Source organism: Clostridium weizhouense (assembly GCF_019431045.1).
Classification (GTDB): Bacteria; Bacillota; Clostridia; order Clostridiales; family Clostridiaceae; genus Clostridium; species Clostridium weizhouense.
Genome location: NZ_JAHXPT010000004.1, coordinates 115,344 through 346,029, shown reverse-complemented (window position 1 = coordinate 346,029; position 230,686 = coordinate 115,344). Strand labels below are relative to the sequence as shown.

The window sequence follows — 230,686 nt, the reverse complement described above, 5'->3', positions numbered from 1 at the left end:
AATTAAAAATATTAACTAAATTTAATAATGGATTTAATAATTTAGATGATGATACTATAAAAACAATTGAGGTGTTTTTTAATTGTGATTTAAACTTAAGCGAAGCAGCAAAAGAATTATATGTTCATAGAAACACATTAATTTATAGATTAGATAAGATAAAAAAGTACACTTCTTATGATATTAGAAGTTTTAATGAAGCTATATTATTTAAAATAGCATTCTTTATATGGAAAGGGAAAAAGTAAATTTTTCTCAATGTTTGGTAACGGTTCCGAAATTGATGTAGTAATTTGTAGAATAAACAAAATACTTTATTGATATATATTAAGCAATAGAGGTATAATAGTATTATTACGGAATCGATACCGGTAATTTCTAATAACTTTAGAAATATCATAGGAGGAGTATTATGAATATAGGAGATATTGCAAAGCTTGCAGGGGTTGGAGTAAGTACTGTATCTAGAGTAATAAATAATCATCCAGATGTTAAAGAAAGCACAAGAGAGAGAGTATGGGAAGTAATAAAAGAAAATAAATATATACCTAATAATAGCGCTAGAATATTAAAACAAAATAATACTAAAAATATAGGCGTTTTAATCAAAGGTGTATCTAACCCATTCTTCTCACAAATGATAAATGTTATAGGTAAAACTATTGATAAAGCAGGATATACTATGATTCTCCAACAAAATGATTTTAGTTTCTGTCAAGATGTTGAAAACCTTATAGGTTTTATTAAAGAGAAAAAATTACAAGGAGTTATATGCCTAGGCGGTAACTTTATTGATATTACTGATGAGAGTTTTAGTGGATTAGACACACCAATAGTATTAACATCAGTGAATACCATGTCTAAAAAAGGAAAAGCAAATTATTCGTCTGTAGGAATTGATAATATTAAAGCTGCTTATGATGCAACAAAATATTTAATAGATAATGGACACAAAAATATAGCATTACTTTTAGGAGAAACTAATGATTTTGGAGTAAGTTGGTGGAGATTAAATGGATATAAAAATGCATTAGAGAAAGAAAATATAAATATAAATGATGAACTTATTTTAATAGGAGATTATTCTTGTGAAAAGGCATATAAAGAAACTATGAACTTATTAAAAATAAGAAAGGATGTAACTGCTATTTTTGTTCTTTCAGATTTGATGGCAATTGGAGCTGCAAAAGCTGTAGTTGATAGTGGATTAAAAGTTGGAGAGGATATATCTATTGTTGGGTTTGATGGAATGGATGAAAGCAAATACTATAATCCAGGAATTACAACTGTAAAACAACCTAGAAATTTAATGTCGGAGATAAGTGTGAATTTATTATTGGCATTAATTAATGGCAGTGAAGAACATAAACATATATTACTTGATACTCAATTAATTGAAAGAGAATCTTGTAAGAAGTTAATATAAAAAAATTAAGGGTTTGAAATTGAAGGAGGAGAAATAATGGAAAGAAAAAGTGGTATTCTTATGCCAATAGCATCCTTACCAGGAGAATTTGGTATAGGAACATTAGGAAAAGAAGCATATAAATTTGCAGATTTTTTAAAGAAAGCAGGACAAAAATATTGGCAAATGCTTCCTATAGGACCTACTAGTTATGGAGATTCTCCATATCAATCTTTTTCAGCATTTGCTGGTAATCCATATTTTATTGATTTTGATTTATTAGAAGAAGAAGGTTTATTGAAGAAGTATGATTATGCTAATGTTAATTTCGGAACTAATCCAGAAGATATAGATTATGGTTTGTTATTTATAGAAAAGATGAAGATTTTAAAGATAGCTTATGAGAGATTTAAACTTAATAAACCAGATGATTTAAAAAAATTTGAAGAAGAAGAAAGTTTTTGGCTAGATGATTACTCATTATATATGGCAATAAAATCACAATTCGAATTAAAAAGTTGGCAGACTTGGGATATGGACATAAAACTTAGAAAGAAAGAAGTCTTAGAAGAGTATAAAATTAAACTTCAAGATGAAATCGAATACTGGAAATTCATTCAATATAAATTTTTTGAACAATGGAATAATTTAAAGAATTACGTTAATGATTTAGATATAGATATTATAGGAGATATTCCAATATATGTAGCAGAAGATAGTGCAGATATATGGGCTAATCCAAAAGCATTTTTATTAGATCAAGAAACTTTAGTTCCATTAAAGGTTTCAGGATGTCCACCAGATCATTTTGCAAAAACTGGTCAACTTTGGGGAAATCCAATTTATGATTGGGAGTATATAGATAATACCAATTATAAATGGTGGATTTATAGAATGAGACAAAGTGCAAGACTTTACGATGTAACAAGAATAGATCATTTTAGAGGATTTGAATCTTATTGGTCAGTACCTTATGGTGATTTAACAGCTGAAAATGGTGAATGGGTAAAAGGTCCTGGTATGAAATTATTTAATGCAATAAAAAAAGAACTTGGAGATATTAGAATTATTGCTGAAGATTTAGGTTTTCTAACAGATGAAGTTGTTAAATTTAGAGAAGATTCAGGATTTCCAGGAATGAAAATATTACAATTTGCATTTACATCAGATTCTTCAAATCAAGATTTACCTCATAATTATGAAGAAAAATATGTAGCATATACAGGAACTCATGATAATAATACATTTAGAGGTTGGTTTGAAAAGACTGGTAGTAAAAGAGAAATTAAAAATGCTATAAAATATCTTGGCTTAAATAGAAAAGAAGGTTACAATTGGGGATTTATACGTGGTGTTTGGAGCAGTAAAGCGTATTTAGCAGTAGGATTAATGCAAGATTTCTTAAATTTAGGAAATGAGGCTAGAATAAATGTTCCATCTACATTAGGAACTAATTGGAGATGGAGATTTAAGAATGATGTTTTTACAGATAAATTAGCAAATAAAATATATAATATAACAAAAATGTATGGAAGGTGCGATTAGGTATGAATAAAGAGAATATGAAAAAAGGTATTAATAGATATTTAAAAGTAAAATATGGAGTAACAGTAGATGATGCAAAAGAATATGAAATATTTAATGCGCTTTCATTAACTGTATTAGAAGATATAGTAGATGATTGGAAAAATACTAGTGAATCTTATAATTCTGGAAGAAGTGCAAATTATTTTTCAGCTGAATATTTAATGGGTAGAGCTCTTGGAAATAATTTAATGAATTTAGGATTATATGATGATGCTAAAGACGTGTTATCAGAATTAAATATAGATATAAATAAAATAGAAGAAATAGAGGAAGATGCTGGACTTGGTAATGGTGGTCTTGGAAGACTTGCAGCATGTTTTATGGAATCAGCAGCAACTATAGATGTACCACTAAATGGTTATGGAATTAGATATAACAATGGTTTATTTAATCAAAATATTGAAGGTGGATTTCAAACTGAAAGTGAAGATAACTGGTTAAAATATGGAGATCCTTGGAGTGTAAGAAAAGAAAGAGAAGCACAAATAGTAGAATTTTCAGATATGAAAGTTAGAGCTATTCCATATGATACTCCAATAATTGGATATGGAACAAAGAATATAAATACATTGAGATTATGGAAATGTGAACCTATTAAGGAGTTTGATTTTGTTTTATTTAATGAGCAAAAATATGATAAAGCTGTTAGTTTAAAAAATAGAGCAGAAGATATTTCAAGAGTATTATATCCAAATGATTCAAATGATCAAGGAAAAATATTAAGATTACGTCAACAATACTTTTTAGTAAGTGCTTCACTAAAAGATATTATAAGAAAACACAAACAAAAATTCGGTACCGATTTCGAAAATATAAGTGTAAATAATTTTGTTCAATTAAATGATACTCATCCAACACTTGCAATTCCTGAATTTATTAGATTATTAGTGGATGAAGAAGGTGTTAACTTTAAGGATGCATTAGAATATGCTAAGACTTTCTTTGGTTATACAAACCATACAATATTAGCAGAAGCATTAGAAAAATGGAATATTAAATTAATAAAGAAACTATTCCCTAGAATATTAGAAATAGTTAAAGATATAGATAAAGAATTAATAAAAGAATTAAAAGAGAAACATTATACTAAAGAAGAGATTAATGAATTTAGAATTATATTTGATAGACAAATGAGAATGGCTAATTTAGCTATATTTGTATCAAAAGCTGTAAATGGTGTTGCAAAGTTACACACAGATATATTGAAAGATAGTGAATTAAATAATTGGTATAAATTATATCCACAAAAATTCCAAAATAAAACTAATGGAATAACTCCAAGAAGATGGCTTAGATTATGTAATCCTGAATTATCATCATTTATAACTAAATTATTAGGTACTGAAGAATGGGTTAAAAATTTAGATTTATTAAAAGAGTTAAAGAAGTTTGAAGATGATGATAAAGTATTAGAAGAACTTATGAATATTAAGCTTCAAAAGAAAACTCAATTAGCAGAACATATTAAAAATGAAGAAGGAGTTGAATTAGATCCTAATTCAATATTTGATATTCAAATTAAAAGATTACATGAATACAAGAGACAATTATTGAATGCTATGTATATCTTAGATTTATATTATAGAATCAAAGAAAACCCAGATATGGATATTCCTAAAACAAGCTTTATATTTGGAGCAAAAGCTTTCCCAGGATATGTAAGAGCAAAATCAATAGTTAAATTTATAAATGAAATAGCGGAACTTGTTAATAATGATGAGGATATAAATGGAAAAATAAAAGTGGTATTTGTTCATAATTATAGAGTTTCATATGCTCAAAGATTATTCCCAGCAGCAGATTTATCAAAACAAATTTCAACAGCAGGAAAAGAAGCTTCTGGAACTGGTAATATGAAATTTATGTTAAATGCTACACCAACATTTGGAACTTATGATGGAGCTAATATAGAAATTGTTAATGAAGCGGGAGAAGAAAATAACTACATTTTTGGATTAAGAGTTGAAGATATCGATAAGATTAAAGAAGAATATGACTCAACAACTTATTATAAAAAAGATAAAAATATTAAAAGAGTGTTAGATACTTTAATTGATGGTACATTTAATGATGGTGGAAGTGGAGATTTTGAAGATCTATATAACTCATTATTAGAAGAAGGAGATCAATATTATCTATTAGCAGATTTTAAATCATTTAAGGAAACTCAAGATAGAGTATTCGAAGATTATAAAGATAAGAAGAAATGGGCTAAAAAATGTTTTGCTAATCTTTATAGTGCTGGAGTATTCTCAAGTGACAGAACAATTAAAGAATATTGTGATGAAATTTGGAATATTAAAAAGACATCTATAAAATAAATAATATAAAATAAAAGCTGATTCATTAAATTTTGAATCAGCTTTCTTATTTTTGTATGTTTTAAGGTATATTTAAGAAAATAATAGATCAGTAGTATAATTGCTTATTTTATGTGATACTGTGTGAGCAAATTTAGTTTATTTTATTGAAAATAGCAGTACACCATTCATTTGTTTGTATTTTTTCTTCTATTTTGTAACCTTTAGATTCAACAATTTCTTTAATAGAATCAAAGCTCCATTCAACTAATCCAGAGACTAATAATTTACCATTTTCATTAATATGAGAATTGATATAGTCCATAAACATTTCAGTTTCTTCTCCACCTATATTTATGTAAATCCAATGGAATTTACCTTCTATGTTAACTTCATTATTTAATGCATCGCCAACAAGCACTTCAATATTATTAATATTGTTTAAAGAAGAATTAAATTCAATTTCTTCTCGTACATCTCTAATATCTAGTGCACAAATTTTTTTTGCATTTTTAATACTTGTAGCTAGTGCAAGTATACCAGACCCTGTACCTATATCTAATACATTAAGGTTAGTAAAATCTTTAGATAAGATATATCTTAATATATCTTGTGTAGTTTCATGTAATCCAGTACCAAAGGCCCCTTGGGATATGAAATTTATTTTTTGTTTACCAGGAAAGTCTTCATCTGGGGATGCTAATACCCATTTATTATCTAAATGTATAGCAGGGAAATTAGGTTCTTCATAAGTATAGTTTTCTTCAACCATATTAATTGGTTCTGACTCTATTATAGAGTTAACTAAAGATTCAAATGAAGTAAGGTTCTCTTTTTCACCATCAAAAACTACTTTTAAATCAATAATTACATTTTCTTTTTCTAAGTAGCCATATCCAAATTCATCTGTAGTTATTTCTAATGGACTTTCATAAAATACATTAAAAATATCGTTAAATTGTAGTTTTTCAATTGTAGTATCTACATTCTGAAATGGAATTTTATACGTAAAAATAAACATAAATAAAAATCTCCTTTAAAATCTAAATATATATGCTCTAATTAAGTTAATACATTTATAATCTTTTAGGCACATGAAATAAAATAATAGATTAAAGAGGCATTGTGTATTTTGCGTCAGAGAAGGAAGTAAATTTAGTTAATAGTGGGCTATTAGCTAAATTTGCTGACGTAGTATTACACAAAATAGATGAGCATACTGGTCTATTATTTTTTTGAATGTGCCTTATATGATTTTTATAGAAAATTATATCTTTAATTAACAATATTCTAGTTAGAAGCATATATATCATAAGTTTTATATATCTTAGCTTATGATATAATAAAAGAAAGTGAAAAACAAGGAAAGGGAGTTTTTTTATGAAACAAATAGTGATACTTGATGGAAAAACTTTAGGAAATGTAGACTATTCTAAATTAAATGAGTTTGGAAAGGTTACATATTATGATATAACTTCAAAAGAGGATGTAAAGCTAAGAATAAAGGATGCTAATATTATATTAACTAATAAGGTGGTTTTAAATGAAGAAAATTTAAAAGAAGCTAATAATGTAGAATTAATATGTGAAATGGCAACAGGGTTTAATAATATAGATACAAACTATGCAAAAAGTAGAGGAATTGCTGTAACTAATGTGGCAGGATATTCTACTAATACAGTAGCACAGCATACTTTTGCTACACTATTACACTTATATGATAAGATTGCTTATTTTGATAATTATATAAAGTCAGGAGAATATTCAAAATCACAAATATTTACTAATTTAGATGAAACATATAAAGATATAGATGTTAAGGTATGGGGAATAGTTGGTCTGGGAGCAATAGGAAGAAGAGTAGCTAAGATTGCAGAAGCTTTTGGCGCAAAGGTTATTTATTATTCAACATCAGGTAAAAATTCAACTTCAGATTATGAAAGAGTATCATTTGAAAAATTATTAGAGAAAGCAGATATAATTTCAATTCATGCTCCTTTAAATGATAATACTAAAGCATTAATGAACTATGATGCATTTAGTAAAATGAAAGATGATGCAATAGTAATTAATATGGGAAGAGGCCCTATAATCGTAGATGAAGATTTAGCTAGAGCAATAGATGAAAACATTATAGGTGGAGCGGCATTAGATGTTTTTGAAGTAGAACCAATACCTTCAAATAACCCTCTATTAAGCGTTAAAAATAAAGAAAAGATAGTTTTAACTCCACATATAGCATGGGCAAGTGAAGAAGCTAGAGATAGGTTATTTGATAACCTAATAGAAAATATTAAAGCATATAATAAAGGTGAAAAAAGAAATAGAGTAGAAATTTAATTATTATATGTGATTTGTACAGCAGAATATATTTAAAAATAGAGTTGATACTGTAGTATAAGGGTAAAATCCACTTGTCTATGAAATTTATCCGATAGCTAGTATCTATAATTTTATAACAGATACTAGCTCATGGATAAGAATTTCTAACCTTCAGTTGAAAGCAAGTTTCACCTGAGACTAAGAACTTTGTTTATACTACAATATTAACTCTTAAAAATATTATGCTAGTATTACGTGCTCCATTATTGCACCTAATACTCCGTAATCTTCATTACTTTCTGCTATGTATTTTGCATGTTGTTTCATATCTTTTGGAGCATTTTTCATTACAAAGCTATGTTCAACTTGGTTTAGCATTTCTATATCATTATAGTAATCTCCAAATGCCATAACTTCATCTTTAGCTATATTTAAAGTATCCATTATTTTCTTTAAAGCAGTACCTTTATTAACGGTTTTATTCATTATATCTAACCATAATGGACCGGCAACAACTACATTAAGCTTGTTTCCAAATAAAGGTTCAAGAATTGTATTTGAATTTTTTATAGATGTTTCTAAATCACAAATAGTAACTTTGATTATATCATCGTCAACTTTACTTAAGTCATCCACAACTTCATAATTAACATAATACTTTTTAATTTCTTCTAAATATTCATCAGAACACTTTTCTATATAAGCACATTTAATACCACATAATACGACAGTAGTATTATGTATAGTTTTTGCTTTTGTTAATATGTCTTGTACGATATCATTAGACATAACATCTTTAAATATTAATTCATTATTGTGAAATACTAAAGCACCATTATCAGTTATATATGATAAATAGTTAGCCATAGGACCGAAATTTGTTTGTAATGTAGCATAAGGTCTTCCACTAGCTATAACTAACTTAACATCTTTTTTTCTTATTAAGTTTAAAACTTCTGTAAAACTTTCAGGTAAATTACTATTTTCATCTAATAAAGTACCATCCATATCTGTTGCAATTAATTTAATCATAAAATCCTCCTTAAGTTTATACCTATTAAAAGCTATTTAGGCACATAAAATAATAGATTAACAATGATGTTTGATATATTATGTTTCAGATGAAGAGACAAAATATATAAAAATAATGATCCATTATTTTTTGAATGTGCTTTAAATAATAATATCATAAATGTTAATCGCTTTAAAGGAGTAATGGATTAGGTATTAATATATAAAATGTATTAAAAGCAAATAATAATGTATTTAAATCCATTAAATATTCCATATAAAAGTTTTATTGGGTTTGATTTATAATTTAAGTATGATAGTATGATAATTGGTAAAGATAAAAAAATTAAGCACATGAAATAAAATAATAGATAAAAGAGACGTTGTATATTATGTTTCAGACAAGGAAGCAAGGTCAGTTAGTAATGAGCTATTAGTTAAATTTATTGACTTAGTATGATGTAAAATAGATGAGAATATTATTCTACTATTTTTTTGAATGTGCTTAAAGTGAAAAGAGGGATTTTTATGAAATATGCATTAGATATTCATACTCATACAATAGCAAGTGGTCATGCTTATTCAACTTTAATGGAAAATGCAAAAGCAGCTTCAGCAAAAGGAATAAAGGTATTAGGAACCACAGAACATGGCATAACTATGCCTAATTCTCCTCATATATGGTATTTTAATAATTTTAAAGTGCTTCCAAGAGAAATGTATGGTGTTACTATGCTTTATGGAGTAGAAGCAAATATAAGTGATTATGATGGAAATTTAGACATGGATTTAGATACATTAAAAAAATTAGATGTTGTTATAGGGAGTATTCATCCTCATCCTGGAGTTTATAAAGTAGGAACTAAGGAAGAAAATACAAGAGCATTTATAAATGCAATTAAACAAGGACAAATAGATGTTATAGGTCATCTTGGAAATCCAGAAATATCAGTAGAATTTGAAGAAGTAGTAAAATGTGCTTATGAAAATAATGTTTTAATTGAAATTAACAATAGTTCTTTTACAACTTCTAGAGTAGGAAGTAAGAATAATTGTACTGAGATTGCCTTGTTGTGTAAAAAATATGGTGCTAAGTTAGTTATAAATAGTGATGCACATTTTTGCACTAAGATAGGAGAATTTACTGAAGCAATTGAAATGTTAGAGTCAATAGAATTTCCAGAGGAGCTTATAATTAATAAAACTCCAGAAGATTTATTAAAAATGTTAAAGAAAAAAGGGAAATTAAACGATTTAGATCTAGTGGATTAATAAAGTTTTAAGTAAGGTGTGATAGGGATGGGTATATTAAGAATTAATGAGACGGATTTAAATGAATGTGCAAGTTTATTTGTTAGAGTATTTAATGGAGATCCTTGGAATGATAAATGGAGTGATGAGAGTGCATTTAGAAGATTAAAGGATATTTATATGTGTCCCAATTTTATTGGAATTAAATATGTAGAAAAGAATATTATTAAAGGTGCTATATTTGCAAATTGTGAAGAATGGTATGAAGGAAAACATTTAAATATAAAAGAAGTTTTTGTTTCAAATGAAGTACAAGGAAATAATATAGGAAGCATTTTAATTAATTCTATAGAAGATGAAGTTAAAAAAGTAGGAGTAGATTTTCTTATATTATTTACACAAAATAATTTGTTGAAAAATTTCTATATAAAGAATAACTTTAAAGAAGAAAATTCATTAAGTATAATGACAAAATCTATATAAAATGTATTAAATAAAAATAATGTTCGCTTTTATATATTTGAAATAGCTACTTTTAGTTAACATATAGAAAAAATAGTATATATAGTATATTAAAGAAATAAAAAAAACTTGAATAAATTTAAAAATACATATATAATTGAACCATAAATTAAAGAACGTTCGGATGAAGGTAGTGGGAGAGATATTAATATAATACAAATTATATTAATACACCGAAGAGGGAAATCTTTCAGGTATTAGGACCGCTACTGGACGAGCCTCTGGAGAGACTCATTTATATGAGCACCGAAGGAGCAAGGTAATTGCTATAATTGCTGAAACTCTCAGGTAAAAGGACAGGGGATAGGATTAATCAAAATAAATTTTGGTTGAATTCTTATTCTCCTCCGTAATAAAAATTAAGGGGGATTTTTTATGTTATTATCAAATCTATTATTATCAACAGCGGGAGTACAAACTTTCTTTGAAACAATTGACAATATTGTTTGGGGTCCGCCATTACTTATTCTTTTGTTAGGAACAGGAATTTACCTAACAATTCGTCTTAAATTATTACAAATATTTAAATTACCAATAGCATTAAAATATGTATTTGGAAAAGATGAAGAAATTACAAGTGAAGATGCACATGGAGATGTATCTAGCTTTGCTGCTTTATGTACAGCTTTATCAGCAACTATAGGTACAGGAAATATAGTTGGAGTGGCAACTGCTGTTAAAGCAGGTGGTCCTGGAGCATTATTTTGGATGTGGATAGCAGCATTTTTTGGAATGGCAACCAAATATGCTGAAGGAGTACTTGCAATAAAGTACAGAGAAATTGATGAAAATGGTCAAATGTGTGGAGGGCCAATGTATTATATCCAAAATGGACTTGGAATTAAATGGCTTGCAAAGTTATTTGCCTTTTTTGGAATAGGAGTTGCCTTTTTTGGAATAGGTACATTTGGTCAAGTTAATTCAATTGCATCAGCTGCAGCTAACTTTAATATTCCGTTAGGAGTTACAGCAGTGGTTATAACAGTCTTAGTAGCATTAGTAACTTTAGGAGGAATAAAGAGAATATCTAAAGTTTCAGAAACACTTGTACCATTTATGGCAGTAGCATATATAATTGGAGCAGCACTTGTACTTGGATTTAACTTTCAAGCTATTCCATCAGCATTAGAATTAATAATTAAAAGTGCATTTAATCCAGAAGCCATTGGAGGTGGTGTATTAGGTATTACAATTACAATGGCGATCAGAAATGGTATAGCTAGAGGTGTATTTTCAAATGAATCAGGACTTGGTAGTGCACCAATAGCAGCAGCAGCAGCAAAAACAAAATCAGCAGTTAGACAAGGTCTAATATCAATGACAGGTACTTTTTTTGACACAATAATAGTATGTACTATGACAGGTCTTGCAATAATTATTACAAGTGATCATACAGGTGTATTCGAATTAGGAGCAACAATAGAGGGGGCAGGACTTACATCAGCAGCTTTTCAAGTAGGTTTACCTATAGCTTCTTTAGGAAAGTACATTGTTAATATAGGATTAATATTTTTTGCTTTTACAACAATACTTGGATGGAATTATTATGGGGAAAAGTGTATTCAATATTTATTTGGTACTAAATCAATTTTACCATATAGAATAATATATATAGTATTAGTTGCTATAGGACCATTCTTACCATTAGAATTGATATTTATAATAGCAGATATAGTTAATGGTTGCATGGCCTTTCCTAATTTAGTAGCATTAATAGGTTTAAGAAAAGTTATAATTCAAGAAACGGAAGAGTTTTTTGAAATCATGAAATTAGAACAATCAACAAATGAAGTGAGTGCTTAATATATAATAATAGGTGATATCTTTAAGCTTATTTAAAGATATCACCTATTATTTATTAAAGAAATAAATAATTAATACTTTATTTTGAATTTTTTTTCATTAGAAATTAGGGGAATGGGAGTTACATTTATATCCATAACTTTAGCAAATTTGTTACTTACCATTATATAAGAAATAAAAGTATCAATATTTTCTTGTCTGCCTTGTATTTCAATTTTTACATTTCCGGAATCAAGATTTTGAGCATATCCAGTTAAAGAAAGCTCTGTTGCTTTTAATTGTGAAAAAAATCTAAAGCCAACACCTTGAATTCTTCCTGCTAATATTAACAAATATCTAACCATAATGTTACCTCCTAAAAAATATTATTATAATTTATTAAAAATGTATTCTATAAAAAATTATATTTTAAATAATTACTTTTTAAAAGTTAGAATAAGTGTTATAATGAAATCATTTACAGGAGTTATTATAAGTTAATATTTAGGTTTAAAGTGAAGAAATAGATATATTTTTATAATAACATAATTGGAAAAAAATAAAATTATTTATAATTTTCGGAAAATTGTATATAATATAGGTAATCAATTAAAGGAGGCGACTTAAATTATGGAAAAAAGTATGGTATTAATTAAGCCGGATGGAGTAGAGAGAAATATAATAGGAAACATTATAAGTTGTTATGAAGCTAACGGATTAAAGGTAGTTCATTTAAAACTTATGAAAGCAACAAGAGAAATTGCAGAAAAACATTATTCTCAACATAAAGGAAAAGATTTCTATGAAGAGTTAATAACTTTTATAACAAGGAGTCCCCTATGTGCAATTATATTACAAGGTGAGGATGCAGTAGCAAAAGTAAGAAGAATAAATGGAGCAACTAGTCCTGATGATGCTGAAGAAGGAACAATAAGGCATAGGTATGCAAGAAGTAAAACAGAAAATTGTGTTCATGCATCAGATACATTAGAAAGTGCTAAAGAAGAAATTGAGTTATGGTTTCCAGAATTAAACCAATAATATAAGATAAAAAAATCCTTAGATGGTATAGATACTATCTAAGGATTTTACTATTAATTAGATGTTTTAACTTTCATCCAAGCATCATCATATAATTTTAATGAATTATCTAAATCAATAAATACTTCACATTTATCTAATACTTCTTTTGTAGGATAAGATCCTTTATCATTTTTTATATCATCATCTAAAAGTTCATATGCTTCTTTATTAGGTGTTGAATAACCTATATAGTCAACATTTTGTTTTGAATTTTCTGGATCACAAAGAAAATCGATTAACATTTCTGCTTCTTCTTTATTATTAGCACCTTTAGGAATTACCATTGCATCAAACCATTTATTTGACCCTTCTTTAGGAATTACATATTTTAATTTAGGATTTTCTGATTTTATAAAATTTGCATCTCCAGACCATACTGTAGCAAGAGCAGCTTCTTCATTAATCATTTTATCTTTAACCTCATCTACATAGTAAAGAGGAGATAAAGATTGCTTTTGTTTAATTAATTCTTTAGTAGCTGAATTTATTTCATCAGGATTTGTACTATTTATAGAATATCCAAGTTTTTTCAAAGCTACAGCTATAGTATCTCTCATTGAGTCAAACATGATTATTTGTTTATTATTATATTTTTCATTCCATAAAATATTCCAACTATCAACATTCTCTTTTACTATGTCAGGATTATATATTATTCCTATAGTTCCCCACATATAAGGAACTGAGTATTCATTAGTAGGATCATATGCTAAATTTTTAAAATTATCATCTATATAATCGTAATTAGTTATGTTATCAAAATTTAATTTTTCGAGCATATCTTCTTTAAGCATTTTTTGAATCATATAATCAGATGGTATTACTAGATCATAACTACCAGGAGTACTTTTTAGTTTTTGATACATTATTTCATTTGTATCATATGTTGAATACTCAACATGAATTCCTGTTTCATCTTCGAATTTAGCTAATAGATTTTCATCAATATAATCACCACAGTTATAAAAGTAAACTGTTCCAGTAGATTGTGTTTTTCCATTAAAACATCCTGAAAAAAGACTTAAACTTAATAAACTAATTAGAGCCAAAGCACCAAAAATTTTGAAATTTTTCAAACTAATCACCTCTTACAGAATTTTGCTTTTTGTTTACTATGATTAATAGGGTTAAAACAGTTAAAAACATTAAAGTTGAAAGAGCATTTATTTCCGGTTTAATTCCTCTTCTTGCCATTGAGTAGATCTCTATAGAAAGATTACTTACACCAGGACCAGTAGTAAAGAAACTTATAACAAAATCATCGATTGACATAGTAAATGCCATAAGAAAGCCTGAAATAATACCAGGTTTAATTTGAGGAAGTATAACTTTTCTAATGGTATACCAAGGTGTTGCTCCTAAATCTGCTGCAGCTTCTAAGGTATTTTCAGGAAGTTGTTTTAGTTTAGGAAGAACTGAAAGTATTACATATGGAATATCAAATGTAATATGAGCTAAAAGCATAGTAATGAATCCAAATTTTAAATTTATAAATATAAACATACTCATAAGAGCAATACCTGTAACTATATCAGGATTTAAAACAGGCAGATAATTAATATTTAAAATTAAGGATTTTTTTTTACCTTTCATTTGATTTATACCAATAGCAGTTAAAGTACCAACTATTGTAGCTATAATGGAAGCTACAACTGCAATTAATATTGTATAGTAAAGTGCGGACATAAGCCTTTGGTTATGAAATAATGTTTTATACCATTTAAAAGTAAATCCAGTCCACTTACCCATAGTCTTAGAACCATTAAATGAAAATATCATCAAAGTAAAAATAGGTGTATACAAAAATAAAAAAATAAGAAATAAATAAAAGCGTTTAATAAAATTTTCTAATTTATTTACCATAGTTGTCCACCACCTTCTTTACTGTCGTTATTTTCAAATCTAGATGTAAGAGCCATAAAAATTAATATAATTATCATCATAATTATTGAAATTGCAGAACCTAAGTTCCAATCACCCATAGTTGTAAATTGTTGTTCAATTACATTACCTAAAAGCATATATTGACCGCCACCTAATAATCTTGAGATTACAAATGTAGAAACAGAAGGCATAAATACCATTGTAATTCCAGAAATCATACCAGGAATACTAAGTGGAATTATAATTTTTGTAAAAACTTTAATTCTACCAGCACCTAAATCATGTGCTGCATTTATTAAATCTTGATCCATTTTTATTAAAGAAGTATAAATTGGAAGAACCATAAAAGGTAAGAAATTATAAACCATTCCTAATAAAACTGCTCCATCATTGTAAAGAAAAGAGATAGGTCCAATCCCTAATTGTCTAAGTAAAAGATTTACTAAACCAGTTTTCCCTAATATAGGTACCCAAGCATAAGTTCTTAATAAAAAATTCATCCACATTGGCAAAATAAATAACATAATTAAGAAGTTTCTTTTACACTTATCTATTTTTGCAATTATATATGAAATAGGGTAGCCAAGAATTAAACATGCTATTGTAGATTCAAATGCTAACCATAATGATTGTTTAAAAATATATAGATATTGAGGATTAAGTAGTTTATTATAGTTATCCAATGAAAATGAATAACTTGAATTAATCTTTTGTGTAAAGCTGAAAAATAATACTATAATTAAAGGGATAACTATAAATAAGGCACTCCAAATTATATAAGGATATGCTAATATTGAAGTTTTTTTATTATTCATTATCAATACTCTTTTTCATAATGTGAATATCTTCAGGGAATATATCTAATCCTATTTCAGTATCCACTTCTGCATATTTTGTATTATGAAGTATAAATGTAAAATCATTTACAGAAACAAGTATTTCATAGTGAACCCCTTTAAACATTACAGATTCAACTTTACCTTTAAGCATTCCATGTTCAGCTTTAACTATTTTTATATCCTCAGGTCTTATAACAACATCGATATTTTCCATTTTCTTAAAACCTTTATCCACACAAGTAAATTCTTTTTCGCAGAATTTAACTTTAAGGTCATCAATCATTATCCCATTTAAAATATTACTTTCACCTATAAAATCAGCAACGAAAGCATTAGCAGGTTCATTATAAATATCTTCTGGAGCACCCATTTGTTGAATTACTCCTTTGTTCATTACAATAATAGTATCAGACATTGTAAGAGCTTCTTCTTGATCGTGAGTTACAAATATAAAAGTAATACCAATTTCTTGTTGTATTTTTTTTAGTTCTATTTGCATTTCTTTTCTAAGTTTTAAATCTAATGCTCCTAAAGGTTCATCTAAAAGTAAAACTTCAGGTTTATTTACTAATGCTCTTGCAATGGCAACTCTTTGTTGTTGTCCACCACTTAAAGAATCAATACTTCTTTTTTCAAATCCCTTTAAAGCAACTAAATTAAGCATTTTTTCGACATTTTTTTTAATTTCATCTTTTGGCATCTTTTTTAATTTTAATCCAAAAGCGATATTTTCAAATACATTCATATGAGGAAATAATGCATACTTTTGAAATACAGTATTTACTTTTCTCTTATAAGGTGGAAGAGCAGAAATATCTTTATTTTTAAACATTACTTCTCCTGAATCAGAATTTTCAAATCCAGCAATTATTTTAAGCGTAGTAGTTTTACCACACCCGCTAGGGCCTAATAATGTTAAAAATTCATTCTTTTTAATGTTTAAAGATAAATTATTTAATACTTGCTGTTCACCATAAGATTTACTAATATTATGTAGTTGTATTATATTATCGCTCATAAAAGAACACCTCTTTCTAAAATTTAAAATGACGGTGGAGTACTTATCCAAATAACTTTTGCTGTTGTTTTACCAGCATTACAAATATAATGATTAACTTTTGGTTTGTAGTAAAAGCTTTCACCTTTTTTGACTTTATATTTTTTCTTTCCTAAATGAAGATAAATACTTCCTGAAAGTACATAGCCAAATTCTTCGCCTTCATGAGGTTCTTCTTCAATATATTGTCCTCCTGGCTCAAGTGTTATCATAATGGGTTCCATAGCATTTTTCTGAGCGTTTGGTATGAGCCACATTAAAGAATATTTAAGTTCTTCATCTTCTGTTGTAAACATATCATCATTACTAAAAGTAACTCTTTCTTCTTTTGTTTCACTAAAAAATTCATTTAAATTAGTGCCTAAAATTTCAAGTATGTCCATTAAGGTAGCAATAGATGGGGAAGTTAAATCATTTTCTAATTGAGATATAAATCCCTTTGATAACTCACATCTATTTGCTAACTCTTCTTGAGTTAATTGTTTTTCCATTCTTAATACACGAATTTTTTCTCCAATTTGCACAATTTACACCTACCATTGAATATATAATATACTCACTTTTACTAAACCTTAAGTTTAAAATTACTAAACAAACAATCATATTATATAGACTTTAAAAGTAAAAATCAAGATTTTTCTTAAAAAAATAAAAAAATATTTTCTTGTGTTACAATACTGTTTACAAGTAAATTGGAAATATGGTTTAGTAAAGTAGAGTTATAAGTATATATATACTAAGAATTTAAATTTAAATATTTAAATTTAAAATAATAATTTTAAATATCCATTTATTTCATAATGTATTGATAAATAAGGAAAAATATGAGATATTAAAAAGAAGATTAAAAATATTAGGTGATTTTATGCAAAAAAAAGATGGTCTATATAGAAGAAATGGAAAATTAGTATATATAAAACAACCCGAGTATAATGAGTTAGTATTTACATCGAAATTATGGGCAAGTGAAGAAACTATGAAAGATATTGGGGGAGTATATAAGTTTACGGAAAATAAATGGGATAGTTTTTATAAAAAGATGGTTTATCCAACGGATAGAAAAAATTTTTATTGTTTAATATATAACCTTAATGATGAACCAGTTGGAGAGGTAAGTTTTCATGGATATGATCCTATCACAAAAATAGCAAGATCTAATATAAAGATATTTTATAAATATAGAAAAAAAGGATATGCTGGAGAAGCTTTAAAGTTAATGTTAGAATATTATTTCTTTGATTTTGAAGGCGAAATAATGATGGATAATATTAAAAATAAGGTGGGTAAAATATTTGCCTCAAAAGTTGGATTTAAAGAAGTTAGACAGTATAAAGATGAGAGTACATATAAATTAACTAAAAATGATTTTTTAAATTTACGAGATAATAAAGTTAAAATTATTTCTATAATTATGTATGAGAATATGGATATAACAAATTACACGTTAATATGCAACATACTAAATAAAGCAAATACTTTAGCTAATAAAAAAATATTTAATATTCAAGCTATATATACAACCAATAATATTATTTGTTGTGATAATTTGAAATTTGAATTACCACCCATTGAGGAAAACTTATTAAATCCTAATATTATAATTTTACCAGATACTAAAAATATAGAATATATATTTAAAAATAATAAAATAATAGAATATATATTAAAATATTATAATGATTGTGATTATATATGTACAGTTGGAGAAGCAATTAAATTTTTAATTAAAACAAATTCTTTAAATGGTATGATTGTGCCGAATATCGATGATATACATAATTTACTTAAATCAAATAATTTAAATAACACTAAGGTAATTAATAAAAATTTTGTTGATAATGGAAAGGTTATGATAAGTTCAAACTTAATTGGGATAATTGAAATGAGTTTATCCATAATTTTAAAAATTTCTGGTAAAGAATTGATGGACAAAACTAAAGAAAAATTAGGCTTTATATAGATATAAATTTGATAAAAGAGAAATGCTATTGTAAAATATATATGTTAATAAATTTTATCAAGGGGGATATTAATGAATTCTAAAAATACTAAAATAATTACTAGTATTATTTTAGGAATACTTATTATAAGTACAAGTTTTGTGATATATAGATTTGTAGGTTCAGGATCTAAAGAAATAAAAGTTGCTAAGAATTTTATAGGAAAATTATATAATATTAATGCAATAAATAATCAGGAAAAGTTAGAAGATATAAAATATAAAAGAGTTAGGATTGTAAATACTAAAAATGAATTGATTTATAAAACTATAATGGCAAATTCATTTGGAATAGACTTAGATAAAAATTATAATGTTATAGGATTTGCAAATAAAGAAACAATAAAATCAAATACTAAAATAACAGTTGAAGAAGCTAAAAAAAGAGCAGATAAATATTTAAGTGAAATATACTCTGAAGAAGTTGTGTTTAAAAGTATAAAACCTGATGAATCTTCAGATGAATTACCATATTATTCTTTTATTTATTTAAAATCTAAAAATGGTTATCCATTTTATTTTGATGAAATAATAATAAATATAAATAAAGAAACAGGTAATTTAGAGGGATATGCAAATTCATCAACTCAAAAAGAATATAAGGAACCAATAATAAATATTTCTGAAAATGAAGCTGAGAGTGAAGCGATAAATTATTTTAATAAATATAATAAAGAAGTTCAAATAATTGAAAAAACTCAAATGGTTTATGCTGATAAAAAGGATAAAGTTGAAGATAAGCCTGTATCAGAACTATGTTATGTTGTTACTTTAAAAGGAAAGAACGAAGAGAATACTGATATAATATTAAAAATATTTATAAGTACTGAAAATAAAGAAGTAATAAATAGTATAAAATAAAACTTAAATATATAAGGTTAATTTTAGGCATTAAAAATAGCTATAAAAATGATTTGAAAATCATTTTTATAGCTGTTTTTTTATTCTAGTATTAGAAGATTAATTCCATTCGTCAGCATTTTTTAAGTTATCTATAGAAGATGATTTAAATATAGGTTCTTTTATTCCAGATCGCTTTTGCTTAATATAATCATCTAAAGCTTTAAATGCAAACTTACCTAGAAGTGTTATAGCAATTAGATTTATTAAAGCCATGAATGCCATGAATATATCTGCTAAATTCCAAACAATATCTAGACTTGCAATAGAACCGAAAAATACCATTAAAGCAACAAAGATTCTATAAAGAATTAAATACAATTTATTAGTAGTTAAAAATTCTAAATTTGATTCACCATAATAATAGTTTCCAACTATAGAACTAAAGGCAAATAAGAATACACATATAGCAATAAAAATACTTCCAAATGGTCCGATTTGAGAATTTAAAGCATTTTGAGTTAATTGAATCCCAGTTAATCCACTAGTTAAATCAACATCTGAAAGTAATATTATAAAAGCAGTACAACTACAAATTATTAATGTGTCAGTAAAAACTCCTAAAGTTTGAATTAATCCTTGTTTAACAGGATGTGAAACATTAGCTGTTGCAGCAGCATTTGGAGAACTTCCCATTCCAGCTTCATTAGAGAATAAACCTCTTTTTATTCCTATAAGCATTGTTCCACCAATACCTCCACCAATAGCTTGTTTAAATCCAAAAGCATTTTCAAAAATCATAACGAATAATTTCGGAAGTTCAGTAAAATTTTTTAATACTACAAATAGTGCAACAAATATATATGCTAAAGCCATTATAGGAACTATTATTTCTGAAACTTTAGCAACTCTATGAATTCCACCAAAAATTATAAATGCAGTTAAAACTGTTATTATAAGTCCAACCAACCATGTATTTATTCCAAAAGCTTCATTTAATGCAAGTGATATAGTATTTGATTGTACTGAGTTAAATACTAAACCAAATGTTATTGTAATTAATATTGAAAATAATATTCCCATCCATTTTTGGTTTAATCCTTTTTCTATGTAGTATGCAGGACCACCTCTAAATGCACCATTTTTATCTCTAATTTTATATATTTGAGCAAGTGTAGATTCGACAAAGCTTGAAGCAGCTCCTATTAATGCTATTAACCACATCCAAAAAATTGCACCAGGGCCTCCAATAGATATAGCAATAGCTATACCAGCTAAATTACCAGTTCCTACTCTTGAAGCAGTGCTTATACAAAAAGCTTGGAATGATGATACGCTTCCTTTTTCTTTGTTTGAATTAAATCCATCTCCAAGTAATCTAAACATTTCTTTAACAAATTTAAATTGAACAAATTTAGTTCTAAATGTAAAGTATAGACCCACTAGAATTAATAAGGCAATGAGGATATAGGTATATAAGAAATTATTAAATGTTGTAATGATTTTATTGAAATCTAACAAAATTTTGCCTCCTTTATTTTTAAAATAACATATATACATTAATATAATTTTATCTTGTTATAAGATAAATTGCAAGTTTATATATGGAAAAATTCATAGTATTATTATAATCAGTAATTATAAATTTTATTAGAATATTTTTAAATAGGGATATAATTAAGTTTTAGTAATTTATATAGAAGGTTTTTAAAAAAATAAAAAATATATAATCAATAAAATGAAAGAATATATTATAACTTATGCATTTTCTTCTAGATAGAAGTAGTTCCCCCTATTTTATAAGTGAAAAGGCTATAAATTAATTTTATTTTCTAAATAAAAATAGATTATTGATAAAATCAATAATCTATTTTAAAATATATTTTAAATTTTCTAATCAGGTTTTAATGGTTTAAGTAAAGAATCAAGAATCGAATCATTTTCATCATTATTTACAGGAGGAGCATCATCAGGAAAATCTTCTTCACTAGGTTCAACTGGTGGAGGAACTTGAGGCTGTGGAATATGTTCATTTTCCGTATAATTATCATGTGAACTTGGTAACACATATGGATAATCTTGAGTTATTGAGTTTGGATATTTTTTAGTTATGAATATTTTATTTCGAGTTAAAAATGATGGCGTATTAGGTCCAGCAATTTTATTGTTATAACTGTTTACACTAGTAGAAACATGAGTAGAACAAGTCTCTTTGGGTTCTGTTCCTTTTATGAACATTTCTTCACTTACTCTATTTCCTCTTGGGTCAGATGAACATAAAGAACTAGGTAATTTACCAGAATCCTTACATATAGGGATTCTAATAATCCCACTAGGTTCCTCTAAATCTTTTACCTCTAATCCTTCATGCGCTTTAGCCATTATTTTTCCCCATAAATTAGCACATACAGTTCCAGAACCACCTAAAACAGTTTTTGGTGTATCATATCCAACCCATACTGATCCAGAAAGATAAGGTGATAAACCTGCAAACCATAAATCTTTAGCATCGGTAGTAGTACCAGTTTTACCAGCTACAGGCATATCTCCCCATTTAGCTGGAGCACCTCCATAGAAATTAACTGGACCTTTTAATAAATCATACATAATATAAGAAGCTTCAGGTGAAAATACTTGTTTTTGGTGTGGTTTGCCATCTAAAAGAGTTTTTCCTTTTGAATCCACAACTTTAGTATAAAGTATTGGTTCAGTATATAGACCATTATTACCGAATGTTCCAAAAGCTGCTGATAGTTTAAATGTATTTCCACCATCTCTATCATTAGGATTATTATTAAATTGCCCTAATGCTACAGTAGCAATAGATTGTTTTGAAGCATTATTATATACTAAACCTAAATTTTCACCATAAGATATTCCAGTTTTTAAGCCTATAGTATTTGCAGTTATAACTGAACCAGTATTTTTAGAATACATCAATGCTTCACGCACAGTTATAAGCCCTAAATATTCATTTGGTGAGTTTCTTAAAACATTTGGAGGAGCATATTCCGGATAATGCTTATAAAGTTCAGGTGATAATGGAGCATCATCAATAGAAGTAGCAGCAGTTATTATTTTTTGGTCTATTCCAGGACCATAAACTGTCAATGGCTTTGTAGTTGATCCAATAGGACGCAAATCACTGTAAGCCCTATTAATTGATTGAGGGAGCTGTTTACCCCTTCCTCCTACTAAAGCAAGGATTTTACCAGTTCTATAATCCATAATTGTTGCAGAAGCCTGCAATAATGGAACTCCATTTTTATCATATGTTTCAGAATTACCAACATTTAGATTTTTATAATTATCTAAAGTTTGTTGAGTAAAATCTTGTAATTTTTTATCCATGGTAGTATATATTTTAAGTCCACCATTAACCATTAATTTAGAAACTTCTTCATCTGTATATTTATATTTATCTTTTAAGTCTTTTTTTACCTGAGAAACAGCTGGATAAACAAACCATTCATAATTCAATCTATAATCTTTCTTACTTGATTTAAAGATTAACTTATTGTTATCTAAATCTCCAATAGCAGTATTATATTCGGCTTCTGATATGTAGCCTAACTCATACATTTTAGATAATACAGTTTTTGTTCTATTTATATATCTTGAAGGGTCGTCTTTATTATTATCATTATAAGCACTATAGTAACTTGGAGCTTGAGTTATACCAGCTAAATAAGCACATTCAATTAAATTTAAATCTTTAGTGTTTTTTCCGAAATATAACGATGAGGCTGCTTCAACACCGTATACTTGACCACCAAGTGGAATTGTATTTAAATATGCTGTAATAATTTGATCTTTGTTTAATTTATTTTCTAATTCTAGTGCTAAATAAATTTCTTTAACTTTTCTTTTTATGCTTACTTCATTTGTTAATACTGTGTTTTTAAGCAATTGCTGTGTTAGTGTAGAAGCACCATGTAAGCCTTTTTTACCAGTTAAAATTTTTTTGACATCCATTAAAGCAGCACCAGCAATTCTTTGAATATCTATACCGTTATGTTTATAAAATCTTTCATCCTCTATAGAAATAAAAGCATTTTTTAAATTATTTGGCATTTCATTTGATTCTATAACATAACGCTCTTCATCAGTGTGGAGATTATCCATAAAATCACCATTACTATCATAAAGACTAGATGGTTGATTTAATGATAAAACAGCTTCAACGTTTAAAGGGGGGGTAGATTTTATAATTGCTAATAAATATCCTAAAGCAATTACAGACATTATTAATATTAAAGCTAAAAAACCAGTTACAACATTTTTAAAAATTTTGGAATTAGTTTTTTTCTTTCGACTTTTTTTTCTACGCTTTTTATTTTTTTTGGATTTATTTGGAGTTTTTTCAACTGACATCTTATCCTCCTAAGTGTATAAATTCACTAATATTAAATAATATTCTTTATTATTATAGCATACTTATAGTAAGAGTAAACTAATAACTAGATATAAGGGTGCTGAAATGAAATACTATACAAGACGAAAAAAATATAAAAAATTTCCAAATATAATAATTGTTATTATAACCTTGCTTATTATTTTTAATGCAATAATGCTTTTTTTAAATAAAAAATTAATACCATCTCTTACTAAAATGTCTGAAATAGCTGTAAAGTCTAGAGTGCTTAATATAATTAACAAAAATAGTATCGATATTTTTTCACAAGAATTTAATTATGAAGAAATGATAAAAATACAAAAAGATAACGATGGGAATATAAATCTTATACAAGCAGATACTATTAAATTGAACCATTTAATGTCAAAGCTATCGATGGAATGTAATGAAGAACTTGAGAATTTAGGAGATATAAAGGTTAATGTACCATTGGGATGGTTTACTGATAATAGTCTTTATTATAGTTTAGGTCCTAAAGTTCCAATTAGAGTCGAAAATTTAGGTAATATTAATGCTTTTTATGAATCGGAATTTCAAAGCGCAGGAATTAATCAAACTAGACATATAATATATTTAAATGTTGAGGCAAAAGTTAGAATAATATTACCAACTAAAACTGATGAGCTTGGAATAAGTACGAGAGTACCAGTTTCAGATACTATTATAGTTGGAAAAACACCTAATACTGCAATTGATTTTAATGGAAATATTAATGGTGGAATTTTAAAATAAAATTAGTTGATAAAAGTCTTATCACAAAACATATTCATTTGAGATAAGACTTTTATTTAAATAAAATATATTATTAAATTATTTAGTTATAAACAATTATTCCCAGTTAAATACATAAGGGACATTTCTATAAAAATCTCCGTAATTTAATCCATAACCAACTACAAATAAGTCTTCGATTGTAAAGCAGCAATAATCAGGTTTGATTTCAACTTTTCTTCTTGAAGGTTTGTCAAGTAAAACACAAGTTTTTATTGAAGTTGCACCAAGTTTTTTCACATGATTTACAACAAAGTTCATTGTTATACCAGTATCAACGATATCATCTACTATAAGAACATTAAGTCCTTTGATATCATCAGGAATATCATTAACTACTTTAACACTACCAGAAGATGTTTCATCATGTCCATAGCTAGAAGTAGTCATAAATCCAATTCTAGTGTTTACATTTATTTCTCTAACTAAATCAGCAGCATAGATAAAGCTACCTCTTAATAAAGATAAAACATAAAGATCTTTACCTTTATAATCTTCAGTAATAACCTTTCCTAATTCTTTTATTCTAGCATCAATTTCTTCTTTAGAAAAAAGTATATTACGTTTTTTATTTTCCATGTTAATCCGTTGTTCAAATCTATAAAAACATCTATTAAAAAAATTATAAAAGCCCCAATCCAATAGTTATAAAATCAAATGAATCTATCATAGATTTAACAACAGGTCACCTCCTCTAATTATATCATTATGTTTTTATGTAATATTTTAATAGTATAAAATATTAATAATGTTGTCAAGATAACATATTTGTTATAATTAGCAAAAATACTGGGGTTTGTTTACAAGGAATGATTAATAGTATAAAATTATATGAAAGTTGTCAAGATAGCACTATATGGCTATTTCGTTTTAGGTGAGGTGGTAATTAAATGATAGTTGGAAATATTGAAGGAATTAGGAATTCTATTTTAGAAGAATTAGAAAAAATTCATACTATTAGAACTTCTAAAGATGAGATATGTAATGTAGAAATTCTAAATATAATTGCTAGGGTTTCTGGAATGATTGAAAGAGAAGTGAGTGTTGCGATAAATAGAAAAGGAAATGTAACATCTGTGGCAATTGGTGATTCAACATCGGTAGAGGTTCCGGTTATTGATATAAGTGAAAAAAGATTATCAGGAGTTAGGGTAATTCATACTCATCCTAATGGATATTGTAATCTTTCTGCTTTAGATATAACTGCACTTTTAAAATTAAAATTAGATTCAATTGTTTCAATAGCAATAAATGAAGATGGAAATATAATAGATTTCTCACTTGGGATGCTTAGATTATATAATAATAAATTAGAATATGATGAGCAAATGAATCTTTCTTTAGATGAGATACTTTCAATAAATATTCTAGATAAAGTAAGATTTATTGAAAATTTAATTAAAACAAATGATGTTATTGAAGATACAGAGGAAAAAGCAATATTAGTAGGAGCTGATACTAAAGAAAGTTTAGAAGAACTAGCAGAACTTACATTGGCTTGTAATATTCCAGTACTTAAGACTGTTTTTCAAAGTAGAAATAAGATAGATCCAGCCTTTTTTATAGGAAGAGGTAAAGTTTTAGAAATAGCTTCTATGAGACAAATAGAAAGAGCTAATGTAATAATTTTTGATGATGAACTTTCAGGTTCACAAGTTAGAAACTTAGAAGCAGCATTAGGTGCTAAAGTAATAGATAGAACTACATTAATATTAGAAATTTTTGCAACAAGAGCAAAGACAAAAGAATCTAAGATACAAGTAGAACTTGCACAGCTTAAATATAGATTAAGTAGATTACAAGGACTTGGAACTATACTATCAAGAACTGGTGGTGGTATAGGTACTAGAGGTCCAGGGGAAAAGAAATTAGAAACAGATAGAAGACATATAATGGAGACAATATATGACTTAAAGGGTGAACTTAAAAAAATAAAGAAAACTAGAGAAGTTCAAAGAGAAAAAAGAAATAAGGAAAGTATACCTAAAGTTTCGCTTGTTGGTTATACAAATGCAGGAAAATCTACGTTAAGAAATACATTGTGTGATTTATCAGCAAGAAAAGATTCTCAAGGAAAAGAAAAAGTATTTGAAGCAGATATGTTATTTGCTACTTTAGATACTACAACCAGAGCATTAACTCTAAAAAATAAGGGGATAATAACATTAACAGATACAGTTGGATTTGTAAGAAAACTTCCACATGATTTAGTTGAAGCATTTAAATCAACATTAGAAGAGGTTATATTCTCAGATCTTTTATGTCATGTCGTGGATATATCATCGGATACTGCTATTGAGCAATATAAGGCAGTAAATGAAGTACTTAGAGAACTAAATGCTATAGATAAAGATGGAATATTAGTTTTAAATAAAATTGATAAAGCTACAGAAGAACAAATAAATAGTTTTATTGAATTTATACAAAATGATGAAGAGGCAAGATCACAAGATATTATTAAATTATCAGCTAAAACAGGAGTGAATTTAGAAGAATTTTTATCATTAATAGAAGAGAAACTTCCGTATAACTATAAAAAGGTAGAGTTCTTAATACCTTATGATAAAAGTAGTATTCAATCATTTCTACATAGAAATGGAAGAGTTATAAGTGAAGAGTATAGAGAAGATGGTACCTTTATGCTTGTAGAGGTTGATGATGAAGTATATAACAAATCTAAAGAATGTGTAGTAAAAATAGTAGAATAGCCATATAAAATAATAATTTTTTATAAAAATAGAGATATAATTAACTGTATCTCTATTTTTTATGATATTTAGTAATGTTAGATTTATGCATAACTTATATTTAAAAATAGTTTATAAACATATTTGTATTAAAAATTAGTTGTATAAAATAACATATTAAAATGAATAAAGTCATATTAGTAAATTGTTTTTAAAATTAGATTTCTTTAAATGAAATTATATTTAAGTTATAATGTTAATTAAGAAAAAAAGAGGTGATATTAATGAAAAAATCCATATTAGATTATCAAAAGGCTTTTCAAAAGTTAATAGATAATTTAAAAAGTAACCCAAATGTTTTAGCCATATTTGCTTTTGGAAGTATAATAAATGGAGATCTTTGGGAAGAGTCTGATATAGATTTATTTGTTTTGTATAAAAATAAATTTAAAGATGTTAGGGATGTATACTCAGAAAGTTTAGGTATAAATGTTCATATAAAAATGTTAAGTAAAGAAAGCTTTTTGGAATTATATAAAAACGACGGAAAAAAAGGATTTGCTAGAAATCTTTTGTTATCATCTAAAATAGTATTTTCAAGAGATGAAGAAATAACAGTGACTTTTAATAAAGCTAGATATAGTTTAGATAAACATATTGGAAGATGGAATTTGGTGTATTTAGGAAAATTAATTAAGGATATTGGTGTTACTAAAAAATATTTGCAAAATGATAGTATATTGACATCTTATGAAGTTTTAATAAGAGTTTTAGATAGTTTTTCTAAATTATATTTAAATTTAAATGGTTATACAGTAAGTAAAGATTCAGTAAGAATGGCAAGCAACTTGAATGATAATTTTAATAAAATTATAAATAGTTTATTTCATAATCCAATAAGTAAAAAAAATATTGAATATACTCTTGAATATATTGATAAGTTTTTAAATATGAATATAAGTGTTGCTAGCAAAGTTTTATTAGAATTTTTATATGAAAAAAAGGTGCTTTTAAGTTCTTATGAAATAAAAAATGACGAAACATTTAAAGAATTTGATATAAAAATAGAAGATATATTAAAGGAATTATTAAAAAGAAATTTAGTTAAAAAAGAAGTTAGAATGTTAAAGTTAGAAGAAGATTTAATTCTAATAAATGAAAATGTATATTCACATAAGACCTGTAATATGTAAGTAAGGAGTCATGTTATGATTAATTCCATTGATATATATAGTAAACTAGAATTTAAAGAAGAGATACCTAAATATATTCAAATAGCAAATTTTATAAAAAATTTAATAGAAAAGAAAAAAATAAAAGATGGACAAAAACTACCCACAATAAGGGAATTATCAGTTTTTTTAAATGTTAATTCGATAACAATAGTTAATGCCTATAAAAAGCTTAAATCTGAAGGATATGCATACCAAAAAGTTGGAAGTGGAAGCTATGCAAAAGTTAAAGAAATTTCTTTTTTATTTAGAAAAGAATATTCAAATAGTTTAAAGAAATTATTAATAGATGATTTACCTGATATTGTTGATTTTACAGGAGAAACTAATACAGAAGTACTTTTCCCAATAGATGATTTAAAAGAAACTATTAATAAAGTATTAGATAGAGATGGTGTAAATGCTTTGATATCTAACAACACATATGGTTATAAAAATCTTATTTCAACAATAAATAAAAATTTTTGGGATAGTAAGTTGAATGAAGAAGATATGATTATTATATCAGGAGCACAACAAGGAATTGATATAGTGTCTAAGGGAATCTTAAATATTAATGATAATATAATTGTTGAAAAGCCTACATATGGTGGGGCTTTATCTGTTTTTAAATGGAGAAAAGCAAACATATTTGAAGTTCCAGTTGAAAATGATGGTGTGAATTTAGAAAGATTTGAAAAAATACTTCAAAAAAATAAGATAAGGTGTTTTTATACAATGAGTTATTTTCAAAATCCTACTGGTATAAGTTATAGTTTGGAAAAGAAAAAGAGGATACTTGAATTAGCAGAAATATATGATTTTTATATTATAGAAGATGATTATTTATCAGAACTTGTTTATGAAGATACGATAAGTTATATTCCATTTAAATGGCTCGATAAAAATGCAAGAGTTATTTATATAAAGAGTTTTTCTAAAATATTTTTACCAGGTATAAGACTGGGGTATTTAGTAGCGCCAGAACTTTTTAGAGAGAGTCTTCAAAATTCTAAGTTTAATACAGACATAACAACATCAAGTCTTATGCAAAGAGCATTAGAATTATATATATATGAAAATAAATGGAAAGAAAATATCAGATATTTAAACTTAGAGTATAGTAAAAGATATAAAGTAATGAAAGATATTTTAGATAATGAATTTAAAGATTTAGTTACGTATATTGATCCTAAAGGTGGACTAAATTTTTATTTAACTATAAAAGATGACAAGATAACATCAAAAGATTTGTTTATAAAATTAAAGAAAAAAGGAGTATATATAACTCCAGGTATTATGTTTTTTACATCATCAAATGATGGACAAAATACATTTAGAATAGGTTTTTATCAGACTGATATAGAAAAAATAAAAAAAGGACTTGATATTTTAAGAGAGGAGTTAATTTAAATGTCGTATATTACTATAAGAAATTTGGGTGAAGATAGATTTGAAGAAAAAAAATCTGAGTTTATTGGATATGCAAAAAGGGTAGAAACAGAAGAAAAAGCTAAGGCTTTTGTATCTGAAATTAAAAATATGCATAAACAAGCTAGACATAATTGTTGGGCTTATGTTGTTGGAGAAAATCTGAATATTCAAAGATATTCAGATGATGGAGAACCACAAGGAACTGCTGGAATACCAATACTAGAAGTAATGAAAAAGGCGGGCATAACAGATTGTGCTATTGTAGTAACAAGATACTTTGGAGGAGTCTTGCTTGGAACAGGGGGACTTACTAGAGCTTATACAAAGGGTGCTAGTATTGCAATAAAATCTGCAGGGATTGTTGAAAAGGTACTTGGAGTAAAAATAAGTTTAGAAATGGATTATGATTTACTTGGAAAAGTTCAATATATTTGTGGACAGAATTCTTGGTATATAGAAGATGTTGAATATACAGACAAAGTAGTTGCACATATTTTAGCAGAAAAAGATATTGTAGAGTCAATAGAAGCAGAAATGATAGAGTCAAGTAGTGGAAAAATAATAATAACTAAAAGTCAAGAAGAGATTTATTTTAAAGAAGGAAATAGATTGTATAAGTGTCTTTAAAATATAGTATAAATTTATTATTATTTACTAAGCAATTGTAGAGTAAGAATATGAATGATTCTATATATTCTTGTGGTTGCTTGAATAGAAAAGGTTGTTATGGTATAATTTTTGTTGAATTTTGTATTTAAAGTAAAGAAAATTAATTATATATTTGTAATAAAAAATCTATAAGATTATGCATGTATCATAAAGTTTATTTGTAGGTTTATTAATGCAACTTATGTATTTGAATTAAGGCATATTCAAAAAAATAATAAGTAAATCTTTGGGTCTATTTTGTGTCATACTTCGTCAGCGAAACCTCACAATAGCTGGGCTATTCAGATGCTTCACTTCCTTGTCTGACGCAAAATATCCTCAAAATCTTTGACTTGCTATTTTCTTTCATATGCCTAAAGTGAGGAGGAAAACATATGTCAGGACACTCAAAATGGCATAATATTCAAGCTAAAAAAGGTAAAACGGATGCAAAAAGAGGAAAGATTTTCACTAAAATTGGTAAGGAAATAGTTGTAGCAGTAAAAAATGGTGGAGCTAGTCCAGAAACTAATGCAAAATTAAGAGATGTAGTTGCGAAAGCAAAAGCTGCAAATATGCCAAATGATAATATAGCAAGAGCAATTAAAAAAGCAGCTGGAGATGCAGAATCAGTTAACTACGAAACTATAACTTATGAAGGTTACGGTCCGTCAGGTGTTGCTGTAATTGTTGAAACTCTTACAGATAATAAAAACAGAACAGCAGCTAATGTAAGACACGCATTTTCTAAAGCAGATGGAAACTTAGGGGCATTAGGATGTGTATCATTCATGTTCCAAGAAAAAGGAGAAATTGTAATAGAAAAAGCAGATAGAGATGAAGATGAAATGATGATGATGGCTCTAGATGCAGGTGCAGAAGATTTTAATGCTGAAGAAGAAGAAGTATTTGTAGTTACAACAACTCCGGAAGACTTTGGAGCAGTAAGAGAAGCATTAGAATCAGAAGGAATTGAATTCTTAGAAGCAGGAGTTAAAATGATTCCAGATACACTAAGTGCTATTGAGGGTGAAGATGCTAAGAAGTTACAAAAAATGCTTGATATGCTTGAAGATGATGATGATATCCAAGAAGTTTATCATAACGCTGAGTTCCCAGAAGATTGGGAAGGTTAGGATAGTACATTTGTACTATTAATAATTTAAGATGTGTAAAGCACCAGATGTAATAAATTACAAATGGTGCTTTGTTGATTTTATTAATAATATAGTATATAATAATTAAAAGTAAACTTTAGTATACCAAGAAGACAAATTTTATTTTTATATTAGAAATGTTGAAACAAAATTATAATATATAAATTATAAGACTGAAGCGCTACATGAATTGGAGGGCTTTTTTATTGTTTATTATAATATAAATTAATTAATATAGAAGTTCAAATAAAGTTTTTCATTAATATAAATATTTATAAATAACGTGGATTACCAGTATGGTGAGAAATTTATATTTATAATTTTGAACTAATAAATTTATAGTAAACTTTTTAAATTTTGGTTGATTTTAAATGTAATATTTTTATAGATTAGGGAAATATAAATGGTCGGAGTTTTTAAAAAATATCAAAAAATAAATCTTGGAACAAAGTAATAAAAATATAGGGGGAAGTTTTATGGGGAATTTAATAAAAATTAATATTTTTGCAGATAAAGAAAAAAATATTAAAAATGAAATAAATATATCTGCATTAGAAGATAATCTTATTGCTTATGATAAGTGGTTAGAAAAAAATGATAAAGAAGATATTATAGAAAATTATAAGAAATTTTTAATGATTGGATAATAATTTTTAATAAAAAATTTCATATGATTTTAAAAAATAAGAAAAGGTAAATTCTGATGGATTTACCTTTTTTACGTATGAAAAATTATTTAGAATCAGAAAAAATAATCGTATACAATAAATATATTAATAAAAAATAAATATAAATAGTAGCAATATGAATAAAAATATAGTAAAATGTAAAAAGTTATAAGATAAGGATAGCTAAACTTAGAGTTAAGTATTGGTAAGAATGTAAATAAAAATATTTGATATTAAGTGTAGTTAGAGCATTCTATCAAATAACATAAGTAAAATTTATTTTTAATGAAAGGTTGTGATGTTAGGTTGGAAAACAAGCTAAAATTATATGGCTTTAACAACCTCACAAAGACACTTAGCTTTAACATCTATGATGTATGCTATGCAAAAAGTGAGAGAGAACAAAAGGATTATATTGCTTATATTGATGAACAATATAATTCAGAGAGACTTACAAACATATTGTGTGATGTAACGGAAATTATTGGTGCACATGTATTAAACGTATCAAAACAAGATTATGACCCACAAGGTGCAAGTGTAACTATTCTTATAACGGAAGAAGGACTCCCAGTTCATCTAATAGATCAATCTTGCAATCATGGAGAAATTGATATATTAAAGACACGAGAAACTGTAGTAGGACATTTGGATAAGAGTCATGTAACAGTGCATACTTATCCAGAATATCATCCAGATAATTCGATTGCTACTTTCCGTGTAGATATTGATGTTTCTACATGTGGAGAAATTTCTCCTTTGAATGCATTAAATTATCTTATAGGAAGTTTTGATTCAGATATTATAACTATAGATTATCGTGTTAGAGGATTTACACGTGAGGTTGATGGTAAAAAATTATTTATAGATCATAAGATGACATCAATACAGGATTATATTGATGATGAAACATTAAAAAGATATGATGCTACAGATATAAATGTATATCAATCAAATATATTTCATACAAAAATGTTAATTAAAGAACTTGAACTTCAAAATTATCTTTTTAATAAAGATGTTTATGAACTTAAACCAAAACAAAGGCTTGAAATTGAAAATAATTTAAGAAGAGAAATGATAGAGATTTTCAGTGGAGCTAATATATATTAATGAGAGGGAGATAGAGAATGAAAAATAAAGAATCCCAATCAAAAGCACCTATTTATGAAGCATTAATGAGGTATAAAAAAGCTAGAGTTGTACCATTTGATGTTCCAGGACATAAGCAAGGACGTGGTAATCCTATGCTTAAAGAATTTTTAGGTGAACAATGTGTTTCGGTTGATGTAAATTCAATGAAGCCACTTGATAATCTTTGTCATCCTGTATCTGTTATAAAAGAAGCAGAAGAACTTGCAGCAGAAGCATTTGGCTCCAAACATGCATTTTTAATGGTGAATGGAACTACTTCTGCTGTTCAAGCAATGGTTATGAGTGTTTGTAAAAAAGATGAAAAGGTTATAATGCCACGTAATGTGCATAGAAGTGCAATTAATGCTCTTATTATCAGTGGAGCAATTCCAGTTTATATAAATCCAGGTGTTAATAAAAAACTTGGAATACCTCTTGGAATGTCGGTTGAAGATGTAAAAAAAGCAATAAAAGAACATCCAGATGCAAAAGCTATATTTGTAAATAATCCAACTTATTATGGAATTTGTTCAAATTTAAAAGAAATTACTAAGCTTGCACATGAAAATGGAATGTATGTTTTAGTAGATGAAGCACATGGAACTCATTTTTATTTTGGCAAGAATATGCCAGTTTCAGCAATAGAGGCAGGAGCAGATATGGCGGCTGTTAGCATGCATAAGACTGGAGGTTCATTAACTCAAAGTTCTTTTTTACTTCTTAATTGTGATTTGCATATTGGATATGTTCGTCAAATAATTAATTTAACACAAACAACAAGTGGTTCATATTTACTAATGTCCTCTCTTGATTTAGCAAGAAGAGATTTAGTATTGAATGGAAAAGAGATTTTTGAAAAAGTTACAGAACTTGCTGAATATGCAAGAGCTGAAATAAATAAGATTGATGGATACTATGCTTTTTCAAAAGAGCTGATTGATGGCGATACTGTTTTCGACTTTGATAAAACTAAATTATCGATTTTTACCAGGGATATTGGCTTAGCCGGAGTTGAAGTATATGATATTTTAAGAGATGAATATGGTATACAAATAGAATTTGGTGATATTGCGAATATTCTTGCAATTATCTCTGTTGGTGATAGAAATCTTACAATAGAAAGATTAATTTCATCATTATCAGAAATAAAAAGATTATATTCAAAAGATAAAGCAGGAATGTTTGATCATGAATATATAAATCCAGAAGTTGTACTTACTCCACAGGAAGCATTTTATTCAGAAAAAAACTCTTTACCTATAAATAAAAGTGATGGAAAGATATGTGGTGAATTTGTAATGTGTTATCCACCAGGAATACCAATTCTTGCACCAGGAGAAAGGATTACTAGAGAAATTTTAGACTATATAGAATATGCAAAAGAAAAAGGATGTTTTTTAACAGGAACAGAAGATATAAAAATTAAAAATATTAATATTGTGGAGGAATGATAAATGGAATTATGGTATACAGAACAACATACTGATGATGTAAGATTTTCAATTAAGGTTGATAGAGAGTTACACAGTGAACAAAGTAAGTTTCAAAGAATAGATATTTTAGAATCTAAAGAATTTGGAAAATTTTTCACTCTTGATGGATTAATGATGGTAACAGAAAAAGATGAATTTATTTATCATGATATGATAGTTCATGTACCAATGGCGACAAATCCCAATATAAAGAAAGTATTAGTTATTGGAGCCGGAGATGGTGGAACAGTAAGAGAACTTACAAGATATAAAACTATAGAAAAAATTGATATGGTTGAAATTGATGAAAGAGTTGTGGAACTATGTAGAGAATATTTTCCACAAACAGCTTCTCAACTTGACGAAGAAAGAGTTAATTTATTCTTTGAAGATGGATTAAAATTTGTACGTAATAAAGAAAATGAATATGATTTAATAATAGTAGATTCAACAGATCCATTTGGACCAGGTGAAGGATTGTTTACTAAAGAGTTTTATGGAAATTGTTATAAAGCATTAACTGATGATGGAATTTTAGTTAATCAACATGAGAGTCCATATTATGATTATTATGCAAGATCAATGCAATCTGCCCATGAAAAGATAGTAGAATTTTTCCCAATAAATAGAGTATATCAAGCTCATATTCCAACTTATCCATCAGGTCATTGGTTATTTGGATTTGCATCAAAAAAATATGATCCAATAAATGATTTAAATGCTGATGCTTGGAACATATTAGGACTTAAAACAAAATATTATAATACAGATCTTCATGTAGGATGTTTTGCACTTCCTAATTATGTTAAAGAACTATTAGGTGAAAATATTAAATAAAACTATTTTCATGAGTATTTGTTTAAAGTAGGCACATTAAAAGTAATAAGCAAGTATTTTTATATATTTGAATTATTATTCTCATTGATATGCCTTAATAAAAATTAAAACTTATACATAAATATGATTATTATTTGTGTATAAGTTTTATTTAGAATGGAGAATTTGAATATGAAAATGCATAGAAATATTGAAACTTTTATAGGTTGTGATAATAATTATGAAGAATCTAAAATTGTTGTATTTGGAGCTCCTTTTGATTCTACAACATCATTTCGTCCAGGTACAAGATTTGCAAGTAAAACCATGAGAAGTGAATCTTTTGGAATAGAGACATATAGTCCATATCAAAATAAAGACTTAGAAGATATAAATGTTTTTGATGGTGGAGATTTAGAATTATGTTTTGGTAGTGCCAATAAGTCATTAGAGCAAATAGAACAATTTACTTCTAATATAATAGAAGATAATAAAATACCATGTATGATAGGTGGTGAACATTTAGTTACTCTTGGATCAGTAAAAGGAGTTTTGAAAAAATATCCAGATTTACATATTATACATTTTGATGCTCATGCAGATTTAAGAGATGACTATTTAGGAGAAAAACTTTCACATGCAACAGTTATGCGTAGAGTATGGGATCTTGTAGGAGATAAAAAAATCTTTCAGTTTGGAATTAGATCTGGTGAAAAAGAAGAATTTTTATGGGCAAAAGACCATGTAACAACAAATAAATTTGATTTTGCTGGACTTAATGAAGCTGTTGAATATCTAAAAGGAAAACCAGTGTATTTTTCAATTGATTTAGATGTTTTAGATCCATCAGTATTTCCGGGAACAGGAACTCCTGAAGCTGGTGGAGTTACATTTAAAGAATTATTAAAAGCAATTATAAATGTTTCACAACTTAATATTGTTGGCTGTGATATAAATGAATTATCTCCAATCTATGATCAAAGTGGAACATCTACAGCGACTGCATGTAAGATTTTAAGAGAATTATTATTATCCATATATTAAAACCTTATAATAAATACTAAATTTTTCGAGTAAAGCTTAAATAGGTTTTACTCGATTTTTTATGAAATAAATGTATAATTTTTGTAAAGTTATATATTAAAGACTATTTTAAATATATTTTAATAAATATTAAATAAAATTATATAGCAATATTATGGAAAATTTTCATATAAATATTGATATAATCTAATAATAGCGGTACAATTATTATTATAAGATAATTATTGTTAATTAAAGAAGGGTAGGGGAAAAGTTATATGGATCAAAGTGCATTATTTACAATAACATATGGAGTATATATTTTAACAACTGAAGTAGATGGAAAGATGAATGGTTGTACAATAAATACATTAAGCCAAGTTACTCAGGAACCAATGAGAGTTAGTATTACAGTACTTAAGAAAAACTTTACTAATGAGTTGATTAAAAAATCAAATAAATTTTCAGTATCAATCGTAAGTAAAAATGCTTCATTAAATACAATTGCACATTTTGGATATAGTAGTGGTAGAGATGTCGATAAATTTAAGGATATGCCATATATTTTAGATGAACTTAATAATCCGGTGGTAGAAAAGGATTGTATAGCTACATTATCTTGTAAAGTTGTCAAAGATATAGATCTCGGAACTCATAATATGTTTATAGCAGAAGTAGTAAATGCTAAAAAATTAAATAATGAAGAACCAATGACATATGCATATTATAGAGATCTTAAAACTGGAAAAGTGGAGCAAAAGAAAGATAATGAAAAGAAATCAGAAACTATAGAGAAAGTAAAAGATGTATATGAATGTTCAGTTTGTCATTATATTTATGATGGTGATATAGATTTTGAAGATTTACCTGATGACTATATCTGTCCAATATGTCATAAACCGAAATCAGCTTTTTTTAAGGTTAATTAGTAGAAAAGCCTATAAAGTAATTTTAAAAATTAGTTACTTTGTAGGCTCTTAATTTTTTTACTGAAAGTCCACGTTAGAGTATAAAAATTAACTTATATTTGAATTTTATACTGCAATATAAACGTTTAATTAAGGGTTATTTATGATAATGAGATCCTAATTTATCAGCAGTTAAAATTGCAGAATAAACATCATAAGGAGTTACATCAAAAGGCATATTATAGATAGTTTCACCTTCAGCACAAGAAGCTTCAGCTACTTTCATAATATCATCTTTATCAATTTTTTTTATGCCCATATCTGATAAATTAGTTGGAAGTCCAACACTTAAACAAAAATCTATGACTTCTTTAATTTCTTCTAAAGGAGCATTTTCAAGAACTAATTGAGCTATTGTACCAAATGCAACTTTTTCACCATGATATAGATTATGACATTCTTGTAGTACAGTAAATCCATTATGAATTGCATGTGCTCCAGATAATCCACCACTTTCAAAGCCTAAGCCACTTAATAAAGTGTTTGCTTCAACAACATTTTCAACTGCTTTTGTTACAACATTATTATTAACAGCCATTTTTGCTTTAAATCCCTCGGATAATAATGTATTATAACATAATTTAGCTAGCGCTTCTGCTGCTAAAGTTATATGTCCATTAGACATATTTAAGCTGTTTGCTCTTTTACAAGCTCTTAATTCAAAATAGGTAGCTAAAGCATCGCCCATTCCTGATATTAAAAGTCTTGATGGAGCACTAACAATTATTTGAGTATCTACCAAAATAAGATCTGGATTTTTATTTAAAAGTAAGTATTTATCAAATATTCCTTCATCAGTGTATATAACTGATAATGCACTACAAGGAGCGTCCGTAGAAGCGATAGTTGGAGCTATAACTACTGGAACATTTTCAAAATAAGCAATAGCTTTTGCAGTATCTAAAATTTTACCTCCACCTATACCAATAACAACATCACAGTTATTTTCCTGAAAGCTTTTTTGTAGTCGTTTTATTTCGTTTTCAGAACATTCACCATTAAAAATTTCAAAAATTAAATTAGTATTACTATCAGAGAAACTTTCTTTTATAATGTTTGCGACTCTCTTCATGCCAGAAGTGCTTACAATAACAAAAAAGTTCTCTCCTAAATTTTTAGTATGTTTAGATATATTTTTAAGTTCCCCTTTACCTTGTACATATTTTCCAGGGGAAATTATAATATTTGCCATAATCTTTCCTCCAAACGTATGAAATTAAATCTATAATAAAGTATAGCTATATTATAACATAAAAACGTTTTAATTGGTTATAAATTCTAAATAGTTTGAAAATTTCTAAATATGTAAACAAATAATATAATATCAGAGAAAATAAAAATAAATGTTGAAAAATACTGTATATATAAATAGAAAAAGTGGATTTTTTCTGGAAAGATTATTGATAAATTAGTATAATATGATTTATTAATTATGTCATAAAGATTAAAAATATATATTGAAAGTAAGGAATTAAAGGGTGAATAAAAATGAAAAAATTTAAAAGAGTATATATAGAAATAACAAATGTTTGCAATTTAGAATGTGATTTTTGTCCTAAAACCTCTAGAAAATTAGGGTTTATGGATGAAAAGTCATTTGAACATATTTTAAAGTGTGTTAAGCCATATAGTGATTATGTTTATTTTCATTTAATGGGAGAACCTTTTTTAAATAGAAACCTCGAACAATTTTTAGAATTAAGTGAAAAATATAAGGTGAAAGCCAATATTACTACAAATGGGACTTTAATTAAAGATGTGAAAGATATATTGATTAAAGCACCAGCGTTAAGGCAAGTTAATATTTCACTTCATAGTTTTGAAGCAAATAATAAAGATATAAACTTTGAAGAGTATCTAGATAATATAATTAAATTTTCGAAAGAGGCTACTGAGAAAAGCAATATAATTTGTTCATTAAGATTATGGAATTTAGATACAAAGTATAAGGCCAGTAATAATATGAATATTGATATTTTTAAAATACTTGAAGAGAGTTTTAATTTAAATTATAACTTAAAAGAAGAATTAAAAGATAAAAATAGCGTTAAATTAGCTAACAATTTATATCTTAGTATGGGAGAAAAATTTAAGTGGCCATCAATAAAGAGTGATGAATTAGGGGAGAGGGCTTTTTGTTACGGATTAAGAGATCAAATAGGTATATTAGTAGATGGAACTGTTGTACCATGTTGTTTAGATAGTGAAGGAAATATATCGCTTGGAAATATATTTGATAATGAACTTGAAGATATTTTAAATTCTAAAAGAGCAAAAGATATATATGATGGTTTTTCTGAAAGAATTGCAGTTGAAGAATTATGTAAAAAATGTGGTTTTATAAATAGAGCAAGATAATGCATAAACTAGTTAATTAAATTTACCATAAATATGCATAATTTTTTACCATTAAGTCAATACTTCTACCAAGGAGTGATGAATATGGTAAATAAGAAAAGAAAAATAATGATTTTTTGCATTTTAATGCTAGCACTTATATTTTCAATGACTTATTATTTAGTAGATAGATCAACTAATTATAAAGGCTTAGCCCAAAGTTCTCAAGGTAAAGTGAATACTGATATTGCTGTCAATAAATTAGATGACAATATTAAGGTTTCATTATTTGCAGGTGATAAGAAAGAAAGTGATATGACCATATCGGAAATAAAAAAACAATTAAACATTAATGATGATTTGACACAGGAACAATTAATTGAAATTTTAAAAAATAGTGGTTATAACCTTGATGTTATGTCAAATGGAGAATTTATGTTTAAAAGAAAAGTGTCAAATTCTTTAGAGCCAAATAAATATTATATTGGTGACAAAGATGGATATTTAGCTATATATGAAACAAATAAAGAAGGAGTAGCTTCTATAAAAAATAATGAAGATATATTTTCAGATAATAAACCTATTGAAAGTTTAAGAGATAGTGATAAAAATAAAATAAAAAATTTTGAACTTAAATATGATTCTAAAGATGAAGCAGAAGAAAGTATTTCAGAACTAATTTCTTAAAAATTATATTATGTTTTACATGTTAATGAGTACTATATATAGTGAAAGATTCATAGAGCATGTTTTACTATAGCATTAGCATTTTTAAAATTAAGATTTTTAAAAGCGTAGATAATTCTTATAATTGCATAATAAAATACCGTAATTAATTTATGAATAGGTCTATTGTTTATAAATTAATTATTGAACATAAAATAAGCTATATAATTGTAAAATTTATTTTATAACAGTTATATGGTTTATTTTTATTTGCCAAGCTATGTTTTGAAATATATCTATTTTTAATTACTATATTTAAGCGAAATATAAAATTGACTAAATAAGTACGAACGTATATTTTCTTTTAGGTGCCTTATTGAAAGATTTATTGTAAAATGATAAAGTATAAGTTAGGTTTTAAGTAAATATATATTTTATTTAAAATATAGGAGGATTTTAATTTATGTATGAATATATAAAAGGAAAGTATGTTGGAATAAATAAAGATTATATAGTCATTGAAAATAATAGAATAGGATATAAAATTTTCACTTCAGGTGCAACAATGTCCTCTATGCCAGCATCTGGAGAAGATGTTATGTTGTATATTGAACAGATTGTAAGAGAAGATTTTATTGGATTATATGGATTTGATTCTGAAGAAGAATTAGATATGTTTAAATTGCTACGTACAATTAATGGTGTTGGAGCAAAAGCTGCTTTATCGCTACTTTCTATAAGTAGATTGAATAATTTAAAGTATGCAATAATAACTGGTGATGAGAAGCATCTTTGTCGTGGAGTAGGAATAGGAAAAAAGACTGCTGCAAGAATTATTTTAGAACTTAAAGACAAGTTGAAATCGGACGAATTAGTGGAAAACATTGATGGATTTGAACCTATACAAGAAAATACATTAGCAATATCAGAAGCATTAAGTGCACTGGTTGCATTAGGATATACAGAAAAAGAAGCAGAAAATGTTCTTGAGACTATAGATAAAACTGAAAGCGTTGAAAATATAATAAAAAATGCATTAAAAGCGTTAATGGGATAAAATATTTAGTACTTATTTTACTTAATAAAGAGGGGGTGTATTTAAGTGGAAAGAATAGTGGAACCAATTCAATTAAGTGAAGATGATAATTCAGAGCTTAGTTTAAGACCTCAAAAAATCAAGGAATATATTGGTCAGGAAAAAGTAAAAGAAAGATTAGATATATTTATAAAAGCAGCAAAGAAAAGAAATGAATCATTAGATCATGTACTTTTATATGGTCCACCAGGTTTAGGTAAAACTACATTAGCTAATATTATTGCCAAGGAAATGAGTGGAGATTTAAAAATTACATCTGGTCCAGCAATTGAAAGGGCAGGAGATTTAGCAGCTATTTTAACAACTTTAAAAGATTATGATGTTTTATTTATAGATGAAATACATAGATTAAATAGAACTGTAGAAGAAATACTATATCCAGCTATGGAAGATTATGCTCTAGATATTGTAATCGGTAAAGGGGCAGCGGCAAAATCTATAAGACTTGATTTACCTAAATTTACACTGATAGGAGCAACGACAAGAGTAGGAATGTTAACATCTCCTTTAAGAGATAGATTTGGAGTGCTTTGTGCAATGGAATATTATAATGAAACTGAACTGAAAGAAATTATAATAAGAAGTGCAGCTGTCTTTGGATGTAAGATTACAGAAGAAGGGGCTTTAGAAATTGCAACAAGGTCTAGAGGAACACCTAGAATTGCTAATAGATTGCTAAAAAGGGTACGAGATTATTCAGAAGTTAAATCTAATAATGTAATTTCAGTTAAAGAAGCAAAGGCAGCATTAGAATTACTAGAAGTAGATAGTCAAGGATTTGATAAAGTTGATAATAAAATATTAGAAGCGATTATAGACAATTTTAATGGTGGTCCTGTAGGAATTGAAACTCTTTCGTACTTTATAGGGGAAGAGCTTGGAACTATAGAGGATGTTTATGAACCTTATTTATTACAACAAGGTTTTGTTGTAAGAACACCTAGAGGGCGGGTTGCAACAGATAAAGCTTATAAACATTTAGGAAGAGTCAACAATAGTAAACATAAAGAATGTAACAGTGAACAAAAAAGTTTTTTTAATAGTTAGGAGAAGATATAGTAATGAACGTAAAAGACTTTGATTTTTATTTGCCAGAAGAACTAATAGCACAACATCCATTAGAGAGAAGAGATTCTTCAAGACTTATGGTTTTGAACAAAGAAACTGGAGAAATAACTCACAAAACTTTTCATGACATCATAGAGTATTTAAATTCAGGTGACACTTTAGTATTAAATAATACAAGAGTAATGCCAGCAAGACTGATTGGGGAAAAAGAAGAAACTGGTGGTAAAATAGAATTTTTATTACTTAAAAGAATAGAAAAAGATAAGTGGGAATGTTTAGCTAAGCCAGGTAAATCAGCGAGAATAGGAAGAAGATTTACTTTTGGTGAAGGAAAACTTAAAGCAGAAGTAATAGAAGTTAAGGAAAATGGAAATAGAATAGTAGAATTTTATTATGAAGGAATATTTGAAGAAGTTTTAGATTCATTAGGAGAAATGCCACTTCCACCTTATATTCATGAAAGATTAGAAGATAAAGAAAGATATCAAACAGTATATTCTAAAGAAAATGGTTCAGCAGCAGCACCAACAGCAGGACTACATTTTACAAAAGAATTATTAGAACAAATAAAAGAAAAAGGTATTAATATAGTATATGTAACACTTCATGTTGGTTTAGGAACATTTAGACCGGTAAAAGTTGATAAAATAGAAGAACATGAGATGCATTCAGAGTTCTATATGCTTTCAAAAGAAAGTGCTGATATAATAAATGAAACTAAAAAAAGGGGAAACAAAGTAATCTCTGTTGGAACAACATCAACAAGAACTTTAGAAACTATTGGGGATGAAAATGGATTTGTTAGAGAACAAAGTGGATGGACTAATATCTTTATTTATCCAGGATATCAATTTAAAGTTGTAGATAAACTTATAACAAATTTCCATTTACCAGAATCAACATTAATAATGTTAGTTTCTACTTTGGCAGGAAAAGAATATGTTATGAATGCATATGAAGAAGCAGTAAAGGAAAAATATAGATTTTTCTCTTTTGGAGATGCAATGTTTATTAAGTAAGTTAATTGATAATAAATAAAAAATTGTTTGAATTACATTGATGAGGTGACATAGTCAAGTGTTTCAATATAAGTGAGAATTAAGTTAAAAACTTTATTCTTATAACTTAGCTAATGCCAAGAATAAAAGGTGTTAGTTTCCTTAAAAATATAATTAAGAGGTGAGCGCTTGTGAGTAAAAGATATACTTTACTAAAGAAAGAGGGAAAAGCAAGAAGGGGAGAATTTAAAACTCCACATGGAACAATACAAACTCCAGTATTTATGAATGTTGGAACTTTAGCAGCTATAAAAGGCGCAGTTTCAAGTATGGATTTAAAAGAGATAGGATGCCAAGTTGAACTTTCTAATACATATCATCTTCATTTAAGACCTTCTGATAAGGTTGTAAGAAAACTTGGTGGATTACATAAGTTTATGAATTGGGATAGACCAATATTAACAGATTCAGGTGGATTTCAAGTATTCTCTTTATCAGGAATAAGAAAAATTAAAGAAGAAGGGGTATACTTTAATTCTCATATAGATGGGAAAAAAATATTTATGGGGCCAGAAGAGTCAATGCAAATACAAAGTAATTTAGCATCTACTATAGCCATGGCATTTGATGAATGTATCCCTAACCCATCAACTAGAGAATATGTAAAAAATTCTGTAGCTAGAACAACAAGGTGGCTTGAAAGATGTAAAGATGAAATGGATAGATTGAATTCATTACCAGAAACTTTAAACAAAGAACAAATGTTATTTGGTATAAATCAAGGTGGAGTTTATGAAGACATAAGAATAGAGCATGCTAAAACTATAACTAAGATGGATTTAGATGGTTATGCAATAGGTGGACTTGCGGTTGGAGAAACTCATGAAGATATGTATAGAGTAATTGATGCAGTAGTACCATATTTGCCTGAAGATAAGCCAATTTATTTGATGGGAGTTGGTACGCCAACTAATATATTAGAAGCAGTTGATAGAGGAGTAGATTTTTTTGATTGTGTATTACCAGCCAGAAATGGAAGACATGGGCATGTATTTACAGGAAATGGTAAAATAAATCTATTTAATGCAAAATTTGAGTTGGATGAAAGACCAATAGATGAAGGCTGTCAATGTCCAGCATGTAAAAATTATACTAGAGCTTATATAAGACATTTATTTAAAGCAAAAGAAATGCTTGCGATGAGATTATGTGTATTACATAATTTATATTTTTATAATAATTTAATGCAGGAAATCAGAGATGCTATAGACGGGAATTATTTTAAAGAGTTTAAACAACGTAAATTAGAAGAGTGGAATGGATTATAATGGTACAGATTGACATTGTAATCAAATAATTGTAAACTAACTATCATAGAACATCTGAATTTAGTATATATTTGATTTAAGCAATTAGATATATTTAAGTTCTTAAATTTAAAGAATTTTTATGGAGGTATAAAGATGAACATGGCAATTTTAACAAACATTGTACCTTTTATAGTGGTATTTGTTATATTTTATTTTCTACTTATATTACCTGAAAAGAAGAGAAAGAAAAAATATAACTTAATGTTAAATGAATTAAATGTTGGTGATGAAATCATGACTAGAGGTGGAATCATAGGCAGAATATCAAAGATTGATGAAGAAAATGTTGTTATAGAAACAAGTGCAGCAAAGACTAAAATTAAAATTTCAAAGAATGGAATATCTTCTAAAATAAACAAGGAAAATTAATCATAATACCTCTTAATACTTCATAAAATTGAGTATTAGGGGGTGTTATTTTAATGGAAAGTAATAATTATGTAAAATCAGTATTTAAAGGTTTATGTGGAGCTTTAATTTTAAGCTTAATTGGAGTAATAATATTATCTATATTTATGAAAATTATTGATTTTACTCCAAGTATATTTAGTATGATATATGTTATTATATCTTTAGTAAGTTTAGCAATTGGTTCTATAATAGGAGCAAAAGCAAATTCATCAAAAGGATGGCTTGTAGGTCTTGGAATAGGATTAAGTTATTATTTAGTTTTATTTATATTATCAAGTTACATAGGTGGAGCTATAACATTTAAAATTTTTGATTTTGCTAAATTTGCTATATCTATGGTGGTTGGATTATTAGCAGGAATGTTAGGCATAAATATATAAAAATCTTTATTAAGAATTTTTATTGTGATATAATCATTTTTGTATTGGTAATATCTTGAACACTATTGATATTTTTCAACAGTTTAGTATAGTATATTAAATAAATTTAAGGATCACGTTATATGGTATTGTAAGAAGAGTATAAGTCTAGTGTAAAGGTGATAATCTAATAATATATCACTTAGTTCATTATACTTATACTTAAGTATATATATTTTACATAATAAAATGTTACGGTGAGTTTTATACTATAAGTTCAATGATTTGGGTTTTACGTACTAAAATAAAACTATAAGAGTAGAGGGGGATTACGATGAAGAAAAAAAGAAAAAGTGCAGTGTTATTTATATTAATAGTTGCTGTAGCATTTTTCTCAGCTTTCGTTGGATTTAAAGGAATGGTTATAAGTGGATGGAAATTTAAATCTTTCGATGAAGTGATAACAAAAGGTCTTGATTTACAAGGTGGGGTTTCAGTATTGATGGAAATTCAAGAAAATCAAGTAACTAGAGAACAATTAGAAAGTACAAAAGAACATATTTCTTTAAGAGTAAATAAGCTTGGAGTTGCTGAGACTGTTGTTACAACAGAAGGTGAAAAAAGAATAAGAGTAGATATTCCAGGTGCGTTTGATTCACAAGAAATTGTTGAAAGTTTAAGCAAATCAGGAAATTTAATCTTTAAAGGTCCAAATGATGATGAAATTCTTACAGGTAAAGATGTGAAGAAAGCATCAGCAGTACTTGATCAACAAAACGGTCAACCAGTTGTATCATTAGAATTAAATGAAGATGGTCAAAGAGCGTTTTCAGAAGCAACTGGAAAGTATGTAGGACAAAAAATATCTGTTTATATGGATGATGAATTATTAACAAGTCCAACTGTTCAAACACAAATTGTTGATGGAAATGCAGTTATTACTGGTAGTCAAACATTGGATGAAGCTAAAAAATTAGCTGGAGTTATAAATTCAGGAGCTTTACCAGTTACCGTTAAGGCGGTTTCGGTTAAAAATGTAGGAGCACAATTAGGTGCCACAGCACTTCCTAATGCCTTAAAAGCAGGAACTTTAGGAATTGGATTAGTATTTTTATTCATGATTTGTTATTATAGAGTTCCAGGATTTTTAGCTAGTATAGCTTTAGTTTTATTTATAACTATTACATTATTTGTATTTGCACAAGTTGGAGTAACATTAACATTGCCAGGTATAGCGGCATTACTTCTGACAATTGGTATGGCAGTTGATGCTAATGTACTGATTTTTGAAAGAATTAGAGAAGAATTAAGAAAAGGTATATCTACTAAAACATCTATTAAAAAGGGGTTTGAAAATGCTCTTTCATCAATAGTAGATTCAAATGTAACAACAATTTTAGTAGGTTTAATATTATATTTCTTCGGTTCAGGTGCTGTTAAAGGTTTTGCAGTTACATTAATGATTGGTATAATTATAAGTTTATTCACAGCTTTAGTAGTAACTAAATTATTAATTAATTTGGCAGCTGATATTGGAATGCTTAATAAATTATCACATTTTAGAGTTAAGAGGGAGGTAGAACATGCTTAAGATAATAGAAAAATCAAAGATATGGCTTTCTATTTCTCTAATTATAATCTTAATAGGATTAGGTTTTTTATTTACTAGAGGGTTAAATTTTGGAATAGATTTTAAAGGTGGTACACAACTAACAATTCAACTTAAAGAAGGAATAGATAAACAAGAAGTTGATGATATAATAAAAGGCTATGCTCCAGATGCTGTTGCTAATATGGTAGATAATAATCAATATGAAGTAAAATCAGGGGATTTAGATACTGAAAAGGTAGCTTCAATAATGAATGAGTTAAAATCTAAGTATGAATTAGATAACAATGCATTAATTTCTCAAGATGAAATAGGTGCAGCTATTGGTAAAGAGTTAACTAAAAATTCATTAATTGCAGTCCTTATGTCATTTATTGCAATGTTAATATATATAGCTATAAGATTTGAAATTAATTTTGGTATTGCTGCATTAATAGCTACCATACATGATGTTTTAATAACAATAAGCGTATATGCTATATTTAACATTTCAGTTAATACTCCGTTTATTGCAGCCGTATTAACTATAATAGGTTATTCAATAAATGATACTATTGTAATTTTTGATAGAATAAGAGAAAACTTTAAAAATATGAGAAGATCTAATCCGATAGAAATTGCAAATACAAGTTTAACTGAAACTATGTCAAGATCTATAAATACATCTTTGACAACATTATTTACTATAATTGCTGTAAATATATTTGTACCAACTGTAAGAGAATTTACTATACCTTTAATTATAGGTATAGTGGCAGGTGCTTATTCGTCTATATTTGTAGCATCTCCAGTTTGGGTTTATTTAAAAAGCAAAAAAAATGGGAAAAATAAAATAACAAATAAAAACAAATCTTTACAAAATGCATAGATATATTAAAGTGATTTTGAATAATTTATAAATGAAAATCTATTTAAAATTGATATAAATATTAAAGGAAAGAATAAACCTCCATATTTAATAATGGAGGTTTATTCATTTTTTAATAAAATATTTGTAAAAATTCATTTTATCAATTATAATATAAATGTTTTCTAATTTTATGGAGGAGTAAGCCATGCGTAAGTTCTGGGAAAGTATTTATTGTCCAAATTATATTACTGGATATAACCCTTTTATCCTTAAAGGTATGAACAAAGCATTAGAAAGATTAGTCTCTGCAGTAAATAACAGAGAGAAAATAGTTGTTTATGGGATTCCAAATGTTGATGGTATTTGTGCTGTCGCATCGCTAATTCTTGTTTTAAAATATTTGAATGCAGATGTAGAATATCTTATATATGATGGGGTAAAAACAAGGGATAAACTTAATTGTAAAGATATAAAAAATAATGTGGATTTTTTAGGTGCTGAGTTATTAATAACTTTAGGAGTAGGTTTGAAATCTCATGAGGAAGTAGCTTTATGTAGTAATTTGGGCATAGATTTAATTGTTTTTGAAAACAAGGAAACTGACCTTGTTGATGAATACATTCATGTTAATCCAAAACAAAAAGGATGCCAATATAGATATAAAGACTTATCTATAAGTGGATTGACATTTAAGTTAATGCAAGCAATTGCAATATATTATAATATGAAAAGTATTAATAAATATTTGGATTTAATTCTTATGGGAGTACAATGTACAAATGTACCAATTAAAGGGGAAAATGCAGTATTGGTTAAAGAAGGAATAAAATTCCTGCTTAATACTAATAATAATGGGTTAAGATCAGTAATAGAATTTAATAATATAGAAGAATTTGATTATGATTCTATAAATGAGATGATAGAATTTATTACTCCTACAATAGGAGCAGTGGGAATTATGGACAATGCCAGAATAGTATTAGAATTATTGACTACAGTTGATAAAGATCGAGCAGATCAGATAGTAAAGTATTTATATAGTTCTAAAAAATGTATGCTGTTTAAATAAAATCAATAATAATTTTATACATAGTTTGATTAAATAATATTTTCAGGAGGAATAAAAATGGATTTAAGAGAGAGTATAAGAATAATTGATGGATTTCCTAAGGAAGGGATAAGTTTTAAAGATATAACAACATTAATAGGTGATGGAGAGTCTTTAAAAGCTTCAATTGATATGTTCGTAGAATACTTAAAAGATAAAAATATAGATTTAATTGTTGGACCAGAGGCAAGAGGATTTATTTTTGGAGTGCCTGTTGCATATGCATTAGGAGTTGGATTTGTTCCAGTAAGAAAACCAGGTAAACTACCAGGAGAAACTATATCTGTTAATTATGATTTAGAATATGGTAGTGATGTTCTTCAAATTCATAAAGATGCAATTAAAAAAGGTCAAAGGGTTGCAATTATAGATGATTTATTAGCAACAGGAGGTACATTGGAGGGTGTTGCTAAATTAGTAGAACAAGCAGGTGGAGAAGTTGTTTCTATTGATTTCTTAATAGAATTAACAGAACTTAAAGGAAGAGATAAACTAAAAGATTATGATGTTATATCATTAGTACAGTATGATATTTAAATTTATTGAAAATAGTTGTAAAATAATATATAATTATAAAAAAGGGCTGGTTATATAACCAGCCTTTGAATTTATAGAAATTTAGCAAAAGGAGAGAAGTAAGTCCTTATGATTGAAAACTTATTAGAAAAGATTCATAATAATTGTCATAATGTTGATGTTGAAATTATTAAAAAAGCATATTCTTTTGCAGAAGAAGCTCATAAGGAGCAAAAAAGAGAGTCAGGAGAACCATATATAATTCATCCTATTGATGTGGCAGAAATTCTTGCAGAGCTTGGTATGGATACCAGTACAATTGCAGCCGGCTTACTTCATGATGTGATTGAAGATACAGAATGTTCGTATGAATTAATGGTAAACACTTTTAATGAAGAAATAGCTAATCTAGTAGAGGGTGTTACTAAGCTTACTAAACTTGGTGAGATGGAATATAAGACTAAAGAAGAACAACAAGCTGATAATGTTAGAAAAATGCTTTTGGCAATGGCTAAAGATATAAGAGTAATAATTATAAAGTTAGCTGATAGACTTCATAATATGAGAACACTTAAATTTATGCCAACAAAAAAACAAAAAATGAAAGCTAAAGAAACATTAAACATTTATGCTCCATTAGCACATAGATTAGGTATGTCTAAAATTAAATGGGAACTTGAAGATTTATGTTTTAGATATCTTCATGAAACAGAATACTATGAATTAGTACATCAAATAGCTGAAAAAAGAGTTGAAAGAGAAACATATATAAATAATGTTGTAATTGATTTGAAGAAAAGATTGGAAGATGCTGGTATTGATTCGGATATTGAAGGCAGACCTAAACATTTTTATAGTATTTATAAAAAGATGGTTAACAAAAATAAGAGTATTGAACAAATTTTTGATTTAACAGCAATCAGAGTTCTTGTGAATTCAGTAAAAGATTGTTATGGTGTTCTTGGAATAGTACATACAATATATAGACCAATTCCAGGTAGATTCAAGGATTATATAGCTATGCCGAAACCTAATATGTACCAATCTCTACATACAACAGTAATAGGTGCACAAGGGAAAACTTTTGAAATACAAATAAGAACTTTTGAAATGCATAAAACAGCAGAATATGGAATTGCTGCTCACTGGAAGTATAAAGAAGGAGACTCTTCACAAGAAGATAATTCTAAAGAGTTTGAAAAGAAGTTAGTATGGCTTAGAGATATGCTAGAATGGCAAAAGGAAACTTCAGATGCAGAAGAATTTATAGAAGGATTTAAAATTGATCTTTTTTCTGATGAGGTATTTGTATTTACACCAAAAGGTGTAGTAATAAATTTATGTAGTAAGGCAACTCCTATTGATTTTGCATATAGAATACATACTGATGTTGGTAATAAGTGCGTTGGAGCTAAAGTTAACGGAAAAATAGTTCCTCTTGATTACACTCTTAAGACAGGTGAAATTGTTGAAATACTTACTTCGCCAAATTCAAAAGGTCCTAATATGGATTGGCTTAATATAGCTAAGAGTAATCAATCAAAAAGTAAGATAAAACAATGGTTTAGAAAAGCTAAAAAAGAAGAAAATATTATAAAAGGAAAAGAACTTCTTGATAAAGAGCTTAAAAAGCAAGGGGTTAATCTCTCTGATATAGCAAAAGGTGATAGTTATGAAAAATTAATAAAGAGATATAATGTTCACTGTATTGAAGATTTACATGTAGTAATTGGAGTAGGTGGAATTTCTGCATCCTCTTTTGTATCGAGACTTAAGGAAGAAAATGAACCAGTTAAAGAAAAAGAGATGCAGGAGTCTTTAAATAAAACTATTGAAGATCATATTGCTAAGACAGATAGACAAAAAAACTCACAAAATTATGGTATAACTGTAAAAGGTGAAAGTAATCTTATGGTTAGATTTGCAAAATGTTGTAATCCTGTACCAGGAGATGAAATATTAGGGTATATAACAAAGGGAAGAGGGGTATCGGTGCATAGAAAAGACTGTAGTAATCTTAAAAATTTAATTGATACAGATGGCGAAAAGGTAGTAGAAGTATCTTGGGGAATACCAAGTGGAAATGCTTATTTTGCTGAAATTCAAGTTAAGACAGAAGATAGAATGGGTATGCTTGCAGATATAATGAGTGTAATTACAGATTTAAAATTGCATTTAAGCGCGTTAAATGCAAATGCAGCTAAAGAAGGTATAGCTTTAATTGGAATAAAAATAAAAATTAATTCTATAGATGAATTAAAAGATCTTATGAAAAAGATTAAAAGACTTAAGGGTGTAATAGATGTTTATAGAATGAATAGTTAAGGGATGATAAAAATATGAGAGCAATAGTACAAAGAGTAACTTCATCAAGTGTTAAAGTAGATGGAGATATAATAGGCTCTATTGGTAGAGGTCTTAATGTGTTGATAGGTATATCTAAAGATGATAATATTGAGGATTTAAAATATATAAAAGATAAAATTATAAATCTAAGAATATTTGAAGATGAAAATGAAAAAATGAATTTATCATTATTAGATATTAAAGGAGAAATTTTACTTATATCACAATTTACTTTATATGGTGATTGTAGAAAAGGTAGAAGGCCCAATTTTATGCAAGCGAAATCTGGAGAAGAGGCAGAAAAACTTTATGAAGATTTTATAGAACTTTTAAAAGAAGCAAATGTGTCTGTTAGTACAGGAAAATTTGGAGCTGATATGAAAGTTGAAATAAATAATGATGGTCCAGTAACAATAATACTAGATAGTGAAAAAATTTTTTAAAATTTTTATTTAGGAGGTACTGAAAATGATTATAAAAACAATTCCAGCGGGTATATATGATGCAAATTGTTATTTAGTAATAGATGAAGAATCAAAAGATTGTGGAATTATTGATCCAGGTGGAGACGCTCAAAGATTACAAGCAATTATTAAATCTTTAAATGTTAAAGTTAAATATATAATTTTAACACATGGGCATATAGATCATGTGGGTGGAGTAGTTGAACTAAGTAAATCCTTAAATATTCCATTTTTTATAAGTAAAATTGATGAAGAATATATGGAAAAAGACAATTATGTTTTTGGAAGTTTACCTAAAGCATCAGGATATTTAAAAGAGGGAGACACTTTAAGTTTAGGAAATAAGGAATTTAAAGTAATAGAAACACCGGGTCATACTAAGGGGGGGCTTTGCTTTTTAATTGAAGATAAATTATTTACAGGAGACACACTGTTCCAAGCTTCGATTGGAAGAACTGATTTTGCAGGTGGAGATTTTAAAGAAATCATTAAGAGTATAAAAGAAAAATTAATTATACTTGGAGATGATATAGAAGTTTATCCAGGGCATGGACCAATGTCTACCATAGGATATGAAAAAAGAAGAAATACATTCTTATTATAAGGCATATTCAATTCTTTCATTGAAAGTGGCGTAGCCACTTTTTTATGTGTAAAAAGGAGAAATTATGGAAGTTAAAATTAGTTTAAATAATTTAAAGTACAGATATGAAGTGTATCAATTATTTAATATATATTTTCCTTTAAGTGAGATTAAATTCTTAAGTGAAGAAGAAAGTGAATATATTTTTTATATTGGTGATGAAACTATGAAATTTTCTTATAAGGAATATGTTAAAGAAGAATCTTTAGAAGAGAATATTAAACATTCTCTTAGAAGATTCATTTTTTCCTGTTTAAAAGAATTAACTGGAGATATGTATCCATGGGGAATTTTAATAGGAATTAGACCATCAAAGATAGCACTTAAATTGTTAAAAGAAGGAAAGACAGAAAACGAAGTTATAGAAATATTCAAAGATTATTATCTGGCTCATGAAGATAAAGCAAAAATTTGCATAGAGGTTGCAAAAACTGAAGAACGATTTGTAAATAAGGATAAAAATAAAATTTCTATTTATATTGGAATGGCTTTCTGCCCAACTAAATGTTTATATTGTTCTTTTACCTCAAATCCTATAAAGGGAAACAAAAAAATGGTAATGCCCTATATAGAGGCATTAACTAAAGAAATTAGAGGTATCAACAAGTATATTGAAGAAAAGAATCTTCATATAGAAACTGTTTATTTTGGAGGGGGAACTCCAACTGCTGTTAATGATGAAGAATTTAAGTTTATAATGAAAGAGATATATAGTGCTTTTATTAAGGATAAAGATGTAAAGGAATTTACTGTTGAATGTGGTAGACCTGATACTATAACTTTAGACAAGTTGGAAACTATGAGAGATTATGATGTTAGTAGAATAAGTATTAATCCTCAAACGATGAATGATAAAACCTTAAAATTAATAGGAAGAAGTCATTCAGTAGAAGATGTTAAAGAAAAATTTGATATGGCACGAAGCCTTGGTTTCAAAGATATAAATATGGATATAATAATAGGATTACCAGGTGAAGGTCATAATGAAGTTATTAAAACTAAAAATGAATTAATAGCTTTAAAACCAGATAGTATTACAGTTCATGGCCTTGCATTAAAAAGAGGATCAAGAATGTATGAGAATTTTGTTTTAAAAAAAGGAATTGATATTCCAAATCAAGAAGAAATAATGAAAATGTACGAAGAAAGCAGGAATTTAGCAAAAACTTTGGATATTTATCCATATTATATGTATAGACAAAAAAATATGGTTGGAAATATGGAGAATTTAGGATATGCTAAAAAGGGTAAGGAATGTATCTATAATATTGAAATGATTGAAGAAAAACAAACGATTATTGCCTTAGGAGCTGCTGCTGTCAGCAAAGTAATATTTTTAGAAGAAGATAGGCTTGAAAGATTTCCAAACTTGAAGGATATTAAAGAGTATGTTTCAAGGGTAGATGAAATGATTGAGAGGAAAATAGAATTACTTAATACTTTGTATTAAAATATATTATTGTGGAAATAAATTAATTTAAGTTTTTATAAATTATATTATAAAAAGCTTAAATAAGTTTTATTTTCTTATTTAAGGAGGAATATAAATGGCAATGGAAATGCAGGCACCAAAGGGTACAAAGGATATGTTACCACAGGATGCTTATAAGTGGCATTATGTAGAAAATACATTTAGAAATGTTGCAAAAACTTATGGAATTAGAGAAATTAGAACTCCTATGTTTGAACATACAGAACTATTTTTAAGAGGTGTTGGTGATACAACAGATATAGTTCAAAAGGAAATGTATACTTTTAAAGATAAAGGTGATAGAAGTATAACATTAAAACCAGAAGGAACAGCATCAGCAGTTAGAGCTTTTGTAGAAAATAGATTATTTAATGAGGCACAACCTACAAAGTTATATTATATAACTCCAGCATTTAGATATGAGAATGTTCAAAAAGGAAGACTTAGACAATTCCATCAATGTGGATTAGAAGTTTTTGGTTCTAAGGAACCTTCAATGGATGCAGAAGTTATATGTGTAGCTATGGATACTTTAAAAGAATTAGGTTTAAAGAATTTAAGTTTAAATATAAATAATTTGGGATGTCCTGATTGTAGACCTAAATATAATGAGGCATTAAAGAAGTTTTTAGAAGAAAATTATGATGGACTTTGTGATACTTGTAAAAGCAGATTTGAAAAAAATCCGATGAGGATTTTAGATTGCAAAGAAAGAAAATGTAAAGAAATCACAAAAAATGCACCTATAATTTTAGATTTTATGTGTCAAGAATGTGATACTCATTTTACTAAAGTTAAAGAGTATTTAGATATATTAGGAGTTCCATATACAATAGATCCAGGAATAGTTAGAGGGTTAGATTATTATACTAAGACTATTTTTGAAATATTAAGTTCTGAATTTACAGTATGTGGTGGCGGAAGATATGATAAACTTATAGAGGAACTTGGTGGTCCTTCTATGCCAGCAGTAGGTTTTGGTATTGGTATTGAAAGAATGATAATGATGCTAGAAAAAGAAGGCATAGAAATACCTAATGAGGCTTTAATTGATTTATATATTGGAGCTAGAGGAGAAGAAGAAAGAAAATATGCATTTAAATTAGCTCACAATTTAAGAATATTAGGAGTAAACTGTGAAATTAACCATATGGGTAGAAGTATAAAGGCAGAAATGAAATTTGCAAATAAATTAGGAGCCTTATTTACTACTATTTTAGGAGAAGATGAACTAAAAAATGAAAAAATAACTTTAAAGAGAATGTCTGATGGGGAAACTTTTGATGTTTCTTTAAATGATACAGAGGCAATTAAAAAAATAGTTAAATAAAAATATGTTTTTCTTACATATTTATTTATATAATACTTGGATAATTTATATTAAATGTTAGCCAATAATCCATTAAAAGTATTCAACAGAATATAATTAATGTTATTAAATATCATTAAATGTAAATTAGAATTTGGAAAAAGTGTTAGGAGGAAATGACAAATGGGTGAAGCCTTAGGTGGTTTAAAACGTACAATGATGTGTGGAGAACCTAGAGAAAATCATATAGGTAAAAAGATTACTTTAATGGGATGGGTTCAAAGAAATAGAAAACTTGGAGGACTTGAATTTATCGATTTAAGAGATAAAACAGGCATAATGCAAGTTGTTTTTGGAGAAGAAATCAATGCTGAAGCTTTTGAAAAAGCAAAATCAGTAAGACCTGAATATTGTGTAGCAGTTACAGGGGAAGTTGTTAAAAGAGAAAGTGTTAATGAAAACATGCCAACTGGTTTTGTTGAATTAAAATGTGAATCTATAAAGATTCTTTCAGAATCAGAAACTCCACCAATATATATAAAAGAAAATTTAGACGCAGCAGAAAATATAAGATTAAAATATAGATACTTGGATTTAAGAAGACCAGATATGCAAAGGATATTTGCAATTAGAAGTAAAACAACAAAAGCTATTCGTGATTATTTAGAAGAACATAACTTTTTAGATGTGGAAACTCCAATTTTATCAAAGAGTTCTCCAGAAGGAGCTAGGGATTATTTAGTACCTTCAAGAAATTATCCAGGAATGTTTTATGCACTTCCACAATCACCACAAATATTCAAGCAATTATTAATGGTATCTGGATTTGACAGATATTATCAAATAGCTAAATGTTTCAGAGATGAAGATTTAAGAGCAAATAGACAACCGGAATTCACTCAAGTTGATATGGAATTGAGCTTTGTTGAGCAAGAAGATATAATGGCTTTAAACGAAGGATTAATAGCACATGTATTTAAGCAAGTTGCTGGAGTAGATGTTTCTCTTCCAATTAAAAGAATGACGTTTAAAGATGCAATGGAAAAATACGGATCAGATAAGCCGGATCTAAGATTTGGAATGGAAATTACTAATATAACAGAAGATGTTAAAGATTTAGATTTTGTAGTATTTAAGGATGCTATAGCTAATGGTGGATCTGTTAGAGCATTGTGCCTAAAAGGTGGAGCATCACTTGGAAGAAAGCCTCTTGATAAGTTAGGTGAATTTGTTAAGACTTATAAAGCAAAAGGATTAGCTTGGATTCAACTTAAAGATGAAGGTGTTAAATCATCAATTGCTAAATTCTTAACTGATGATGTTACAAATTCAATAGTAAATACTATGAATGCAGAAACTGGAGATGCTATTTTAATAGTGGCAGATAAAAATTCGGTAGTATTCCAAAGTTTAGGAGCATTAAGATTAGAATTAGCTAAGCAATTTGATTTAATTAAGGATAAGAATGAAATTAATTTCACATGGATTACTGAATTCCCATTATTTGAATATAGTGAAGAAGAAGAAAGATACAAAGCTTGTCACCATCCATTTACTGCACCAATGGATGAAGACTTAGATTTTATTGAATCAGATCCAGGAAGTGTGCGTTCTAAGGCTTATGACTTAGTATTAAATGGCGAAGAGCTAGGTGGAGGTTCTATAAGAATTCATGATACAGCGCTTCAAGAAAGAATGTTTAGGGCACTTGGGCTTACAAATGAAACAGTTAATGAAAGATTTGGATACTTATTACAAGCATTTAAATTTGGACCACCACCACATGGTGGCTTAGCATTTGGTCTTGATAGAATGATAATGTTCTTAGCAGGAACAGAAAACATAAAAGATGTAATTGCATTCCCTAAAAACCAAAATGCATATTGCTATTTAAGTGAAGCACCAAATATAGCTGATGAAAAGCAATTGTTAGAACTTGGAATAGCGGTATTACCTAAAGAAGATAAAAAATCAGAAGAATAATATTAGATATAGTAAAATTTATTTGTAATATATATATCAGTATAAAAAGGTAGGATCTAGAAATGGATTCTACCTTTTTTATATGGATTTTATATGAAAAAATAAACTTTATATATAAAAATATTATAATTTTTATTTTTATGGGTAAAATATACAATGTTAACTTATATTAGATTTATTAGTAATATATAAAGTTGAACCTAAGTTTTAAAACTAATATTTAAATTAATAATGGGAGGAAAACATATGACTTTTAATTCAATAGATTTTTTAATTTTTTTTCCAATAGTAACTATAATTTATTTTATCATACCATCCAAATTAAAATGGATATGGTTATTAGTATCTAGTTATTATTTTTATATGTGTTGGAATCCTAAATATGCTATATTAATAGCTATTTCAACAATAAGTACATATTTAACTGGATTATTAATTGAAAAAAGTTGTTTGATTAATGAAAAAAATAAATCAAAATTATTAAAAAGATTTTTGGTATTAATGAGTTTTCTTACTAACTTAGGAATATTATTTTTATTTAAATATTATAAGTTTTTTACAAGAGGAATTAATGTTTTGATTTCGATATTTGATATTACAGTTAAATTTCCTGCTTTCGATTTTATGTTACCAGTAGGTATATCATTTTATACTTTTCAAGCCTTAAGTTATACAATTGATGTATATAGAGGAGACATTAAAGCTGAAAAAAATTTAGGTAAGTATGCTCTTTTTGTTTCATTTTTTCCTCAATTAGTTGCAGGACCAATAGTAAAATCTAAAGATTTATTACATCAATTTAATGAAGTACATAATTTTGAATATTTAAGAGTTAAAAATGCATTAGTTCAAATGTTGTGGGGATATTTTAAAAAAATATTTATTGCTGATAGATTAGCTATATTAGTTAATACAGTGTTTGATTCACCTTCTGAATATGGAGCAAGTCAAATTATAATAGCTTCAATATTTTTTACATTTCAAATATATTGTGATTTTTCATCTTACTCTGATATAGCAATAGGAGCTGCGAAAGTTATGGGATTTATTCTTCCTGAAAATTTTAGGCAACCATATTTATCAAAATCTATAAAAGATTTTTGGAGAAGGTGGCATATAACATTAAGTTCTTGGTTTAAGGATTATGTATATATACCCTTAGGTGGAAATAAAAAAGGATCTTTTAGAAAATATTTAAATATTATGATTGTATTTTTACTTAGTGGATTATGGCATGGTGCATCATTAACTTTTATAATATGGGGAGTATTACACGGAATTTATGAAATTGTAGGAGGAATAACTAGAGGAATAAAAGATAAGATTATTAGAAAATATGGTATAAGAAAAGATTTTGTTAGTTATCAAATTCTTCAGGTGTTTACTACATTTTTCCTTGTAAGTTTTGCGTGGATATTTTTTAGAGCAAATTCATTTAATGATATAAGAATAATATTTAGAAATTTGTTTTTACATAATGAAAGTATTTTACAAGATGGTACATTGTTTAATTTAATTATATCACGTGATGAATTTATAGTAGCTGTTATAGGTATAGTTATACTAATAATTATTGATATTTTAAAAGAAAAAATAAATCTTTTAGAAGTATTATCGCACAAGAAAATAATATATAGATGGGGTATTTATATATCTATAATTTTAATAATTATTATATTGGGTGTTTATGGTTCGGGATATAGTGAACAACAATTTATATATTGTCAATTTTAGGAGAGTAATATGGTTAAAAAGTTTTGGTTAAAAGGAATAAATATAACAATAATAGTTGTTATTATATTAGCATTAATATCACCAATATTTGTAATACCAGGTCATGCTGTTAAATTAAAAGAAGGATTGTATAATAAGGAAAATTCATATGAAGTTTTACTACTTGGTTCAAGTCACATGAATGGTTTAATAGATCCAGAAATATTATATGATAACTATGGAATAAATAGTTTTAATTTTGGAACGGGAGGGCAACCAATAGATGTTACATACTATCTTCTAAAGGAAGCGTTAAAAATACACCCAGAAACTAAAATAGTAGTTTTAGACTTATATTATCTAGGATTGAAAAATGAGTATGGTGAGGAAGGATATATTAGAAATGTTTTAGATAATATGAAGTTATCTTATAATAAATTACAAGCTATTAGGAATTGTACGCCAAAGAGTGAATTTATATATTATCTTTTTCCAATATTAAAATATCATAATAGATGGAGTAGTTTAAAGAAAAACTCAAAAAATAATTCCGTAAATTATAAAATAACAGGATTTGAAGCTGGAGATCAAAAATATGGAGAAGAAATTAAGGGAGAACAATATAGTGAAGAGATTGGTGAGATACCATCTAAATCAGAAGAGTATCTTTACAAATTTATAGAACTTTCAAAACAAAAAGGGTTTAAATTGGTCTTTGTTAATGCTCCTTATGATTATTCTAGTAATGATTTTGAACACTGGTATATAGATGATGCAGCAATGTATAATAGAGTAAACCAAATAGCAGAGGAAAATAATATTCCATTTATTAATTATTCTTTAGAGGAAAAAATGAAAGAAATTAAATTTGATTTTAAAGAAGATATGAATAATGTAGGTCATACTAATATTTGGGGTGCAGAGAAAGTAAGCTTGGATTTAGCTAAATTTCTACATAATAATTATCAATTAGAAGATTATAGATAAATTTATGGATATTTGAATATTAAATTTAATTTCAAATATCCATACTTATTTTAAAACATATTTTTATTAGTATCATCTATTTTGATAAAAAATACTTTAATTTAATATTTGTTATGAAAATGTTTTATATTTAAGTAATAGAATAATTGTTAAATATAAATGGATTTTATTATTAAATTTATTTAAAATAGATAATTTACAATAATGATACTTTGTGTAATAATATAATAATGAATTTTTACAAAGAAAAAGCGAGTGAGGTATAATATGGAAACAGGATTTGATCATATAAAATATTTAGAAGAACAATCGAAGTATATATTAGAAAGAGTTAATGATTATGACAAATTATATTTAGAGTTTGGTGGAAAACTTTTTAATGATAGACATGCAATGAGAGTGCTTCCGGGATTTGATGAAAATGCGAAAATTAAATTATTACATAAACTTAGAGAGAAAGTAGAAGTTGTAATATGTGTTTACGCAGGGGATATAGAAAGAAACAAAATAAGAGGCGATTTTGGTATTACATATGATATGGATGTACTAAGACTTATTGATGATTTAAGAGCTTATGATTTAGAAGTTAATAGTGTAGTTATAACTAGATATGATGGACAACCAGCAACTACAGTATTTATAAACAAGCTAGAAAGAAGAGGCATTAAAGTATATAAACATAGAGCAACTAAGGGATATCCTACTGATGTAGATACAATAGTTAGTGAAGAAGGATATGGTAAAAATCCTTACATAGAAACTACTAAACCAATAGTGGTAGTTACAGCACCAGGACCTGGAAGTGGAAAGCTTGCTACGTGTTTAAGTCAGTTATATCATGAATCTAAAAGAGGAAATGCTGCAGGATATTCAAAATTTGAAACTTTCCCTGTATGGAATGTTCCATTAAAACATCCACTAAATATTGCATATGAAGCAGCTACAGTTGATTTAAAAGATGTTAATATGTTAGATTCATTCCATATGGATGCATATAATAAAGTTACTGTTAACTATAATAGAGATATTGAAACTTTCCCAGTATTAAAAAGAATAATAGAAAAAATAACAGGTAAAGAATCAGTTTACAAATCACCAACAGATATGGGTGTAAATAGAGTTGGTTTTGGAATAGTTAACGATGATGTAGTTAAGGATGCCTCTAAGCAAGAAATAATAAGAAGATATTTTAAAACTGGATGCGAATATAAAAAAGGATATGTTGATAAAGAAACATTTGATAGATCTAAATTAATAATGGAAGAATTAAATCTTAAAGAAACGGATAGAGAAGTAGTTACTCCAGCAAGAGAAAAATCTTTAAAATTAAAAGAAAAAGCTGATTCTAATGATATATGTCCAGCAGTAGCATTAGAACTTAAAGATGGAACTATCTTAACAGGAAAAACTTCAGATTTAATGGATGGAGCAGCAGCTGTTACAATAAATGCTATAAAATATTTAGCAAATATTTCAGATGATATTTATTTAATTTCACCAGTTATTCTTGAACCAATAATTAGTCTTAAAGCTAAAACATTTAAGGAAAGAAATACTTCTCTTAGTTTAGAAGAAGTTCTTACAGCATTAAGTATTTCGGCAGCAACAAATCCAACAGCAGGAGTTGCAATGGAAAAATTAGCTTTATTAAAAGGATGTCAAGCACATTCAACAACAATCCTTTCAAGAGCTGATGAATTAACCTTTGGTAAATTAGGTATAGAAGTAACATCAGATCCAAATTATCCATCAGAAAGTCTTTATTACAATAATTAAAAATAATTGAATAACTTAAACGAGATAATATACTTTTAATAAAAAGATATATTATCTCGTTTTATTTTAGCTATGTTTTAAGTGTATGTTGATATTATAGATAAAGCTAATGGACATAGGAATTTATTATAATATCAACACTATTTTAAAATATAGTCTTTATTTTAAAATTCTTATTTATAAATTATTTTAGATATTATATTAATAAAAAAATAGATATATGAAGATGATGGATATGTGATAAAGTTACAGAAAAAAATTCTTTTATTAAATAAACTAAAATAAACAATAGTTTTTAATAATTAATTAAGATATTTAGAATATTTTTTGTAATATTAATTTTAATTTAAGCAGATTATACTATTAGATTTATTATTTTAAGAAATAAATTATAATAAGGAGAGAATAATATGGCTAAAAAAGTTATTATTGTTGGAGGTGTTGCTGGAGGCGCATCTACAGCAGCTAGATTAAGAAGGTTAGATGAAAAATTAGAGATAATTATGGTAGAAAAGGGAGAATATATATCTTTTGCTAATTGTGGTCTTCCATATTATATAGGGGAAACAATTAATGATAGAGATCAGTTAATTGTTCAAACAGTAGAAGAAATGTCAAAAAAATTTAATTTAGATATACGAAATTTAAGTGAAGTAATAAAAATAAATAAAGAAAATAAAAAGGTTACTATTAAGAATCATAAAACACAAGAAATATATGAAGAAAATTATGATGTTTTAGTTTTATCTCCTGGAGCTAATCCAATAAAACCTCCGATACCAGGAATAAATGATAGTAACAATCTATTTACACTTAGAAATATGAATGATATGGATAAGATTAAAGATTATATTGATAATTCTAAACCTAAACATGCAACTATAATAGGGGGAGGATTTATAGGCATCGAAATGGCTGAAAATCTACATGATATAGGAATAGATGTTACATTAATAGAAGCAAGTGATCAAGTCATGGGACCAATTGATATAGAAATGGCAAGTATAATTCATCAACATTTAATAGATAAAAATGTTGAATTAATTTTAAAAGATGCAGTAACATCATTTGAAAATAATGGAATAAAGATAAAGCTAAAGAGTGGAAAAGAAGTAGAGACAGACATTATTATATTATCAATTGGAGTTAAACCAGAAACATTAATAGCAAAAGAAGCTAATATTCAATTAAATGATAGAGAAGCTATTATAGTTAATAAATATATGCAAACTTCGGATCCAAACATTTATGCATTAGGCGATGCAGTTCAGGTAATAGATTTTGTAAATAAAAAGCCAACATTAATTCCATTAGCTTGGCCAGCTAATAGACAAGGTAGAATAGTAGCAGATAATATATGTGGGAAAAATATTGAATATAAAGGTACTCTTGGATCATCAGTTGCAAAGGTATTTGATTATACGGTGGCATCAACTGGGAACAATGAAAAGGTATTAAAAACGTTAGGTATAGATTTTAAAGCTATTCATATTCATCCAGGTTCTCATGCAGGATATTATCCAGGAGCTTTTCCTATAGCTATTAAAATGTTATTTGATGCTAAAGATGGTAAAATATTTGGAGCACAAGCTGTTGGAATGGACGGGGTTGAAAAACGTATAGATATAATTGCAACTGCAATTAAAGCAGGACTTACAGTTTTTGATTTACAAGATGTTGAAGCTTGCTATGCGCCACCATATAATTCAGCTAAAGATCCAGTTAATATGTTAGGATATTATGCATCAAATATTATAGAAGGAAATGTAAAAACAATTCAATGGCATGAAATTGATAAATTGAATAAAAAAGAATCTATAATTTTAGATGTAAGAGAAGATTTTGAATTAGTAACAGGAACTTTAGATAATTCTATGCATATTTCTTTAAAAAGTTTAAGAGATAGATTAAGTGAAATTCCTAAAGAAAAAGATATATATGTTACTTGCCAAGTAGGATTAAGAGGATATGTTGCATGTAGAATATTAGAACAAAACGGAATAAAGTGTACTAATATAGATGGGGGAATAAAGACATATTTATATGTAAAGAGAGCAGAAGAAAGCATTTCTAATCAATATAAAAAGATTAAAGAAGTAAAGGATGAAGTAGCAGCTATGAAACTAGAAGATTTAGATATAACTGAGATAAATGCTCATGTTACATTAAATGCCTGTGGTCTTCAATGTCCAGGACCAATAAAAAGGGTTTTTGAAGAAGTAAATAAAATGAATGAGGGTGAAGTATTAGAAGTAAAAGCTAGTGACCCTGGATTTAGTAAGGATATAAAATCTTGGTGTGATAATACAGGAAATGCTTTGTTAAAATCTGAATTTGATACTAAAGGTAAAGCTTTTGTGGCTTATATAAAAAAAGGTGTGAATGAGGAAAATAAAACTTTGAAAGTATCTTCAGATAAAAATGGAGCAACATTAGTAGTGTTTAGTGGAGATTTAGATAAAGCAATAGCTTCATTTATTATAGCAACAGGGGCAGCGTCTATGGGGAAAAAGGTTACAATGTTCTTCACATTTTGGGGGCTTAATGTATTAAAAAAGAAAAATAAACCTAGAGTTAGTAAGGATTCTATGGAAAAGATGTTTGATTTCATGTTGCCTGGACACCCTGGGAAATTACCATTATCTCAAATGAATATGATGGGAATGGGGCCTGCAATGATAAAACAAATAATGAAAAAGCACAATGTTGATGATTTAGAAACTTTAATAATTAATGCAATTAAAATGGGAGTTAATGTTGTTGCATGTTCTATGAGTATGGATTTGATGGGAATAAAAAAAGAAGAATTTATTGATGGAGTTGAATTAGGAGGTGTTGCATCTTATTTAGGTGCTACTGAGGATTCAGGATTAAATTTATTTATATAACTTTTAATAAAGTTTGTTCATTAATATAAATCTTAAAATATTTATATAAAAGACAGTAGATAATTTAGTGTATAACAAAATTATCTACTGTCTTTTAAAAATATAATATAGAAATTTTTATTTATATAAGTTTTTTATTAGTATTATCTTTATATTTTTTTATCTATATTTATTATATTATAATAAAAGAATGATATTGTAAATTTATTCACTAGATAGTAATTTTAAATATATATTTGGAGGGAAATAAATGACATATAATAAGAATATATTAGAAAATAAAATGGAATTTATAGATGAATTGTATAATATTTACCCAATATTAAAAAAAATAAATCAAGAAAATAATAATGTTGTGACTGAACATGGAATTTTAAAAGTTATATATGCAGATGAGTATATATCATCTGCAAAAGAAGGATGTACAGGAGTTTTATTCGTAATAAAAGGAACAATTAAGATTCAAAAGATTAATGAAGAGGGAGAAGAAACTAATCTTTATAATATAAAAGAAGGAGAGTTATGTCATGAAGCATTAAGCTGTTTATTAAAATTTGAATCTTTAAATATAATAGGAGAAGCTATTCAAGATTCATTAGTGTATATAATTCCAGTAGAAACTATGAAAAAATATTTTTTAAATAATAATGGATTTTTATCATATATGTATAGAGACTTATATAGAAAATTTAATATTATAGTATCTAATAAAGAAGAGAGAGTTCATGAATCATTAGAAACAAGGCTGATTAAATTATTAATTAGTAAAAAAAGTAATATACTATATACAACGCACAGTGAATTGGCTTTCGAAATTGATTCGGTAAGAGAAGTTGTTAGCAGAAAGTTAAAAAGTATAGAAAAAAGAGGATATATAAAGTTAGAAAGAGGAAAAATACAAATAATAAAACCTTTAGAAGAGCTTTTGTAAAAGTTTAACTTTAACTAGGGAATTATAAAAATTAACATAAGTTCTTTATTAAATTAAAATATTAATATTTAATTACAATATAAAAACAATAGAACTTGAAAAGTTTTTGATAAAGCATTAGAATTTTAATTAAGCAATTAATTAAGATGTTTAGAAAAAATAATTAATAATAATTTATTATATATTTATCTAAAATATGATATAGAAAATGTAAATGTATATATGTTGTAAATATAAAATGCACTTATAAAAGAAAGTTTTAAGGAGGATTTAAAAGATGAAAGTATGTTTTCCAGTAAGATCAAATGAGGGTGTTAATAGTATTCCGTATGGACATTTTGGAACAGCACCATTATTTATAGTATGTGATACAGATACTGAAGAAATTAAAGTTTTAAACAATGGAGATTTAGGACATGAGCATGGCAAATGTCAACCAATGAAGGCTTTATCAGGGGAAATAGTTGATGCAGTAGTTGTTGGTGGAATAGGTCAAGGTGCTATAACTAAATTGAATTCTATGGAAATTAAAGTATATAAGGCTATTGAAGGTACTATTCAAGTAAATATAGAGGCATTAATAAAATCAGAATTAGTAGAATTTTCTTCAAATCATACATGTAATCATGATGGATGTTCACATTAGTTTAAGAGGTAGATAATAGTTAAAATAAATCTATAAATGTAAGGCTATTTCAAATATATAAATAAGTTTTATTTGGAATAGTCCATTTTTACAATCAACTAAACTATACTATATATTCTTCAGTATATATAGTTATAATTATTTTAAATATACAAATAATAATATTTAATAAAAAGTTAGAAATAGTGTGGAAAAAGATATATATAAACATTATAATGAAATAATACAATATTTATACATAAAGAGGGGGAATCTAAAATGAAGAAAGTTAGAATAGCACTACTGGGATTGGGGAATGTTGGTCGTGGTGTTTGTATGATTTTAAATTCTAATAAAGAAGAGATAATGAAAAGATCTGGCTATGAAGTAGAAATAGCAAAAATCCTTGTAAGAGATAAAAATAAACCTAGGGGTATAGATGTTTCAAAAGAACTTATAACTACAGATTTTAACGAAATATTAAATGATGATTCTATAAAAGTAGTTCTTGAAATGATGGGAGGAATAGAGCCAGCTAGAGAATATATGCTTCAGTGTATGGATAAAGGTAAGCATATAGTTACTGCAAATAAAATGTTACTTGCAACAAATGGAGATGAACTTTTTGAAAAGGCAGATAGCAACGGATTGATGTTTAAATATGAAGCTAGTGTTGCAGGTGGAATACCAATAATAAATGGTATAGATGAAAGTTTAACTGCAAATAAAATTAAAGAATTATATGGAATTGTAAATGGAACAACAAATTATATATTAACTAAAATGGAATCGGAAGGTTTAGGCTTTGATGAGGCACTAAAAGAAGCGCAGGATATGGGATATGCTGAAGCTGATCCAACATCAGATATTGAAGGATATGATGCTCAATATAAACTAGCGATATTATCATCTTTAGCATTTGGAACTAAAATAGATATAGATAATGTGTATAGAGAGGGAATTACAAATATTAAGCCAATAGATATGGATTATGCTAAAGAATTTAAAATGGTAATAAAGCTACTTGCAATTGTTAAAGAAAATAATGAAAAACTAGAATTAAGAGTTCATCCTACAATGATTCCTAAAAAACATCCACTTGCAAATGTATATGATTCATTTAATGCTGTATTTGTAAAAGGAAATGCTGTTGGAGATTTAATGTTCTATGGAAGAGGTGCTGGAGATTTACCAACAGGGAGTGCTGTAGTAAGTGATGTTATTGCAATATTAAGAAGTAATATAGATTTAGAAAATAATAATTCAGTAGTAAAAAATAATTTATGGGATAGAAAAATAGCTGATATAAAAGAAGTTAAAAGTAAATTCTATATAAGGGCATCAGTATTAGATGAACCAGGAGTATTGGGAGAAATAACTGCTATACTTGGAAAATATAATGTTAGCTTAAGATCAGTTATTCAAAAAGGAGATCAAAATGAGGAAGGGAACGTTACAATAGTTTTGGTTACACATACAACTAGTCAAAAACAAATATATGATTCATGCAATGAAATTTCAAGTCTTAGAAGTGTGAATAATATAGATAATATAATCAGAATAGAAGATTTTAAAAACTAGAATAAAAATGGCCAATAATTCTATAGGGAATTATTGGTCTTTCTTGTTATATAAAAGTACTGCTTTTTACAAAAGTGATGATAAAAATAAGATTATTAAAAATAAAATTTAAATATATAAAAAATAAGAAGTGTTTAAAAATAACCCTAAGATTATTAAAAATAATTATAATATAATATAAAGAGTATAAAATAATACTTAATATTAAACAGAATTTTTAATATAATATAAAGATTATAAGCGTTAAATAATTAACAATGTTGACAAGTTTATACAAATATGCAATAATGAAAACAACAAAAAGAAAACGTTTAATAGAGGGTGGACAATGAGTATTAGAAATTTACTAGAACAAAATCCTATCATAGCCGCAGTAAAAAATAAAGAACAATTAGATTTGGCATTAGACTCCTCAGCTGAAATTATATTTGTATTATTTGGAGATGTAATGAATATTAAGGAAATTAGTGAATTGATAGTTTCTAGAGGAAAGGTAGGTATAATACATATTGATTTAGTTGAAGGTTTTACAAATAAAGAAGTTGTAATAAGATTTATAAAACAAGAAACTAAATTTAATGGAATTATAAGTACAAAACCTCAAGTAGTTAAAACTGCTAAAAATTATGGATTAGTAGCGATACAAAGAGTATTTATATTTGATACAATTGCTTTAAATAATGCAAAAAATCATTTAGTGTTAGATTGTGATGCGCTAGAGATATTACCTGGACTTATTCCTAAGGTAATAAAAATTATTTCAGATCAATCAAATAAACCAGTTATTGCAGGTGGATTGATTGCTGATAAAGAAGATGTAATGTTAGCCTTAAGTTCGGGAGCAACTTGCGTTTCTACAACTAAAAAAGAAATTTGGAATATGTAGGCTTAAGTGTATTAGAGTAATAGCTGCATAAAACATAGTTGTGTTTTGTGTGGCTTTATTTTATATAATTATTTTGAGAGGATTGGTGAATTAAATGGGTAAGTACATCGTAGCATTGGATCAAGGAACTACAAGTTCAAGAGCAATTGTATTTGACAAGGAGCAAAATATTGTAGGGGTAAGTCAAAAAGAATTTACTCAAATTTATCCTAAAGAAGGATGGGTTGAGCATAATCCGTTAGAAATATGGTCAAGCCAATATGGAGTACTTCAAGAAGTATTAGCAAAAACAAACATAAGTGCTGATGAAATTGCAGCAATAGGTATAACAAATCAAAGAGAAACTACAATAGTGTGGGATAAAAATACAGGAGAACCAGTTTACAATGCTATTGTATGGCAATGTAGAAGAACAGCTTCTATTGTAGAAGAGTATAAAAAAGATGCAGAATTTGTTGAATATGTAAAAGAAAACACTGGATTATTATTAGATGCGTATTTCTCAGGAACTAAAATTAAATGGATTTTAGATAATGTTGAAGGTGCAAGAGAAAAAGCAGAAAAAGGAGATTTATTATTTGGTACAGTTGATACTTGGTTAGTTTGGAAATTAACAAATGGTAAGGTTCATGTAACCGACTACACCAATGCTTCAAGAACTCTTCTTTATAACATAAAAGAATTAAAATGGGATGAAAAGATAATCAATAGATTAGGAATCCCAACATCAATGTTACCTGAAGTTAAAAATTCTTCTGAAGTTTATGGATATGCAAACCTTGGAGGCGTTGGAGGCGTTAGAGTTCCAATAGCTGGTATGGCTGGAGATCAACAATGTGCTTTATTTGGACAAACTTGTTTTGAAAAAGGCAGTGCTAAAAACACTTATGGAACTGGATGTTTCTTACTTATGAATACAGGGGAAGATATGGTTCTTAGCAAAAATGGACTAGTAACAACAATTGCAGTTGGTATTAATGACAAAGTTGAATATGCTTTAGAAGGTTCAGTATTTGTTGGTGGAGCTGTAATTCAATGGGTTAGAGATGAACTTCAATTTATTCATGATGCAGCAGATTCAGAATACTTCGCTAAGAAAGTGCCAGATAACGGTGGAGTTTATGTTGTTCCTGCATTTGTTGGACTTGGTGCACCTTACTGGGATATGTATGCTAGAGGAGCTATTTTTGGATTAACTAGAGGAGCTAATAGAAATCATATAATTAGAGCAGCTCTTGAAGCAATAGCTTACCAAACTAATGATTTATTAACAGCTATGGCTGAAGATGCTGGATGTAAATTAGCATCACTTAGAGTTGATGGAGGAGCTAGTAGAAATGATCTATTAATGCAATTCCAAGCAGATATTTCTAATACACAAGTTCTTAGACCAATAATTACTGAAACTACAGCGTTAGGAGCTGCCTATTTAGCAGGTCTTGCAGTTAAATTCTGGGAATCAAAAGAAGAAATTGCAACTAAATGGGCTGTTAGCCAAAGCTACGCTCCAACTTTTGATAGTGCTAAGAGAGAAAAGCTATATAAAGGATGGAAAAATGCAGTTTCAAGAGTAAAAGGTTGGATAGAAGAGTAGACAAACCTGAACATTTGTGTTATAATATAAATATAAATTAAAAGTGCTTAGAGAATTAGAGTCAAGCGCAAAAACAGGTTATGTATAACGTGTATTTGTGTTTGGCTCTTTTGTTATATAAAAGGAGGATAAAATATGTATGATGTAGCAATAATTGGAGCTGGTGTCATTGGAGCTTCTATATTTAGAGAATTGACTAAATATAACTTAAAAGTAGCTGTTTTAGAAAAAGAAAAGGATGTATCAATGGGTACTTCAAAAGCTAACTCAGCAATAGTACATGCTGGGTATGATCCAAAAGAAGGTACTTTAATGGCAAAACTTAATGTAAAAGGAAATGAAATGTTTGAAGATCTTTGTAAAGAATTATCAGTTCCTTTTAAGAGAAATGGTTCATTAGTTGTAGCTCATTCAGAAGAAGAAATGGAAACAGTAAAAGATCTTTGTGAAAATGGAACTAAGATAGGTGTTAAAGGATTAAGAGTTATAGATAAAAAAGAATTATTAGAAATGGAACCAAATCTTACTGATGAAGTGCATGGAGCTTTATTTGCACCAACTGGTGGAATTGTAGGACCATTTGAGTATACGATTGCATTGTGTGAAAATGGTGTAACTAATGGTGGAGAAATTAAACTTAAAAAAGAAGTTGTTGCAATAAACAAAGATAATAATATATTTACAATTGAAACAGCTGATGGAGAAAAAATCCAAGCTAAATATATAGTTAATGCTGCTGGACTTTATGCAGATAAAATTCATAATTTAATATGCAAAGAAACATTCAGTATTACTCCTAGAAGTGGAGAATATTATGTAATGGATAAATCTCAAGGTACTGTAGTATCTCATACAATATTCCCTTGTCCTTCAAAAATGGGTAAAGGTATATTAGTTAGCCCAACAGTACATGGAAATCTTATTATTGGACCTGATGCTATTGATATAGAAGATAAAGAAGATTTAGGAACAATAGGAGAAGGCTTAGATGCTATAAGAGAAGCATCTCTTCATACTACTACTAAGATTAATTTTAGAGAAAGTATCAGAAATTTTGCAGGACTTAGAGCTACTCCAAGCACTGGAGACTTTATAATAGAAGAAAATGATGAAGTTAAAGGATTTGTAGATGCTGCTGGAATGAAATCACCAGGATTATCTTCAGCACCAGCTGTAGCAGAATTTGTAGTTGAAATTTTAGGAAATGCAGGACTTGAATTAAATAAGAAGGATAACTTCACAGCTAAGAGAGAACAAATTCATTTTATGGAATTACCAGCTGAAGAAAAAGCTAAATTAATAAAGAAAAATCCTCAATATGGAAGAATGATTTGTAGATGTGAAAGCATTACTGAAGGCGAAATTGTTGATGCTATCAAGAGATCATTTGGAACTCTTTCTTTAGATGGAGTTAAGAGAAGATGTAGACCAGGAATGGGTAGATGTCAAGGTGGCTTCTGTGGCCCTAGAGTTCAAGAAATAATAGCAAGAGAATCTGGAGTTAAATTAGAAGAAGTAGTACAAGAAAAAGATGGTTCATACATTTTAACAGGAAAAACTAAGTAGGAGGCTTTAATTATGAGTTATGAATTAATAGTAATTGGTGGTGGTCCAGCAGGACTTGCAGCAGCATATGAAGCATATAATGAAGGAGTCAAAAAAATACTAATTCTAGAAAGAGATAAAGAAATGGGAGGAATCCTAAATCAATGCATACATAATGGATTTGGGCTTCATACTTTTAAAGAAGAATTAACAGGTCCTGAATATGCAAGCAGATTTATTGATATGCTAAAAGATACAAATGTAGAAGTTAAATTAGATACAATGGTATTAAATATAGATCAAGATAAAACTGTACATGCAATTAATTCAGAAGAAGGTTACATGACTTTAAAAACAGAAGCAGTAATACTTGCAATGGGATGTAGAGAAAGAACTAGAGGAGCTATAAACACTCCAGGAGACAGACCAGCTGGTGTATTCACTGCAGGTGCAGCTCAAAGATATATAAATATGGAAGGCTATATGCCAGGTAAAGAAGTATTAATACTTGGATCTGGAGATATCGGACTTATAATGGCTAGAAGAATGACGCTTGAAGGAGCTAAAGTAAAAGCTGTTGTAGAATTATGTCCATACTCTAATGGATTAAATAGAAATATTGTTCAATGTTTAAATGACTATGATATTCCACTATTCTTATCACATACTATTATTGATATAGTAGGTAACGAAAGAGTAGAAAAAGTTGTTATCGCTGAAGTTGGTCCAGATAGAAAACCAATTAAGGGAACTGAAAAAGAATTTGAAGTTGATACATTATTATTATCAGTTGGACTTATACCTGAAAATGAGTTATCAACAAATGCAGGTATACAAAAAGATAATAGAACAAATGGATTGGTAGTAACAGAGAGCATGGAAACATCAATGGATGGAGTATTTGCTTGTGGTAATGTAGTTCATGTTCATGACTTAGTTGATTTTGTAACTCAAGAGTCAAAACATGCTGGAAAATCTGCAGCTAAATATATTAAAAAAGAACTTAAAAAAGGTAACTATGTTAATATAATTAATGGACAAAACATTAATTATACAGTACCTCAAAAGCTTGATGTAGAAGCTGTAGATGATAAATTAACAATATTTATGAGAGTTAATAATATTTATCATAATAAAGCTTTAGTTGTAAGATGTAATGGTGAAGAAATTGCTAAGTTTAAGAGAACTCACTTAGCACCATCAGAAATGGAAAAAGTTATTTTAAGCAAACCTTTATTAGAAAAAGTTAAAGGTGATATTACAATATCATTAGAGGATGGTGAATAAGATGATAAAAGAATTAATTTGTATAAGCTGCCCAATGGGTTGTCATTTAAAAGTAGATGCTGAAAACAAAACAGTAACAGGAAATACTTGTAAAAGAGGAGCGGAATATGGAATAAATGAAGTTACTAACCCAGTTAGAGTAATAACTTCAACTGTTAAAGTAAAAGGTGGATCACTTCCGGTTATTCCAGTTAAAACTAATGGATCTATTCCAAAAGGACTTAACTTTAAATGTATGGAAGTTTTAAAAGAAGTAGAAGTACAAGCTCCAGTTAAAATTGGAGATGTTATTGTAAAAGATGTATTAGGAACAGGTATAGATATAGTTGCTGCTAGAAATATGAAAGCAATATAAGAAATATCTATTGCATAAAAAATGCTGGAAGTAAAATTCCAGCATTTTTTGTTTGGCTATATTTTAAAATAGTCTTATTTTATAGAAGATTTATTAATTAAAAGCATGATAAATTGCAGCTATAGCCTTTTCAAAATTATCATTTTCTATTCCGATTAATATATTAATTTCGCTTGACCCTTGATCAATCATTCTAATATTAACATCGGCTTCTGATAAGGCATGAAATATTTTTGCAGCAACTCCCTTTTGTTTAGCCATTCCTTTACCAACTGTAGCAACTAATGCCATATTAGGGTGAACAACTATTGAATCAGGATTACAAGTACTTTTAATTTCATTTAAAATACGTTCTTTTTTATTTTTTAATTGTGAATCTGAAATAACAAGACATACAGTATCTATTCCAGAAGGCATATTCTCAAATGAAACATTATTATTTTCAAGAACAGATAATAATTTTCTACAAAATCCCAATTCAGAATTCATAAGAGCTTTTGAAATAGAAATTACAGTGAAATCTTTTTTACCTGCAATACCAGTTATAATTTGAGTATCATCATTAAATGAATCTTCTACAATAAATGTCCCTTTATCTTCAGGTTTATTTGTATTTTTTATATTAATAGGAATCCCCAGTTCTCTTACAGGGAAAATAGCATCTTCATGTAGTACAGAAGCACCCATATAAGAAAGTTCTCTAAGTTCAGTATAAGTAATTGTACTTATAGGCTTTGGATTATTAATTATTCTAGGATCAGTCATTAAGAAACCTGAAACATCAGTCCAGTTTTCATAAAGATCAGCATTTAAACCTGCTGCGACTAATGCTCCAGTAACATCAGATCCACCACGAGAAAAAGTTACTATATCGCCTTTTTCATCAGCACCATAAAAACCAGGAATTACAGCACCATTAGTTAGTGAAAGTTTTTGTTTTAATAAATCAAGAGTTTTTTTACAATCTAAAGTTCCGCTATTATTAAAAATAATAACATCTTTTGCATCAACAAATTCATAACCTAAATAGTTGCTTAGAATTAATGCATTCAAGTATTCCCCTCTACTTGCTGTATAATCCTTAGAAGCACCATTTTCGATATTTTTCTTTACTGTATTTAAGTGGTATTCTATATCAAAGTCTAATTCTAAATCTTTAACTATACCAGTATATCTTTTTTGAATATGACTAAAAACATCATCTAAAGAAATACCAGCATCAACATGAGCGTGACAAAGATATAGCAAATCTGTTATTTTAGAATCTTTAGAATTTCTTTTGCCAGGTGCTGAAGGTATTACATATTTTCTTGATTTATTTAAATCAATTATATGTTTTACTTTTTTAAATTGCTTCGCATCTGCTAAAGAACTTCCACCAAATTTTGTTATAATAGTATTCATTTTTATAGCCCCCTAAAAATCTAGTGTTATTATATGTAAAAATATATAAATTTACATATAATAACATTGTAACAATTTATTATTTAATATTCAACAAATTTATATATGATAAACTATAAACTTAAATATAATAATAATAAATATGTGTGATAAGAAATTATATATATGCGATTAACATTTTATTAAAATAATAGGAGTTAATCGGATTGTATTGTAAATATATTTAATCTTAAATAATAAATTACTTTATAAAATAAAAAAATAATAATATTTTATTAAAAAGTAGTTGAATTAGCTTTTAATATAATATATAATAAGAAAAAATAGTTGAGCAAAGGCGTTCAATGGACAATTATAAAGGTTCATTGTGCGCCTTTTTTAATAAAAGGGGGATATATTATGGCAAAATATACAAAGGAAGATATTATAAACTTAGTAAAGGAAAATGGAGTAAAATTTATAAGACTTCAATTTACAGATATGTTTGGGGCATTAAAAAATGTAGCAATAACAGATAAGCAATTAGAAAAAGCATTAAATAATGAATGTATGTTTGATGGTTCATCAATTGGAGGTTTTGTAAGCATTGAAGAATCAGATATGAGTTTAAGACCGAACTTAGATAGTTTTGTAATTTTTCCATGGAGACCTCAACAAGGAAAAGTTGCTAGATTAATATGTGATGTGTATATGCCAGATGGCAAACCATTTGAAGGAGATCCAAGATATATATTAAAAAGAGCTATATCAGAAGCAAAAGAACTTGGATATGAGATGAATGTTGGACCGGAATGTGAATTCTTTTTATTTGAGACTGATGAAAATGGAAATCCTACAACCAATACACAAGATAAAGCAGGATACTTTGATTTAGCTCCTACAGATTTAGGAGAAAATGCCAGAAGAGATATAACATTAGCATTAGAAGATATGGGATTTGAAATAGAAGCTTCTCACCATGAAGTTGCTGAAGGACAAAATGAAATTGACTTTAAGTATGGAGATGCTTTAACAACAGCAGATAATATTATGACATTTAAATTAGTTGTTAAATCTATAGCACAAAGACATGGATTATACGCATCTTTTATGCCTAAACCGATTTTTGGAATAAATGGTTCGGGTATGCATGTTAATATGTCATTATTTAAAGATGGAAAAAATGCATTTGTTGATGAAAATGACCCTAAAGGCTTAAGTAAAATAGCATATCAATTTATAGCGGGACTATTAAAAAATGTTAAGGGTTTAGCTGCTGTTACAAATCCATTAGTTAATTCTTATAAGAGATTAGTACCAGGGTATGAAGCACCAGTTTATTTAGCTTGGTCTTGTAAAAATAGAACTGCATTAATAAGAGTACCAGCATCTAGAGGAGCAGGAACTAGAGTTGAATTAAGATGTCCAGATCCAAGTTCTAATCCGTATTTAGTATTAGCTTGTCTTTTACAAGCTGGATTGGATGGAATAAAAAATAACTTAGAAGTACCAGCAGAAGTTGAGGCTAATATTTTTGATATGACAGATAAAGAAAGAAAGAATAATGCTATAGATAATTTACCAGATAATTTATATGAAGCTGTTAATTTCATGAAAGAAAGTGAGTTAGCTAAAAAAGCATTAGGAGAGCATACATTTAATAATTATATTAAAGCAAAAGCTGCTGAATGGGATGATTATAGAACAAAAGTTCATAATTGGGAATTAGAAAATTATTTAAGCAAATACTAATATAAATCATTCTTATTTAAGGTGGGAATTGCAATGGCAAAAATGGAGAAAATAGTTATAGCTTTAAGCAATACAGAGACAGCCACAAAATTAAAGAATTTATTAATGCAAGAAGGATATAATGTTATAGCATTATGTAATTCAGGTAATGAATTAATTAGATTAGTAATGAAAAGTTCTCCAGATCTAGTTTTAATTGGCCATAAATTTAAAGATATGAGTTTATTAGATGTTTATGAAACATTAGTAGACACTACTAGCTTTTTAGCCATTGTTAATGAACCGTATAAATCATTTATAGAAGAAGATACAGATATATATTGTATTGGAACTAAGATATCAAATGTACTTTTAACAAATGTTATTGATCTAATATTTCAAAGTAAAAGAAGGATAACTAAATTAAAAGAAAAGGTTGAAGAGTTAGAACATACTTTGGAGGAGAGAAAGCTTATTGAAAAAGCTAAAGGTAAATTAATGTTAAATTCAGGTATTACAGAAAATGAAGCATTTAGATATATGCAAAAATTAAGTATGGATTCTGGAAGAAAATTAAGGGAAATTGCTAATTTGATTTTAAGTGAATCACAATAACATGTGGATAAAATTTACGAGTAATTATATCTAAAAAGAGGTATATTTACTCGTTATTTTGCTACAAATAAGTATATTCTTAAAAGGAGGAATTTGAATGGAAAATTTTAATTCTAATCTGCAAGGCTTATATAGAAAAAACTTTGAACATGATGCCTGTGGTATTGGTACTATTGTAAATATTGATGGTGAAAAATCTTATGAAATTTTATCAGATTGTTTAACTATTTTAGAAAATTTAAAGCATAGAGGCGGAACTGGTGCAGAGGAAAATACTGGAGATGGAGCAGGAATATTATTTAATATACCTCATAAATTTTTAAAAGAAGAACTAAGATTAAAAGGAATAACTCTTGATAGTGAAGGTGATTATGCAGTTGCTATGGTATTTTTACCACAGGATAAAAAAGCAAGAAAAGAAGCAATAAATCTTCTAGAAGAGATTATTAAAGAAGAAGGTATAGAATTATTTGCTTGGAGAGAAGTTCCAGTAAATCCTTCAATTTTAGGCAAAGCATCTTTAGAAGCAATGCCAGTAATTATGCAGGCATTTGTAAAAAGACCAAAGTGGATAAAAAAAGGCATAGCATTCGAAAGACAACTTTATATAATTAGAAGAAATTTAGAAAAAAGAGCAACTTGGATAAGTAAATTTCTTAATGAGACTTTTTATATAGCTTCTTTTTCAGCTAAGACTATTGTATATAAGGGAATGCTACTATCAACTCAATTAAGAGAATTTTATAAAGATTTAAATGATGAAAGAGTAGAAACATTTCTTGCATTAGTACATTCAAGATTTAGTACTAATACATTTCCAAGCTGGGAAAGAGCACATCCAAATAGATTTATGATTCATAATGGAGAGATAAATACATTAAGAGGGAATGTAAATAAAGTTTACTCAAGAGAGACTAATGTAAAATCAAGAGTACTTGGAAAAGACTTAAATAGAGTATTACCAATTATTAACAAGGAAGGTTCGGATTCGGCAATTTTAGATAATAATTTAGAATTTTTATATATGAATGGTATGGATTTAACAAGAGCTGTTATGATGACAATTCCTGAACCATGGCAAAAAAGTAAAACTATGAGTAAAGAAAAAAGAGCATTTTATGAGTATAATGCTACATTAATGGAACCTTGGGATGGTCCAGCATCAATAGTATTTACTGATGGGGAAAAAGTAGGAGCAGTTTTAGATAGAAATGGATTAAGGCCATCGAGATATTATATAACTAAAGATAGAAGATTAATTTTATCTTCAGAAGTAGGAGCGTTAGATATTGCACCAGAAATTGTAGAAAAGAAAGATAGATTAAGACCAGGTAGAATGTTAATTGTAGATACAGTAAAAAAAGAGGTTATTGATGATGAAGAATTAAAACACACTTATGCTACAGAACATTCTTATGGAGAATGGCTTGAAGAAAAATTATTAACTTTAGATAAGATGAAAGTTAGTAAATCATTAAAAATAGAATATGACAAAGAAACTATAAAAAGATTAGAGAAAGCGTTTGGTTATACTTATGAGGAAGTAAAAACAACAATTCTTCCAATGGCTAAAAATGCCTCAGAACCACTTTCAGCAATGGGTGTTGATACTCCGATATCAGTATTATCAAAAGAAGCACAACCATTATTTAATTATTTCAAACAATTATTTGCACAGGTAACAAATCCACCTATAGATGCAATTAGAGAAGAAATAGTTACAGCTTCTAATGTTTATATAGGTCCAGAAGGTAATATTTTAGAAGATAAGCCAACAAATTGTGAGCTTATAAAGCTTGATTCACCAATAATAAATAATGAAGAATTATCAAAAATAAAAGCACTTAATGAAGGAAATTTAAAATCAAAAGTTATAGATATTGTATTTGATAAAGGGGGATCATTAGAAGATGCATTAGATGAAATATTTGATAAAGCACAAGAAGCATATGAAAAAGGATATACTATTTTAATATTATCAGACAGAAATGTATGTTCAAGTAAAATTCCAATACCATCATTACTTGCAGTATCATCGTTGCATCAATATTTAGTTAAAAAGGGAACTAGAACATCTGTAGGATTAATACTAGAAACAGGAGAACCAAGAGAAGTACATCATTTTGCTACATTAATAGGTTTTGGAGCATCAGCTATAAATCCATATATGGCATATGAATCAATAAGAAATCTTATTGAGGAAGGAATGCTTGATGTTGAGTATGAAAAGGCAGTTTATAATTATAATAAAGCTGTTCTTAAAGGAATAATAAAGATACTTTCTAAAATGGGAATTTCAACAATTCAATCTTATCAAGGAGCTCAAATTTTTGAGGCTATAGGTATAGGTAATGAAGTTATAGATAAGTATTTTACTAATACTGTAAGTAGAATTGGAGGTATTGGATTAAAAGAGATTCAAAGAGAAGCTGAAGTAAATCATGAAAATGCATTTAGGGATAAAACTTATTCTTCTGATTTTGAATTAGATTCTCCAGGATATGAAAAGTTTAGATCGGGACAGGAAAAAGAAGAACATTTATATAATCCATTAACTATTCACAAGTTACAAGAAGCAACTAGAATAGGTAATTATAACTTGTTTAAAGAATATTCTTCTTTAATTAATAATCAAGAATCTGAAATAACATTAAGAGGATTATTAGAATTTAATTATAATTCTAAAAGTATCCCAATAGATGAAGTTGAATCAGTTTCTGAAATAGTTAAAAGATTTAAAACAGGAGCTATGTCTTATGGATCAATTTCTAAAGAAGCACATGAAGCATTAGCTATTGCTATGAACAGAATTGGTGGTAAATCTAATACTGGTGAAGGTGGAGAAGATAGAGAAAGATGGAACTTAGATAAAAGTGGAGATTCAAGAAGATCATCAATAAAACAAGTTGCATCTGGTAGATTTGGAGTAACATCTGAGTATTTAGTAAATGCTGATGAATTACAAATAAAGCTTGCGCAAGGAGCAAAACCAGGTGAAGGAGGTCAGTTACCAGCTACTAAGGTTTACCCATGGATTGCTAAAACAAGACATTCAACTACGGGGGTTGGACTTATATCACCACCACCACACCATGATATTTATTCAATAGAAGATTTAGCACAATTAATTTATGATTTAAAAAATGTTAATACAAATGCAGCTGTGTCTGTAAAATTAGTATCAGAATGTGGGGTTGGTACTGTTGCAGCTGGTGTTGCAAAAGGTGGAGCTGATGTAATACTTATATCAGGTTATGATGGAGGTACGGGTGCATCACCTAAAAATTCAATTAAAAATGCAGGTCTTCCTTGGGAACTTGGATTAGCTGAAGCACATCAAACTTTATTAATAAATGAATTAAGAGATAGGGTTAAAGTTGAAGTTGATGGTAAGCTTATGACAGGAAGAGATGTAGCAATTGCAGCACTTCTTGGTGCAGAGGAATTTGGATTTGCAACTGCACCATTAGTATCACTTGGATGTGTTATGATGAGAGTCTGTAATTTAGATACTTGTCCTGTTGGAATTGCAACTCAAAATGAAGAATTAAGAAAGAGGTTTAAAGGTAAACCTGAATATGTAGTTAACTTTATGTATTTTATAGCACAAGAGTTAAGAGAAATAATGGCAAGTCTTGGTTTTAGAAAGCTTGATGAAATGATAGGAAGAGTAGATAGACTTAAACAAAAAGAAAATATTCATAGTTGGAAAGCTCAAAATATTGATTTAAGTTCTATATTATATACACCAGATAAATTTAAAGGTAAAGTAGTTAAGTTTGATGAAAGAAGAAAATATGATAATAAATTAGATGAGGTAATAGATAAGGAAGTATTTATTGATAAATGCAAAGACGCAATAAAGAATGGTAAAAATGTAAAATTTGAAGTTGATATAACGAATATTAATAGAACCTTAGGAACTATGCTTGGATCTGAAATAACTAAGGAGAATGGAGAAAAAGGATTAAAAGAAGATTCTATAGTTATTAAATGTAATGGTGCGGCTGGTCAAAGTTTTGGTTCTTTTATACCTAAAGGTTTGACATTTGAAGTTGAAGGAGATGCTAATGATTATTTTGGAAAGGGTTTATCAGGTGGCAAACTTATAGTTTATCCTCCAAAGAAATCAACATTTATTGCGGAAGAAAATATTTTAATTGGTAATGTTGCTTTATATGGTGCTACATTAGGAAAAGTATTCATAAATGGTATTGCTGGTGAAAGGTTCTGTGTAAGAAATTCAGGGGCTACAGCAGTTGTTGAAGGTGTTGGAGCACATGGATGTGAGTATATGACAGGTGGTAAAGTTGTTGTCTTGGGTAAAATAGGAATAAATTTTGCGGCAGGTATGAGTGGAGGAATTGCTTATCTTTATAAAGAAGATGAGAAGTTTAAAATAAATATAAATGATGAGATGGTTCTTTTAGAGGAATTAGATTTAGAAGATGAAGAAGAATTAAAAAAATTAATAGAAGAACATGTTAAAGCTACGGGTTCATCTAAAGGAGATAGAATATTATCTAATTTTGAAGTTGAAAAATATAATTTTATAAAAATAATTCCTAGAGATTATAAAAAAGTATTAGAAATAGTTGAAAAATATAAAAATCTTGGATGTGATGAAGAAGAATCATTGATGAAAACATTTGAAGAAGTTAAAGGAAGATAGGAGGAATAATATATGGGAAAACCAACTGGATTTTTAGAATTTAATAGAGAAATAGGAGAAAACAGAGATCCAAAAGAAAGATTAAAAGATTATGATGAATTCCATAACAGACTTCCTTTAGAAAATCAATGTATCCAAGGTGCAAGATGTATGGATTGCGGAGTCCCATTTTGTCAATCTGGAGTATTGTTTTCAGGAATGGTATCAGGATGTCCACTTCATAATCTAATACCAGAATGGAATGATTTAATATATAGAGGAAAATGGGATTTAGCTTATGAAAGATTAAGAAAAACTAATCCATTTCCTGAATTTACAGGAAGAGTATGTCCAGCTCCTTGTGAAGCAGGTTGTACACTAGGACTGAATGCACCATCAGTTACTATAAAAGAAAATGAAAGAGCGATTATTGATACTGCATTTGAAAATGGAAAGGTAATTGCTAATCCACCACAAAAAAGAACGGGAAAAAAGGTTGCTATAATTGGTTCTGGCCCAGCAGGGCTTGCAGCAGCAGATACACTAAATAAATGTGGTCATAAAGTAACAGTATATGAAAGAAATGACAGAATAGGTGGATTGTTAATGTACGGAATTCCTAATATGAAGCTTGATAAAAATATTATTTTAAGAAGAGTTAGTTTAATGGCTGAAGAAGGTGTTAAGTTTATAACAAATGCAAATGTTGGAGAAAATTACAACGCTAGAGAAATAATAGATGAATATGATGCGGTAATATTGGCTACTGGAGCATCTCAACCAAGAGATCTTAAAGCAGAAGGCAGAGAAAATGCAAAAGGAATTTATTTTGCAGTAGACTTTTTAAAAGCAAATACTAAAAGTCTTTTAGATTCAAATCTTAAAGATGAAAATTATATTTCAGCAAAAGATAAAAATGTAATTGTAATTGGAGGAGGAGATACTGGAACAGATTGTGTTGCAACATCTCTTAGACACGGATGTAAATCATTAGTTCAATTTGAAATAATGGAAAAACCAAGCTCTGAAAGAAAAGAAGATAATCCTTGGCCAGAATGGCCTAAAACTCTAAAAATAGATTATGGTCAAGAAGAGTTTAAAGCTGTATATGGGAAAGACCCTAGAGAATATTTAACAACAGTTACTGATATTTATAAAGATAGTGGAGGAAATATTGAAAGTGTTGATACTGTAAATGTTAAGTGGGAAAAAGATGAACATGGTAAATTTCTATTAACTTATGTAGAAAATTCAAAGAAAAATTGGAAAGCTGACCTTTTATTAATTGCTATGGGATTTATAGGATCTGAAAGTTATATTAAAGATGCTTTTAGAGTTGAGTTTGATGAAAGAGGTAATATAAAAGCTGAATTTGGTGATTTTAAAACTAATATTCCAAAAGTTTTTGTTGTTGGGGATGCAAGAAGAGGGCAATCATTAGTAGTTACAGCAATTAATGAAGGTATAAATGCAGCGATTAGAATAGATAAATTTTTAAGAAAATAAAATTAATTTTAATAGAAGAAAATTTTTAGCTAGCATTAGCTTAAGTTAATGCTAGTTTTTTTTTAGAAATTTATATTACTAAAAAAGATGTAGATAAATTCTAAAATATCTTGTTTTAAAGATATAATGAGTACTCTTAAAGAATAAAAACTATAGAAGTATAAACAATGGAAAATGAAGAAAAATAATTTCGGTGGTTTAATTATATAGAGAATTTCAAAGTAAAACAAAAAAGTAATAAGTTTTTAATAACTGCTTAATAGAATATTAAATATTACTTATTGCATTGGTTTTAATTTTAATGTATAATATAAAACAAAGAAATTAAAATTTGAAAAGGAGTATATTATGAGAGGAAATCTGAAAAGTATACTATATTTTATTGGGGGAGCATGTATATTGGCTCTAATAGTATCTTTATTTTTAAGTCTTCTTCCGTATATTTTATTAGTTGGAGTAATAGCTTATTTATTAATAAAAATAGTATCGTTTATGCATAAAAAAAAGAAAGAAAAAGAACATATAAATATTCCTGAAAATGATCAAAATATTACATATCAAACAGATGAAGATGATTTTAATGGAAAAGTAATTGATGTTGAATATGAAGAAGTAGATAAAAAATAATAATATATTTGTTTAGAGTAAATAAAGATAAGGTATTTCATTATAATACTTTATCTTTTTTAATATAAATATAGTAATAAAAAACCTATTATGATATAATTTTAACCATAATAAACAGTTGCAATGGAGGGATAAAAATGAGAGATAAAAATAATATTATAAAATTTTTAAAATTATTATTGGCAATTTATTTGTTTATAGGAATTTTATTATTCTTAACAAGTAATTTGATTTTTGATTTAAGCTTAAACTCAATGTTAATAGTTAGTATATTTGTATTAACTAGTGTTGTATATGGTATTTTAATAAAAAATAAAAAAATTATTATAACAGGTGGAATAGTTGCAGTAGCATATATTATTTTAATATTAATATTTAGCCCAATAATAAGTTACAATGCACATAGAAACTTAATTGGAAATGTAGAAAAAGTTGAATTTTCAAGTCAAATAGAATATATTGACTTAAATCAATTACCAATAATAGATAAAGAATTAGCAGGAAAACTTGCTGATAAAAAGTTAGGGGAAATTGCAAGTCTTGGTAGTCAAGTATATGTAGGAACATTAGATTTACAAAATGTAAATGGACAATTATATTATGTAGCTCCATTAGAACATTCATCACTATTTAAATGGTTTACAAATAGTGAGGGTACGTTAGGATACATAAAAGTTAGTGCTACAAATCAAAATGATGTTCAGTTAGTAACGAAACTTAATGGTAAAGATATTAAGCTTAAGTATTTAAATTCATCATATTTATTTTCTAATTTAAAAAGAGCAACATTTTTTAGAGACATGAAAGCAGGGCACACAGATTTTAGTTTTGAATTAGATGATACAGGAAAACCATATTGGGTAGTAACAAGATACGATAATGCTATTGGAATATTAGAATCAAAAGCTATAGGTACATTAGTAATGGATGCACAAACAGGAGAATCTAAAATTTATGATATTAATAATTTACCTGAATGGGTAGATAGAATACAACCACAAGAGTATATAAAAAGGTATATAGATAAATGGGGTGAACTAGTACACGGAGTTTTAAACTTTAGTGATAAAGATAAACTTAAAACAACTAATGGTATGAATATAATATATAATAATGATGTTTGTTATTATTATACTGGTATAACTTCTGTTGGAAGTGATGAGAGTTTAGTAGGTTTTACATTAACAGATACAAGAACTGGTAAAACCACATTATATGAAACAGCAGGTGCTACAGAAGAAGCAAGTATGCAATCAGCACAAGGAAAAGTACAACAATATGGATATTTAGCTACATTTCCTTATTTAATAAATATTCAGAATGAACCAACTTATTTTATGACTTTAAAAGATTCTAATGGATTAGTTAAACAATATGCTATGGTTAATGTTAAAAATTATAATACAGTTGCTGTTGGAGATAGCCTTCAATCTACACTTAATAAATATTTAGAAGCTTTAACTAATACCAATATTTCGTTAGAAGGTGAAAATAAAGAAGAGACTATTAAAGGGGAAGTTGAAAGAATAGGATTAGTAGTTAAAGAAGGAACAAGCATTTATGACATAAAGATAAAAGGAATAGATAATATTTTTTCAGTTTCAACTGAAATGTCTAGAGATGTAGCATTGACAAATAAAAGTGATATTATAGAGGTAAAGTATATTAAAGTAGGTGATAGTAGACATATTATTACAAATTATTTTGAAAATTTATCATTAATTGGAGAATAAAATTTAAGTAATATAAATTAATAAAATTAAATATTGAAAAAATGAAAAAAATTATTTATTAATAACTTGCATTTAATATTAATAGATGATATACTAAAATAGTTCACAAAGAACAAAAAATATAATAAAGATTTAATTACATTAACATTTCTCCATTGAGAAAGTATTAGTTAACTAAGTCTTTAATTTGGAGGAATTGAAATGGAAGATAAGAAAATAGTATGTAAAGATTGTGGATCAGAATTCGTATTCACAGTTGGAGAACAAGAATTCTACAAAGAAAAAGGATTTGAAAATGAACCAGTAAGATGTCCTGATTGTAGAAGAGCAAGAAAGCAACAAAACAATAGAAGATAGTTTTATATGAAAGTTAAGCTATAGAAATTTATTTCTATAGCTTTTTTTACTTATATGAAAGTATAAAACTTTTGATTTATAAAATTAAGTAATGTTGATAGTTTAAGAAATATTAAATATATAAAGCTTTATCAATGAAGTGAGATTGATATAAGCAATTTTTTATTGTAGAAGAGATTATAAAATTTTATAGAAATTCTTCAATTTAAAATTGTATCATGTCTATTTTATATATAATAAGACATATGAAATAAAATAATAGATCAAATAGACTCACATACTGGTTTATTATTTTTTTGAATGTGCCTAAAATAGCAAAAGCCACATAAATACTATTTATGTGGCTTTTGCTATTAATAAAAATTAATTAATAGTAGATTTTAATAAATTAGTGGCTTCAATTTCAGAAATATTTTTTATAAGCGTAATTTCATCTATTAGTAATTTTTTAGCTGTATTCAATATTTGTTTTTCACTAGAATTTAGTGATTTTTGTTTATTGATTAAAGTTAAATCATAAACTACTTCAGCACTATCTCTTAATGAACCAGTTTTGATTTTTTCCATGTTTATTTGATATCTTTGCTTGGATGTAAGATCTTCTTGAATTTGAGAGTTATTTTGAATGTGGGATAATATGTTTTCTAGAGTCTTTATATCGCTAATCATACGTATGTTAGAAGATGATAGTCTATCAGTTGGAATCATTATTTCCATATTGTTTTTTAGCATTTTTATTATGCAATATTGTTTTTTTTGACCAGAAAAAATTTTTTCTTCGAACTTTTCAATAATTCCTATTCCCTGCATTGGATAAACCACTTTATCACCGGCTTTAAACAAAAAATGCACCTCCATATATTTTTTATAGTTATAGTATAACATAAATATAAAAAAATATCAAATTTATAATATTATCACATTTTATATAGGCTTGTCAATAAAAAAATGTATTTTTTTGAGTTGTTTTATGTTGTATAAAACACTATTTTTTTTATATTTATATATGGAAAATCTATATAAGTAGTTATTATGAGGAAAAATATACAACTATGAAGAAAAATATATAAATTCAACTAAGAAAGTAAAAAGCCTTGATTAGTGATATTATGTGATGTAAAATTAAGGAAAATAATTACAATAAAATACAAATAAGAACTTGAAATAATAGCATAATACAATAGTAACTTTTTACAATACTCTATCACAATATAATAAAAAAGGTGGTTAACAAAATGAGGGTTAATTATAAAAAGACTTTTGATATTGGTAAAAATATAAAAATAAAGATAGCTAAAGATAGTGGAATTACATTTATTACAAAATATAAAGAAAATCATATTTCTATAAATAAAAAAGGAATAAGAATATATGGAGAAAATGGAATTATAAAAAAACAAAAACAATTATGGTTATTTAAAAAGAAAAAAATAAACATTAAGGAATTTAAAAAACTAAATTTAGAGAAAAAGATAAGAACTAAAAATAAGAAATCTATAATAAATGAAATTTTATTATATGATAAAAATATAAAAAATGGAGTAAAAAAATATAAGATTTTTAAGATGAATTTTTGGTTAATGATAATATTTTTGGTTATATTTAGAAGTATGTTAATGCTAGTTATTACAGGAAGTATTTTAGCTACTTATTTTAGTATGATGACATTTAAATTTATCAAATATAAAAAAATAGATTCTATAATAAAACAAGTTGCAAAAGAATTAGCATTTACTAATTTATATAATGAAGAAAAAATAATTTTTTTAATATCACAGTTTAAAAAAGAGTATGGTGAAGAAAGTAATGAATATAAAGAATTAAAGTTACTTTTTAGTAAATTTGAAAATACAGGAAAGAAAATAGAAAAAGAATTAAACAATCTTGAAATTGAGGATATTTCATATTATTTAAAGAAAAGAAATAAGGAAAGTGATATAAATATAATAAAAGAGATAAATAATGAAAATGAGAAAGATTACAATAAATTAGAATTTTTTACATCAAAAAATAAAATAGATAACAGAACAATAAACTATACATCATCATTTGATAATAATGAAGTTAATAATTTAGCAATATTATATAGAAAAGAAGAAACAAAGTCAGATGGAATTAAATCTATAAATAGAGCAATTGAATTTTTTGATGATATAGATGGTAAAGAAAAGAAAGAAAGAGCTATTATTTCAACAGATAATGATAAATTAACAGTTTACTTTTATAAAAAATCATCTGTTCTTTAAATTAAAATTATATAATAAATAAAGTTTATTATATATGTTATTATTGTACTTAAATAGTATTAATACAAATATTTATTTGATATTAAAAAATTATAAATGTAGTAATCTAATTAAGATATGTAAAAAAGCAATTTCAAATTAAAATGGAATTGCTTTTTTATATACTTATTATATTAAAAAATAATTTAATATAGATAAATACTATAAGCTATGATATATTATAATATGGGAAAAAAATAGAACTCTCTTTGCAAGAAAATTACTTTTTGTATGAATTAGGATTTAGGCATATTCATATGTATTAAAATCTAATAATCTTTAAGTAAAAAATTCTTACATTAAGATAGATAAAATTTGAAGATAAATGATATGGAGGAAATTATATTATGCAAGATATAATGGTAATAGGTATAGCTGGAGGAACTGGTTCAGGAAAAACAACTTTATCTCTAAACATAAAGGAAGAGTTTGATAATGAAGTAGTTATTCTTTCACACGATTACTACTATAAATCAAATGATGGAATTCCTATGGAGGAAAGAAAAAAGCTTAATTATGATCATCCTGAGTCTTTTGAAACAGACCTTTTAATAGAGCAACTTAAACTTTTAAAAAAAGGTGAAGCTATAAATCATCCAGTTTATTCTTTTGTGGAACATACAAGAACTAATGAAACTGTTATGGTTAAACCAGCAAAGGTAATTATTGTTGAAGGAATATTGATATTTGAAAACAAAGAATTATGTGATTTAATGGACATTAAAGTTTTTGTAGATACAGATGCTGATGTTAGAATTATAAGAAGATTATTAAGAGACGTTCAAGAAAGAGGAAGAGATATTGATTCTGTAATAAACCAATATCTTAGTACAGTTAAACCAATGCATGAAGAATTTGTTGATCCAAGTAAGAAAAGAGCAGATATTATAATACCAGAAGGTGGTTGCAATATTGTAGCGTTAAGTATGCTTTTAGAAAAGATAAGAAATTTTATTAATTGTAATTAATTATATTGTACATAAAAATGGACTAGTTCAAAAACATTTTGTTATTTGAACTAGTCTTTAAATAATTAACTAAATATATAGTGTAAGAAAAACTGGTAATTAAGAAATAAATAAAACAATTAATCCTTGAATTAGGCCTATAAAGACACCAAGAATTAAACCTAATAATTCTATATGTTTAAGTTCATTTTTTGCAACGCTTATAATTATTTTTTCTAATGCTAATAAATCTAACTGATTTATTTTTTCCTCAACAATTTTTTGGATATTAATTTTTTCTTTAGCTTTTATAGTTGCTTCATTAATTATGTCAGTTATCATAGGGGGTAATTCTTCATTTATAATATCATCTACATATCCTTGAATCATTCCTTTAAATGGACCAGGTATAAAATTCATTTTTTCTGATATTATTGAAGTAATCTTTGTTTTTATGTATTCGTTGAAATGTTCTTTATCTTCTTCTGTGATTATATCGTTAAATAAGTCATCTACAGATAATAATTCCTCAGAAATAACTTGGCCTATATTTTGAGCAATGTCATTTTTCCTTTTTGGAATTAAACCTAATATTTCAACATTTATTAAAGGTATTTTAATTGGATTAATTGGTTTAAATAGAAGCTTTATGGCTAATATATTTGTAATCCATCCAATAAGTCCACCAACTATAGCTAAAAATAATATTATTGATAAATTATTCATAGTTATTGTTTCCTCCTAAAGTTATTTTTTATAATTAAAAATCATTAAATAGTATATCATAAGTATATAAAAATATATACAAGTTTAATTATTTAAACAACATATTCAAAGAAATAAAAAATGAGATTAGTATAAAAGACAATAATAGTCTTTATACTAATCTCAATAAATTCTAAATATTAAATTTATACAACTGTTTCCGCAATATTCATAGAATGATCACCAATTCTTTCTAAATTACTAATTAAATCAAGAAAAATTGTACTTGAACTAGCAGAACATTTCTTTTCATTTAATCTTCTTATATTGTTTTCTCTAAGAGTTTTTTCATATTTATCTATTTTAGCTTCAATAATTTTAATATTTTTAACAATATTTGAATCATTTTTTTCATAACAATCAAGTGCTAAAGTAAGTGATTCAATAGTTTTTTCATACATACTAATTAATTCATCTTTAGCTTCAATTCCTATATTTACGTTATTATTAATTTTTTCAGCTGCTAATTCAACTATATTTTTAGCATGATCACCAATTCTCTCAATATCATTTATAACATGAAAAGTTATACTTAATAATTTACTATCTTTATCTGGTAATTCATAATTTGATAATAAAACTAAATAATCAGTAATTTCTCTTTCTAAATTATTTATGATTTTTTCTTGTTTATAAACTTTTTTTATAGATTCTTCATCTTCTTCTAAAAAAGCATTCATTGATAATTTAATATTTTCCTTAGCAACGTTTCCCATTCGTATAGTTTCTTTAAAAACCTGTCCACTAGCAACCACTGGAGTTTCTAATAATTTTTTATCTAAGTACATAGCTCCTTCTGTTTCAAGTATATTTTCACCAGGTAAAATTTTATTAGCTAATATAACAAGATATTTAGATAAAGGAAGAAGAACTATAGTAACAGTTAAATTGAATATAGTATGAGCATTTGCTACTTGTCTAGCTACATCTGAAGGATTTAATTTCTCTATTAATGAAACTAAAGGGGTCATAAAAGGAATAAATATTATTACTCCCATAAGATTAAAAAATAAATGAATTAAAGCAGCTTTCTTCGCAATTTTATTTCCACCAGCCGAAGCTAAAAGTGCAGTAACACATGTACCAATGTTACAGCCAAAAATAACCGGTAATGCTATATTCATATGTATTGTTCCTGTAATAGCAAGTGCTATTAATATGCCAGTAGTGGCAGAAGAACTTTGAACTATTGCAGTCATTACAAGACCAGCCAAAATACCTAAAAATCTATTTTCACCTATTACAGTTAATATTTGAGCAAAACTTTCTGATTCTGCAAGGGGTTTCATTGAACCTGACATAATACTCATACCAAGAAATAATATACCAAATCCTAAAGCTATAGAAGCGATATCTCTAGTTTTTTTCTTTTTAACAATTAATAAAGAAATGGAACCCACTCCAATAAATAAAGGTGCGACTTTATCAAGATTAAAAGAAACTAATTGAGCAGTTATTGTTGTTCCAATGTTAGCTCCCATTATTACACCAGCAGCTTGCATAAGAGTCATAAGTCCTGCATTTACAAAACTAACAACCATTACTGTAGTTGCACTAGAACTTTGTATAACTGCAGTAACAATAGCACCAATTATTACCCCCATATATTTATTACTTGTGACTTTCTCTAAAATATTTTTAAGCTTTTCTCCTGCAGCATTTTCTAAGCCATCTCCCATTAATTTCATTCCAAAAAGGAATAAGCCTAAGCCCCCTATAAGTTCAATAAACATGTTTATACTATTCAAGTATCTCTCTCCTTTTAAAGTAAATTTATAATGCCAACTCAATATACATATATATAAATTATAACTTTTTATAAATAAAAAAAGAGAAATTTAACTTAATTTTAACAAAATTTTTAATTGAAATATTTTAAATTTTTAGTTAATCCATCATCTGCTATTATAGATTTTTCAAAAATATTAGTTGCATTAATTAAAAAATTATTAGGGTCAGAAAGTGCAGGGCTAAAATGAGTAAGAATTAATTCTTTACAATTTCCCTCTTTTGCTAGAGTTGCAGCTTCAGAAAATGTCATATGACAATTTTTGATAGCCTTTTCAATATCAATATCATTACCATAAGTACCTTCACAAATAAACAAATCACTATCTTTTATAAATGATGGAATATTTTTAGTAGGTCTTGTATCTGTTATATAGGATATTTTAATTCCCTTTCTTTCATTATCTAAAACCATATAGGGATAATATTTGTTATTTTCAAAAATAACTGTTTCATTATTTTGAAGTTTATTCCATAAAGCTTTAGGAATATTATTTTTAATAGCTTTTTCTACAGAGAATTTAGCCTTTCTCTTAAAATAGAAACTATATCCTATGCAATTAGTAGAATGTTCTAGTTCTAAAGAAGATAATGAAAAATTACTTTTGTTTTTATTTTCACATAAACAAATATTATTATTATTTATATGAAAATTTATCGTATCGTTTGTATTTTCCACAATATTTAATTCATAAGGTAAGTAAGGGTTTATTACATTTAAACCATTAACAATATTTGTTATGCCAGGTGGACCAATTATAGTAAGTTTTTCTGTTCTTCCAGAGTTACCAATTGTAGATAAAAGTCCTGGTAATCCAACAGTATGATCTCCATGCGAATGAGTTATACATATTATATCTAAAGATTTAAATCCCCATCCTGTTTTTCTCATTGCAACTTGAGTGCCTTCACCACAATCTATTAAAATTTTTCTTCCATTTACATTTATAAGAGTAGATGACATAAATCTATCTATCATTGGCATACCACCTAATGTTCCTAAAATACATAAATCAACCATAATGATACTCCTCCAATTTATATTTAGTAGTTATATTATAGTATTATTTTACACTAACGATTAAAATTTAGTACAACAATAAATATAGGACTATCTCAAAAACATTTTTGTTTATTTGAGATAGTCCTATAAGTTGTGTTTGGTTAAAATATATATGAGTTATTTTACTGTTATATAAAATAAAGGATAACTAATTAATAAAACTTTATATAGAAACCTTTTTTACACATTCATCAATCCAAGGTAATGCACCAGAGGGTAATATACCAAAATTATCAGATGTGAGTTTTGATACAAACAATAGCTCTTTAGGTTCTAAAAAGTCTTTAAGAGAACTTGTTATTTCTTTAGAAGTCATAGAACTTACTATAACCCAAGTAGAAGGCATAATTTGTCCCCATGAACCTAATGATTTTATTTTTCTGCTTAAATTATCATCTTGACTATGTTGATGATGATTTAGATGATATGTAATTAAATATGTTGTCATAATATACCTCGTTTTAAAATATAGTATTTTGATATGAATTAATTATATTACAAATGATAATCAATTTCAATATAAAAATGAAATTAAATCTAAAAAATATAATAGTCTTATATTTAAGTAATATAATGTTATTGGTATTAACTTTAATTTTATATTAAATATTTATTAATTCTATTGAAAGTAATATATATAAATTTTATAATGAATAATAATAACGTTTTAATAATATTATTATTAAATAAATGTAACATATATTTAGTGAAGTGAGGTAGAAATGAAAATTAACTGGAATGAAAAATATAATACAATAGCTGTATATTCATTTATTGTAATAAGTGCTATTATTGTATTTTATTTATCTATATCACAATTAGGAATATTATTAGATAAAATTAGCGACACAATAATAATACTACAACCATTTATTATAGGGTTTTCCATATCATATATTTTAAACTTTATTTTAAGGTTTTATGAAGAAAGATTAAACATATTTAATACGTTTAGGAAATTTAGTTCAAAAACTAAAAGAGGAATAGGAATATTAATTACATATATTACAGCAATACTGCTTGTATACTTATTCATACAATTTGTTTTACCACAACTTGTTGGTAGTATTGTTGGATTAATTAATGATGTGCCACTTTATATTAATAATTCTACAAAATTTATTAATAAATTATTATTAGATTTAAACATTTCTCAGGAATATCTTTCATTAATAAATGAGAATTTTAATGATTTTATTAATTATACTATAAAAGTTGCAACTAATTTACTTCCGGTATTAGGAAGTGCAGTAACTGCTATTGCATCTAGTATATGGAATATAGTATTAGGAACAGTAATATCAATTTATTTATTAATAGACAAAGAAAAGTTTTGTGGATTAAGTAAAAAGATAACATATGCATTATTTCCTAAAAATGCAGCAGAAAAAGTTATAGAAATAACTCATAGAAGCAATGATACATTTGGAAAATTTTTAATAGGAAAAGTAGTAGATTCTTCAATTATAGGAGTATTAACATTTATAATATTAACAATAGTAAATATGCCATATACTATTTTAATATCTGTAATAATAGGAATTACTAATATTATTCCATTCTTTGGTCCATTTATAGGAGCCATTCCATCAGTTATAATAATATTATTTGTTTCGCCAATAAAAGCACTATGGCTATTAATAATTATATTAATAATTCAACAGATAGATGGTAATATTATTGGTCCTAAAATTTTAGGAGATTCCATAGGTATATCTGCTTTTTGGATTCTATTTTCAATATTAGTTGCAGGAAAGTTCTTAGGTTTAATAGGAATGATTATAGGAGTTCCATTATTTGCAGTAATTTATTCTATTATTAAAGAAGTTGTTGAAGGAAAATTGAAAAAGAAGGGTTTGAAGATTAAAACCACGGACTACATGTAAAGTTAAATTTTTAATAATCTAAAAGTATAAAAGATACTTTTAGATTATTTTTTTATGCTTTAGCATTCAAAAAATCACTAGTAAGTAGGTTATGAGAGATATAGTTAACGAATTAGATAAAATTATATTTTAGACTTTTTTAGTGAATTTTATATATTAGAAAAATTTTACATGAACATATTGTATTGAACAGTGAATAGTGATAATATGATATTGTTCAAAAAATGAACTATATAAATTTAACCAGTTTAAAGGGAAGTGGTATAAAGGAAATGGGAAAAATAAAGAATGCTGTAATTTTAGCAGCTGGTATGGGAAGTAGAATATATGAGATAACTAATGATGAAATACCTAAAGGTTTTATTGAAATTAATGGGAAAAAATTGATTGATAGATCAATTAGTAAATTAAGAAAATGTGGTATAAGAAAAATATATATAGTTACAGGACACTTATGTAATTTCTATAATGAAATGGCAAAATATGAAAGTGATATTTATGTAAAATATAATAAAGATTATAAAGATACTGGAAGCATGGCTTCATTAGCAACACTAAAAAATGATATAAATGAAGACTTTTTATTGCTTGAAGGTGACCTTATTTATGAAGAAAAAGCATTAAATTCAGTTATTAATTATTCAAAAAAAGATTGTATTTTATTAAGTGGAATGACAAATTCAGGAGATGAATGTTATGTGGAGATTAAAGATGAGAACTTATATAAAATTTCTAAAAATAAAGAAAAAATTAAAACTATATATGGGGAATTGGTTGGTATTTCAAAAATATCATTAGAATTGTATAAGGAAATGTTAAAAGAATTTAATAATTCTTCTATTAAACAATACCATTATGAACATGCAATTTTTGATGTTGCTAAAAGGAAAAAAGTTGGGTATATCAAAGAAAACAATTTAATATGGGGAGAAATTGATGATAAATACCATCTTAAAAGAGTAAAGGAGTATATAATTCCAAGATTAAATAGAATAGGTGAAGAATAGGGGGAAATTTACTATGGAAAAAGTATATGTTTCGATGAGTGGAGATATAATTCATCATGGTCATTTAAATATTATTAATGAAGCTAGAAAATTAGGAGATGTAATAATAGGATTACATACAGACGAGGTTATTTCTGAATATTGGAGAAATCCAATAATGAAGTATAAAGAGAGATTGGAAGTAGTTAAGAATATTAAGGGAGTTACTGAAGTTGTACCTCAAAGCACATTAGATCAAGTTCCTAATTTAATAAAAATTAAACCAAAATATATTTTGCATGGGGATGATTGGAAAGAAGGAATTCAAAGAAATCTTAGGGAAAGAGTAATAGAAGTTATTAAGGAATGGAATGGGAAATTAGTAGAAGTAAAATATACAGAAGGAGTTTCAATAACAAAATTAGAAGAGGCATTAATGGGAATAGGAACGACTCCTCAAGTTAGAATGAAAAAACTTAAAGAATTAATATATTCTAAGAAAATAGTCAGAATAATGGAAGCTCATAATGGATTAACAGGATTAATTGTTGAAAAAACTAAGATAGAGAAAAATGGAAAAATAAAAGAATTTGATGGGATGTGGGTAAGCTCACTTTGTGATTCAACATCTAAAGGAAAACCAGATATAGAATTAGTTGATTTAACATCTAGGTTAAATACTATTAATGATATTCTGGATGTTACTACAAAACCAATAATACTTGACGGTGATACAGGTGGGAAAATAGAACATTTCATTTATACAGTAAAGACCTTAGAACGATTGGGGGTATCTGCCATTATAATAGAAGATAAAGTGGGACTTAAAAAGAATTCATTATTTGGAACAGATGTTCAGCAAACTCAAGATACTATAGAAAATTTTTGTAACAAAATAAAAGCTGGAAGGGAAGCTAGAGTTACTAGAGATTTTATGATAATTGCAAGAATAGAAAGTTTAATTTCAAAGTCAGGAATGAAAGATGCCATAAATAGAGCTAAGGCTTATATAAATTCAGGAGCTGATGGTATTATGATTCATAGTAAAGAAACAGATGGAAATGAAATAATTGAATTCTGCAAAAAATATAAGGAGTTTAATAAGAGAGTTCCACTTATAGTAGTACCAACTTCGTATAATTTTATGACAGAAGAAGAACTTTCTAATTTAGGAGTTAATGTAGTAATATATGCAAACCATTTAATAAGAAGTGCTTATCCTGCTATGCTAAATACGGCAAAGAGTATATTAGAAAATGATAGATGTAAAGAAGCATCAGAAAATTGTATGCCAATAAAAGAAATATTAACATTAATACCAGGAGGAATGTAATAATGATAGAAGTTTCAAGTTTTTATTCTGAATTAATTAGTAAAAATATGAACTTCTTTTCAGGGGTTCCTGATTCCTTGTTAAAAGATTTTTGTGCTTATATTAAAGATAATGTACAGGATAAATTTAATATAATTGCAGCAAATGAAGGCAATGCAATTGCATTATCGGCAGGTTATCACTTAGCAACTGGTAATATAGGCGTTGTATATATGCAAAATTCAGGATTAGGAAATGCAATAAATCCACTTGCTTCTCTTACAGATAAATTTGTATATAGCATTCCGATGATGTTGATTATAGGATGGAGAGGTGAACCAGGAAAGAAGGATGAGCCTCAACATAAAAAGCAGGGGTTAATTACTATTGAATTATTAGAAGTCTTAAATATAAAATATGATATTTTAAGTGAAAACACAAATAATCAAGATATGAAAGATATATTAACTAAAGCATACATGTATATGAACGAATACAAGGAACCGTATGCATTAGTTATAAAAAAAGGTACATTTAATGAGTATAATTCTAAAAAAATTGAGGAAAAAGAAAACTTTGAAATGAGTAGGGAAGAAGCAATAGAAATACTTATTGATAATATTAAAGATAACTCAGTAATAGTTTCAACTACCGGTATGGCTTCAAGGGAACTATTTGAATTAAGAGAAAAAAGAAAAGAAAAACATGATAAAGATTTTTTGACTGTTGGTTCTATGGGACATGCATCACAGATAGCATTAGGTATAGCATTAGGTAAGAAAGATAGAGAGGTTTATTGTATAGATGGAGATGGAGCTTTAATAATGCATCTTGGAGGAATTGCTATAATTGGAAATAAAGGTCCTGCAAATTTTAAACATATAGTTATTAATAATGGAGCACATGATTCAGTTGGAGGACAAAAAACTGTAGGCTTAGAAATAAATACTTTAGAAATAGCTAAAGCATGTGGTTATAAAGAGTATTATTCATGTAGTAATAAAAAAGATTTACTATTATATTTGGAAAAAATAAAAAGTGTAGAAGGCCCTATATTATTAGAAATTAAAGTAAAAAAAGGAGCAAGAAAGGATTTAGGAAGACCAACTATTACTCCTATTAAAAATAAAGAATTATTTATCAACTATTTGAGATAAACAATATTCTAGCATAGAAAAATATAAAATTTTTAAAATTAAAAAAATAGGCTATGTTTTAAAACAGTATTGTTATTGTAGTATAATGCCAACATTCACTTAAAACATAGCAAAAAAATAATAATTTAAAATTAGATAATTTTTTGAAATAAGATGTGATGTAATAACTTTGTTTTAAATGATTTTGATTATTTAATATGAAAAGAGGAATATAAAATGGAAGTTAAGAGAAATATATTACTTAATCCAGGCCCAGCAACAACCACTGATAGTGTAAAGTTTGCTCAAGTAGTTCCAGATATTTGTCCGAGAGAAAAGGAATTTGGACTTATTATGGAATTTATATCAAAAGAGTTAACTAACATGGTAGCTTCAAATGATAAATATACTACTGTTTTGTTTGGTGGTTCAGGGACAGCTTCTGTTGAAGCTATTTTAAGTTCAGTAGTTGATAATAATGATACTATTTTAATAATTAATAATGGGGCTTATGGAAAAAGAATGTGTGAAATAGCTGAAATATATAATTTAAATTATATAGAATTTAAAAGCTCTCCTATAGATGCTATAGATTTTGTTAAGTTAGAAGAAATAATTAAACATAGTAAAAAGAAAATAACACATCTATCAGTTGTTCATCATGAAACAAGTACAGGCTTACTAAGTGATATAAAAAGAATAGGGGAAATTTGTAAAAAATATGGTGTAGAGATGATTGTTGATGCAATGAGTTCATTTGCAGCTATACCTATTGATATGGAAGAAATGAACATTAAGTATTTAGCGTCTAGCGCTAATAAATGTATACAGGGGATGGCTGGAATCAGTTTTGTAATATCAAATATAGATTCATTAGAAAAGACCAAAAATATTAAAGCAAGAAACCTTTATTTGAATTTGTATAAACAATATGATTATTTTAAAAACACTTATCAAATGAGATTTACGCCTCCAGTTCAAGTAATATATGCATTAAAGCAAGCAATAATAGAGTGTAATAATGAAACAATAGAAAAAAGATATTCAAGATATAAGATGTGTTGCAATATTTTATGGGATGGATTAGAAAAGTTAGGTTTAAATAAGTTGGTAGATGAAAAAAATCATTCTATGTTAATAACATCAGTTATTGAACCACAAATAAAAGGTTATAGTTTTGAAAAGATGCATAAATATTTATATGATAGAGGTTTTACAATTTATCCAGGAAAAATATCACTTGAAAATACATTTAGGATAGCAAATATAGGAGAAATATACCCAGAAGATATGGAAAAATTTATTAAATTATTAAAGGAATACTTTAATACAATAGTATAATGCATAATCAAAAAATAACAAGTCAATTTATTAACTTTTAGAGAAAAAAGGATATGTAGTAAAAGCTATCAATTAATATAGTTAAATATAAAAAATATAGCTGTCTCAAATATAAAAATATATTTTGAAGACAGCTATATTTTTTATAATTTATAAACTACATTAAATCTACTAGGATTATAATATCCATCTATGATTTTCCAATCAGTAAAATCATTTTTATCATATAGCAGATGTTCTTCTCTATGTGATAGAACAGGTAAATCACCAATAAAAATTGCTTCTTTAGCAACTCTTTTCATTTCATCAATTGCTTTTTTTGCATATTCTTGATTTGGAAAATAGTGAAATGCACCAAAGCAAAAAACTTTATCAAATGTTTTATCTTTAAATATTAGATTATTTGCTTCGCCATGTATTACAGAATTATTAAGTAATTCAATATGTTTTTTTACAAGTGATTTTGAATAATCTACACCCACGTATGATTTACACTTGATATATTGTGCTAATCCACCTGCACCACATGCCACTTCTAGAATACTATCACTTTCTTTTATATCTAATTCTTTAATAATATTTTTAGCTATTTCTTTTACATTAGCAGTAGTAGCTTCATACCCATCTAATATTGTTAGATCTTTTGTTGTATCTCTTCCTTTTCTTTCCCAAACTTCTTTCCAATAACTCATGTCTTCCATAATTTCTCTTCCTCCATTTATAAATAGTTAATTAAAATAAATATTTTCAAAATGTTCAATTAATGAACAAAATAAGTGTAGCATTGTTCAGTGTTCACTTCAATAAGTTCATTATAATTTTTAACAAAATATGAAAATATTTATATTATAGAACTTATAGTTATAAAAAATTTACTTAACTTATAAGAAAATTTCTAGTAAAATTAAAAAGATATGGAGGTAAGAGAACTATGAAGTGTTTAAAATGTATTATTCAAATAATTTCAATAATTATTATAACAATTGGATTTAAAGAAATATTTAATTTTTTAAATTCAAAGAATAATATTATTATAATGTTGATGATTTACTTATGCGTTTTGTTATATATATTATTTAAAGATACAGTTGTAAATAATAGAAAAAATAAAATGATAAAAAAAGCTGGAAAAGAAGGAGAAGATAAGGTTAAAAAAATCTTAAGTAGTTTAAATAAAGATAAATATAAGGTGATGAATAGTTTTTATTTAAGAGGAAACAATTTAACCCAGGAATTAGATAGTCTTATAATCTCTTCAAATGGAATATTTAATATAGAAGTAAAAAATTTTTCTGGGGATATTACTATTAATAAATTAGGAGAATGGACAAGAATAAAAAATGGTAAAACTGAAACTATTAAAAATCCTAAAGACCAAATACAGAGACATCATAAAGTTATAAATGATGTTGTTGGCAAAAATATAAATATAGTAGATATTTTAGTAATTGCAAATGATAAGTCAACATTATCAGTAAAAGGAAATGTAAATTATAAGGTTTTATTATATAGAGATTTAAAAAACTATATTTATAATTATAAATATAACTGCAAATACAATATAATAGATTTAGAAAAAAAGATACTTAATAGAAAAACAGGAGATAGTTCTATATTTGGATATAAAGAAAATACTAAATATAATTTTTTTGATAAAACAATTATCTATATAAAATTTTTATCTGCAACATGTTCAATTATTTATATTTTATGGAATATAAAACTTATATTTTAAGTTATTGAATTATCATACATAAGATAAGATTAAGGAGGAAGAAATGAAAAAAATATCAACAAAAATAATTACATCTATTTTATTTTTTTGCTTAATAACTTCAATAATAATTACTACATCAAATGGCATATTGAGTAAAAAAACATTAAGAGTAGAGGCGGAAAATACTTTACTAGAAATATCTAAAAATAAAGCTCAAAATGTAAATGAAGGTCTTATTTCAACAAAAAACTATGTAGATAATATAGTTGATTTAATATCTACTACACTAGATACGAATATGCTATATAAAGATGACAAGTATGTAGATAGTTTTTTAAATAATATGAATCCATTTGTAAATAAATTAATATCTGATAATGATAAGTTATTAGGGGTAGCAGTTATCATTAATCCGGAAATAACTCAAAATATGCATCAACTTATTTTAGAGAGAAATATTGGTTCTAATCAAATATCTCAAATAGAAAAATTTAAAAAAGAAGAATTCTACGAATCTAATAAAGATATGAATTGGTATTATAATCCTATAAATGCTAAATGTCCTGTTTGGAGTGATCCTCATAAAGATAGAAGTTCAGAAAATATGAGAATTGCATATACACGACCAATATACATAAATGATAAATTAGTAGGAGTAGTAGCCATAGATTTATTCTTTGATAACTATAAGAATATGATAAATGAGGTTAACGTGTATAATAATGGTTATGCTTTTTTACTTAATCAAAATGGTAATTATTTAGTTGATAGAACATATAAAGATACCGATAATATAAGAACTTCATTAGGTGATAATATAGATGTTATATCTAACGACCAAGGAATACAATATTACGAAAAAAATAGTCAAAAATCTATATTAGCATATTCAAAACTTATTAATGGAAATATCATGGCAATAACAGCAAATGAAAAAGATATTTTTATGAAAATAGATAATAGTATAATGTTATGTATATTAATAACATTAATAGTTTGTATAATTGTATCAATAATAGCATTAATTATTGGTAAAAAAATAAGTAATCCTATTATTTTTATTACTAAACTTGTAAATATTACTTCTACTCTTGATTTTAGGGAAAATAGCGACTTTCTAAAAATTAAGAATTTTAAAGATGAAACAGGAATAATAGGAAAAGCAGTTTTAAATTTACGTAAAATAATAAAGGAAACATTAATAGATATAAAATCTTGTTCAGATGATACATCAATTCATTCAAATAATTTGAAATTAATTACTGAACAATTAGAAGAATCAGTTACTGCTATTAATGAAACAGTATTAGAATTATCTAAAGGTGCAGAAGAACAAGCAAGAGAAGCTCAAATAGGTTCAGAACAATTAACAGAGTTATCTGAAAAAGTAGAAAATATAATTGAAATTACTAAAGAGTTCAATGAATATTTCTTTAAATCAAAAAGTTATAATGATAGTGCAGTTAATTCTATAGATAGACTAATAGAAAAAATTCAAGCAACAACTGAAATAGGATATAAAACAAGAGAATGTGTTTCAGAATTAGCTAATAAGTCATCATTAATAGGTGAGATTGTTTTAACGATAGATAATATATCAGAGCAAACTAATCTTTTGGCATTAAATGCTGCAATAGAAGCAGCAAGAGCTGGGGAAGCTGGGAAAGGCTTTGGGGTAGTAGCTGATGAGATAAGAAAACTATCAGAAGAAACAGCAGATGCAACAAAAAAAATTGAATCAATAATAAATGAAATTAGGTTTGAAATTGAAACTACTCAAAATAATATGGAAAAATCTACACAAACTATTTTTGAAGTAAATTCATTTATGAATGATTCTAAAAAATCTTTTAATGATATAAAAACTTCATTTGATATAATGACAGAACAAGTGGAAAATTTAATAGAAAATATTAATAATGTGGATAATAGTAAAGAATCAGTAGTCAATGTTATACAAGGAATAACAGCTATTTGTGAAGAATCAGCAGCTTCAACAGAAGAGGTTTCAGCAACAATACATGAACAATTAAGTTCTGTAAATCATGTTAAGAATTCATCTGAAGATCTTAATAGATTAGTAGAAAAATTAGAAAATATGATATTAAAATTTAAAATGTAAGAATTTATTTTAAATTAAATTGTGTTTTAAGTAAAAAAATAAAGTACTATTTCAAATATAAAAAGTATTTTGAAATAGTACTTTTTTCAATAAATAATAATATTAATGAATTAATATTATTATAACTTATAGAGAAAACTAAAATTTTAGAAGGTATTATTGAATTAACATAAATATAACTTAAGAAAGTGGTGGGAAATATAGTAAATATATTAAAAAGCAAAACAGAAGCTAAAGAATTTATTAAACAAAATAATATGTCTGTAATATATTTTTCTACAAATACTTGTGGAGCGTGTATTATTCTAAAAGAGAAAATTAGAGAGTTAATCTATGATTATAGTAATATTAAAATGTGTGAAGTTTTAGGGGATACATCAATTGATATATCAGCATATTTTAATGTGTATTCTGTTCCTATAATGATATTTTTTATTGATGGGAAAGAGGCTTTTAGAGAATCTAAATATTCTAGTATTGAAGAGATAAAGAAAAAAATAGATAGATATTATAATTTATATTTTAAATAAAAGTATAGATGATAAAAATATGTTAAAATAATATTTGAATATAATAAAGAAAGATTATTTTAATTTAATATATATATGTTCTAATTAAGTTAATATAATTATAATCTTTTATATAATTTTTATAGAGAATTATACCTTTAATTAACGATATCTCGTTATAAGCATATATATAATAAATTTTTTATATAAGTTCCTCACTGTATTGGTGAATCATAGCATTTATAAATATTCTATAATATTTATATTAATGAACAAAATTTATTTGAACTTATATATTAAAGTTAATTAGGAGAATATTATGAAGATAGATATATTTACGACAAATGAAATAATAGCAATTGTTATGGAGTTAGTTGATAAGTTAGAAGTTTATCAATTATATGGATTTGAAGATGAAAGTGACTTAAATATTCCAAAACCTATAAATGATAAATTAGAAAATTTGGATTCTAATAATTATGATGATTTTATATGTAAATGTTTAGAAATAGCAGAAGAGATACTTACTATAAAAATAGGGGAATTGAATGAATTAAATTACTGTCATCAAGAAATAAGTTTTTTAGCAAAGAATAGACTTAATGAATATATAAAAAGAAGTTAGAAAATAAAGTCTGTATTTTAAAATACTCACTTAAAATATAATCTAAGTTCACTAGAATAAAATATAGGTTAGTAAGTATTATACCTACTAACCCATATTTTATTGATAAATAACTTTAGGTCTCAACTCTTTAGGATCATATCCACTATTTTTAAGAGCTTCTATAATAGCTTCTTTATGTTCATGTCCAAAGGTTTCCATAGTTATTTGAAGTTCTACAGCACTATTTCTATTAATATTAACGAATTGATTATGATCAAGCTTTATTATATTTCCTTTAGAGTCTGCAATTACTTTAGAAACATTTGTTAATTCGCCAGGTTTATCTGGAAGTAGAACAGATAAAGTACATATACGTTCTCTTTCAATTAAGCCATGTTGAACTAATGATGCAAATGTAATCACATCCATATTACCACCACTAATAATAGAAACTATTTTTTTCCCTTTAAAGTTTAAATGTTTAAGTGCAGCAACTGTTAATAATCCTGAATTTTCTGCAAGCATTTTATGATTTTCTAGCATATCTAAAAATGCAACAATTAATTCTTTATCTTCAATAGTAATAATATCATCAATATTTTTTTGAATATATGAAAAAATTTTTGTTCCTGGAGTTTTAACAGCTGTACCATCTGCAATAGTATCTATAGAAGGTAGTGTAACAACATGTCCACACTTTAGAGATTCTTGCATACAATTAGCACCAGCAGGTTCTACTCCTATTACTTTTATATTTGGATTAAGAAGTTTAACTAAAGTAGAAACACCAGCTGCGAGTCCACCGCCTCCAATTGGAACTAATATAACATCAACTGTTGGAAGTTCTTTTAAGATTTCCATTGCAATAGAAGATTGACCAGTTGCTATATCTAAGTCATCAAAAGGATGTATAAAAGTATATCCTTTCTCTTTTGCAAGTTCTAATGCATAATTGCAAGCTTCATCATAAACATCTCCATGTAAAATTACTTCTGCTCCATATGATTTAGTACGATTTACTTTTATAAGAGGAGTTGTTTTAGGCATAACTATTATTGCTTTTGCTTTATATAATTGTGCTGCATATGCAACACCTTGTGCATGATTACCAGCAGAGGCTGTAATTAATCCTTTATCTCTTTCTTCATCCCCAAGAGTACTAATTTTATAATAAGCCCCTCTAATTTTATAAGCCCCAGTTTTCTGAAGATTTTCAGTTTTTAAGTAAACTTTATTACCACTTAAATCTGAATAATAATCACTATAAACTAATTTTGTTTTTAAAATTACTTTTTGCACAGCTTCGTATGCTTGTTCAAATTTTTCTAATGTCATCATTTTTATATAACCCCTTTTTTAGATATATATAATATACACTTAAATTTTATTAATTTTATAATATCACCAACAAAAATAATGTCAAGTAATTAAAAATATCAGAGCATTTTTGATATAATGATATTATATTCTTATTTCATTATATTATTCTATTTATTATGTATTAAATGGAATATATATTAAATTTAAAGCAATATATAAACAGTAATTAATGTTGTCAAAAATTTAATCATAATAAAAACCATAATAAATAATTATTATGGTTTTTATTATTCTAAAATTATAAAATAAATTTTATAATTAAGTTTATTATTTTTAATAACCTTTTGTTTATTAAATTCAAAGTAGTTTACATAAATTATACATATGAAACTTAAATTTTAGATATTATTTATTTAAAGCTATTTATTTTGCTTTACCATTAACACATGGTTGTGGTAGAAGGTTAAGAGTTGCTTCAAATTTTACATAAGTTTCATTTTTACATTTGTGTAACCAGCAATTACAAAGAGGACCACCTTTAGCTTCACAGTGAACTAATTCAGCGGCAGGGCCCATAATTGATGCGCTACAGGCTTTTATTGTAGCTACAATTCCTGGGATTGCATCTTCAGCTTCTTGTTTACTAGCATAACATGCCACATATTTATCTACACAGATACAGCATTGGCAACATACATCACTAAATGCTCCAGTAGGGCAAGTAGGTTTATTCTTATAAGTTCCTGAAAGGGCATTTCGAGCACTAAATGCGAATGGAATACAACCAACTATTTTTACAAAGTATGCGGTACATTCTGAACAACCATCACATATAGGAACTCTAATTTCTTCTACAATGGCATTTAAACAATTAGGATCGTAGATAAATGTTAAATTTTTAGAATCTGCAAGAGCAGCTTCATTTACTTTGAAAGTTTTTACAATTGTTGTACAACAAAGTTTTACATAAGGATTAATTTTTGGACAATAACGATTTCCTGAACCTTTTTGTCCACATCCTAAACAACTTTCTTTAGTTTCATTCTCTTCTTGATTAGTAGCAGCTATTTCTTTATCTAAAGTTTCCATTTCTGTCATTATTTCTTGTATATCTTTCATATTAACGTATCTCCTTTGTAAAAAAATAATTATATATTAATATTTTATGAGTAGTTTTTAATATTGCTACTATTTTAATTAGATTTTAAATTATCAATATCAGTTACTTAATCATATTTTATATAAAGAAATATTATTAGAAAGGAATAAAGTAATGTTAATTAACAATGAAAATTTTTATATTATAAAACAAAACAATGGTACATTGTGGAATTTTCAATTTAAAGAAGATAAAGGATTAATATATAAATTTTTAAAAGAGAATAGTTGGTCTGAATATTATGTGATTAACGACAAAGTTTCAAAAAATTTTTCAGTAATGTTATTTTCAGATGATAGTATAAATGTTTTATATCAGGATTTAACAGGGACTATAATATTAAGCAAGTATGATGGAATAGGTTGGAGAAATAAAGAAATATTAAAAAATCAAAAAAGTAAAAATTTTGATATTAATTTCAAAGCAGTTAGTAGTAAAGATAAAATTCATATAATTTTTAGTGTTTTAAACAGAAAAGATAATACTACAACACTTTTTCACGAAAGTATTGATGAAAGAAATAATTTATCTAATCCTAAAATAATAGATACAATTAAATATAATTATAAATCGCCATATAATTTTTATTTATCACATAATAAAAATTTATTTCTTATGTATCAGAGATTCGGAGATAAACATGAGATCGGTTATAAACTTTTTGACAATAATATTGAAAGATGGTCTGATTTTAATTTGATAGATGTAAGTATTAATCCTTTTACTAATTATTCTGCAATAATGTTTAAAAGTACTGTACATGCATTATATATAAAAAAAGAGGGAAGTATAGATAATTTAATTTATATACATGGTAATAATTTGAATTTAAAAAATAATAAATTATTTAAAGGTGAAAATATAGAATCATGTTTAATTTTTATAATGTATGGTGAGATATGGTGTTTTTGGGTAATGGATAACCAACTTTATAGCAATTTTTCTATAAATAATGGAAATAACTTTAGTAATCCACCTTATGAACAATCAATAGGTTCATCATGTCTTTATAAAGCAGGATATATATCAAATGATACTAGAGACAGAAGAGGTTTATTAGTTAATGAAATATATGTTACTGATGATGATAGCTTACAATATTTAATTTGTACTGATTTAGCTCCAAGTATTAAAAATAATAATGAGTATTTATTATATATGGAATATTATATGACTCAAATATTTTTAAATATTTTACTATATGAAAAAGCATTTAAAAAAAATGAGCAATCAATAGCTGAATTAAAATACCATTTGGAAGAACAAAAAATGCAAACTCAGTTTTATGAAAGAAAATTTAAAACTATAAATAAAGCTTATACTAAATTTATAAGTTTAAAGGGAGAACTAAATGAAAATACAAATTTACTTCAAGGAAATTTAATTAATAGAGAAGAAAAAATTAAATTATTAGAGAAGATGAATAAAGAAAAAGAAGAAGAAATATTTGTTTTAAAAGAAAACTTTTTAAAAGCACAAGATAAAATTTTACTTCTTACAAAAGAAATAAGGAATTTAAAGGGTAAACTTATGAGAATATATGATAAAACTAATAAAAAGAATAATAGATAAATTAAAATGGTAGATCAAAAGATCTACCATTTTAATTGCCTAATCTACTTTTGTACCATCAGCTTTAGCATTATTGTATATGTTAATAGCTGTGTTTAATGCAGTAACAGCATCTGTTACATCTTGTTCAGTGACAGCTGAAGTTTTAGCATTTGTTGCTGCAGTAATTGCTGTATCTAATGCATCATTAACTTCTTGAGTTACCCATTTAGAAGTTGTAGATACATCAGTTCCATCAGTACTTATTACTACATCAACTTTAGCAGCAGCAGCAGTTGTTAAAGCATTGTCTATTGCAGTTTTATCCAATACTGGAACATATTTCACGATTGTTCCTATTGTAATTGTTCCATCAGCTGCTATTGTTACATCTATTGTTGCTTCATTATTTAAATCATCTGTTACTGTGATTTTTGAAGTTCCTTCACTCACTGATGTAATAGATATTTTACCTTCTACTATTGTTACAGCTGCACCAGTAGTACTAGTTGCAGTTGTTCCTACTAGTCCTAAAGTTTCTTCATTATTTAATAGTGAATCATTTGTTGTAGCTTTAAATATTATATTTACTCCTTCATTAGTAAACTTGTTATCGCCACAATCTGGCTTGTCTCCTACGATTGCACCACTTTCATCAGCTGTATAGTTTTTACCTTCAAGTTCGATAGTTCCAGTTTTCATTTCACCACTATCAGCAAGGATGTATGTCTTACCATTTACTTCAACTATGCCAGTTAGCATTGTGCCAGATGAATTTGCAAAATACCATTTACCATCTTTGTCTTTGATCCAACCAGTTCTCATAGCACCACTATCTGCAAGGTTGTACCATTTACCGTTTGAATCCTTTAACCAACCAGTTTTCATAGCACCACTTTCATCTAGGTTGTACCATTTTCCATCAGTATCCTTCAACCAACCAGTTCTCATAGCACCATTAGAATCTAAATTATACCATTTACCATCTTTATCTTTGATCCAACCAGTTCTCATAGCACCATTAGAATCTAGATTATACCATTTACCATCTTTGTCTTTGATCCAACCAGTTTTCATGGCTCCAGAATTATCTAGATTGTACCATTTACCGTCTGAGTCTTTTAACCAACCAGTTTTCATAACACCATTATTATTAAAATAATACCAAGTTCCTTTAATATATTTCCAACCTGTTGCCTGAGTACCATTTTCTAACCAAGTCCAATTATTTTGTGAATCTTGTTTCCATGTAGCATTTGCTCCTGTTGGAAATGCAGTTGAGATTATAGCCCCTACGATAGCAATAGATATTATTTTCTTTAATTTTTCTACTCTCATTAATAACTCTCCTCTTTTGTTAAATTTTGTTAGATAAAAGATTGAATTAAAAATATTTCTTTTTTATAATTGCTTAATTTAAATATAAAATTTATATATACTTTACTAGTAAGCCTCCCCCGTGCTTACCTTGTGATTAAATAATATAATATTCTGAATTTAAAGACAATATTAGATTTATGGAAACGAGTTTGATTTGTGGTTTTTATGTAAAATTTAAGTATATTAAAAAAATAAAAAAATAAAAAAATAAAAAGTTTTTAATTAAGTAATGAAATAATTTAAGTAAGATATACATTTGAAAATTTTTTTATATAGTTAGTACTTATATTTATTAGAGTTTTATACAAAAAGGAGACTAAATAATTATCCTATTTAGCCTCCTTTAACATACTATTTATATTTATCTTATTTAAACAATCTTAGTTGTCCAATCTTCACAATTCCAAGTTTCAGTAATTATGTCTCTATAAAACTCAGGTTCATGTGATACAAGAAGTATTGATCCTTTATATCCTTTTAATGCTCGTTTAAGATCTTCTTTTGCATCAACATCTAAGTGATTAGTAGGTTCGTCTAGTATTAATATGTTTGTTTCATTATTTATTATTTTACAAAGTCTAACTTTGGCAGCTTCTCCACCTGATAAAACTCTTATTTGAGATTCTAATTGTTTTGTTGTAAGGCCACATTTAGCAAGTGCTGCTCTTATTTGATATTGAGTAAATCCAGGGAATTCTTGCCAAACTTCATCTATACATGTATTTTTATTATCAGTTCTATCTTCTTGTTCAAAATATCCTATGTATTGATAATCACCTAAATGGACTTCACCACTTAATGGTTTTATTATTCCAAGTAAACTCTTTAAAAGTGTTGATTTACCAAGGCCATTAGCACCAACTAAAGCAATTTTTTGTCCTCGTTCCATATATAAATTTAAAGGTTTTGTAAGAGGGGAGTCATATCCTATAACCAAATCTTTAGTTTCAAAAATAACTTTACCTGAAGCTCTAGCAGATTTAAAATTAAATTCTGGCTTTGGTTTCTCTTTTGATAATTCAATTATGTCCATTTTATCTAATTTCTTTTGTCTAGATTTAGCCATATTAGCAGTAGCAACATTAGCTTTATTTCTAGCAACAAAATCTTCTAATCTAGCAATTTCTTTTTGTTGTTTTTCATATGCAGCTTCTAATTTCTTCTTATTTTCTTCATATATTCTTTGGAATTCATTATAATCTCCAACATATCTAGTTAATTTTCTATCTTCTACATGATAGATTAAATTAACTACTGAATTTAAAAATGGAATATCATGTGATATTAAGATAAACGCATTTTCATATGATTGAAGGTATCTTTTAAGCCATTCTATATGTTCTTCATCTAGATAGTTAGTAGGCTCATCTAAAAGTAATATGTCAGGAGTTTCTAATAATAATTTTCCTAGAAGAATTTTAGTTCTTTGTCCTCCTGATAAGTCATCTACATCTCTATCAAGACCTAAATCTAAAAGTCCAAGACCTTTAGCAACTTCTTCAACTTTTGGATCAATAACATAAAATCCATTATGATCAAGCATATCTTGAATCACAGCAGTTCTTTCAAGCATTTTATTTAGTTCATCTTCAGTACAATCACCCATTTTTTCATATAATGAATTCATTTCTGCTTCTAATTCAAAAAGATATTTAAAAGCATCTCTTAAAGCATCTCTTATAGTTTGCCCTTTAGTTAAGGCAGCGTGTTGATCCATATATCCAACTCTAACATTATTTGACCAACTTACTTTACCTTCATCTGGTTGAAGCTTTCCAGTTACTATATTCATAAATGTTGATTTACCTTCACCATTAGCTCCAATAAGTCCAACATGTTCTCCTTTTAATAATCTAAATGAAACATCTTCAAATATGGCTCTATCGCCAAATCCATGATTCATCTCTTTAACAATAAGTACGCTCATTTGTTTTTTGTTACCTAAAACTTATAAAAGTATATAAAAATTTAGATTATATAAATTTTATTTCTACCTTATATAATGTTACTTATTTTTGGTAACTTTCTCCTTTCTCAATGTATTAAGTATTTTAATAATACTTGACGCTGTAACATGCGTTTTATTTTTATATGGTTTATCCATATTATTTATTAGGAAATAGTGAATGGCTAAAAAATCAACTCTACACAACTGCTTAGCGATTTTTTTTATTAAATAATTTTATAATGATATAAACATAATAATCTTTAATTAGTTTAAGTTATATAAACCCTTTATGTCAAAGTAATTTTTATAAAAATAAATAATTTATTTGCTATTTATTTAGTATGTTTAGGCACATGAAAGAAAATAATAAAAAGAATAAATCTTTGTAACTAATGTTATAAATTCGATAAAATAGTAAATACATGTTATTATAAATTACAAATAGATAAATTAGAAAGGAACAAAAGAATGAATTACGTATTATTATTACTTGGATTTGTATTGTTAATAAAAGGTGCTGATATATTTGTAGATGGAGCTTCAATAATAGCAAAGAAGTTAGGAATTCCATCTGTTATTGTTGGGCTTACAATAGTTTCTTTAGGAACAAGTGCTCCAGAATTAGCAGTAAGTTTAATTTCTGGGATTAATGGAAATAATGAGATAGCAATAGGAAATGTTATTGGATCTAATATTTTTAATATTCTTATTGTATTAGGTGCAACAGCAGTTATATCTCCTTTAATAATTAAAAAATCTAATATAAAGTCGGATTTTATAATAAATACACTTGTTACTATATTTTTATTTATAGTAACATTTGATAGTTTATTGAGTATAAAAAATAACTATATATCAAGATTAGATGGATTAATATTAGTTTTTATATGTTTATCATATATAATATTTTTAATAATAAAAACTAAAAATAATCACGGATCAGAAGAAGTTAGCGCAGAGATTAGTGAAGAAATTATAAATGCAAATATTTTTATTAAAATTATAACAATGATAATTGGAGTATCAGGTATAATTATTGGAGGAAATTTAGTTGTAAGTTCAGCGACCAATATAGCATATTTATTAGGAATGAGTGAAAAATTAGTGGGATTAACTATTGTAGCAATAGGTACATCTTTACCAGAACTTGTTACATCTATAGTAGCAGCTATAAAGGGAGAGAATGATATAGCAATAGGGAATGTATTGGGTTCAAATATATTTAACATAGTTCTTATATTAGGCTTATCATCATTGATTAATCCAATACCAGTTAATGCAAGCCTATTTATAGATTTTATAGTATTAATATTAATCAATTTGTTTATTGGGATATTAATATTTATCAATAAAAATAGAGATAAAAAATTATCAAGAATTGAAGGTATTATATTAGTGTGTTTATACGTTGCTTATATGTTATTCATAATTAAAAGGAACTAGTTGATAAAGTTTTGTTATCTAAAATATAAGTTTTTGTTTTTCTTATATTTTAGATAACTATTTTTATTTTCAAGAAATTATATAGATCTAAATTTAAGATGATTTTTGTACATATATAAAGAAAATTTAAGTACATTTGTATGTTTTAAGAATATTCAATATATAAAAAAGCGTAATTCAATACTTATTAATAAGTACGAGTGTCAATTATAATAATGACATAACTAATATATAATATCATTAAAGGAGTTAAATTTTAATTTAGCTCAAAAATGGAGGAATATAGTTATGGAAAATATACAATTAAGAAAGGCTAAAAAAGAAGATAGTAAAAAAATTGCAAATCTAATATATTATACGGAGACAGTACCAGAAGATGTTTGAGGAGGAGCTACAGAAAAAGAATGTATTGAAAATCTTGAAAGTTTAATACTAACAAAGAAATCAAGATATAGTTTGGAATATATTACAGTAGCAGAAAGATTTGGAGAAATATTAGGTGTTATAGTACTTATACCATCTAATAAATTAGAAATATTAAGTATGAATACAGATTTTAAATTAATTAATAAATTTCAGGGATTAAAAAATAAATGTTTTTTTATATTAGATTGTATAAAACTTATAATATGTAAGGAATGTGAAGAAGGGGAATTATATTTAGCTAATGTTGCTACATCTACAAAAGTGAGAGGACTTGGTGTAGGGAAAATATTAATGGATTATGCTGAGAAAATAGCAAAAAAAAATAAGTACTATGGGATTTCATTATTAGCTAAAGATGAAGAAGTAAGTAGTTTTTATAAAAAGTTAAATTATAAGACTATTTTAGATAAAGTTATTTTAGGTGAAAGATTCATAAAAATGGCAAAAGCTTTTTAGTTTATATAAATATGTTAGAATATATTTTAATAAAGTATTAATAGTATAGTATAAAGAGATTTCGAACCCTCAGTTAAAATTTATTTTTGACAGAGGGTTCGAAATCGTTAATTCTGTTTATATGACTAAATTATTTTTTTATATAATTATTTGTATGAAACTCTTTTTTTATTTTTCTAAAGTTAGTTATTTGCCTAGTTATTGTTGAAACAAATATCACGCCCAATGCTAATGTTCCAGCACTTGCTAATGTATGAAGACCTAATTCAAGAGATTTTATAATATCTCCAGTTACAGATTCGTACATTGTATAATACATCCCAGCACCAGGAACTAGGGGGATTAGTGCACATACTACTAATGTTGTAACAGGTGTTTTTAGTATTCTAGCACAAATTTCTGAATAAGTACTAAAGCTTATTGAAGCTATAAATAATGAAAGGGTATTGCTAACATTAAATTTTATTAAAAATGAATAAACAAACCAGCTTAATCCTCCACCAATAGCTGCAAAAACAAGGTTACGTCCTTTTATATTAAAAATTATTCCGAAACCAAATGAAGCTACAAGGGCGAATAAAGTTTCATAAATCATTTTTTTAGATACCTCCTAATTTATTTATAAATATACTTAAAACTGCACCAGAACCCACAGCAATAGACACAGCAACTAAAAATGCTTCAGAAATTTTAGTTATACCTGCAAGAAAATCTCCTGCTATAGTATCTCTAATTGCATTAGTTATTGTTAAACCGGGAACTAGAAGCATTAAAGAACCAATAATTGTTTTATCAAGATTATTATTAAGATTAAATTTTATAAGTATTATAGTTAATAATGCACATACTCCTCCACATAAACAATTTATAAAGAATTCATTTAAATTTAAGTTTTCACATTTAATAAAGATTATTTTTATTATTAGTCCAATTAATGTTGCAGCAAAAAAATCCTTATAGTTACCACCAAAAAGTATAGCAAATGATCCTGCTGATATTCCAGACCAAATTAGAGTAAAAAAGTTAGAATATCTATCTCCTTTAGCAATTTTAATAAGTTCTTTATTAAAATCATCAAGAGTCATTTTGTTAGTTTGAGTTCTTCTTGAAAGAGTATTAATTTTATCAATTTTATTTAAGTCAACGCCTCTAGAAGTAACTCTTTTAACCAATGTTAATACTTGATTTTTATGAGTTACTGATACCATAACGCCAGTAGGAGTCACAAAGCTATCAGCTTCATCAACGCCAAAAGAAGTACATATTCTGCAAATAGTTTCTTCAACTCTGTAAGTTTCAGCGCCACTTTCAATCATTATTTTGCCAGCAAAAGTAGAAATTTGTAGCAATTTATTTAAATCCATAATTTTATTCCTCTCATATGAACTATGTAATAAATATTAATTACTTAATGATTTTTATACAATTTTTGTAATAATAAAGCTGTTAAAAACAAGCTATAATCATACAGAGAACAACTTAATGAAAGTATTATAACACAAAGTTTTTTTAAATTCTTTAGTAAATTACAAAAAGTTAAATCTTATGGATAAGTTATATTTTATTATATGTAACTTTAATTGTTATTATAAAAAATGGTTGATAAATTTAGTCAGAAAACTTATAATTATATAATATATTATTAAAAAAACGTAATTTTGTTTAATAATGTATAATAAATTTTGGGGTGATAAAATGAATTTTGAAAACATACAAAGACAAGATAATGAAATTTATGGACTAATTGAAAAAGAATTAGTAAGACAACAAAAAGGAATTGAATTAATAGCATCAGAAAATATTGTAAGTGAAGCAGTTATGGAAGCAATGGGTTCATATTTAACTAATAAATATGCAGAAGGATATCCAAGTAAAAGATATTATGGTGGATGTTATGTTGTAGATGAAGTTGAGGATATAGCTCGTGATAGAGTAAAAGAATTATTTGGAGCAGAACATGCAAATGTTCAACCACACTCAGGATCACAAGCTAATATGGCAGTATACTTTACAGTTTTACAACCAGGAGATACTGTACTTGGTATGGATTTAAGTCATGGTGGTCACTTAACTCATGGTTCACCAGTTAATTTTTCAGGTAAGCTATTTAACTTTGTATCATATGGAGTAGATAAAGAAACAGAAGTTATTAATTATGATACAGTAAGAGAACTTGCTATTAAGCATAAACCAAAATTAATAGTTGCAGGTGCAAGTGCATATTCAAGAGTGATAGATTTTGAAAAATTTAGAGAAATATGTGATGAAGTTGGAGCATATTTCATGGTAGATATGGCTCATATAGCTGGACTTGTTGCAGCAGGAGTACATCCATCACCAGTACCATATGCAGATTTTGTAACATCTACAACACATAAGACCTTAAGAGGTCCAAGAGGTGGATTAATTCTTTGTAAAGAAAAATATGCTAAGGATTTAGACAAGAACATATTCCCAGGAATGCAAGGTGGACCATTAATGCATATTATAGCTGCAAAAGCTGTATGTTTTAAAGAAGCATTAGATCCAAGTTTTAAAGAATATATTAAGAATGTAGTAGAAAATTGTAAAGAGCTAGGAGAACAACTTTCTAAAAGAGGATTTAAATTAGTATCAGATGGTACTGATAACCATTTAATTCTTGTAGATTTAAACAATAAAGACATTACTGGAAAAGATGCTGAAAAGTTATTAGACGAAGTTGGAATTACTCTTAATAAAAATACAGTGCCAAATGAAACAAGAAGTCCTTTTGTAACTTCAGGTGTTAGAATAGGTACTGCAGCTGTAACGACAAGAGGTTTCAAAAAAGAAGATATGGAAGAAATTGCCGCAATAATTAATGATACTATTGAAAATAAGGATGGAGACTTATCACCATTTAAAGCTAGAGTTGAAGCTTTATGTGATAAATATCCATTATATAAATAATTAAATAATTTTAATTATAAGAGATAGTTTTAAGTGACTTTTTACTTAAAACTATCTCTTTTTTATGGCGCCAATATGGTCATATACTATAATGGCTTAAAATTTGCTATTAGTTAATGATAATATTAAATGAATTGAATAAAGAACTTAGAAAAAGAGAAGATAAATATTTAAAGATATGCAGATGATAAGAATAGATATGTTAAAAGGAAAAAGATTAGCTTTTATTAGATGTAAATCTATGATAAATCTGAAAATAATTAAAACTTAAAGTAAATAACCAATACATACAATTAGTAGGATTTGTTGATTTAATTCAAACATATAAAATCATTAAAATTTAATAATTTTATATAAGAAAAATATTTTAGTTGTAACTCAGATAAATACACATGTAATTTAAATAAGAATATTTATGAATACGTTTTACTTATTGTGTCATGTATTGACACAATAAGTCATATCATATAATATAATTATAACTTTAAAATTATCAAAAATTGTCATTATTTTTTAATAAATTACTAAATGTTAGGGCTAATTATTAAAAATAACAAATTATTTCCAATGCATACTTTTAAGATATATATAATATTAAAATATAGTTATTGCAATTCTCTGTAAAAATATATTTTGATTAAATATATCAAAGTATTTACATTTAAACTAATATTAGGAGGATATTTTTATGAAAAGAAAAATTTCTTTGCTTTTGATTTTGGTTTTGTCAACTTCAATGATTTTAGCAAGTTGTACTTCTAAATCAAATTTGAAAGCAAATGTAGATAGTGATGTAGTTAAACTTGGAGTATTTGAACCTATGACAGGTGCTAATGCGGCTGGGGGACAACTTGACTTAGAGGGAATAAAACTTGCTAATGAACTTTATCCAACTGTTCTTGGTAAAAAAGTAGAGTTGGTTTTTGCAGATAATAAATCAGATAAAATTGAAGCTGCAAATGCAGCTTCTAATCTGATAGAACAAGAACATGTTAATGCAATTATAGGAAGCTGGGGAAGTGGTAACTCTATGGCAGCAGGAGATATTGTACAAGAAGCTAAAGTTCCAGCTGTAGGAGGTTCATGTACAAACCCTTTGGTAACTGCAGGAAATGATTATTATTTTAGAGTATGCTTTATAGATCCTTTTCAAGGTACTGTTATGGCAAAATATGCAGCAGGAAAATTGCAAGCTAAAAAAGCAGCAATAATTCAAGAGGTTTCTAGTGATTATTCAGTTGGTATATGTAAATTTTTTATTGATTCATTTAAAAAGCTTACAGGTGATGAGAATTCAATTGTAGCTAAAGCAAATTATAATTCTGGAGATCAAGATTTTACAGCTCAACTTACAAATATAAAAAGTAAAAATCCAGATGTAATATTTGCTCCAGGTAATTTTACGGAAGGAGCATTAATAGTAAAACAAGCAAGAGAATTGGGAATAACAACTCCTATAATAGGTGGAGATACTTGGGAAACACCAGAATTTGTTGATATAGGAAAAGATGCGGTAGAAGGATGTGTATTTTCAACCTTCTTTTCAAGTGAAACTCCGATAACTGAAGAAACAAAAACATTTCTTAATGCCTATAGAAAAAAATATAATAAGGAACCATCAGCAGTCACAGCTTTAGCTTATGATGCTTATTTATTAATATTAGATTCAATAAAAAGAGCTAACTCAATAGATCCTGTAAAAATAAGAGATGAAATATCAAAAACAAAGAATTTTCCTGGTGCGGCAGGAGTAATTACAATAGATGAAAATAATAATGCGATAAAAGATGCGGTTTTAAAAGTAATAAAAGATGGTAACTTTACTTATTTAGATACTATAAAAGCAGAAGAAGAATAAATTAGGAGATGACTATATGACATTAAGTACATTTATGCAACATTTAACAAATGGAATTTCATTAGGAAGTTTATATGCACTTATAGCTATAGGCTACACAATGGTGTATGGAATATTAAAACTTATAAATTTTGCTCATGGAGATATATTTATGATGGCTGCTTACTTCGCATTTTTTGGAGTAGCTACTTTTAATCTTCCTTGGTATTTTGCTTTCTTAATAGCTATAATTATGGCTGGAGCACTAGGAATGTTAATAGAATTTACAGCGTATAGACCACTCAGAAGTGCACCCAAAATATCTATTTTAATTTCTGCTATTGGTGTTTCATTCTTACTTGAAAATTTAGCAGTTGTTTTGTTTGGAGGAAAACCAAAAGCATTTCCAACACCAGAAATTTTAACAGATGTAGTTGTTATTGGTGGAGTCTCTATACAAAAACTTACATTTGTAATACCTTTAGTAACAATAATATTATTATATGCTTTGTTACATTTGGTTAATAATACAAATATTGGTATGGCTATGAGAGCAGTATCTAAAGATGTTGAAACAGCAAGGCTTATGGGAATCAATGTAAATAGAATAATTTCATTTACTTTTGCTATAGGTTCCATGTTGGCTGCAATAGGTGCTATTATGTGGTCTGTTAAATATCCACAAATAGTTGCTCTTATGGGAGTAATTCCTGGACTAAAGTGTTTCATAGCAGCAGTTATAGGTGGTATAGGAGATATAAAAGGAGCTGTTATTGGAGGTTTTATTCTTGGTATAGGTGAAATTATGATAATTGCTTTTCTTCCAGGATTAACTGGATATAGAGACGCTTTTGCATTCATACTTTTAATAATAATATTGTTATTTAAACCTACAGGAATAATGGGAAAAAATTTAACAGAGAAGGTGTAACATATGAAAAAGAGAAATAAACTTTTAAATATAGCTCTTATTGTAATTATATTTTTACTATTATTAGCTGCAAGTAATAACTTAGGTTCTTATAAAATTAGAATTTTAAATTTATGTGCAATATATACGGTTCTTGGACTTAGTATGAATTTAATAAATGGATTTACTGGACTATTTTCATTAGGTCATGCTGGATTTATAGCAATAGGTGCATATACTTCAGCACTTCTTACTATGTCTGAAAAAGTTAAAACTCAGAATTTTTTTATGGAACCTTTAATATCACCATTGAATCATATATCAATTCCATTTTTTCCAGCATTAATTTTAGCTGGAATTATTTCAGCAGCAATAGCATTTTTAATAGCTGCTCCAGCTTTAAGACTTAAAGGAGATTATTTAGCTATTGCTACCTTAGGTTTTGCAGAAATCATAAGAATAGTAATCAATAATATTCAAAATTTAACTAATGGTGCTTTAGGTTTAAGAGGTATCCCACATAAAACGAATTTATATTGGAGTTTTGGAATAGCAATTATAACAATAATAATAATAACATCACTTATAAATAGTTCTTATGGAAGAGCATTAAAAGCTATTAGAGAAGATGAAATAGCAGCTGAGAGTATGGGAATAAACCTTTTTAAACATAAAGCAATAGCATTTACTGTTGGAGCTTTCTTTGCAGGTATTGGAGGGGGTCTTTTAGGAAATTTACTTGGTACTATAGATCCTAATATGTTTAAATTTGTTCTTACTTTTAACATACTTCTTATAATAGTTATTGGAGGTATGGGAAGTATTACTGGTACAGTAATCTCAGCTTTTGTTGTAACAATTTTAGGTGAAGTTTTAAGATTTTTAGATATGGAAAAACAATTTGATTTAGGATTTATAAGTTTTACCGGTATACCGGGTCTAAGAATGGTTATTTTCTCAATTTTACTTATGATAATAGTATTATTCTTTAGAAAAGGTATTATGGGAACTAAAGAATTAACATGGGATAAAATATTTAAAGTTTTTAATAAAGGAACTTTAGAAGAAAGGGGGAAATAGATAATGGCATTACTTAAAGTGGAAAATGCAACTATGCAGTTTGGAGGTCTTACTGCAGTAAAAGATTTTAATCTTGAAATTAATGAAGGCGAAATAGTTTCTTTAATTGGGCCAAATGGAGCAGGAAAAACTACTGCTTTTAATATGATAACAAATGTCTATACCCCTACAAAAGGTAAAATAATTTTTAACAATATAGATATAACTGGAATGAGACAAGATATTATAACTCAAAATGGTATAGCAAGAACTTTCCAAAATATAAGACTTTTTAATGATTTAAGTGTTTTAGATAATGTATTAATAGCAAATCATGTTCATATTAAATCTAACTTTATTGAAACAATGTTAAAATTACCAAAGTATAAAAGAGAAGAAAAACATATGGTTGAAAAATCTATTTCATTACTAAAAGAATTAGGACTTGAAGATTTAAAGAATGAAAAAGCAAGTTCTCTTCCTTATGGTAAACAAAGAAAACTTGAAATAGCAAGAGCTTTAGCAACTAATCCAAAGCTTCTTCTTCTTGATGAACCAGCTGCTGGTATGAATCCTACAGAAACAGATGAATTAACAGAATTTATTAAGGAAATAAAAGAAAAATTTAAATTATCTATATTTATGATAGAACATCATATGAATATGGTTATGGGATTATCAGATAAAATACAAGTTTTTGAATATGGAATAACTATAGCTAAAGGAACACCTACTGAAATACAAAATGATAAAAAAGTTATAGAAGCTTATTTGGGGGTATCTGAAGATGATTAAAATAGATGATTTGGTTGTAGCATATGGTGGAATAGAAGCTTTAAAAGGAATAAGTTTAGAAGTTCCAAGTGGGAAAATAGTAACTTTAGTAGGAGCTAATGGAGCAGGTAAAAGTACTACATTAAAATCTATAGTTGGTCTTGTTAAACCTAAAAGTGGTAATATAGATTATGAAGGGACAGACTTAACAAAAATTAATACTGAGAAAATGGTTAAAAAGGGTATAGCCTTAGTTCCAGAAGGAAGACGAGTTTTTGCAGATCTTACAGTATTAGAAAATTTAAAAATAGGTGCTTATTCTAGAAATGATCATCATGGTATAGAAGAGGATTTAGAAAAGGTATATGAACTTTTTCCTAGGTTAAAAGAAAGAACTTGGCAAGCAGCAGGTACTCTTTCAGGTGGAGAGCAACAAATGCTTGCTATAGGAAGAGCTCTGATGTCTAGACCTAAATTAATAATGATGGATGAACCTTCTTTAGGACTTGCACCTATAATTGTAAAAGAGCTATTTGAAATTATAAAAAAAATTAATAAAGAAGGTATGACAGTACTTTTGATAGAGCAAAATGCAAATGCAGCTTTAAAGATAGCTGATATAGGATATATTATGGAAACTGGAAGAATAATATTAACGGGAACAGGAAAAGAATTGTTACATAATGAAGAAATTAAGAAAGCTTATCTTGGAGAATCATTATAACATACATTAAATATTAATAGGATTATATAATTTAAAGAATATAAATTGAATAATCAATAGAAATAAAGTAATATATTATTTCTTGAAATATAAATAATATAGAGACTGTAATAAGAATTAAGTTATAATAATTTTTATTACAGTTATTTTTTGTTTATATGATATATGTTCTAATTAAGTTATTTATAATCTTTTATAGAGTTTTACAGGTCTGAAATTCTAATTAAATATCTAATAAAACTTGTTATAGTGGCATTTCTTTTTCTTTTAAGAATTGATAAAATCAAATATATTTTATCAATTTTTCTTTTTATTCATATAATAAAAAGAATTAATTTATGCTAGGTTAGGAGTATGGTAGATAAATTTATAGAGAGAATATCAAAAAATGGAAAGGTAGTAGAGTTTGATAAAAATTCTAAATTGGTATTTATAAGTGATGTTCATAGAGGCGATGGGGGCAATGCTGATTCTTTAAGAATAAATAAGAATATATATAAAGCTGCTCTTGGATATTATTTTAGAGATGGATATAAATTAATCGAAGTAGGAGATGGTGATGAATTATGGAAAAATAAAAATTGTTTAGACATTTCATTTCATTATAAGGAAATTTTTAAGATATTAAATAAATTTAATAAAGATAAGAGGTTATACTTAATTTATGGAAATCATGATATGATAAAATCAAATCCAGATTTTGTTTATAAACAGGAAAAAGTTTTCAATAAAGTCGGTCATGGTATTGGAAAAGAATTATTAGAATTATATAATAATGTAACATTTTATGAGAGTATTATACTTAGATATACTCCAATGAAGAAGGATATACTTGTTTTTCACGGTCATCAAGTTGATTTTATGAATTGTCAGCTTTGGAAAGTGAGCAGATTTTTAGTACGATATTTATGGAGATTTTTAGAAGGTATTGCTGGTTTTAAGGCTCCAATAAGTCCAGCTAATAATTATAACAAAGGTAGTAAAATTGATGATATATTAGATATAATTTCTAGAAGACAGAAAAAAATGTTTATATGTGGACATACCCATAATGATATATTTCCACAAGTAGGGGAAGGTCTGTATTTTAATGATGGTTGTTGTGTATTTCCATCATCAATAACTACTATTGAGATTGTAAAAGGAGAAATTTCTTTGGTAAAATGGAGTATAGAAGTAGATGAAAATAATAGTTTATATATAAAAAGAGAAAAAATTAGAGGTTCAGAAAAAATAGAAAACTACCTATATTATGCAGATAGACTAAAAATTTAAACTATCTTTTAAAATCAAGTTGATATTGTATATAAACAAAGTTCTTAGCATCAGTGCAACTAGTTTTCATTTGAGGGTTAGAAAAGTGTTATTCATGATTGTGCAATTGTTATAGAATTTACAGATGTTACATATCGGATAAAGATTATAGATAGGGGAATTTGCATTATATATTTGAAATGGAGGAGGTAACTAACTGTGAAGTTTATTGATTTACATTGTGATACAGCAAGTAAAATATATTATAATAAATTAAATTTTGAAAATGATATATGTAAGGTTAATATTGATAAATTGAAAAAAGGAGAGTCATTAGCACAAGTATTTGCTTTTTTTATTGATCAGGATATAACAAAATCACCTTATGAAGAGTTTATAAAACTTTATAATAATTTTAAATTAGAAATTAATAATTATGTTAATGAAATAAAAATAGTAACAAATTTAAATGAATTAGAAGAATGTAAAAAAAATAATAAAATAGGGGCCTTTTTATCAATAGAAGAAGGAGAAGTAATTCAGGGAGAAAGTCAAAAATTAAGAGAAGTATATCAAAAAGGAATTAGAATATTGACAATCACTTGGAATTATCCTAATTCTCTTGGATACCCTAATGCAAATTATAAATATAAAAATTATGGATTAACTCAAAGGGGAATAGAACTTATTAAAGAAGCAGAAGAATTAGGCATGATACTAGATGTATCACATTTATCTGATGAGGGATTTTATGATTTGGTTAGATTTTCTAAACAACCTTTTATAGCTTCACATTCTAATGCTAGAGAGATAACTAATCATCCAAGAAATTTAACTGATGAAATGATAAAATTATTAGCAAATAACGGAGGAGTTATGGGAATAAATTTTTGTTCTGATTTTTTAGGAACAGAAAAAATATCTTCATTAGAAGAAATAATAACCCATATAAAACATATAAAAAATATTGGTGGGATTGATGTTATAGCACTTGGTAGTGATTTTGATGGAATAGATAATGAAGTTGAAATAGAAAATTGTTCAGAATTTAATAAATTATATAAATATCTTAAAATTAATGGATTTAAAGAGTCTGAAATAGAAAAAATATTTTATAAAAATGCTTTTAGAGTTTTTAATGATGTATTAAAATAATGCTATGTTTAAAAACAAAGATTTTTTTGAGAAAGATATAATGAAAAGGAGAAGAGGAAAATTGGGAAGACTATTAGGAAAAGTAGCAATTGTTACTGGTGCTTCAAGGGGAATAGGAAGAGATATTGCTATAGAGTTAGCTAAAGAGGGAGCTAATATAGTTATAAATTATTCTAAAGATGATGAAGGGGCACAAGAAACATTGAATCATATAAAAAGTATTGGAGGATATGCTGTTTTATGTAAGGAAGATATATCATCTTATGAATCAAGTAAAAAAATAATAGAATTCACCATAAATACATTAGGAAAAATAGATATTTTAGTGAATAATGCAGCTAAGAGTATTATTGGATTATTTATGGATTCAAGTGAAGAAGAGATAAATGGAATTATAAATACAAATCTTTTAGGTACTATATATATGAGTAAGCATGTACTTCCTTATATGGTTTCAAATGGGGGCGGAAATATAGTTAATATTTCATCTATGTGGGGAGAAGTTGGAGCATCATGTGAAGTTTTATATTCATCTACTAAAGGGGCAATAAATTTATTTACGAAGTCTCTTGCAAAAGAAATGGCACCTTCAAATATAAGAGTTAACGGAGTTGCTCCTGGTGTTATAGATACAAAGATGAATTCATTTTTAGGAGAAGATGAGAGGAAGTCTTTAGAAGAAGAAATTCCCATGGGGAGATTTGGAAGGGCTAGTGAAATTGGTAAGATTGTAACATTTTTATGTAGTGATGATTCTTCATATATTACAGGACAAATAATAAGAGCAGATGGAGGATATATTTAATATATTAAAGGACAAATAAAAGCAGATAAAGAATAGATTAACAAAGGAGTGATATAGAAATTTTTATATCACTCCTTTGTATTTTAAGCATACTAAAGTCTACTTGTTTGATAAAATCTATACACAAGAACAAAAACCATGCATAAATAGGAAAATAAACTTCCATATATGTATGGTTTTTATTTATAAAAAATTTATAAATATTTGTTTTATAACAGTTACGTTTTAAGTATAATTTATTTTAATAAAATTATTTTACTTCGTATATCCAACCTTCAGGAGCTTCAACATCACCAACTTGAATACCGCAAAGTAGATCATATAATTTACGAACTATTGGGCCAACTTCAGTTTCACTGAAAAATACATGTAAATTATCTTTGTATTGAATACCTCCTATAGGAGTAATTACAGCAGCAGTACCACATGCGCCAGCTTCTTTAAATTGATCTAATTCATTAATTGCTACTTCTTTTTCATATACAGGCATATCTAGGTAATGTTCTGCAATATGAAGAAGTGAATATTTAGTTATACTTGGTAATATAGATGGAGATTTTGGAGTAACAAATTCATTATTTTTAGTTATTCCAAAGAAATTTGCTGCACCAACTTCTTCAATTTTAGTATGAGTTGCAGGATCTAGATATATACAATCAGTAAATCCTTTTTCTACAGCTTCAGCATGTGCTTGTAAAGAAGCAGCATAATTACCACCTACTTTTTGTCCTCCTGTACCATGAGGAGCAGCCCTATCATATTCATCTGAAACAATGAAATTACAAGGGGTTAAACCATCTTTAAAATAAGGACCAACTGGCATACAGAATACTGTAAATATGTATTCTGGAGCAGGTTTTACGCCTATATTATCACCAACTCCCATCATAACAGGTCTTATATATAAAGAAGCACCACTACCGTATGGTGGTACATAATCTTTATTAGCTTTTACAACCTGCATAACGGCATCAATAAATTTTTCTTCAGGAATTTCAGGCATAAGAAGCTTTTTGCAACTATCATTCATACGAGCAGAATTTCTATCTGGTCTAAATAATTGAATTTTACCTTCTTTTGTTGTATATGCCTTAAGTCCTTCAAAACAACTTTGACCATAGTGAAGAACAGTAGAAGCTTCACTCATATGAAGCATATTATCTTCAGTAAGTTTACCATTATCCCATTTACCATCTTTCCAAACTGAGACATATCTGAAATCTGTTTTTATATAATTAAATCCTAGTTTGTTCCAATCAATATCAATTTTTTTCCCCATGTTAATTCCTCCATATCTAATAGGCTTAAAATCACCTTTATTTAATATGATATATTGTAGCACTACTTAAAGAAAAAATCTACAATTTGTTATGAGAAGTGTAATTATATTACTAAATTATTAAAATAAGTAAAAATAGAATGATAAAATGATAACATGCTATTTCCAAGGTGCTGCATCAGAAGGCATTCTCCAATCACCTCTAGGACTTAGAGAAATACTACCAACTTTAGGGCCATCAGGTAAAGCACTTCTTTTAAATTGTTGTGTAAAGAATCTCCACATAAATTTATTAAGCCATTTTTCTATTTCTGAATTTGTATAATCATTTTTAAAAGCTTCTGTGGCTAAGAATAATATTCTATCTTTTGATGAACCATGTTTTATAAAATGATATAAGAAGAAATCATGAAGTTCATAAGGTCCAACTATATCTTCTGTTTTTTGAGCAATTTCACCATTTGAATCTTTTGGTAATAATTCTGGACTAACAGGAGTGTCTAATATATCCATAAGTGTATAAGCAACTTCACCCTTAGATTCTTTTTCAGCAACATATTTTACTAAATATCTTACTAAAGTTTTAGGAATAGAAGGATTTACTGAATACATAGACATGTGATCTCCATTGTAAGTGCACCAACCTAGTGCAAGTTCAGATAAATCTCCTGTACCTATTAAAAGTCCACTTTCTTTATTTGCTAAATCCATTAAAATTTGAGTTCTTTCTCTTGCTTGAACATTTTCATAAGTAACATCATGTATATTTTTATCATGACCAATATCTTTAAAATGTTGAAGTGATGCATCTACGATATTTATTTCTCTCAAATCACATCCTAATTCTTTGCAAAGAGTTAATGCATTGTTATAAGTTCTATCAGTAGTACCAAATCCAGGCATTGTTATAGTAATTATATTATTTTTATCCAAATTAAGAAGTTCAAATGTTTTAACTACTACAAGAAGTGCAAGCGTTGAATCGAGTCCTCCAGAAATTCCAATAACAGCTTTTTTTAAACCAGTATGTTCAAGTCTTTTTGCTAAAGCAGAACTTTGAATGTTAAAAATTTCTTTACATCTATTTTCTCTTTCTTGTTTAGAAGATGGTACAAATGGATGTTTAGCTATAAATCTATCAAAGCTATTTATACTAGCATTACTAAATTTAAATTTAATAAGGCAAGGTTTCTTACCAGTAAACTTAGATGCATCTCTAAAGCTAAGATTTTTCATTCTTTCAGCTTTTAGTTTAAAAATATCTATCCAAGAATATATAACTTCATTTTCTCGCTGAAATCTTTGATTTTCTTTTAATAAAGAACCATTTTCAGATATTAATAAATGTCCACTAAATAATAAATCAGTAGAAGATTCATGAACTCCAGCAGAGGAGTAAATATAGCTACATATGCCTCTAGCACTTTGATTTAATATAAGATTTTTTCTGTAGTCCATCTTACTTACTAATTCATTAGAGGCAGATAAATTTCCAATTATATTTGCACCCATAAGTGATAAATATGAACTAGGTGGAATTGTAACCCATAAGTCTTCACAAATTTCAACACCAAAATTTGCTATGTTTGAAGAAAAAATAAGATTTGTTCCAAAAGGAATATTTTTTTGAAATTGAAGGTCTATTTCATGAGTTTCTATACCAATACCTTCAGTAAACCACCTTTTTTCATAAAATTCACTATAGTTAGGTATGTATGATTTTGGAACTATTCCTAGAATCTTTCCTTTAAATAATAAAAATGCGCAATTATATAAAATGCTATCAATTAATAAAGGAGATCCCACTGCTATTAACATATCACAATCTTCAGTTGCACTTAATATTTGTTGTATTCCATGTATTGATTTATTCAAAAGGTAATCCTGTAAAAATAAATCACCACATGTATATGATGTTATACAAAGTTCAGGAAAAACTATAAATTTACTATTTTGTTGTTTAGCATCGTCTATACATTTTAAAATATTATAAATGTTATAATCCACGTCTCCAACTTTAGTTTTTGGACATGCAGATGCAACTTTAATAAAATCCATATTATATCAACTCCAATTTCTAGTATTATTTTTATTATAACCAATAATATTTGTTATATATAACCATAATATTTTAAATATAATCTAAAATCAATTAGAATATATTTAATAGACAAATGATATAACTGATAAAAAGATAAAAAATATATTGTAAAAAGGTTTTAAATACTGTATAATAAGATTAAATTAATGATTTAGTTGGATAATATTGAAATTGATGATATACTGATAAATGAAATATTAGAAAACTAATATAAAGAGGGGGGATTATAATGACTAGTCTAATGTTTTGGATTATATTAGGAATTTCTGCATTTTTAGTAGATGTTTTTACTAGTAGTTTTTTATTTGTATGGTTTTCAATAGGAGCAATAACGGCTATTATTGCAGCAACTTTAGATGCATCTTTTTTAGTTCAAGTAGTAATATTTTTAGTTGTAAGTATTATTGCAACATCAATTGGATATCCTTTAATAAAAAAGAAATATAAAAACTCTGCACATAAAATACCTCTTATGGAAGAAACCTATATAGGGAAAGAACAGTTAGCAGAAGAAGAAATTCATGAAAAAGGAATTATAAAGGTAGGAGGAATTTATTGGACAGTAATAAATTTAGGTGATTCAATAAATGCTGGAGAAAAATTTTGCATTACAGGAATTCAAGGAACAAAATTAAAAATTAAAAAAATAGAAGGGGGTAAAAAATAATGATTATTATTTTACCAATAATATTAATATTTATAATACTTACAATTTTTGCTTCAATCAAAATCGTAAATACTGGATACTTATGTGTTGTAGAAAGATTTGGTCAGTTTAGCAGAATACTAGAACCAGGATGGCATTTTCTTATTCCTTTTGTTGATTTTACTAGAAAAAAGATTTCAACAAAACAACAAATATTAGATGTGCCACCGCAATCAGTTATTACTAAGGATAATGTTAAAATTTCAGTTGATAATGTTATATTTTATAAAGTGTTAAATGCAAAGGATGCTGTATATAATATTGAAGATTATAGATCAGGTATAGTTTATTCATCTACAACTAATATGAGAAACATAGTAGGTAATATGACTTTAGATGAAGTATTATCAGGAAGAGATAGAATAAATCAAGACTTATTAAGTATTATTGATGAGGTTACAGATGCATATGGTATAAAGATACTTTCAGTAGAAATTAAAAATATAGTTCCACCAGCAGAAATTCAACAAGCTATGGAAAAACAAATGAAAGCTGAGAGAGATAAGAGAGCAATGATTCTTCAAGCAGAAGGTCTTAGACAATCACAAATTGAAAAAGCAGAAGGTGAAAAGCAATCTCAAATACTTAGAGCAGAAGCAGAAAAACAAGCTAACATTAGAAGAGCAGAAGGATTAAAGGAATCTCAATTATTAGAAGCAGAAGGTAAGGCAAAAGCTATAGAACAAATAGCAATTGCTGAATCAGAAGCTATAAGAAAAGTAAATACAGCTATTATTGAATCAGGAACAGATGAAAGAGTTATCGCTATAAAACAAGTTGAGGCTCTTAAAGAAATGGCTACAAATCCAGCTAATAAACTTATATTACCTAATGAAACATTATCATCATTAGGTAGCTTAGCAGCTATAGCTGATACATTAAAAGATGTTGTAAAAAAATAAAAATTAGTTAATCAAAATTAGGTGTATTAAATTTATGTTTAATACACCTAATCTTATTTTAGAAAATATAAAAATAAAGTCTGTGTTAGATTATGAAATTAAATATAACACAGACTAGTTTATTTTATAAGATTAATAAACTATTGTTTTACAGTTGCAACATTTCTATCTCTAGATTTATGTTTTCCATAGTTAACTTTAAGATCAGCATTGTCTTGTAAGTTTGTAAATACTATAGGTGTTATCAGCGATGGAACTTTATTTTTAATTGAATTAAAATCAACTTCAAGTAATTTATCTCCAGCTTTTACTTTATCACCTTGATTTACAAAAGATTTAAAGCCTTCTCCTTTTAAACTTACAGTATCCATTCCGACATGAATTAAAATTTCGACTCCATCATTGCTAATTAATCCAATGGCATGCTTAGTTGGGAATAAGGTTGCTATTTCACCATCTACAGGAGAGTAAACAACATTACCTTCAGGAACTATGGCAAAACCGTCTCCCATCATTTTTTGAGAAAATACTTCATCTGGAACTTTTGATAATTCTATAACTTCTCCTTCAATAGGACAAATAATACTAGAATTTATTGAACTAGAACTAGGTTTTTCATCAACAATTATGTCAGTAGAATCATCTTCATCTACAGTTAAATTACCAGAGATAATATCTTTCATTTGGTTTTTAATATTATCAGATTTTGGACCAAATATTGCTTGAATATTATTTCCAACCTCCATTACTCCAGCAGCACCTAATTCTTTAAGTTTATTTTTATCAACTTTATCTTTATTTTTAACAATTACTCTAAGTCTTGTAATACAAGCATCAAGATTATCTAGATTTTCTTTTCCACCTAAAGCTTTGATAATACTATTAGCTAAAGCGGCACCTTGTTTTCTAGAACCAGGAGTACTATCTACAATTCCTACTTCATCTTCTTCTCTACCAGGTGTTTTTAAATCAAATTTTCTAATAAAGAATCTAAAGCCAAAATAGTAGATTACTGAGAAACATAATCCTACTACTATAGCTAACCACCATTTAGTCCTGTTTGGTACAACTCCAAATAATATAAAGTCTATAATACCACCTGAAAATGTTAAACCAATTTTTACATTAAGTATTTGCATTATCATAAATGAAAGACCAGCAAAAATACAGTGGATTCCAAATAAGGCTGGTGCTATAAATAAAAATGTAAATTCGATTGGTTCAGTAATACCTGTTAAAAAGCTTGTTAATGCTCCAGAAAATAATATACCAGAAACTAAAGCTTTTTTCTCGGATTTAGCTTCATGATACATTGCAAGTGCAGCAGCAGGTAAACCAAACATCATGAAAGGAAATTTACCAGTCATAAATGTACCCGCAGTAAAAGGTACTGCATCTTTAAGTTGAGCAAAGAATATTTTTTGATCGCCTAAAACTAAGTTTCCAGCTTTATCAACATATTCTCCAAACTGATACCAAAATGGATTATACCAAATATGATGTAATCCAAATGGTATTAATGCTCTTTCAATAACACCAAATACAAATGCAGCAACGGTTTTATTAGTATCTATCATACTTCTTGAAAAAGTAAATAAAGCATTTTGAATAGGTGGCCAAATAAATGTCATAAGAATACCTAAAAGCACTGCTGATGCAGCAGTTATTATAGGTACAAATCTTTTACCAGCAAAGAATCCTAAGTATGAAGGAAGTTCTATATTAAAGAACCTTTTATATAATGATGATGCTATAACACCTATAATTATACCTCCAAATACTCCAGTTTGTAATGTTGGAACACCAAGAACTGATGCATACATTGGATCGCCTAAATTATCAACCGTAACACCAATCATTTTACTCATTGTTACATTCATAATTAAGAATCCAACTATAGCTGCAAGTCCAGCAACACCATCACCATCACTTAAACCAACAGCAACACCAACCGCAAACAATAAAGGTAAATTATCAAAAATAATACCACCAGAACGTTCAATTACTGTTGCAAATAATTGGAAACCACTAGAGTCAAGAAACGGCACTAAAGCTAAAAAATCAGGATTTTGAAACATATTTCCAAGTGCAAGAAGTATACCAGCTGCTGGTAAAAGTGCTACTGGTAACATTAATGCTTTTCCTATTTTTTGCAGAACACCAAAACTTTTTTTCCACATAAATAATTACTCCTTTTCTTTTAAATTTTAAATTTAGTATTACCTAATAAATTTAAAATATTTAAGAAATTATAATAAAAATGTAGAATATAGAAGGAATATGTTTAATTAAGAAAAATAAATTTTAATACTGATTAGTCTAAAAAAATATTGAAGTATTATTAAAAAAGTATTAAAATATGATACATAAGCTTATATTTTTATGTGAAATAATTTCTTGTTTGAGGTGAAAAAATGAAAAATAAGAATTTAATATGTTTTTTTCTGTGTATGATTTTAAGTTTTAGTTTGATAGGATGTAAATTACAAGATGATTATATACTTGTAACAAAACAAAATGAAGATGAAGTACCATCTTCAGAAAAGGTAGATGATATTTTTGATTCTGATAAAATACAAGAATTAGAGGAAAAGCTAAGAGACAAGCCAGCAGAAATTGCTGACAAATTAGATGAAATGGATGAAGATAAAGAAAGAATAATTAAAGAATTTACAGATAAGGCTGATGAATTAACTGATAAATTAAATGAAGCAGATTTACAAGGTAAAAGTGAAGATATAAAGAAAAATATGGAAGAAATTACAGATAAATTAGATGAGCTAAAAGATAAATCTGATGATGCTAAAGATAAGATTGAAGAAAAAAAGGATGATAGTATTATTGATGAAACTAAAGTTAGCGATATAAAAGATGATTTTAATTCACATGTAGATAATTTACAAAAAGCATTAAATAGACTTGGAAATCATTAATATAAAAAAGGATTTTATTATATGAAGAACATTTTAATATAATAGAGTCCTTTTTTGTTATAAAAATTTATAATAAAGAATGTTGACTTACTTACTTTATCATGATAAAGTATTAAATAAAGAAAGTGAGTTTAAGGGGGATATAAGAATGAAATTAAATAAAATTTTAAAAAAGGTTTGTATAGCATCATGTGTTATTGTAGTTGGAATAAGTCTGGCAGCATGTCAGAATAATAAAAATAATAGTATGGCTGAAAAAAATGAATTAGTTATTGGGATTGATGATACTTTTGTACCTATGGGATTTAAAAATGAGAGTGGAGAATTAGTAGGATTTGATATAGATCTTGCTAAAAAAGTAAGTGAAAAATTAGGTAAGACTATAAAATTTCAATCAATTGATTGGAGCATGAAAGAGTCAGAACTTAAAAATGGCAATATAGATTTAATTTGGAATGGGTATTCAGTCACTGATGAAAGAAAAGAAAAAGTAGAGTTTTCAAAAGCTTATTTAAATAATAGACAAGTAATAATAACGTTAGCAAATTCTAAAATTAATACAAAATCAGATTTAGCTGGAGCTAAAGTTGGAGCTCAAAATCAATCAAGTGCAGTAGATGCAATAAAAGCGGATGGAGATATAATTAATACATTTGATGGGGGAAATGTTGTTACTTTTGAAACAAATAATGATGCATTAATGGATTTAGAAGCAGGAAGAATAGATGCAGTTGTTGCTGATGAAATTTTAGCTAAATATTATATGAAAGAAAGAGGACAAGATAAATATAAAGTTTTAGATGATGACTTTGGCAAGGAAACTTATGCAGTTGGAATTAGAAAAGGTGATACAAAATTTGTAGATGAATTTAATAAAGCTCTTGATGAAGCAATAAATGATGGTAGTGCTTCAGAAGTATCAAAGAAATGGTTTGGAGAAGATATAATAGTTAAATAAAAAGGAGGAGTTACCTTGAATTACATTTTATCATTAATGCCTCAAATATTAGAGGGGCTAAAGGTTACATTAGAAGTTTTTGCATTGACATTAATATTAGCTATTCCACTAGGAATTATAGTTGCTTTAGCAAGGACATCAAAATCTTTAATATTAAAAAAGATAGTAGGAGCATATATACTTGTAATGAGAGGGACTCCTCTGTTATTACAAATAGTTATAATATATTTTGGGTTACCATTAGTTACAATACATTTTGGAGAACCATTTGTAGGAATGACATTTGATAGATTTACAGCGGCTATTGTAGCATTTGTATTAAATTATACTGCTTATTTTGGAGAAATATTTAGAGCAGGAATAATATCAATTGATAGAGGACAATATGAGGGAGCAGAGGTATTAGGTCTTACTCAAAAAGATACATTTTTTAGAATAATATTACCTCAAGCAATAAAAAGAGTTATTCCTCCAGTTGCAAATGAAATTACTACTTTGGTTAAAGATACTTCTTTAGTATATATTTTAGGATTAGATGAATTATTAAAAGTAGCTAAAATAGCATCTAATAGAGATGTTACATTAATACCATTAATATTAGCAGGCGTTGTTTACTTAATTGTGATAGGAGTTTTAAGTAAAGTTTTAGAAAAAATAGAAAAGAAATATGAGTATTATAAATAGGAAGGAGCAATTAATATGTTAAATGTCAGTGGAATTAGAAAGAAGTTCGGAAATACTGAAGTATTAAAAGGTATTGACTTAAAGATTGCAGCAGGTGAGATTTTAGTTATTGTTGGTCCTTCAGGCGGTGGTAAAACTACATTACTTAGATGTATAAATACATTAGAACATTGTGATAATGGAAGTATAGAAATTGATGGAAAATATATATGTAAAGATGGAAAATATGCTGATAAAAAAGCAATGTCTGAAATAAGAAAAGATATTGGATTGGTATTCCAAAGCTTTAATTTATTTCCGCATATGAGTGTTTTAGAAAATATAATAGAAGCACCTCAAAGAGTATTAGGATTAAGTAAAAATCAAGCAATAAAGAAGGCAGAAGAAATTTTAGGCTTTTTAGGTTTAGGAGATAAGAAAAATAACTATCCTTTTGAATTATCAGGAGGACAAAAGCAAAGAGTTGCTATAGGACGGGCTTTAGCATTAGAACCTAAGATAATGTGTTTTGATGAGCCAACATCAGCTTTAGATCCAGGACTTACAGGTGAAGTTGCGAATTTAATAAAGAGTTTAAGTAACACTGGAATGGGAATGCTTATAATAACTCATGATATGGATTTTGCTAAGAATGTATCAACTAGGATAGTTTCTATGAAAGAGGGCAAAATTCAAGAAGGATTAATTTTTGAAGAATAATTAATTTATATTGAATTATAAATTATAATGTGATATCATAAATAAGTAAGATAATTCAAGATTTAATCAGTACTATAAGTTTCCTCTGTTTCAGAGATTAGTTCTAGTATCGGGTTATAATCTATGAAAAGGGAGGAAATTAGAATGGAAGATAAGACATTAGTATGTAAAGATTGTGGAAAGGAATTCGTTTTCACAGTTGGAGAACAAGAATTCTACAAAGAAAAAGGATTTGATAACGAACCAGTAAGATGTCCTGATTGTAGAAGAGCTAGAAAACAACAAAGAAATAACAACAGAAATTACTAGAATTTACTGATACGTATTTTCTTTAGAGGCCATAAGAATTATCTTATGGTCTTTTATGTGTATATAATAAAGTGGAGAGGTGAAAATGGAAGTATTAATAGAAAAATTAAGAATAATAGAGAAAATGAAAATAATTCGAAAGTACATAATAACGTTTTTAAAATGGGTAATTATTGCAGGAATAACTGGTTTATTAGCAGGACTTGTAGGTAGTGTCTTTCATATTAGTGTTGAATATGCTACAACTTTTCGTGTAAAAAATGATTGGGTTATATTTATATTACCACTTGGAGGAATCATAATAATATGGCTTTATAATTTATTAAAAATGAGTGAAAATATAGGTACAAATTTAGTTATAAAATCTGTTCGTACAGATGATAAAGTTCCATTTGTGATGGCACCACTAATTTTTATAAGTACTGTTATTACACATCTTTTTGGAGGTTCTGCCGGAAGGGAAGGTGCTGCATTACAATTAGGGGGAAGCATAGGAACACAAGTGGGAAAAATTTTTAAATTAGATGAGAAGGACATGCATTTAATAACATTATGTGGAATGAGTGGAGTGTTTGCAGCATTATTTGGTACGCCATTAACAGCCACATTTTTTTCTATGGAGGTTATTAGTGTAGGAATTATACACTATTCTGCTTTTATTCCATGTATTGTTTCATCTATTTGTGCATATAAAGTTTCAATATTTTTTGGTATTGAACCTGTTCGATTTAATTTAGCAATTATACCTAATATATCTCCAGAGAATATGATAAAGGTTGCAATTTTAGGCGGGTTATGTGCACTAGTAAGTATTATATTTTGTCGATCACTACATAAAACCAATACTTTTTTATCAAATCTTATTAAAAATTCATATATCAGAGTATTTTTAGGTGGATTAGTTATTGTGATACTTACATTTGTGATACACACTAGAGATTATAATGGAGCTGGAATGGATGTTATAACAAATGCTATAAATGGAAATTCAAAACCAGAAGCATTTATTTTAAAAATAATTTTTACAGCTATTACTATAAGTGTAGGTTATAAAGGTGGAGAAATTGTACCAACATTTTTTATTGGGGCAACATTTGGATGTTTTGCAGGAAAACTTCTTGGTATTGATCCAGGATTTGGGGCCGCTATTGGATTAATAGCATTATTTTGTGGAGTAGTTAATACTTTAATTACTTCTGTAATACTTAGTATTGAGCTTTTTGGAGCACAAGGATTAATTTTATTTGCAATTGCTTGTGGAGTTAGTTATATGTTATCAGGATATTATAGTCTTTATAGTAGTCAAAAAATTGTTTATTCTAAACTTAAAGCTGAATTCATTGATAGAAATGCATTGTAGATTTGTTAATATTTGATATTACTGTATTTGTTTATACTTTATTATAAACAAATACAGTAATATTTTTTTTATAAATAACTAGACTTGCGTAGTAATTTGTATATATATTCCCCAAAAAGCCAACATTCTATTATTTTTAAGCATAAATTTTAGAATTAAATAGATTTTAACTTGTTATATTTGAAAATAAACCAAATTTATATAAAAGATTGAGTAGAGTATATCTAAAATTTATTATTTGATATTTAATAAACATTGATTTAAAGTCGGTTGGTAAAATTGCTCAATTTAGTGCACAAGTCAAGTAAAATAAATAAATTTTAAATTTAGAAAAAAGTTACTTTATCTTTATCTTTAAATTTAATATAAGTTATTATTATGCTTTTGTTGTAAACATAATAATAAATGTTATAATAATATTAAGAAATTTACAGTAAAAAATTAACTTTTATGTATAAATTTTTTAAAATATAATTAAAAATAAGGGGGAATTTAAATGCTAAGACGAAAATTAAAAAAATCACTTTTTGCACTTATGTTGGTGCCAACAATTTTAGGAACAACAATAATAGTTGTTCCTAAAAATGAAGTTAGTGCTGCTACTCAAATTAACAAAATTAAACGTAATGTAATGTATTATGGTGATTGGTCTATATGGGGTGGCCAACAAAATTTTTATCCTAAAGATATACCAGCTAAACAATTAACTCACTTAAATTTTGCTTTTTTAGATTTTAATGAGGATGGAAGCTTAAAATTTACAGATGGAGAAGCAGCACTGGGCGCTCCAGTTGGAATGCCAGAAGTACAATGGAATTCTCCGAATTCTGGATTAATAAATGCGTTTCAAGAATTAAGAGCTGAAAATCCAAATTTAAAAATAGGAATTTCTATTGGAGGTTGGTCTAAATCAGGGGATTTTTCTAAAGTTGCAGCTAATACTTCTGCTAGAAGGAAGTTTGTTAAAAATATTATGAAGTTTTTGAAATACACTAATATGGATTTTGTTGATATAGATTGGGAATATCCAGGTTTTGTTAGAGAACCTGATTATGTAGATAATAAAAGGGATGAAGGTACAAGAAATTCTACTACTCAGGATAAAGAAAATTATGTTATTTTATTAAAAGATTTAAAGAATGCTTTAAATGAACAAGGCGAAAAAATAGGTAAAAATTATGAATTATCTGTAGCACTTCCAGCACCTAAGGAAAAATTAGATTTAGGTATTGATATTAATGAAGTATTTAAAACAGTTGATTTTGCAAATATAATGACTTATGATATGAGAGGCGCTTGGGATGATACTAGTGGACATCAAACAGGTCTTTATACTAATCCAAATGATCCAACTAAAGGTTCAGGTTTATCTATTGATGAAAGTGTTAACTATCTTTTAAGTAAAGGAGCTAAATCAGATAAAATAGTTGTTGGAGCTGCTTATTATACTCGTGGTTGGGAAAAAGTATCAAACGGTCCTGATAGTAAGAATCCTGGATTATATGGTACAGCAGAATTAGTTTCAAAAGATGCAGATGGTACAAAAACAAGAGGCGCAAAGAATGAAGCTCCTTTAAAAACAGGAGATGGTGGTCGTAGAGGAGGAGTATGGGCTTATAGAAGTTTATCAAAATTAAAGAGCGAATATCCTGAAATGAAAGAGTATTGGGATGATGTTGCTAAAGCACCATATTTATATGATGAAAATAGTGGAGCATTTTTTACTTATGATAATAGCAAATCTATAGCTGAAAAAGTTAAATATGTAAAAGAAAACAACTTAGGCGGTATGATTGCATGGATGGCATCACAAGATGCGCCTACTTCAACTAGTAAGCGTGATGAGTTAACTAATTGTACTAAGAATGAATTATATGGAGATTCTGAATTACCTAAATATAATGTTGTTTATAATAATTTAGATGTTACAGTAGATATTACTCCATATGCTGAAGGTTGGGGAACTGGTGGTGGCTATAAAATAACTATTACCAATAATGAAAAACTTGAAGAATCTGATGAAGTTTTAAAAGGAGTAGAGAAATCAGGTAAAACAATAAAAACTCCTAAAATTTATATAAAAAGTACTGATGGCCCTTTAAAATCTGGTGAATATACTGCAGGATCAGTTGGTTATGAAGATGGTTATACTACAGTAGATATATCTACTGTTTATGATGGTAAAACTTTAGAACCTGGAAAGAGCTATTCATTTAAATTAAAAACAGAAGTTGCTCCAAAAGATATATCAGCTATACAAAGTATAGATTTATCTCAACGTATTCATAAAGATGCTGTTGAAATAGCTAGACAAACTCTTTTTAATTCTAATAATAAATAAATAATGTTTAAAAACAGGTGTTGTTAATATTCTTAATTATTAATAACACCTGTTTTTTTTGTTTGCTGTATAACAAAATATTTTTAACACATTCTAGTAATATATTTGAATATAGAAAGAGTTATACTGGTCGTTAAATTCAAATAGATTCGATTTTTAAAAGTAAATATTAAAAACATATAGTTAGACATAAAACATATAAAGGCGAACTAATAGATAATCATAGGTGTATAATATTCGTAAATAAACCAATATTATAAAGAAATTATATTTTGTTAGTTGACAATGTACGTATTTAATGCTAATCTTAAACCATAAACACGAAAATTATTATTGAAATAAATTGTAAAGTTCGGGAAAAGATAATTTGAAGGCTAAATTAATAATTTTTGGAGGAATTGTAATGTTAAATATTAAAAATATATTCGTTGAAAAGAAAGATGGATTTGATGTAGAAGCTAAAAGCTTATTAAGAGACTTTAAAGAAAATTTAAGTATAGAGAGTTTAGAAAAAGTAAGGCTTATAAATAAATATATTATTTCAGATATAAGTGAAGATAATTACAAAAAAGCACTTCATACTATCTTTTCAGAATTAACAGTAGATAATGTGTATGAATCAGAATTAAAAATTAATGATGAAGAAATAGCTTTTGGTGTAGAGTTTTTACCAGGACAATATGATCAAAGAGCAGATTCGGCATCAGAGTGTATATCACTTTTAACTGCAAAGGATAAGGTAGAAGTTAAATCTGCAAAAATAGTTATATTAAAAGGAAATATTACAAAAGAAGAAATTGATAAGATAAAAAAATATTATATAAATCCTGTTGATTCAAGAGAAGTGGATATAAATAGCAAAGATATATCATCAACTTCAAACACACCTAAAGATATTCAAATCTTAAATGGATTTATTAGTAAGAATCTAGAGGAATTGAAGGAATTTCATAGTAAACAAGGACTTGCGATGAGTATAGATGACCTTGTTATGATTAAAGATTATTTTAATAAGGAGAAAAGAAATCCATCAATTACTGAAATTAAAGTTATAGATACTTATTGGTCAGATCATTGCAGACATACAACATTCTCAACAATATTAAATGATATAGAAATAGAAGAAAACAAATACACAAAACCAATTAAAAGAAGTTATGAAAAATACATAAAATCAAGAGAGTATGTATATGGAGAGAAAGAAAAAGAAAAAACTCTTATGGATATTGCAGTTATTGCAATGAAGGAATTAAGAAAAAGAGGAAAGCTTGATGATTTAGATGTATCAGAAGAAATAAATGCTTGTTCAATTAATGTAAAAATTGAAACAGATAAAGGTATGGAAGATTACTTAGTGATGTTTAAGAATGAAACACACAATCATCCAACAGAAATAGAACCCTTTGGAGGTGCAGCAACTTGTTTAGGTGGTGCTATAAGAGATCCACTATCAGGAAGAACTTATGTATATCAAGCAATGAGAGTTAGTGGGGCTGCTGACCCAACTCTTCCAATAGAAAAAACATTAGAAGGAAAGCTTCCTCAAAGAACTATAACTTTAGGTGCAGCACATGGATATAGTTCATATGGAAATCAAATTGGTCTTGCAACAGGTCAAGTTCAAGAGATTTATCATCCAAATTATGCGGCAAAAAGAATGGAAGTTGGGGCCGTTATTGCAGCAGCACCAAAAGAAAATGTTGTACGTGAAGAACCAGAACTTGGAGATGCAATAATACTATTAGGTGGTAGAACTGGAAGAGACGGAGTTGGTGGTGCAACAGGCTCTTCTAAGGAACATACTGTAGACTCAATAAATGAATGTGGTGCAGAAGTTCAAAAGGGTAATGCACCTACTGAAAGAAAAATTCAAAGATTATTTAGAAATCCTAAAGTAGCTAAAATGATTAAAAGATGTAATGATTTTGGTGCAGGTGGAGTCTCAGTTGCTATCGGAGAACTTTGTAGAGGATTAGATATAGATTTAGATAAAGTTCCTAAAAAGTATGAGGGATTAGATGGAACAGAACTTTCAGTATCAGAATCACAAGAAAGAATGGCAGTAGTTGTAAAAAAAGAAAATGCAAATGAATTTATAAAACTTTCAAATGAAGAGAATTTAGAGGCAACTTTAGTAGCAAATGTTACTGATACTGATAGGTTAAGAATGTATTGGAGAGGTAAAAACATTGTTGATTTAAAGAGAAGCTTTTTAGACACAAATGGAGCAACTCAAAAAACAAATGTTAAGGTTAAAGCACCATGTGAATATCCATATAAGATATCTAATGTGAATGTTAAAGATGAGTGGATTAATAATTTGAAAAAATTAAATGTAACATCTCAAAAAGGCTTAGTTGAAAGATTTGATTCAACAATTGGCGCTGGAACAGTACTAATGCCATTTGGAGGAAAATATGCCAATACACCAGCAGAAGGAATGGCAGCGAAAATTCCAGTGCTTGGTGGAGAAAGCAAGGATGCAACATTAATGACATTTGGATTTAATCCAAACTTAGGTACTTGGAGTCAATATCATATGGCTTATTACTCAGTAATAGAATCAATCGCAAAACTTTCAGCTATGGGTGGAAATTATAAAAGGGCAAGATTAACATTTCAAGAATATTTCGAAAGACTAGGTAAGGATGAAACAAGATGGGGCAAACCTTTTGCTGCATTGCTTGGAGCTTATGAAGCTCAAATGCAACTTGAAATTCCTGCAATTGGGGGCAAGGACTCTATGTCAGGAAGTTTTGGAGATTTGGATGTTCCTCCAACGTTAATTTCATTTGCTGTTGGGGTTGAAAAAGCAAGTAAAATTATATCGCCTGAATTTAAAGAAGTAGGTTCAAAATTAGTTTTACTTAAAACTGAAGAGTTAGAAGATAAAACTATTAACATAGATAAGTTTAAAAGTAATTTAGAAGTTCTTTATAAATTAATAGGAGAGGAAAAAGTAATTTCCGCGTGTACTATTAAATTTGGAGGAGTTTCAGAAGCCATTACCAAAATGACATTTGGAAATAAAATAGGTGTTGAATTTAAAAATCTAAGTGAAGAAGAATTATTTGGACTTAGTTATGGAAGTATATTATTAGAAGTAAAATCAAATGTAAATATTAGTGAAGAATTTAAGGATTGTTTTTATAAAGAAGTAGGTAAAACAATAGAAGATTTAGTTATAGTTTCAAAAGAATTTGATTTTAGATTATCAATAGAAATTTTAGAAGAAGTTTATGAGAAAAAATTAAATGGTGTATTTAAAATTAAGACTAATGATGTTTTAGAAAAAATAAAAACATCATTGTATGATAAAAATGTATATAGTTCTCCAGTTATTAAAATTAGTAAACCTAGAGTTGTTATTCCAATTTTCCCGGGAAATAATTGTGAGTATGATTGCAAGAAGGCTTTTGAAAATGAAGGAGCTGAAGTATCAGAAGTAGTATTTAGAAATATTACAAAAGAAGCTTTAGTGGAATCAATAGAAAATCTTAAAAATGAAATAAATAAATCTCAAATAATTATGATTCCAGGAGGATTCTCAGCAGGTGATGAACCAGATGGATCAGGAAAATTTATAGCAACAGTATTTAGAAATGAAAAGATTAAAGAAGCTGTTATGGAATTATTAAAAAATAAAGATGGATTAATGTTAGGTATTTGTAATGGCTTTCAAGCTTTAATTAAATTAGGATTAGTACCTTATGGAGAGATAGTAGATATTAAAGAAGATATGGCAACATTAACTTATAACAATATAAATAGACACATGTCTTCAATAATTAACACAAAGGTTGTTTCAAAGAAATCACCATGGTTTAGTGAAGCGAATTTAGGTGATATTCATTCAGTAGCAATTTCACATGGCGAAGGACGATTTGTTGCACCGGAAAAATTAATTAAAGAGTTGATAGAAAATGGGCAAGTGGCAACTCAATATGTTGACTTTGATGGAGAGGTTGCTATGAATATGCCGTTTAATCCAAATGGATCAATGTATGGTATAGAAGGTATAACAAGCCCTGATGGAAGAGTATTAGGTAAAATGGCTCATTCAGAAAGAATAGGAGAAAATCTATACAAAAATATACCAGGAGACTTTGATCAAAAAATATTTAAATCAGGAGTTAATTACTTTAAGTAGCGAATCAAAAGTGATTCTCTAAATTTTATATTTGGTTAGCAGAACTTTCACACAGTGCAATCTATGATTTTGTTATGAGTTACTTACTCAGCTAACGGATATGAGTGGAGTAAGTAGGAAATTTAAATTTATGGTTTTCTGGGAATGATTTATTTAGTAGAAGAATATAAATTAAGTTTTATAAATAAAAATTGAAAATTTTTAGACATTAGCTAATAAAGAATGATAAAATGTCCAGAATTTAAGAATTTAAGAATTTAAGAATTTAAGAATTTAAGAATTTAAGAATTTAAGAATTTAAGAATTTAAGAATTTAAGGTGTAAATTTAGGAGGTTGATTAATGAGAGTAGCAATATTTTTTGGAAGTAAATCTGATACAGAGGTAATGAGAGGAGCAGCAAATGCATTAAAAGAATTTAATGTAGATTATAAAGCATTTATTCTTTCAGCTCATAGAGTACCAGAAAAGTTAGAAGAAACATTAGAAAAAGTTGAAAAAGATGGATGTGAAGTAATAATTGCAGGAGCAGGACTTGCAGCACATTTACCAGGAGTAATTGCATCAAAAACAATACTTCCTGTAATAGGAGTTCCTATTAATGCAGCTATTCAAGGATTAGATTCATTATATTCAATAGTACAAATGCCTAAAGCAATTCCAGTAGCAACAGTTGGAATAAATAATAGCTATAATGCTGGAATGTTGGCACTACAAATGTTAGCACTTAAAGATGAAAAGTTAAAAGATAAATTAATTGACTTTAGATTAAATATGAAGAAAAAGTTTATAGAGGAAAATGGGGAAGGGGTAGAATTATAATGGAAAAATTACAAATGTTATATGAAGGAAAAGCTAAACAAATTTATGCAACTGATAAATCAGATGAGGTAATAGTATATTACAAAGATGATGCAACAGCATTTAATGGAGAGAAAAAGGGTCAAATTGAAGATAAAGGTGTTATGAATAATGAGATTACTTCAATTTTATTCGAATTGCTAGAAAAGAAAGGTATAGAGACTCACTTTATTAAAAAATTAAGTGATAGAGAGCAATTATGCAAAAAAGTAGAAATAATTCCACTTGAAGTAATTGTAAGAAATATAGCAGCTGGAAGTATGGCAAAAAGATTAGGCCTTGAGGAAGGGTTTAAGCTTAAAACTACAGTATTTGAATTTTCTTATAAAGATGATGAATTAGGAGATCCACTAATAAATAGTTATCATGCTGTAGCAATTGGTGCAGCTACATTTGAAGAAATAGATACAATTCTTAAAATGACAGCAAAAATAAATGATATATTAAAAGAAGTGTTCTTATTACAAAATATAAATTTAATTGATTTTAAACTTGAATTTGGTAAATGTGAAGATGGAACAATAGTTTTAGCTGATGAAATTTCACCAGATACTTGTAGATTTTGGGATGCAACTACAGGAGAAAAACTAGATAAAGACAGATTTAGAAGAGATTTAGGTAATGTTAAAGATGCATATGTTGAAATACTAAAGAGAATTTCTAAATAAGGCACAATCAAAAAATAACAAGTCTATTGTAACTTTGGACTTATTATTTATTTGCATGTGCTTAATAAAAATCAAGTATGAAAGGATTGTGTATATGAGTAATCCAATTTTTGAATTAATACTGGATCCGAGTATGGATAAATTTAAAGATGAATGTGGAGTTTTTGGTGTTTATGCAAATTTACCTATAGATGTTGCATCTATGACTTACTATGGACTTTATGCACTACAACATAGAGGGCAAGAAAGTGCAGGAATAGCAGTAGCTGATGGAAAAGAAATTGATATACACAAAGGTTTAGGGTTAATTACAGAAGCATTTGAAGAAGAGGATTTAAAAAGATTAAAGGGAAATATTGCTATAGGGCATGTTAGATATTCCACAGCAGGGGGCAAAGGAATAGAAAATGCTCAGCCAATATTGAGTACTTCAAAAGTAGGTTCAATAGCTATGGCTCATAATGGAAATTTAGTAAATGATGATGTAATAAAGGAATTACTTGAAGATGCGGGGCATATATTTCATACTTCAAGTGATTCTGAAGTAATAGCTTGCCTTATAGCAAGAAGTGCTAAAAAGGGGATTGCAAAAGCAGTAGTAGATGCAATGCAAGCTATAAGAGGATCATTTGCACTAGTTATTATGTCAAAAAATAAATTGATAGGAGCAAGGGATCCACACGGAATTAGACCACTTTCTTTGGGGAAAATTGAAGAAGGATATATATTAACTTCTGAAAGTTGTGCTTTAGATGCAATAGGCGCTGAATTTATAAGGGATATAGAACCAGGTGAAATTGTTGTAATAGATGATAAAGGAATAAATTCATATAGGTACTCTGAAAACACTCAATGTCAAACTTGTGCATTTGAATATATTTATTTTGCAAGACCAGATTCAAGAATTGATGGATTAGAAGTACACACAACAAGAGTAAGAGCTGGAGAAGAATTATTTAGGGAACATCCAATAGATGCAGATTTAGTTATTGCTGTTCCAGATTCGGGAATACCAGCAGCAATAGGATATGCAAAAGCATCAGGAATTCCTTATGACACAGGATTTATTAAAAATAGATATGTTGGAAGAACATTTATATCACCATCTCAAGAAATAAGAGAGAGAGCAGTTGCAGTAAAATTAAATCCATTAAAGGTAAATCTTCAAGGTAAAAGAGTAATACTAATAGATGATTCAATTGTAAGAGGTACGACATCAAAACATTTAGTTGAATCATTAAGAAAAGCTGGAGTTAAAGAAGTTAGTTTTTTAATCGCTTCTCCAAGTGTAAAATATCCTTGTTATTTTGGAATTGATACTCCGTATAGAAGTGAACTTATCGCTTCAACTAATACAGTAGAAGAAATAAAAGATATGATTGGAGCAGATTATTTAGGATATTTAAGTGAAGAAGGAATTTATAGAAGTTGTGAAGGTAAAAAAGGATTTTGTATGGGGTGTTTTAATGGAGTTTATCCAGTAGCTACACCAATAGAAATATCAAAAGATCTTGAAAGGTAGGATTAATAAATGATTACTTACAAAGAAGCTGGAGTTAACATAGAAGAAGGATACAAATCAGTTAAACTAATAAAAGAGTATGCAGCTAAAACTATGAGTAAATATGTTTTAAATGGTCTTGGAAGTTTTGCTGGAATGGTTGAACTTCCATCTGGATATGAAAAACCAGTACTTGTTTCAGGAACAGATGGAGTTGGAACTAAGCTTGAAATAGCATTTAAGAATAAAAAGTATGATACAGTTGGAATTGATTGTGTTGCTATGTGTGTTAATGACATTCTATGTCATGGGGCAAAACCATTATTTTTCTTAGACTATATTGCATGTGGAAAACTAGAAGCAGAAGTTGCTTCTGATTTAGTTAAAGGTATAGCTGATGGTTGTATTCAAGCGGAAAGTGCATTAATAGGAGGAGAAACTGCAGAAATGCCAGGTTTTTATGATGAAGGGGAATATGATATGGCAGGTTTTGCAGTTGGTATTGTTGATAAAGATAAGATTATTAATGGAAAAACTATTAAAGAAGGAGATAAATTAATTGGTATTGCTTCTTCAGGAATACATTCTAATGGATATTCATTAATAAGAAAAATCTTCCCAGATTTAAATGAAGAATTTAATGGAGAGGAAGTTTGGAAAACATTAATTACTCCAACTAAAATATATGTTAAACCAATACTTAAACTTTTAGAGAATTTTGATATTAAAGGAATGTCTCATATTACAGGTGGAGGATTTATTGAAAATGTTCCAAGAATGTTTAATGGAGGAGATTTTACAGCTGTAATAAATAAAGGTTCTTATCCATTACCAGCTATATTTGAAAAAATCATTGAAAAAGGTGTAGATAGAGAGCATATGTATAATACTTTTAATATGGGAATTGGATTTGTACTTGCCGTTAAAGAAGAGGATGCTCAGCCTATTATAAAAACTTTAATAGAAATGGGAGAAAAAGCTTATGAAATAGGTTATGTAACCTCTGGAGGTGAGGGTGTTTGTTTAAAATAGCAGTTTTAATTTCTGGAGGAGGAACTAATCTTCAATCGATAATAGATGCAATTGAAAGTAAACAAATTAATTGTAAAATTGAAATGGTTATTGGAAGCAGAGAAGATATTTATGGATTTGAAAGAGCTAAAAAACATAATATAGATACTTTTGTTGTTAATAAAAAGACATATGGAGAAAAATTTTCGGATAAGATTTTAGAGTTAACAAAAGGAAAAGTTAACTTAATAGTACTTGCAGGATTTTTATCAATTTTGGAAGGGAAAATTTTAGAAGAATTTAATAATAAGATAATAAATATACATCCATCATTAATTCCATCTTTTTGTGGACCTGGCATGTATGGGCTAAAAGTTCATGAAGCAGTAATTAAGAGTGGAGTGAAATTTTCAGGATGTACAGTACATTTTGTAAATTCAGAAGTTGATGGTGGAGCAATACTTCTTCAAGAGGTTGTTCCAGTTTATTTTGATGATGATTCAAAAACTCTTCAAAAAAGGGTATTAGAAAAAGAACATATTATTTTACCTAAAGCAATTAAATTAATTAGTGAAAATAAGATTGAATTTATAGATGGAAAAGCTAAGATAATTAAATAATGGGAGGTCTTCTAGTGAAAAAGAGAGCTTTAATAAGTGTATTTGATAAAGATGGAGTTTTAGATTTTGCTAAATTTTTAGTTTCTAATGATGTTGAGATAGTATCAACAGGAGGAACATATAGATATTTAAAAGAAAATGGAGTAAATGTAATTGAAATAAATGAAGTTACTAATTTCCCGGAAATGTTAGATGGAAGGGTTAAGACACTTCATCCATTAGTACATGCAGGAATACTTGCTATAAGAGATAATAAAGAACATATGAATACTTTAAAGGAAAAAGAAATTCATACAATAGATTATGTAATTGTAAATCTTTATCCCTTCTTTAAAAAAGTTAAGGAAGATTTAGAATTTGAAGAGAAGGTTGAATTTATAGATATTGGTGGTCCTACAATGCTTAGAGCTGCTGCTAAGAATTTTCAAGATGTTGTTGTGATTTCAGATAAGAATGACTATAAGATAGTGATGCATGAAATAAAAGAAAATGGAGAAGCCTCTTTAAAGACTAAGAAAAAATTAGCTGGTAAAGTATTTAATCTTATGAGTGCTTATGATGGAGCTATTTCAAACTTTTTATTAGAAGATGAAGAAGAGTATCCTGAATATCTTTCAGTTTCATATAAGAAAATGCAAGGATTAAGATATGGTGAAAATTCCCATCAAAGTGCAGCTGTTTATTCTTCAACAATGCTTGACGGTGCTATGAATACTTTTGATACATTAAATGGTAAAGAGTTGTCTTATAATAACTTTAAAGATGTTGATATAGCTTGGAAGTGTGCAAATGAATTTGATAAACCATCATGTTGTGCATTAAAACATAATACTCCTTGTGGCGTGGCTATAGGAAAAGATGCTTATGAGGCATATATGAAAGCGTATGAAGTTGATCCAACTTCTATATTTGGAGGAATAGTTGCATTTAATAGAATGGTAGATAAGAAAACAGCAGAGGAAATGGTTAAAATTTTCTTAGAGGTTATAGCAGCTCCAGGTTATGATGAAGATGCTTTAGAAGTATTAAAAACTAAAAAGAACTTAAGAGTTCTTAAATTTAATAGTATTCCAAAGTCAGAGAAGTACATGGTTACAGTTGATGGAGCAATGCTAGTACAACAAGAGGATAATAAATTAGTTGATGAAATAAAAGTTGTAACTGAAGTTAAACCTACTGAAGAGGAAATGGAAGATTTATTATTTGGAATGAAAGTGGTCAAATATGTTAAATCTAATGCTATAGTTGTTGCTAAGGATGGAATAGCACTTGGAATAGGAGGAGGTCAAGTTAATAGAATTTGGCCAACAGAAGATGCTTTAAGAAGAGGTAAGGGTGCTACAATACTTGCATCAGATGCATTTTTCCCATTTAGAGATGTAGTTGATAAAGCTGCTAAAGCTGGAATTAAAGCAATAATTCAACCAGGTGGTTCTATGAGAGATCAAGAATCAATAGATGCTTGTAATGAACATGGAATTGCAATGGTGTTTACAGGGCTTAGACACTTTAAGCATTAAACTATGTTTAAAAACCGTGTTGATATTGTAGTATAAAGCTCATAGACAGAGAAATTTGCATGCTAGTTCACCCTTATACTAAAATATCAGCATTCAGTTAAAACATAGCATAAATTAAATATCTAACTTTTGAATTTTGGGAGGAAACATATATGAAATTACTTTTAATTGGTTCAGGTGGTAGAGAACATGCACTAGCATGGAAGCTTGCAAAAAGTCCAAAAGTAGAAAAGATATTTGTAGCACCTGGTAATGGTGGAACTGCAATAGAAGATAAATGTGAAAATATAAATGTGACGGATATAGAAGAATTAATTAATTTTGCCAAAAAAGAAATTATAGATATCACAATAGTGGGTCCGGAAGAACCTTTAACAAAAGGAATTGTTAATAAGTTTCAACAAGAAGGATTAAAGATATTTGGACCAGCACAAAATGGAGCAATGCTTGAAGGTAGTAAAAGCTTTTCTAAAGCGTTTATGAAAAAATATGGAGTTAAAACTGCTGAATATGAAATATTTAATAATGCAGAAGAGGCGTTAAAATATTTAGAAAAGTGTTCTTATCCAACAGTAATTAAAGTTGATGGATTAGCAGCTGGTAAAGGTGTAGCTATATGTGAAACTAAAGAAGATGCAGTTAAAGCAGTAAACTCATATATGTTAGATGATATATTTAATGGAGCAGGACAAAAAATAGTAATTGAAGAATTTTTAGAAGGTGTTGAGGCATCAATACTATCAATAACTGATGGAAAGACAATAATTCCATTTATATCAGCCAAAGACCACAAACAAATCTTTGATGGTGGAAAAGGGCCTAATACAGGAGGCATGGGAGTCTTAGCGCCAAATCCATATGTGACTGAAGAAATTTTAGAAGATTTTAAAGAAAATATAATGAATAAAACTTTAATTGGTATTAGAGAAGAAGCATTTGACTTTAAAGGAATCATATTTTTTGGTCTTATGATTACTAAAAAAGGAACATATCTTCTAGAATATAATGTTAGAATGGGAGATCCAGAAACACAATCAGTACTTTATTTAATGGAAAGTGATCTCTTAGAAGTTATTCAAGCAGCTTTAAGTGAGGAACTAGCCAATATAGAAATAAAATGGAATAATGAGGTATGTATAAATGTAGTTTTAGCTTCAAATGGATATCCAGGAAAATTTACTAAAGGTTATGAAATACAAATAGATGAAAAGGTAAAAGATAAAGTATTTTTAGCAGGAGCTAAATTGGAAGATAATATTTTAAAAACTAACGGTGGAAGAGTATTATCTGTAATTGGAACTGGTAAGAATTTAGAAGAAGCTAGAGAAGATGCTTACTCAAATATTAAAGATGTTACATTTAAAAATGCTTATTATAGAAAAGATATAGGAATTTATGAATAATTTTAATTATAAAAAATAGTAGCTTTTAATTAGGCTACTATTTTTTGTGATTTAATATTTGTTAATTATATAATAAGATGTTATAAAAATGATTACATTTGAAAGAATATAACTGAGTATTAATTTTGAAAGGAGGATTTATATGAATAGAGAACAACTTACATATTATAAAGATAAACTTAATGAAGAAAAAAAAAGAGTTACTGGTCTTATTGATCAACTAAATATTAATGAAATGACTAAATATAATACTGAGGTTGCTAGTGAATTATCATTTTATGATAATCATCCTGCTGATATAGCTACTGAAACCTTTGAAGTTGAGATGGGCAGAGCACTTGAAGCGAATGAAGCATCAATGTTAGGTAAGATAAATGAAGCATTAAAATCAATTAATCAAGGAAGTTATGGAAAGTGTAAAAAATGCGGCAAGGATATACAAAAAGAAAGGTTAGATGCATTGCCTTATGCAGAAAATTGTATTGAATGTCAAAATACTCTTAGTACAGTGAAAAACTTTAATTCAAATCAGAGAGTAGTAGAAGAAAGTGTACTTAAACCATTGGGATATGGATTTACGCATTATAAAGGAGATAATATAGAGTTTGATGCAGAAGATAGTTATCAAGCAGTAGAACTTTTTAATAAAATTAATAATATAGAAGAATATTATAATGAAGATGATGATGTTGATGAGATAGAAAAAATAAGTAATCAGCAATATAAGGATCAATTACCTGATTAAATTATATTGTAACTTCATTTATAAAATTAAAACAATATTAAATTATAAGTTTTTAAAAAGTTATATATTCTAAAATAAATAAATGTAATAATACTTAAAGCTAAAGAGAACTAAATAATTAATCCCTTTAGCTTTAAGGTATTTATTAGTTATTTTTAATGTATAGCTTAACTAAGCATTGCTACTATTCCAAATGCTAGTATTACTTGTAAAATACAGCTAAGGATAAACCACATTATAACAGCACCTTTTTTCTTTTTGTGTGAAGCTTGTATATATAGCATACTGAATAGTGATCCTATACACATACCTAATACCCCTGTTAAAAGCAATCCTCCTAGTATATTTATAGCTGAAAGTACTAATACCCAAGAAGGTAAAGCACTTACGGGTTCATATTTAGTTCCTTTATTTAGATATACTCCATTTACAGCTAAATCAACTTCTTTTCCTATTACAACTAAATTACATTTTGTATCACCAAAACATATTTCATAGTCAATTAAATTAGTTATAGAACTAGATGATTTTAATTTTTGTACTTCACCATCTATAATAACTTTATTTCTAAATCCTTTCTTATATTCTACAGTATGACTTATTCCATCAACTTCTACTTTCCAGTTTTTCATTGCATTTCCTCCGAACTTGTTTTTTGAAATTTATTATTTATAATGTCAATTTAATATAAAAACAATTTATTATCGGTTTTTCTTTACATTTCTTTATATTTTTTATAAATTAATATACTTTTTTCTTGTTAATCTAATATTAACCATAATATTAACCATAATATTAATAAATATATCTAAAATAATATAATTATTAATATTAAAAGAACAAAATATCAAAATCTGTTCTAATAGTAATGAAATTAATAAAATTAAGATAATAGTATTTTATTAATTTTAAACAATAGTAATAGTTAAATTATCAAAGTTAAAGATAGATTATTATAGAAATAAATTATAATTTTACATTTTTTTATTTAAATATAAAATTTTATTGAGAAATTTTTAAAAATTATCTATAAACATATCTTAATTATTGTTGATTTATATAACAAATTGTTATTTTTAAAAATTTTGTAATTTAGATTTGTTGAAATTTGTTTTTAAATATGATATATTTACTTTCGCTAAGTTAGTTGTACATACAAATGAGAGATTATATACTAATATTTAAATTAATATAACTAAACCTTAATGAATTACTAGTAATTTATCTAACACGTAACTTTAAATTAAGAGCTATAAAAATAATGATGCCAAATTTAGTTAAATATCCAATAATAGCAGTACCTATTATTGGAAATGCTATCTTAAGTGGAGTAGGTTGTTATTTATTTAATTTGTAATAGATGCAAAAGAGGAGAGTGGATTAAAATGAAAATTGCAATTGTTGGAGCTGGAGCTATGGGCTCACGTTATGGATATATGTTACATGAAACTGGAAATGAAGTTTTTTTAATAGATGGGTGGAAGGATCATGTTAATAACATAAATAATCAAGGATTGATAGTAGAAGAAAATGGACAAATTAAAAAAGTAAAAATACCAGCAATGTTACCAGGAGATGCTGTAGAAATTCCGGATTTAGCAATTTTATTTACAAAATCAATGGGATTAGAGGCTATGCTAAAATCTGTGAAAAATATTTTGGGAAAAAATACTAAAGTATTATGTTTATTAAATGGACTAGGTCATAATGAAACTCTTGAAAAATATGTTGATAGCAAAAATATACTTATGGGAGTAACTTTATGGACAGCAGGATTAGCTGGACCTGGACATGTTGTATTATCAGGAGATGGAAGTTTAGAAGTACAAAACATTGATCCAAGTATGGAAGTAGAAGCAAAAGAAATTTGTGATGTATTAAATAAAGCAGGATTAAAAGCGCATTATAGTGAAGATGTTATCTTTTCAATATGGCGTAAAGCTTGTGTAAATGGAACTTTAAATAGTTGTTGTACAATTCTAGATTGTAATATCAAAGAGTTTGGAGAATTAAAACAAGCACCTCAACTTATCCGTAATATAATAAAAGAATTTTCAGATGTTGCTACTAAATATGGAGTAGAGTTAGATGTTGAAAAAGTTGCAAATGGAATAGAAGCAATATATGATCCAAGTCAAGCGGGAGAACATTATCCTTCAATGCACCAAGATTTAATTCAAAATCACCGTCTTACAGAAATTGATTATATAAACGGATATGTATCTAGAAAAGGAAAAGAATTTAATATAAATACACAATACAATGATTTATTTACAACAATGGTTCATGCCAAGGAGCAGCTACTTGTTAAATAGATAATGATTAAATTTAGAATGGAGGACATAATGCTTGAACAAAGTTTCTGCGAATGTTTATTTTTCACTGCAACTAGATTAAAGAAGATAGCAGCTAAAATAGCTGAAGATGAATTGAAACCATTAGGATTGTCTCCTACATATGTATATATTCTTCTTGGTGTAAAGTTTAAATCTGGAATAACACAAAAAGAATTAAGTGAAGAACTACATTTAAAGCCATCCACAATAACTAGACTTATAGATAAATTGGTTATAAATGATTTAGTTGAGAGAAAAACAGAAGGTAAATTATCACATATATATTTAACTAATGATGGTGAAAAAATTCAAGAAAATATACAAAAGTATAGATTGAAATTACATAATCGTTATAGAGAAATATTAGGAGAAGAATATAATTTGTTAACAGAGATAACAAATCAGTCTGCCAAAATATTGGAGTCTAAACAAAATAATATTTAATAATACTAAATTTAGAAATTGTATATAATATTATAAACTAAGATTAAATTTAGATAAAGTGTGCACCAAATAAAATTAATACATATAAATAACTATAGAGAGCAAAATTTGTTCTCTATTTTTTTATTCACTATATAAATGATAGTATTTTAATTAGACAGAAAATTTAAAATTTTAAGTAATTATATGTGTAAATATTGGGTATAATAAATTTGTATAAATAAATCTGTATAAATAAATCTATGTTAGGGGGAATATTAAATGTTAATATTAACAACAGACAATGTACCAGGGAAAAATATATGTGATATAAAAGGTCTTGTAAAAGGTAGTACTGTCAGATGTAAAAATATTGGGAAAGATTTAATGGCAGGATTTAAAAACATTGTTGGTGGAGAAATGAATGGTTATAATGAAATGCTTACAGAGGCAAGACAAATAGCAATAGGAAGAATGATAGATGAAGCTACTGAAAAAGGGGCAAATGCTATAATTGGAGTAAGACTTATGTCTTCATCAATAGCTCAAGGAGCAGCTGAAATGGTTGCATACGGTACAGCAGTAATTGTTGAGGAATAGTATAAATAAGTGATTTATTTGTAATACTTATATAATAAATTTATACATTAAGTATAATAATAAGTATAGTATTATTAAGTGTATAGACAAAAAATAAAGAAAAAATAATATAAATATTATAATGAATGCTTTTATAATAAGGAAATAAATTATTATAAAAGCATTTTATTTTTAATTTTTTTAGTGATATACTTATTTAGTTATTAGAAAACTTTTAGTAAGGATGAATTTTGAATGGAAAATAAAAATTATTTATATAATAATTATTTAAATATGGCTAGAAATTTAAAAAGTGAAAGAAACTTATTAAAAGCTCTTAAATTTTATAAAAAAGCATATTCATTAAATATAGGAAAAAAAGATATAGAATTTTTGCTTGACATGGCATTGTTATGTGATGAAATAGGCCTTAAGAGTGAAGCAAAAGAAAAATATTTTGAAGTAATAAATTTAGATAAAAATGATTCAAGAGCTTATTATGGTTTAGGGACAATATATGATGAGTGGGGAGACTTAGAAAATGCTAAGAAGTATTATAAAAAGGCTATACAAAAAGATCCTTCTTATGATAGGGCATATTTTTTCTTAGCTAATATATATGATGAATTAGGTGAGAAATATAAAGCAATAGAGTATTATAACAAATCTATTGAATTAAATCCAAAGGATTCATGGGGATATGCTAATATAGCATGTATTTTAGAAGAATTAGATAAAAATGAAGAAGCATTAAGATATATTAATAAAGCTTTAGAAATTGATTCATATCATTATAGGATATTGTTTAATAAAGGGGTAATATTAAATAAATTAAATAGAAAAGAAGAATGTATAAGATATTATAAAAAATCTATATTAAGTAATTCTAACTATCCTTATAGTTTTTTAAATTTAGCTGTTATTTATAGAGAAGATAATGATTTTATTAGTGCAATAAATATAATAAATCAAGGAATAAAAGAAAATCCAGATGAAGGTTTTTTGTATTATAATAGAGCTTGTTTTTATGTTAATATAGGAGAAGAATTTAAAGCTTTAAAAGATGTACAAAAAAGCATAGAATTAAATGATTTATTTTTGGAATATATGAAAGAAGATAAAGAACTAGATACTATAAGAAATTTAAAAGAATATAAAGATTTATTTGATTAGTATATAAATAAGCAATAAGTTAATTTTTATTATTTGGAGGGGCAATGGATATTATAATTAATAAAATGAAAAAAGAAGATTTTAATGAAATGATGAATATATATAATGAAGGAATAAAAACTGGAATTTCAACATTTCAAACAGAAGTTCCATCATACAATGAATGGGATGAAGCGCATATAAAAACCTGTAGATTAATTGCTAAAAGTGATAAAAAAATACTAGGATGGGTAGCACTATCTAAGATTTTTGCAAGAGAAGTATATAATGGATTTTTAGAATTAAGTATATATATTAAAGAAGGTTATAAAGGGAATGGAATTGGAAGAAAATTATTAAATAGTGTTATAGAAGAATCAGAAAAGGAAGAAATCTGGTCTCTTCAATCTTTAATAATTTCAACAAATGAAGCAAGTATAAATTTACATAGTAATTGTGGGTTTAGAAAGGTTGGATATTGGGAAAAAGCAGGAAAAATGAAAGATGGTATTTGGCATGATGTAGTAGTTATGGAAAGAAGAAGTAAAATGGTTGGGAAATAAAATAATAAATATTTTTTAGTAATATATAAGAATAATTGGGAGGTATAAATATGAAAGATACTTTTACAGATGGATTAGAAATATCAATGGATAATCTTTATAAGACAGGAGCATTTTTAACGGCTGGAGATGAAAAAAAAGCTAATACTATGACTATAAGTTGGGGAACAATAGGATATATTTGGAGAAGACCTATATTTATGGCTTTAGTTAGAGAAACAAGATATACTAAAGAATTCTTAGATTCTGGAGAGAGCTATACAGTAAGTGTTCCTTATGATGGAACTATGAAAGAAGAGTTAGCTATATGTGGAACAAAATCAGGTAGAGATATAGATAAAGAGAAGGAAGGTAATATTAAATTTATACCTGGCAAAAAAGTAAAAACACCTATAGTTGATGGATGTAATAAATATTATGAATGTAAAATAATGTTTAAACAAAGCATGGACTTTGATACTCTTGATGAAGAAATAAAACAAAAGTTTTATGGTGTGGGGGAATCAAAACATGTATTATACTTTGGTGAGATCGTAGAAGATTATACAAAATAGAAGATAAGTGATAATATACAGTCTAATATAAAAGGAGAATCTTTAAAAGATTCTCCTTTTATATTATTTTCTATATTGAATTCCTGATAAATTAGGTGTATGTTCAAATTCGATTGGTTCATTTTTATATAAAAATTTAACTCCATCAATCCATTCACCTTTATATTTTACTTGAAGGAATGTTTCTAATAAGCTAGATTCTGAAATTTCTCCACCAGTAGAACCTTGTAATTTATTTGTTGCCCAATTAGGTTTCTTTAAATCAGCGTTAGAAGTAACATTTTTATTTGTAGCATTTTCTTCTAAATTAATAGTAGCAATTTTTTTACCATCTACATTATCAATAGATTTAACTTCAATTGGTAATCCTTCAAAAACTTTTTCGGAAAGATTTTTTGATAACTCTTTAAGTTTATTTTCTAAACTTAAGTCTTTAGATAATTCAATATTTGAAATTTCTTTAATGCTCATGTTATCAGCATCCATTGTATATATAGAAAATTTCTCTTTTTCTTGTTTATCCTCTTTAGGAGTTTCAACAGGTTTAGTTTCCTTATTATTAGCAACATTTTTATCTGTATTGTTTGAATTTTCTACTGTAGTATTATTTGTATTGTTATCATTTGTAGGATTAGAAGTTGAGTTTGAAGAACATCCTATTAAAAAGATACTTAATGTTAATACTATAGTTAAAATCAATTTTTTATTCATTTATTTGTCCTCCTTCTTATGTAAAAATAATTAATCAGTTTAAAATATTGTAATAATTATAGCATAAATGCATACCAAATAAAAGATTTGGGTATAATATTACGCTTATTTATTAAATTTTGTCAAAAGTAAAGATTGACAACTTAATTTGATTGTAGTATATTTTGATTATCAAAATATTTGATTGTATAAATTATTAAGGCTTGGGGTAAAATTCTATCAATGCTTTAACTGGAGGAAAATACAAATGGAAAAATCTAAAAAGGTGGTTAATGAACTTTTAGTACAATTGTTTAATGATATTTTACAAATAGAAGAACATACATTGAGAGAAGGTGTAATATCAGATCTTTCAATTACTGAAATACATACAATTGAAGCAATAGGAATGTATACTAAAAGAACTATGTCTGAAGTAGCTCAAGACTTGAAAATAACTGTTGGAACTTTAACCACAGCAATTAATAAACTTATAAAAAAAGGATATGTTGAAAGAAATAGGATAGAAGAAGATAGAAGAGTGGTTTTAATTAGTTTGACTAAAAGGGGAAAACTTGCTTATAGATTACATGAAAAATTTCATGAAGATATGGTTACTAGTTCAATAGAAGGATTAAATCCAAATGAAGAAGAGATATTAACTTCATCATTAAGCAAAATAAATAAGTTTTTAAAAGAAAAATATAAATTAGAATAATTAAGGAGAATGTTATGAACATTAAAATAGGGGGAATAGGGGCATATTTACCAAAATTAGTAGTAACTAATGATAGAATTAGTGAATTTGTTACTACGAATGATGAGTGGATAGTAGAAAGAACAGGTATAAAAGAGAGAAGAATATCTGAAGGTGAAAATACATCACAAATTGCTATAAAAGCATCTAGTGTTGCCCTTAAAAGAGCTGGAATTAAAGGAGAAGATTTAGATTTAATAATTGTAGCAACAATTACTCCAGATATGTTTATGCCATCAGTAGCATGTTTAGTTCAAAAAGAATTGAATGCTGATAATGCAGCAGCATTTGATATAAATGTTGCCTGTTCAGGTTTTGTATATGCATTAGAAACTGCAAATTCATTAATGAAATCATTAAATTATAAAAATGCATTAGTTATTGGTGCAGAAACACTTTCAAAAGTTGTTGATTGGACTGATAGATCAACTTGTATATTATTTGGTGATGGAGCAGGTGCTGCTGTACTTGTAAATGATGAAAAAAAAGGAATAATAAATTCATACTTAAAAACAGAGGGTAAAAAAGGAGATTCTTTAACTATAGGAGCATTAGAATTTAATACTCCATTTACTAAGGAAAAATCTGAAACTAAACAATATGTAGAAATGAATGGAAGAGAAGTTTTTAAATTTGCTACATCAGCAATTATTAAAGCGATTGATGGAGTACTAGAAAATACAGATGTTTCGTTAGAGGATATAAAATATATAGTACCACATCAAGCTAATGTAAGAATCTTAGATTATGTTGCTAGAAAATTAAATTTAGATATAAATAAATTTTATTTAAACTTAGATAAAGTGGGTAATACATCATCAGCGTCTGTACCATTAGCATTAAATGAAATGTATGAAAAAAATATGTTAAATGATGGAGATAAAATACTTTTAGTTGCTTTTGGTGGAGGCTTAAGTTATGGAGCTACATTACTAGAATGGTAATTTATTAAAATAAAAAAGTTATAAAATTAAAATTTAAATAGATAAGATATAAGGAAATTTTAGGAGGAAAATAATATGTTATTTGAAGAAATTAGAGATGTAATATGTGAACAATTAGGAGCAGAAAGCGATGGAATAACTTTAGATACAACATTTGAAGAATTAGGAGCTGATTCTTTAGACTTATTCCAAGTTGTAATTGAATTAGAGGAAAAATATGATATTCAAATAGAAGAAGTTGAGAATTTAAAGAGCTTAAGAGATGCAGTTGCATATGTAGAAAAACATACAAACAACTAATTATAAAAAAATAAAAGATAAATAAATCGGGCATGCAATTATAAGTATTCCCGATTTACTTATAAAGTTTAGTATTTTTATAAAATTACTAGGAGGAAATTTTAGTGAAGAATAATAGAGTATGCGAATTACTTAATATAGAATACCCTATATTTCAAGGAGGTATGGCTTGGATAGCAGATGCTTCTTTAGCAGCATCAGTAAGTGAAGCAGGTGGGATAGGAATAATAACAGGTGCAGCACCAACTGAATGGGTTAGAAATCAAATAAGAGAAGCTAAAAAATTAACTAAGAAGCCATTTGGTGTAAACATAATGTTAATGTCTGAAAATGCAGAAGAAATAGCAGATTTAGTATGTGAAGAAGGAGTATCTATTGTTACAACAGGTGCAGGAAGTCCAGGAAAATACATGGAAAAATGGAAAAGCCATAATATAAAAGTAATTCCAGTTGTTGCATCAGTAGCTCTTGCTAAAAGAATGGAAAAATCAGGTGCGGATGCTATTATAGCTGAAGGAACAGAATCAGGTGGACACGTAGGCCAATTAACTACTATGGCTTTAATACCACAAGTTGTAGATGCAGTTAGTATTCCAGTAATAGCAGCTGGTGGAATAGGTGATGGAAGAGGCGTAGCAGCTTCATTTATGCTAGGTGCTGAAGGTGTTCAAGTTGGAACTAGATTTTTAGTATCTAAGGAATGTACAGTGAATCAAAATTACAAAGATAAGATTTTGAAAGCTAAAGATATAGATACAGAAGTAACAGGAAGATCAACGGGACATCCAGTAAGAGTTATTAAAAATAAACTTTCTAGAAATTATGTTAAATTAGAAAAAAGTGGTGCAGATGTTGAAGAGTTAGAAAAACTAGGTGCTGGGACATTAAGAAAAGCTGTTATTGAAGGTGATATGGATAATGGTTCTATAATGTCAGGTCAAATTGCAGGATTAGTTAATAAAGAACAAACTTCTAAAGAAATAATTGAAGAAATGTTTAACGAAGCAAAAGAAAGATTCAAGCTGTTTGGAGGAAACAATGAGTAATAGAAAAATAGCATTCCTTTTTCCTGGGCAAGGAGCTCAATATGTAGGTATGGCAAAGGAATTTTATGAAGAAATACCTGAGTGTAGAGAAATAGTAGATAATGCAGAAAAAATATTAAATATGCCTATAAAGGATATGTTATTTAATGGACCAGAAGAAGCATTAATGCAAACTGAAAATGCTCAACCTACAATAGTAATTGCTTCTTTAGTTGCTTTAAAAGCTCTTGAAGTTAATAACATTAATGCTGAATATACTGCTGGACTAAGTTTAGGTGAATATGGAGCGTTGATATATGGTGGAGCACTTTCATTAGAAGATGGATTACTTCTTGTAAAAGAAAGAGGAAGAATAATGGGAAATTCACTTCCAAAGGGTCTTGGAAAGATGGCTGCTATATTGAAACTTGATAATGATAAAATAGATGAGTTATTAGAAAAAGCAAGTGAATTTGGAATAGTTGAAGCTGCAAATTATAATTGTCCTAAACAAGTAGCAATTGCAGGAGAAAATAAAGCAATTGATGAGGCAGTAAAAATAGCTAAAGAACTTGGTGGTTTAGGTATACCTTTAAAAGTGAGTGGACCATTTCATAGTTCACTTTTGAAACCAGCAAGTGAAGAATTTTATAATACATTAGAAAAAGTAACTATAAAAGAATTAAATAAAGTAGTTTATTCCAATGTAAAGGGATTACCTTACAAAGAAGATGATGATATTAAGGATTTATTAAAGAGACATATAAGATCATCAGTACTTTTTGATAAAACTATTGAAGATATGATAGAAAATGGAGTAGATACATTTATTGAAGTAGGTCCAGGTAAGATACTTAGCGGATTTGTAAAAAAGATTAATAGAAATGTTCAAATTTTAAATGTTGAAAATATGGAGTCATTAAATAAAGTATTAAAGAGCTTAGAAGTTAACTAGCTTAAGGAGGATTTATATTATATGTTAAAAGGAAAATGTGCGATTATTACAGGTGCAGCAAGAGGAATAGGTAAAGCCATTGCTTTAAAGCTCGCTTCACTTGGAGCAAATATAGTTTTAAATTATAGAAGTAGTGAAGACGAAGCTAAAATAGTTGCTGCTGAAATAGAAAAAATGGGTGTTGAAGTTTTAACTGTTAAAGGTGACATAAGTAATTTAAATGAAGTGGAAAATCTTATAAATACAGCAAAAGAAAGATTCGGAATTATAGATATTATTGTAAATAACGCTGGAATTACAAAAGATACGCTTATACTTAGAATGAAAGAAGAGGACTTTGATAGCATCATTGATGTAAATCTAAAAGGAGTTTTTAATTGTTTAAAATCAGTTACTCCAGTTATGGTAAAACAAAAGCATGGAAAAATAATAAATATTTCATCAGTAGTTGGTGTTGTTGGAAATGCAGGGCAAGTAAATTACGCTGCATCTAAAGCAGGGGTTATAGGAATGACTAAATCTTTAGCTAAAGAGTTGGGTGGAAGAGGCATTAATGTAAATGCAGTAGCACCAGGATTTATTGAAACTGATATGACGAGCACTTTAGGAGATAAGGTAAAAGAAGAAGCGAAGAAAAACATACCATTAAAGAAATTTGGAACTACAGAAGATGTTGCAGGTGTTGTAGCTTTTCTTGCTAGTGAAGATTCAAAATATATCACAGGTCAAGTTATAAACGTTGACGGTGGAATGGTAATGTAGTGGAGGATTAGAGAGTTATGGAAAGAAGAGTTGTAGTTACAGGTATGGGAGCATTAACTCCTATAGGTAATAATGTAGATACGTTTTGGAAAAATAGTAAAGAAGGTAAATTAGGGATAGATTTTATAAAATTAATCGATAATGATTTAATTGATGTTAAGATTGCTGGGGAACTTAAAGATTTTAACCCAGAAGATATAATAGGAAAAAAAGAGTGCAAGAGACTAGATAGATTTGCTCAAATGGCAATGGTTGCAGCTGATGAAGCAATAAAAGATTCATGTATAGATTTAGATAAAGTAGATAAAAAGAGATTTGGAGTTATGGTAGGTTCAGGAATAGGTGGATTTGCTACAATTGAGAGTGAATGTAGTAAGTTAGTTACAGGAAAATCAAAAAGAATGTCTCCGTTTTTTGTTCCAATGGCTATTATAAATTTAGCAGCAGGAAATATTGCAATTCAATATGGTTTAGAAGGAGCTTGCACATCAGTAGTAACAGCATGTGCAACTGGAACTAACAATATAGGGGATGCATTTAGAGCTATAAAGCATGGATATGCAGATATAATGTTAGCAGGAGGAGCAGAAGCTCCAATCACAAGAATTGGTATAGGTGGATTTCATAGTATGAAAGCGCTTAATTCATCTAATGATCCATCTAAAGCATCTACTCCTTTTGACAAAAATAGAAGTGGTTTTGTAATGGGAGAAGGAGCAGGAATACTAGTACTTGAATCTTTAGAATCAGCACAAGCAAGAGGAGCTAAAATTTTAGCAGAAATAGTTGGTTATGGTTCAACTTGTGATGCTTATCATATTACATCTCCACATCCAGATGGAGTTGGAGCAGCAGAATCTATGCTTCAAGCAATAAATGAAGCTGGAATAAAAGAAAGTGAAGTTTCTTATATTAATGCACATGGAACTTCAACTCAATTAAATGATAAATTTGAAACTGCTGCAATTAAAAGAGTTTTTGGAGAAGATGCTTATAACATACCGATATCTTCTACAAAATCAATGACAGGTCATCTATTAGGAGCAGCTGGAGCCATTGAATCAGTAATATGTATAAAAGCTTTAGAAGAAGGATTTATTCCTCCAACAATAGGATATGAAACAAAAGATGAAGAGTTAGATTTAGATTATGTACCTAATATAGGAAGAAAACAAGATGTTAAGTATGCTTTAACAAACTCTTTAGGTTTTGGTGGACATAACGCAACATTGCTATTTAAAAGATGGGAATAGTAATTTAGGAGGGAATTTTTATGGATTTTGAAAAAATTAAAGAACTTATTAATGTGGTAAATGCTTCGGATTTAGCATTTTTTGAAATAAAGACTGATGAAAGTTATATAAAAATGGATAAGTCATTAACTAGAAATTTAGGAGAAGTTTCTAATAATAAAGAAAATGTATCAGTTAGAGAATTAGTTGATGAAAAAATTGAGAAAGTTAATAAGCAAGAAAAAAAAGAACTAAGAGAAGAATTAAATATAAATAAACAACTTGAAAATGATGATTTAGGTGATGCAACAATAATCACTTCACCAATGGTGGGTACATTCTATTCATCACCATCTCCTGAAAGTGATCCTTTTGTTAACGAGGGAGATGAAATAAAAAAAGGTCAAACTATTTGCATAATTGAAGCTATGAAACTTATGAATGAAATTGAAAGTGATTATAGCGGTAAGATAATTAAATGCTTTGCAAAAGATGGAGATATGGTAGAATATGGCCAAAAATTGTTTGCTATAAAGGGGGAGTAATTGTATGTTAAAGATAAAAGAAATAAAGGAAATTTTGCCTCATAGATATCCATTTTTACTTATTGATAGAGTAACTGAGATGGATATAGAAGAAAAATTATTTGTAAGAGGATATAAAAATGTTTCTGCAAATGAAGAGTTTTTCCAAGGACATTATCCAGAAGAACCTATTATGCCAGGAGTTTTACAAATAGAAGCATTAGCTCAAGCGGGTGCAGTAGCAATTCTTTCTATGGAAAAGTTTAAAGGTAAAACACCATTATTTGCTGGAACTAATAAAGTAAGGTTTAAAGCCAAAGTTGTACCAGGAGATAGATTAGATTTATATTGTGAAATAATTAAATTAAAAGGACCAATAGGAATAGGTAAAGGGATAGCATCAGTTGATGGAAAAACAGTTTGTGAAGCTGAAATACTTTTTGCTATAGGATAGGTGAAGTTTATGTTTAAAAAAGTGCTTATTGCAAACAGAGGAGAAATTGCAGTTAGAATAATTAGAGCTTGTAGAGAGATGGGAATTCTTACAGTTGCTGTTTACTCAGAAATTGATAAAGAAGCACTTCATACTCAATTAGCTGATGAAGCAATTTGCATAGGACCAGCTGCAGCTAAAGACAGTTATTTAAATATTACAAATATCTTAAGTGCTTGTGTTTTAACAGGCGCAGATGCAATACATCCAGGATTTGGATTTTTATCAGAGAACCCTAAATTTGCAAAGATGTGTAGAGAATGTAATATAAAATTTATAGGGCCAGACTATGAATCTATTGAATTAATGGGTGATAAAGCAAGAGCTAGAGAAATAATGAAAAAAGCTAATGTTCCAGTTGTACCAGGATATGAAGGTTCTATAGAAAATGAAGAACATGCTTTAAGTATTGCCAAAGAAATTGGTTATCCAATAATGATAAAGGCAGCAGCCGGTGGTGGCGGTAAAGGAATAAGAGTTGCAAGAAATGATGAAGAATTTTTAAAAGGATATAAAACTGCAAAATCAGAAGCTAAGGCATGTTTTGGTGATGATAGATTATATATAGAAAAATTTATTGAAAATCCAAGACATATTGAGTTTCAAATCTTAGCTGATGAACATGGTAATGTTATTCATTTAGGAGAAAGAGAATGTTCTCTTCAAAGAAAAAATCAAAAGGTATTAGAAGAGGCTCCTTCTAATATACTAACTGAAGAAATTAGAACTAACATGGGTGAAATTGCAAAAAAAGCAGCAAAAGCTGTTAATTACAAGAATGCTGGTACAATAGAGTTCTTATTTGATAAAAATAATAATTTTTATTTTATGGAAATGAATACAAGAATACAAGTAGAGCATCCTATAACAGAGATGATTACAGGAGTAGATTTAGTCAAAGAACAATTAAAGATAGCTTATGGTGAAAAATTATCATTAACTCAAGAAGATATAAATATAACAGGTCATGCTATAGAATGTAGAGTTAATGCAGAAGATCCAGAAAATGATTTTAGACCATGTCCAGGAGAAATTTCAGAACTTTGCCTTCCTGGTGGGATGGGAGTAAGAATAGATTCAGCAATATTTTGTGGATACAAAATTCCATATTGTTATGATTCAATGGTTGCCAAACTTATTACCTATGGAAAAACACGAGATGAAGCAATTGTTAAGATGAAAAGAGCTTTAGGTGAATTTGCAGTAGGTGGGGTTAGGACAAACATAGATTTTCAATTTTCTATACTTGAAACTGAAGAATTCTTAAGAGGAGAATATGATACGTCATTTTTAGCAGAAAAGATGGTGAAGAATAATGCTTAAAGATTTGTTTAGAAAAAATCAATATGCTACTGTTAATCCTTCAGTACTTAAAAATAATATTACTGCAAAAATACCTGAAGATAAACCTAATATCCCTTCAGGTATGTGGACCAAATGTAATAGTTGTAATAGTATGATTTATTACGAAGATTTAGAAAATAATAAACATGTCTGTACAAAGTGTGGTTATCATTTTAGAATAAGTCCACAAGAAAGAATAAAACAGTTTTTTGACAAAGATACATTTAAAGAAATGTGGAAAGTTCTAACAACTAATAATCCAATTAACTTTGAAGGTTATGAAGAAAAAATTAAAAAGATTAAAAATACTATAGATAGTAATGAAGCAGTGGTTACAGGAGTAGGAAGAGTTAATGGCATAGAAATAGCATGTGCTATAATGGATAGTTTCTTTATGATGGGAAGTATGGGTACTGTTGTTGGAGAAAAGATAACTAGAATAGTAGAATATGCTACTGAAAATAAAATGCCAGTTGTTATCTTTACTGCTTCTGGTGGTGCAAGAATGCAAGAAGGAATATATTCATTAATGCAAATGGCTAAGATAAGTAGTGCTATAGCAAAACATGATGATGCGGGACTTTTATATATTACTGTTTTAACAGATCCAACTACTGGTGGTGTAACAGCAAGTTTTGCTATGGAAGGTGATATTATTTTAAGTGAACCAAATGCTTTGATAGGATTTGCAGGAAGAAGAGTAATAGAAAATACAATTAAAGAAACTCTTCCTGATTCATTTCAAAAAGCAGAATTTTTACTTGAAAAAGGTTTTGTTGATAAGATTATAGAAAGAAACAATATGAGGTCATGTATATATAAAATTCTTGTTTTACATGGAGTTGGTAGATATGAATAAAGAGTTAATGAAAGCTATAACAGTTACACCATGGGAAAAGGTGGAGATTGCTAGACATAAAGAAAGACCTACAGCAAAATATTATATTGAGAATATATTTAAAGATTTTATTGAATTTCATGGTGATAGATTATTTGGAGATGATAAAGCTGTTATAGGTGGAATAGCTTCAATAGAAGGTATAAATGTTACCGTGGTTGCTATAACAAAAGGGTCTAATACTGCTGAAAATATTGAAAGAAATTTTGGTATGCCAAATCCTGAAGGATATAGAAAAGCTTTAAGGCTTATGAAGCAAGCAGAAAAATTTAATAGACCAGTAATTTGTTTTATAGATACACCAGGAGCATTTTGTGGTGTTGGAGCAGAGGAAAGAGGGCAAGGAAGTGCTATAGCAAATAATTTAGTGGAATTAAGCAGACTTAAAGTACCGGTTATTTCAATCGTTATTGGAGAAGGTGGAAGTGGGGGTGCTTTAGCATTAACTGTTGGTGATAGAATACTTATGTTAGAAAATGCTATATATTCAATACTTTCACCAGAGGGATTTGCTTCAATCTTATGGAAGGATAGTAAAAGAGCAAAAGAAGCTGCTGAAGTTATGAAAATAACAGCACAAGATTTAAAAAAATTTGGTATTATAGATAAAATAGTAAGAGAACCTAAAGGGGGATCACATAAAAATCCGGTTAAGCAAACTCTTATGATAAAGGAAGAAATTTCAAATTCATTAAAAGAAGTTAGATTTACAGAAATAGATAAATTATTAAATGAAAGATATGATAAATTTAGAAAAATTGGAATTTAAATAATAATTAATATTGTAATATATAAAATATATTTAAAGAAGCTCTATGGATTTTAGTATCATAGAGCTTCTTTAAATATAAAATTACTAAAATGGAAAAATATCATAATACAAATTTATATATAATAATATTGACAATAATATTATGTAGAAATAAGATAGTATATAAGTTCCACTAAAGTTTGTTCATTAATATAAATCTTAAAATATTTATAAATAATATAACTTACCAATACAGTGAGGAACTTATATAGAAAATTTATGATATATATACTTCTAATTATATGTTGTTAATTAAGTCACATACAATGATTCTTTTATGTATTATTTTATTTCATGTGTCTAAAGATATAATTTTATATAAAAGATAAACTTAATTTAATTAGAATATATATATTAAATATATTGTTAAAATTAGAGGATGGTAATATGGACGTAGATCTGAGAAGTAAAGTAAATATTTTCAAAGAATACTATGATAATTTAAATAAGTCATTAAGACTTGAGAGTAGCAAAATCAAAGTTTTAGAAAGTTTTTTATATACTATAACTAATGAAGAAATTGATTATGTAAAACTAAAAGCAATAAGAAAATATATAAAAAAGAGTGATATAGGATCTAACTTTAATTCAGAAATGAGAAAAGTAATGTCTATTTTTTTATATTCAAATAGTAATTATGAAAAAATAATTAAGGACACAGCAATGATATACAATCATTTGATTAGTAAGAGATTTGAATTGGACAAGTTAACTGAATTTATATCATTTAATATAAGTGTTAGATTTCCAGAAATAGAATATGATTATATTATAAAAAAAATGATATACATAAAAGAAAATATAGAATCTAGATATGGTATAGGAAAAGAATATAGTTTAAGAAACTTATGTTTTTTAAATATTTCAATGTTTACAAAAGAGTGTGATGAAGTATTAAAAGATTATTTTAAAATTTATGATACACTAATTAATAAAGGTATAAATAAAGAGGAGGCATTATATTCTGTCTCTACGTTGATGCTTTCAAACAATAAAAATTATATAGATAGATTAGAGAAGCTTAAAGATATAAAAAAATTATTTTATGATAATAATATTTTATTAGAAAAAGATTATTATTTATTACTAGGATTGTCAGTATTAATTGTTGAAAAAAGTGATAAATTTGTTGATAATGTACTCGAAGTTTATAAATGTCTTTATGAAAAAAAGTATTTAAAGAAAAATATTTTAATGTTACTTTCAATAGCTTTAGTTTTAAATGAATATATTGAGGTTAATTATGCAGAATATACAAATTTTTTTTGGGATAGAGAAGTAAATATACTTAATAGGTTATTAGAATACCTGTCTGTAATAATAGTCTAAGGATATATTTTAAAATTAAATATTAGTCTATGTTTTAAGTGAATGTTGATATTGTAGTATAAAGCTCATGGACAGAACTGAAATAGGAAACTTGACTCATATACATTCGTCCAGTAAATTCGAGGAACAAAATATAAAATTTTGACTTTCACTTAAGAGTTCTAAAAAGCAAATTCCAATGCCAGTTCAGGCTTATACTACAATATCAACACTGTTTTAAAACATAGCAAAATGTTAATATAATTTTAAATATTTTATAAAAAGGAGCAGAAATAATATGGATAGCAATAGTACTAGAGTTGCCAAAATTGCAACTAAGATGGCCATATGTGATAGACATGAAGAGGAAGAATTAAAAAGAATTTATAATAAACAAGATGTTAAGGTTACAGCAGTTAATATAGGTGGAAATATTAATTCATCTATATCTAAGATATTAGAAAGTGCTTTAGTAGCTTCAAAGAGAAATGGTCTTATAAGAGAAGAACATTTACATGAAGGTGCTGTTATAGGTGCTACTAGAGATGCTATAAATCAAATTTCTAATAGAGCAAATGCTCAAAATGTTGGTGGAAAAATTGGAATAGCTAGAGGTGGAGAGCATATATCAGTTTGTATATTTCTAAGTATAGGATTGCTTCATTTAGATGAAGTTGTTATAGGAATAGGACATAGGGCTATTTCTATATAGTGGATTTTAAAAAATATTATTTAGAATTATATTTTTAAAATAGTATATTAAGTAAGATAGATTTAGATTAATAGTTATATATAGTTAGAAGCAAACCAATAAAAGGTTTGCTTTTTTTTATGCTTTATTCTACTATTAATTATATATAAATTATGTTACATGTATTAACAATAGAGTTATATAATATGTAATTTTAATGAGGTGAAAATATGAGGCCATTAGCAGATTTAATGAGGCCAAATAAATTAGAGGATTTTGTTGGGCAAAAACATATATTAAGTGAAAAAAGCCCGTTATATAATTTAATAAAAAGTAATCAAATATGTAATTGTATATTTTATGGTCCGCCAGGAACAGGAAAAACAACATTGGCTAATATAATGGCTAATTATGTTGATAAAAAGTTTTATAAATTAAATGCAACAACAGCATCTGTAAAAGATATTCAGGAAATAACGGGAAGTTTAGATAATTTATTAAATTATGGTGGTATAGTTCTTTATATAGATGAATTACAACATTTTAATAAAAAACAACAACAAGCTTTATTAGAATTTATAGAAGATGGACGAATAACGTTGATTGCAAGTACGACAGAAAATCCTTATTTTGTAATACACAAGGCTATAATAAGTAGGTGTAATATATTTCAATTTGAACCACTAAAAGTTTTAGATATAGTATTAGGTCTTAAAAAGTCTTTAGATAAATTATTAAATGAAGGTATAAAAGTCAAATACTCTGAGAACGCTTTAGAATATATTGGAGAAATTTCTCAAGGGGATTATAGAAAAGCATATAATATTTTAGAATTAGCTATAAATTCTCAAGTTAAGTTAGTTAAAGAAATTTCAACTGAGTATATAGAGTCTCTTGGTCAGTCTAATTTAAGATCTGATAGTAATGGTGATGAATTTTATAACTTATTAAGTGCATTGCAAAAAAGTATTAGAGGAAGTGAACCTAATGCAGCTGTACATTATTTAGCAAGACTTATAAAAGGCGGGAATATGTCAGCAATTATAAGAAGAATATCTGTAATAGTAGCAGAAGATATAGGGCTTGCACATCCAAATGCATTAACTGTTGTTAATTCTGGGATTGAATTAGCTTTAAAAGTAGGATTTCCTGAAGCAGGTATAATTTTATCAGAACTAGTTGTTTATTTAGCAACACTTCCAAAATCAAATAGTACTTATAGGGCTCTAAATTCCGCAATGAGTGATTTAGAGTCAATAAATATTGGTGATATACCTAAGCATTTAAAAGATGCTCATTATAATGGCGCAAAAAAATTAGGGGTTGGAGGATATAAATATCCTCATGATTATCCTAACAACTATGTAAAGCAGGAATATTTACCTTTAGAACTAAGAGAAAAAAAGTACTATATTAAACAGAACAATAAATATGAAGAAAGTATAAAAAAATACTGGGAGACAATAAAAAAGTAATTCGAATTAATTGACAAAAGCCGAGTGTTTTGATAAGATATAAACGGAATTTATAATTAATAAATAATAAGTGGGTGAAATGAATGAAACTTTCTACAAAAGGTAGATATGGAGTTAGAGCTATGGTTGACCTGGCATTTAACTATGGAGGGCCACCGACATCGATAAAAACTATATCTAAAAGACAAGGTCTCTCAGAATATTATTTAGAACAACTATTTAGTCCACTTAGAAAAGCCAATATAATCAGAAGTATAAGAGGTGCTCAGGGAGGGTATGTATTAAGTAAACCACCAGCAGAAATTACTGTTGGAGATATAATGCATGTTTTAGAAGGACCAGTTGAAATAGCAGATTGTATTGATGGAGTAGAGTGTTCAAATGTTGACAGTTGTGCAACAAAATTACTATGGCAAAAGATAAAAGATAGTATTGATGATGTTATGAATTCAATTACGTTACAAGATATAATAGATGACTATGATGGTAAAAAAACATCAATAGAGATTGTTGATAGGAGTGAATAAATAATGAGAAACGTTTATATGGACTATGCAGCTACAACTTATGTTAAACCTGAAGTTCTAGAAGAAATGTTACCATATTTTACAGAAAAATTTGGTAATCCATCTTCTTTTTATGGAATATCAAGAACAACTAAAATGGCGATAGATGAAGCAAGACTTAAAATTGCAAAAGCATTAAATTGTAAAGCAGAAGAAGTATACTTCACAGGCGGAGGATCAGAAGCTGATAACTGGGCGATAAAGGGAATTGCTTCTGCGCATAAAAATAAAGGAAATCATATTATAACAACAAAGGTAGAACATCATGCAGTTCTTCATACTTGCGAATATTTAGAAAAACAAGGTTATGAAGTTACATATTTAGATGTTGATAAAGAAGGATTTATTAACTTAGATGATTTAAAAAATGCTATAACAGATAAAACTATATTAGTTTCAATTATGTTTGCTAATAATGAAATAGGAACTATTCAACCTATTAAAGAAATAGGAGAAATATGTAAACAAAGAAATATATATTTTCATACAGATGCAGTTCAAGCAGTTGGTAATGTACCAATTGATGTAAAAGAAATGAATATAGATATGTTATCTTTAGCAGGACATAAGGTTTATGGACCTAAAGGAATCGGAGTTTTATATATAAGACAAGGCATTAAGATTGATAATTTAATTCATGGTGGAGGCCAAGAAAGATCAAGAAGAGCAGGAACTGAAAATATAGCAGGTATAGTTGGTATTGGTAAGGCAATTGAACTAGCAAATGATAATTTAGAATCTCACATGAAGAGAATGACAGAATTAAGAGATAGATTAATAGATGGACTTCTAAAAATTCCTTATACTAGATTAAATGGACCAACAGGTGATAAAAGATTACCGGGAAATGTAAATGTATGTTTTAGATTTATTGAAGGGGAATCAATTTTATTATCTTTAGATTTTGAAGGAATATGTGGATCAAGTGGAAGTGCATGTACATCAGGATCATTAGATCCATCTCATGTATTATTAGCGATTGGTCTGCCACATGAAAGAGCACATGGATCATTAAGATTAACATTGGGTGAAGGATCAACTATAGAAGATGTAGATTATGTTATTGAGACTGTACCACCAATTATTGAAAGATTAAGAAATATGTCACCATTATGGGATGACTTTTTAAAGAAGGGAGAAAATTAATATGATATATACAGATAAAGTAATGGACCATTTTAAAAATCCAAGAAATGTTGGAGAAATTGAAGATGCTAATGGAATAGGTGAAGTTGGAAATGCCAAATGTGGCGATATAATGAAAATATATTTAAAGGTTGAAGATAACATTATAAAAGATGTAAAGTTTAAAACTTTTGGTTGTGGATCAGCTATAGCATCATCATCAATGGCAACAGAGATGATAAAAGGTAAAAGTTTAGATGAAGCATGGGAATTAAGTAATAAAGCAGTTGCAGAAGCATTAGATGGACTTCCACCAGTAAAAATGCATTGTTCAGTGCTTGCAGAAGAGGCTATTCATAAGGCTATAAATGATTATAGAGAAAAAAATGGTTTAGAAGTAAGACCAATGAAAGAACATAACCATGATGAATTACATAACATGGTTCATGGAGAATAACAGATGAGTAACTCTACTAAGAAAAAAGTATTAATAGGTATGAGTGGCGGAGTTGATAGCTCTGTTGCTGCATATTTATTAAAACAACAAGGTTATGAAGTCATTGGTGCTACAATGCAAATATGGCAAGAAGATAATGAATATGCAGAAAAAGAAGGGGGATGTTGCTCCCTTTCTGCTGTAAATGATGCTAGAAGAGTATGCGATAAGTTAGATATACCTTTTTATGTTTTAAATTTTAGAGATTATTTTAAAGATAAGGTTATAGATTATTTTGTGCAAGAATATATAGATGGAAGAACACCGAATCCTTGTATAGAATGTAATAAACATTTAAAGTTTGATGAACTTTTAAGAAGAGCAAGAGGAATAGGTGCAGACTATGTAGCTACAGGTCATTATGCTAAAATTGAAGAAAAAGATGGTAGATATCTTCTTATAAGATCAGATGATGATAGAAAAGATCAAACTTATGCTTTATATAATTTTACCCAAGACCAATTAAAGCACACTCTTATGCCTTGTGGACAATATACAAAAGAAAAAATAAGAGAAATTGCTAAAGAAATAGGATTAGCGGTTCATAATAAGAAAGATAGTGAAGAAATATGTTTTATTCCAGATAATGATCATGGAAAATATATATTAAATGCAAGACCAGGTGTTATAAAACCAGGCAATTTTGTTGATAAAAATGGTAATATACTTGGAAAACATAAAGGAATTGTATACTATACTATAGGGCAAAGAAAAGGATTAGGTATTGCACTTGGAAGACCTATATTTGTAACAGATATAAATCCTAAAACAAATGAGGTTGTTTTAGGTGCAGAAGAAGATATATTTAAAACTGAATTGATAGCTGGAAATTTAAATTTTATTACTTTTGATGCTTTAGATAAGCCAACAGAAGTTGAAGCTAAAATAAGATATTCTGCAAGAACGGCTAAGGCCATTATTTCTCCATTAAAGGATGGAAGAGTTAAAGTAACGTTTAAAGAAAAACAAAGAGCTATAACAAAAGGCCAATCAGTTGTGTTTTATAATGGAAACATTGTAGTAGGTGGAGGAATAATTGAGGCTATTATTTAATTTATATTTGTTTAAATAATATTAGTACAGATATTATTTAATTTTCTTACTTTAAAGTAACAAGAAAAAGATAGATTTTACTTTTTCTTGTTATTTTTTTTATCCAAAAATTAATTATTTATAGAATTTATTTCTTATATTATGGATAGAATACCAATTAGATAGTAGAAAACTATTAAGATAAGGAGTATTATAAATAATGTTTAAAACTAAAGATTTTTATTTGAAGAAAGTATATGATATAAATGGTAAAAAAATTGGTGTTATACAAGATATTTATATTGACTTTTATGATGAACAAATAGTTGGATTTGAAATTTCTAATTTAGCTTTTTTTTCTAAAAAGAATTATATTTCAATAGATGATGTTATCGAAATTGGAGAAGATGTAGTAGTAAATAATTTAGAAATAGGTTCAGGATTAAAATTTAGAGATATTAAAGATATGGATGTTGTTGATACAGGTAGTACTGTAAAAGGAGTTGTAGAAGATTTATTAATTTGTGAAAAAGATTATTCAATAAAAGCAATTGTAGTAACATCAGGACTTATTGACAAGATGATAAGAGGAAAAGAAATCATTCTTTTAAATGAGTGTATATTAGGAGAAGATTATATATTATATACTGGAAAAAGAGGCATTTCATTTAAGACTATGCCACATAATATGAATAATTATGAAGCTGTTAAAAAGATATAAAAATAAAATTATACCAATAATATTGTTATTAATATTATTCCTAATAGTATTAATATATTTATGTAATGATTCTATAAATAGTGTTGCAAATATAATAATAATTTCATTTATTTTATCTTATCTTATATCACCTGCTAGAGATTTTATTGAATATAGGTTTAAAATAAAAAAAACTACAGCATCCTTATTGATAATTATTGGAATTTTAAGTCTTATTATAACTTGTGTAGTAATAATAATCCCTGAACTAGTTAAAGAAGTGTCTAATATTGGAGTTATATTTGATAATATTGCAGAATTTTTAGATTCAATATCAGGAAGGTTTAAAATGATTAATTTTCCAGCATTGAATTCAATATATAATGAGATTTTGGAGAAGGGAAATATAATATTTTTAAATTTTTCTAAAAGTATAATTAATAATTTTATATTGATAACTGAAAATATTATTTCTTGTGCAATTTTACCTGTAGTAGTTTATTATTTTTTATGCGATGGAGAAAAAATATATAATAAGATATTATTAATATTACCAACTGAAAAAAGGGCGTTAACTAAAAGAATATTAAATGATATAGATAAAGTTTTAGGAAGATACATTGCAAGTCAAATATTTCTTTCTGTAATAATAGGTTGTATGACATTTATTTTATTAATTATATTTAAAGTTAAGTTTCCGGTTTGGATTTCTCTATTAAATGCTATATTAAATATAATACCTTATTTCGGACCTATTTTTGGAGGTATACCAGCTGTTATAGTAGCTTTTTTAGATTCACCTATAAAAGCATTTTGGGTGGCATGTGGAATTTTTATAATTCAACAAATAGAAGGAAACATTTTATCTCCTAAAATAACTGGAGATAGTACAGATATGCATCCGATTGTTATAATTATATTACTTCTTATTGGGGATAAGTTTGGAGGATTTATAGGAATGGTATTAGCTGTTCCTATAGGAGTAGTTATAAAGGTTTTATATGATGATATTAACTATTATTTATTTTAAAAATAATTAATATATATGTTCTAATTAAGTTATCATATGTATAATTTTTTATAAAATTTTTATAGGAGATATGCCTTGAATTAATAGCATCTAATTTATAAGGCTATATATCAGAAGTTTAAAACAAAAATATATTGATTATTGACATAATTATTTAGATGAAATATAATTTTCATGAAATAATTAAATATTAAGCGATGAATAGGAAAAGTAGATGTGTTATAGATATTCAGAGAAGGAATGGTTGGTGAGAATTCCTTATTTATATATTTCGAAGCTACCTAGGAGCTATAAATAACTGAGTGATGTATTATATACATAATTAGGGTGGTACCGCGGAAATAATAGCTTTCGTCCCTTTATTTTTAGGGATGAGGCTTTTTTTATGTACTAGGAAATTATAAAAGCTATAATTTTATAATAACATTGATAATTTTTATATTAAGATAAATTAATTTATTATATGGAGGAATATTTATGAATTTTATGAAAACCAATGATTTAAGAGAAGCTTATTTGAAGTTTTTTGAAAGTAAAGAGCACTTAAGATTAGATAGTTTTTCTTTAGTTCCACAAAATGATAAAAGCTTATTATTAATAAATGCAGGAATGGCTCCACTTAAACCATATTTTACAGGTTTGCAAAAACCACCTAAGACAAGAATTACAACTTGTCAAAAATGTGTAAGAACTGGAGATATCGAAAATGTAGGAATAACAAGTAGGCATGGTACATTTTTTGAAATGCTTGGAAACTTTTCTTTTGGAGATTATTTTAAAAAAGAAATAATTCCATGGGCTTGGGAATTTATAACAGAAGTCTTAGAGCTTCCAAAAGAAAAATTATATGTAACAATATATTTAGATGATGATGAAGCATATGAATATTGGACTACTCTTACAGATGTAGATAAGACTCATATATTTAGATTAGGTAAAGAGGATAATTTCTGGGAACATGGATCAGGTCCTTGTGGTCCTTGTACTGAAATTCATTTTAATAGAACCGATAAAGTGCCTAAAAATGCTGAAGAATTTGTTGAATTTGCTGATGCAGATGAAATAGTAGAATTTTGGAATCTTGTATTTACTCAATTCGATGGTGATGGAAAAGGGAATTATGAAAAACTTGAAAAAACTAATATAGATACAGGTATGGGTCTAGAAAGACTTGCAACTATAATGCAAGGAAAAAATAATATATTTGAAATAGACACAATAGAGAATATATTAAAAGGAATATGTAAGCTTGCTAATGTGGAATATGGAAAGGAATATAAAACAGATGTTTCTTTAAGAATTATAACTGATCATATTAGATCTATAACATTTTTAATATCTGATGAAGTTATGCCTTCAAATGAAGGAAGAGGATATGTTCTTAGAAGATTACTAAGAAGAGCAGCTAGACATGGAAAAACTTTAGGGATAAAGGACGCATTTTTATGTGACTTATGCGATATAGTTATTAGAGATGCTAAAGATGCTTATCCAGATTTAGAAAAGAAAAAGGAATATATTAAAAAAGTAATCAAAATAGAAGAAGATAAATTCAGAGAAACTTTAGATGCTGGAATGGATATATTAAATACATTTATATCAGAATTAAAAGAAAAGAATGAAAAAGTATTAAATGGAACTGATGGATTTAAGTTATATGATACTTTTGGATTTCCAATGGAACTTACAAAAGAAATCTTAGAAGATGCAGGTCTTTCTCTTGATGAAGAAGGTTTTGATAAGGAAATGAAAGAGCAAAGAGAAAGAGCTAGAAGTGCAAGAAAAACTTCAAATTATATGGGGGCAGATATAAAAACTTTAGATATTATAGAAGAAACTATTGAAACTAAATTTGATGGATATAATAATGATAAATTAGTTGGAGAAGTAAAGTGTTTAATTAGTGGAGAAAATTTTGTAGATGTTATAACAGAAGGAAATAGTGCTGTTGTTGTTACTGATACTACTCCATTTTATGCGGAAATGGGTGGTCAAATAGGAGATACGGGTACAATATCTAATGATAGATTTAATGGAAAAATACTTGATACTAAAAAGAACATTGGTGGAAAGATAGTTCATTTTGTAGAAGTATTAAATGGAGAACTTAAAATAGGTGATAAGGTTACATTAGAAGTAGATAAAACTAGAAGAGAAAATATTAAAAGAAATCATACAGCTACGCATCTTTTAGATACAGCTTTAGTTAAGGTATTAGGAAATCACGTTCATCAAGCAGGATCATATGTAAGTGCGGATAGATTAAGATTTGATTTTTCTCATTTTGAGGGTTTAAAAGAAGAAGAAATTCTTAATGTTGAAAAATTAGTTAATGAAGCTATTATGAGTGTTATAGCAGTAAGTACACAAGAAATGGATTTACAATCTGCAAAAAATAGTGGAGCAATTGGAATATTTGATGATAAATATGCAGATAAGGTTAGAGTTGTTTGCGCAGGTGAGTATTCTAAGGAATTATGTGGAGGTACTCATATAGATAATACTGGTAAAATAGGATTATTCAAAATAATATCTGAAAGTGGGATAGCTGCTGGAACTAGAAGAATAGAAGCGGTAACAGGTATAGAAGCTTATAAATTAATTAATGAAAAAGCAGAATTATTAAAACAAGTTTCAAATAAGCTTAAGTGTTCAGAAAAAGAAATAATAGGAAAACTTGATCAACAAGCTAAAGAAATTAAAGAAAAAGATAAAGAAATATCAAATTTAAAATCTAAATTTGCATCAATGGGAATTGATGATATAATTAATTCAACCAAGCAAATTAAAGGTATAAATGTTATTTCTTATGGATTAAAAGATGTTGATGGAGAGGCATTAAGAAATCTTTGTGAAAAGGTAAGAGATAAGGTTGAAAAATCATTAACAGTACTTACAAGTGAAACTGATGGAAAAGTAATTATTTGTGCAATGGCTACAAAAGATGCAGTTTCTAATGGAGTACATTGTGGTAAAGTAATAAAAGAGGTATCGTCTATACTTGGCGGTGGCGGTGGAGGAAGACCCGACATGGCTCAAGCAGGAGGAAAATTACCAGAAAAGGTAGAAGAAGCACTTAATGAAGTTTACAAAATAGTTGAAACTTTAGCAAAGTAGTATACTTTTTAGACAATATAGGTTATAATCTATATATAGATTATAAAAGTTCGATAAAATCATAATTTTTATATAGTATATATACTTAGTGAATAAGTTTTAAATATTAAGTTAATAATAAATATGGATATCGTTTCCTTAGACTATTGGTAAGGGGGGTGTGCTGCTTTAAGCAGCGGTACTATGAGTAATAATATTGAACATACAATGCAATTTGATTTAACTAAAAATAAAGAAGTTTTAACAAAATCTATTTTGACAGAGGTTTATGATTCATTAAAGGAAAAGGGTTATAATCCTATAAATCAGTTAGTTGGATATTTAATTTCAGGAGACCCTACTTACATTACTAATTACAACGGAGCAAGAGCTTTAGTAAGAAAGCTTGAGAGAGATGAAATACTCGAAGAAGTTATAAAGTCTTATTTAGAGATAAAGTAAAGAGTGCCCGTATGGCGGGCACTTTTATTTTTATAAGAGGTGTTTTAATTTTGAGGATACTAGGTTTAGATGTAGGGCAGAAAACTATTGGAGTAGCTATATCAGATCCATTAGGGTTTACTGCACAAGGAATAACTACAATAAGAAGAACTAATAAAGAAAAAGATATAGATGAAATTAAAAAAATTTGTGAAGAATATAAAGTTGAAACTATAGTTGTTGGCCTTCCTAAAAATATGAATGGAACAATAGGACCATCAGGAGAAATAACTATGACATTCGGTAAATTAATTGAAGAAGAGTTGCAAATAAAAGTAGAATTTTGGGATGAACGTTTAACAACTGTGGCAGCACATAAAGCTATGTTGGAGGCAGATCTTTCAAGAAATAAAAGAAAAAAAATAGTAGATAAAATTGCATCAACTTATATACTTCAAGGATATTTAGATAGAATTTCTAAATAAAGTTAAAAAAGCATTAAATTTTGAAATATTTAAACGAAATATATTTATGGAGGTAATTTTTATGGAAAAAGATGTAGAATTTATAGAATTATTAGATGAAAATGGTGAACAAGTTAAATTTAAAGTTATTACTTATTTTCAAATAGATGAAATAAATGGTGAATATGTAGTTGTAACACCAGCATTAGGTGAAACAGATGAAGCTTTTGTTTTAAAAATTGTTATAGATGAAGACGGAAACGAAAATCTTATAAGCATAGAAGATGAAAAAGAGTTTGATTTAGTTGAAGAAGCTTATAATCTTATTATGGAAGAGCAAAATTAATATATTATAATTAAAAAAGTGAGGTGTTATTATGGAGAAATTAACTTCAATAGATATGGATGCCTTGAAAGAAGATTTGAAAAAAAAAGGATATAAATTAACAGCACAAAGAAGATCTATTGTTAATGCGATTATCGAAACAGAAGGAAAGCATTTAACAGCAGAAGAAATATATGATGAAGTTAAGCGTAGCTGTCCTGAAATTGGTTTAGCTACTGTATATAGAACTATCATCTTATTAGAAGAATTAGGTGTAATATGTAGATTAGAATTAAATGATGGATGTAATAGATATGAGTTGGTACATGGTGATGAAACTCATAGACACCATCATCTAGTGTGTAATTTGTGTAATAAAGTACTAGAAGTACAAGATGATTTATTAGAAGAATTAGAAACACAAATTGAAACACAATATAAGTTTAAGATATCCGATCATAGTGTGAAATTTTATGGAGTATGTGAGGAATGTCAAAACAAAGCTGATAAAGAGTAAATAACTTTTTATAAAGATAAGTTATTTATTGATAATATAAATATATAGAAAAGGAGGGGAAACATGAAAAACGAAAGGGCTAAGGTTAAAATTATTCCTTTAGGTGGTATAAACGAAATAGGTAAAAATATCACAGCTATTGAATATAAAGATGATATTGTTGTAATAGATTGTGGTCTTAAATTTCCAGATGATGATATGTTTGGAATAGATATTGTAATACCAGATGTTTCGTATCTTATAAGAAATATAGATAAAGTCAGAGGAATATTTTTAACTCACGGACATGAAGACCATATAGGAGCATTGCCTTATATTTTAAAGCAATTAAATGTTCCGGTTTATGGTACTAAACTTACTCTTGGGATTGTTGAAACAAAACTAAAAGAGCACGGTTTACTTAGTTCAACAGAATTGATAAGAGTAAAGCCAAAAGATACAATAAAGTTAAATAGTGTTTCAGTAGAATTTATTAAAACTAATCACTCTATTGCGGATTCAGTAGCAATTGTTATTCATACGCCACTGGGTGCAGTACTTCATACTGGTGATTTTAAAATTGATTATACTCCTATTGATGGAGAAATAATGGATTTTGCAAGATTTGCAGAATTAGGGAAAAAAGGTGTATTAGTCATGATGGCTGATTCAACTAATGTTGAAAGACCAGGATACACAATGTCTGAAAGGACTGTTGGAGAAAGCTTTGTAAGGCTTTTTGATAATGCAAAAGGTAGAATTATAGTTGCAACATTTGCTTCAAATGTTCATAGAATTCAGCAAATAATAACCGCTGCGCAAATTTATGGAAAAAAGGTAGCGGTGTCTGGAAGAAGCATGGAGAATATAGTTCAAGTTGCAATAGAATTAGGATATTTAAATATTGAAAAAGAAGTTCTTATTTCTGTTGACCAAATATCAAAATATCCAAATGAAAAGGTTGTTATTATAACAACTGGAAGTCAAGGTGAGCCGATGTCAGCATTAGCAAGAATGGCTGCATCAGAGCATAGAAAGATTAATATAATTGAAGGCGATACAGTAATTATTTCTGCAACGCCAATCCCAGGAAATGAAAAGCTTGTTTCTAAAGTTATAAATCAGTTATTTAAAAAAGGTGCTGAAGTAATTTATGAATCTTTAGAAAAAGTCCATGTATCAGGGCATGCATGTCAAGAAGAATTAAAATTAATGCAAAGGTTGGTTAAACCAAGATTCTTTATTCCAGTTCATGGAGAATATAGACATTTAAAACAACATGGGGAACTCGCTGTAGAGCTTGGACTTCTTGAAAAGAATCTTTTGATACCAGAAAATGGTGATGTGATAGAAGTAACAAGAAATTATATAAAGAAAACTTCTACTGTTTCATCAGGTCAAGTATTTGTTGATGGTCTTGGTGTTGGTGATGTTGGTAATATAGTATTAAGAGATAGAAAACATTTATCTCAAGATGGAATATTAACAGTTGTGGTTACTTTAGAAAAGAAGACTGCTAATGTAATAGCAGGTCCTGATATTATTTCAAGAGGATTTGTATATGTAAGAGAATCAGAAGATCTTATGGATGAAGCTAAAGATCTTGTAAGAAATGTATTAAGGGAATGTGAAGAAAAGAAGATTGCTGATTGGGCTACATTGAAATCTAGAATGAGAGATGAACTTAGAGAGTTACTTTATGAAAGAACAAAGAGAAAACCGATGATTTTACCAATAATAATGGAAACTTAAAAATATTGGCAAATAGGATATTGTATAATAAAGTTGACTTTTGTAAAATAAAAGGTTAAAATAGAAAATAGTGATTTATAAATTGGATACTTTTGTATCCAATTTTATTTTGGAGAAAAAAAGTTATAGGTTTACATAGAGTAAAAGTTAGACTTTCCATACATTAAATATTTACTTTGGAGGAATGGAAATGGAATTAATAAAAAGAGAAGATATAAGAAATATTGCGATTATAGCTCACGTTGACCATGGTAAAACTACTTTAGTAGATGCTTTGTTAAGACAAAGTCATGTTTTTAGAAGTAATGAAAAAGTTCAAGAAAGAGTTATGGATTCAAATGACCTTGAAAAAGAAAGAGGTATTACAATTCTTTCAAAGAATACTGCTGTACATTATAACGGAATTAAAATTAATATTGTAGATACACCAGGACATGCTGATTTCGGTGGAGAAGTTGAACGTGTTTTAAAGATGGTTGATTCTGTTTTATTAGTAGTTGATTCATATGAAGGACCAATGCCACAAACTAAATTCGTTTTAAAGAAAGCTTTAGAATTAGGATTAAAACCTATAGTTGTAATAAATAAGATAGATAAACCAGATGCAAGACCAGTAGATGTTATTGATGAAGTATTTGACTTATTCTTAGAATTAGGTGCTAATGATGAACAATTAGATTTCCCAATACTTTATGCATCAGCTAGAGAAGGTTTTGCAAGAAATAATGTAGAAGATACAAACAATGATATGCTTCCATTATTTGAAAAAATAATTGAACATGTAGATGCACCAGAAGGATATATAGATGAACCATTACAAATGTTAGTTACAACATTAGATACTAATGAATATGTTGGTAAAATTGCGATAGGGAAAATACATAGAGGTAAAGTAAAGAAAAATCAAACTGTTGCTTTAGTTAGAAATGATGGATCAACTTCAAATTACAAAATTACAAGTGTATTTACTTATAACGGATTAAAAAGAGAAGAAGCAGATGAAGCTTCATTAGGTGATATAGTTGCAGTAAGTGGAGTTACTGATGCTAATATAGGTGAAACTATTGCGGATTCACAAAATCCTGAAGCACTTCCATTTGTTAGTATAGATGAACCAACTCTTAGTATGAACTTTATGGTTAATAATTCTCCGTTTGCAGGAAAAGAAGGAGAGTTTGTAACATCAAGACATTTAAGAGATAGATTACTTAAGGAACTTGAAACAAATGTTAGTTTAAGAGTAAATGAACTTACGCCTGATTGTTTTGAGGTTTCAGGAAGAGGAGAACTTCATCTTTCAATACTTATAGAAACTATGAGAAGAGAAGGATATGAATTCCAAGTTTCAAAAGCTAGCGTTATTATTAAAGAAGAAAATGGTCATAAAGTAGAGCCAATGGAATATTTAACAATTGATGTTCCAGAAGAATTTATGGGACCTGTTATGGAAAAATTAGGACCAAGAAAAGCTGAAATGGTTAATATGACATCAGCTGTAAATGGTTATACAAGATTGGAATTCATAGTTCCTGCTAGAGGATTAATAGGATTTAGAAATGAATTTATGACTGATACAAAGGGTAATGGAATAATGAACCATGTATTCCACAGTTATGATAAATTTAAAGGTGAAATTCCAACTAGAAGTAGAGGTTCTATAGTTTCTTTTGGAGATGGAGAATCAATAGCTTACGGATTATTTAATGCTCAAGAAAGAGGACAATTATTTATAGGTGCAGCTGTTCCTGTATATGAAGGTATGATTGTTGGAGTGTCATCTAGAGCAGAAGATATTGATATAAATGTATGTAAAGGTAAGAAACTTACTAATACAAGATCATCAGGAGCTGATGAAGCTGTAAAATTAATTCCACCAATTGAAATGACACTTGAACAATGTTTAGAGTTTATAAATGATGATGAATTAGTTGAAGTTACACCAGAAAATATTAGAATGAGAAAAACAGTATTAGCAAGTGGTGAAAGAAAGAAGTTAATTAGCAGAAGTAAAAAATAAACTTGAAATTTGTTTTAAATAACATAAAAAGATATTATAATTAAAGTAAATAGTCTTTTAGGCTATTTACTTTATTGTATTAGGAGGAACTTTATGATTAAGTTTAAATCCTTAAAAAAAACATTGTTTTTTATAATATTAACAACTTTAGTTTTAGTCTTAATAATAGGATTTATTTCTTATAAAAAGGCTATTAATAAACCTTTAAAGAATAATGAAAATGTAACCATAATAGAAGTTAGATATGGAGAAGGCTTTTATGGGGTTTTAGATAGATTGCAAAGAGAAGGAAAATTGACTAATAAGTATTTTATTAAACTTAACCTTATGTTAAATAAACCAAATATAGATTTACAAGAAGGAATATATCAAGTTAACTCTAATGTTGACTTAAACGAATTAATTTCAATATTAAATAATCAAAATGATAATAAAAATCTTAAAAAATTAACTATTCCAGAAGGATATGATGTGGATAAAATAGCTAAAAAGGTAGAAGAAGAAGGATTTTGTTCAAAAGATGATTTTTTAAATGCAGTAAAAAAGTATCCTTTACCAGATTTTATAAAAAAAGATGAACATAAAAGATATAATTTAGAGGGATTTTTATATCCTGATACATACTTATTAAAAAGTGATACTAATGCAGATTTTATAGTTAAAGCTATGCTTAGAAGATTTACAGAAGTTTTAGATGAGATTGAAAATGATTTAAGTATTGATATTAAAGATGATGATATAGAAAAGACTATTACAATTGCGTCTATGATAGAGAAGGAAGCACGATATGATGAAGATAGAACTTTGATTTCATCAGTTATTTATAATAGATTAAATGATAATATGAAGCTTCAATTAGATGCAACAGTGATTTATGCTTTAGGATATCATGTAGATGTGGTATTAAACAAACACTTAGCTATTGAGTCACCTTATAATACTTATAAATATAATGGCTTACCGGTTGGTGCTATATGCAATCCAGGAAAAGAATCAATTAAAGCAGCATTAAATCCAGAAAAAACAGATTATTTGTTCTATATTCTACAAGATAACGGTTATCATTATTTCTCTAATAATTATGAAGATTTTTTAAAGAAAAAGAAAGAGTTAGGATATTAGTTTATTATGGAGGAGTTAGATGAGTAAAATTACATATGATTATATGGAAGACTATATAAGAAATCTTATTCCAGATAGAAAAGGAATTTTAAAAGATATAGAAGATTTTGCGAGAGAAAATGGCGTCCCTATAGTTCAAAAAGAGACAGGAGTATTTTTAGAATTTATGGTTAGTATGAAAAAGCCATTAAGAATTCTAGAGCTTGGAACAGCTGTAGGATTTTCATCAATTTTAATGTATGAAGCTTCTGGAACTAATCCAGATATTGTAACAATTGAAAGAGATGAAAAGATGATAGAACTTGCTAAATTAAATTTAAATAAATTTAATTTAAGTGAAAAAATTAACATAGAAGAAGGCGATTGTTTAGAGATTTTAGAAAAATTACAAGAACCTTTTGATTTGATTTTTATGGATGCGGGAAAAGGTCATTATAATCATTTTCTTCCACATTGTTTAAGACTACTTAAAGAAGATGGAATAATTATAGCTGATAATGTCTTATTTAGAGGTATGGTTGCCTGTGATGATTTGGTGAAAAGAAGAAAAATAACTATAGTAAAAAGAATGAGAACTTATTTAGATTTAGTAACTCATGATGAAAATTTAATTACTACTGTAATACCGATGGGAGATGGTATAGCAGTTACAAAGAGGAGGTAATTTTAAAATGATAAGACCAGAAATTTTAGCACCAGCAGGGAATTTAGATAAACTTAAAATAGCAATTGATTTTGGTGCAGATGCTGTATATTTAGGAGGAAGTAAACTAAATTTAAGAGCTTTTGCAGATAATTTTACAAATGAACAATTAAAAGAAGGTGTAGAATATGCACATGAAAGAAATAGAAAAGTTTATGTAACGTTAAATGTATTTCCACATAATTCAGATTTAGATGGTGTTGAAGATTATTTAATAGATTTATATAATACAGGAATTGATGCTATAATAGTATCGGATCCAGGAATAATATCTATAGCTAAGGAGGTTGTACCAAACTTAGAAATACATTTAAGTACTCAAGCTAATAATGTTAATTGGAGAGCTGCTAAGTTCTGGTATGATCAAGGTGTCAAAAGAATAGTAATGGCAAGAGAACTTAGTTTAAATGAAATAAAAGAAATGAGAGAGAATTTGCCAGAAAAATGTGAAATTGAAGCATTTATTCATGGAGCAATGTGTATAAGTTACTCAGGAAGATGTTTATTATCAAACTATATGACAGGAAGAGATGCTAATAGAGGTGCTTGTGCACAACCGTGTAGATATAAATATCATTTGGTAGAAGAAAAGAGACCAGGAGAATATTTTCCAATAGTTGAGGATGATAATGGAGCATATGTAATGAATTCAAAAGATTTATGTATGGTTGAATATATTGATGATGTTATTAATGCAGGAGTATATTCACTTAAAATAGAAGGACGAATGAAAAGTGCTTACTATGTTGCTGCAGTAGTAAAATCATATAGGCAAGCAGTAGATGCTTATTTAAAAGATCCAGAAAACTATAAATTTAATCCAAAATGGATGGAGAATTTAAATAAAGTAAGCCATAGACAATATCATACAGGTTTTTACTATGGTAAAAATAATGAGCAAGTATATGATGATTCATCGTATGTTAGAACGGCTGATATAATAGGAATAGTAAGAGCATATGATGAAGAGACTAAAATAGCAACTGTTGAACAAAAAAATAAAGTTTTAAATGGAGATACAGTAGAAATATTGAGACCTGAAGGGGATAATTTTGAGATTGTATTAAAGGATATGACTGAAGAAAATGGTACTCCTATTGAATCAGCAGCTAGAGCTCAAATGATGTATAAAATAAAATCAGATATCCCATTAAAAGAAAAAGATTTAATAATAAAAAATAGATAATAAAATATTGTGTGTTGAATAAAACACCTTCTCTAAGGCTAAAATTTAGTTGAAGAGAGGTGTTTTGTATTTTTATTGATAGATATAATATGAAAAAAAGATTACTATTAATTTTATCTTTATTTATTACTATAATGATAGTAATAGGTATAAGATTATATATGTTACAAGTACATCCATCAGAGAAGGTTCAAGGATCATATCAAAATCATCAAGAAGAAAAAATTAGTGACACAAAATATATGATTCTAGATACAAATGGCAAGGATTTAATGAAATATAATAAAAAATATGTTTTAGTTATTGATATAAAGCCTTTTAGTTTAAATAATTATGAAGAAACATTAGAGGATTTAATGGCACTAAATTTTATAATGAAATCTGAAAATCCTGATTTTAATTATACAGATATAATGAAATCACAAGGAAAACTTTATTATAATATTTCAGAAGAAACTTATAATAAAATAAATAAACTAAAAAATATTAAAGGTATATATACATATACTACTGATGAGGTTGATACTAAAAAAGCATGGAGTGTTAGTAGTTTTTTATCAAAAATTTTGGATGAGGATTGTGTTAAAGATTCACTTCAAGCTGAACTATATAAATATTTAAAAGGTAATGAGCAGCCTAAAAATAATTTTTATTTAGATGATAGAGCAGTATATGCTGATAAAAAAGTAAATATTAATGATAATAATAAAAATTTAAAATTAACTATTGATAAAGATATGGAAGATAAGATTAGGCGAGTATTAGATAAAGGTGAGTATAGTTATTTAAAAAATGTTGGTGTTACTATAATGGAAAGTTCTACAGGAAAAATAAAATCTTTAATACAAAAAGATGAAAGTGCATCAAATGTAAATTTAGGAATACAAGAATTTGGATATGAACCTGGATCGATCTATAAAATAATTACATTAGGATCTGCATTAGAAATGGGATTAGTAAATATGAATGATAATTTTACTTGTACCGGAGAAGTATGTAAAGTAACTCATGGTAAACTAACAGTAAAAGATGCGTTTGTAAAATCATGTAATGATATATTTGCTAAAATTGGAAGTTTAGTTGGGTATCAAAAATTAATGGAATTTTCACAAGCTCAAGGTTTATATAGCAGAGTTTTAAATTTACAAGGAGAAAATAAAAATGAAACAACTGGAGTAAAGCCTGAAGAAGCAGCAGGAATGAATAATATTTCTATAGGTCAATGTATGAATGTTTCTCCAATACAAATGTTAGGTGCAATTAATACAGTAATAAATAATGGAGTATATGAAAAACCATATTTAATAGAAGATATTTTAGATAAAGATGATAATGTAGTTAAAGAATTTAAAACTGAAGAAAAGAAAATATATAGTGAAATAACTTCTAAACTAATAAAAGATGCAATGAAAGAAGTTGTTATAAGAGGAACAGGAATAAAAGCATATTCTTCAGATTTGAATATAGGAGGTAAAACAGGATCAGCAACGAGTTATGATGGAAATACTCATGGGTGGTTTGCAGGATATTTTACTTTGCAAAATAAAACTTATACTATGGTTGTTTTTATACCTGATATAGGATCAGAAGAAGGATTAGGAGGAGGGGATACAGCAGCTCCAATTTTTAAAGATATAGTTAAAGTCTTAAATTCTAAATAGAACCTACAAAAATAAAAATAAAAATAAAAATATGAATAAGCAACTTTTTTAATTTTCAAACATATTATAATATCAAGCACTGTTATGGAGGAAAAAGGTGTTTGTATTAAATGGTTTCATAGATTTGATATGTAACTCGCTATTTTTAACTGGATATATAACAAATAGTAATACATTTCCACTTCCTCTTGACGAGAAAGAGGAGGAAGAATATCTAAAAAAACTTAAAGAAGGAGATAAGATAGCTAAGGGTATTCTCATTGAAAGAAACTTAAGGTTAGTAGCACATATTGTCAAGAAGTATTCTTTCCCCAATAAGGATGTAGATGAATTAATCTCTATAGGAACAGTTGGATTAATTAAAGCTATAGATTCCTTTGATTCTAGTAAAGGTACTAGGCTTGCTACTTATGCATCTAGATGCATAGAAAATGAAATTTTAATGTTATTTAGAAATAACAAAAAACAAAAGAGTGAAGTATATCTTCAAGATCCAATTGGAGTTGATAAAGAAGGAAATGAAATTTGCCTTATTGATATATTGAGTAGTGAGAATGATTCAGTATTAGAAAAGGTAGAAAACAATTTACAAATTAAAGCTTTATACAATAAGATTACTGATTCTTTAACTAAGAGAGAAAGTACAATACTAGTAATGAGATACGGATTAATAGATGGCAATCGTAAAACTCAAAGAGAAATAGCTGCTACTTTAGGAATTTCACGTTCATATGTATCCAGAATAGAAAAGAAAGCTTTAAAAAAATTAAGAAAGGAGTTATTTAATAAATACTAAATTAATATATATGTTCTAATTAAGTATATATATTTATATCAAAGATAGAATGTTTATAAAAAATTAGATTTTCGATTAACAATATAGAATTAGAACTGTATATATTACAAATTTTTATATGAGTTACTCATTATACTGTTAAGTCATACTATTTATAAATAGTATAATAGTTATATTTATGAACAAACTTTATTGAAACTTATATATTTTAAAAATAAGGTGTACGCTAGAAAAGTATGCCTTATTTTTTTTTGGTTAAGGAACAATAAAAAAATAATAAGTTTAATTATTAGCTGATTTTCTATAATGAGTTTATTATTTATTTTCATGTGTTTAATACTTTAAATTCTCATAATATGATAATATTATAATATGATGATTTAAGAATTATATATTTGTAGGAGATTTATTATGTTAAAAATAGATAGTTTATTAAATAATATAGATATAAAAAATGCATCAGATATTCATATATCTTCAGGTTTACCTCCAATCGTTAGAGTAGATGGAAATTTAAAAAATGCTAATAATAATATAATTTCTCATGAAATGGTTAATGAATATATCAAAGAGTTAATACCAGATAGATATAATGATTTTTTAATAAATGGTGATATTGATTTTAAATACAACTTAGATGGAATAGGAAATTTTAGAGTTAATGCTTTTAAGTGTAAAGGTAATTATGCTATATGCATGAGAGTAGTAAAACAAAAAATACCTAAAATTAGTGATATAACATCAGCACAAGCATTAAAAGATTTTACTAAATTAAATGATGGTTTGGTTTTAGTAACAGGTCCAACTGGATCTGGTAAAAGTACAACTTTAGCCTCAATGATAAATGAAATAAATAATACAAAAGAAAAACATATAATTACTTTAGAAGAACCAATTGAACATATATATAAGAATAATAAATCAATGATAAATCAAAGGGAAGTTGGGCAAGATACTAAAAGTTATGCTTTAGGATTAAGAGCGGCTTTGAGACAAGATCCTGATGTTATATTAATTGGCGAGATGAGAGATACAGAAACTGTTGAAGTAGCTTTAAGAGCAGCTCAAACAGGTCATTTAGTTTTTTCAACACTTCATACAATGGGGGCTGCAAATAGTATATATAGAATAATCAATTCATTTGATAATGCACATCAAAATGAAATCAAGGTGCAATTATCATCTTTATTAAGAGGAGTAATATCACAAGTATTGTTACCTAATGCTAGTGGAGAGGGTAGAACAGCAGCAGTAGAAATAATGACATGTACTACTAGTATAAAAAATTTAATTAGAGAAGGAAATTATGAACAAATAAATAGTTTTATTCAAATGGGAGCTAAATATGGTATGCAAACTATAGATATGGATTTAAAAAGATTAGTTAATGAAAATATAATAACTAAAGAAGAGTATTTTAAATGGCAATCTAATAAAATTTAGTAAATTTAGAAAATAAATCTTTTAAATTTATATAAATAATTAAAAAAGATATAAATCTATTAAGTTTTAAATCATAAAAAAGAATATTTTTTATGGATTAATAAATTATTAAAAGGAATTTTGACAATTATGTTGAATATAGTTATTATACTTTTTCTGCAAGGAGGGAAGAAAAATAATAATGCAAGAAGAAATAATTGCATCCGTAGATTTTGGAAGTAAGAAGCTGTCAGCTTCTCTTGCAGCAAAAAATAATGAAGAAGAAATAGAAATACTAGGAGTTAAATCTTGTAAATCTAAAGGAATAGAAAAAGGATTAATCAAAAATGTTGATAAATGTAGAGAAAGCTTAAAAAGTTTATTGAAAGATTTGGAAGACAAAGTAGGTAAAAAAATAATAAATGTTTCAGCTGGAATATCTACAAGGAAAGTCAGAATTAGTGAAGCAACTGTTTCAGTTCCTTTATCCCAAGGGATTGTTAGGAAAGAAGATATATCTGATGCATTTAAAAAGAGTGAAAATATAATAGCCATTAGTAATGATGAAATTATAATAGATATTATGGTTAATTTCTATATTTTAGATGGTAAGGTTTTACACAGAGATATATTAAACTGGAAAGGTCATAATCTTGACTTGAATTTAACTTTAGTAATAGGTAAAAAAGAAGAAATTGCTAAATACTATAAAGTTTTTGAAGAGACTAATTATAAATTATTTTCTTTAAAACTTAATATTTTATCTGGAAAAGAAATATTTTTAAATGATAAAAATTCTATGGGTGAAAAAGTGCTAGTAGATATAGGTGCAGGTACTACAGATGTAGCTGTATTTAGCAATGGAATTCCAAAGTATATAGGCAATATTCCTTTAGGAGGAAATAATATTTCTAAAGATTTAGCAATCTGTGGAGAATTTTCTTTTTCAGAAGCGGATAATATAAAAACAATTTATTCTAGTAATTATAAAACTTTGTATAAAGATAATTCAATTTCTGACGAAATAGAAGTGGGGACATTAAAAATATCAAAATCTTTATTTTATGAAGTTGTAAATGCTAGAATTGAGGAAATTTTAAATTACATTAACAGAGAGTTAAAAAATACTGGTCATTATGATAGAATTTGTAGTATAATTCTATATGGTACAGGATTAAATTATTTTGAAAATATAAATAAACTTGTTAACGATATTTTAAAAATAAAAACTAATGTTATAACAAAAGATGATTTGGGAATAAAGAATCCAGAGAATATAACATCTTTAGCTGTATTAAAGGAAGTATATGATGGAATAAATCATTTTTGCTATAACAGAGATCTAAGTAAAGTTAATGATGTTGTTATGAACAAAAACATAAATGAAGCAGAAAAACTAGAAAAAAATGAAGAAAAAGAATTTAAAAGTGTTTTAAAGAAAGTTAGAAATTTTTTAGAGGGAATTTTCTAAAGGAGGAGTTATTTTGTTAGATTTTGATGGGGATATGCAAGAATTAACCAATATAAAAGTAATAGGATGTGGAGGTGGAGGTAGTAATGCTGTAAACCGAATGATAGTTGAAGGATTAAAGAATGTTGAATTTATAGCTATTAATACCGATAAACAAGCGTTAATGCTTTCACATGCAAATCAAAAAATTCAAATTGGAGAAAAGTTAACTAAAGGACTAGGTGCAGGAGCTAATCCGGAAATAGGTAAAAAAGCAGCTGAAGAAAGTAGAGAAGAAATATCAGCAGCTATAAAGGGTGCTAATATGGTATTCATAACTGCTGGAATGGGTGGTGGAACTGGAACTGGAGCAGCACCTATTGTTGCAGAAGTTGCTAAATCTATGGAGATATTAACAGTAGGAGTAGTTACAAAACCTTTCCCATTTGAAGGAAAAAGAAGAATGAGACATGCTGAAATGGGTATTGAAACACTAAAAGAAAAAGTTGATACATTAGTAATAATTCCAAATGAAAGATTACTTAGAATGGCTGATAAGAAAACTACATTATTAGATTCATTTAAATTAGCTGATGATGTTTTAAGACAAGGTGTTCAAGCAATTTCTGATCTGATTACAATTACAGGTGTAATTAATGCAGACTTTGCAGATATAAAAGCAGTTATGCTTAATAAGGGATTAGCTCATATGGGTGTAGGATTTGGTAAAGGTGATAATAGAACTCAAGATGCTGTTCAACAAGCTATATCTTCTCCATTATTAGAAACATCAATAGAAGGTGCCACTGATGTTGTAATAAACTTCACTGGAGGAGTAGATATGGGAGCATTGGAAGTTTATGATGCTGCTGACGTTGTTCGTGAAGCTGTTGACCCAGATGCGAATATAATAGTTGGAGCAGTAATTGATGAAACACTTACAGAAGAAATTAGAATTACTGTTATAGCAACTGGATTTGAATGTGATAGAAGTGAAATGCCTTCAGAAGTAATAAATAAGGTAACACAACAATCTTCTACAGTTAATGAAAAAGCACATGTATCAGAAGCTGCTGCTACTTCAGAGGTAGAAGAGAAGTCAGAAACTAATTCAAAGAAGTATGAAGATGATGATTTATTAGATATACCAGTTTTCTTAAGACGAACTAAGAAACATTAAAATAAATCTTTTTATATAAAAATATTAAAAATGGATGTAGCTATAAGCTACATCCATTTTTAATTGCAAATATTTAGTTAAATGAAACTAAATATATATGAAAAAAATCGACGATTCAGTACTTGCTTTAGGATTTTTTTTATAAAGAAAGATTGAATTATATAAGTATATATAGATAGAGAATTTTTTTCGGAGATATAAAAAATATTCTGTAAATATATGTAAAAAGTTATGTTCTGAAACTCAGAAAATTATATGCTATTATGACAAATTTTTAAATCAAATAAGTCTATAATAAAATTCAATAGGAGGATTTGCAATATGGAAGTATATGTAGATATTCTGATTTTTGAAAATTTTATAGTAAACTCATTTTTGATTAGTTTGACAATGAAAGTATTAAAATATAAGTGTAAAGATATTCGGTTAATTTGTTCTTCACTAATAGGAGCAATATATACAATTGTACTTGTGGTTCCTCAATTGTATATACTGACATTATTACCTTTTAGATTTTTGATTTTGTATATAATGATTAGAATAAGCTTTGGAAAAACAAATATAGTAAATACTATTAAGTCTATTAGTGTGTTTTTGTTATTAACATTTACATTAAGTGGAATATGTTTTATGTTTTCTATGAATCAAAATCAATATATTTTAGGTTCAAGTTTTGAAATGAGAAATTATTCAATAAAATATCTATTATTATCAGTTATGATTATATATATGTTTTTTGATAGGTTAATAGAATACATCAAAAATAGGGTCTTTATAAATAATTATAAATTTAAAATTATATTTACTATAGAAGACAAAATATATGATATAGAAGGTTTTTTAGATACAGGAAATGAGTTAAGAGAACCAGTTACTAATTTACCTTGTATTTTAATTGAAAAAGACTTAATAAGTAATATTGATTTTAATAATAAGAACACATATTATGTTCCCTATGCATCTATTGGATATGAAGGAAAGCTAAAAGGCATAAAAGTTGAATCTATTAATATAAAAGGTGAAAATTTTAATAATAAGATAGATGCAATTATATGTCCATGCAATCAGAAATTGAGTAAGGAAAACGATTTTAATGCGTTATTATCAAGAGGAATAGTATAGAGGGGTGTATCATGATTAATTTAAGTGTAATTTTTAATAATATAATATCAAGATTTAAATTTTTAAGAAAAAAACTATATTATGTAGGGGGAAGCGATGCTCTTCCACCGCCACTTTCAAAAGATGAAGAAGAGATCTTAGTAAACAACTTGATGCATGGTGATGAGAGCATCAGAACTGTATTAATAGAAAGAAATTTAAGGTTAGTTGTATATATAGCAAGGAAATTTGAAAATACAGGAGTTCATATAGAAGATTTAATATCTGTAGGAACAATTGGTTTAATAAAAGCTGTAAATACGTTTAATCCAGAAAAAAAAATAAAGCTTGCAACATATGCATCTAGATGTATAGAAAATGAAATTTTAATGTATTTAAGAAGAAATAGTAAAATAAAAGCAGAGATTTCATTTTATGAACCTTTAAATATTGATTGGGATGGAAATGAACTTTTATTATCAGATATTTTAGGAACCGAAAATGATGAAGTCTATAATTTTATTGAAGATGAAGTTGACAAGCAGTTACTATTAATGGCTCTTAAGATTCTGAATGATAGAGAAAAAGAAATAGTAAGATTAAGATTTGGATTAAATGGAACCAGAGAAAAGACTCAAAAGGAGGTGGCAGATATGCTTGGCATATCTCAGTCATATATCTCAAGGCTTGAAAAAAAAATAATCAGGAGATTAAAGAAAGAAATAAGCAAAATGATTTAGCTTGTCTTAAGTATAAAAGTATCATCTAGCGGAGATACTCTTTAATGCAGTAGATTATTACTTCCGAAAGGGATGGTACTTATGGTTATTAATAAAGTGGAAATATGCGGAGTAAATACCTCTAAACTTCCGGTGCTTAAAGAAAAAGAAAAGAAAAAACTTCTTTTAGCTTTAAAAGAAGGGGATATAAGTGCTAGGGAAACTTTTATAAAGGGAAATTTAAGGCTAGTTCTTAGTGTTATTCAAAGATTTAATAATAGAGGGGAAAATGTTGATGATTTATTTCAAGTTGGTTGTATTGGATTAATGAAATCAATAGATAATTTTGATTTATCTCAAAATGTTAAATTTTCAACATATGCAGTTCCTATGATAATAGGAGAAATTAGAAGATATTTAAGAGATAATAATTCTATTAGAGTAAGCAGATCATTAAGAGATATTGCATATAAAGCATTAATAGTAAGAGATAAATTTATAAAAGATAATAATAAAGAGCCTACTATATCACAAATAGCAAAGGAACTTGAGTTACCAAGAGAAGAAGTTGTATTTGCATTGGATGCAATACAAGATCCAGTATCATTATTCGAACCTATTTACCATGATGGTGGAGATGCCATATATGTTATGGATCAAATAAGTGATTCAAAAAACTCTGATGAAAGTTGGTTAGAAAACATATCTATAAAAGAAGCAATGAAAAAACTTACTGATAGAGAAAAATTAATACTTAATTTAAGATTTTTTAGAGGAAGAACGCAGATGGAAGTAGCAGATGAGATTGGAATATCTCAGGCACAGGTCTCAAGGTTAGAAAAAACAGCTTTAAAACATATGAGAAAACATATTTAATTGTTATAAAAAACTGATATTAATTTAATATCAGTTTTTTTATTATAAACTTTGAGTATTAATCTATATATATTTACATCTAAAAAACAAAATTAATAAAAAGCATCATATTACGTATCATTATCACTGAATTACATTTAGAAATACTACATGACTAAAAGAGGTGGCGTTCCACAGTGATTTAGCAATTTTTTATATGTAGTAATTAAGTAAAATAAGTATACATATATTATAAAAGAATACAATTTAAGGTTTATTTTAAGGAGGAGAAAGTATGGAACTTGAAATGCATTCTCTTAATGCAATGAGAAATATGGAAGTAATAGATATATCAACAGGAGGAAAACTTGGTTTTGTCAAAGATTTTAAAGTTGATTGTGAAGAAAATAAAATTACATCATTAATTTTACCAGGTTCAACAAAATCTTGGTTTGGAAAAGAGGAGGAAAAGGAGATTATGTGGAATGATATTGTTAGAATAGGGGTAGACGTTATCCTTGTAGATACAGGAGAAAGAATGAATCAGAATTTAAATAATGTCTAGTCAGATTAGAAAAAACTATGTATAATAAATCTATACTTAAAGGACTCTAGGTACTAAAGTAAAGAGGTGATTAAGGATGAGATGTCCATTTTGTAACTTTGAAGAAAGTAAGGTTATTGATTCAAGAGCAACAGATGATAATACTACTATAAGAAGAAGAAGAGAATGCCTTAAGTGCAATAAAAGATATACAACTTATGAAAAAGTCGAAGATTTCCCTATTTCAGTCATTAAAAAGGATTTAACTAGAGAAAATTTTAATAAAGAGAAAATAATAAATGGTTTAATTGTTGCATGTCAAAAAAGGCCAGTATCAAGAAAACAAATAGAAGATATAGCTTATGAAGTAGAAAAATCAATTTCTAATAGTATGGTTAATGAAATTGAATCAAAAGATATAGGTGAAATGGTTATGGATAAACTTAAACAGGTAGACGAAATATCATATGTTAGATTTGCATCTGTTTATAGACAATTTAAGGATATAAATACTTTTTTAGAAGAGATTAAAAATCTTATAGTTTAAGAAGATTAAATATTATAAGTAATATTTAATCTTCTTAGTATCATATATAAAGGATATTGAAAATAATTTTCAAGTCCTTTTTAGCATATTTACAGTAAATTTGAACTTTAATACTTATATTGTATGTTATTTTAGTGTTAAAATTTAGTTAATAATTTTTTTATAATACAAATAAAATGTTAGAATAATTATATAGATTTTAAGGGGGAATAATTCTGAATAATATAGATTATAAAAAATTAGAGAAAAAAGATGGATTTATTATAATTAAAATAAACAATATTGCTAAAATTATATTTTCGACGGCTGAAAATGAAAGAAGTTTTAATAGAAATACAAAAGAAGGAATTAACGAGTTAGATTTATTAAAAGATGAATTTAGTGTAAAAAATGTAGTATATCTTAAACAAGTACATAGTAATAATGTATTGTCTTATGATAATAAAAATATAGAAATTAATAATAAAGAGGGAGATGCAATAATAACAAATAACAAGAATGTTATCATTGGAGTTTTTACAGCAGATTGTGTGCCAGTAATATTAATTGATGAAGTTAAGAAAGTATTAGCTACAGTTCATAGCGGATGGAGAGGTACATTTGAATCGATAACATTAAAGACTATTGAAAAGATGAAGAAAGATTATAATTGCGAATCAAAAAATATTAAAGCATATATTGGTCCACATATTAGATCATGTTGTTATGAAGTTTCAGAAGAACTTAAGCATAAATTTATTAAAAAGAAAAAAGATATAAATGAAAAATATTTATTTAATGGAAGAAATCTTAATTTAGAATTATGTATAGTTAATGATTTAAGGAATTCAGGATTATTAGAAAATAACATAAATACTTTAGGCCTATGTACGTATTGTAATAATGATATAAAATTATATTCATATAGAAAATCAAATGGAGACTATGGAAGAATGTTTGCTTTTGGAATTTTAGAATAAGGAGATAAAAAAATGGCAGAAGAGAAGGTATTAATAGTTGATGATGAGGAACATATAATTGAATTATTAAAGTTTAATTTAATGAATGCAGGCTATAAAGTATTTGAGGCATATAATGGTATAGATGCACTTAAGATAGCTAAAGAAGAAAATCCAAATTTAGTTTTATTAGATTTAATGCTTCCGGGTATAGATGGATTTGATGTATGTAAAGAAATAAAAAGAAATAAAAATACTAAAAATATTTCTATAATAATGTTAACAGCTAAAGGAGAAGAAATTGACAAGATATTAGGTTTGGAATTAGGTGCTGATGATTATATAACGAAACCTTTTTCAGTAAGAGAATTACTTGCAAGAGTAAAAGCGGTGCTTAGGAGGGCATATTCAAATATAGATTTTGATGAAAATATTTATGAATCACAAAGCTTAAAAGTAGATTTTGAACGTCATGAAGTGTTTGTAAATAATAATAAAATTGAATTAACATTAAAAGAGTTTGAACTTCTACAAATACTTATAAAAAATAAAGGAAAAATTCTTCAAAGAGAAACATTATTAGATAAAATCTGGGGATATGAATATATTGGTGAAACAAGAACAGTAGATGTTCATATTAGATACTTAAGAAAGAAAATAGAGGCAGATGATAAAAATCCCAAATTTATTGAAACAATAAGAGGAGTTGGTTATAGATTTAACCAAGAAGAAAAATAATGAGAAGAAAGATATTGATATCTGTAATTGTAACAGTTTTATTTGCACTTATAATTATTACTGCATCTTTTGTATTATTAAGCAATTTCCAAAATATTAGAGAAGCAAAAGATGAACTTAAAAATATTAATTTAATTATTTCTAAATTTGATGATATTAATAAAGAAGGATTAAATGATATAAAAGTAAAAGACATCCCTGTCAGATTCACATTTATAGATAAAAATGGAAATGTGTTATATGATACAGAAGTAGATAATTTAGATAATCATAGTGATAGAAAGGAAATTAAAGATGTACTAGAAAATGAGGAAGGATCTGCTGTAAGATATAGTCAAACTTTAAATACAGATTTAATATATTCTGCTAAGAAATTAAATGATGATATTATAGTTAGAAGTTCAATACCAGTAAATATGATTGAAGTGTTCCAAAAAGAAAATTATAAATATTATTTAGCAATAATTATTGTGGTTATGATTATTACAATGGTATTATCATTAAATTTAATAAAAATGATTATTGATCCTGTAAAGAAATTAGAAAATGTAACAGGAAAAATGGTTAATGGAGATCATAGAATAAGAGTAAAAATAAATAGCAATGATGAATTGGGGATTTTAGGAAAAAATTTTAATGATATTGCAGATCAGCTTCAAATAAAAATAAATGAAGTAGTAGAAAAACAAACAAGAATAGAATCTATATTAAGAAGTATGGAAAGTGGAGTTATAGCAGTAGATAATAATGATATTGTTATAGCAATAAATCCTTATTCGGAGAAAGTGTTTGGAATAAAAAAGAATATAATTGGTGAGCCTTTAGTAGACTATATAACTGATTATGATATAAACAAATTTTTAACAGAAGAAGAAATGGATAAAGAGATAAAAATACTTTATCCTATAGAACGTAATTTAAAAATAAAAAAAGCAAATATAATAAATGGTATAGAAAAAATAGGTAAAGTAATAACCATACAAGATATAACAGATTTGAAGAAGTTAGAACTTATGAGAACACAATTTGTTGCTAATGTGTCACATGAATTAAAAACACCATTAACATCAATAAAAGGATTTGCAGAAACATTAAGATATGTTCAAGATGAAGAAACAAGAGGAAAGTTTTTAGATATAATTGATAAAGAGTCTGAGCGATTATCTAGACTAATTAATGATATATTAGTATTAGCTAATATTGAAAGTAATGTTGCATTTCAAAGAGATGAATTTTTACCAGGTGTAGTAATTGAAGATGTAATAAATATGGTAAAAAAAATAGCATATAATAAGGGGATAGTTTTAGAATACAATGATGATAATCAAGAACTTATAGTTGGAGATGCAGATAGATTTTTTCAATTAGTTTTAAATTTAGTAGAGAATAGTGTGAAATATTCTGAAAAAAATTCATATGTTAAAATAATAAGTTATAGTAAAAATGGATATTATTATTTAGAAGTAAGCGATAATGGAATAGGTATTCCATCAGAAGATCTTCCTAGAATATTTGAAAGATTTTATAGAGTAGATAAGTCTAGAAAAAAAGGAGGAACAGGATTAGGACTAGCTATTGTAAAACATATAGTAAAAACATTTAATGGAGATATTATAGTTGAAAGTGAATTAGGTAAAGGAACTAAATTTATAGTAAAAATAAAATATATATAAGTTCTAATAAAGTTTGTTTATTAATATAAATCTTATAATATTTATAAATAATTTAACTTATCAGTATAGTGAGGAACTTATATAAAAAATTTATTATATGTAAAAATTTAAAATATAATAAATTAATTAGAACATATATATTGAATTAGTAAACTTTTTAGAATGTTTTATTGAAATATATTAGTTTAAGATTATTAATAAGTAAGGTTATAAAAAATAACTTTACTTATTTTTTTATGCTTTAATTATAAATTTAAATTTATAATTTTAGAAGTTAAGTTATTAAAAAACTTTGTTAAATTGTTTTAACAAAATTGTAATATAAATTAACTTTTTTCTAATAATAGATTAACTTATGGGGTATATTATAATCGTATAAGGCAGATAAAGACAATATTAATAGTATTAAAATTTAAAATTGAAATATTAATGGAGGTATTTAAAATGAAAAAAAGAAGTTTGAAATTTATAGTAAGTGCATTAGTAGTAACAATGATAACTGGATCTATGATTGGATGTGGACAAAATAAAACTCAAACAGATAATAGTACACCAACAAATGTAACTGGATCTATAACAATAAGTGGATCATCTGCATTACTGCCATTAATGGAACAATCGATTGAAAATTATACTGAAAAAAATACTGATGCTGAAATTAATGCTCAAGCTGGTGGCTCTGGTACAGGATTAACTCAAGTGTTAGATGGCACAGTTGATATTGGAAATTCAGATATATTTGCAGAAGAAAAATTAGACAAAGATAAAGCAGCAGAATTAGTTGATCATAAAGTTATAGCTCAAGGATTTGGAATTGTAATAAATAAATCTCTAGGAATTGATTCTTTGACAAAAAGTCAAATAAAAGACATATTCTCAGGAAAGGTTAAAAATTGGAAAGAAGTTGGTGGTCCAGATAAAGAAATATTATTAATTCATAGACCATCAGGATCAGGAACAAGAGCAACTTTTGAAAAGACAGTATTAGATGGAGATAAAGCTTTAGAAAATGACACTTTAGGAGCTACTCAAGATTCAAATGGAGCAGTATTAACAGCAATGAAACAAAATGATGGAGCAATTAGTTATTTAGCACTTTCATATATGAATACTGAAGAAGCTAAGAATACTTTAAGCGTAGTTAAAATCGATGGAATTAGTGCAGAAAAAAATAATATAAGTGATGGTTCATATCCATTTTGGTCTTGGGGACATATGTATACTAAAGGTGAAGCAACAGGATTATCTAAAGACTTCATAGAGTTTATAACAAGTATTGATAATGCTGAAACTATAAATAATTTAGGATTTATATCAGGTAGCGAAATGAAAGTAAAATAATAAATTAAAGGATGAGTAGAATTATGGAAAAAAGAAGTTTCAAAGAAAGGCTTAAAAATGAATACTTAGGTAAAGGCTTTGCAGGACTATGTGGAATATTAATTATTTTAATAACAATATCGATAATATTATTCATAGTTTCAAAAGGAATAAGATTGTTTACAAAGGATGGATATAGTCTTATAGAATTTTTATTTAGTAATAATTGGAAGCCTGGTCAAGGAGGAGAGCCTTCTTTTGGAGCTTTAGCTTTCATAATAGGTTCGACATTTGTATCATTAGGAGCAATAATATTAAGTGCACCAATTGCAGTTGCTTTAGCAATCTTTGTAAATGTTATATCTAAAGGATTTGGAAATAAAGTTATTAAGCCTTCTTTAGAAATTTTAGTTGGAATACCTTCAGTTGTATATGGATGGGTAGGTATTTCTGTATTAGTACCATTAATAAAAAATTATTTTGGTGGTATGGGGTTTTCTTTATTAGCTGGAACTTTAGTGTTGTCATTAATGATATTACCAACAATTGCAACATTATCTATAGATGCTATAAAGAATATACCTCAAGATCATATTGAAGCATCATATGGATTAGGGGCTACTAGATGGCAAACAATTTCTAGGATAATAGTTCCAGGTGCAAAATCAGGAATACTTACAGGAATTGTACTTGGAATAGCAAGAGCTTTTGGTGAAGCATTAGCAGTTCAAATGGTAATTGGAAATACAATAAAATTACCAGAAGGTATTCTTTCTTCCATGGCGACATTAACAAGTATTATAACTATGGAAATGGCAAATACTGTTGCAGGAACTTATTGGAATGATGCTCTATGGAGTTTAGCATTGATATTACTTTTAATTTCCTTTGGATTTATAGTTGTAGTTAGAAAGATTGAAAAAAGGAGTGGAGTATAATGAATGCAAAAAAAGCAGATAAACTTGCAACAATTATATTTTATATAGTAAGTATTTTTATAGTAGTATTATTAGGAGCTTTTATTGCCTATATATTATATAAGGGTGGAAGTATGTTAAAACCTTCATTTTTATTTGGAAAACCTAAATTGACCGGAGCAGGAGGCGGGATAGGCCCGCAATTATTTAATTCTTTTTACATGTTATTTATTTCTTTAATAATAACAGTACCTATTGGAATTGGAGCAGGAATTTATTTGGCCGAATATGCAAAGCAAGGAGCACTTCTTAATTTTATAAGAATGTCACTAGAAACAATGTCTTCATTACCTTCTATAGTTATAGGAATGTTTGGATTATTAGTATTTGTTAATATGGCTGGATGGGGTTATTCAATACTTGCAGGTGCTTTATCTGTAAGTATATTAAATATACCGTCTATGACTAGAATATCTGAAAATGCTATTATTGCAGCGGGTAAAAAAGTGAAAGAAGCATCTTTAGGACTTGGAGCAACTAAATGGCAAACATTAGCTAAGCTTACAGTACCAACTGCTATGGGAGAAATTTTAACAGGTATTATCTTATCAGCAGGAAGAATATTTGGAGAAGCAGCTGCATTTTTATATACTGCAGGATTAAGTTCAAAAACACTGAAATTTAATACTATAAGTTTAACTGGAAATCAATCGGCATTTTCTCTTTTTAGACCAGCTGAAACATTAGCAGTTCATATATGGAAATTAAACTCAGAAGGAACTGTTGTTGATGCAGCACAAATAGCTAATGGAACAGCAGCTGTACTTATAATTGCAGTTTTGTTATTTAATATTATTGCAAGATTGTTTGGAAACAAATTAATGAAAGCTTATAGTGGAAAGTAGAGGGATACTTATGGGGATAATAGAAACAAGAAATTTATGTCTGTATTATGGAGAAAAACAGGCACTTAAAAATATAAATATGAGTATAAATAAAAATGAAGTAACAGCATTAATTGGACCTTCAGGATGTGGAAAGTCAACTTATTTAAGAACATTAAATAGAATGAATGATTTGATTGATATTGTAAAAATAACAGGTGAAGTTCTATTTGAAGATAAAGATATATATATAGATTATGATGAAATACATTTAAGAAAAAGAGTAGGAATGGTATTTCAAAGACCAAATCCTTTTCCGATGTGTATATATGATAATATTGCTTATGGACCTAGAATACATGGTATCAAAAGTAAAAAAGTTTTAGATGAAATAGTAGAGAAAAGCTTAAAAGGTGCTGCTCTTTGGGATGAAACTAAAGATAGATTAAAATCTAGTGCACTTGGAATGTCTGGTGGTCAACAACAAAGATTATGTATAGCTAGAACTTTAGCAGTATCACCAGAAGTAATTCTTATGGATGAACCAACATCAGCTCTAGATCCTATATCTACGAGTAAGATGGAAGAACTTATGGATGAATTAAAAAAACAATATACTGTAATAATAGTAACACATAATATGCAACAAGCAGGAAGAATTGCTGATAAAACTGCATTTTTCTTGAATGGAGAAGTAATTGAATATGGAAAAACAGAAGATATTTTTTACAATCCAAGAGATAAAAGAACGGAGGATTATATAACAGGAAGATTTGGCTAATAAGGAGGAGAATTTATGACAAGAGTATCTCAAGATATAAGGGTAAAAGAAATAAACAGGCAATTATTAAAAATGACTAGTCTAGTAGAAAAACAAATACATGAAAGCATGATTGCATTAAAAAGTCATGATTCACAAATGGCAGATAAGGTTATAAAAGGTGATGATGAAGTTGATGAATTGCAAAAAGTAATAGAAGAAGAATGCATTAAATTTATAGCTATGGAACAACCTGTAGCTATAGATTTAAGAAGAGTTTTTACTGCATCAAAAATTGTAACAGATTTAGAAAGGATGGCAGATCATGCTGTGGATATATGCAAAATAGCTAAGAGATTAAATGATAGTTTATTTAAAGAAAATATAGATAGTTTATGGCATATGGAAGAGAAAGTAAGGAATATGATAAATTTATCTATAAATGCATATATAAAAGATGATGTGGAATTTGCATATGAAGTATGTAAAATGGATGATGCTATAGATGATTCATATAAATTATTATTTGGTATATTAATAGATGAAATTAAACAAGATGAAAATTCAATCAATCAAGGAACTCAACTTTTATTTGTAATAAAATATTTAGAAAGAATAGCAGATCATGTGACTAATATATGTGAATGGACTATATTTTCAAAAAAAGGAACTTATGTAGATTTAAATGAATAAAGTCTTTTGTAAAAATATATTTATTGAGAAGGAGATATGTTTATTTTAAGTGTAGATATTAAGGGACATAAAATAAAATAATAGATTAAAGAGACGAACATATTGGTCTATTATTTTTTTATCTGCCTTAATTAATAATTTGCATTTAAAATAAACATATCTCTATTTTTAATAAAGATGTATTTTAAGTTATAATTAATAAGAAATATTGTATTAAATTTTTATTTTACAAATATTAACTAGTTAATTGGGTAGAATGAAATTTAATTATATTAACATTAATAAGACAAGCTTTGTTGACTTAGTTCTAGTATTAATGTAATATAACAAAGATAGCAATGTTATAATTAGGAGTGAAAAGATGAAAAATATTATAACAAAAGTAGAAGTAGATAGTATTGCAGAAGAAGTAGGGATAGAAGTAAATGATAACTTGATATCTATTAATGAAAATAAAATAGAAGATATTATAGATTATAAATTTTTAGCAGCAGATGAAGAGTTACTTTTAGAAATAGAAAAAGATAATGGAGAAATCTGGGAAATAGAAATTGAAAAAGATTATGGAGAAGATTTAGGAATAGAATTTGGTGGCGGAATAATGGATAAAGCTAAAAGCTGCAGTAACAAATGCATTTTTTGCTTTATAGATCAATTACCAAAAGGAATGAGAAACACCTTATATTTTAAAGATGACGATTCTAGATTATCATTTCTTCAAGGAAATTTTGTTACATTGACAAACATGAAGGAAGAAGACATAGATAGAATAATTAAATATCACATAAGCCCTATAAATGTTTCTGTACATACAACTAATCCGGAACTTAGAGTTAAAATGTTAAATAATAGGTTTGCAGGCAACATATTAGAAAGACTTAAAAAATTAGCACAAGCAGGAATACAAATTAATGCTCAAATAGTGTGTATACCAGAAATAAATAATGGTGAAGAACTTGTAAAAACAATAGAAGATTTATATAATCTTTATCCATCAGTTTCAAGTGTAGCGGTCGTTCCAATTGGAATAACTAAATTTAGAGAAAAACTTGTACATGTAAAAACATTTACTCCTGAACAATCAGCTAAAGAAATTGAAATGATAAAAGAACTTCAAGATAAATACATAAAAGAGATTAATGAGCCTTTTGTTAGGTTATCTGATGAGTTTTACATAGTTTCAGGAAAGAAAATTCCAAATGAAGAATTTTATAATGGATATGAACAGTTAGAAGATGGAGTTGGAATTGTAAGATATTTTAAAGATGTAATAGATGAAACAATAGAAGATTTAGATGAAAATGCTAAAGGAAGTTTTTCTATTGCAACAGGAGCTTTAGCATATGATCAAATTTTAGAAGCTAGAAATAAGATTTTAAAGAAGAATCCTAATATTAAATTAGATGTTTATAAAATAATAAATAATTTTTTTGGAAAAACAATAACAGTAACTGGACTTTTAACAGGCACAGATATAATAGAACAATTAAAGGGAGAAATAAATAGTAAATACTTATTGTTGTCTGATAATATGTTTAGAAGAGGATATGAATTATCAGATTCTACTGAAAGAATTATGTTAGATGATGTTAAAATAAGGGATATTGAAGATGCTTTAGATGTTAAAGTAATAGTTACAGATTACACAGGAGAAGATTTAATTAAAATACTCAATGAGTATAAGGAGGAGATTTAAATGGGAAAACCAATAGTTGCTATAGTAGGAAGACCTAATGTAGGAAAATCAACATTATTTAATAAATTAGCAGGAAAAAGAATTTCAATTGTACAAGATACACCAGGTGTAACAAGAGATAGAGTTTATGCAGAAGCTGAATGGCTAAATTATAACTTTACAATGATTGATACTGGTGGAATAGAACCAGAAAATGATGATATTATTGTAAAACAAATGAGAAGGCAAGCTAATATAGCTATTGAAACAGCTGACGTAATAGTTTTTATAGTTGATGGTAAAGAAGGTTTAACCGCAGCGGATCAAGAAGTTGCTAATATGTTAAGAAAAAGTAAAAAGCCGGTAGTATTAGTTGTAAATAAAATTGATTCTTTAAAATATGAAGAAAATAGTTGGGAATTTTATAATTTAGGAATTGGTGATCCAATAACAATTTCAGCATCTCAAGCATTAGGACTTGGAGATATGCTTGATAGAGTAGTTGAACATTTTGATAAAGTAGCAGCAGAAAATGAGGATGATGAATATGTTAGAATAGCTATGATAGGTAAACCTAACGTGGGAAAATCATCTTTAATTAATAAACTATTAGGAGAAGAAAGACTTATTGTTTCTGATATAGCTGGAACTACAAGAGATGCAATAGATAGTTATTTAGATACAGAACAAGGTAAATTTATTTTAATAGATACTGCTGGACTTAGAAGAAAAAGCAAGGTTAAAGAAGAAATAGAAAAATATAGTGTTATAAGAACTTATGCATCAATAGAAAGAGCAGATGTTTGCATACTTATGATTGATGCACAAGAAGGTGTAACAGAACAAGACGAAAAAATAATTGGTTATGCTCATGAATTAAATAAAGCTATAATGATCATTGTTAATAAATGGGATCTTATAGATAAAGATGATAAGACAATGGAGAAATTTAAAAAAGATTTACAAGGTAATTTGAAATTCTTATCATATGCTGAATATTTATTTATTTCAGCATTGACAGGACAAAGAACTCATAAAGTATTAGAAGTAGCTAAAAAATGCTATGATAATTATAATAAAAGAGTTTCAACAGGAATATTAAATGATGTTATAAGTAAAGCTGTTCTTATGAAAGAACCACCAGTGGTTGGAATTAAGAGATTAAAGATCTATTATGCAACACAAGTGGCAACAAAGCCGCCTAAGTTTGTATTTTTTGTTAATGACGTTACAGCTAGACATTTCTCTTATGAAAGATATTTAGAAAATCAATTAAGAAATAGTTTTGATTTTAAAGGAACAGGTATACAAATAGAATATAGACAAAGAAAGGAATAGTTATGAATAAGGTTGCTTTTATAGGTGGAGGTAGTTTTGGAACTGCATTAGGAGTATTACTTGCTAAAGAAAAAAATATTGTAAGTATATATGATAGAGATATAAATGTTGTTAATGATATAAATAGAAATAGAAAAAACAATAAATATATTAAAAATTTAGAAATCACTAGTGGAGTCACGGCATTTAATGATATAGAAGCAACTGTTAATGGTGCAGAATATATAGTTTTAGCAGTACCTTCTCATGTTATAAGAAGTGTTTCAAAAAGCTTGAAAGGTAAGATACCAAATAATATACCAATAATCTCAATTGCTAAAGGTATTGAAGAACATAGTAATAAAAGATTATCTATTGTGATTAATGAAGAACTAGATAACCCAGTAGTGGTTTTATCTGGACCTAGTCATGCTGAAGAAGTAGCATTAGAACTTCCAACTACTTTGGTTGCCACTTCAGAAGTTATGAAATATGCAGATGACGTTCAAAATTTATTTATGTCACCTTTTTTAAGAGTTTATACTAATGATGACATAATAGGTGTAGAAGTTGGTGGTGCAGTAAAGAATATAATTGCATTAGCAGCAGGTGTTTTAGATGGGATAGGATATGGAGATAATACTAAGGCAGCTTTAATGACACGTGGAATGAAAGAAATTGCAAGAGTTGGAATAGAGCTTGGTGGAAAAGAAGAAACTTTTTATGGTCTAACTGGTATGGGAGATTTAATAGTAACCTGTACATCTATGCATTCTAGAAATAGAAGAGCAGGATTATTAATAGGAGAAGGTATGCCAATTGATAAAGTACTTGAACGTATTGGAATGGTAGTAGAAGGTATAAAGGCATGTAAAGCCTTTTATGAATTGAAGGAAAAGATAAATATATCTATGCCTATAACTGATATGTTATATAAAGTTTTGTTTGAATTTAAAGACCCAAAAGAAGGGGTGGCAGAACTTATGCTTAGAGATAAGAAAAATGAAATATTTTAACAGATATATTTTAATTAGGTTGATACATTTATAATATTTTATATATTTAGTCCTAAAAAGAAATTTCAAGCCATAAATATTGGTAGAAGGATCTTTTTAGGACTTTTTATTATTAATAAAATTATAATAAAGTTAAATCTATGTGTAACTTAAATAAAAATATAATTTATAAATACATTATAGATAACTTGAAAAGTAAAAATAATTATATATCACATTATTATTTTTTATAAGTTGTATATTTTTTACTACACAAGAATATATATATATTGGTAAAAAGAATAAGGAGGGAATCGTGTGGACAGCTTTAACATATACAAAGATATAGCTGAAAGAACTCAAGGGGACATATATGTAGGAGTAGTGGGACCTGTAAGAACAGGAAAATCTACTTTTATTAAGAAGTTTATGGACCTTATGGTTATACCAAAGATTGATAATACTTATAAAAAAGAAAGAGCAAAAGATGAATTACCACAAAGTGGATCAGGAAAAAGTATTCATACAACAGAACCAAAATTTGTTCCAAATGAAGCAGTTGAAATTAATTTGGGAGATGAAACTAAATTTAAAATAAGAATGGTGGATTGTGTAGGGTATATTGTAAAGAGTGCATTGGGATATTTGGAAGGGGAAGAAAGTAAAATGGTACATACACCATGGTATGAGTATGAAATTCCTTTTGAAGATGCAGCTGAAATTGGTACAAGAAAGGTTATAAGTGATCATTCAACCATAGGCTTAGTAATTACAACAGATGGAAGCATTACAGGTATACCTAGAGAAGATTATGTAGAAGCAGAAGAAAGAGTTATTCATGAACTTCAATCATTAAATAAGCCATTTGTTGTTGTTCTTAATACCAATAGACCAAATTCTCAAGAAACTAAAGCTTTAAAAAAAGAATTAGAAGAAAAATATAATGTTTCAGTTAAGATTATGGATATATCTAACATGAATGAAGAAGATATTGAAAATTTATTTGAGCATGTACTTAAAGAATTCCCAATAAAAGAAATTAATATAAATATTCCAGAATGGTTAGAAAAATTAGATGGGAATCATTGGCTAAAAAAAGACTTTTTTAACATAATTATGGATATGAGTAATGATGTTTCAAAAGTAAGAGACATTAGGTTTGTATTAGAGGGTTTTGGAGACAGAGAATTTATGGGTGTAGCTTCAATAAGAGAAATTGACTTAGGAGATGGAACAGCTAATATACTTATGAAACCTAAAGATGGAATATTTTATAAAGTACTTAGTGAAATCTGTAATCTAGAAGTTAATTCAGAAAGTGACCTTTTAGGTATAATTAAAGATTTAACTCATGCAAAAATGGAGTATGATAAAGTTAAGGATGCATTAGAAGATGTTAAGGAAACAGGATATGGATTAGTAGCACCTCAGTTAGCTGAAATGAAATTTGAAGAACCTGAAATAGTTAAACAAGGAAATAAATATGGGGTAAAACTTAAAGCTAGTGCACCAAGTTTGCATTTTATAAAATGTGATATAAAAACAGAAATAAGTCCTATAATGGGATCAGAAAAAGAATCAGAAGAACTTGTTAAAGGATTGCTTGAACAATTTGAAACTGATCCAGCATTGTTATGGCAAAGCAATATGTTTGGTAAATCATTAGAAGTTCTTGTTAAAGAAGGACTTCAAAATAAATTATACAAAATGCCTGAAGATGTACAAGTTAAAATTCAAAAAACACTTCAAAAGATTATTAATGAGGGAAATGGTGGATTAATCTGTATAATACTTTAATAAAAAGTATATAGTAATTAATGGGGTTTAGAAGTATGCTTTTAAACCCCATTTTAATTTAAAATAATATTTCTTAAATTAAAATTTAAAGATAAATACATACATAAATTAAACAATAAATATTTTCAGTGAATACATAGCAAATAGTGTTTTAATATTATATAATAAAAGAAAGGATATAAATGAGGGATAGCATGAGAAGAGTATATAAAGCCTACAAAAAAGTCGGGAAATTAAAACTCTCAATAACTAGACTTGTAGAATTTGAATTTCCATCCACTGTTTATGCCTCTCCAGGAGTTATAAATCATATAATAAAAAAACATGGAAAACAACTCACAAAAAAGGTTAAACACAATATAATAGAAACTATGGAAGAAATAATTAATGATCCTGATTATATTGGTTTAGATAAATTAAGAGGAGAAAATGGATCTTTAGAATTAATAAAGAAAGTTGACAATAGTCTTCTTTTGGGTTTAGAAGTTGATGAAGAAGAACACTATATATACGTGGCAACTATGTATCCTATCACACAATCAAAAATAAATGCTAGATTAAATAGTGGACGTTTAATAAGCTGTAATGATGTATTAGAATAAAGTATTATGTTTTTAAATAAAATTAATTTTTGAGGTGAGAAAAGGCTCCTCATACGCTATATTATTTAGTAAACAGAGATGCAGGATACGCCGACCTGCCAAAAATAATTTTTGTACTCTTGGATTCCCAAGAGTATTTTTATGCTTTAGACTAATTATAAAAAGATAAATATATGTATAATTTATATTAAATAATGATTAGAAAAGTAAATAAGCTGTAGTGCTTTTTTATAAAAGTTAGATAAAAGATTATAAATGTATTAATTTGGTTAGAGTATATCTCTTAAAAATATTGGAATATAAATTAAATTTGGAGGAATAATAATGAAGAAAGTAGCGGTAGTATTTAATGGTGGAACTATTTCAATGAAAGTAGATGAAAAGATAAAAGCAGCAGTTCCAAGTTTGAGTGGAGAAGATATAATGGCAATGGTTACAGGAATTCCTGAATATGCTCAAATAGAAAATTATACTTTTTCTAATTTGCCATCTCCTCATATGACACCAGAATTAATGCTAAAATTATCAAATTTAGTACAGGGGTTATTAGATAGAGAGGATATAAATGGAGTTGTTTTAACACATGGAACTGACACATTAGAAGAAACAGCTTATTTTTTAGATTTAACTTTAAAGACTAATAAACCAGTTGTGGTTACAGGAGCAATGAGAAGTAGTGATGAACTAGGATATGATGGACCTTTTAACTTAGCAACATCTATATGTACTGCTATTTCAGAAGCAGCACAAAATAGAGGAGTATTAGTTTGTTTTAATGGAGAATTGCATAGTGCAAAAGAAGTTACAAAAGAAAATTCTATGGCTTTAAATGCTTTTAGTACACCTAATTTTGGTCCAATAGGAATTGTAGATAATAATAAAGTTATTTTTTATAGAAATAGTCCAGAATCTATACATATTAAAATTAATAATGTTAAAAAAGAGGTTGCATTAATTAAATGTGTTGCAGGGATGAATTCTGATTTTATAGATTTTGCAATAAATAATGGGTATTCAGGTATAGTCATAGAGGCATTGGGAAGAGGTAATGTAACCCCTTTAATGGCATTAGGAATTAAAAGAGCAATAGAAAAAAATATTCCAGTAGTAATTGTATCTAGATGCTTTGAAGGAAGGGTATTTGAATCTTATGGATATGAAGGTGGAGGAAAAAATATAAGAGAATATGGTGCTATATTTGGAGATGTATTAACTGGTCAAAAAGCTAGAATAAAATTATTAATAGCGATAAATTATGGATTTAACATGAAAGAAATAAGACAAATGTTTGAATGTGGTGTTTATGAAGTGAAAAAACTGAATAAAACACTTCATATAACAGTATAACATTCGTAAAAATTGCAAAAATTACATATAATAAATAGAAATTAATTGACAATGTTCGTATTTGAATATATAATAATATTCGTGATGAGATAGCTCATATAATTGTGATAATATGGTTCACAAGTATCTACCAGATGCCGTAAATAATCTGACTATGGGTATAGATGTATTAATTTTTATTAAATTTAGTCGCTATGGGTTATCTATTAGAGGAGATCCTAGCGACTTTTTTAGTTAAATGAATTAGGAGGAATAAAAATGCAACAAGAAAAAAGGTCAGAAAAAGTACTGGGTATACTATCTAATGAAAATGTTGATTTTAAAAAGGAAATAGTAGCTGGTATTACAACTTTTTTAACTATGGCATATATAATTGCAGTAAATCCTAATATATTGGGAGAAACAGGGATGGAAGCTGGTGCTATTGTAACATCAACATGTTTATCAGCAGCATTTGCGACAATATTTATGGGTATATTTGCAAATTTACCTTTTGCGTTAGCATCTGGTATGGGATTAAATGCATATTTTGCATATTCAGTAGTATTAGGGAAAGGGATATCATGGGAAGTAGCTTTGACAGCAGTATTTGTAGAAGGAATAATATTTATCTTAATGTCTTTATTTAAAATTAGAGAAGCTGTTGTAAATGCTATTCCTAAAAATATGAAATATGCTGTTACAGCAGGTATCGGTTTATTTATTGCTTTTATAGGATTAGTAGGAAGTAAAATAGTTATAAAAAATGAAGCAACTTTATTATCATTAGGAGATTTTACGGTTCCAACTGTTTTAATTACATGTATTGGTTTGATTACTATTGCGATATTAGATAAAAAAGGAGTTAAGGGCTCTATCTTAGTAGGGATTTTAATAAGTACATTATTAGCATGGGGATATGCTTTAAGTAACCCAACACTTGCATCAGAGTTAGGAATATATTTACCAACTGGAGTATTTAAATTTGAAAGCATTGCACCAGTTGCTGGAAAAATAGATTTAGGATATGCATTTCACCCAAGTAATCTTTGGACATTTGCAACTATTGTATGTACATTTTTATTTGTGGATTTTTTTGATACCGTTGGAACATTAGTTGGAGTTTGTTCAAGAGCAGGAATGCTTGATGAAGATGGAAATGTACCTAACGCAGGAAAAGCGTTATTAGTTGATGCTATTGGTACAACAGTAGGTGCATGTATTGGAACATCAACAGTAACAACTTATGTAGAAAGTTCAACAGGGGTAGCAGCAGGTGGTAGAACTGGTTGGACAGCTATTACAACAGGGATATTATTCTTAATTGCAATGTTTTTTTCACCAATATTTATTGCTATTCCATCATGTGCAACAGCACCAGCTTTAATATATGTTGGTTATCTGATGCTTGGTGCTGCTAAAAATATAGATTTTGATGAAATTACAGAGGGGCTTCCAGCATTTTTAACAATTGCTTTAATGCCACTTACTTATAGTATCGGTGATGGATTAATATTTGGTGTATTATCATATGTATTCATAAATGTATTATATAATATATTTTTTGCTAAGAGTAAAGAGGATAAGAAAAAAGTATCTTTAGTTATGATAATTTTAGCAATAATATTTTTATTCAAATTATTTTTCTTATAAAGAAATAATATTGAAACAAGGTATAGAACTTAGTTTTTGCTAAATTCTGTACCTTTTTTTAATTTATAAAATAAATATGAACAAAATATGAACAAATAATTGACTGAAAAAATATAATTAATTATTATATTTATAGGATATAAACAGAAGTCTTGGATTTGAGTGGAGATTATATTCAATTAAGAAGTAAATTTCATTAAATATTACTTGATATTTAATTTTTATATTAAATCTAGAAATAACTATTCATGAATATGCAATAGTTATTTATGAATTATAGAATTTACATATGCTAGTTATGTAATAAAAAAATTAAGAGGAGGTGTTATATATGACAATGAGTATGACAAGTTTTGGAAGAGCTCAAAGCCAAGAGGGTAAAGCATTATGTTTTTCAGTTGAAATGAAGAGTGTTAATCATAGATATTTGGATATAAATATTAGAATGCCTAAATCTATGTTAGCATTAGAAGAGAAAATTAGAAGTATAATTAATGATAGATTAAATAGAGGAAAAGTAGATGTTTTTATTAATTATAAAAACTATTCTAAAGGAAATGCTGAACCAACTTTAAATAGTGAATTGGCTCAAAAGTATTATGATTGCTTAAAAAGAGTACAACAAGAATTAAATTTAGTTGACGATATAACTACTACTAAAATAACATCATTACCTGAAGTTATTACTTTAGTTGAAAAAGAAGAAAATTTAGATGATATTTTAAATGAAATAAGACCTTTAATAGAAAACTCACTTGATTTAATGGAAGAAATGAGATCAAAAGAAGGAGAAAAATTAAAAGGTGATATTTTAAAAAAATTAAATATAATAGAAGCATATGTTCAAGAAATTGAAGATATAGCTGATAATATTCCTAAGAGTTATAAACAAAAACTTGAGGAAAGATTAAAGGAAATGTTAATAGGTGTAGATGTAGACGAATCTAGAATAGCACAAGAAGTGGCAATTTTATCTGATAAAGCAGCGGTTGACGAAGAAATTGTAAGACTTAGAAGTCATTTGAGCCAAGTTAGACAAACTTTAAATTTAGAGGAACCAGTTGGTAGGAAACTAGATTTCATAATTCAAGAAATGAATAGAGAAGTTAATACAGTAGGATCAAAATCTACAGATATAAATATGACTAATAAAGTTATAAATATAAAAAACATAATTGAAAAAATAAGAGAACAGGTTCAAAATATAGAGTAATTAGGAGGAAAAACATGGGAATAAAATTAATAAACATAGGTTTTGGTAATATAGTTTCTGCTAATAGATTAGTTGCTATTGTGAGCCCAGAATCAGCACCAATTAAAAGAATAATACAAGAAGCAAGAGATAGAGGTATGTTAATAGATGCTACTTATGGAAGAAGAACAAGAGCTGTAATAATAACAGATAGTGATCATGTGATTTTATCAGCAGTTCAACCAGAAACTGTAGCACATAGATTAGCTACTAAAGAAGACGTTGTTGATGAGGTTGATGAATAATGAATAAAAAAAAGAGAGGACTATTGATTGTTATATCAGGACCATCAGGTGCAGGAAAAGGAACAATATGTAAAGAATTAATTAAAAATAACAATAATTTATCTTTGTCTGTTTCTGCAACTACACGATCTCCAAGACAAGGAGAAATAGATGGTATTAATTATCATTTTTTATCTAAAGAAGAATTCTTAAAAAGAATTGAAGAAAATGATTTTTTAGAAAGTGCAGAAGTTTATGGAAATTACTATGGAACACCTAAGTCTAATGTTGAAGAGATATTAGAAAGTGGAAAAGATGTTATTTTAGAAATAGACATACAAGGTGCATTAAAAGTAAAAGAGAATACTGAAGAAGGAGTATTTGTATTTATTCTTCCTCCATCTATGGAAGAGTTAAAGCAAAGAATTATAAAAAGAGGAAGTGAAACGCCTGAATCTCTTATGAAGAGATTTAAATCTGCATATAAAGAAATAAATTTTGTTTCTAAATATAATTATGCAGTAGTAAATGATGAAGTTGATGTTGCCGTTTCAAAATTAGAAGCTATAATATTAGCTGAAAAATGTAGAGTAGATAGATTAAAACACAGTATATTAGATTCAAAGGAGGACTTAATACATGAACAACTCTATGATTAATCCATCAATAGTAGATTTATTAACAAAGGTGGAGGACAGATATTCTTTAGTTATTTTAACTTCAAAAAGAGCTAGAGAAATAATTGAAGGTGCAGAACCTTTAGTTGATGTTGATTCCAATAAACCTTTAACAATTGCAATAAATGAAGTAAATGAAGATGCAGTTAAATATGCAAATTCAGAAGAAGGAATTTAAGAAAAATGAAAAAATGTGTTGTATTAGGAGTAAGTGGAGGAATTGCGGTTTATAAAGCGCTTGAGATAGTAAGTTTACTTAGAAAAAAAGATATTGAAGTTAGAGTGATAATGACAAAATCAGCTACTGAATTTGTTACACCGCTTTCTTTTCAATCACTTAGCCAAAATATGGTAACCTGCGATATGTTTTCTGAACCAAAAGCTTGGGAAATTCAACATATAAGTTTAGCAGAAAAAGCAGATATATTTTTAGTAGCACCAGCTACTGCTAATATAATTGGAAAAGTAGCTAATGGTATAGCTGATGATATGTTATCTACAACTATTATGGCTACTAAAGCAAAAGTGATTTTTGCACCTGCTATGAATACAAATATGTACAATAATCCTATAGTTCAAGAAAATATAGAAAAACTTAAGAGATTAGGATATGAATTTATAGAACCAGCATCTGGAAGACTTGCATGTGGTGATATTGGAAAAGGTAAACTTGAAAGTCCAGAAATAATAGTTGACAAAGTAATGTCAGAGTTTGTTAATAAAGATTTGATAGGGAAAAAAGTCTTAGTTACAGCAGGTCCTACTATATCACCAATAGATCCAGTAAGATTTATTACTAATAGATCTACAGGTAAAATGGGCTATGCAATAGCAAAAGAAGCTAGAAATAGAGGTGCTGAAGTTACATTAATATCTGGACCTACATCATTAGATGTACCTAAAAATATTAATCTTGTTAAAATTTCAACTAATAATGAAATGAAAGATGAGGTAAATAAATATTTTGGAGATTCCGATATCATAATAAAATCAGCAGCAGTAGCTGATTATAAAATAGAAAAATATAGCACACAAAAGATAAAAAAACTTGAAGGAAATTTAGACTTAACTTTCATTAGAGATAGTGATATTTTAATGGAGTTAGGAAATAAAAAAACTAAGCAAATTTTAGTTGGTTTTGCAGCAGAAAGTCAAAACTTAAAGGAAAATGCACAAAATAAACTTTTAAAGAAAAATTTAGATTATATTGTGGCAAATGATATAACAAGCAATGATACTGGTTTTGCCTCAGAGGATAATAAAGTTGTTATTTTATCTAAAGAAGGCAAAGAAATTAAATTAGATAAAATGAGTAAAAGTGAAGTTGCTAGAAATTTATTTGATATTATTGTTGGAAAGCGCTAAATTTGCGCTTTCTTCTCATATTAGGCACATTCAAAAAAATAGTAGATTAGTATGTATGTTTATTTTTTGTAATACTGCGTTAGCAAATTCAGTTAATAGCTCGCTGTTAAATAAAATTGCTTTCTTATTTCATACAGAATATAAAACATATGTTAAAGATCTATTAATTATTTCATGTGCCTTAAATAAAAAGGCATCTTGAAAAAGGGTGAATTTAAATGGGCATTTATGCTGAAATAATTATAAATAGTGATGCAAACGAAGTTGATAGACCTTTTACCTATAAAATTCCGGATGAACTTTTTGATAAAGTTAATGTTGGATTTAGAGTAAAAGTGCCATTTGGAAAGGGTAATAGGATTGTTGATGGTTTTGTATTTTCAATTTTAACAGAGGAAGTAGATTTAAAATATAAAGTTAAAAATATTATAAGTTGTTCTGATGATAAACCTATTTTAACTAATAGTGATATTGAACTTATTAAATTTTTAAGAGAAAAATATCTTTGTAAATTTATTGATGCTATAAGATTATTGATTCCAGTTGGAATTATGAAGGGTATTAAAAACAAGAAAAAGATAGTCATATTTACAGAAAAACCGTTATGTGGAGAAAAATTTAATAAAGAAAATTATATAAGCCTTTATAATTTTATATCTCTAAATGAAGGTTGTTTTACAAAAACTGAATTAACTAAAGAAAAAGGATTTTCGCTTTATTCTTTAAATAATTTAATAAAGAATGGTTTTTTAAAATGTGAAGAAAAAGTAGTATTTAGATATAATGTTCGTAATTATGATAAAGATATATCCAAAGTATTAAATATTGAACAAACATATGCATTAAATACAATTTTAAATGGAAATAATTTGGGGTATTTAATAAAAGGAGTTACGGGTTCTGGGAAAACAGAAGTTTACATGAATTTAGTAAATGAAACTTTAAAAAAAGGTAAAAGCTGTATAGTTTTAGTCCCAGAAATATCTTTAACGCCTCAAATGATTGAACGATTTAAAGGTCGATTTGGTAGTAATATTGCACTTTTTCATAGCAGACTTTCAGAAGGTGAAAGATTTGATGAATGGTATAGAGTTAAGGAAGGAAAAGCTAAACTTGTTATTGGTGCAAGAAGTGCACTTTTCTTACCAATGAATGATTTGGGATTAATAATAATAGATGAAGAACATGAATCAAGTTATAAGTCAGAACAAAATCCTAAATATAACACAATTGAAGTAGCAGAGTTTATAAGTAAATTGAAAAATTGTAAATTAGTTTTAGGTTCAGCTACTCCGAGTGTTGAAACTTATTATAAAGCATTAAAAGGTGAATATACATTAATAGAGATGACTAAAAGAGTCAATATGAGAAAAATGCCTAAGTTTGATATAATAGATATGAGACAAGAATTAAAGGCTAATAATATTTCTTTATTTAGTAGAAAACTTTATAATGAGATTGATATGAATTTAAGAGAAAAAAATCAAATAATTTTATTTTTAAATAGAAGAGGATTATCTACTTTTGTTTCTTGTAGAAGTTGTGGCTATGTGTTTAAATGTCCAGAATGTGATGTTTCTATGACTTATCACAAAAATGGATATTTAATATGTCATTATTGTGGTAGAGCAGAAAAAGTTTCTAAGATATGTCCTAAATGTAAAAGTAAATATGTTAAATTTTTTGGTGCAGGAACTGAGAGAGTTGAATTGGAAGTTAAAAAATATTTTCCTAAAGCAAAAGTATTAAGAATGGATGTTGATACGACAAGACATAAAAATTCACATGAATCTATTTACAACTCATTCAAAAAAGGTGATGGTGATATTTTAATAGGAACTCAAATGATTGCCAAAGGTTTGGATTTCCCTAATGTTACTCTGGTTGGAGTATTAGCAGCTGACATTTCAATAAATATTCCAGATTATAGATCTGGAGAAAGAACATTTCAAATAATTACTCAAGTTGCAGGAAGAGCAGGGAGAGGAGAAAAGGAAGGGAATGTCATTGTTCAAACCTATAATCCAGAGCATTATAGTATAAAATATGCAAAAGAAGAAGATTATGAATCTTTATTTAAAGAAGAATTAACTTTGAGAAAATTTATGAATAATCCACCTTTTGGAAAAATACTTTTAATTAATGCTTCTAGCAAATTTGAAGAAAAATTAAAGAACTTTATGTATAATTTAGGAGAAGAACTGGAAAAAATAATAAATGAGAAAGATTTAACGTTATTAGGTCCAGTACCATGCATAATTACCAAATTAAAGGATAAATATCGTTGGCAAATACTTATAAAAGGAAATTTAACTGATAAATTTAACAAAAAAGTAAAAGAGACACTTTATCTATTAAATAAGAGTGTATATAATGAAATAAGGGTTAGTATAGATATAAACCCAAATAATATGAATTAGGGGGAAGAATTAAAATGGCATTAAGAAATATAAGAAAATTTGGAGATCCAATCTTAAGAAAGAAATGTAGAGAAGTTGAAAATATTGATGATAGAATAGTAACTTTAATTAAAGATATGTTTGAAACAATGTACGAAGCAGATGGTGTTGGTTTAGCTGGACCACAAGTAGGTATATTAAAAAGATTATTTATTGTAGATATTGGAGAAGGTCCTTTAGTATTTATAAATCCTGAAATATTAGAAACAGAAGGAATACAAGTAGATGAGGAGGGATGTTTAAGTTTACCAGGTGAAACAGCACCAGTAAAAAGACCTAAATTTGTTAAAGCTAGAGCATTAAATGAAAAAGGTGAAGAGTTCGAAATAGAAGCGGAAGATCTTTTAGCAAGAGCTATATGTCATGAATATGATCATTTAAATGGAACTTTATTTGTAGATAGAGCAAAAAGAAAATAGGAGGCCATAATAAATGAAAGTAGTATTTATGGGGACACCCGAGTTTGCAGTTCCGTCTTTAAAAAAGATAATAGAAACATATGATGTTAAAGCAGTAATAACTCAACCAGATAAGCCGAAAGGTAGAGGTAAAAAAATGGCTTATTCTGCTGTAAAAGATGAAGCATTAAAGCATGATATTCCAATTTATCAGCCTATAAAGCTTAAAGATGATAGAGAATTAATTAATAAATTAAAAGAAATAAATCCCGACTTTATTATTGTAGTTGCATTTGGACAAATTTTAACAAAAGAGGTATTGGATATTCCTAAATATGGTTGCATAAATTTGCATGCATCACTTCTTCCTATGTATAGAGGTGCAGCACCATTAAATTGGGCTATAATAAAAGGTGAAAAAACTTCAGGAAATACTACTATGTTGATGGATGTAGGATTAGATACAGGAGATATGCTTCTTAAAGATGAAATTGAAATAAGTGATGACATGACAAGTGGAGAATTACATGATATTTTAATGATAAGAGGATCAGAACTTTTAATTAAAACTATGCAAGGTCTTTATAAAGGAGAAATAAATCCTATAAAGCAAAGTGATGAAACTTTTTATGCAAAGATGCTTGATAAGGAATTAGCAAATATAAATTGGTCAGAAAGTGCAAAAGATATTCATAATCTTGTAAGAGGACTAAGTCCTTGGCCAATTGCTTATACACAATACAAAGGTGAAAGAATGAAAATATATAAAACGAAAGTTTTAGAAGAACAAACAGCTAAAGTTCCGGGAACTATAATAGATGTAACAAAAGATGGGATAAAGGTTGCTTGTAAAGAAAAAGTAATTCTTATAGAAAAAGTACAATTCCCTAATGGGAAGCCACTTACTATAGCACAATACATAAATGGTAATAGTATAGAAAAAGGTGTTATTTTAGGAATATAGGAGGGAAAAATTATGTTTTATTTTGACAGTACAATGATAATATTACTTCCTGCAATAATAATTGCTTTTTGGGCACAAAATAAAGTTAATTCTGCATATAACAAGTATAGTAAAGTAAGAACAATGAATGGTTATACAGGACAACAGGTGGCAAGGATGATGCTAGATGAAGCAGGTCTTTGGGATATCCAGATAGAAGTTATAAATTCTAAATTAGGAGATCATTATGATCCTTCAAGTAGAGTTTTAAGATTATCACCAGAAGTTTATTCAGGTCAAACAATAGCATCAGCTGGTATTGCAGCACATGAAGTAGGTCATGCAATGCAACATAAAGAGGCATATAAACCTTTAGTGGTAAGAAACTCAATTGTGCCAGTTGTTAATATTAGTTCAAGTGTTTCATGGATTTTATTTTTTATAGGAATATTAATGGGATTTAAAGGTTTAGTGACTTTAGGAATTGTGTTATTTTCAGGAGCTGTAATTTTTCAATTAATTACATTACCTGTTGAATTTAATGCGTCAAGTAGAGCATTAAACATATTAAAAACTAGAAATATTTTATATAATGATGAAGTAAATGGAGCAACAAAAGTTTTAGATGCGGCAGCTATGACTTATGTTGCGGCAGCATTAATGTCAATATCGCAATTAATTAGACTTATTGCAATTAGTAATAGAGATTAAGTAAAAGAGGTAGTATATGAATTGTAGAAATTTAGCAGTAAAAATATTAAAAAGAGTCATAAATGAAGGAGCGTATTCAAATATAGTTATTTCAAAAGAATTAAGTAATTCAGATTTATCTGAAAAGGATAAAGCATTATTAACTGAAATAGTATATGGAGTTTTAAGAAGAAAGAAAACACTTGATATAATTATTTCTAATTTTGTAAAAGATATTAAAATAATGGATAATGATGTTTTAAATATATTAAGAGTAGCAATATATCAAATGGCATTTTTGGATAAGATACCAAGTTATGCAGCTTGTAATGAGGCTGTTGATGATGCAAAGAACATATCTGAGGAATCATCTAAACTTGTAAATGGTATACTTAGAAATTATACTAAAAATCCAGATGATATTAAAGTTGATGGTAATAAAATTGATGAATATGCATATAAATTTTCATTTGAACCTTGGATGATAAGACTTTTAATTAAACAATATGGAGAAGAAGTAGGAAAAAGAATACTGGCAGGTTTAAATCAAACTCCAAAAATTAGTGTTAGAGTGAATGATATTAAATGTAATTATGATGATGTTTATGATGAATTAGAAGAAATGGAATATTGCATTGAGGAAGGATTTGTTTGTCCAGAAGCTATTTCTATTAAGGGTGGAAGCTCAATTCAAGAAAATCCTTTATTTAAAGATGGCAAGATTACAGTACAAGATGAGAGTGCTATGTTAGTTGCACCATTACTTGAATTAGAACAAAATATGAGAGTGTTAGATTTGTGTAGTGCACCAGGCGGTAAAACAACTCATATAGCAGAAATAATGGAAAACAAAGGTGAAGTACTAGCTTTTGATATTCATGATTCTAAGTTAGCTTTAATAGAAGAAAATTGTAAAAGATTAGGAGTTACTAATGTAGAAGTTCAATTAGGAGATGCAACTAAATTAGATCCTAAACTTATATCATCTGCAGATAGAGTATTAATAGATGTTCCATGTTCTGGATTAGGTATAATAAGAAAAAAACCTGAAATAAAATGGAATAAAAAAAGAAATGATTTAAGAGAAATTATTCCAATTCAAAGAAAGATAATGAAGAATGCTTGGGAATATTTAAAAACAGGTGGAATCATGATATATTCAACTTGTACTCTTAATAAAGAAGAAAATGAAGAAAATATAGAATGGTTTTTAAATAATAATAAAGATTGTAAAATAAAGAAGATTTTCATAGGTAAGCAAGATAATTTAGTCTATAATAGAGATGGTTCATTAACTATAATGCCTAATGAAAATATGGATGGATTCTTTGTTGTAAAATTAGAAAAGCAATAACATAGTAGGTGAATAAATGAAAAATTTATTAGATTATACTCTGGAAGAGCTTGTGTTATGGATGAAGGAAAATAATGAAAGTTCTTTTAGAGCAAAGCAAATAATTTCATGGATATATAAAGGAATTAAAGATTTTAAGGATATGAGAAATATCCCTAAATCTTTAATTAGCAAACTTGAAGAAAGTTTTGAAATTAGTTTTCCTGAAATAGAAGAAGTCTATAAATCTAATATTGATGGTACTGAAAAATTTTTATTAAAATTTTCAGATGGAAATTTAATAGAGAGTGTACTTATGAGATATAAACATGGAAATTCTATATGTATATCAACTCAAGTTGGTTGTAGAATGGGCTGTAAATTCTGTGCTTCAACAATTGATGGAAGGGTTAGAAATTTAACTGCTGGAGAGATTTTATCTGAAATACTTGTAGTACAGGATTATATTGGAGAAAGAATATCAAATGTTGTTTTAATGGGAAGTGGAGAACCGTTGGACAACTATGATAATGTTATGAAATTTTTAGAATTAGTTTGTGCAGAGTATGGATTAAATATAGGTCAAAGGCATATAACATTATCAACTTGTGGTATAGTTCCTAAAATATATGAACTTGCAGATAAAAACTTAAATATTACTTTAGCAATATCTCTTCATGCATTTAGTGATGAAAAAAGAAAAGAAATTATGCCAATAGCTAATAAATATACTATAGAAGAAATTTTAGAAGCTTGTAGATATTTTATTAATAAGACAAATAGAAGGGTTACTTTTGAATATGCTTTAGTAAGGGGAGTTAATGACACTAAAGAAGATGCAAAAGCTTTAGGTAAATTATTAAAAGGACTGCTTTGTCATGTTAATTTAATACCAGTTAATGAAATAAAGGAAAGTTTATTTAAAAGATCTTCTAAAGAATCAATACAAGATTTTTCAAATGTATTAAAAAAATTAGGCATAGAGGTCACTGTAAGACGAGAAATGGGAAGCGATATTAATGCAGCTTGTGGACAACTTAGACGTAGTTATATAAATACCCAAAAGATAGGGGGAGAATAAATTGGTTGGCTTAGTTAGTGATGTAGGATTAAAAAGAACTTTAAATGAAGACTTTACTATTTATTTAGAAAAAGAAGATTTTAAAATATACGTAGTTGCAGATGGAATGGGCGGACATAATGCTGGTGAGGTAGCTAGTAAAATGGCAGCAGAACAAATTGTAAAATATGTAGAAGAAAAGTTTTTTTCTATAACTAAAGAAGAATTGATTGAATCAGCAATTCAAAAATCAAATGAATTAATTTTTGAATATTCAAAGACTAATCAAGCTCTAAATGGAATGGGAACTACAGTTACGGCTTGTTTAATAACTAAAGATTTTATTCACATTGCAAATGTAGGAGATAGTTCATGTTTAGCAGTAAAGGATGGAAAAATAACAAAAATAACAAAAGATCATTCTTTAGTACAAGAATTGATAGATAGTGGAAGTATAACAGAAGAAGATGCAATAAACCATCCTAAAAAAAATATAATAACGAGAGCTTTAGGAACTGGTAGAAAAGTAGATGTAGATATTTTTCCATTAAAAAGTAATCAATATGATTTATATATTTTATGTTCAGATGGACTTACAAATGAATTAACAAATGAAGAAATATTGTCTATAATTAATGAGGAAAATGATTATAATAATGCAGCTAATAGATTGGTGAATTTGGCAAAAGAAAAAGGTGGTAGAGATAACATAACTGTATTGTTGTTTGGAGGAGAGATGTAACATGAAAGGGATTATATTAGGTAATAGATATGAATTGCTTGAAAAAATAGGCGAAGGTGGAATGTCTGAAGTTTTTAAAGCAAGATGTAATAAATTAAATAGATTTGTAGCAGTTAAAATTCTTAAAAAAGAATTTTGTAATAATGCTGATATTGTTGAAAAGTTTAAAGGGGAAGCTACTGCAATTGCCACTTTATCTGATAACAATATTGTAAATATATTAGATGTGGGCACACAAGATGATTTAAATTATATAGTTATGGAGTTAGTTGATGGTAAGACATTAAAAGATACCATAAATAAATTTGGTAAAATGAATTATGAAAAAGCTATATTAACAGCTATACAAATAGCAAAGGCATTAGATTGTGCACATAGAAATAAAATAATTCATAGAGATGTCAAACCACAAAATATTTTAGTTGCTGAAAATGGTGCAATTAAAGTAACTGATTTTGGAATCGCTAAATCAACCTCCTCATCAACTATTACTAATACTAGCACTATAATGGGATCAGCTCATTATCTTTCTCCAGAACAAGCAAAAGGAAGTTTTATAGATTATAGAACAGATTTATATTCACTAGGAGTTGTATTATATGAAATGGTTACAGGTGTTCTACCATTCGAAGCAGATACTGCTGTAACTATTGCATTAAAGCATTTGCAAGAAAATGTTATACCACCTAAAAATCTTAATTCCAAAATACCTGATAATTTAAATAAGTTAATATTAAAATGCATGGAAAAAGATCCTAATAAGAGGTATCAAACTGCTAAAGAAGTAATATTAGATCTTGAAAAGATAAAGGAAAATCCTAATGCTATAATAGATAGTGTTACAGATAATGAACATACAATAATAATGTCAGCAGTAACAGAAGAAATATCAAAACAATCTAATTTAAACAATAGTGCTTATGAAGAGGATGATTATTATTATGACGATGATGATTATGAGGAAGATAATGAAACAAAATCGAAAAATATCAATAAGAAAAAGATTATGAAAATTGGAATGATAATAGGAGGCTTAGCGCTTCTAATATTATTAGGTATAGGATTGTTTACATTATTTAGCTCTGCAGGTACAAATAAAGAAGTAGAAGTTCCGAATATTATAGGTAGCACATTAGAGCAGGCAAAGGCTAAACTTGAAGGCATGGATTTGATTTTGGTAGATGCTGGAACTGAAAAAAGTGATCAACCAGAGGGAACAATTATTAAAATAGATCCTAAAGAAGGAACTAAAGTAAAGGTAAAAAGTAAAGTTAGAGTTATTGTCAGTTCAGGAGAAACTAAGGTTAAAATGCCTGATTTAAGGGAAGATGATTTAGATACAGCTAAAAAGATTTTAGAATCCCTTGGATTAAAGATAGATAATACTACAGAAGAATATAGCAATGATATTCCAAAAGGACAAATAATAAGCCAAAATCCAACTAAAGATACAGAAATAACTACATCTACAAAGGTTTCAATAGTTGTAAGTAAGGGTTCGGAGATAAAATATTCTAAGGTTCCTAGTGTGATAGGTTTAACTTTAGATGAAGCAAAGGTTAAACTTGAAAATGCAAAATTAAAAGTTTCAATTGTAGAAAAAG

206 protein-coding genes, 1 pseudogene, 3 riboswitches and 1 other annotated feature (2 of these 211 only partly in view) are annotated in these 230,686 nt (G+C 27.2%); of the genes and pseudogenes, 177 read left to right on the top strand and 30 right to left on the bottom strand.

Annotation, left to right across the window (positions count from 1 at the left end; all coding sequences use genetic code 11):
- The 4 genes from KYD98_RS07780 to glgP all read left to right on the top strand — a co-directional run.
- Window positions 1–248: the end of a PucR family transcriptional regulator gene (locus KYD98_RS07780; RefSeq protein WP_219779045.1), read on the top strand. Its footprint begins 691 nt before the window's first position; the window shows 248 of its 939 coding nt (coding positions 692–939); its start codon lies beyond the left edge, outside the window; it ends in the stop codon at window positions 246–248.
- 164 nt (window positions 249–412) lie between these two features.
- The gene (locus KYD98_RS07775; RefSeq protein WP_219779044.1) at window positions 413–1,426 is read left to right on the top strand and encodes a LacI family DNA-binding transcriptional regulator; all 1,014 of its coding nucleotides are present in this window, start codon (window positions 413–415) and stop codon (window positions 1,424–1,426) included.
- A 36-nt stretch (window positions 1,427–1,462) separates the two neighbouring features.
- Window positions 1,463–2,950: a 4-alpha-glucanotransferase gene (malQ, locus tag KYD98_RS07770; RefSeq protein ID WP_219779043.1), complete on the top strand. Its 1,488-nt coding sequence runs from the start codon at window positions 1,463–1,465 to the stop codon at window positions 2,948–2,950.
- 2 nt (window positions 2,951–2,952) lie between these two features.
- On the top strand, window positions 2,953–5,313 hold the full coding sequence (gene glgP / locus KYD98_RS07765) for a glycogen/starch/alpha-glucan family phosphorylase (RefSeq protein ID WP_219779042.1): 2,361 nt from the start codon (window positions 2,953–2,955) through the stop codon (window positions 5,311–5,313).
- A gap of 133 nt (window positions 5,314–5,446) precedes the next feature.
- Here glgP and KYD98_RS07760 read toward each other — a convergent pair whose 3' ends face one another.
- The gene (locus tag KYD98_RS07760; RefSeq protein ID WP_219779041.1) at window positions 5,447–6,313 is read right to left on the bottom strand and encodes a 50S ribosomal protein L11 methyltransferase; all 867 of its coding nucleotides are present in this window, start codon (window positions 6,311–6,313) and stop codon (window positions 5,447–5,449) included.
- A 359-nt stretch (window positions 6,314–6,672) separates the two neighbouring features.
- On the opposite strand from KYD98_RS07760, the gene KYD98_RS07755 reads away from it, so the two are divergent.
- Complete coding sequence (locus tag KYD98_RS07755; RefSeq protein ID WP_219779040.1) at window positions 6,673–7,632, top strand: D-2-hydroxyacid dehydrogenase; 960 nt, start codon at window positions 6,673–6,675, stop codon at window positions 7,630–7,632.
- A 222-nt stretch (window positions 7,633–7,854) separates the two neighbouring features.
- Here KYD98_RS07755 and KYD98_RS07750 read toward each other — a convergent pair whose 3' ends face one another.
- Complete coding sequence (locus KYD98_RS07750) at window positions 7,855–8,646, bottom strand: HAD family hydrolase (protein ID WP_219779039.1); 792 nt, start codon at window positions 8,644–8,646, stop codon at window positions 7,855–7,857.
- A 507-nt stretch (window positions 8,647–9,153) separates the two neighbouring features.
- Between KYD98_RS07750 and KYD98_RS07745 the strand changes: the two genes are divergently transcribed.
- The 3 genes from KYD98_RS07745 (at window position 9,154) to KYD98_RS07735 (ending at window position 12,201) form a co-directional block, all read left to right on the top strand.
- The gene (locus KYD98_RS07745) at window positions 9,154–9,897 is read left to right on the top strand and encodes a phosphatase (protein ID WP_219779038.1); all 744 of its coding nucleotides are present in this window, start codon (window positions 9,154–9,156) and stop codon (window positions 9,895–9,897) included.
- A gap of 27 nt (window positions 9,898–9,924) precedes the next feature.
- Window positions 9,925–10,359, top strand: a complete 435-nt coding sequence (locus tag KYD98_RS07740) for a GNAT family N-acetyltransferase (protein ID WP_219779037.1) — start codon at window positions 9,925–9,927, stop codon at window positions 10,357–10,359.
- 163 nt (window positions 10,360–10,522) lie between these two features.
- Window positions 10,523–10,614, top strand: a riboswitch (glycine riboswitch).
- Window positions 10,615–10,616: 2 nt separating this feature from the next.
- Window positions 10,617–10,701, top strand: a riboswitch (glycine riboswitch).
- A gap of 72 nt (window positions 10,702–10,773) precedes the next feature.
- Entirely contained in the window at window positions 10,774–12,201 is a 1,428-nt protein-coding gene (locus KYD98_RS07735; RefSeq protein WP_219779036.1) for an alanine/glycine:cation symporter family protein, read from the top strand.
- A 71-nt stretch (window positions 12,202–12,272) separates the two neighbouring features.
- On the opposite strand, the gene KYD98_RS07730 is transcribed toward KYD98_RS07735, so the two are convergent.
- Window positions 12,273–12,545, bottom strand: coding sequence for an acylphosphatase (locus tag KYD98_RS07730; RefSeq protein ID WP_219779035.1), 273 nt, complete (start codon window positions 12,543–12,545; stop codon window positions 12,273–12,275).
- Between the two features lie 262 nt (window positions 12,546–12,807).
- Between KYD98_RS07730 and ndk the strand changes: the two genes are divergently transcribed.
- Window positions 12,808–13,221 carry a nucleoside-diphosphate kinase gene (gene ndk, locus KYD98_RS07725; protein WP_219779058.1) on the top strand — a complete coding sequence of 138 codons (414 nt, stop codon included), beginning with the start codon at window positions 12,808–12,810 and terminating at the stop codon, window positions 13,219–13,221.
- Between the two features lie 53 nt (window positions 13,222–13,274).
- Here ndk and KYD98_RS07720 read toward each other — a convergent pair whose 3' ends face one another.
- Genes KYD98_RS07720 through KYD98_RS07700 form a run of 5 tightly spaced genes read right to left on the bottom strand, consistent with a single transcriptional unit; the run spans window position 13,275 to window position 17,567 of the window.
- Window positions 13,275–14,339, bottom strand: a complete 1,065-nt coding sequence (locus KYD98_RS07720) for an ABC transporter substrate-binding protein (protein WP_219779034.1) — start codon at window positions 14,337–14,339, stop codon at window positions 13,275–13,277.
- A gap of 1 nt (window position 14,340) precedes the next feature.
- Window positions 14,341–15,126, bottom strand: coding sequence for an ABC transporter permease (locus KYD98_RS07715; protein WP_219779033.1), 786 nt, complete (start codon window positions 15,124–15,126; stop codon window positions 14,341–14,343).
- Window positions 15,120–15,962, bottom strand: coding sequence for an ABC transporter permease (locus KYD98_RS07710; protein ID WP_219779032.1), 843 nt, complete (start codon window positions 15,960–15,962; stop codon window positions 15,120–15,122). Before KYD98_RS07710 ends, KYD98_RS07715 begins: the two co-directional genes overlap by 7 nt.
- Window positions 15,955–17,004 (bottom strand): spermidine/putrescine ABC transporter ATP-binding protein, encoded by a 1,050-nt coding sequence (potA, locus tag KYD98_RS07705; RefSeq protein WP_219779031.1) that lies wholly within the window; start codon window positions 17,002–17,004, stop codon window positions 15,955–15,957. The genes KYD98_RS07710 and potA overlap by 8 nt, the downstream gene beginning before the upstream one ends.
- A 23-nt stretch (window positions 17,005–17,027) precedes the next feature.
- Complete coding sequence (locus tag KYD98_RS07700) at window positions 17,028–17,567, bottom strand: helix-turn-helix domain-containing protein (RefSeq protein WP_219779030.1); 540 nt, start codon at window positions 17,565–17,567, stop codon at window positions 17,028–17,030.
- A gap of 341 nt (window positions 17,568–17,908) precedes the next feature.
- On the opposite strand from KYD98_RS07700, the gene KYD98_RS07695 reads away from it, so the two are divergent.
- A complete protein-coding gene (locus KYD98_RS07695) occupies window positions 17,909–19,003 on the top strand; it encodes a GNAT family N-acetyltransferase (protein WP_219779029.1) in 1,095 nt (364 codons plus the stop codon).
- Between the two features lie 72 nt (window positions 19,004–19,075).
- The gene (locus KYD98_RS07690) at window positions 19,076–19,903 is read left to right on the top strand and encodes a YcdB/YcdC domain-containing protein (protein ID WP_219779028.1); all 828 of its coding nucleotides are present in this window, start codon (window positions 19,076–19,078) and stop codon (window positions 19,901–19,903) included.
- 99 nt (window positions 19,904–20,002) lie between these two features.
- Here KYD98_RS07690 and KYD98_RS07685 read toward each other — a convergent pair whose 3' ends face one another.
- The gene (locus KYD98_RS07685) at window positions 20,003–21,403 is read right to left on the bottom strand and encodes an alanine/glycine:cation symporter family protein (protein WP_258049683.1); all 1,401 of its coding nucleotides are present in this window, start codon (window positions 21,401–21,403) and stop codon (window positions 20,003–20,005) included.
- 372 nt (window positions 21,404–21,775) lie between these two features.
- Window positions 21,776–24,256, bottom strand: a complete 2,481-nt coding sequence (locus KYD98_RS07680) for a transglycosylase domain-containing protein (RefSeq protein WP_219779026.1) — start codon at window positions 24,254–24,256, stop codon at window positions 21,776–21,778.
- 106 nt (window positions 24,257–24,362) lie between these two features.
- Between KYD98_RS07680 and yunB the strand changes: the two genes are divergently transcribed.
- Window positions 24,363–25,031 (top strand): sporulation protein YunB, encoded by a 669-nt coding sequence (yunB, locus tag KYD98_RS07675; protein WP_219779025.1) that lies wholly within the window; start codon window positions 24,363–24,365, stop codon window positions 25,029–25,031.
- A gap of 96 nt (window positions 25,032–25,127) precedes the next feature.
- Here yunB and hpt read toward each other — a convergent pair whose 3' ends face one another.
- Entirely contained in the window at window positions 25,128–25,649 is a 522-nt protein-coding gene (gene hpt / locus KYD98_RS07670) for a hypoxanthine phosphoribosyltransferase (RefSeq protein WP_219779024.1), read from the bottom strand.
- A 311-nt stretch (window positions 25,650–25,960) separates the two neighbouring features.
- Between hpt and hflX the strand changes: the two genes are divergently transcribed.
- The 11 genes from hflX (at window position 25,961) to KYD98_RS07615 (ending at window position 38,249) form a co-directional block, all read left to right on the top strand.
- Window positions 25,961–27,778, top strand: a complete 1,818-nt coding sequence (gene hflX, locus KYD98_RS07665; RefSeq protein ID WP_219779023.1) for a GTPase HflX — start codon at window positions 25,961–25,963, stop codon at window positions 27,776–27,778.
- A gap of 263 nt (window positions 27,779–28,041) precedes the next feature.
- Window positions 28,042–28,950 carry a nucleotidyltransferase domain-containing protein gene (locus KYD98_RS07660; RefSeq protein WP_219779022.1) on the top strand — a complete coding sequence of 303 codons (909 nt, stop codon included), beginning with the start codon at window positions 28,042–28,044 and terminating at the stop codon, window positions 28,948–28,950.
- 15 nt (window positions 28,951–28,965) lie between these two features.
- The gene (locus KYD98_RS07655; protein ID WP_219779021.1) at window positions 28,966–30,381 is read left to right on the top strand and encodes an aminotransferase-like domain-containing protein; all 1,416 of its coding nucleotides are present in this window, start codon (window positions 28,966–28,968) and stop codon (window positions 30,379–30,381) included.
- Window positions 30,382–31,029, top strand: a complete 648-nt coding sequence (locus KYD98_RS07650) for a YigZ family protein (protein WP_219779020.1) — start codon at window positions 30,382–30,384, stop codon at window positions 31,027–31,029.
- A 416-nt stretch (window positions 31,030–31,445) separates the two neighbouring features.
- Window positions 31,446–32,186: a YebC/PmpR family DNA-binding transcriptional regulator gene (locus tag KYD98_RS07645; protein WP_219779019.1), complete on the top strand. Its 741-nt coding sequence runs from the start codon at window positions 31,446–31,448 to the stop codon at window positions 32,184–32,186.
- A 497-nt stretch (window positions 32,187–32,683) separates the two neighbouring features.
- On the top strand, window positions 32,684–32,854 hold the full coding sequence (locus tag KYD98_RS07640) for a hypothetical protein (RefSeq protein WP_219779018.1): 171 nt from the start codon (window positions 32,684–32,686) through the stop codon (window positions 32,852–32,854).
- 306 nt (window positions 32,855–33,160) lie between these two features.
- On the top strand, window positions 33,161–33,988 hold the full coding sequence (gene speD / locus KYD98_RS07635) for an adenosylmethionine decarboxylase (protein WP_219779017.1): 828 nt from the start codon (window positions 33,161–33,163) through the stop codon (window positions 33,986–33,988).
- Window positions 33,989–34,005: 17 nt separating this feature from the next.
- Complete coding sequence (locus KYD98_RS07630) at window positions 34,006–35,460, top strand: aminotransferase class I/II-fold pyridoxal phosphate-dependent enzyme (protein WP_219779016.1); 1,455 nt, start codon at window positions 34,006–34,008, stop codon at window positions 35,458–35,460.
- 3 nt (window positions 35,461–35,463) lie between these two features.
- Window positions 35,464–36,318 carry a polyamine aminopropyltransferase gene (gene speE / locus KYD98_RS07625; RefSeq protein WP_219779015.1) on the top strand — a complete coding sequence of 285 codons (855 nt, stop codon included), beginning with the start codon at window positions 35,464–35,466 and terminating at the stop codon, window positions 36,316–36,318.
- 177 nt (window positions 36,319–36,495) lie between these two features.
- Window positions 36,496–37,341 carry an agmatinase gene (gene speB, locus KYD98_RS07620; protein ID WP_219779057.1) on the top strand — a complete coding sequence of 282 codons (846 nt, stop codon included), beginning with the start codon at window positions 36,496–36,498 and terminating at the stop codon, window positions 37,339–37,341.
- A 257-nt stretch (window positions 37,342–37,598) separates the two neighbouring features.
- Complete coding sequence (locus KYD98_RS07615) at window positions 37,599–38,249, top strand: flavin reductase (protein WP_219779014.1); 651 nt, start codon at window positions 37,599–37,601, stop codon at window positions 38,247–38,249.
- 136 nt (window positions 38,250–38,385) lie between these two features.
- On the opposite strand, the gene KYD98_RS07610 is transcribed toward KYD98_RS07615, so the two are convergent.
- Window positions 38,386–39,480: a glycerol dehydrogenase gene (locus tag KYD98_RS07610; RefSeq protein WP_219779013.1), complete on the bottom strand. Its 1,095-nt coding sequence runs from the start codon at window positions 39,478–39,480 to the stop codon at window positions 38,386–38,388.
- Window positions 39,481–39,776: 296 nt separating this feature from the next.
- Between KYD98_RS07610 and KYD98_RS07605 the strand changes: the two genes are divergently transcribed.
- From KYD98_RS07605 to KYD98_RS07460, 30 genes are all read left to right on the top strand, one after another.
- Window positions 39,777–40,646: a radical SAM/SPASM domain-containing protein gene (locus tag KYD98_RS07605; protein ID WP_219779012.1), complete on the top strand. Its 870-nt coding sequence runs from the start codon at window positions 39,777–39,779 to the stop codon at window positions 40,644–40,646.
- Window positions 40,647–40,730: 84 nt separating this feature from the next.
- Window positions 40,731–41,312: a hypothetical protein gene (locus KYD98_RS07600; protein WP_219779011.1), complete on the top strand. Its 582-nt coding sequence runs from the start codon at window positions 40,731–40,733 to the stop codon at window positions 41,310–41,312.
- Between the two features lie 442 nt (window positions 41,313–41,754).
- Window positions 41,755–42,348 (top strand): Holliday junction branch migration protein RuvA, encoded by a 594-nt coding sequence (ruvA, locus tag KYD98_RS07595; RefSeq protein ID WP_219779010.1) that lies wholly within the window; start codon window positions 41,755–41,757, stop codon window positions 42,346–42,348.
- Window positions 42,349–42,393: 45 nt separating this feature from the next.
- Complete coding sequence (gene ruvB, locus KYD98_RS07590; RefSeq protein ID WP_219779009.1) at window positions 42,394–43,434, top strand: Holliday junction branch migration DNA helicase RuvB; 1,041 nt, start codon at window positions 42,394–42,396, stop codon at window positions 43,432–43,434.
- Window positions 43,435–43,448: 14 nt separating this feature from the next.
- The gene (gene queA / locus KYD98_RS07585; RefSeq protein WP_219779008.1) at window positions 43,449–44,474 is read left to right on the top strand and encodes a tRNA preQ1(34) S-adenosylmethionine ribosyltransferase-isomerase QueA; all 1,026 of its coding nucleotides are present in this window, start codon (window positions 43,449–43,451) and stop codon (window positions 44,472–44,474) included.
- Between the two features lie 170 nt (window positions 44,475–44,644).
- On the top strand, window positions 44,645–45,781 hold the full coding sequence (gene tgt / locus KYD98_RS07580) for a tRNA guanosine(34) transglycosylase Tgt (RefSeq protein WP_219779007.1): 1,137 nt from the start codon (window positions 44,645–44,647) through the stop codon (window positions 45,779–45,781).
- Window positions 45,782–45,916: 135 nt separating this feature from the next.
- Window positions 45,917–46,192, top strand: a complete 276-nt coding sequence (gene yajC, locus KYD98_RS07575; protein ID WP_219779006.1) for a preprotein translocase subunit YajC — start codon at window positions 45,917–45,919, stop codon at window positions 46,190–46,192.
- A 53-nt stretch (window positions 46,193–46,245) separates the two neighbouring features.
- Complete coding sequence (locus KYD98_RS07570) at window positions 46,246–46,614, top strand: TIGR04086 family membrane protein (protein ID WP_219779005.1); 369 nt, start codon at window positions 46,246–46,248, stop codon at window positions 46,612–46,614.
- A gap of 313 nt (window positions 46,615–46,927) precedes the next feature.
- Window positions 46,928–48,184 (top strand): protein translocase subunit SecD, encoded by a 1,257-nt coding sequence (gene secD / locus KYD98_RS07565; RefSeq protein ID WP_219779004.1) that lies wholly within the window; start codon window positions 46,928–46,930, stop codon window positions 48,182–48,184.
- Complete coding sequence (secF, locus tag KYD98_RS07560; RefSeq protein ID WP_219779003.1) at window positions 48,177–49,070, top strand: protein translocase subunit SecF; 894 nt, start codon at window positions 48,177–48,179, stop codon at window positions 49,068–49,070. The genes secD and secF overlap by 8 nt, the downstream gene beginning before the upstream one ends.
- A gap of 187 nt (window positions 49,071–49,257) precedes the next feature.
- Window positions 49,258–50,121, top strand: a complete 864-nt coding sequence (locus KYD98_RS07555) for a DHH family phosphoesterase (protein ID WP_219779002.1) — start codon at window positions 49,258–49,260, stop codon at window positions 50,119–50,121.
- A gap of 57 nt (window positions 50,122–50,178) precedes the next feature.
- A complete protein-coding gene (locus KYD98_RS07550; RefSeq protein ID WP_219779001.1) occupies window positions 50,179–50,697 on the top strand; it encodes an adenine phosphoribosyltransferase in 519 nt (172 codons plus the stop codon).
- A 108-nt stretch (window positions 50,698–50,805) separates the two neighbouring features.
- Complete coding sequence (locus tag KYD98_RS07545; protein ID WP_219779000.1) at window positions 50,806–53,001, top strand: RelA/SpoT family protein; 2,196 nt, start codon at window positions 50,806–50,808, stop codon at window positions 52,999–53,001.
- 14 nt (window positions 53,002–53,015) lie between these two features.
- The gene (gene dtd / locus KYD98_RS07540; protein ID WP_219778999.1) at window positions 53,016–53,465 is read left to right on the top strand and encodes a D-aminoacyl-tRNA deacylase; all 450 of its coding nucleotides are present in this window, start codon (window positions 53,016–53,018) and stop codon (window positions 53,463–53,465) included.
- A 25-nt stretch (window positions 53,466–53,490) separates the two neighbouring features.
- Window positions 53,491–54,090 carry an MBL fold metallo-hydrolase gene (locus tag KYD98_RS07535; RefSeq protein ID WP_219778998.1) on the top strand — a complete coding sequence of 200 codons (600 nt, stop codon included), beginning with the start codon at window positions 53,491–53,493 and terminating at the stop codon, window positions 54,088–54,090.
- 64 nt (window positions 54,091–54,154) lie between these two features.
- On the top strand, window positions 54,155–55,579 hold the full coding sequence (locus tag KYD98_RS07530; protein ID WP_219778997.1) for a coproporphyrinogen III oxidase: 1,425 nt from the start codon (window positions 54,155–54,157) through the stop codon (window positions 55,577–55,579).
- Window positions 55,580–55,676: 97 nt separating this feature from the next.
- Window positions 55,677–56,930, top strand: coding sequence for a histidine--tRNA ligase (gene hisS, locus KYD98_RS07525; protein WP_219778996.1), 1,254 nt, complete (start codon window positions 55,677–55,679; stop codon window positions 56,928–56,930).
- A 162-nt stretch (window positions 56,931–57,092) separates the two neighbouring features.
- Window positions 57,093–58,892 carry an aspartate--tRNA ligase gene (gene aspS, locus KYD98_RS07520; RefSeq protein ID WP_219778995.1) on the top strand — a complete coding sequence of 600 codons (1,800 nt, stop codon included), beginning with the start codon at window positions 57,093–57,095 and terminating at the stop codon, window positions 58,890–58,892.
- A 246-nt stretch (window positions 58,893–59,138) separates the two neighbouring features.
- A complete protein-coding gene (locus tag KYD98_RS07515; protein WP_219778994.1) occupies window positions 59,139–60,626 on the top strand; it encodes an MBOAT family O-acyltransferase in 1,488 nt (495 codons plus the stop codon).
- A 9-nt stretch (window positions 60,627–60,635) separates the two neighbouring features.
- Complete coding sequence (locus tag KYD98_RS07510) at window positions 60,636–61,592, top strand: hypothetical protein (RefSeq protein ID WP_219778993.1); 957 nt, start codon at window positions 60,636–60,638, stop codon at window positions 61,590–61,592.
- Window positions 61,593–61,859: 267 nt separating this feature from the next.
- Entirely contained in the window at window positions 61,860–63,368 is a 1,509-nt protein-coding gene (locus KYD98_RS07505) for a DUF1846 domain-containing protein (protein ID WP_219778992.1), read from the top strand.
- A 410-nt stretch (window positions 63,369–63,778) separates the two neighbouring features.
- Complete coding sequence (locus KYD98_RS07500) at window positions 63,779–66,256, top strand: CoA-disulfide reductase (protein ID WP_219778991.1); 2,478 nt, start codon at window positions 63,779–63,781, stop codon at window positions 66,254–66,256.
- A 250-nt stretch (window positions 66,257–66,506) separates the two neighbouring features.
- A complete protein-coding gene (locus KYD98_RS07495; RefSeq protein WP_219778990.1) occupies window positions 66,507–67,187 on the top strand; it encodes a Crp/Fnr family transcriptional regulator in 681 nt (226 codons plus the stop codon).
- Between the two features lie 277 nt (window positions 67,188–67,464).
- Window positions 67,465–67,833 (top strand): NifB/NifX family molybdenum-iron cluster-binding protein, encoded by a 369-nt coding sequence (locus KYD98_RS07490; protein WP_219778989.1) that lies wholly within the window; start codon window positions 67,465–67,467, stop codon window positions 67,831–67,833.
- A gap of 258 nt (window positions 67,834–68,091) precedes the next feature.
- On the top strand, window positions 68,092–69,393 hold the full coding sequence (locus KYD98_RS07485; protein ID WP_219778988.1) for a homoserine dehydrogenase: 1,302 nt from the start codon (window positions 68,092–68,094) through the stop codon (window positions 69,391–69,393).
- A 328-nt stretch (window positions 69,394–69,721) separates the two neighbouring features.
- On the top strand, window positions 69,722–70,279 hold the full coding sequence (locus KYD98_RS07480; protein WP_219778987.1) for a glycerol-3-phosphate responsive antiterminator: 558 nt from the start codon (window positions 69,722–69,724) through the stop codon (window positions 70,277–70,279).
- A gap of 94 nt (window positions 70,280–70,373) precedes the next feature.
- A complete protein-coding gene (gene glpK, locus KYD98_RS07475) occupies window positions 70,374–71,873 on the top strand; it encodes a glycerol kinase GlpK (protein WP_219778986.1) in 1,500 nt (499 codons plus the stop codon).
- Window positions 71,874–72,008: 135 nt separating this feature from the next.
- Window positions 72,009–73,439 carry an NAD(P)/FAD-dependent oxidoreductase gene (locus KYD98_RS07470; RefSeq protein WP_219778985.1) on the top strand — a complete coding sequence of 477 codons (1,431 nt, stop codon included), beginning with the start codon at window positions 72,009–72,011 and terminating at the stop codon, window positions 73,437–73,439.
- A gap of 12 nt (window positions 73,440–73,451) precedes the next feature.
- Complete coding sequence (locus KYD98_RS07465) at window positions 73,452–74,705, top strand: NAD(P)/FAD-dependent oxidoreductase (protein ID WP_219778984.1); 1,254 nt, start codon at window positions 73,452–73,454, stop codon at window positions 74,703–74,705.
- A 1-nt stretch (window position 74,706) separates the two neighbouring features.
- Entirely contained in the window at window positions 74,707–75,060 is a 354-nt protein-coding gene (locus KYD98_RS07460; RefSeq protein WP_219778983.1) for a DUF1667 domain-containing protein, read from the top strand.
- A gap of 93 nt (window positions 75,061–75,153) precedes the next feature.
- Here the strand turns inward: KYD98_RS07460 and KYD98_RS07455 are convergent, their stop codons facing one another.
- Window positions 75,154–76,464: an aspartate kinase gene (locus tag KYD98_RS07455; RefSeq protein ID WP_219778982.1), complete on the bottom strand. Its 1,311-nt coding sequence runs from the start codon at window positions 76,462–76,464 to the stop codon at window positions 75,154–75,156.
- Between the two features lie 399 nt (window positions 76,465–76,863).
- On the opposite strand from KYD98_RS07455, the gene glnA reads away from it, so the two are divergent.
- The 7 genes from glnA to KYD98_RS07420 all read left to right on the top strand — a co-directional run bounded on the left by glnA (window position 76,864) and on the right by KYD98_RS07420 (window position 87,663).
- Complete coding sequence (gene glnA / locus KYD98_RS07450) at window positions 76,864–78,195, top strand: type I glutamate--ammonia ligase (protein WP_219778981.1); 1,332 nt, start codon at window positions 76,864–76,866, stop codon at window positions 78,193–78,195.
- 33 nt (window positions 78,196–78,228) lie between these two features.
- Window positions 78,229–78,789: an ANTAR domain-containing response regulator gene (locus tag KYD98_RS07445; protein WP_219778980.1), complete on the top strand. Its 561-nt coding sequence runs from the start codon at window positions 78,229–78,231 to the stop codon at window positions 78,787–78,789.
- A gap of 97 nt (window positions 78,790–78,886) precedes the next feature.
- On the top strand, window positions 78,887–83,461 hold the full coding sequence (gene gltB, locus KYD98_RS07440) for a glutamate synthase large subunit (protein WP_219778979.1): 4,575 nt from the start codon (window positions 78,887–78,889) through the stop codon (window positions 83,459–83,461).
- Between the two features lie 12 nt (window positions 83,462–83,473).
- Complete coding sequence (locus tag KYD98_RS07435; RefSeq protein ID WP_219778978.1) at window positions 83,474–84,946, top strand: glutamate synthase subunit beta; 1,473 nt, start codon at window positions 83,474–83,476, stop codon at window positions 84,944–84,946.
- 348 nt (window positions 84,947–85,294) lie between these two features.
- Window positions 85,295–85,573, top strand: coding sequence for a hypothetical protein (locus KYD98_RS07430; RefSeq protein ID WP_219778977.1), 279 nt, complete (start codon window positions 85,295–85,297; stop codon window positions 85,571–85,573).
- 137 nt (window positions 85,574–85,710) lie between these two features.
- Window positions 85,711–87,306: a cell shape-determining protein gene (locus KYD98_RS07425; protein ID WP_219778976.1), complete on the top strand. Its 1,596-nt coding sequence runs from the start codon at window positions 85,711–85,713 to the stop codon at window positions 87,304–87,306.
- Window positions 87,307–87,507: 201 nt separating this feature from the next.
- A complete protein-coding gene (locus KYD98_RS07420) occupies window positions 87,508–87,663 on the top strand; it encodes a zinc-ribbon domain-containing protein (protein WP_219778975.1) in 156 nt (51 codons plus the stop codon).
- A gap of 363 nt (window positions 87,664–88,026) precedes the next feature.
- Here KYD98_RS07420 and KYD98_RS07415 read toward each other — a convergent pair whose 3' ends face one another.
- Window positions 88,027–88,515 (bottom strand): CarD family transcriptional regulator, encoded by a 489-nt coding sequence (locus tag KYD98_RS07415; protein ID WP_444546596.1) that lies wholly within the window; start codon window positions 88,513–88,515, stop codon window positions 88,027–88,029.
- A 383-nt stretch (window positions 88,516–88,898) separates the two neighbouring features.
- On the opposite strand from KYD98_RS07415, the gene KYD98_RS07410 reads away from it, so the two are divergent.
- On the top strand, window positions 88,899–89,909 hold the full coding sequence (locus KYD98_RS07410) for a hypothetical protein (RefSeq protein WP_219778973.1): 1,011 nt from the start codon (window positions 88,899–88,901) through the stop codon (window positions 89,907–89,909).
- A gap of 386 nt (window positions 89,910–90,295) precedes the next feature.
- On the top strand, window positions 90,296–90,916 hold the full coding sequence (gene udk / locus KYD98_RS07405) for a uridine kinase (protein WP_219778972.1): 621 nt from the start codon (window positions 90,296–90,298) through the stop codon (window positions 90,914–90,916).
- Between the two features lie 99 nt (window positions 90,917–91,015).
- Here udk and KYD98_RS07400 read toward each other — a convergent pair whose 3' ends face one another.
- The 4 genes from KYD98_RS07400 to KYD98_RS07385 form a co-directional block, all read right to left on the bottom strand.
- A complete protein-coding gene (locus KYD98_RS07400; RefSeq protein ID WP_219778971.1) occupies window positions 91,016–91,621 on the bottom strand; it encodes a DUF445 domain-containing protein in 606 nt (201 codons plus the stop codon).
- Window positions 91,622–91,806: 185 nt separating this feature from the next.
- A complete protein-coding gene (locus KYD98_RS07395) occupies window positions 91,807–93,408 on the bottom strand; it encodes a Na/Pi cotransporter family protein (RefSeq protein WP_219778970.1) in 1,602 nt (533 codons plus the stop codon).
- A 113-nt stretch (window positions 93,409–93,521) separates the two neighbouring features.
- The gene (locus KYD98_RS07390) at window positions 93,522–94,469 is read right to left on the bottom strand and encodes a ribonuclease Z (RefSeq protein ID WP_219778969.1); all 948 of its coding nucleotides are present in this window, start codon (window positions 94,467–94,469) and stop codon (window positions 93,522–93,524) included.
- Between the two features lie 205 nt (window positions 94,470–94,674).
- Window positions 94,675–94,959: a hypothetical protein gene (locus KYD98_RS07385; RefSeq protein WP_219778968.1), complete on the bottom strand. Its 285-nt coding sequence runs from the start codon at window positions 94,957–94,959 to the stop codon at window positions 94,675–94,677.
- A gap of 274 nt (window positions 94,960–95,233) precedes the next feature.
- Between KYD98_RS07385 and KYD98_RS07380 the strand changes: the two genes are divergently transcribed.
- The 5 genes from KYD98_RS07380 (at window position 95,234) to KYD98_RS07360 (ending at window position 101,172) form a co-directional block, all read left to right on the top strand.
- Window positions 95,234–96,397: an AI-2E family transporter gene (locus KYD98_RS07380; RefSeq protein WP_219778967.1), complete on the top strand. Its 1,164-nt coding sequence runs from the start codon at window positions 95,234–95,236 to the stop codon at window positions 96,395–96,397.
- Window positions 96,398–96,669: 272 nt separating this feature from the next.
- On the top strand, window positions 96,670–97,404 hold the full coding sequence (locus tag KYD98_RS07375) for a phosphocholine cytidylyltransferase family protein (protein WP_219778966.1): 735 nt from the start codon (window positions 96,670–96,672) through the stop codon (window positions 97,402–97,404).
- Window positions 97,405–97,417: 13 nt separating this feature from the next.
- Window positions 97,418–98,716, top strand: a complete 1,299-nt coding sequence (aepX, locus tag KYD98_RS07370) for a phosphoenolpyruvate mutase (protein ID WP_219778965.1) — start codon at window positions 97,418–97,420, stop codon at window positions 98,714–98,716.
- Window positions 98,717–98,718: 2 nt separating this feature from the next.
- Complete coding sequence (gene aepY / locus KYD98_RS07365; protein ID WP_219778964.1) at window positions 98,719–99,852, top strand: phosphonopyruvate decarboxylase; 1,134 nt, start codon at window positions 98,719–98,721, stop codon at window positions 99,850–99,852.
- Between the two features lie 216 nt (window positions 99,853–100,068).
- A complete protein-coding gene (locus KYD98_RS07360) occupies window positions 100,069–101,172 on the top strand; it encodes a 2-aminoethylphosphonate aminotransferase (protein ID WP_219778963.1) in 1,104 nt (367 codons plus the stop codon).
- Window positions 101,173–101,315: 143 nt separating this feature from the next.
- On the opposite strand, the gene KYD98_RS07355 is transcribed toward KYD98_RS07360, so the two are convergent.
- A complete protein-coding gene (locus tag KYD98_RS07355; protein ID WP_219778962.1) occupies window positions 101,316–101,873 on the bottom strand; it encodes a class I SAM-dependent methyltransferase in 558 nt (185 codons plus the stop codon).
- A 230-nt stretch (window positions 101,874–102,103) separates the two neighbouring features.
- Here KYD98_RS07355 and KYD98_RS07350 point away from each other — a divergent pair, with 230 nt between their 5' ends.
- The 4 genes from KYD98_RS07350 (at window position 102,104) to KYD98_RS07335 (ending at window position 106,145) form a co-directional block, all read left to right on the top strand.
- Window positions 102,104–102,907: a nuclease-related domain-containing protein gene (locus KYD98_RS07350; protein WP_219778961.1), complete on the top strand. Its 804-nt coding sequence runs from the start codon at window positions 102,104–102,106 to the stop codon at window positions 102,905–102,907.
- Between the two features lie 43 nt (window positions 102,908–102,950).
- Window positions 102,951–105,011 carry a methyl-accepting chemotaxis protein gene (locus tag KYD98_RS07345; protein ID WP_219778960.1) on the top strand — a complete coding sequence of 687 codons (2,061 nt, stop codon included), beginning with the start codon at window positions 102,951–102,953 and terminating at the stop codon, window positions 105,009–105,011.
- Window positions 105,012–105,202: 191 nt separating this feature from the next.
- Window positions 105,203–105,541, top strand: a complete 339-nt coding sequence (locus tag KYD98_RS07340) for a thioredoxin family protein (RefSeq protein ID WP_308462445.1) — start codon at window positions 105,203–105,205, stop codon at window positions 105,539–105,541.
- Window positions 105,542–105,839: 298 nt separating this feature from the next.
- Window positions 105,840–106,145 carry a hypothetical protein gene (locus tag KYD98_RS07335; RefSeq protein ID WP_219778959.1) on the top strand — a complete coding sequence of 102 codons (306 nt, stop codon included), beginning with the start codon at window positions 105,840–105,842 and terminating at the stop codon, window positions 106,143–106,145.
- A gap of 99 nt (window positions 106,146–106,244) precedes the next feature.
- Here KYD98_RS07335 and ilvA read toward each other — a convergent pair whose 3' ends face one another.
- Complete coding sequence (ilvA, locus tag KYD98_RS07330; RefSeq protein ID WP_219778958.1) at window positions 106,245–107,465, bottom strand: threonine ammonia-lyase; 1,221 nt, start codon at window positions 107,463–107,465, stop codon at window positions 106,245–106,247.
- Window positions 107,466–107,870: 405 nt separating this feature from the next.
- On the bottom strand, window positions 107,871–108,566 hold the full coding sequence (locus tag KYD98_RS07325; RefSeq protein ID WP_219778957.1) for a hypothetical protein: 696 nt from the start codon (window positions 108,564–108,566) through the stop codon (window positions 107,871–107,873).
- A 154-nt stretch (window positions 108,567–108,720) separates the two neighbouring features.
- Between KYD98_RS07325 and KYD98_RS07320 the strand changes: the two genes are divergently transcribed.
- On the top strand, window positions 108,721–110,178 hold the full coding sequence (locus KYD98_RS07320; protein ID WP_219778956.1) for a hypothetical protein: 1,458 nt from the start codon (window positions 108,721–108,723) through the stop codon (window positions 110,176–110,178).
- A 39-nt stretch (window positions 110,179–110,217) separates the two neighbouring features.
- Here KYD98_RS07320 and KYD98_RS07315 read toward each other — a convergent pair whose 3' ends face one another.
- Both KYD98_RS07315 and KYD98_RS07310 read right to left on the bottom strand, forming a co-directional pair.
- Window positions 110,218–111,495 carry an N-acetylmuramoyl-L-alanine amidase family protein gene (locus KYD98_RS07315; RefSeq protein WP_219778955.1) on the bottom strand — a complete coding sequence of 426 codons (1,278 nt, stop codon included), beginning with the start codon at window positions 111,493–111,495 and terminating at the stop codon, window positions 110,218–110,220.
- Window positions 111,496–111,907: 412 nt separating this feature from the next.
- Window positions 111,908–113,464 (bottom strand): ABC-F family ATP-binding cassette domain-containing protein, encoded by a 1,557-nt coding sequence (locus KYD98_RS07310; RefSeq protein WP_219778954.1) that lies wholly within the window; start codon window positions 113,462–113,464, stop codon window positions 111,908–111,910.
- A gap of 489 nt (window positions 113,465–113,953) precedes the next feature.
- Here KYD98_RS07310 and KYD98_RS07305 point away from each other — a divergent pair, with 489 nt between their 5' ends.
- Window positions 113,954–114,928 (top strand): calcium/sodium antiporter, encoded by a 975-nt coding sequence (locus KYD98_RS07305; RefSeq protein WP_219778953.1) that lies wholly within the window; start codon window positions 113,954–113,956, stop codon window positions 114,926–114,928.
- A gap of 456 nt (window positions 114,929–115,384) precedes the next feature.
- The gene (locus KYD98_RS07300) at window positions 115,385–115,810 is read left to right on the top strand and encodes a GNAT family N-acetyltransferase (RefSeq protein WP_258049678.1); all 426 of its coding nucleotides are present in this window, start codon (window positions 115,385–115,387) and stop codon (window positions 115,808–115,810) included.
- A 130-nt stretch (window positions 115,811–115,940) separates the two neighbouring features.
- Here the strand turns inward: KYD98_RS07300 and KYD98_RS07295 are convergent, their stop codons facing one another.
- Both KYD98_RS07295 and KYD98_RS07290 read right to left on the bottom strand, forming a co-directional pair.
- Entirely contained in the window at window positions 115,941–116,405 is a 465-nt protein-coding gene (locus tag KYD98_RS07295; protein ID WP_219778952.1) for a threonine/serine exporter family protein, read from the bottom strand.
- Between the two features lie 4 nt (window positions 116,406–116,409).
- The gene (locus KYD98_RS07290; protein ID WP_219778951.1) at window positions 116,410–117,174 is read right to left on the bottom strand and encodes a threonine/serine exporter family protein; all 765 of its coding nucleotides are present in this window, start codon (window positions 117,172–117,174) and stop codon (window positions 116,410–116,412) included.
- A 331-nt stretch (window positions 117,175–117,505) separates the two neighbouring features.
- On the opposite strand from KYD98_RS07290, the gene glyA reads away from it, so the two are divergent.
- The 9 genes from glyA (at window position 117,506) to ymfI (ending at window position 127,259) form a co-directional block, all read left to right on the top strand.
- Window positions 117,506–118,741, top strand: coding sequence for a serine hydroxymethyltransferase (gene glyA / locus KYD98_RS07285; protein ID WP_219778950.1), 1,236 nt, complete (start codon window positions 117,506–117,508; stop codon window positions 118,739–118,741).
- Window positions 118,742–119,429: 688 nt separating this feature from the next.
- Complete coding sequence (locus KYD98_RS07280; protein ID WP_219778949.1) at window positions 119,430–120,599, top strand: ABC transporter substrate-binding protein; 1,170 nt, start codon at window positions 119,430–119,432, stop codon at window positions 120,597–120,599.
- A gap of 16 nt (window positions 120,600–120,615) precedes the next feature.
- Complete coding sequence (locus tag KYD98_RS07275) at window positions 120,616–121,509, top strand: branched-chain amino acid ABC transporter permease (RefSeq protein ID WP_219778948.1); 894 nt, start codon at window positions 120,616–120,618, stop codon at window positions 121,507–121,509.
- 3 nt (window positions 121,510–121,512) lie between these two features.
- Window positions 121,513–122,568, top strand: coding sequence for a branched-chain amino acid ABC transporter permease (locus KYD98_RS07270; RefSeq protein WP_219778947.1), 1,056 nt, complete (start codon window positions 121,513–121,515; stop codon window positions 122,566–122,568).
- Between the two features lie 3 nt (window positions 122,569–122,571).
- Window positions 122,572–123,342, top strand: a complete 771-nt coding sequence (locus KYD98_RS07265; RefSeq protein ID WP_219778946.1) for an ABC transporter ATP-binding protein — start codon at window positions 122,572–122,574, stop codon at window positions 123,340–123,342.
- Window positions 123,335–124,045 (top strand): ABC transporter ATP-binding protein, encoded by a 711-nt coding sequence (locus KYD98_RS07260; protein WP_219778945.1) that lies wholly within the window; start codon window positions 123,335–123,337, stop codon window positions 124,043–124,045. Before KYD98_RS07265 ends, KYD98_RS07260 begins: the two co-directional genes overlap by 8 nt.
- Window positions 124,046–124,399: 354 nt before the next feature.
- Window positions 124,400–125,320 (top strand): metallophosphoesterase, encoded by a 921-nt coding sequence (locus tag KYD98_RS07255; RefSeq protein WP_219778944.1) that lies wholly within the window; start codon window positions 124,400–124,402, stop codon window positions 125,318–125,320.
- A 198-nt stretch (window positions 125,321–125,518) separates the two neighbouring features.
- A complete protein-coding gene (locus tag KYD98_RS07250; protein ID WP_219778943.1) occupies window positions 125,519–126,454 on the top strand; it encodes a dipeptidase in 936 nt (311 codons plus the stop codon).
- A gap of 61 nt (window positions 126,455–126,515) precedes the next feature.
- Window positions 126,516–127,259 carry an elongation factor P 5-aminopentanone reductase gene (gene ymfI / locus KYD98_RS07245; RefSeq protein ID WP_219778942.1) on the top strand — a complete coding sequence of 248 codons (744 nt, stop codon included), beginning with the start codon at window positions 126,516–126,518 and terminating at the stop codon, window positions 127,257–127,259.
- Window positions 127,260–127,509: 250 nt separating this feature from the next.
- Here ymfI and KYD98_RS07240 read toward each other — a convergent pair whose 3' ends face one another.
- The gene (locus tag KYD98_RS07240) at window positions 127,510–128,538 is read right to left on the bottom strand and encodes a branched-chain amino acid aminotransferase (protein WP_219778941.1); all 1,029 of its coding nucleotides are present in this window, start codon (window positions 128,536–128,538) and stop codon (window positions 127,510–127,512) included.
- Window positions 128,539–128,697: 159 nt separating this feature from the next.
- Complete coding sequence (locus tag KYD98_RS07235) at window positions 128,698–130,596, bottom strand: NAD(+) synthase (protein WP_219778940.1); 1,899 nt, start codon at window positions 130,594–130,596, stop codon at window positions 128,698–128,700.
- Window positions 130,597–130,868: 272 nt separating this feature from the next.
- Between KYD98_RS07235 and KYD98_RS07230 the strand changes: the two genes are divergently transcribed.
- Together KYD98_RS07230 and KYD98_RS07225 are read left to right on the top strand one after the other, a co-directional pair.
- A complete protein-coding gene (locus tag KYD98_RS07230; RefSeq protein ID WP_219778939.1) occupies window positions 130,869–131,306 on the top strand; it encodes an NfeD family protein in 438 nt (145 codons plus the stop codon).
- A complete protein-coding gene (locus tag KYD98_RS07225) occupies window positions 131,306–132,247 on the top strand; it encodes an SPFH domain-containing protein (RefSeq protein WP_219778938.1) in 942 nt (313 codons plus the stop codon). The genes KYD98_RS07230 and KYD98_RS07225 overlap by 1 nt, the downstream gene beginning before the upstream one ends.
- Window positions 132,248–132,387: 140 nt before the next feature.
- On the opposite strand, the gene ptsG is transcribed toward KYD98_RS07225, so the two are convergent.
- Complete coding sequence (gene ptsG, locus KYD98_RS07220; protein WP_219778937.1) at window positions 132,388–134,427, bottom strand: glucose-specific PTS transporter subunit IIBC; 2,040 nt, start codon at window positions 134,425–134,427, stop codon at window positions 132,388–132,390.
- A 234-nt stretch (window positions 134,428–134,661) separates the two neighbouring features.
- On the opposite strand from ptsG, the gene KYD98_RS07215 reads away from it, so the two are divergent.
- The 16 genes from KYD98_RS07215 (at window position 134,662) to KYD98_RS07140 (ending at window position 154,009) form a co-directional block, all read left to right on the top strand.
- Window positions 134,662–135,180, top strand: coding sequence for a hypothetical protein (locus tag KYD98_RS07215; protein ID WP_219778936.1), 519 nt, complete (start codon window positions 134,662–134,664; stop codon window positions 135,178–135,180).
- A 148-nt stretch (window positions 135,181–135,328) separates the two neighbouring features.
- A complete protein-coding gene (locus tag KYD98_RS07210; protein ID WP_219778935.1) occupies window positions 135,329–136,138 on the top strand; it encodes an amino acid ABC transporter substrate-binding protein in 810 nt (269 codons plus the stop codon).
- 15 nt (window positions 136,139–136,153) lie between these two features.
- Window positions 136,154–136,822: an amino acid ABC transporter permease gene (locus KYD98_RS07205; RefSeq protein WP_219778934.1), complete on the top strand. Its 669-nt coding sequence runs from the start codon at window positions 136,154–136,156 to the stop codon at window positions 136,820–136,822.
- Window positions 136,823–136,837: 15 nt separating this feature from the next.
- Window positions 136,838–137,521 carry an amino acid ABC transporter ATP-binding protein gene (locus KYD98_RS07200; protein WP_219778933.1) on the top strand — a complete coding sequence of 228 codons (684 nt, stop codon included), beginning with the start codon at window positions 136,838–136,840 and terminating at the stop codon, window positions 137,519–137,521.
- Between the two features lie 144 nt (window positions 137,522–137,665).
- A complete protein-coding gene (locus KYD98_RS07195) occupies window positions 137,666–137,830 on the top strand; it encodes a zinc-ribbon domain-containing protein (RefSeq protein WP_219778932.1) in 165 nt (54 codons plus the stop codon).
- A gap of 85 nt (window positions 137,831–137,915) precedes the next feature.
- Entirely contained in the window at window positions 137,916–139,190 is a 1,275-nt protein-coding gene (locus KYD98_RS07190) for a chloride channel protein (protein ID WP_219778931.1), read from the top strand.
- Window positions 139,191–139,686: 496 nt separating this feature from the next.
- Window positions 139,687–141,531 (top strand): glycoside hydrolase family 18 protein, encoded by a 1,845-nt coding sequence (locus KYD98_RS07185; RefSeq protein ID WP_219778930.1) that lies wholly within the window; start codon window positions 139,687–139,689, stop codon window positions 141,529–141,531.
- Between the two features lie 403 nt (window positions 141,532–141,934).
- Window positions 141,935–145,681 (top strand): phosphoribosylformylglycinamidine synthase, encoded by a 3,747-nt coding sequence (locus tag KYD98_RS07180; protein ID WP_219778929.1) that lies wholly within the window; start codon window positions 141,935–141,937, stop codon window positions 145,679–145,681.
- A 341-nt stretch (window positions 145,682–146,022) separates the two neighbouring features.
- Window positions 146,023–146,502, top strand: coding sequence for a 5-(carboxyamino)imidazole ribonucleotide mutase (gene purE / locus KYD98_RS07175; protein WP_219778928.1), 480 nt, complete (start codon window positions 146,023–146,025; stop codon window positions 146,500–146,502).
- The gene (gene purC, locus KYD98_RS07170; protein ID WP_219778927.1) at window positions 146,502–147,209 is read left to right on the top strand and encodes a phosphoribosylaminoimidazolesuccinocarboxamide synthase; all 708 of its coding nucleotides are present in this window, start codon (window positions 146,502–146,504) and stop codon (window positions 147,207–147,209) included. Before purE ends, purC begins: the two co-directional genes overlap by 1 nt.
- Window positions 147,210–147,303: 94 nt before the next feature.
- Complete coding sequence (gene purF, locus KYD98_RS07165) at window positions 147,304–148,731, top strand: amidophosphoribosyltransferase (RefSeq protein WP_219778926.1); 1,428 nt, start codon at window positions 147,304–147,306, stop codon at window positions 148,729–148,731.
- 9 nt (window positions 148,732–148,740) lie between these two features.
- Window positions 148,741–149,742, top strand: coding sequence for a phosphoribosylformylglycinamidine cyclo-ligase (gene purM / locus KYD98_RS07160; protein ID WP_219778925.1), 1,002 nt, complete (start codon window positions 148,741–148,743; stop codon window positions 149,740–149,742).
- On the top strand, window positions 149,730–150,341 hold the full coding sequence (purN, locus tag KYD98_RS07155) for a phosphoribosylglycinamide formyltransferase (RefSeq protein WP_219778924.1): 612 nt from the start codon (window positions 149,730–149,732) through the stop codon (window positions 150,339–150,341). Before purM ends, purN begins: the two co-directional genes overlap by 13 nt.
- Before the next feature lie 14 nt (window positions 150,342–150,355).
- Window positions 150,356–151,861, top strand: coding sequence for a bifunctional phosphoribosylaminoimidazolecarboxamide formyltransferase/IMP cyclohydrolase (gene purH, locus KYD98_RS07150; protein WP_219778923.1), 1,506 nt, complete (start codon window positions 150,356–150,358; stop codon window positions 151,859–151,861).
- 152 nt (window positions 151,862–152,013) lie between these two features.
- Window positions 152,014–153,264 carry a phosphoribosylamine--glycine ligase gene (gene purD, locus KYD98_RS07145; protein ID WP_219778922.1) on the top strand — a complete coding sequence of 417 codons (1,251 nt, stop codon included), beginning with the start codon at window positions 152,014–152,016 and terminating at the stop codon, window positions 153,262–153,264.
- Between the two features lie 142 nt (window positions 153,265–153,406).
- A complete protein-coding gene (locus KYD98_RS07140; RefSeq protein WP_219778921.1) occupies window positions 153,407–154,009 on the top strand; it encodes a TraR/DksA C4-type zinc finger protein in 603 nt (200 codons plus the stop codon).
- A 167-nt stretch (window positions 154,010–154,176) separates the two neighbouring features.
- Here the strand turns inward: KYD98_RS07140 and KYD98_RS07135 are convergent, their stop codons facing one another.
- Complete coding sequence (locus KYD98_RS07135) at window positions 154,177–154,641, bottom strand: hypothetical protein (protein ID WP_219778920.1); 465 nt, start codon at window positions 154,639–154,641, stop codon at window positions 154,177–154,179.
- A gap of 611 nt (window positions 154,642–155,252) precedes the next feature.
- On the opposite strand from KYD98_RS07135, the pseudogene KYD98_RS18500 reads away from it, so the two are divergent.
- The 7 genes and pseudogenes from KYD98_RS18500 to KYD98_RS07105 form a co-directional block, all read left to right on the top strand.
- Window positions 155,253–155,363: pseudogene (locus tag KYD98_RS18500) on the top strand (PTS sugar transporter subunit IIC); the annotation flags it as partial.
- 31 nt (window positions 155,364–155,394) lie between these two features.
- Window positions 155,395–156,324 (top strand): 2-dehydropantoate 2-reductase, encoded by a 930-nt coding sequence (locus KYD98_RS07130; RefSeq protein ID WP_219778919.1) that lies wholly within the window; start codon window positions 155,395–155,397, stop codon window positions 156,322–156,324.
- 30 nt (window positions 156,325–156,354) lie between these two features.
- Window positions 156,355–156,789, top strand: a complete 435-nt coding sequence (locus tag KYD98_RS07125; RefSeq protein ID WP_219778918.1) for a MarR family winged helix-turn-helix transcriptional regulator — start codon at window positions 156,355–156,357, stop codon at window positions 156,787–156,789.
- 261 nt (window positions 156,790–157,050) lie between these two features.
- Window positions 157,051–157,368, top strand: coding sequence for a heavy metal-binding domain-containing protein (locus tag KYD98_RS07120; RefSeq protein WP_219778917.1), 318 nt, complete (start codon window positions 157,051–157,053; stop codon window positions 157,366–157,368).
- Window positions 157,369–157,602: 234 nt separating this feature from the next.
- Window positions 157,603–158,520 carry a tetratricopeptide repeat protein gene (locus KYD98_RS07115; protein WP_219778916.1) on the top strand — a complete coding sequence of 306 codons (918 nt, stop codon included), beginning with the start codon at window positions 157,603–157,605 and terminating at the stop codon, window positions 158,518–158,520.
- A 44-nt stretch (window positions 158,521–158,564) separates the two neighbouring features.
- Window positions 158,565–159,062 carry a GNAT family N-acetyltransferase gene (locus KYD98_RS07110; RefSeq protein WP_219778915.1) on the top strand — a complete coding sequence of 166 codons (498 nt, stop codon included), beginning with the start codon at window positions 158,565–158,567 and terminating at the stop codon, window positions 159,060–159,062.
- Window positions 159,063–159,112: 50 nt separating this feature from the next.
- Window positions 159,113–159,616 carry a flavin reductase gene (locus KYD98_RS07105; protein ID WP_219778914.1) on the top strand — a complete coding sequence of 168 codons (504 nt, stop codon included), beginning with the start codon at window positions 159,113–159,115 and terminating at the stop codon, window positions 159,614–159,616.
- 63 nt (window positions 159,617–159,679) lie between these two features.
- Here KYD98_RS07105 and KYD98_RS07100 read toward each other — a convergent pair whose 3' ends face one another.
- Window positions 159,680–160,327 (bottom strand): hypothetical protein, encoded by a 648-nt coding sequence (locus tag KYD98_RS07100; protein ID WP_219778913.1) that lies wholly within the window; start codon window positions 160,325–160,327, stop codon window positions 159,680–159,682.
- 247 nt (window positions 160,328–160,574) lie between these two features.
- On the opposite strand from KYD98_RS07100, the gene KYD98_RS07095 reads away from it, so the two are divergent.
- The 69 genes from KYD98_RS07095 to pknB all read left to right on the top strand — a co-directional run.
- Window positions 160,575–161,024 (top strand): MarR family winged helix-turn-helix transcriptional regulator, encoded by a 450-nt coding sequence (locus KYD98_RS07095; RefSeq protein WP_219778912.1) that lies wholly within the window; start codon window positions 160,575–160,577, stop codon window positions 161,022–161,024.
- Between the two features lie 14 nt (window positions 161,025–161,038).
- Window positions 161,039–162,007, top strand: a complete 969-nt coding sequence (locus tag KYD98_RS07090; protein WP_219778911.1) for a beta-ketoacyl-ACP synthase III — start codon at window positions 161,039–161,041, stop codon at window positions 162,005–162,007.
- 75 nt (window positions 162,008–162,082) lie between these two features.
- Complete coding sequence (locus KYD98_RS07085; RefSeq protein WP_219778910.1) at window positions 162,083–162,307, top strand: acyl carrier protein; 225 nt, start codon at window positions 162,083–162,085, stop codon at window positions 162,305–162,307.
- Between the two features lie 104 nt (window positions 162,308–162,411).
- Window positions 162,412–163,353, top strand: coding sequence for an enoyl-[acyl-carrier-protein] reductase FabK (gene fabK, locus KYD98_RS07080; protein ID WP_219778909.1), 942 nt, complete (start codon window positions 162,412–162,414; stop codon window positions 163,351–163,353).
- Window positions 163,346–164,287, top strand: a complete 942-nt coding sequence (gene fabD, locus KYD98_RS07075) for an ACP S-malonyltransferase (RefSeq protein ID WP_219778908.1) — start codon at window positions 163,346–163,348, stop codon at window positions 164,285–164,287. The genes fabK and fabD overlap by 8 nt, the downstream gene beginning before the upstream one ends.
- A gap of 21 nt (window positions 164,288–164,308) precedes the next feature.
- Window positions 164,309–165,049: a 3-oxoacyl-[acyl-carrier-protein] reductase gene (fabG, locus tag KYD98_RS07070; RefSeq protein WP_219778907.1), complete on the top strand. Its 741-nt coding sequence runs from the start codon at window positions 164,309–164,311 to the stop codon at window positions 165,047–165,049.
- Window positions 165,050–165,066: 17 nt separating this feature from the next.
- Window positions 165,067–166,302 carry a beta-ketoacyl-ACP synthase II gene (gene fabF / locus KYD98_RS07065; protein WP_219778906.1) on the top strand — a complete coding sequence of 412 codons (1,236 nt, stop codon included), beginning with the start codon at window positions 165,067–165,069 and terminating at the stop codon, window positions 166,300–166,302.
- A gap of 20 nt (window positions 166,303–166,322) precedes the next feature.
- Complete coding sequence (accB, locus tag KYD98_RS07060; protein ID WP_219778905.1) at window positions 166,323–166,826, top strand: acetyl-CoA carboxylase biotin carboxyl carrier protein; 504 nt, start codon at window positions 166,323–166,325, stop codon at window positions 166,824–166,826.
- 4 nt (window positions 166,827–166,830) lie between these two features.
- Window positions 166,831–167,259: a 3-hydroxyacyl-ACP dehydratase FabZ gene (gene fabZ, locus KYD98_RS07055; RefSeq protein WP_219778904.1), complete on the top strand. Its 429-nt coding sequence runs from the start codon at window positions 166,831–166,833 to the stop codon at window positions 167,257–167,259.
- Window positions 167,260–167,268: 9 nt separating this feature from the next.
- On the top strand, window positions 167,269–168,621 hold the full coding sequence (locus tag KYD98_RS07050; protein WP_219778903.1) for an acetyl-CoA carboxylase biotin carboxylase subunit: 1,353 nt from the start codon (window positions 167,269–167,271) through the stop codon (window positions 168,619–168,621).
- The gene (gene accD / locus KYD98_RS07045) at window positions 168,614–169,501 is read left to right on the top strand and encodes an acetyl-CoA carboxylase, carboxyltransferase subunit beta (protein WP_219778902.1); all 888 of its coding nucleotides are present in this window, start codon (window positions 168,614–168,616) and stop codon (window positions 169,499–169,501) included. The genes KYD98_RS07050 and accD overlap by 8 nt, the downstream gene beginning before the upstream one ends.
- The gene (locus KYD98_RS07040) at window positions 169,494–170,309 is read left to right on the top strand and encodes an acetyl-CoA carboxylase carboxyltransferase subunit alpha (protein WP_219778901.1); all 816 of its coding nucleotides are present in this window, start codon (window positions 169,494–169,496) and stop codon (window positions 170,307–170,309) included. Before accD ends, KYD98_RS07040 begins: the two co-directional genes overlap by 8 nt.
- Window positions 170,310–170,738: 429 nt before the next feature.
- On the top strand, window positions 170,739–171,680 hold the full coding sequence (locus tag KYD98_RS07035) for a DUF4003 family protein (protein WP_219778900.1): 942 nt from the start codon (window positions 170,739–170,741) through the stop codon (window positions 171,678–171,680).
- A gap of 277 nt (window positions 171,681–171,957) precedes the next feature.
- The gene (locus KYD98_RS07030; RefSeq protein WP_219778899.1) at window positions 171,958–172,371 is read left to right on the top strand and encodes a HutP family protein; all 414 of its coding nucleotides are present in this window, start codon (window positions 171,958–171,960) and stop codon (window positions 172,369–172,371) included.
- A gap of 209 nt (window positions 172,372–172,580) precedes the next feature.
- Window positions 172,581–173,825, top strand: a complete 1,245-nt coding sequence (locus KYD98_RS07025) for a replication-associated recombination protein A (RefSeq protein ID WP_219778898.1) — start codon at window positions 172,581–172,583, stop codon at window positions 173,823–173,825.
- Between the two features lie 83 nt (window positions 173,826–173,908).
- Window positions 173,909–174,352, top strand: coding sequence for an RrF2 family transcriptional regulator (locus KYD98_RS07020; RefSeq protein ID WP_219778897.1), 444 nt, complete (start codon window positions 173,909–173,911; stop codon window positions 174,350–174,352).
- A gap of 3 nt (window positions 174,353–174,355) precedes the next feature.
- Complete coding sequence (gene nifS / locus KYD98_RS07015) at window positions 174,356–175,537, top strand: cysteine desulfurase NifS (RefSeq protein WP_219778896.1); 1,182 nt, start codon at window positions 174,356–174,358, stop codon at window positions 175,535–175,537.
- Window position 175,538: 1 nt separating this feature from the next.
- Entirely contained in the window at window positions 175,539–175,973 is a 435-nt protein-coding gene (gene nifU / locus KYD98_RS07010; RefSeq protein WP_219778895.1) for a Fe-S cluster assembly scaffold protein NifU, read from the top strand.
- A gap of 3 nt (window positions 175,974–175,976) precedes the next feature.
- Complete coding sequence (gene mnmA, locus KYD98_RS07005; RefSeq protein WP_219778894.1) at window positions 175,977–177,065, top strand: tRNA 2-thiouridine(34) synthase MnmA; 1,089 nt, start codon at window positions 175,977–175,979, stop codon at window positions 177,063–177,065.
- A gap of 199 nt (window positions 177,066–177,264) precedes the next feature.
- A complete protein-coding gene (locus KYD98_RS07000; protein WP_219778893.1) occupies window positions 177,265–177,765 on the top strand; it encodes a PRC-barrel domain-containing protein in 501 nt (166 codons plus the stop codon).
- Window positions 177,743–178,774 (top strand): AI-2E family transporter, encoded by a 1,032-nt coding sequence (locus tag KYD98_RS06995; protein WP_219778892.1) that lies wholly within the window; start codon window positions 177,743–177,745, stop codon window positions 178,772–178,774. Before KYD98_RS07000 ends, KYD98_RS06995 begins: the two co-directional genes overlap by 23 nt.
- A gap of 188 nt (window positions 178,775–178,962) precedes the next feature.
- Window positions 178,963–179,136 (top strand) — a binding site (T-box leader).
- Between the two features lie 115 nt (window positions 179,137–179,251).
- Window positions 179,252–181,891, top strand: coding sequence for an alanine--tRNA ligase (alaS, locus tag KYD98_RS06990; RefSeq protein ID WP_219778891.1), 2,640 nt, complete (start codon window positions 179,252–179,254; stop codon window positions 181,889–181,891).
- Window positions 181,892–182,074: 183 nt separating this feature from the next.
- Window positions 182,075–182,332, top strand: coding sequence for an IreB family regulatory phosphoprotein (locus KYD98_RS06985; protein ID WP_219778890.1), 258 nt, complete (start codon window positions 182,075–182,077; stop codon window positions 182,330–182,332).
- A gap of 50 nt (window positions 182,333–182,382) precedes the next feature.
- Window positions 182,383–182,796 carry a Holliday junction resolvase RuvX gene (ruvX, locus tag KYD98_RS06980; protein WP_219778889.1) on the top strand — a complete coding sequence of 138 codons (414 nt, stop codon included), beginning with the start codon at window positions 182,383–182,385 and terminating at the stop codon, window positions 182,794–182,796.
- 61 nt (window positions 182,797–182,857) lie between these two features.
- Window positions 182,858–183,121 carry a DUF1292 domain-containing protein gene (locus KYD98_RS06975; protein ID WP_219778888.1) on the top strand — a complete coding sequence of 88 codons (264 nt, stop codon included), beginning with the start codon at window positions 182,858–182,860 and terminating at the stop codon, window positions 183,119–183,121.
- A gap of 31 nt (window positions 183,122–183,152) precedes the next feature.
- A complete protein-coding gene (locus tag KYD98_RS06970; protein ID WP_219778887.1) occupies window positions 183,153–183,617 on the top strand; it encodes a Fur family transcriptional regulator in 465 nt (154 codons plus the stop codon).
- Between the two features lie 63 nt (window positions 183,618–183,680).
- On the top strand, window positions 183,681–185,348 hold the full coding sequence (locus KYD98_RS06965; RefSeq protein WP_219778886.1) for a ribonuclease J: 1,668 nt from the start codon (window positions 183,681–183,683) through the stop codon (window positions 185,346–185,348).
- 190 nt (window positions 185,349–185,538) lie between these two features.
- A complete protein-coding gene (gene typA, locus KYD98_RS06960) occupies window positions 185,539–187,365 on the top strand; it encodes a translational GTPase TypA (protein WP_219778885.1) in 1,827 nt (608 codons plus the stop codon).
- A gap of 93 nt (window positions 187,366–187,458) precedes the next feature.
- Window positions 187,459–188,487: an endolytic transglycosylase MltG gene (mltG, locus tag KYD98_RS06955; protein ID WP_219778884.1), complete on the top strand. Its 1,029-nt coding sequence runs from the start codon at window positions 187,459–187,461 to the stop codon at window positions 188,485–188,487.
- Window positions 188,488–188,506: 19 nt separating this feature from the next.
- Window positions 188,507–189,151 carry an O-methyltransferase gene (locus KYD98_RS06950; protein ID WP_219778883.1) on the top strand — a complete coding sequence of 215 codons (645 nt, stop codon included), beginning with the start codon at window positions 188,507–188,509 and terminating at the stop codon, window positions 189,149–189,151.
- A 7-nt stretch (window positions 189,152–189,158) separates the two neighbouring features.
- Entirely contained in the window at window positions 189,159–190,376 is a 1,218-nt protein-coding gene (locus tag KYD98_RS06945; RefSeq protein WP_219778882.1) for a peptidase U32 family protein, read from the top strand.
- A gap of 89 nt (window positions 190,377–190,465) precedes the next feature.
- On the top strand, window positions 190,466–192,037 hold the full coding sequence (locus KYD98_RS06940) for a penicillin-binding transpeptidase domain-containing protein (RefSeq protein ID WP_219778881.1): 1,572 nt from the start codon (window positions 190,466–190,468) through the stop codon (window positions 192,035–192,037).
- A 97-nt stretch (window positions 192,038–192,134) separates the two neighbouring features.
- Window positions 192,135–192,833, top strand: a complete 699-nt coding sequence (sigK, locus tag KYD98_RS06935; protein WP_219778880.1) for an RNA polymerase sporulation sigma factor SigK — start codon at window positions 192,135–192,137, stop codon at window positions 192,831–192,833.
- Between the two features lie 411 nt (window positions 192,834–193,244).
- Window positions 193,245–194,276, top strand: coding sequence for a type IV pilus twitching motility protein PilT (locus KYD98_RS06930; RefSeq protein ID WP_219778879.1), 1,032 nt, complete (start codon window positions 193,245–193,247; stop codon window positions 194,274–194,276).
- Window positions 194,277–194,457: 181 nt separating this feature from the next.
- Window positions 194,458–195,726, top strand: a complete 1,269-nt coding sequence (locus KYD98_RS06925; RefSeq protein WP_219778878.1) for a cell division FtsA domain-containing protein — start codon at window positions 194,458–194,460, stop codon at window positions 195,724–195,726.
- Between the two features lie 13 nt (window positions 195,727–195,739).
- A complete protein-coding gene (gene ftsZ, locus KYD98_RS06920; protein WP_219778877.1) occupies window positions 195,740–196,885 on the top strand; it encodes a cell division protein FtsZ in 1,146 nt (381 codons plus the stop codon).
- Between the two features lie 321 nt (window positions 196,886–197,206).
- On the top strand, window positions 197,207–198,007 hold the full coding sequence (locus KYD98_RS06915) for a sigma-E processing peptidase SpoIIGA (RefSeq protein ID WP_219778876.1): 801 nt from the start codon (window positions 197,207–197,209) through the stop codon (window positions 198,005–198,007).
- A gap of 11 nt (window positions 198,008–198,018) precedes the next feature.
- A complete protein-coding gene (gene sigE, locus KYD98_RS06910) occupies window positions 198,019–198,726 on the top strand; it encodes an RNA polymerase sporulation sigma factor SigE (RefSeq protein ID WP_219778875.1) in 708 nt (235 codons plus the stop codon).
- An 81-nt stretch (window positions 198,727–198,807) separates the two neighbouring features.
- Window positions 198,808–199,581 (top strand): RNA polymerase sporulation sigma factor SigG, encoded by a 774-nt coding sequence (gene sigG / locus KYD98_RS06905; RefSeq protein WP_219778874.1) that lies wholly within the window; start codon window positions 198,808–198,810, stop codon window positions 199,579–199,581.
- Window positions 199,582–199,855: 274 nt separating this feature from the next.
- Window positions 199,856–200,125, top strand: coding sequence for a YlmC/YmxH family sporulation protein (locus tag KYD98_RS06900; RefSeq protein WP_219778873.1), 270 nt, complete (start codon window positions 199,856–199,858; stop codon window positions 200,123–200,125).
- A 76-nt stretch (window positions 200,126–200,201) separates the two neighbouring features.
- A complete protein-coding gene (nrdR, locus tag KYD98_RS06895) occupies window positions 200,202–200,651 on the top strand; it encodes a transcriptional regulator NrdR (protein ID WP_219778872.1) in 450 nt (149 codons plus the stop codon).
- 215 nt (window positions 200,652–200,866) lie between these two features.
- Window positions 200,867–201,610, top strand: coding sequence for a peptidoglycan editing factor PgeF (gene pgeF / locus KYD98_RS06890; protein WP_219779054.1), 744 nt, complete (start codon window positions 200,867–200,869; stop codon window positions 201,608–201,610).
- Window positions 201,611–201,622: 12 nt separating this feature from the next.
- On the top strand, window positions 201,623–202,327 hold the full coding sequence (locus KYD98_RS06885; protein ID WP_219778871.1) for a response regulator transcription factor: 705 nt from the start codon (window positions 201,623–201,625) through the stop codon (window positions 202,325–202,327).
- Window positions 202,327–204,000: a HAMP domain-containing sensor histidine kinase gene (locus tag KYD98_RS06880; RefSeq protein ID WP_219778870.1), complete on the top strand. Its 1,674-nt coding sequence runs from the start codon at window positions 202,327–202,329 to the stop codon at window positions 203,998–204,000. The genes KYD98_RS06885 and KYD98_RS06880 overlap by 1 nt, the downstream gene beginning before the upstream one ends.
- Before the next feature lie 444 nt (window positions 204,001–204,444).
- Window positions 204,445–205,341: a phosphate ABC transporter substrate-binding protein gene (locus KYD98_RS06875; protein ID WP_219778869.1), complete on the top strand. Its 897-nt coding sequence runs from the start codon at window positions 204,445–204,447 to the stop codon at window positions 205,339–205,341.
- Window positions 205,342–205,364: 23 nt separating this feature from the next.
- Window positions 205,365–206,258 (top strand): phosphate ABC transporter permease subunit PstC, encoded by an 894-nt coding sequence (gene pstC, locus KYD98_RS06870; protein WP_219778868.1) that lies wholly within the window; start codon window positions 205,365–205,367, stop codon window positions 206,256–206,258.
- The gene (gene pstA, locus KYD98_RS06865) at window positions 206,258–207,142 is read left to right on the top strand and encodes a phosphate ABC transporter permease PstA (protein ID WP_219778867.1); all 885 of its coding nucleotides are present in this window, start codon (window positions 206,258–206,260) and stop codon (window positions 207,140–207,142) included. Before pstC ends, pstA begins: the two co-directional genes overlap by 1 nt.
- A 10-nt stretch (window positions 207,143–207,152) precedes the next feature.
- Window positions 207,153–207,902 (top strand): phosphate ABC transporter ATP-binding protein PstB, encoded by a 750-nt coding sequence (gene pstB, locus KYD98_RS06860; protein ID WP_219778866.1) that lies wholly within the window; start codon window positions 207,153–207,155, stop codon window positions 207,900–207,902.
- Window positions 207,903–207,917: 15 nt separating this feature from the next.
- Complete coding sequence (gene phoU, locus KYD98_RS06855) at window positions 207,918–208,574, top strand: phosphate signaling complex protein PhoU (RefSeq protein ID WP_219778865.1); 657 nt, start codon at window positions 207,918–207,920, stop codon at window positions 208,572–208,574.
- A 361-nt stretch (window positions 208,575–208,935) separates the two neighbouring features.
- Window positions 208,936–210,270 (top strand): DUF512 domain-containing protein, encoded by a 1,335-nt coding sequence (locus tag KYD98_RS06850; RefSeq protein ID WP_219778864.1) that lies wholly within the window; start codon window positions 208,936–208,938, stop codon window positions 210,268–210,270.
- Window positions 210,271–211,587 (top strand): ribosome biogenesis GTPase Der, encoded by a 1,317-nt coding sequence (gene der / locus KYD98_RS06845; RefSeq protein WP_219778863.1) that lies wholly within the window; start codon window positions 210,271–210,273, stop codon window positions 211,585–211,587.
- A 2-nt stretch (window positions 211,588–211,589) separates the two neighbouring features.
- On the top strand, window positions 211,590–212,582 hold the full coding sequence (locus KYD98_RS06840; RefSeq protein ID WP_219778862.1) for an NAD(P)H-dependent glycerol-3-phosphate dehydrogenase: 993 nt from the start codon (window positions 211,590–211,592) through the stop codon (window positions 212,580–212,582).
- Window positions 212,583–212,879: 297 nt separating this feature from the next.
- The gene (spoIVA, locus tag KYD98_RS06835; protein WP_219778861.1) at window positions 212,880–214,358 is read left to right on the top strand and encodes a stage IV sporulation protein A; all 1,479 of its coding nucleotides are present in this window, start codon (window positions 212,880–212,882) and stop codon (window positions 214,356–214,358) included.
- Window positions 214,359–214,552: 194 nt separating this feature from the next.
- The gene (locus KYD98_RS06830) at window positions 214,553–214,960 is read left to right on the top strand and encodes a PBECR3 domain-containing polyvalent protein (RefSeq protein WP_219778860.1); all 408 of its coding nucleotides are present in this window, start codon (window positions 214,553–214,555) and stop codon (window positions 214,958–214,960) included.
- Window positions 214,961–215,284: 324 nt separating this feature from the next.
- The gene (locus KYD98_RS06825; RefSeq protein WP_219778859.1) at window positions 215,285–216,307 is read left to right on the top strand and encodes an asparaginase; all 1,023 of its coding nucleotides are present in this window, start codon (window positions 215,285–215,287) and stop codon (window positions 216,305–216,307) included.
- Between the two features lie 74 nt (window positions 216,308–216,381).
- Window positions 216,382–216,482, top strand: a riboswitch (purine riboswitch).
- Window positions 216,483–216,565: 83 nt separating this feature from the next.
- Window positions 216,566–217,939 carry an NCS2 family permease gene (locus tag KYD98_RS06820; RefSeq protein WP_219778858.1) on the top strand — a complete coding sequence of 458 codons (1,374 nt, stop codon included), beginning with the start codon at window positions 216,566–216,568 and terminating at the stop codon, window positions 217,937–217,939.
- 331 nt (window positions 217,940–218,270) lie between these two features.
- Window positions 218,271–219,152: a YicC/YloC family endoribonuclease gene (locus KYD98_RS06815; protein WP_219778857.1), complete on the top strand. Its 882-nt coding sequence runs from the start codon at window positions 218,271–218,273 to the stop codon at window positions 219,150–219,152.
- 14 nt (window positions 219,153–219,166) lie between these two features.
- On the top strand, window positions 219,167–219,436 hold the full coding sequence (gene remA / locus KYD98_RS06810; protein ID WP_219778856.1) for an extracellular matrix/biofilm regulator RemA: 270 nt from the start codon (window positions 219,167–219,169) through the stop codon (window positions 219,434–219,436).
- Window positions 219,436–220,074: a guanylate kinase gene (gene gmk / locus KYD98_RS06805; protein WP_219778855.1), complete on the top strand. Its 639-nt coding sequence runs from the start codon at window positions 219,436–219,438 to the stop codon at window positions 220,072–220,074. The genes remA and gmk overlap by 1 nt, the downstream gene beginning before the upstream one ends.
- The gene (rpoZ, locus tag KYD98_RS06800) at window positions 220,055–220,270 is read left to right on the top strand and encodes a DNA-directed RNA polymerase subunit omega (RefSeq protein WP_219778854.1); all 216 of its coding nucleotides are present in this window, start codon (window positions 220,055–220,057) and stop codon (window positions 220,268–220,270) included. The genes gmk and rpoZ overlap by 20 nt, the downstream gene beginning before the upstream one ends.
- 5 nt (window positions 220,271–220,275) lie before the next feature.
- Entirely contained in the window at window positions 220,276–221,457 is a 1,182-nt protein-coding gene (gene coaBC, locus KYD98_RS06795) for a bifunctional phosphopantothenoylcysteine decarboxylase/phosphopantothenate--cysteine ligase CoaBC (protein ID WP_219778853.1), read from the top strand.
- A gap of 218 nt (window positions 221,458–221,675) precedes the next feature.
- Window positions 221,676–223,877 carry a primosomal protein N' gene (gene priA / locus KYD98_RS06790; protein ID WP_219778852.1) on the top strand — a complete coding sequence of 734 codons (2,202 nt, stop codon included), beginning with the start codon at window positions 221,676–221,678 and terminating at the stop codon, window positions 223,875–223,877.
- A gap of 14 nt (window positions 223,878–223,891) precedes the next feature.
- Window positions 223,892–224,335, top strand: coding sequence for a peptide deformylase (gene def, locus KYD98_RS06785; RefSeq protein ID WP_219778851.1), 444 nt, complete (start codon window positions 223,892–223,894; stop codon window positions 224,333–224,335).
- A gap of 13 nt (window positions 224,336–224,348) precedes the next feature.
- A complete protein-coding gene (fmt, locus tag KYD98_RS06780; RefSeq protein ID WP_219778850.1) occupies window positions 224,349–225,278 on the top strand; it encodes a methionyl-tRNA formyltransferase in 930 nt (309 codons plus the stop codon).
- Between the two features lie 12 nt (window positions 225,279–225,290).
- Window positions 225,291–225,968 (top strand): zinc metallopeptidase, encoded by a 678-nt coding sequence (locus KYD98_RS06775; protein WP_219778849.1) that lies wholly within the window; start codon window positions 225,291–225,293, stop codon window positions 225,966–225,968.
- A gap of 16 nt (window positions 225,969–225,984) precedes the next feature.
- Window positions 225,985–227,301 (top strand): 16S rRNA (cytosine(967)-C(5))-methyltransferase RsmB, encoded by a 1,317-nt coding sequence (gene rsmB / locus KYD98_RS06770; RefSeq protein WP_219778848.1) that lies wholly within the window; start codon window positions 225,985–225,987, stop codon window positions 227,299–227,301.
- A 16-nt stretch (window positions 227,302–227,317) separates the two neighbouring features.
- The gene (gene rlmN, locus KYD98_RS06765; protein ID WP_219778847.1) at window positions 227,318–228,361 is read left to right on the top strand and encodes a dual-specificity RNA methyltransferase RlmN; all 1,044 of its coding nucleotides are present in this window, start codon (window positions 227,318–227,320) and stop codon (window positions 228,359–228,361) included.
- A gap of 1 nt (window position 228,362) precedes the next feature.
- Window positions 228,363–229,082 (top strand): Stp1/IreP family PP2C-type Ser/Thr phosphatase, encoded by a 720-nt coding sequence (locus tag KYD98_RS06760; protein WP_219778846.1) that lies wholly within the window; start codon window positions 228,363–228,365, stop codon window positions 229,080–229,082.
- A gap of 1 nt (window position 229,083) precedes the next feature.
- Window positions 229,084–230,686 carry the 5' portion of a Stk1 family PASTA domain-containing Ser/Thr kinase gene (gene pknB / locus KYD98_RS06755; protein ID WP_219778845.1) on the top strand. 317 nt of this gene lie beyond the right edge of the window, so the window shows 1,603 of its 1,920 coding nt (coding positions 1–1,603); it begins with the start codon at window positions 229,084–229,086; its stop codon lies beyond the right edge, outside the window.

What these genes read in the sequence shown, in the direction of transcription:
- KYD98_RS07775 (WP_219779044.1), top strand. Translation starts at nt 413, where the DNA reads ATGAATATAGGAGATATTGCAAAGCTTGCAGGGGTTGGAGTAAGTACT.
- malQ (WP_219779043.1), top strand. Translation starts at nt 1,463, where the DNA reads ATGGAAAGAAAAAGTGGTATTCTTATGCCAATAGCATCCTTACCAGGA.
- glgP (WP_219779042.1), top strand. Translation starts at nt 2,953, where the DNA reads ATGAATAAAGAGAATATGAAAAAAGGTATTAATAGATATTTAAAAGTA.
- KYD98_RS07760 (WP_219779041.1), bottom strand. Translation starts at nt 6,313, where the DNA reads ATGTTTATTTTTACGTATAAAATTCCATTTCAGAATGTAGATACTACA.
- KYD98_RS07755 (WP_219779040.1), top strand. Translation starts at nt 6,673, where the DNA reads ATGAAACAAATAGTGATACTTGATGGAAAAACTTTAGGAAATGTAGAC.
- KYD98_RS07750 (WP_219779039.1), bottom strand. Translation starts at nt 8,646, where the DNA reads ATGATTAAATTAATTGCAACAGATATGGATGGTACTTTATTAGATGAA.
- KYD98_RS07745 (WP_219779038.1), top strand. Translation starts at nt 9,154, where the DNA reads ATGAAATATGCATTAGATATTCATACTCATACAATAGCAAGTGGTCAT.
- KYD98_RS07740 (WP_219779037.1), top strand. Translation starts at nt 9,925, where the DNA reads ATGGGTATATTAAGAATTAATGAGACGGATTTAAATGAATGTGCAAGT.
- KYD98_RS07735 (WP_219779036.1), top strand. Translation starts at nt 10,774, where the DNA reads ATGTTATTATCAAATCTATTATTATCAACAGCGGGAGTACAAACTTTC.
- KYD98_RS07730 (WP_219779035.1), bottom strand. Translation starts at nt 12,545, where the DNA reads ATGGTTAGATATTTGTTAATATTAGCAGGAAGAATTCAAGGTGTTGGC.
- KYD98_RS07715 (WP_219779033.1), bottom strand. Translation starts at nt 15,126, where the DNA reads ATGGTAAATAAATTAGAAAATTTTATTAAACGCTTTTATTTATTTCTT.
- KYD98_RS07710 (WP_219779032.1), bottom strand. Translation starts at nt 15,962, where the DNA reads ATGAATAATAAAAAAACTTCAATATTAGCATATCCTTATATAATTTGG.
- potA (WP_219779031.1), bottom strand. Translation starts at nt 17,004, where the DNA reads ATGAGCGATAATATAATACAACTACATAATATTAGTAAATCTTATGGT.
- KYD98_RS07695 (WP_219779029.1), top strand. Translation starts at nt 17,909, where the DNA reads ATGCAAAAAAAAGATGGTCTATATAGAAGAAATGGAAAATTAGTATAT.
- KYD98_RS07690 (WP_219779028.1), top strand. Translation starts at nt 19,076, where the DNA reads ATGAATTCTAAAAATACTAAAATAATTACTAGTATTATTTTAGGAATA.
- KYD98_RS07680 (WP_219779026.1), bottom strand. Translation starts at nt 24,256, where the DNA reads ATGTCAGTTGAAAAAACTCCAAATAAATCCAAAAAAAATAAAAAGCGT.
- yunB (WP_219779025.1), top strand. Translation starts at nt 24,363, where the DNA reads ATGAAATACTATACAAGACGAAAAAAATATAAAAAATTTCCAAATATA.
- hpt (WP_219779024.1), bottom strand. Translation starts at nt 25,649, where the DNA reads ATGGAAAATAAAAAACGTAATATACTTTTTTCTAAAGAAGAAATTGAT.
- hflX (WP_219779023.1), top strand. Translation starts at nt 25,961, where the DNA reads ATGATAGTTGGAAATATTGAAGGAATTAGGAATTCTATTTTAGAAGAA.
- KYD98_RS07660 (WP_219779022.1), top strand. Translation starts at nt 28,042, where the DNA reads ATGAAAAAATCCATATTAGATTATCAAAAGGCTTTTCAAAAGTTAATA.
- KYD98_RS07655 (WP_219779021.1), top strand. Translation starts at nt 28,966, where the DNA reads ATGATTAATTCCATTGATATATATAGTAAACTAGAATTTAAAGAAGAG.
- KYD98_RS07650 (WP_219779020.1), top strand. Translation starts at nt 30,382, where the DNA reads ATGTCGTATATTACTATAAGAAATTTGGGTGAAGATAGATTTGAAGAA.
- KYD98_RS07645 (WP_219779019.1), top strand. Translation starts at nt 31,446, where the DNA reads ATGTCAGGACACTCAAAATGGCATAATATTCAAGCTAAAAAAGGTAAA.
- KYD98_RS07640 (WP_219779018.1), top strand. Translation starts at nt 32,684, where the DNA reads ATGGGGAATTTAATAAAAATTAATATTTTTGCAGATAAAGAAAAAAAT.
- speD (WP_219779017.1), top strand. Translation starts at nt 33,161, where the DNA reads ATGAAAGGTTGTGATGTTAGGTTGGAAAACAAGCTAAAATTATATGGC.
- KYD98_RS07630 (WP_219779016.1), top strand. Translation starts at nt 34,006, where the DNA reads ATGAAAAATAAAGAATCCCAATCAAAAGCACCTATTTATGAAGCATTA.
- speE (WP_219779015.1), top strand. Translation starts at nt 35,464, where the DNA reads ATGGAATTATGGTATACAGAACAACATACTGATGATGTAAGATTTTCA.
- speB (WP_219779057.1), top strand. Translation starts at nt 36,496, where the DNA reads ATGCATAGAAATATTGAAACTTTTATAGGTTGTGATAATAATTATGAA.
- KYD98_RS07615 (WP_219779014.1), top strand. Translation starts at nt 37,599, where the DNA reads ATGGATCAAAGTGCATTATTTACAATAACATATGGAGTATATATTTTA.
- KYD98_RS07610 (WP_219779013.1), bottom strand. Translation starts at nt 39,480, where the DNA reads ATGGCAAATATTATAATTTCCCCTGGAAAATATGTACAAGGTAAAGGG.
- KYD98_RS07605 (WP_219779012.1), top strand. Translation starts at nt 39,777, where the DNA reads ATGAAAAAATTTAAAAGAGTATATATAGAAATAACAAATGTTTGCAAT.
- KYD98_RS07600 (WP_219779011.1), top strand. Translation starts at nt 40,731, where the DNA reads ATGGTAAATAAGAAAAGAAAAATAATGATTTTTTGCATTTTAATGCTA.
- ruvA (WP_219779010.1), top strand. Translation starts at nt 41,755, where the DNA reads ATGTATGAATATATAAAAGGAAAGTATGTTGGAATAAATAAAGATTAT.
- queA (WP_219779008.1), top strand. Translation starts at nt 43,449, where the DNA reads ATGAACGTAAAAGACTTTGATTTTTATTTGCCAGAAGAACTAATAGCA.
- yajC (WP_219779006.1), top strand. Translation starts at nt 45,917, where the DNA reads ATGAACATGGCAATTTTAACAAACATTGTACCTTTTATAGTGGTATTT.
- KYD98_RS07570 (WP_219779005.1), top strand. Translation starts at nt 46,246, where the DNA reads ATGGAAAGTAATAATTATGTAAAATCAGTATTTAAAGGTTTATGTGGA.
- secD (WP_219779004.1), top strand. Translation starts at nt 46,928, where the DNA reads ATGAAGAAAAAAAGAAAAAGTGCAGTGTTATTTATATTAATAGTTGCT.
- secF (WP_219779003.1), top strand. Translation starts at nt 48,177, where the DNA reads ATGCTTAAGATAATAGAAAAATCAAAGATATGGCTTTCTATTTCTCTA.
- KYD98_RS07555 (WP_219779002.1), top strand. Translation starts at nt 49,258, where the DNA reads ATGCGTAAGTTCTGGGAAAGTATTTATTGTCCAAATTATATTACTGGA.
- KYD98_RS07550 (WP_219779001.1), top strand. Translation starts at nt 50,179, where the DNA reads ATGGATTTAAGAGAGAGTATAAGAATAATTGATGGATTTCCTAAGGAA.
- KYD98_RS07545 (WP_219779000.1), top strand. Translation starts at nt 50,806, where the DNA reads ATGATTGAAAACTTATTAGAAAAGATTCATAATAATTGTCATAATGTT.
- dtd (WP_219778999.1), top strand. Translation starts at nt 53,016, where the DNA reads ATGAGAGCAATAGTACAAAGAGTAACTTCATCAAGTGTTAAAGTAGAT.
- KYD98_RS07535 (WP_219778998.1), top strand. Translation starts at nt 53,491, where the DNA reads ATGATTATAAAAACAATTCCAGCGGGTATATATGATGCAAATTGTTAT.
- KYD98_RS07530 (WP_219778997.1), top strand. Translation starts at nt 54,155, where the DNA reads ATGGAAGTTAAAATTAGTTTAAATAATTTAAAGTACAGATATGAAGTG.
- hisS (WP_219778996.1), top strand. Translation starts at nt 55,677, where the DNA reads ATGGCAATGGAAATGCAGGCACCAAAGGGTACAAAGGATATGTTACCA.
- aspS (WP_219778995.1), top strand. Translation starts at nt 57,093, where the DNA reads ATGGGTGAAGCCTTAGGTGGTTTAAAACGTACAATGATGTGTGGAGAA.
- KYD98_RS07515 (WP_219778994.1), top strand. Translation starts at nt 59,139, where the DNA reads ATGACTTTTAATTCAATAGATTTTTTAATTTTTTTTCCAATAGTAACT.
- KYD98_RS07510 (WP_219778993.1), top strand. Translation starts at nt 60,636, where the DNA reads ATGGTTAAAAAGTTTTGGTTAAAAGGAATAAATATAACAATAATAGTT.
- KYD98_RS07505 (WP_219778992.1), top strand. Translation starts at nt 61,860, where the DNA reads ATGGAAACAGGATTTGATCATATAAAATATTTAGAAGAACAATCGAAG.
- KYD98_RS07500 (WP_219778991.1), top strand. Translation starts at nt 63,779, where the DNA reads ATGGCTAAAAAAGTTATTATTGTTGGAGGTGTTGCTGGAGGCGCATCT.
- KYD98_RS07495 (WP_219778990.1), top strand. Translation starts at nt 66,507, where the DNA reads ATGACATATAATAAGAATATATTAGAAAATAAAATGGAATTTATAGAT.
- KYD98_RS07490 (WP_219778989.1), top strand. Translation starts at nt 67,465, where the DNA reads ATGAAAGTATGTTTTCCAGTAAGATCAAATGAGGGTGTTAATAGTATT.
- KYD98_RS07485 (WP_219778988.1), top strand. Translation starts at nt 68,092, where the DNA reads ATGAAGAAAGTTAGAATAGCACTACTGGGATTGGGGAATGTTGGTCGT.
- KYD98_RS07480 (WP_219778987.1), top strand. Translation starts at nt 69,722, where the DNA reads ATGAGTATTAGAAATTTACTAGAACAAAATCCTATCATAGCCGCAGTA.
- glpK (WP_219778986.1), top strand. Translation starts at nt 70,374, where the DNA reads ATGGGTAAGTACATCGTAGCATTGGATCAAGGAACTACAAGTTCAAGA.
- KYD98_RS07470 (WP_219778985.1), top strand. Translation starts at nt 72,009, where the DNA reads ATGTATGATGTAGCAATAATTGGAGCTGGTGTCATTGGAGCTTCTATA.
- KYD98_RS07465 (WP_219778984.1), top strand. Translation starts at nt 73,452, where the DNA reads ATGAGTTATGAATTAATAGTAATTGGTGGTGGTCCAGCAGGACTTGCA.
- KYD98_RS07460 (WP_219778983.1), top strand. Translation starts at nt 74,707, where the DNA reads ATGATAAAAGAATTAATTTGTATAAGCTGCCCAATGGGTTGTCATTTA.
- KYD98_RS07455 (WP_219778982.1), bottom strand. Translation starts at nt 76,464, where the DNA reads ATGAATACTATTATAACAAAATTTGGTGGAAGTTCTTTAGCAGATGCG.
- glnA (WP_219778981.1), top strand. Translation starts at nt 76,864, where the DNA reads ATGGCAAAATATACAAAGGAAGATATTATAAACTTAGTAAAGGAAAAT.
- KYD98_RS07445 (WP_219778980.1), top strand. Translation starts at nt 78,229, where the DNA reads ATGGCAAAAATGGAGAAAATAGTTATAGCTTTAAGCAATACAGAGACA.
- gltB (WP_219778979.1), top strand. Translation starts at nt 78,887, where the DNA reads ATGGAAAATTTTAATTCTAATCTGCAAGGCTTATATAGAAAAAACTTT.
- KYD98_RS07435 (WP_219778978.1), top strand. Translation starts at nt 83,474, where the DNA reads ATGGGAAAACCAACTGGATTTTTAGAATTTAATAGAGAAATAGGAGAA.
- KYD98_RS07430 (WP_219778977.1), top strand. Translation starts at nt 85,295, where the DNA reads ATGAGAGGAAATCTGAAAAGTATACTATATTTTATTGGGGGAGCATGT.
- KYD98_RS07425 (WP_219778976.1), top strand. Translation starts at nt 85,711, where the DNA reads ATGAGAGATAAAAATAATATTATAAAATTTTTAAAATTATTATTGGCA.
- KYD98_RS07420 (WP_219778975.1), top strand. Translation starts at nt 87,508, where the DNA reads ATGGAAGATAAGAAAATAGTATGTAAAGATTGTGGATCAGAATTCGTA.
- KYD98_RS07410 (WP_219778973.1), top strand. Translation starts at nt 88,899, where the DNA reads ATGAGGGTTAATTATAAAAAGACTTTTGATATTGGTAAAAATATAAAA.
- udk (WP_219778972.1), top strand. Translation starts at nt 90,296, where the DNA reads ATGCAAGATATAATGGTAATAGGTATAGCTGGAGGAACTGGTTCAGGA.
- KYD98_RS07400 (WP_219778971.1), bottom strand. Translation starts at nt 91,621, where the DNA reads ATGAATAATTTATCAATAATATTATTTTTAGCTATAGTTGGTGGACTT.
- KYD98_RS07390 (WP_219778969.1), bottom strand. Translation starts at nt 94,469, where the DNA reads ATGGTTGATTTATGTATTTTAGGAACATTAGGTGGTATGCCAATGATA.
- KYD98_RS07385 (WP_219778968.1), bottom strand. Translation starts at nt 94,959, where the DNA reads ATGACAACATATTTAATTACATATCATCTAAATCATCATCAACATAGT.
- KYD98_RS07380 (WP_219778967.1), top strand. Translation starts at nt 95,234, where the DNA reads ATGAAAATTAACTGGAATGAAAAATATAATACAATAGCTGTATATTCA.
- KYD98_RS07375 (WP_219778966.1), top strand. Translation starts at nt 96,670, where the DNA reads ATGGGAAAAATAAAGAATGCTGTAATTTTAGCAGCTGGTATGGGAAGT.
- aepX (WP_219778965.1), top strand. Translation starts at nt 97,418, where the DNA reads ATGGAAAAAGTATATGTTTCGATGAGTGGAGATATAATTCATCATGGT.
- aepY (WP_219778964.1), top strand. Translation starts at nt 98,719, where the DNA reads ATGATAGAAGTTTCAAGTTTTTATTCTGAATTAATTAGTAAAAATATG.
- KYD98_RS07360 (WP_219778963.1), top strand. Translation starts at nt 100,069, where the DNA reads ATGGAAGTTAAGAGAAATATATTACTTAATCCAGGCCCAGCAACAACC.
- KYD98_RS07355 (WP_219778962.1), bottom strand. Translation starts at nt 101,873, where the DNA reads ATGGAAGACATGAGTTATTGGAAAGAAGTTTGGGAAAGAAAAGGAAGA.
- KYD98_RS07350 (WP_219778961.1), top strand. Translation starts at nt 102,104, where the DNA reads ATGAAGTGTTTAAAATGTATTATTCAAATAATTTCAATAATTATTATA.
- KYD98_RS07345 (WP_219778960.1), top strand. Translation starts at nt 102,951, where the DNA reads ATGAAAAAAATATCAACAAAAATAATTACATCTATTTTATTTTTTTGC.
- KYD98_RS07335 (WP_219778959.1), top strand. Translation starts at nt 105,840, where the DNA reads ATGAAGATAGATATATTTACGACAAATGAAATAATAGCAATTGTTATG.
- ilvA (WP_219778958.1), bottom strand. Translation starts at nt 107,465, where the DNA reads ATGATGACATTAGAAAAATTTGAACAAGCATACGAAGCTGTGCAAAAA.
- KYD98_RS07325 (WP_219778957.1), bottom strand. Translation starts at nt 108,566, where the DNA reads ATGAAAGATATACAAGAAATAATGACAGAAATGGAAACTTTAGATAAA.
- KYD98_RS07320 (WP_219778956.1), top strand. Translation starts at nt 108,721, where the DNA reads ATGTTAATTAACAATGAAAATTTTTATATTATAAAACAAAACAATGGT.
- KYD98_RS07315 (WP_219778955.1), bottom strand. Translation starts at nt 111,495, where the DNA reads ATGAGAGTAGAAAAATTAAAGAAAATAATATCTATTGCTATCGTAGGG.
- KYD98_RS07310 (WP_219778954.1), bottom strand. Translation starts at nt 113,464, where the DNA reads ATGAGCGTACTTATTGTTAAAGAGATGAATCATGGATTTGGCGATAGA.
- KYD98_RS07305 (WP_219778953.1), top strand. Translation starts at nt 113,954, where the DNA reads ATGAATTACGTATTATTATTACTTGGATTTGTATTGTTAATAAAAGGT.
- KYD98_RS07295 (WP_219778952.1), bottom strand. Translation starts at nt 116,405, where the DNA reads ATGATTTATGAAACTTTATTCGCCCTTGTAGCTTCATTTGGTTTCGGA.
- KYD98_RS07290 (WP_219778951.1), bottom strand. Translation starts at nt 117,174, where the DNA reads ATGGATTTAAATAAATTGCTACAAATTTCTACTTTTGCTGGCAAAATA.
- glyA (WP_219778950.1), top strand. Translation starts at nt 117,506, where the DNA reads ATGAATTTTGAAAACATACAAAGACAAGATAATGAAATTTATGGACTA.
- KYD98_RS07280 (WP_219778949.1), top strand. Translation starts at nt 119,430, where the DNA reads ATGAAAAGAAAAATTTCTTTGCTTTTGATTTTGGTTTTGTCAACTTCA.
- KYD98_RS07275 (WP_219778948.1), top strand. Translation starts at nt 120,616, where the DNA reads ATGACATTAAGTACATTTATGCAACATTTAACAAATGGAATTTCATTA.
- KYD98_RS07270 (WP_219778947.1), top strand. Translation starts at nt 121,513, where the DNA reads ATGAAAAAGAGAAATAAACTTTTAAATATAGCTCTTATTGTAATTATA.
- KYD98_RS07265 (WP_219778946.1), top strand. Translation starts at nt 122,572, where the DNA reads ATGGCATTACTTAAAGTGGAAAATGCAACTATGCAGTTTGGAGGTCTT.
- KYD98_RS07260 (WP_219778945.1), top strand. Translation starts at nt 123,335, where the DNA reads ATGATTAAAATAGATGATTTGGTTGTAGCATATGGTGGAATAGAAGCT.
- KYD98_RS07255 (WP_219778944.1), top strand. Translation starts at nt 124,400, where the DNA reads ATGGTAGATAAATTTATAGAGAGAATATCAAAAAATGGAAAGGTAGTA.
- KYD98_RS07240 (WP_219778941.1), bottom strand. Translation starts at nt 128,538, where the DNA reads ATGGGGAAAAAAATTGATATTGATTGGAACAAACTAGGATTTAATTAT.
- KYD98_RS07235 (WP_219778940.1), bottom strand. Translation starts at nt 130,596, where the DNA reads ATGGATTTTATTAAAGTTGCATCTGCATGTCCAAAAACTAAAGTTGGA.
- KYD98_RS07230 (WP_219778939.1), top strand. Translation starts at nt 130,869, where the DNA reads ATGACTAGTCTAATGTTTTGGATTATATTAGGAATTTCTGCATTTTTA.
- KYD98_RS07225 (WP_219778938.1), top strand. Translation starts at nt 131,306, where the DNA reads ATGATTATTATTTTACCAATAATATTAATATTTATAATACTTACAATT.
- ptsG (WP_219778937.1), bottom strand. Translation starts at nt 134,427, where the DNA reads ATGTGGAAAAAAAGTTTTGGTGTTCTGCAAAAAATAGGAAAAGCATTA.
- KYD98_RS07215 (WP_219778936.1), top strand. Translation starts at nt 134,662, where the DNA reads ATGAAAAATAAGAATTTAATATGTTTTTTTCTGTGTATGATTTTAAGT.
- KYD98_RS07210 (WP_219778935.1), top strand. Translation starts at nt 135,329, where the DNA reads ATGAAATTAAATAAAATTTTAAAAAAGGTTTGTATAGCATCATGTGTT.
- KYD98_RS07200 (WP_219778933.1), top strand. Translation starts at nt 136,838, where the DNA reads ATGTTAAATGTCAGTGGAATTAGAAAGAAGTTCGGAAATACTGAAGTA.
- KYD98_RS07195 (WP_219778932.1), top strand. Translation starts at nt 137,666, where the DNA reads ATGGAAGATAAGACATTAGTATGTAAAGATTGTGGAAAGGAATTCGTT.
- KYD98_RS07190 (WP_219778931.1), top strand. Translation starts at nt 137,916, where the DNA reads ATGGAAGTATTAATAGAAAAATTAAGAATAATAGAGAAAATGAAAATA.
- KYD98_RS07185 (WP_219778930.1), top strand. Translation starts at nt 139,687, where the DNA reads ATGCTAAGACGAAAATTAAAAAAATCACTTTTTGCACTTATGTTGGTG.
- KYD98_RS07180 (WP_219778929.1), top strand. Translation starts at nt 141,935, where the DNA reads ATGTTAAATATTAAAAATATATTCGTTGAAAAGAAAGATGGATTTGAT.
- purE (WP_219778928.1), top strand. Translation starts at nt 146,023, where the DNA reads ATGAGAGTAGCAATATTTTTTGGAAGTAAATCTGATACAGAGGTAATG.
- purC (WP_219778927.1), top strand. Translation starts at nt 146,502, where the DNA reads ATGGAAAAATTACAAATGTTATATGAAGGAAAAGCTAAACAAATTTAT.
- purF (WP_219778926.1), top strand. Translation starts at nt 147,304, where the DNA reads ATGAGTAATCCAATTTTTGAATTAATACTGGATCCGAGTATGGATAAA.
- purM (WP_219778925.1), top strand. Translation starts at nt 148,741, where the DNA reads ATGATTACTTACAAAGAAGCTGGAGTTAACATAGAAGAAGGATACAAA.
- purD (WP_219778922.1), top strand. Translation starts at nt 152,014, where the DNA reads ATGAAATTACTTTTAATTGGTTCAGGTGGTAGAGAACATGCACTAGCA.
- KYD98_RS07140 (WP_219778921.1), top strand. Translation starts at nt 153,407, where the DNA reads ATGAATAGAGAACAACTTACATATTATAAAGATAAACTTAATGAAGAA.
- KYD98_RS07135 (WP_219778920.1), bottom strand. Translation starts at nt 154,641, where the DNA reads ATGAAAAACTGGAAAGTAGAAGTTGATGGAATAAGTCATACTGTAGAA.
- KYD98_RS07130 (WP_219778919.1), top strand. Translation starts at nt 155,395, where the DNA reads ATGAAAATTGCAATTGTTGGAGCTGGAGCTATGGGCTCACGTTATGGA.
- KYD98_RS07125 (WP_219778918.1), top strand. Translation starts at nt 156,355, where the DNA reads ATGCTTGAACAAAGTTTCTGCGAATGTTTATTTTTCACTGCAACTAGA.
- KYD98_RS07120 (WP_219778917.1), top strand. Translation starts at nt 157,051, where the DNA reads ATGTTAATATTAACAACAGACAATGTACCAGGGAAAAATATATGTGAT.
- KYD98_RS07115 (WP_219778916.1), top strand. Translation starts at nt 157,603, where the DNA reads ATGGAAAATAAAAATTATTTATATAATAATTATTTAAATATGGCTAGA.
- KYD98_RS07110 (WP_219778915.1), top strand. Translation starts at nt 158,565, where the DNA reads ATGGATATTATAATTAATAAAATGAAAAAAGAAGATTTTAATGAAATG.
- KYD98_RS07105 (WP_219778914.1), top strand. Translation starts at nt 159,113, where the DNA reads ATGAAAGATACTTTTACAGATGGATTAGAAATATCAATGGATAATCTT.
- KYD98_RS07100 (WP_219778913.1), bottom strand. Translation starts at nt 160,327, where the DNA reads ATGAATAAAAAATTGATTTTAACTATAGTATTAACATTAAGTATCTTT.
- KYD98_RS07095 (WP_219778912.1), top strand. Translation starts at nt 160,575, where the DNA reads ATGGAAAAATCTAAAAAGGTGGTTAATGAACTTTTAGTACAATTGTTT.
- KYD98_RS07090 (WP_219778911.1), top strand. Translation starts at nt 161,039, where the DNA reads ATGAACATTAAAATAGGGGGAATAGGGGCATATTTACCAAAATTAGTA.
- KYD98_RS07085 (WP_219778910.1), top strand. Translation starts at nt 162,083, where the DNA reads ATGTTATTTGAAGAAATTAGAGATGTAATATGTGAACAATTAGGAGCA.
- fabD (WP_219778908.1), top strand. Translation starts at nt 163,346, where the DNA reads ATGAGTAATAGAAAAATAGCATTCCTTTTTCCTGGGCAAGGAGCTCAA.
- fabG (WP_219778907.1), top strand. Translation starts at nt 164,309, where the DNA reads ATGTTAAAAGGAAAATGTGCGATTATTACAGGTGCAGCAAGAGGAATA.
- fabF (WP_219778906.1), top strand. Translation starts at nt 165,067, where the DNA reads ATGGAAAGAAGAGTTGTAGTTACAGGTATGGGAGCATTAACTCCTATA.
- accB (WP_219778905.1), top strand. Translation starts at nt 166,323, where the DNA reads ATGGATTTTGAAAAAATTAAAGAACTTATTAATGTGGTAAATGCTTCG.
- fabZ (WP_219778904.1), top strand. Translation starts at nt 166,831, where the DNA reads ATGTTAAAGATAAAAGAAATAAAGGAAATTTTGCCTCATAGATATCCA.
- KYD98_RS07050 (WP_219778903.1), top strand. Translation starts at nt 167,269, where the DNA reads ATGTTTAAAAAAGTGCTTATTGCAAACAGAGGAGAAATTGCAGTTAGA.
- accD (WP_219778902.1), top strand. Translation starts at nt 168,614, where the DNA reads ATGCTTAAAGATTTGTTTAGAAAAAATCAATATGCTACTGTTAATCCT.
- KYD98_RS07040 (WP_219778901.1), top strand. Translation starts at nt 169,494, where the DNA reads ATGAATAAAGAGTTAATGAAAGCTATAACAGTTACACCATGGGAAAAG.
- KYD98_RS07035 (WP_219778900.1), top strand. Translation starts at nt 170,739, where the DNA reads ATGGACGTAGATCTGAGAAGTAAAGTAAATATTTTCAAAGAATACTAT.
- KYD98_RS07030 (WP_219778899.1), top strand. Translation starts at nt 171,958, where the DNA reads ATGGATAGCAATAGTACTAGAGTTGCCAAAATTGCAACTAAGATGGCC.
- KYD98_RS07025 (WP_219778898.1), top strand. Translation starts at nt 172,581, where the DNA reads ATGAGGCCATTAGCAGATTTAATGAGGCCAAATAAATTAGAGGATTTT.
- KYD98_RS07020 (WP_219778897.1), top strand. Translation starts at nt 173,909, where the DNA reads ATGAAACTTTCTACAAAAGGTAGATATGGAGTTAGAGCTATGGTTGAC.
- nifS (WP_219778896.1), top strand. Translation starts at nt 174,356, where the DNA reads ATGAGAAACGTTTATATGGACTATGCAGCTACAACTTATGTTAAACCT.
- nifU (WP_219778895.1), top strand. Translation starts at nt 175,539, where the DNA reads ATGATATATACAGATAAAGTAATGGACCATTTTAAAAATCCAAGAAAT.
- mnmA (WP_219778894.1), top strand. Translation starts at nt 175,977, where the DNA reads ATGAGTAACTCTACTAAGAAAAAAGTATTAATAGGTATGAGTGGCGGA.
- KYD98_RS07000 (WP_219778893.1), top strand. Translation starts at nt 177,265, where the DNA reads ATGTTTAAAACTAAAGATTTTTATTTGAAGAAAGTATATGATATAAAT.
- KYD98_RS06995 (WP_219778892.1), top strand. Translation starts at nt 177,743, where the DNA reads ATGAAGCTGTTAAAAAGATATAAAAATAAAATTATACCAATAATATTG.
- alaS (WP_219778891.1), top strand. Translation starts at nt 179,252, where the DNA reads ATGAATTTTATGAAAACCAATGATTTAAGAGAAGCTTATTTGAAGTTT.
- KYD98_RS06985 (WP_219778890.1), top strand. Translation starts at nt 182,075, where the DNA reads ATGAGTAATAATATTGAACATACAATGCAATTTGATTTAACTAAAAAT.
- KYD98_RS06975 (WP_219778888.1), top strand. Translation starts at nt 182,858, where the DNA reads ATGGAAAAAGATGTAGAATTTATAGAATTATTAGATGAAAATGGTGAA.
- KYD98_RS06970 (WP_219778887.1), top strand. Translation starts at nt 183,153, where the DNA reads ATGGAGAAATTAACTTCAATAGATATGGATGCCTTGAAAGAAGATTTG.
- KYD98_RS06965 (WP_219778886.1), top strand. Translation starts at nt 183,681, where the DNA reads ATGAAAAACGAAAGGGCTAAGGTTAAAATTATTCCTTTAGGTGGTATA.
- typA (WP_219778885.1), top strand. Translation starts at nt 185,539, where the DNA reads ATGGAATTAATAAAAAGAGAAGATATAAGAAATATTGCGATTATAGCT.
- mltG (WP_219778884.1), top strand. Translation starts at nt 187,459, where the DNA reads ATGATTAAGTTTAAATCCTTAAAAAAAACATTGTTTTTTATAATATTA.
- KYD98_RS06950 (WP_219778883.1), top strand. Translation starts at nt 188,507, where the DNA reads ATGAGTAAAATTACATATGATTATATGGAAGACTATATAAGAAATCTT.
- KYD98_RS06945 (WP_219778882.1), top strand. Translation starts at nt 189,159, where the DNA reads ATGATAAGACCAGAAATTTTAGCACCAGCAGGGAATTTAGATAAACTT.
- KYD98_RS06940 (WP_219778881.1), top strand. Translation starts at nt 190,466, where the DNA reads ATGAAAAAAAGATTACTATTAATTTTATCTTTATTTATTACTATAATG.
- KYD98_RS06930 (WP_219778879.1), top strand. Translation starts at nt 193,245, where the DNA reads ATGTTAAAAATAGATAGTTTATTAAATAATATAGATATAAAAAATGCA.
- KYD98_RS06925 (WP_219778878.1), top strand. Translation starts at nt 194,458, where the DNA reads ATGCAAGAAGAAATAATTGCATCCGTAGATTTTGGAAGTAAGAAGCTG.
- KYD98_RS06915 (WP_219778876.1), top strand. Translation starts at nt 197,207, where the DNA reads ATGGAAGTATATGTAGATATTCTGATTTTTGAAAATTTTATAGTAAAC.
- sigE (WP_219778875.1), top strand. Translation starts at nt 198,019, where the DNA reads ATGATTAATTTAAGTGTAATTTTTAATAATATAATATCAAGATTTAAA.
- sigG (WP_219778874.1), top strand. Translation starts at nt 198,808, where the DNA reads ATGGTTATTAATAAAGTGGAAATATGCGGAGTAAATACCTCTAAACTT.
- KYD98_RS06900 (WP_219778873.1), top strand. Translation starts at nt 199,856, where the DNA reads ATGGAACTTGAAATGCATTCTCTTAATGCAATGAGAAATATGGAAGTA.
- nrdR (WP_219778872.1), top strand. Translation starts at nt 200,202, where the DNA reads ATGAGATGTCCATTTTGTAACTTTGAAGAAAGTAAGGTTATTGATTCA.
- KYD98_RS06885 (WP_219778871.1), top strand. Translation starts at nt 201,623, where the DNA reads ATGGCAGAAGAGAAGGTATTAATAGTTGATGATGAGGAACATATAATT.
- KYD98_RS06880 (WP_219778870.1), top strand. Translation starts at nt 202,327, where the DNA reads ATGAGAAGAAAGATATTGATATCTGTAATTGTAACAGTTTTATTTGCA.
- KYD98_RS06875 (WP_219778869.1), top strand. Translation starts at nt 204,445, where the DNA reads ATGAAAAAAAGAAGTTTGAAATTTATAGTAAGTGCATTAGTAGTAACA.
- pstC (WP_219778868.1), top strand. Translation starts at nt 205,365, where the DNA reads ATGGAAAAAAGAAGTTTCAAAGAAAGGCTTAAAAATGAATACTTAGGT.
- pstA (WP_219778867.1), top strand. Translation starts at nt 206,258, where the DNA reads ATGAATGCAAAAAAAGCAGATAAACTTGCAACAATTATATTTTATATA.
- pstB (WP_219778866.1), top strand. Translation starts at nt 207,153, where the DNA reads ATGGGGATAATAGAAACAAGAAATTTATGTCTGTATTATGGAGAAAAA.
- phoU (WP_219778865.1), top strand. Translation starts at nt 207,918, where the DNA reads ATGACAAGAGTATCTCAAGATATAAGGGTAAAAGAAATAAACAGGCAA.
- KYD98_RS06850 (WP_219778864.1), top strand. Translation starts at nt 208,936, where the DNA reads ATGAAAAATATTATAACAAAAGTAGAAGTAGATAGTATTGCAGAAGAA.
- der (WP_219778863.1), top strand. Translation starts at nt 210,271, where the DNA reads ATGGGAAAACCAATAGTTGCTATAGTAGGAAGACCTAATGTAGGAAAA.
- KYD98_RS06840 (WP_219778862.1), top strand. Translation starts at nt 211,590, where the DNA reads ATGAATAAGGTTGCTTTTATAGGTGGAGGTAGTTTTGGAACTGCATTA.
- KYD98_RS06830 (WP_219778860.1), top strand. Translation starts at nt 214,553, where the DNA reads ATGAGAAGAGTATATAAAGCCTACAAAAAAGTCGGGAAATTAAAACTC.
- KYD98_RS06825 (WP_219778859.1), top strand. Translation starts at nt 215,285, where the DNA reads ATGAAGAAAGTAGCGGTAGTATTTAATGGTGGAACTATTTCAATGAAA.
- KYD98_RS06820 (WP_219778858.1), top strand. Translation starts at nt 216,566, where the DNA reads ATGCAACAAGAAAAAAGGTCAGAAAAAGTACTGGGTATACTATCTAAT.
- KYD98_RS06815 (WP_219778857.1), top strand. Translation starts at nt 218,271, where the DNA reads ATGACAATGAGTATGACAAGTTTTGGAAGAGCTCAAAGCCAAGAGGGT.
- remA (WP_219778856.1), top strand. Translation starts at nt 219,167, where the DNA reads ATGGGAATAAAATTAATAAACATAGGTTTTGGTAATATAGTTTCTGCT.
- gmk (WP_219778855.1), top strand. Translation starts at nt 219,436, where the DNA reads ATGAATAAAAAAAAGAGAGGACTATTGATTGTTATATCAGGACCATCA.
- rpoZ (WP_219778854.1), top strand. Translation starts at nt 220,055, where the DNA reads ATGAACAACTCTATGATTAATCCATCAATAGTAGATTTATTAACAAAG.
- coaBC (WP_219778853.1), top strand. Translation starts at nt 220,276, where the DNA reads ATGAAAAAATGTGTTGTATTAGGAGTAAGTGGAGGAATTGCGGTTTAT.
- priA (WP_219778852.1), top strand. Translation starts at nt 221,676, where the DNA reads ATGGGCATTTATGCTGAAATAATTATAAATAGTGATGCAAACGAAGTT.
- def (WP_219778851.1), top strand. Translation starts at nt 223,892, where the DNA reads ATGGCATTAAGAAATATAAGAAAATTTGGAGATCCAATCTTAAGAAAG.
- fmt (WP_219778850.1), top strand. Translation starts at nt 224,349, where the DNA reads ATGAAAGTAGTATTTATGGGGACACCCGAGTTTGCAGTTCCGTCTTTA.
- KYD98_RS06775 (WP_219778849.1), top strand. Translation starts at nt 225,291, where the DNA reads ATGTTTTATTTTGACAGTACAATGATAATATTACTTCCTGCAATAATA.
- rsmB (WP_219778848.1), top strand. Translation starts at nt 225,985, where the DNA reads ATGAATTGTAGAAATTTAGCAGTAAAAATATTAAAAAGAGTCATAAAT.
- rlmN (WP_219778847.1), top strand. Translation starts at nt 227,318, where the DNA reads ATGAAAAATTTATTAGATTATACTCTGGAAGAGCTTGTGTTATGGATG.